Origin of the sequence: Mesorhizobium sp. 131-3-5 (genome assembly GCF_016756575.1) — a bacterium.
GTDB lineage: Bacteria > Pseudomonadota > Alphaproteobacteria > Rhizobiales > Rhizobiaceae > Mesorhizobium > Mesorhizobium jarvisii.
Genome location: NZ_AP023254.1, coordinates 344,443 through 572,133 on the forward strand (window position 1 = coordinate 344,443; position 227,691 = coordinate 572,133).

Below are 227,691 nucleotides of genomic sequence, written 5' to 3' on the forward strand. Positions count from 1 at the left end.
CGACACTGACGACGGTTCGGGCCTGCATCACATGGTCTACGAGGTGGTCGACAACGCCATCGACGAGGCCCTGGCAGGGCACGCCGACCTCGTCACCGTGACGCTCAACCCCGATGGTTCGGTGACGGTGATCGACAATGGCCGTGGCATTCCGACCGATATCCACACCGGCGAAGGCATTTCCGCGGCCGAAGTGATCATGACGCAGCTGCATGCCGGCGGCAAATTCGACCAGAATTCCTACAAGGTGTCGGGCGGCCTGCATGGCGTCGGCGTCTCGGTGGTCAACGCCCTTTCGGCATGGCTGAAGCTCAAGATCCGCCGCAACGGCCAGATCTTCGAAATGAGCTTCACGCACGGCAATGCCGATGCGCCGTTGAAGGCCACGGGTAGCTACGAGCAGGACAAGCAGCCAGGCACCTATGAGGGCCGCAGCGGCAGCTCGATCACCTTCTTCCCGTCGGCCGAAACCTTCACCATGGTCGAGTTCGACTTCGGCACGCTGGAGCACCGGCTGCGCGAGCTCGCCTTCCTCAATTCCGGCGTGCGCATCATACTGACCGACGCCCGCCACGCCGACGTCGTGCGGCATGAACTGCACTATGATGGCGGCCTCGAAGAGTTCGTCAAGTATCTCGACCGGGTCAAGAAGCCGCTGATCGAGAAGCCGATCGCCATCAAGGCCGAGCGCGACGGCATTACGGTCGAAGTGGCGATGTGGTGGAACGACAGTTATCACGAGAACGTGCTGGCCTTCACCAACAACATCCCGCAGCGCGATGGCGGTACCCATCTGGCCGGTTTCCGTGGCGCGCTGACGCGCCAGATCACCGGCTATGGCGAATCCTCGGGCCTGACCAAGAAGGAAAAGGTCTCGCTGATCGGCGACGATTGCCGCGAAGGGCTGACGGCGGTACTGTCGGTCAAGGTTCCCGATCCGAAATTCTCCTCGCAGACCAAGGACAAGCTGGTTTCCTCCGAGGTCCGCCCGGTGGTCGAGGGGCTGGTCAACGAGGCGCTCGGTACCTGGCTGGAAGAGCATCCGACCGAAGGCAAGGTGGTCATCGACAAGGTGATTCAGGCCGCGGCGGCGCGCGAAGCCGCGCGCAAGGCGCGCGACATCACCCGCAAGAGCTCGCTCGGCGTCACGTCCTTGCCCGGCAAACTGGCCGACTGCCAGGAGCGCGATCCGGCGAAATCCGAAATCTTCATTGTCGAGGGTGACTCGGCCGGCGGCTCGGCCAAGGGTGGCCGTTCGCGCCAGAACCAGGCTATCCTTCCCCTGCGCGGCAAAATCCTCAACGTCGAGCGGGCGCGTTTCGACCGCATGCTCGGCTCCGACATGATCGGCACGCTGATCACGGCGCTGGGCACCTCGATCGGCAAGGACGAGTTCAACGCCGACAAGCTGCGCTACCACAAGATCATCCTGATGACCGACGCCGACGTCGACGGCGCCCATATCAGGACCTTGTTGCTCACCTTCTTCTTCCGGCAGATGCCGGAGCTGATCGAGCGCGGCCATCTCTACATTGCCCAGCCGCCGCTCTACAAAGTGACGCGCGGCAAGAGCTCGCAATACATCAAGAATGAAAGCGCCTTCGAGGAGTTCCTGATCGAGTCCGGGCTGGAGGAAGCGTCGCTCACGCTGGGCTCGGGCGAAGTGCGTACCGGGCAGGATCTGCGCGGTGCGGTCGACGACGCGCTGGCTGTGCGCCAGCTCATCAACGGCCTGCACACGCGCTACAACAGAGGCGTGGTCGAACAAGCGTCGATCGCCGGCGGTCTCAACCCCGACGTCTTCAGCGATCTTGGCCGCGCCAACGCCATGGCGGAGCGGATCGCGCAACGGCTCGACATCATCGCCGAGGACACCGAGCGCGGCTGGACCGGCCGCATGTCGACCTCGAATGACGGCAGCGGCGGCTATGTCTTCGAGCGCACCGTGCGCAGCGTCAAGGAATACGCCCATCTCGACATGGGGCTGATCAATTCGGCCGACGCCCGCCAGCTCGACCGCTACGCACAGCGCCTCAGCGAGGTCTACGGGACGCCGCCCGTGCTGCGCCGCAAGGATGTCTCCGAAGTCGTCTCGGGGCCACTGGCGCTGCTCAACGCCGTCTTTGCGACCGGCCGCAAGGGGCTGACCATGCAGCGCTACAAGGGTCTCGGCGAAATGAATGCCGAGCAATTGTGGGAAACCACGCTCGACCCGAATGTGCGCTCGCTGCTGCAGGTCAAAGTCAACGACGCGACCGATGCCGACAGCCTGTTCTCACGGCTGATGGGCGACGAGGTCGAGCCACGGCGCGAATTCATACAGGACAACGCGCTGTCGGTCGCCAATCTGGATATTTGATGCATGTCGCCCAAAACCGTGCAGCGGTTTTGGGCAAACGATATGCACAAGAGTCTGGAGCGGTTCACCGTTTCACGGAAACGGCGAACCGCTCCATCTCTTTGTTTTAACGCAATTCCGGACGGAAAACCGCTCACACTTTTCCTGGAATTGCTCTGCGCGCGTCCGCTGAATCCGCTTCAATGCGACGGGCTTTGAGACTGTAACGATGCGCTGAAGAAGTCTGCCAGGGCGGCGTTCAGGCGCTGATGGAACGCGGCCCGGTCAAAGCCGGGTGCGTCGATGCAAATTTCGGGAGCAGCGGCGCGCCGTCCGGCACCGCATGGCGGCAGGAACGCATAGTGACCCGCCAGGGGTTCGACACGATACTCCGGCGGTCGCGGCAGCGCCGAACGGATCTGTTCCTCATACCAGGGGTCGGGTTGATGCCGGTCGTCGGCCGCGCGCCATAGAAGCACCGGGATCTGAACCGCGGCGAGGCCGGCGCGGTCAAAGGTGAAGCCGAACGCCGGCGCGGCAGCCGCGATGGCGCGAATTCGCCGATCAGGCTGCCACGCATCCGGTGGCGGCTGGACCGCTTTTGCAACGGAATGGACCCCCGCTTTCGCCAACGCCGTGCAAAGATCGTGCTGCGGGTTTGCCGCACAGTATGGGTCGATCCTGCCGAGATCGGGTATTCCGCCCGCTTCGATCAGTACGGTGAAGCCGCCATTCGAGAATCCGAAGGCGCCGATGCGCTGCGGATCGATGTCGGCGTGCTCCTGCCAGTCCTTCAGCATGAAATCGATCAGCCGGCTTAGCTGGGCTGGCCGGCGCCATAACATCAGCACCTTGCTCTGGTCGTCGAAAGTATCGCCGGCGTGGCTGACCGCGGCGACGATGAACCCCGCTCTCGCCAGCGCGATCGCCGTATCATAGTGGCCGGCATAGGATCCGCCGCCGCCATGCGAGATCACGATAAGCGGCAGCGCATGGCCTTTTACCGGACCGGAAGGCGCAACGCGCTGGTGGAAGCCTTCCAGCGGTACATCGCGCGGCTCGGCTGAAGTCGGGTACCAGATACCGGCAGCCAGCGGCGCCTCTCCGCCATTGGGTATTTGAACCGCTTCGAAGCCCACGGGAGAAAGATGCGCGGTGTCTTCGGCAGCCGAACTGGCCGATGGCGCGCCGATCGGCGCACCAGCTGCAGCGGCAAGGGCCGCGCCCCAGGTGAACAGACCAGAGAGCAAGACCAGGCCGACGAAAATTGCCGGGCGCAGCCCGCGGACAGGAGCAGAAATCCGCCGGGCTTTTGCTCTTTGCTTCTTCTGGAATCTCTTCAGAGCCATTTGGCTTCCTGTTCGGCAAGGCACTTCGAAGAAAATTCGTCCAGATTTCCGCTTTTGCCCGACACGGCCTATGGGTCAAATCACAACAACATGATCACTTGAGACATTGGTGCGGAGCGACGCTCCGAATTGTTCCATCGCCGGCAAACAAAATCATTTTATAGCCCGCCGGAACGGAAGCCCTCTCGGGACATTGTGCCAACATCGATCACAATTTCTCACAGGAGGCCTTCATGGGACGTGGTATTTTGCTCTGGTTGCTCGGTATTCCGATCCCGATCATCATCCTCATCATGCTGTTCGTACGGTAGGGGGCGTTGATGCAGCCCACCGTATCGGCTATCGACCTATCCGCTTCCGAAGAATCCTCCGCGACAGCAGTCAGTTGGGGACCGATCATTGCCGGCGCCTTCGCGGCTTCGACGCTGACTTTCATCCTGATGCTGCTCGGCTTCGGTCTTGGGCTCACCATGGTCTCACCATGGTCGGGCTCTGGTGCGTCGATCACCACCTTCGCGGCGTCGACCGCGATCTGGCTGGTTATCGTGCAATGGCTGTCTTCCGGAGTCGGCGGCTACCTAGCGGGGCGCCTGCGTACCAAATGGGTCGGCATCCACACGGATGAGGTCTATTTCCGCGACACGGCGCACGGCTTTCTTGCCTGGGCGTTGGCCACGTTGCTTGTCGTCGGTGTCCTCGGCTCTGCGCTTTCCGCAGTGCTTGGCTCGGGCGTGCAGGCCGTGTCCACGGTGGCGTCGGGTGCAGCCCTGGGAGCATCTGCCGGTGCCTCAGCCAATGCCGGCAATGCGTCGGCCAACAACGCGACCTCCTATTTGGTGGATTCGCTGTTTCGTCCCGCCGATCCGAGCAAGCTGGCTGCTGCCACTCCGGATGGGGATGCCGCCGCTGTAGGCCAGGCCTCGCGTATCCTCGTCGCCAGCGCCGCCGCGGGTGAGATTTCGGGCGACGACAAGACCTACCTGGCGCAACTGGTTGCCGCCCGCACCGGCCTTTCCGAGGCCGACGCCAAGGCGCGCGTCGATGCAATGGTTGCCAAGGTCGAGGACGCCAAGGTCAAGGCCAAGCAGGCGGCCGACAGCGCCAGGAAGGCCAGTGCGACCTTCGCCCTGCTCGGTGCCTTGTCGCTGGTCATCGGCGCCTTCATCGCCAGTGCGGCCGCGGCCCTCGGCGGCAGGCAGCGCGACGAAGAGGAAGCGGTTTTCCTGACCAGCCGCTGAGCCTAGGCTTGCGCCAGAAATGAAAGAGCCCGGCACCAGAGCCGGGCTCTTTGCTATTTCTGCCTATCGGCCGTATCAGTGATCCATGGCCTTGACGATTTCCTCGGTCATCTTCTTGGCGTCGCCGAGCAGCATCATGGTGCCGTCCTTATAGAACAGCGTGTTGTCGATACCGGCATAGCCGGAGCCGAGCGAGCGCTTGACGAACAGGCAGGTGCGCGCCTTGTCGACGTCGAGGATCGGCATGCCGTAGATCGGCGAGGACTTGTCGTCGCGGGCAGACGGGTTGGTGACGTCGTTGGCGCCGATGACATAGGCGACGTCGGCCTGGGCGAACTCCGAATTGATGTCCTCGAGCTCGAACACTTCGTCATAGGGCACGTTGGCTTCGGCCAAGAGCACGTTCATGTGTCCGGGCATGCGGCCGGCCACAGGATGAATGGCGTACTTCACGTCGACGCCGTTGGCCTTGAGCTTATCGGCCATTTCGCGCAGCGCGTGCTGCGCCTGGGCGACCGCCATGCCGTAGCCGGGCACGATGATGACCTTCTGCGCGTTCATCATCAGGTAGGCGGCGTCGTCGGCCGAGCCCTGCTTGACCGTGCGCTCGATGCCGTCGTCGGCCGCAGCCGCCGTCTCGCCGCCGAAGCCGCCGAGGATGACCGAGATGAAGCTTCGGTTCATGCCCTTGCACATGATGTAGGACAGGATCGCGCCGGACGAGCCGACCAGCGCGCCGGTGATGATCAGCGCCAGATTGCCGAGCGTGAAGCCGAGCGCGGCCGCCGCCCAGCCCGAATAGGAGTTGAGCATCGAGACGACGACCGGCATGTCGGCGCCGCCGATCGGGATGATCAAAAGTATGCCGAGCACCAGCGAAGCGGCGACGATCAGCCAGAAGACCAGCTTCGATTCCGTGCTGACCAAAAGCACGATCAGCACTATGAGCGCGGCGCCGAGAGCCGCGTTGATGAAGTGGCGACCGCCGATCATGATCGGCTTGCCCGACATGCGGCCATCGAGCTTCAGGAAGGCGATGACCGAGCCGGTGAAGGTGATGGCGCCGATGGCGACGCCGAGGCTCATTTCGATCAGCGCTTGTGCATGGATGTCGCCCGCCGTGCCGATGCCAAAACTTTCCGGCGCATAGATGGCCGCCGCCGCGACCATGACGGCGGCGAGGCCGACCAGCGAGTGGAAGGCGGCGACCAGCTGCGGCATCGAGGTCATGGCGATGCGGCGCGCGGTGACGGCGCCGACGCCGCCGCCGATGGCGAGGCCGAGCACGATGAGGCCGAAGCGGCCCGCGGACGGGGTCGCCAGCGCCAGCGTGGTGGCAATGGCTATGCCCATGCCGATCATGCCGTAGAGATTGCCCTGGCGGCTGGTGGTCGGGTGCGACAGGCCGCGCAACGCCATGATGAACAGGACGCCGGAGACGAGATAGAGGAAGGACGCGAAGTTGGCGTTCATGGCGCTCTACTTGTCCTTCTTCTTGTACATGGCCAGCATGCGCTGGGTGACGAGGAAGCCGCCGAAGATGTTGACCGAGACCAGCATCAGCGCGACGAAGCCGAAGCCGGCGGCAATGCCGGAGGCGGCGATGCCGACGGCGAGCAGCGCGCCGACGACGATGACGGACGAGATGGCGTTGGTGACGGCCATCAGCGGCGTGTGCAGCGCAGGGGTCACCGACCAGACGACATAGTAGCCGACGAAGATCGCCAGCACGAAGATGGCGAAGCGGAAGACAAAGGGATCGATGGCGCCGCCGGACAGGGCGTGCGCGGCATCACCCGCCGCCTCGGCGCCGCCTGGAGCATTGGCCAGGTTCTGCACCGCCAGCCGGACGGCGGCACTTGCCTGGTCCAGCTGGTCCAGGGCTTTCTGCAGGGTCTGATCCATCACGCTGTGCCTTTCGACTTGGGCGAGGACGACTTGGATGCGGCAGGTTTCTTGGCCGCGGTCTTTTTCGGCGTGGACGCGTCGGCGACCATGGTCTTGGCCGGGATCGCCGCGGGTTCGACACGCGGCTGCTGGTCGGCCTTGGCGAAGGCCGGATGAACCACCTTGCCGCCGTCGGTCAGCATCGTCGCCTTGACCAGATCGTCGTCGCGGTTGATGGCGAGCGTCTTGGTGGCCTTGTCGACCAGCGTCTCGAGGAAAGCGAACAGATTCTTGGCATAGAGAAGCGAGGCGGACGCGGCGACGCGGCCTGGCACGTTGAGGTGGCCGACGATTTTTACGCCATTGGCCGTGGTCACCACCTGACCCGGCCGAGCACCTTCGACATTGCCGCCACGCTCGACGGCGAGGTCGACGAGCACCGAGCCCGGCTTCATCGAGGCGACCATCGCCGCCGACACCAGCTTCGGCGCCGGCCGGCCTGGAATCAGCGCCGTGGTGATGACGATGTCCTGCTTGGCGATGTGCTCGGCGGTGAGTGCCGCCTGCTTGGCCTGGTATTCCTTGGACATTTCCTTGGCGTAGCCGCCGGCTGTTTCGGCGGCCTTGAACTCTTCGTCCTCGACGGCCAGGAACTTCGCGCCGAGCGAGGCGACCTGTTCCTTGGCGGCGGGGCGCACGTCGGTGGCGGTGACAACGGCACCAAGGCGGCGCGCCGTGGCGATCGCCTGCAGGCCGGCGACGCCGACGCCCATGATGAAGACTTTCGCCGCCGGCACCGTGCCGGCCGCCGTCATCATCATCGGCAAGGCACGATCATATTCCGAGGCGCCGTCGATGACCGCCTGATAGCCGGCGAGATTGGCCTGGCTGGATAGCACGTCCATCGATTGCGCCCGGGTGATGCGCGGCATGAATTCCATCGAGAAGGCAGTGACACCGGCCTTTGCCAGCGCCGCGACGACGGCATCGTTGCCGTAGGGATCCATGATGGCGATCACGGCCGCACCCGATTTGTAGCTCTTCAGCTCGGTTTCATCAGGCCGGCGGACCTTCAGCACGACATCGGCCTTGGCAACGTCCGCGGCCTTGCCGATGGCGGCACCCGCCTTGGCAAACTCTTCGTCGGGGATGCGCGACCTTGTGCCGGCGCCGGTTTCGACAATCACGGCGAAGCCCAGCCCCGCCAGCCGCTTGACCGTATCGGGCGAGGCCGCGACGCGCGGCTCGTTCGCATCAAGCTCACAAGGGATGAAAACCGTCTGTCCCACCGCATGATCCTTTCGGCTGGAACCTGTTTGCGCAAAGTCGGCCGGAATATCCGGCGAGGTCAATGGCAACTGGGTTTTGGAAGGTCTATCGCAGAATGAAGGCGCCGGCGGCCATGATCAAGGCGAACAGGATAAGTGCCGAGAAGAAACCGCCCGCGAAGAAACCGAAGGCCATCGCGATAAGCAGCGCGCCGCAGAAAAGCGATCCATATTTGGCCAGAGCGAGAAAGCCCGCATAGGTGCGGTCATGCTCGGCATAGTCCATCTTCGCGCCCAGTTCGACAGGACCGGTCGGCGAGTGATCAGCCATAGGAATACCCCTTCGAAGACATCTTTCAGGCACATAGCGAAAAGCCGGCCCGAGAGCAATGGCGCTATTGCCGCATTGGAGCCGACAACTGCCTCAAGGGAAAATTGAAACCGCCGACCGGTTCGGCGAAGGGTGGCTGTTGCGGCAGGCCAGCTCGGCGGCGCTCAGCCAGCGAGGTGCGGGAAAAGCCCGAGCAGCCCGACGACGATCAGATAGAGCGCGACGATGTAGTTCAGCAGCCGTGGCATGATCAGGATCAGCACACCGGCGATCAGCGAGATAAGCGGCGTGAGCGCAAGCTGGGAAATATGCATGTCGGGGGTCCTTTCCAGAGGCGATGGCATCGGCTGATGCTGCCACTGATAACGCCGTCAGGCCTGGAAAGCTCCATCGGGATGCATCGTTACCCAATGACGAGACATGAGGCCCTTGGGCCGCGTGCGCTTAGGCCGCTTCGAAATATTTGGCGGTGGGCAGGATGGTCAACGGCGCCAGTTCACCCCTGTTGGGGCATTGGAAAAGCATGCGTTGCTCGAACGTCGTCGAGTTGAAGAACGGGAAGCGATCCAGCGTCGCCTGCATGTTTTCGGAGCATTTCGACTGGTACAGATGCACGGGAACGGTAAGCCCGGGATAGTTTCGCGGGGGCACCGCCTGCTCCGACCTGAAGATGCGGTGATAGAAAGCGGAATGTTCTTCCTTGATCGCCGTCAGGCAATAAGTCGGCTTGAAGTGACTGCAGGCAACCACCGCCAGCCTGAGCGTAATGTATGGCAGCACCCGCAGGCTGCTCGACCATTCGAGATCGGCCGCGAACCGGCTTGGATCGACGAAAGTCTCACCGGCCGCCAGACGCCGCGCCAGCACGTCGCCGAAAACATCGGTACTGGGTGAAACAGGGTATCTCGCGCTGGCATAATGGAGCCTGATGGTGCTGACGAGCACACCGTCGAAGAACACGCCAAAGCGATAGGAATTGGGCAGATCGTCGAAACTGTCCTTCACCATGCGGGAAGCCATCGGCTTCACCATGCCGGCGTGAAGGTAGGAGTTGTAGCGGAGCCTGTAGATCGCCTCGAGGTCCTCGGCGCCATCGCAGAGCCGATATTCCACGTGCTCCAGAACATCCATGACGTGATCCGAGAACACTGACGGGCGATGCTTATCGCTGGTCGCAGCCGCCAGCGGCGTACCCAATACCTTGTTTTCCATTTTGTCCTCGCACCGCCACACAACGACAATAGCGAAGCGCCGGAGGAACAAGAAGCAAAATTGCCAGCTTTTGCGTTTACCCTAAATTAACGTTAACAAATGGTAAATTGCGGGCGCAGCGGCGCTTTGGGCAATCGATGGCTGATTTCAGGTGGCGACGCGCCTCGCAACCGGCTGCAATTCCGCCGCGAAAGGCCAGGTCACGTTGGACATGGTTTCGATGCCCGACGCGCTGAGCGCTGCGCCGAACAGGAAGCCCTGGACAAGATCCGGCTTCACCGAATGCAGCAGGACCTTGAGCTGCTCGAATGTTTCGACGCCTTCGATAGTGACTATGAGTCCCAGGATACGGGCCAGGTCGACGACGCCCTTCAGCAGCTCCAGCGAGCGCGGATTCTGGGTGACGTCCATCACGAAGGAGCGGTCGATCTTGATCTTGTCGAGGGGCAGCTTGTGGAGATAGCTCAGGCTCGAATAGCCGGTGCCGAAATCATCAAGGGCAATGCGCACGCCAAGCTGCTTCAGTTCCTCGATGTATTGGCGGGTCTGCGACTTGTCATCCAGCAGTGCGGTTTCGGTGACTTCGATCTCAAGGCGGTTGGCCGCCAGCCCGGAAACCTCCAGCGCTTCGCGAACCTTCCGGATGACGTCGCCATTGCGAAAGTCCCTGGCGGACAGATTGACCGAGACGCTGGTCTGGTCGGGCCATTTGGCGCATTCGAGGCAGGCGGCCTGAAGCACAAAGGCGCTGATCTCTGAAATGATGCCCATCTCCTCGGCCAGCGGGATGAAGACGCCGGGTGAAATCGGTCCGAGATCGGGATGGTCCCAGCGGCACAGCGCCTCGCAGCTGGCGATGCGCATGGTGTCCATCGCCACGATCGGCTGGTAGACGACCCGCAGGCTCCTGCTTTCCACCGCGCTGCGAAGATCCGCCTTCATCAGCTGCCGGTTGCGGAACGCGGCGTCCATTGCCGCCTCGAACAGCCGCCAGCCGTTCTTACCAAGCTCCTTGGCCTTGTAGAGCGCGAGGTCTGCCTTGACGATCATGGCGTCGACATCGGTTTCCGCGACCTTGGACAGAACCGCGCCGGCGCTGGCCTGGATCCGCAATCCATGCCCGGCGACGTCCACCTCGCCCTGCAATGCCGCGAAGATCTCGTCGATCTGCATGGTCAGATGGCTCTCATCCTCGATGCGGTCGAAGAAGACCATGAATTCGTCGCCGCCGAAACGGCTGACGGTGATGCCTTGCCCGGCAACGGCGGCGAGACGCTCGGCGACCGCGTAGATCAACCCGTCGCCGATCGGATGGCCGAGCGTGTCATTGACGCTCTTGAAATCGTCGAGGTCGAGCACGGCCAGGCCGCACAGCCGGTCGCGCTCTCCGGAAGCCATCAGCTCGCCGACCAGTTCATGGAAATAAGCGCGGTTCGGCAGACCGGTGAGGTTGTCGTAGCGCGCCATGAAACGGATCTTTTCCTCCGCCTCGACACGAGCCGTGACGTCTTCAAAGGTGATGACACCCAATTCCTGGTTGCCTTCGCGAGCGGAGAATTCGTAGTGCTGCCCGTTGGAGAAGGAGACAAGCACCTTGCGGTCACGTCCCTCGCGCAGCGCGCGCGTCAGTTGCGCCTCCACGTAGCGGCAATCCTTCGGTGCCAGCATGCCGCCGGCGACGCCGCGCAGCAACAGCGAATGGATCGACCGTCCGAGCAGTTGGTCCGGCGACCTTAGTGACATCAGACGGGCGGCTTCAGCGTTGCCGACGACCACCTTGCCGTCGGGGCCGAGCATCACCAGACCATGCGACATGGTGTTGAGGGCGCGGTTGAACCGCTGTGCGATCTGTCGCGCCTGCTTGTGTCCAACGACCGCCGAAAACAACACGTTGCGGACGTGGTCGGCACTGCCCTTGATGATAAACATGAAGGGAATGATCAGCAGGCCCAGCACGACATAGGGGATGTCGAGCCTGAGGATGAGCGCCGCGGCGATCGGCCCGACAAAGGTAACCGCGAAGATCATTACCATGCGCGGCGACCCGTAATTTCGGCCGACGACGGTCACCAACGAAGCCATCGTTACCGACAGCGCTCCGATCTCTGCATAGGAATCGGAGTAGACATAGATGGAGATGAAGCAAAAGAACCCCAGCAACAACCCTTGAAGGCTGCCCTTCAGGATGTATTCGCGCTCCCACTTCTTTGCATCGGCGGCGTCGTGCATTTCGCCGCCCGAGCGGTGGAACCGCCGCAGGCTGAAGTAACGCCAGACGCCGATGCCAAGCAGCGCGCCCGCCAGAGCCAGAAAAACCGGCTGGCCATTGCGCCAGTAAACCATGAGGCTGATGACAGCGTGACAAAGCGCGCCGATTATCAGCATGTGCGCGTTGTCGAACAACGAGCGCACAAACTGGATATAAACATCCACGGGGATGTTATCGGCTTTTGTTTTGCCCATTACTGGCGCCCAATGAGCCCCAGCCTTGGCATAGTCCCATTAAAAAACCTTTAGCTTGGCTTGAAATGCCTGATTTCAGAGGCTTTTTGGATCACTCGGCGGCCTGGAGTTCCACCCGCGTCGGCGAGCTAGACAGGCGCTCGACCAGTCTTCGACGCTCGCCCGCGGCCTTTTCCGCGCTGGCCTGCCGGACATGGCCATAACCACGGATGAGCGCGGGAACCGAAACCAGAGCGACCGCCGCCTCGGCCTTATCAGGCGCCAGCGACCTGGCGACGAGCTCAAGATCGCCCTCATATTGCGCCAGAAGCTGCCGTTCCATGCGCCTTTCGGCGGTATAGCCGAACAGGTCGAAAGCGGTGCCGCGCAGGCCCTTCAGCACCGCCAGCAGCCGGAAACCCTTCATCATCCAGGGGCCAAAGCTCGACTTCCTCGGTCTGCCGTCATTGCCGCGACGGCCCATGATCGGCGGGGCGAGATGGAATTCGAGTTTTTCATAGCTCTGGAACTGCTTGCCTAGCTCGGCGGCGAAGGAGCCGTCGGTGTAGAGCCGCGCCACCTCGTACTCGTCCTTGATCGCCATCAGCTTGAACAGGTTCCTGGCCGCTGCCTCGGTCACGGCGGTCGAGCCTGGCACGGCCCTGGCCTCGGCGGCGCGCAGCAGCGCCAGCCTGTCGGCATAGCGCTTGCCATAGGCGGTGTTCTGGTAGGCGGTCAGGAAGGCGACACGGCGGGCAATGATCTCGTCCAGCGTCTGCGCGACCGGGGCCGTCTCTCCTGCCTTGCCTGGCTGGGCGACGAGGCCACGCACGAAATCCGGCTGGTGCGCCGCGCGGCGGCCCCAGCGGAAGGCGGCGATGTTCATCGCCACCGCTTCGCCGTTGAGCTCGATCGCCCTCTCGACAGCCTCCGCCGACAGCGGCAGGCCGCCATGCTGGAAGGCAAAGCCGAGCATGAACATGTTGGCGCCGAGCGAATTGCCGAACAGCGCCGTGGCGGTGCGGGTGGCATCGAAGAAATGCGCCTTGTCGTCGCCGGCGGCGGTGCGGATCGCCTTCTTCAGGCGCTCGATCGGCAAGGAGAAATCCGCCGAGCGGGCAAACTCGCCGGGCATGATCTCGGCGGTGTTGGCAAGGAAGATCGTATGGCCCTCGCGCACTGCGGTCAGCACCTTCTTGGCACCCGACACGACGAGGTCGCAGCCAAGCACGAGGTCGGCCTTACCAGCCGAGACGCGGATGGCATGGATGTCGTCCGGCGTGCGGGCGATGCGGACATGGGTGAATACCGAGCCGCCCTTCTGGGCGAGGCCAGCCATGTCGATCATGCCGCAGCCCTTGTCCTCGAGATGGGCCGCCATGCCGAGCACGGCACCAACGGTGACGACGCCGGTGCCGCCGACGCCGTCGATGATCGCCGCCCAGCCCTCGGCGCCCAGCGGGAATTCGGCCGGTGTCGGGACGCCGTCAAGCGGATCGGTCTTGCCGGCAAGGCCCTCGGCCTTGCGGATCTTGGCGCCGTGCACGGTGACGAAGGACGGGCAGAAGCCGTTGACGCAGGAGAAGTCCTTGTTGCAGCTCGACTGGTCGATCTTGCGCTTGCGGCCGAATTCGGTCTCGACCGGCTGGATCGAGACGCAGTTCGACTGCACGCCGCAATCGCCACAGCCTTCGCAGACCAGTTCGTTGATGAAGACGCGCTTGTCGGGATCGGGAAAGGTGCCGCGCTTGCGCCGCCGGCGTTTTTCGGCGGCACAGGTCTGGTCGTAGAGCAGGATCGAGACGCCCTTGGCGTCGCGCAGCTCGCGCTGGACGAGATCGAGGTCGTCGCGGTGATGGATGGTGGCGCCGGCCGGAAATTCGGCCTTGCCGGCGTATTTGTCCGGCTCGTCGGTGACGATGGCGATGCGGTCGACGCCTTCGGCCCGCACCTGCCTGGCGATCATGTCGACCGTCAGGCCGCCCTCATGCGGCTGGCCGCCGGTCATGGCCACGGCGTCGTTGTAGAGGATCTTGTAGGTGATGTTGGCCTCGCTCGACAAAGCGAAGCGGATCGCCAGCGTGCCGGAATGATTGTAGGTGCCGTCGCCGAGATTCTGGAAGATGTGCCCGCGCTTCGAGAACGGCGCCTGGCCGACCCATTGCGCGCCCTCGCCGCCCATGGCCGTGAAGCCCAGCGTGTTGCGATCCATCCAAAGCGCCATAAAATGGCAGCCGATGCCGGCGGCGGCGATCGAACCGTCCGGCACCTTGGTCGAGGAATTGTGCGGACAGCCGGAACAGAAGAAGGGCGTGCGCGAACCGATGTCGGTGGCATCGGCCAGCATCGCCTGGAACTGGCGCAGCTTGCCGACCCGCGCCGAGATCTCCTCCGACGGGCCGATGGTCTTGACGATCCTCTCGCCAAGGGCAATGGCGATCTCGTTGGGATCAAGCGCGCCCTTGGCCGGAAACAGCCAATCGCCGCGCTCGTCCTTCTTGCCGACGATGACCGGCTGCGAGGCAGTGCCATAGAGGCTTTCGCGCAGCTGCACCTCGATCAGCGAACGCTTCTCCTCGACGACGACGATGGTGTCGAGGCCGCGGGCAAAGTCGGCGATGTGCTGCAGGTCGAGCGGCCAGGGGCAGCCGACCTTGAACAGCCTGATGCCGATGCGGTTGGCGGCCGCCTCGTCGATGCCGATGTCCTCCAGCGCCTGGCGGACATCGAGATAGCTCTTGCCCAGCGTGATGATGCCGAGCTTGGGGTTGCGGCCGCCCGAATAGACGATGCGGTTCAGCCCGTTGGCATGGATGAAGGCGGAGGCTGCGGCACGCTTGTATTCGTGCAGCCGCTCCTCCTGGCCCAGCATGTCGATCTCGTGGCGGATGTTGAGGCCGCCCGGCGGCATGTCGAATTCCGGCACGATGATGTTCAAGCGCTCGAGCGAGGCATCGACCGAGGCCGTCGATTCGATATTGTCCTTGACGCATTTGATCGCCGCCCAGGTGCCGGCGAAACGCGACATGGCAAAGCCATACAGACCGTAGTCGATGATCTCCTGGACGCCGGCCGGGTTGAGGATCGGCACCATGGTGTCGACGAAGAGGAATTCTGTTGCGTGCGCGTTGGTCGAGGATTCGGCCATATGGTCGTCGCCCATCAGCGCAAGCACGCCGCCATGCTTGGATGAGCCGGCGAGATTGGCGTGGCGGAACACGTCTCCCGAACGATCGACGCCCGGACCCTTGCCGTACCAGACGGAAAAGACACCATCATGGGTGCCCTCACCCAGGAGTTCCGTCTGCTGCGATCCCCAGCAGGCGGTGGCGGCAAGCTCCTCGTTGAGGCCGGGCTGGAAGACGATGTCGGCCCCGGCGAGCTGCTTCTTGGCCTTCCACAGCTGCATGTCGAGGCCGCCGAGCGGTGAGCCGCGATAGCCGGAGACGAAACCGGCGGTGTTCAGGCCAGCGCGGCGGTCGCGCTCGCGCTGCATCAGGAGCATGCGGATGACCGCCTGCGCGCCAGACAGGAAGATGCGCTCCTTCCCGAGGTCGAACTTGTCGTCGAGCGCGACATCATGCAGCGTCATCAGGCATTTCCTCTGCGAAGGCCGCGCGGGAGCAGGCAGCCAACGTCGGGGTCGGATGACGCATCCTTTCTCCCCTTGCAAGTGAGGTCAAACAAAATCGCAGGAGCCAGGCAACGCGCAACAAACAGTCCGGCGGGTGCTGGAGCGCGCACGAAACCGCACGTCGAGAGTGCCTAGGCGCACGAAAACTCCGGCCGGAATCGATACCGTCTGAAGGTGTCAGCCGGCTTTCGAGCAGTCCGGCTTCGGCTCGCCCGGCAGCTTGCCGTCGGGATGGCCGGCGAGATCGGGATTGGGCGTATAGAGCTGGTCCATGACCAGCGGCCGGTCGGGCAGGATCGACTGGTCTTCCGTCGACATCAGCGTGGTGTCGATCTTCTGCAGGACCGCGCCGTCGGCGCCCTTGATGCTGATGGCGATGGCGTAGGGCTTGTTCTTGACGATGCAGGTCAGCGCCGGGCTCTCCAGGCTGACCTTGTCGAGCTTCGGCCAGACCTTCTGCTCGACCACCAAGGGCGCACCGCCGGCGGGATTCTGGAAGCTGGCAACCGCCACCTGACCCTCGCCCATCGGCTGCAGGGGCCGTAGCGTCACGACATAGGTCGCCCTGGCGAGACGGTAGTTGAAGACAAATATCTTGCCGGAAACCTCGAACAGCTTGCCCTCGCCGCCGGTGTCGCGGCAGGCGCCGAGGGTCGCTGCGGCAATCAACATGGCGCCGGCAACGAGCGCGCGTGAAAATCCTCTAGGCATCCTTGACCTCATGGGCCGCCATGCGGCGGCGGCGATAGTGACGACTTGCCTTCTGCCGGTTGCCGCACACCGCCATGTCGCACCAAAGCCGGCTGGAATTGCGGCTTCTGTCGACGAACAGCCAGGTGCAGTTGGGGCAGATCCTGAGCCGCGCGACCGTGTCGTCGCGCAGCAGCGAAAGGGCCGAGACCGCCAGCGCCGCCTCGAAGGCGATAGGCGCCGCCGGATCGCCGAACGGCCTTCCCGGCGCGCCGATCTCGGTCCGGCTGCCGGCCAGGCCCTCGGCGCAGGCACGCAGGAAGTCTGGCAGGTCGGCGGTGGCGACTGACCCATTCGACACCGCGCCGCGAAACAGCCGGTCTGTCGTCTCGCGGATCGACAGCACGACAGGCGCGATTGCCCTCGGCGAGGACACGGTCAGCCGCCGGTCCCCAAGCTCGGCGGCGCGAAAGCCGCTGGCCGCGTCGGCGAAGCGGGCGATTTCGGCCGGATCGTCAAAACGATCGAACGTGCGCTCCGGATCGCCGCGCAGCACGACGGTGTTCGCCGTATCGAGCGCAAGCAGGCCGCCGGTGAAGCGGTGCGGGGTCCAAGCAACTGTCATGATGCAAAATCTAACCGATAAATCGCATTTGACAAGTTAGATTCGGCGATGCAAACCTCCGTTGCGCACGGTATCGTCGCCTTTGTCTCGAGCATTCCGTCGTCCCGACCGCTGTCGGCGAGATGCTTTTGGTGTTGTTGAGCATGCTCTATTTCTTCCAGCAGGTGCTGAACGGGCTGCACTCCGGCGCGCTCTATGCGCTGCTCGCCTTCGGCTACGTGCTGATCAACGGCATCCTGCACCGCACCAACCTCGCCTATGGCGCGCTGTTCGCCTTCAGCGGCCAGGCAATGATCCTGAGCGTCGCCTTCGGCTACCAGGTGCTGTGGCTGACGCTGTTGGCGTCGGTGCTGTTCGGCGTCGTCGCGGCATTCCTCTATGCCGCGCTGATCAGCCACGTCCTATCGCGCAGCGTCTTCGAACCGTTGGCCGACCGCTCGCCCAATGCGATTGTGGTGACGACGCTGGGCATCCTGATCGTCCTGTCGGAAGCAAGCCGCATCGCCGCCGACACGCATGATCTGTGGCTGCCGCCAATGCTGGCACAGCCCATCGTTTTCGCCGAAGGCGCCGGCTTCAAGGCGACGCTGACGCTGATCCAGGTGCTCGACTGCGCGGTGGTGCTGGCGGCGGTCGCACTCGCCACCTCAGCGTTTGCCCGCTCCAGCTTCGGCCGGCGCTGGCGCGCCGTCTCCGACGACCCGCGCGCTGCCGCCCTGTGCGGCGTTGATGTGCGCGGCGTGTTCCGCCATGCCGTGCTGCTCGGCGGCTTCTGCGCCGCGCTGGCCGGCGTCATGGCCAGCCTCTACTACGGCAATGTCAGCTTCGGTTCCGGCCTCGTCTACGGCCTGAAGATCCTGTTCGTGACGGCAGTCGGCGGCTATCTCTCGCCGCCACGGGCAGCGCTTGGCGCGGCCGCCTTCGGCATGGCCGAATCACTGTGGGCCGGTTATTTCCCAATCGAATGGCGCGATGCGTGGATGTATCTGTTCCTGGTGGCCATGCTGATCCTCATCGGCGCCGGCCGCGACACGAGCAAAGTCGTCTGAACCATCAGACTTTGGTTGCATGACGCGGGGCAGAGCGCCCTTGTCCGGCCCCGCTCTCCATCCGATACCGTTTTGCTGCCTCCATGCGTGTTGACCCGTCCGGCCACGCGCGGCATACCGTTGGGCCACGAGGCGTGACGGCAGGGGGAACCGGCACGCCTCCGCTACAAGGGAGGACTGCATGCAAGGGCCGCTCGCTCTGTCACGAGGCATCGACCGCCTCAACGAATTCATCGGCAAATCGGTATCCTGGCTGATCCTGCTGGCGATCCTGGTGAGCGCGGCCAACGCCGTCATCCGCAAGATCTTCGACATTTCGTCGAATGCGTGGCTGGAGCTGCAATGGTATTTGTTCGGCGCCGCCTTCATGCTGGCCGCCGCCTATACGCTGAAGCAGAACGAGCATATCCGCATCGACATTGTCTACGGCCTGTTTTCACGCCGCGTACAGCACTGGATAGACCTTCTCGGCCATCTCCTCTTCCTGATGCCGTTCGTGACGCTGATGGCCATCTATTTCGTTCCCTACGTCTCGCTGTCGTTTCGCAGCGGCGAGATGTCCAACAATTCCGGCGGTCTCATCATCTGGCCGGCCAAGGCCATCCTGCTGGTCGGCTTTTTCCTGCTTGCGCTGCAGGGCATCTCCGAAATCATCAAGAAGATCGCCATCATGCGCGGCGACATGGACGACCCCAATCCGTTCATATCGGCACATGAGCAAGCCGAACTCGAAGCCAAGGCACTGGCCGACGAGGTGCGCTCGTGATGGAATTCATCGCCCAGAACATGGCGCCGATCATGTTCGCCTCGCTGATCATCTTCCTGCTGATCGGCTACCCCGTGGCCTTCTCGCTGGCCGCCAACGGCTTGATGTTTTTCTTCATCGGCGTGCTCCTCTCGCCCTATTCTGGTGGATCGATCAATCTCGCCTGGCCGCTTCTGCACGCACTGCCGGATAATTTCTACGGCTCGAGGGTGATGTCTAACGACACGCTGCTGGCCATTCCGTTCTTCACCTTCATGGGCATCGTGCTCGAGCGATCCGGGATGGCCGAGGATCTGCTCGACACGATCGGCCAGTTGTTCGGTCCGATCCGCGGCGGCCTCGCCTATGCGGTGATCTTCGTCGGCGCGCTGCTGGCGGCGACCACCGGCGTGGTGGCGGCATCCGTCATCGCCATGGGTCTGATCTCGCTGCCGATCATGTTGCGCTACGGCTACGACCGCCGGCTGGCTGCCGGTGTGATCGCGGCATCCGGCACGCTGGCCCAGATCATCCCGCCATCGCTGGTGCTGATCGTGCTTGCCGACCAACTCGGCCGCTCGGTCGGCGACATGTACGCCGGCGCACTGATCCCGGGTCTGGTGCTGACCGGCCTCTACGCGCTTTACATCCTCATCGTATCGATCTTCCGGCCGAAAATGGCGCCGGCGCTGCCGCTCGAAGCACGCACGCTCGGCCACGGTGTTCTGTCGCTGCTGGTGGCGCTGGTGGCGGCGGTGGCCATCTCCTATGCCGCGTATCGCTATCTCGCGCCAGCCCATGGCGACAATGCCGACATTCTCGGCGCCACCGTAGGGGTGCTCTTCATCTACATCGTGGCAATTGCCGACAAACGTCTGAACTTCAACATGATGTCCAGGCTGGCACAGCAGGTGGTCATCGTGCTGATCCCGCCGCTGGCACTGATCTTCCTGGTGCTTGGCACCATCTTCCTCGGCATCGCCACCCCGACCGAGGGCGGCGCCATGGGCTCTGTCGGCGCATTGATCATGGCGGCGGCAAAAGGCCGGCTGTCGCTGGACGTGATCAAGCAGGCACTGACCTCGACGACGCGGCTGTCGTCCTTCGTGCTGTTCATCCTGATCGGCGCGCGCGTCTTCTCGCTCACCTTCTACGGCGTCAACGGCCACATCTGGGTCGAACACCTTTTGACCTCGCTGCCGGGCGGCGAAGTCGGCTTCCTGATCGGCGTCAACATCCTCGTCTTCTTCCTGGCCTTCTTCCTCGATTTCTTCGAACTGGCCTTCATCATCGTGCCGCTGCTGGCGCCGGCGGCCGACAAGCTCGGCATCGACCTGATCTGGTTCGGCGTGTTGCTGGGCGTCAACATGCAGACCAGCTTCATGCATCCGCCCTTCGGCTTCGCGCTGTTCTACCTGCGCTCGGTCGCCGCGCGCGTGCCCTATCTCGACCGCCTTACCGGCAAGCAGATCGCGCCGGTGACGACCGGCCAGATCTATTGGGGCGCGGTGCCCTTCGTGCTGATCCAGGTGGTGATGATCGGGCTGACCATCGCCTTCCCGCAAATGGTGATGCGCTACAAGGTCACGGTGACCGATCCGGGCACGATCGACTACAAGGTGCCGGAAGTGCCCGGCCTGTCGCCGCTCGGTACACCGCCGGCTGGTGGCACGGCCCCCGCCAATGGCGGCAGCGCACCGGCCGCGCCCGGTACGCCGGACCTGTCGCAACCGCCGAGTTTCGGCGATGCGCCGCCGGCCAAGCCGGCAACGCCCGCGCCTGACCTCTCGCAGCCGCCGAGCTTCAATTGATGGGGACGGCGCCATGAAAGCGGTGCGGCTGGAGGCGGTTGGCAGCATTGCGCTGCGCGAAGTCGGCAAACCTGTCGCCGGCCCGGACGAGCTTCTGGTGCGGATCGAGGCTTGCGGCGTCTGCGGCACCGACCGGCATCTTTTCCATGGCGAATTCCCCTGCCGGCCGCCGGTGACGCCCGGACATGAATTTTCGGGCATCATCGAGGCGATCGGCGACACCGTCTCCGGCTTTGCCGTCGGCGACCGCGTCACCGGCGACCCCAACATCGCCTGCGGACGATGCCCGCAATGCCATGCCGGCCGGGTCAATCTCTGCCGCAATCTCAACGCCATCGGCATCCATCGCGATGGCGGCTTTGCCGAGTATGTCGTGCTGCCGCAGAAACAGGCTTTCATCCTGCCCGCCGATCTGCCGCCGACGCATGGCGCCTTCTGCGAGCCGCTCGGCTGCTGCCTGCATGGCGTCGACCTTGCGCAGATCAGGCCGGGCAGCTCGGTGATCGTGCTGGGCGGCGGCGTGATCGGCCTGCTGACCGTGCAATTGGCAAAACTGGCCGGCGCCACGACCATCATCCTGTCGACCAGGCAGGCTTCTCGGCGCGCGCTTGCCGAGGCGCTCGGCGCGACGGCGACGGTCGATCCCACCGCCGGCGACGTCATCGATGCCATCGCAGGCCCCGCGGGCCTGATGCCGGGCGGCGCCGACGTGGTGTTCGAATGCGCTGGCGTGCGCGACACCGTCGAGCAATCGATGCGACTGGCAAGGGCCGGCGGCACGGTCGTCATTGTCGGCGTGACACCGCAAGGCATGAAGGCGGAATTCGAACCTTTTGACTTGCTGTTTCGGGAGTTGAAGGTGGTCGGCTCATTCCTCAATCCCTACACGCATCGCCGCGCCGCCGAGCTCATCGCGACGGGCGCGATCGAGGTCGACCGGCTGATCTCCAGGCAGGTGCCGCTCGACGAGGCGGCCGATGTGATCGGCAACCCGCCGGCGCCCGGCGAGGTCAAGGTTCTGGTGGTGCCGCGACGGGGTTGAGCCGAGGACCAGTCGCGCCGGACCCGCTTGCTGTCACGCCGCCGATCGACTATCCAGCCAGCGCCGAAAAAGACATGACCGGTTCGGTAGCCCGGTCTCTTCCGTTCCTGGACGGAGGCCTGTTCGCCGCATGAACGTGCGGGAGAACCCGCGGCCGGCAAGCGAGACGAAAGCCCGTGGGCCGGTTGGGTCATGTCCGGATTTCCTGATGTCACGGTCCCGCCGGTTCTCGGTCCGCAGCCAAGCCTGTCCGCGTTTCAACCGTGACAGGACAAAGACCATGAAACTGAACCATCTCAACCTCATCACATCGGAGGTCGCGGCTCTTGCCGGCTTCTTCACCAGCCATTTCGGCTTCGAACTTGTCGCCATGCGCGGCAAGGATGCCTTCGCGATCCTGCGTGGAGCCGATGGCTTTGCCCTCAACCTGATGGCGCCGAGCAAGGGAGAGCCTGCTACCTATCCTGACAATTTTCATGTCGGCTTCTTCGTTGGCAGCCCAGAGCTTCTACACGCCAAGCAGGCCGAATTGACCGAAGCAGGCTTCGCGCCGGGCGAGGTCGAGGACCTGGCACGCGGCGGCTTCAAATCGACGACGTTCTACTGCATGGCGCCGGGCGGAATACTGGTCGAGGTCGGCTCCTCACGGAGCTGAAAAAGAAAGACCCCGGGCATGTCGCCCGGGGTCTCTTCAACAAACGCGATGGGACCGTTTTTACAGCTTGCCGTTGCGCTGCTGGACCATCATGAAGGTGTCGTAATTGTACTCGGCCACCTGCGCCCAGAGATAGTGCTCCTTGCGGAAGCCCTTGATCGATTCCCAGATCTTCTTGAACGGCGCGTTCGAGGCTTCCATTTCGGCGTAGACCTCGTTGGCCTTTTCGAAGCAGGCGGCCATGATCTCCTGGCTGAACGGACGCAGTTTGGCGCCGCCGGCGACCAGCCGCTTCACCGCCGCGGGGTTCACATAATCGTATTTCTGCAGCATGTCGGCATCGGCGGCTTGCGCGGCGGTGCGCAGCAGCGACTTGTAGGCCGGCGAAAGCTCTTCGTATTTCGCCTTGTTGAACATCAAATGCACGGTCGGGCCGCCTTCCCACCAGCCGGGATAGTAGTAGTAGGGCGCGACCTTGTAGAAGCCGAGCTTCTCGTCGTCATAGGGGCCGACCCATTCGGCGGCGTCGATCGTGCCTTTTTCCAGCGCCGGATAGATGTCGCCGCCGGCGATCTGCTGCGGCACGACGCCGAGCTTCTGCACCACCTTGCCGGCGAATCCGCCAATGCGCATCTTGAGGCCGGAGAGGTCGGCGACCGTGTTGATTTCCTTGCGGAACCAGCCACCCATCTGCACGCCGGTGTTGCCGCCCGGCAGGCCGAAGAGACCTTGCGTGGCGAGGAACTCATTGAACAGGTCGATGCCGCCGCCATGGTAGTGCCAGGCATTCATGCCGCGCGCGTTGAGCGAAAAGGGGACCGCCGCGCCGAGCGCCCATGTCGGGTCCTTGCCCCAGTAATAATATGCCACCGTGTGGCAGGCTTCGACCGTGCCGGCCGTGGTGGCATCGGCGGCCTGCAGGCCGGGCACGAGTTCGCCGGCGGCAAAGACCTGGATCTGGAAATTGCCGTCGGTGGCTTCCGACAGCATCTTGGAGAACACCTCGGCGCCGCCATAGATGGTGTCGAGCGATTTCGGGAAGGACGATGCCAGCCGCCATGTCACCTTGGGATTGGACTGGGCGATTGCCGGGGCCGCAAGCGTTGCCGCCGCCGCCGCGGCGCCGACGCCGGTCACACCGGCCTTGCGAATGAATGAACGACGATCCATGCAGTTCCTCCCTTTTGGATCAACAGACCGACATCCGGGAAATCCTCGGGCTCCCGCATCGGTTGGCCGAAACAATACACAGGCGAGAAGGCTAGTCCAGCACGGCGACCGGATTTGGTGACCAAGCCGTGCGACCCTGCAACTATAGTCTAACAGACGACTTCGTGGTCCATGCGACACGCCAAAACTTGGCATGGAAAAATGCCCAGGGATCGCCTATTTTGCAGGCAGGATATCCCTTGCAAGATGGAAAACAGACCCAAAATGCACCAGCCGCTCGTCGCCATATCGACCGACGTCCGTCAGTTCGACAACTACACCTGGCATGCCGCCCCGCAGCAATATCTGGAAGCGGCGGTTGCCGGCGCCGGCGTGTTTCCGCTGCTGGTGCCGTCGTTCGGCGACAGGCTCGACTTCGATGAACTCCTATCCTCGGTCGACGGCGTCATGGTCACCGGTTCGAAATCCAACGTGCACCCCTCGCTCTATGGTGGCGATGCCAGCGAAGCCAACGGTCCCTATGATCCGGCGCGTGACGCCACCACGCTGCCGCTGATCCGCCGGGCGATCGAGCGCGGCGTGCCGCTGCTCGCCATTTGCCGCGGTATCCAGGAGTTGAACGTGGCGCTCGGCGGCACGCTGGGCACCGAGATCCAGGAGCGCGAGGGTTCGCTCGACCACCGCGCGCCGGTGAGCGACCACCAGGACGAGCGCTTCGCCATTCACCAGGCCATTTCGATCAAACCAGGCAGTTGCCTGGCCGGTGTGTTCGGCGCCGGTGAGATCAAGGTCAATTCACTGCACCGCCAGGCGATCGACCGGCTCGGGTCGAAGCTCGAGATCGAGGCTGTCGCCACCGACGGCACGGTCGAAGCGGTTTCGGTGAAGGGCGCCCGAGCCTTTGCCGTCGGCGTCCAGTGGCATCCGGAGTACTGGGTCAACTCGGACAGCAACTCGGCCAAGATTTTTCGCGCGTTCGGCGATGCGGTGCGCCTGCACGCCGCCGCGAAGGCCGGGGCACGGGCAGCGGCGGAGTAGTCAGTCGCCGGTCCTGCGGCCGCCCGCCAGCGACAGCAAGGGCGTGGCTGGCGCATAGGATTCGTAACCGTCGCCGTCGGCCACGGCGAAGGTGACGATCGGATCGACGCCGTTGGCGCTGAAGGCGACCGTGCCGTCATTCTGTTCGCGCCAGAACTTTGCCCGTTCTATGCCAGGGATCAGACGACGGCATGTCGGAGCAACAGTAAGCAGGGACAGGCCATCCGAAATTTCGGCCCCGCGGCTCACCGCGCAGGCTCCCTCATCGCCATTGGCGACCAGCCTGTAGGTGCTGGACCGCGTGACCTCTTCGGCGACGCTTTGCCCATTGCCGTTATGAAACAGCTGAACGCCGCCAAACAAGGCGGCGATTGCGATCAATGCGGAAAGCGATTTCATTCTGTCTCATCCATGCACACGGGCAGGATGCAAAATGATTTCAAAGGGTTAAGCTGGCGTTAATAAATGTGACGGAGCCACTGCCGGCATCAACGAACGCGGAAGACGAAACCGTCGAACTATTGAGGGACGGTCGTCGGATAGCGATCTGAAAGGAGTTTAAAGAGCCACTCGCGCTCGACATCGGTGGCTGCCGAACCGATCTCGACCCTCTGGGCCCCAGCGTCGACTGTCAGGCGATTGTGAGTATCGCCGTCGCGAAGCCTCAGCGATTTGAGCTGCATCCGGTCGAACCTGCGCTCAGTCCGCTTCGAAAACAGCTGCGTCCAGGCGGAGGCGCCGTAGGACGGCATTTTGAACGGCGGCAACCCAGGGTCATGGCTGACCCCGGCCGCATCGAGCCTTATCACTTCGGGCACGGAGCGCCGGAAAATGCGGCGAACCATGAGCATTGCGAAGATGCCACCGACTGTCCAAGCGCAGAGCCAGAAGGCAACAAACGCCGTAGGCCCGCCGAACGGCCTGGTCACGAGCTGATATGCGGCTGTAATCTCGCCAAAGGCCCAGCCTCCTAGCCAGCAAAGAACGAATATTCCGATCAGGTAGTTGGCGAAGGGCCGCTTTGGATACGGAATCGAAATGATCTGATCTCGGCCATTGGTGGCGACCAAAATCGTGGAATTGTCAGGCGGCTTCACCGTCATCGGTTTGCCTTTCGCTAGCCGCGAGCCTTGACATGCGCCGTCTCCGGCACCGGCGTCAGCGGCCGGCGCTCGGTGAACCAGGACACCAGATTGTCGACGCACAGATCGGCCATGGCGCGGCGTGTGTGTTCCGAGGCAGAGCCGACATGCGGCAAAAGCGAGGCGTTGGGGGCGTCGAGCAACGCCTTGGGCACATTCGGCTCGTCGGCGAAGACATCGAGCCCGGCGGCGGCGATGGTGCCGTCGGCGAGCGCCGCCGCGAGCGCCGCCTCGTCGACCGTGCTGCCGCGGCCGATATTGACGAAGACGCCGTTGGCGCCAAGCGCCGACAGGATCTCGGCATTGACCGCCTTCTGCGTCGAAGCGCCACCAGGCGCCACCGAAATCAGCGTATCGACCGCTTCCGCCAGACCTTTCAGCGTCGGATGATACTCGTAGGAAAGACCCTCGACCCTGCGCCGGTTGTGATAGGCGACCGGCAGGCCGAACGCCTCAAGGCGCCGGGCAATGGCCTGCCCGATGCGGCCCATGCCGAAAATCCCGACGCGGCGGGCGCGCAAGGTCAGCCGGCTCAGCGGATAGTTGCCCTTGCGTACCCAGCTGCCGTCACGCAGCCAGTTTTCCGCGCGCGGCAGGTCACGGATCGTGTTGATCAGCAGCCCGATCGCGGTGTCGGCGACCTCCTCGGTCAGCACGTCGGGCGTGTTGGTGACCATGATGTTGTTCGCCGCCGCATGGCCGACATCGACCGAATCATAGCCGACGCCGAAGGAGGCGATGAGTTCGAGATTGGGCAGCGCATCCATCATCGCCGCGCTGATCCCGGCAAACGACGCAATGCCACGCACCGTGCGGCGCATCTCGTCGGTGACCAGCGCCGGGTCGGTGCGTTCGACCCTGATCTGTTTGAAAGTACGGTCGATGCGCCGGACGGCGTGGTCGCTGAAGTCCGCCGGCACCAGAATGGCGACGGCTTGCAGCTGTTCGGCCTTGGTCATGCCCGCTCCACCGGCTTGCCGGTCGACTGGCGCACATGCAGCTCCGGCTTGATCAATTCCTGCGAGGGCCGCACCGTCTGCCCGTTGAGCTTGTCGAGCAGCGCGCTGGCGGCGCGGCGGCCGACCTCGCGCTGGCCGTTCCAGACGGTGGTGAGCGCCGGCGTGGCGATCGCCGCCTCCTCGAGATCGTCATAGCCGGTGACGGAAATGTCGATGCCCGGCACCAGGCCGGCGCGCGCAATGCCGTTCATCAGGCCGATGGCGACGAGGTCGTTCCAGCAGCAGGCGGCGGTCGGTCTGTCTTTCAGCGCCAGGAACTGCCCGGCGGCCTCGAAGCCGGCCTGCTTGGTGCGCGGACCGGCGATGCGCCAGGACGGCCTGACTTCGAGCCCTGCCGCCTCCATGGCGTTGACATAGCCCTGATAGCGGTCGCGGCCGGTCGAGGTCTGGTCGGTGCCGCCGATCATGGCTATGCGCTTGTGGCCGAGCGAGATCAGATGGTTGGTGGCAAGCCCGGTGCCGTAAGCGTCGTCGCCGCGAAACACCGGCACGTCGGCGCCCTCGACGGTGCGGGCGATCAGCACCGCCGGCAGGCCGTTTTCCTCGGCCATCAGTATGTCGGCAGCCGGGGTGCCGATGGCCGGCGACATGATCACGCCGTCGGCGCCGAGTTGCAGCAGCGTGTCGATGAAGGTGCGCTGCTTTTCGAGCTGGTCGTAGTGATTGGACAGGATGAAGGTCTGCCGGCTGCGGTCGAGTTCGCTTTCGATCGAGCGCAGGATCTCGGCGAAGAACGGGTTCATGATGTCGTGGACGACGACGCCGACAATGCCCGAGCGCGAGGTGCGCAGGCTGGCGGCGCGGCGGTTGTAGATATAGCCGATGGCGCGCGCATGTTCCTTGATACGGTCGCGCGTCGCGCCGGCCACCAGCGGGCTGTCGCGCAACGCCAGCGACACGGTGGCCGTGGACACGCCGAGTGCATCGGCGATCGTCGAAAGCTTGATTTTTTGTGCCAGCGCCTTGCGCTCCCCGAACGAGCTGAATTGCGACCTAAACAGTTTAAAGGCGGCGTTATGCCACCGATCGGGGGCAAATCAAAGTTTTTTTGCCAGCGCCTCGGCCTCGACATCGGAGGCCGCGCGGCTCCGCAGCCGCAGCCGGTGCTCGCGGTGGACGATGTAGAGGCCGCTGGCAACGATGATGGCGGCGCCGACCAGCGTCCAGCGATCCGGGAACTGCTTGAAGACGATCCAGCCGGAAATGATCATCCACACCATCTGCGAATAGGGATAGGGGGCGAGCGCCGTGGTCGTTGCCAGCCGATAGGCCTGGACCAGCAGCCAGTGCCCGACACCGCCGAACACGCCAAGCATGAGCAGGATGAACCAGTGCCAGCCATCATGCGGCAGCGAGAAGGAAAACGGCAGCATGGGCAAAAGCAGCACCGTCGGCGCCAGCGCCGAAAACAGGATCAGGCTTTCCGACGTCTCGGTCGACGACATGCGGCGCGTCATGATGACATAGAAGCAGTTCGACAGCATCGAGCCGAGTGCGAAGAGATGGCCGATGCCGAAGACGCCGACACCTGGCCTTGTGATGATGAGGACCCCGGCGAAGGCGGCCAGAATGGCCAGCCAGCGCCGCCAGCCGGCCCATTCTCCGAGCAGCGGGCCGGCAAGGGCGGTGATCACCATCGGCCCGAAGAAATAGATCGACGTCGTCTCGGCCAGCTGCAGGGAGCGCAAGGCCAGGATGTTGCACATGGTCGAGCCGAACAGGAACACGCCGCGCAGCACATGAGCCGGCAGGTTGACCGGGCGAAACCGCAGCGGATCGCGCCAGCCGCGCAGGAGGGTGCCGACCAGCACGACATGCACGGCAAAGCGCACCCAGGCGACGATCAGCGCCGAAACGCCGGCAAGGACGAGATATTTGCTCGAGGTGTCGAGGAAGGTGAAGAAGACATAGGTGGTCAGCATGCACAGGATCGCCACCGGCGGCGTCGCGCTTTCGACATGTCTTTGGGAAGCGTTCACTTGCAGGCCGGGGAAAAGCTGGGCTGGAGCGCACCTTTGCGGGAATTGTCGCTTGCCGGCAAGCCAATTGTCGGCCACTGCCGCGCACATGAGCTCGCTGGCACAACAATAGAAGCCGCCAGGCTTAGTCCAAGCCTCCCACGCTATGCCTGCATGCGGGCGCCCTTGGTGATCTTGTCGACCACCTTCTTCTCGGCGCGCAGCGCGATGCCGACCACCTTGGCATCTTCTGGCGCGAATTGCGCAAAGACGGCGCGGTTGGCGGCGTCGAAGCCGGTGGAAAACATCTCCTCGACATAGAGCGAGGTCGTCACGCCGCGCTCCAGCGCGCGCCGGTGGAGCGCGGCCAGCGTCGCCTGGTCTGCCGACAACACGATGACCGGCTGGATCGACAGCGGATTGTAGAGATTGCCTGAGCGGTCGCGATAGGGCTCGCCGATGATGTCGGGAAACTGCGCGACGATGCCGCTGGTCAGGAAGGCGGTGACGTTGAGTTTCTGCCAGACGGGCAAGTCTTCGCGCAGCACGATTGCAAATTTCGTATCGAACATGACAAAATGGACCATTCGAGGTTAGGCCCCGATTGCGAGGCTGAATGAGACGATGTCGTTCGAACTAGACCGCCAGGCCTCTAAGGGTCTTGGACGTTTGTGCGCGGACGCGGCGGAGAATTGCATCATCTCCGCACCCGACCCCGCCGGCATGGAGCGGATCGAGGCGCGCTTTCATGGCAGCGCCTTCGATCTGCATCGTCATGACACCTATGCGATCGGGGTGACGCTGCATGGCGTGCAGACCTTCCGCTATCGCGGCGCGACGCGGCTAAGCCTGCCCGGCCAGATCATCGTGCTGCATCCCGATGAGTTGCATGACGGCGGCGCCGGCACCGAGGACGGGTTGCGCTACAGGATGCTCTACCTCGAACCGTCGCTGATGCTGGACTGCCTTGGCGGCGCGTCGTTGCCCTTCGTCAGGGAAGCCGTGGTGCGGGACGAAGCCTTCTGCGCCACGCTGCTTTCGGCGCTGGGGCCGCTGCAACAGGAACTCGACGAGCTGTTCGTCGATGATTTTCTCGCCCAACTGATGCATGGCCTGGCACGGCATGCCGGCCAGCCGGCAAAGCCGATGGCCCGGACGGCATGGCGGGCGGCGACGCTGGCGCGGGACTATCTGACGGAGAACGCAATGCGCCCGGTGCGTTCCGGCGAATTGGAAGCCGTCACCGGACTGGACCGCTACGCCTTATCGAGGCATTTCCGCGCCGCCTTCTCGACCAGCCCGCATCGTTTCCTGGTGATGCGCCGGCTTCAGCGCGCGCGGCGGATGATTACCGCCGGCGAGCCCCTGGCGCAGATCGCGGTCGAGGCCGGCTTCACCGACCAGAGCCATTTCAACAGGCAATTCAAGAAGGCATTTGGCATGACGCCGGGGCGTTGGTCCTCGCTGATCCGGGACGCGGCTCCAGCAGCGGCCTGATCACTCGTCCGACTCGGCGTCGTCGTCGATCAGCACAAGCTCCTCGTTGGAGAGATTGGCCTCGATGCGGGCCAGCAGCTTGAACAACGCCTTCTGGTCCTTCTTGTCGAGGCCCTTCAGCGCCTGCTTTTCGGTCTTCTTCACCGATTTCTCGATGGCGTGGATGATATCGCGGCCAGTGTCGGTGAGGAAAATATGAGCCTGACGGGCGTCGGCCGACGAGGCGCGCTTTTCCAGAAAGCCCTGCGCCTGCAGCCGGTTGATGGTCTTGGTGATGGTGGGCGGGCGCACGCCGAGGCGGCCGGCGAGATTGCCAGGCGTCTGGCCGTCCTCGCGGTCGAGCGCCAGCATGATCTGGTCCTGGCCGGCATAGAAGCCGTGCGCCAGGAGCCGGGCCGCCAGCGCCGTTCTTGCCAGCCTTGCCGCCGAATGCAGCCGGCTCATTGTTGCAGTTTTGTCCGCCTTGGCCATGGTCATCCCCTCTTCGGCCATACCGGTAGCGACAGCATAGACGCAGCCGGCCGGTTGGCAATCGACGATAAAAAGAATCCGGCGCGTGAAACAGCTTTGCCGGCAAGCATTGCGGTGCCCGCCGTGGCTAATGCCAGATGTTTATTTCAGTTAGATGACAAACGACTTTTCGCCGCACGGGAATCGCCGCAAAGGTGAGGCCCGCGTGGCGTCAGACGCGCCTGGCTCGCGACAAAGGCGCACTTTCGCAGTCATCCGGCACGCCGATATCACAGTGGCCGGGCCAAGAGCTTTGGCCCATCGGTTTGCCCCGTGCAAAAGCCCCGCACACATCCTATATGGAGCCGACAATCCCTTTTTTCGCGGCCTGGATTTCAAGGCCCAGTCATCTCGAGGCAAGCCATGAGCGACGCACAGACGCAGATCCCCGTAACCGTTCTCACCGGCTATCTCGGCGCCGGCAAGACGACGCTGCTCAACCGCATCCTGTCGGAGAACCATGGCAGGCGCTACGCGGTCATCGTCAACGAATTCGGCGAAATCGGCATCGACAACGACCTGATCGTGGAATCCGACGAGGAAATCTACGAGATGAACAATGGCTGCGTCTGCTGCACGGTGCGCGGCGACCTGATCCGCGTCGTCGAGGGCCTGATGCGCCGACCGGGGCGCTTCGACGCCATTGTAGTCGAGACCACCGGCCTCGCCGATCCGGTGCCGGTGGCGCAGACCTTCTTCATGGACGACGACGTGCGCTCCAAGACCAAGCTCGATGCGGTGGTGGCGCTGGTCGATGCCAAGCATCTGCCGCTCAGGCTCAAGGATTCCAAGGAAGCCGAAGATCAGATCGCTTTCGCCGATGTCGTCGTCCTCAACAAGACCGATCTCGTCACCCCGGAAGAGCTCGCCAAGGTCGAGGCGACGATCCGCGCCATCAATCCGGCAGCCAGGATCCATCGCACGACGCGCGCCGGCGTCGCCCTGTCGGAGGTGCTCGACCGCGGCGCCTTCGACCTCTCCCGGGCGCTGGAGAACGATCCGCATTTCCTTGAGGCGCATGACGATCACCATCATGACCACGATCACGACCATGATGGCCACGATCACCACCACCATGATCATGACGGGCATGACCATCATCACCACGACCACGCGCATCCCTCAGACATCCATGATGTGACGGTGCAGTCGGTGTCGTTGCGCGGCGGCGAGATGGACCCGAAGAAATTCTTCCCATGGATCGAGAAGATCACCCAGATGGAAGGCCCCAACATCCTGCGGCTGAAAGGCATCATTGCCCTGAAAGGCGATGATGAACGCTACGTCATCCAGGGCGTGCACATGATCATCGAGGGCGACCATCAGCGCGCCTGGAAAGACGGCGAGAAACATGAGAGCCGGCTGGTGTTCATCGGCCGCGAACTGGACGCCGAGCGGCTGAAGAAGAGTTTCGAGGCCTGCCAGGCCTAGTCAGGCTTTGCCGTGCGGTTCCAGGCTGGATGTAATGATCGAAGGAATTGCGGCCGTGGAATTTCAGAAGCCGCCGTTGACGATCGTGGCGTTTCCACGAACGCCGCCACTGCGACGGTAGGTCGGCGGTCCCTTCGCTCAGCGCCGCTTGCTCGATTTGATTGGTATCAGACCAAGCGAGCGGCTGCCGCCGCCCGTCAGGGTTGAGGTCAAAGTCGCCTGCCTGCCTCCTTCCCAGATAATGGCGGCTGACCGCCAGGCGGCCACCATTCTAGCACAAAACCCGCCGCCGAAGCGGGAGCTTGTCTATGAGGAAAGGAAGACGGGCGGGCGTGTCTAGCCAGTGCATCCTTGAAATGGTCGAATGATCGGCTTTGACCAACAGGCGATAGCTAGCGCGACGTACATCTGTGATCGAGGAGGTGCTCAGCTGCCCTTCCCCAATTTACCAGAATATAGAATCCCGGCCTCGCGTCAGCCAGCGTTGCACCGGCGACGAGTACATTTAGATCATCCATGGTGTGTCGTGCCTGAGGCAAACCGGCAACAACCAGGCCGACCACGTTAGTGGTTCGCAGATCCGGCTCAGCCACTGCCATTATCCAATAGGGTCGCCCCTTCAATATCAATGGAAACGGTTGCCAGGTCGCGTCTTGCTTCGGCCCATCTAAGGCAAGCGTCCTTTCCACCGACTCCAGCAAGCAATCGACGTGGATGTGCAACTGATCCTGGGACCGCTCAAATCGGGAATTCACCGCCAGGCCAACGGCTGATCGTGGCAGGCCGTGTCCGAGTCTTGCTTCAACTTTCTGTCGGGCTTCCCATGCCCGGTTCCATAGTCGGGCGCTATCAGTGGAACGGGCGGATGGGCTTTCCAAGCCCGCAATCGCTGTGATTGGGGCCACCAGAAACTCGGTCCGGTGTAGAGGTGATTTGATGAGGACTGACCCATAATCCCCCTGCTCGGTCAGTATCACCTGGTCGCAGGGGAAGGCGACGCCAAGCCGTGTACTTGCAAGTGCGCAGGTCTGCACCATCTCCCACAATATTCTGCGTTTGAGGAAAGCGTAGCCGGCAGCGGCTGACAAAGCGACCAACAATGTCACGAACAGCCGAAGGCCCCTGCGCTCCAAGAAGCCCAGCACATTGTTCCTTTCTCAAACGACCGGAGCGAGCGGCGCGAGCATCGCCAAGAACATGGTTTGGGTCATCATACAATCGCAGGGTGCGGAAGTTCCGTTCCCGCCTGGAGATCACAATCGGTGGCGTTATCCCATTCCGTTGGGGAGGTCGCCATCGGGCAGGGCTTGAAGGCCAACTGCTCGCCGCCGCCGCGTTGCGCTGCCTGCGGCTTGCCGGCGAAGGCGGCGGCATCCTGCTCATCATCGATGCCAAGAGCGACCGGGTCCGCAAGGTGGTATGCCAGCTGTGGTGCAGAGCGCCTCCAGGGATCGGCTTTGACCCTGGTGATGCCATCGGCGACGTTTGCAACTGAACTGCGAGCCAAGGGGCTGCCTTGACTAGATTACAGCCTCTTACCGCCTCGCCGATCCTCCAAGGTTGCCGGAACCGTAAACGTCGAGTAAGCCCCTGCAACCGCTGCAATTCAACTGAACAAAGATATCCATGCCCACAGTTGCCCCCCTCGACCTCGAAGGCCATTGCGTTGCCGCCGTCTTCCTTGGCGACGTGCCGCATTTCGCGCTGGCCGATGGCGCCATCCATCGGCTCGACAATGGCCACAAGACCATCCAGGCCAATGACGGGCTGCTGGCGGCTTTCCACGATGCGGCCAACGACCGGCTGATCACTGGCGGCGAGGACGGCAAGGTGTTTGCCGTGAAGACAGGCGGCGAAGCCACCGAACTGGCCAGCGCCGGGAAAAAGTGGATCACCAGCGTCGCCGCCGGGCCGCAGGGCGCCGTCGCCTATGCCACGGGCAAGACCGCCTTCGTGCGCTTCGCCGACGGCAAGACCAGGGAATTTGCCCATCCGCGCTCGGTCGAGGGGCTGGCGTTTTCGCCCAAGGGCATGCGCTTCGGCGTTGCCCGCTACAATGGCGCGACGCTGCATTTCCCGGCCGCCGAGGGCAAGCCGGTGGAACTCGAATGGGCCGGCGCCCATACCGGCATCACCTTCTCGCCGGATGGCGCCTTCCTCGTCACCACGATGCAGGAAAACGCCCTGCATGGCTGGAAGCTGGTCGACGGCAAGCACATGCGCATGAGCGGCTATCCCGGCAAGGTCAAAAGCCTGTCATGGAGCGTCAAAGGCAAATGGCTGGCGAGTTCCGGCGCGCCGGCGGCGATCGTCTGGCCGTTTTCGGGCAAGGACGGACCGATGGGCAAGGCGCCGCTGGAACTCGGCACGCGCGGCAACACGATGGTGACTTGCGTGGCCTGCCATCCAAGCCAGGACGTCGTGGCGATCGGTTACGAGGACGGCATGGTGATCGCCGCGCGCTTCGCCGACGCCAAGGAAGTGCTGCTGCGCCGGCAAGGCAAGGGCGCCATCACCGCGATGATGTGGGACAGGGAAGAGCGCCGTATCGCCTTCGGCAGCGCGGCCGGCGACTGCGGCGTCATCGACATCACGGCCTGACCTCACCGCGCTCGCGTGGCCAGCCGAAGAGGCTTGCGCCGCAGCGACAGCCCGTCGCGAATGTTGAGCGACAACAGTGCGATGTTCGTTGCGCCGGCTACCAGCTCGATCGCCTGGACGACTGCGAAAAACTTGTCGAAGCGACCGGCCGTGGCAAAGCTGCTGAGCAGGAAGGCCGAGGGCACCAGCACCAGCAATCCGTTGGCGGCGATGATGCGCATGCGCCACTTCTTGCGTGCCACGACCGGGCTCTTCCAGCCCTTGCCAAGTGAGAAGCCAGACGCGCCGGCAATGATCATCGCCGGGATGAGCGCCACCATGCCGGCCAGCACGCAGTTCTTGACCGTTGTGATCGCGGCCGAGTCGCCGAGCAGTTCGGCCGTAGCCGTCGACAGCCAAAAAGCCGAAACCGTGATGAGCGCGACGGCGCCCGCTGCCGCATGAATTTTGGTTTTCATTTGTATCTCCATAGCAAGCTATATATCATTGCATAGCATGCTATTCAACTATTATCTGTCAGGCATGACATTTCAGAAAGAACGATCCGCCGGATTCCTGGCCAACCACATGGCGCGGTTGTTTGCCAACGGCCTGCAGCAGCGCATCCGGCCGCTTGGCCTGGCGCCCGCCCAGTTCATGACGCTGCTGGCGCTGTGGGATGAAGACGGCCTGACGCAACGCGAACTCGTGCAGCGTCTCAATGTCGAACAGGCGACGATGGCCAACACGCTGATCCGCATGGAACGTGACGGCCTGATCGAACGACGCCTGCACCCCGAAGACGGGCGCTCGCAGTCGATCCATCTCACCGCGAAGGCCGTTGGCCTGCGCGAGCCGGCGACACAGGCCGCGCGTTCACAGAACGAGGTGGCCCTGACCGGTTTCAGCGAGGACGAGCGGCTGGTGTTCCTCGACCTGATGCGGCGCGCCATCGCCTCGATGCAGGCGGGCTGACACAACCGATCGGCGAGCCTACTCAGCCCCGCACGACACCTTGCCCGTCAATTCCACCGGTTTGCCGTCCTTGTCCGTGTCGGCGGCGTTGTCATAGACGGCAAGCGTGTACTGCCCGTCATAGACGCCTTCGTCGCTGGCCTTGGTCAAGATCGTCAGCTCGACCGAATTGAAGGCGTTGGCCACCTCGTGCTCGTGGTAGATATTCAGCCGCAGTTCCTTGTCGTCCAGCCAGTACTGGGTCAGGTTGGAATCCTCGAACACCGTCTTGCGCAATCCATCGCCAGCCAGCCTCGCCTTGATTTCGAGATCGCCGCGAAAATTGAAGGTCGGGCCGCCCATGCCTCGGGTGACACCGGCGCCGACGTCGAATGTCACCGCCCTGTCGTCGACATTGCACCAGATGCCGCCCGAGGCGAAGGCAGTGCCGGCCGACGCCAGTAGCATTGCCACACAGAGGATCGTCCGCATTTTTGTTCCCCCACCTCATTCCCGTTCATATTGGCGCTGACTTCGCCAGCACGGTCAAGCGCCGCCGGAGCAGGCTGAGCCAATGCAGGGCAGGCGCGCGGCCAATTGCGGTGGCGGACATGGATTGGCTAAGAGGGACGGACGAGAGGGGTTTTCATGCACAGCAGTGACGGTTCAAAGACGTCCATCGGCGGCATCAGCCGTGACCGCATCGTAGAATTGCGCGAGACCGAAGGCGCGGCCTTCCGCAAGGCGCGGCCGAAATCGCAGGCCAAGGTCAGCAACGGCCTGCCCGGCTTCTTCGGCGGCGTGCCGATGCACTGGATGAACGACTGGCCGACGCCATTTCCGATCCTTGTCGACAGCGCCAAGGGCGCTGCGATCACCGACATTGACGGTAACAGGCTCGACGATTTCTGCCTTGGCGACACCGGCTCGATGTTCGGCCATTCGCCGCCACCGGTGGCGCGGGCCATCCGCCGCCAGGCCGGGCGCGGCCTGACCTATATGCTGCCCTCGGAAGACGCGCTTGCCATCGGGCCGCTGCTGCAGCAGCGTTTCGGCCTGCCATTCTGGCAGATCGCGACGACGGCGACCGACGCCAACCGCTTCTCGCTGCGCGTCGCCCGCGCCGTCACCGGGCGCGAAAAGATCCTGGTCTTCAACGGCTGCTACCACGGCTCGGTCGACGAGACGATGGTGCGGCTTATCGACGGCAAGCCGGTCAACCGGCCAGGACTGGCGGGCGAGTTCCGTGACCTGACCCGTACGGCGAAAGTCATCGAGTTCAACGATGTTGCAGCCCTTGAAGCAGCCCTCAAGGACAGGGATGTGGCCTGCGTCATCGCCGAGCCGGTGCTGACCAATTCCTGCATGGTGCTGGCCGACCCCGGCTTCCACGACGCGCTGCGCAGACTGACCCGCGAGACCGGCACGCTGCTCCTGATCGACGAGACACACACGATCTCGACCGGCCCCGGCGGCTACACCAGGAAGTACGGGCTCGACCCCGACTTCTTCGTGCTGGGCAAGCCGATCGCCGGCGGCGTGCCGGCAAGCGTGTGGGGCATGAGCGATGAGGTCGCCTCGCGCTATGCCGCCTACAACAGGACCAAGGAGCCCGGCTATTCCGGCATGGGCACGACGCTGTCGGCCAACCCGCTGCAGTTCGCCACCATGCGCGCCATGCTCGAAGAGGTGATGATAGCGGAGAATTATGACCGCATGGACCATCTGGCGCGGCGTTTGGATGCCGGGCTGACCGGGGTGATCGACCGCTATCGCCTGCCCTGGCATGTTGCCCGCGTCGGCGCCCGCGTCGAGTTCATCTGCGCACCCGGACCGTTGCGCAACGGCGCCGAAGCCGAGACCGCGCATGCGCCGGAACTGGAGGCCGCCATCCATGTCGCGCTGGTCAATCGGGGCGTGTTGATCGCGCCCTTCCACAACATGATGCTGATCTCGCCGGCGACGTCAGGCGCACAGGTCAACCGGCTGATCAGCGCCTTCGGCGCTGTTGCGGCAAAGCTTGCGGCATGAGACAAGCGGCCATGGACAATGCCTTTGTGACCTCCCCGTCGGGGTCTTCGCCCACCGAGGCGCAAGCCTTTCTCGACGCCCATCCCGAGATCGAAGCCTTCGATATCGTGCTGACGGACGCCAATGGCGTGGGCCGCGGCAAGATCGTGCGCCGGCATGAGTTGAAAAGCATTTTCGAGGGCGGGCGGCACATGCCGATCTCGATCCTCGGCCTCGACATCACCGGCGAGGACGTGCACGAGACCGGACTGATCTGGACGACCGGCGACGGCGACCTCAGGGCATGGCCGATCCCCGGCACGCTGGTGCCCCTCTACGGCACCAATCCGCCGCGCGGCCAGGTGCTGATGGCGATGTATCACCTCGACGGCCTGCCGATGTCGTCGGACCCGCGCCTGGCGCTGGCCCGGCAGGTCGAGATCCTCGCGGCCAAGGGCCTTTACCCGGCCGGCGCCTTCGAGCTGGAATTCTTCCTATTGGCCAATGAGCGAGACGCCGACGGCAAGGTGCAGCCGGCGCGCGCCGTGCTTGATGGCCGCGTCTCGGGCAAGACGGAGGTCTATTCCGTCGACCACCTGCACGGCATGGAACCGCTGTTCTCAGACATCTATGCCGCCGCCAAGGCGCAAGGCATTCCGGCCGAGACGGTCATATCGGAATATGCGCCGGGCCAGTACGAGCTGACGCTGAACTACCGCAAGGATGTGATGCGGGCGGCCGACGACCTCGTCATGCTGAAGCGGCTGGTGCGGGCGCAGGCGCGCCGCCATGGCGTGACCGCCTGTTTCATGGCCAAGCCGATCGAGAAATATGCCGGCTCGGGCATGCATTTCCACGTCTCTCTGCAGGATAAGGCTGGCCGCAACGTGTTTACCGAAGCCGGCGGCGAGAGCTGGTCGCTACCCCTGTTGCAAGGTCTCGGCGGGCTGATCCAGACGATGGCGGAATCGATGCTGGTGTTTGCGCCGCACGCCAATTCCTGGCGGCGTTTCGTCTCGCAATCCTATGCGCCGGTGGCGCCGACCTGGGGCGTCAACAACCGCTCGGTAGCACTGCGCGTGCCGGCTGGCGACGCCAAGAACCGGCGCATAGAGCACCGGCCGTCCGGCGTCGACGCCAATCCCTATCTGATCGCCGCGACGGTGCTGGCCGGCATCATCAAAGGCCTCGACGAAGGGCTCGATCCCGGCCCTGAAACGACCGGCAACGGCTATGAAGCAGCCGTTACCCGCACGACGATGCCGGCGGACTGGCGCGCCGCGATCGAAGCGGCCAAGGCCTCCAGCTTCCTGAAAGGCGCGCTCGGCGAGGATTTGCACCGCACCTTCGTGGCGATCAAACAGTCCGAATATCTGCGCGTGGCACGCACGGTCAGCGAACTGGATTACCATCTCTATTTGCACGAGGTGTGAGGACCTTGAGATGGCGGCGATCACTTTTTCGCCGCCTATGTCAAATGAGGTAGCGCGGCAGTTGCCCAGAACATATCATGAACGGATGAGCGCTCTCACCGTCCGTGAAAAGCTGGCGATCCTTTCCGACGCCGCCAAATATGATGCTTCCTGTGCCTCATCGGGCTCGGCGAAGAAGGATTCGCAGCAATCCGGCGGCATCGGTTCCACCGAAGGCATGGGCATCTGCCATTCCTATGCACCGGACGGCCGCTGCATCTCGCTCCTGAAAATCCTGCTCACCAATTTTTGCATCTACGATTGCAGCTATTGCATCAACCGCTCGTCCTCGAATGTACGGCGCGCCCGCTTCAGCATCGACGAGGTGGTGAAGCTGACCATGGATTTTTACCGGCGCAACTACATCGAGGGACTGTTCCTGTCCTCTGGCGTCATCCGCTCGCCGGATGAAACCATGGGCGAGATGGTCGAGGTGGCGCGACGGCTGCGGCTGGAAGAGAAGTTTTCCGGCTATATCCATCTCAAAACCATTCCGGAAAGCTCTGCCGAACTGGTCGAGAAGGCGGGGCTCTATGCCGACCGGCTGTCGATCAATGTCGAGCTGCCCACCGATGAGGGCGTCAAGAAACTGGCGCCGGAAAAGAAGCCGGAAACGATCCGTCTTTCCATGGCCAGGCTGCGCCAGAAGATGGAGGAAAAGGCCGAGCCGACGCTGAGGACCAAGAAGCGCGAACGCTTTGCGCCGGGTGGCCAGTCGACGCAGATGATCGTCGGCGCCGACAAGACCTCGGACGACGGCATATTGCACACCAGCGCGCGGCTCTATGGCAGCTATCATCTGCGGCGGGTTTATTACTCGGCCTTCAGTCCGATCCCGGACTCGTCATCGTCGCTGCCGCTGCAGAAGCCCCCGCTGATGCGCGAACACCGGCTCTACCAGGCCGACTGGCTGATGCGTTTTTACGGGTTCTCGCAGCCGGAAATCCTGGCCGGCAGCAGCGATGGCATGCTTGATCTCGCCATCGACCCGAAGCTCGCCTGGGCGCTGCGCAATCGAGGCCAGTTTCCAGTCGACATCAATCGCGCGGATCGCGAGGCGCTGCTGCGCGTGCCTGGCCTCGGCACCAAGGTGGTGGCAAAAATCCTGGAGACGCGGCGCCACCGGCGAATGCGGCTCGAAGATGTCGGGCGGATCTGTCAGTCGATCGCCAAGCTTCGGCCATTCATCATCGCCGAAGGCTGGTCGCCAGGCGCTGTCACCGACAAAACCGGCCTGCGCGACACCATCGTGCGTTCCTGCGAACAGCTGTCGTTGTTTTGACCATGCCGTCGGCCGAGCTCAACCTTGCCCGATACAGTGTCTTGCTCGAAAGCGAGACCGATTTTGCCGGTTGGCGCGACGCGGCCCGTCGCCTGGCGCTGAACGAGGTCAGGCCCGAGGATATCAGCTGGCATGTCGCGGCCGGTTCGGACCGGACGCGGAACGATTTGCCGGCCGCGCCGCAAGGCGCACAACTCGTGGTGCCGCGCGACTTCATCGGGCAGGCGGAAACCGCCTTCTGCCATTCCGATCCCACCCGGTTCGCCTTTCTCTACCGGATGCTGTGGCGGCTGCGCAGCGAGCCTAAGCTGCTGTCGATCGCCTCGGATCCCGACACCAGGCGGCTTGAGGCCATGGAGAAAGCGGTGCGGCGCGACAGCCACAAGATGCATGCCTTCGTGCGCTTCCGGAAGATAGGCGATGGCGCCGAGGAGCGTTATGTTGCCTGGTTCGAGCCTGATCATTTCATCGTTGAGCGCAATGCGGATTTCTTCGTCAGGCGCTTCACGGGCATGCGCTGGACGATCCTGACGCCGCACACCTCCGCCGATTGGGATGGTGAAAGGCTGGCGATCGGGCCGGGTGCGGCCAAAGGCGATGCTCCGACTGAGGATGATACCGAGGCGCTGTGGCGCACCTATTTCGAGAACATCTTCAATCCAGCGCGGCTGAAGGTGAAGGCCATGCAGAAGGAGATGCCGAAGAAATATTGGCGGAACCTTCCCGAGGCCTCGCTCATTCCAGAGCTGATCGCAGGAGCGGACAAGGCCGCCAAGGAGATGATTGCCAGAATGCCGACAACGCCCGCACCGCACCACGCCAAGGTGCAGGCAAAGCATTGGCCAAAGCGTGAGCCGACACAGACGCCGGGAGGTGATGCCGCCAGCAGCATTTCCGAGCTGCGCGAGGCCGCGAAAGGCTGCCGCCGCTGCCCGTTATGGCGCGATGCGACGCAGACCGTGTTCGGCGAAGGGCCTGACAATGCCAAGGTCATCTTCGTCGGCGAACAGCCCGGCGATCAGGAGGACCTCGCCGGCAAACCTTTCGTCGGTCCGGCCGGCAAGGTGTTCGACGCGATCCTCGACGAGGCGGAGGTGGATCGCCAAAAAGTCTACGTTACCAACGCGGTCAAGCACTTCAAATTCGAGCCGCGCGGCAAGCGCCGTATCCATTCCAAGCCGAATGCCGGTGAGGTGCAGGCCTGCCGCTGGTGGATCGACAGGGAATTCGCACTGATCAAACCGGATCTTGCCGTGGCGCTCGGCGCTACGGCTGCCTTGTCTTTGCTGGGCAAGGCCATACCGGTGACAAAGATGCGCGGCCAAGTGATCGAACGAGAGGATGGCCTGCGCGTGTTCATCACCATCCATCCCTCCTTCATCCTGCGCATCCATGAGCCGGCCGACAAGGAGGCCGAGCGCGAGCGTTTCCTGCGGGATATGAGAGAGGTGAAGCGGTTGATGGTTGCCTGAACCGGTCGCCTATCGGATCAGGATCGCCCTGAGATCATTGACATTCGTGCCGGTCGGCCCCGGCACGAAAAGATCGCCAACTGCATTGAACGCCGTCCAGGCATTGTTGCCGGCCAGCATTGCCTTGGCATCGACGCTTGCAGCGCGCATGCGCGAGACGGTCGAACCGTCGGCGAAGGCCCCGGCATTGTTTTCCGAACCGTCGATGCCGTCGGTGTCGGCGGCCAGGGCGTGAATGCCTTGCACGCCGTTGATGCCAAGGGCGAAGGCGAGCAGGAATTCCGAATTGCGGCCGCCCTTGCCTTTTGCCCGCAAGGTCACGGTTGTTTCGCCGCCCGAGAGAATGAGCACCGGTTTCGAAAATGGCCGGTCGCGCGTCGCCACTTCGCGGGCAATGGCGGCATGGACGCCGCCGACCTCACGCGCTTCGCCCTCGATGGCATCGGAGAGGATGACGGCCTCTATCCCTTGCCGCTTGGCTTCCGCCGCTGCCGCTTCCAGCGACACGCCGGCCGAGGCGATCAGATGCACTTCGTTGCGCGAAAAACGCTCATCTCCAGGGTTTGGCGCATCGGCCGCCGGCGAACTGATATGCGCCATCACCGAAGCCGGCAGCTTCATGCCATAGGCAGATATCGACGCCAACGCGTCTTCCCGGCTGCCGGTATCGGGGATCGTCGGACCGGAGGCGACAAGAGCCGGGTTGTCACCGGGAATGTCGGAGACAACCAGCGACACCACCTTGGCCGGCCAGGCAGCGGCGGCCAGCCGGCCGCCCTTGATGGTCGAGACATGCTTGCGGATGGTGTTCATGGCCGCGATCGGCGCGCCGGAGGCAAGCAGCGCCTCGTTGACGGCAATCTCGTCGGCCAGCGTCAGGTTGGCCGCCGGCGACGGCAGCAGCGCCGAACCGCCGCCGGAAATCAGCGCCACGACCAGATCGTCCGCCGTCAGGCCCTGGACCTTTTCCAGCAGTCGCCGTGAGGCTTCCAATCCGGCAGCGTCCGGCACTGGATGCGCCGCCTCGATGATCTCGATGCGTTCGCATTTCGCGCCATAGCCGTAGCGCGTGACGACCAGCCCTTCGATCGGCCCGTCCCAGACCTTCTCGAAGGCAGCCGCCATCTGCGCCGAGCCTTTGCCGGCGCCGATGACGATGGTGCGACCCTTCGGCCTGGCCGGCAGATGATCCCTGATCGTTCGCTCCGGATCGGCGGCGGCAACGGCGGCGTTGAACATGGAGGTGAGAAAGGCCTTGGGATCGAGCACGGTCATTCGGCGTCCGTAGCCAGTGCCAGCCCACGCTTGTCGACACCCAAGTGGTCGCACAGCGCATCGACGACCACGCCGTGATCCTCGCGCTCCGGCAGCCCGGAAACCGCGATCACGCCGATAACGCCGGCGCCCTTGACCGTCACCGGAAAACCGCCGCCGGCGAGCACATAGTCGGAGATGTCGAGGCCCTCGCCGATCTTGAAGGCGCGGTCGGAGCGTTGCTGCTCCAGCACCATGCGGTAAGTGCTCCTCAGGAACCGTTTCACCACATTGATCTTGCGGCGCGCCCAATCGGGATTGGAAGCATTCGACCCCGGCATGGCCGCATAGAACAGCGGCCGGTCCCACAGCCTGATGTCGACGATGATGGGCAGGTTTTCGGTGATTGCGCGGTGGCGGATGGCGGAGCCGATCTTGAAGGCGACGGCCTCATCGAAGGCTGGGAAGACAAGAACTTCTTCCTGTTTCCGGATCAGAGCGATGTCGTCAGCAACGGCCATGTCGTTCCCCTGTCAACTTCGCCGCACGCTTTGACCGATGGCTGCCGCCGGGTCAAGCAATGAACGCACCCCGGCGCTCTAATTCGCCATATCGCTCTTGGCCGCCCGCCCCGCGACATAGACCTCGCGCACGGCGCGGTCGTCGCCCAGGGTCTGCAGCAGGAACAATTCCTGCGCCAGCGTCTGCGCCGTTTCCATCCTCAGCCGCATCGCCGGCGTCGCCCTAGCGTCGAGCACGACGATATCGGCGTCGGTGCCTTGATCCAGCGTGCCGATCTTGCCGGCCACGGACAGCGCCTCGGCATTGCCGCGCGTGACCTGCCAGAAGGACTGGAACGGGTTGAGCTTCTCGCCATTCAGCGCGATCACCTTGTAGCCCTCGTCCATGGTGCGCAGCATGGAGTAATTGGTGCCGCCGCCGACATCGGTGGCGGCGGCTATGCGCAGCGACTTTTCCCGGCGGCGAAAGCGCTGGTAGTCGAACAGGCCGGAGCCGAGGAACAGGTTCGAGGTCGGGCAGAACACCGCCACCGAGCCGCTCTCTGAAAGCGCATCGGCCTCGCGCTCCGACAGATGGATGCAGTGGCCAAACAGGCTGTTTTTGCCCAGCAAGCCGTAATGTTCGTAGACATCGGTGTAGTCGCGCGACCACGGGTAAAGCTGCTGCGTGAAGGCGATTTCGGCGTGGTTTTCGGACAGATGCGTCTGCATGTGCAGGTCGGGATGCTCGCGGCACAGCGCGCCGGCCATCTCCATCTGCTCCGGCGAGGAGGTGATGGCGAAGCGCGGCGTAATGGCATAGTGCTGGCGCCCCTTGCCGTGCCACTCCCTGATCAGCGCCTTGGTGTCGTCATAGCCGGATTGCGGCGTGTCGAGCACGCCTTCGGGCGCATTGCGGTCCATCATCACCTTGCCGGCGATGTTGAGCATGTTGCGGTCATGCGACTCGGCGAAAAAGGCTTCGGCGGAAGCCTTGTGCACCGAGCAGTAGGCAGCCACCGTCGTGGTGCCGTGCCGCACCATCTCATCGAGGAACAGCCGCGCGATGCGGCGGCCATGCTGGGCGTTGGCGAATTTCGTTTCTTCCGGAAAAGTGTAGGTGTTGAGCCAGTCGAGCAGTTCGGCGCCGTAGGAGGCGATGACCTGCATCTGCGGGAAATGCACATGGGTGTCGATGAAGCCCGGCAGCAAGAGGTGCGGCCGGTGATCGATTTTCTTGGCCCCCTCACCGGCCTGCTTCTCGACGTCCGCATAGGCGCCTGATGCAACGATCTTGCCGTCGCTGATCAGCAGGCCGCCATCTTCCTCGTAGCGCCAGGCCGAATGGTCGTCGATGGTCTCGGGCCAGCGCACGAAGGACAGCATGCGGCCGCGCAGAAGTGTCGAATTCATGCTTATTTCCCCGCGCCTTCGAACCAGGCCACCAGCAGCGCCCGCTCCTTGTCGGTGATCTGGCTGACATTGGCGGGGGGCATGGCGTGGCTGCGGCCGGCCTGCAGATAGATCTCGCGGGCGTGGTTGGCGATATCAGCATCGGTGTCGAGCATCACCCCCTTGGGCGCGTGATAGATGCCTTCATAGACCGGCTCTTGCGCATGGCACATCGAGCAGCGGCCGAGCACGGTGTCGCGCACCGCCGGGAAATGCGCGGAAGCGATGTAGATATCCGCCGAGGCGGAGGCCTTGGGCTCACCGGTCAGCACCTTCGGCACGGTCGACAGCCAGATGATGATGATGAACAGGACAAGCGCGCCGAGCCAGGTCCAATGCGGGTTGCCGGCCCGCTTGTGCACGGTGTTGAAATAGTGCCGGATCAGCACGCCGATGATGAACACCAGCGAGGCGATGACCCAATTGAACTGCGTGCCGAACGCCAGGGGATAGTGGTTCGACAGCATCAGGAACAGAACGGGCAGCGTCAGATAGTTGTTGTGGAGCGAGCGCTGCTTGGCGATCTTGCCGTATTTCGGGTCAGGCTTGCGGCCGGCGATCAGGTCGGCGACGACGATCTTCTGGTTGGGGATGATGACCATGAAGACGTTGGCCGACATGATCGTGGCGGTGATGGCGCCCAGATGCAGGAAGGCGGCGCGGCCGGTGAACAGATGCGTCAGCCCCCAGGCGATGAACACCAGCACGCAGTAAAGCACCAACATCAGGCCGGTATCGCTTTTTCCCAGCGGCGAGCGGCACAGGAGATCATAGACCACCCAGCCGACGCCGATCGTGGCCATGGACAAAAGGATGCCGGCCGGCACCGACATTGGCAGCACATTGGGATCGATCAGGAACAGGTCGGCGCCGGCATAGTAGACCACGCACAGCATGGCGAAGCCGGACAGCCAGGTGGCGTAGGATTCCCATTTGAACCAGGTCAGGTGCTCCGGCATCTCGGCCGGCGCCACCAAATATTTCTGGATGTGGTAGAAGCCGCCGCCATGCACCTGCCATTCCTCGCCGAAGGCGCCGGCCGGCATGCCCGGACGCTGGCGCAGGCCGAGATCGAGCGCTACGAAATAGAAGGACGAGCCGATCCAGGCGATGCCGGTGATGACATGCAGCCACCGCACGGCGAAGCTCAGCCAGTCCCAGAAAATCGCGAAATCCATCATTGAAGTCGTCCCTGCCGATGACGCGACTTTACGGTGTCGCACGCAAACGGAAAGAGGCGAGGTGTACGATGACTTTCAAAAAAAAATGGAAAATACTAGGCTAATCGCTGCAAACCGGCGAAGGTGCTCCGAATGGCCTATCTCGACAACATCGCCGTCTTCGTCCGCGTCGTCGAACTCGGCAATCTGTCGGCGGCTGGCCGCGACATGCGCATTTCTCCGGCGGTCGCCTCCAACCGCATCAAGGAACTGGAGAAGCATCTGGGCGTGCGGCTGTTCAACCGTACGACGCGGCAATTGATGCCGACCGAGCATGGCACGGTTTTCTACTCGGGCGCCAAGCAGGTGCTGGAGGCGATCACCGAGGCGGAAGCCGCGGTGTCCGCCTTGTCCGGCCAGCCGCGCGGCACCATTCGCGTGACAGCGCCACTCGGCCTCGGGCGCCGGCTGGTGGCCTCGGGCATTCCCGATTTCCACGACAAATATCCTGACATCGAGGTGCGGCTGAGGCTCTCGGACCACAATGTCGACATCATGAAGGAAGGCATCGACGTCGCTTTCCGGCTCGGCATCATCGAGGATTCCAGCCTCAGAATGCGCGGCATCATGGAATGCGAGCGGGTGCTGGTGGCGGCGCCGAAATATCTGGAGGCGCGCGGCGAGCCGGCCGAGCCGCAGGAGCTGATCGGCAAGAAACACGACTGCCTGATGCTGCGCTATTCCGGTGCGCGCGAATATGTCTGGACGCTGCAGACCCCCACAGGGCCGCAGAAATTCGAGGTGCATGGGCCTTACGACACGGACGATGGCGACGTGCTGACCGGCTGGGCACTGTCGGGACGCGGCATCATCAACAAGCCGCGCTTCGAGGTCGAACCGTTCATCCGCGACCGGCGGCTTCAGGTGATCCTGGCCAACACGCCGCCGACGCCGGTGCAGTTCGCCGCCGTCTATCCGCACAAGAAACTGCAGGACCCCAAGGTACGGCTGCTGCTGGACTTCATGGCGGAGCGCTGCCAGCGGTTGATCAAGGATATCCTGGCCGGCAAGTAATCGGCTGGCCGACAAGTGAGGGTCCACTGGTCTATCCGCCGGACTTGCCTTGCGCACCGGCGAACCTAGGTTGACGCAATGCATCTCGCCATTTCGCTCAACATCGCTGCCGCCAAAGGACAGGCCGTTCTGGATTTCGGAGAGATCAAGACCTTCGTGCGAGCGGCAGAGGCGGCCGGCATCGACATGGTCGTGATTTCCGACTCCGCGGAAGGGTTATCAAGCGGCCCGTTCGAAGCGACAACGCTGCTGGCCTCCCTGGCGACCGTCACCGATAAGATTGGACTGGTTGCCTCGGCCTCGACGGTTGCCCATCAGCCCTACAATCTGGCGCGCCGTTTTGCCTCGCTCGACATCATCAGCCATGGCCGCGCAGGCTGGCATGCGACGATGGCGCAAGGCCCACGCGAAGCCGCCAATTTCAGCCGGCCGGAAGGATTTTCCGACACGGACTTTCGTCGCCGCAGCGAGGAATATATCGGCATCGTTCAAGGCCTGTGGCAGGGCTGGGATGCCGACGCGTTGCTGTTCGACAAGACCGGCGGCAGATTCCATGATCCCGAGAAAATGCACCTGCTCGATCACAAAGGCGAGTTCTTCTCCGTGCGCGGGCCGCTGAACGTCGCGCGTTCGCCGCAGGATGCGCCGGTGGTGGTGCTGTCGGGCCTAACGGAAGCCGATTTCGACATTGCCGCCCGCACTGCCGATGTCATTTTGTTGGAGAGCGGATCGGCCGAGAGCGCGAAAACACGCTTTGATGATCTGAGGCGTCGTGCCACGGCCGCTGGGCGCGATCCGGACGCCGTGAAGGTGCTGACGAGTATCTCGTTCGCCCCCGACGATGAGCCGGCCGCCAGCATGGACAGGCTGGAAACCCAATTGCGGGCGAAAAGCTGCGATGGCTTCAACATCCAGTTGCCCGCGCAGCACTCAGCGCTCGACGATTTCGCCGATCGTGTTCTGCCGGCGTTGCGGCGGCATGGCCTTGTTCGAGAGGGCTATCGCGGGGCGACGCTGCGCTCGCATCTTGGACTTGCCGGCGGAGGTGACCAATGACCGCGCAGATGAAGCTCGGCGCCTTCCTCTGGGCGACTGGTCACCACATCGCTGCCTGGCGGCACCCGAAAGCGCATGTCATGGCCGGCATCGACATCGACCACTACATCCAGCTGGCGCGCACGGCGGAAGCGGCGAAATTCGACATGATCTTCTGCGAGGACGCCGCGGGCCTGCGCGAAGCCAATGTCGGCATCGCCAGCCAGACGTCGCGCTCGATCGGCTTCGAGCCTATCAGCCTGCTGTCGGCACTGGCCGTGCGGACCAGCCACATCGGCCTCGTTTCGACGGCGTCGACAAGCTACAACGAGCCTTACGGGCTGTCGCGGACCTTTCTGTCGCTCGACCATCTGAGCGGCGGCCGGGCCGGCTGGAACCTGGTCACCTCGGCCAGCCCGATCGAAGCAGCCAATTTCGGCTCGACGGGCCTCAAGCCCCATGCCGACCGCTACGAGCGTGCGCGCGAGTTCGCCGAGGTGGTCACCGGGTTGTGGCACGGCAAGGCTCCCGGCCATCACGGCCAGAGCTTTTCGGTGCGCGACCCGCTCGACCTGCCCCGTTCGCCGCAGGGCGCGCCGGTCATGGTCCAGGCCGGCGCCTCGGATGTCGGCCGCGACCTTGCTGCCCGCACCGCCGACGTGGTGTTCACGGCAGCGCAGACTTTTGAGGAAGCCAAAGCCTTCTACGATGATCTCAAGGAGCGCATGGCCGCCTATGGGCGTGAGCCCGACGACATCAAGATCATGCCCGGCGTGTCGCCCGTGGTGGCGGAAACCGAGGCCGAGGCCCGCGAGAAGCACGAGGAATTGCAGGAACTGATCCCCGACGATGTCGGCGTGGCGCTGCTCTCCAGCTACCTCAGCATCTCCGATCTCTGGCGCTATCCGATCGACGGGCCGCTGCCCGAACTGCCGGAGAGCGAGGGCATGAAAAGCCGGCAGGCGCTGGTCGTCGAGCAATCGCGCCGCGACGGCCTTTCCATCCGCCAGCTGGCTCGCCACTTCGCCGGTGCGCGCGGCCATTGGCGCATTGTCGGTACGGCGGCGCAAGTGGCAGACGAGTTGCAGGCGCGGTTCGAAGGCGGGGCGGCCGACGGCTTCAATGTCATGCCGTCCTATTTCCCGGGCGAGCTTGATGCATTTGCCACGCTCGTCGTGCCGGAACTGCAGCGGCGCGGCCTGTTTCGCCGGGAGTATGAGGGTCGCACGTTGCGCGACCATCTGGGCTTGAGACGGCCGGCCTGAGCACCAGCAAAAAGCTTAGCCGGCCATCTCCCTGTCATGCGGACGGTCGGCATTTGGTGCGGTGTTGTGACTGACCAGCGCCGTCATGATTTCGGCGGCTGCAAGTGCAGCAATGACTTGGGGGCGCTTGTCCTTGACGGCGTCGCCGCCGATCGGCGTGACGAGGCGGGCAAATTCCGCATCGCTGCCATCCGCCGATTTCAGGAACCAGTTCCTGAACGTAGCTTTCTTGGTCTTCGAGCCGATCATGCCGACATAGGCCGCATCGTCGCGTTTCAGCGCTTCGGCGACGATCAGGAAATCAAGCGCGTGGTCATGGGTGAGGATGGCGAAAGCAGTGCCGGCGGGCGCGTTGCGCACCTCGGCCTCAGGCATCGGCGTCAGCCGCGTCTCGACGGTTTCCGGCATGCCTTGCAGCGCCTCGGCCCGCGTCTCGATGACGACTCCGTGTACGGGAAGGAGCGCAATCGTCGACGCCAGCGCCTGGCCGACATGGCCGCCACCGAAGATATAGACGTGCGGCAGGTGGGCTTCTTCGACTTCGGCCGCCGAAACCAACTCAGCAGCGAGCGCGCTGTCGACAAGCCGGATCAAGACTTCGACGCGCCCGCCACAGCATTGGCCAATCTCGGGCCCGAGAGGCACGTCGAGCGTGGCGCAGACTTCATCGACCTCGATGCGGGCCTCTTTGCCCTCTAGCTTGCGGTGAAATGAAGACGCCACCATCTGCCGCGCCTTGTCGATCGCCATATATTCGAGCTGGCCGCCGCCGATCGTGCCGAAAGTCGCCTCCCGCGAGACGAGCATGAAGGCGCCCTTCTCGCGCGGCGTCGAGCCCTTGGTGCCGGCCACTTCGACCAAGGCGATGCGACCTTGGCCAGCCAGGAAGTCTTTCAGGCTTTGCACTTTCGAATTCATCATTCGCATTCCCGTGCGGGAAACATAGGGTTTTTCGGCCTGAATTGCACGTTCTGCCGGATTCAGTCCTTCGCCTCACCTTTCAGCCGCTCGATCGTCATCAGCACACGCTCCGGCGTCGCTGGAGCATCAAGGCGCGGACAGATCCTGTGATCGGCGACGCTGGCCACCGCATCCGACAGCGCGTGCAGCACCGACATGCCGAGCGGGAAGGGCGGCTCGCCGACCGCCTTGGAGCGATGGATCGTCGGCTCTCCGGCTTCCGGCCAGTCGGCCAAAGTGACGTTGAAGATCTTCGGCCGATCGGAGGCGAGCGGGATCTTGTAGGTCGACGGTGCGTGGGTGCGCAGCCGGCCCTTGCCGTCCCACCACAGCTCCTCCGTCGTCAGCCAACCCATGCCCTGGATGAAGCCGCCCTCGATCTGGCCAAGGTCGATGGCGCGGTTCAGCGAACGGCCGGTCTCGTGCAGGATATCGGTGCGCTCGACCACATATTCGCCAGTCAGCGTGTCGACCGAGACTTCCGAGCAGGAGGCGCCGTAGGCGAAATAGTAGAAGGGGCGGCCCTCGCCCTTGTCGCGGTTCCAGTGGATTTTCGGCGTCTTGTAGAAACCCGCCGCCGAGAGCTGGATGCGCGCCATGTAGGCCTGCTTGACGAGATCGGCGAAGGCGATCTCCTGGTTGCCGATGCGCACCCGGTTGGGCAGGAACAGCACCTGATCGCGCGGCACCTGGTATTTCTCGGCGGCGAAATCGGTCAGCCGGTCCTTGATCTGGCGGGCGCCATTCTGTGCCGCCATGCCATTGAGATCGGAGCCGGACGATGCCGCGGTGGCCGAGGTGTTGGGCACCTTGCCGGTGGTGGTCGCGGTGATCTTCACCTGGTCGAGATCGATCTGGAATTCTTCCGCCACCACCTGCGCGACCTTGAGGTAGAGCCCCTGCCCCATCTCGGTGCCGCCATGGTTCAGATGCACCGAACCATCGGTGTAGACATGCACCAGCGCGCCGGCCTGGTTGTAGTGGGTGGCGGTGAAGGAAATGCCGAACTTGACCGGCGTGAGCGCCAGGCCGCGCTTGATGAAACGGCTGTTGGCGTTGAAGGCCGATATTTCGCGCCGCCGCCGCGCATAGCTGGCGCTCTCCTCGAGTTCGGCGACGATGCGCTGGATGATGTTGTCCTCGACCGTCTGGTGGTAGGGCGTGATGTTGCGGTCGCTGGTGCCATAGAAATTCGTCTTGCGGATCTCGAGCGGATCCTTGCCGACCGCGAACGCCACCTCGTCGATGACGCGTTCGGCGCCGACCATGCCTTGCGGGCCGCCGAAGCCCCGAAAGGCGGTGTTCGACACGGTGTTGGTGTAGAGCGGCGCCGATTGCGCGTGCACGGTCGGCCAGAAATAGGTGTTGTCGCAATGGAACAGCGCGCGATCCGTCACCGGGCCCGACAGATCCGACGAGAAGCCGCAACGCGCGGCGAACATGAAATCGACACCGAGAATGTTGCCCTCGTCGTCGAAGCCGACTTCGTAGTCGACGAGGAAATCATGACGCTTGCCGGTGGCGATCATGTCGTCGTCGCGGTCGGGCCGGATCTTGACGGCGCGATGGTGTTTCTTGGCAGCGATGGCCGCGAGCGCGGCAAACTGATTGCCTTGCGTTTCCTTGCCGCCGAAACCGCCGCCCATGCGTCGAATCTCCACCGTGATGGCATTGCTCGGTACGCCGAGCGCATGGCTCACCATGTGCTGGACTTCGCTCGGATGCTGGGTCGAGGAATAGATGGTGACGTCCTGATCCTCGCCGGGAACGGCCATGGCGATATGGCCTTCAAGATAGAAATGCTCCTGGCCGCCGACGCGCATCTTTCCCTTCAGCCGGCGCGGCGCCGCCTTGATCGCAGCGGCGGCATCGCCGCGCTTCAAGGTAAGCGGCGGCGTGACGAGCTTGTCCTTCCTCGGATCGAGTTCGCCAATGTCGGTGACGAAAGGCAATTCCTTGTATTCGACCTTGGCCAGCCTGGTGGCGCGGCGTGCCTGCTCGCGGGTTTCGGCGATAACGCAGAAGATCGGCTGGCCGAAGAACTCGACCTTGCCGTCGGCGAGCACCGGCTCATCGTGCCGACCGGTCGGCGAAATATCATTCTCGCCCGGCACATCCTTTGCCGTGAGCACATCGACGACTCCGGAGGCAGCGCGCACCGCCGAAAGGTCCATGCGGGTGATGGTGGCATGCGCGGCGGCCGAGAGGCCGAGGCAGCCATGCAGCGTGCCGGATGGTTCCGGCATGTCGTCGATATAGACGGCTGTGCCGCTGACATGCTTGTGAGCGGAATCATGCCGCTGATCGGTGGCGACGCCGCCGACGATCTTCTCGGCCTTGAGGTTCGATGTGGCGTGCTTGTTCATCATGCCGCCTCGTTGCGGGACACCTGGAAGGGTGCCCTGGTGCCGCTGGTCTCGGCGAAGAAACGCAACAACAAGTTGCGCGCCGCAAGCGCCCGGTATTCGGCTGAGGCCCGCATGTCGGTGAGCGGGGTGAAATCCCTACCGTATTGTGCCATCGCCGCCTCGACCGTCTCTTCGGTCCATGGCTTGCCGAGCAGCGCCTTTTCGACAAAGGACGCCCGCTTCGGCGTCGCTGCCATGCCGCCATAGGCGATGCGCACATCGGCGACCGTGCCGTCCTTGGCCAGCGTCAGGAAGAAGGCGCCAAGCGCAGCGGTGATATCCTCGTCGCGCCGCTTGGTGATCTTGTAGACGGCAAACTTCTCTCCCTTGGCCGGCACGGGCACGTGCACGGCCTCGACGAATTCGCCCGGCTGCCGGTCCTGCTTGCCATAGGCGATGAAGAAGGTTTCCAGCGGGATCGTGCGCCGCTTCTTGCCCTTGCGCAGGGTCAGGCGCGCGCCGAGCGCGATCAGGGGCGGCGGCGTGTCACCGATCGGCGAGCCGTTGGCAATGTTGCCGCCGATGGTGCCCATGTTGCGCACCTGTTCACCACCGATGCGGTCAAACAGCGGCCCCAGCGCCGGGATGCGTTTCGACAGCGTCGAAAAGGCTTCGGTGTAGGTGACGCCGGCGCCGATCGAAATGACTCCCTTGTCTTCGGCGATGGTGCACAGCCCGTCGAGATTGCCGATGAAGACCGCCGGAGAGATGTCGCGCATATGCTTGGTCACCCACAGGCCGACATCGGTCGAGCCGGCAACGATGGTGGCGCCGGGTTCCTGGTCGAGCACAGTGGCGAAATCGTCGACATTGGCCGGCACGATGAGCCGCGCCCTAGCCGAACCGATCTCGACCCGCGCGCCGTCCCGCAAGGCTTCCAGCCTCGCCGTGATCGCCTTGCGCTCGACAGCCAGCGGATCCTTCCCCGCTTTGCCGTAGCTGGAGATGGCGTGCGCGGCGCGCATGATCGCTTCATAGCCGGTGCAGCGGCAGAGATTGCCCTGCAGCGCCTTTTCGATCGCCGCGTTCGATGGATCCGGCGACTTCATCCACAGGCCATAGAGGGACATGACGAAGCCCGGCGTGCAAAAGCCGCATTGCGAGCCATGAAAATCGACCATCGCCTGCTGGACGGGATGCAACTGGCCGGGCTGACCACGCAAATGTTCCACCGTCACGACATGGGTGCCGTCGAGCGAACCGAGGAAGCGGATGCAGGCATTGACGCTTTCATAGACCAGCCGGCCGGCCGAAAGCCTGCCGACCAGAACGGTGCAGGCGCCACAATCGCCCTCGGCGCAACCTTCCTTGGTGCCGCGCAGCGAACGGTCGAGCCGCAGCCAGTCGAGCAGGGTCGCGTCCGGCGCCACCGAGGACAGCACGACATCCCTGCCATTGAGGATGAAGCGGATTTCGTTGCGGATATTGACCTTGGCCATGCCTCAGCTCCCCCTGTAGGTCGAATAGCCATAGGGCGAGATGAGCAATGGCACGTGATAGTGCACCGCCTCCGCCATGCCGAAACGGATCGGCACGCTGTCAAGGAAGGCCGGCTCGGGCAGCTTTGTGCCCTGGCCGCGCAGATAGTCGCCGGCCGCGAACACCAGTTCGTATTCGCCAGCGCGGAACTCGGCGCCGACCAACAGCGGCGCGTCACAGCGGCCGTCGGTATTGGTTGCGACCGTCTTCAGATGTGTCCTCGCCGAACCGTCGAGACGATAGAGTGCGATCGACAACCCGGCCGCCGGCTTGCCGGTCGCGGTGTCGAGGACATGCGTCGTCAGACGTCCGCCATCGGCTTTCGACGTTTCTGCCACTGGCGCCTCCCATTTCCAATATGAACGAACTGGCCCGGTACAGTCGAACAAAGCAATGAATTGTGCGCCAATTAAAGGCGATGCATAAGTCCCGGTCGAGCGGAGCGGCACAAAAACACTTTCAAAAATTTCAAGGGAATGCTGAGGCAACCCTTTCGACTATCCTGATCACAGCTTCCGGCAGTGTCCGGCAGGAGGGGCAATGCGTTACGAAAGAGACATGCACGGCTACGGAGCCAATCCACCGGATCCGAAATGGCCCGGCGGGGCGCATGTCGCCGTGCAGTTCGTCGTCAATTACGAAGAGGGCGGCGAGAATTGCGTGCTGCATGGCGACAAGGCGTCGGAAGCCTTCCTGTCGGAGATCGTCGGTGCCGCACCATGGGTGGGACAGCGCCATTGGAACATGGAATCGATCTACGAATATGGCGCGCGGGCCGGCTTCTGGCGGCTGCTGCGTCTGTTCAGCGAACGCCAAGTCCCTGTGACCTGCTACGGCGTCGCCACAGCGTTGGCACGCTCGCCCGACCAGGTCGCGGCCATGCAGGACGCCGGCTGGGAAATCGCCTCGCATGGGCTGCGGTGGATCGACTACCGCGATCATAGCGCCGAGGATGAGCGCCGCGACCTCGATGCGGCAATCAAGCTGCATTACGAAGTGACCGGCCAGCGCCCGACCGGCTGGTATACGGGCCGCACTTCGGTCAACACCGTGCGGCTGGTGGCCGAAGAAGGCGGCTTCGACTACGTCTCCGATACCTATGACGACGAACTGCCTTATTGGTTCGAGCATGCCTGCGGCACGCAGCTCATCATTCCCTATACGCTCGACGCCAACGACATGCGCTTCGCCACGCCGCAGGGCTTCAATTCGGGCGACCAGTTCTTCGCCTATCTCAAGGACAGTTTCGACACGCTCTATGCCGAGGGCAAGGCCGGGCGGCCGCGCATGATGAGTATCGGCCTGCATTGCCGCCTCGTCGGGCGGCCGGGCCGGGTCGCGGCGCTGAAGCGCTTCGTCGACTATGTCAAATCGCATGACAAGGTCTGGCTGGCGCGGCGCATCGACATCGCCAAGCACTGGCAGGAGAACCATCCCTACAAGCCAGCGGCGCTGCGCCCCTCCAAGATGGAATTCGAAACATTCGTCCACACGTTCGGCGGCGTGTTCGAGCATTCGCCCTGGATTGCCGAGCGAGCCTACGAGTTGGAGCTGGGCCCGGCGCACGACACGGCCGGCGGCCTGCACAATGCGCTCTGCCGCATCTTCCGCGCTGCCAGCGAGACCGAGCGGCTGGGTGTGCTCAACGCCCATCCCGATCTTGCCGGCAAGCTGGCCAAGGCCAGGCGGCTGACGGCGGAATCGACCAGGGAACAAGCCTCCGCCGGCCTCGACGCGCTGACCGACAAGGAACGCGAACTGTTCTCCAAGCTCAACGCCGCCTACGTCACCACTTTCGGTTTCCCCTTCATCATCGCGGTCAAGGGCAAGACCAAGGAGGAAATCCTCGCCGAGTTCGAGGCGCGCATCGGAAACAGCCGCGGCGTCGAATTCGAGACCGCCTGCAAACAGGTCGAGCGCATCGCGCTGCTCCGCCTCAGAGACATGCTACCGCAATAGGTTTGAACCCATGGATACGATCAGGATGCCAGAGCGCACCTACTACGCACCACATGGCGGCCATCCCGGCCAATCTGAATTGCTGACAGGCCGCGCCGTCTTCACCGAGGCCTATGCCGTCATCCCCAAGGGCGTGATGCAGGACATCGTCACCAGCGCCTTGCCGTTCTGGGACAAGACCCGCGTCTGGATCCTGTCGCGGCCACTGTCCGGTTTTGCCGAGACATTCTCGCAATACATCGTCGAGGTGGAGCCCGGCGGCGGCAGCGACCGGCCGGAACCCGATGCCGGCGCAGAAGGCGCCCTGTTCGTGGTCGAGGGCGAACTGACCGTTCTGCTTTCCGGCAAGAAGCATGTGTTGCGGCCAGGTGGCTTTGCCTTCCTGCCGCCGGCGAGCGGCTGGACGGTTCGCAACGAGGCCAAGGCGGCGGTCCGCTTCCACTGGATTCGCAAGGCCTACGAAGTGGTCGACGGTCTCGATATGCCGGAAGCCTTCTTCACCAACGAGCAGGATATCGCACCGACGCCGATGCCGGGCACCGAAGGCCGCTGGGCGACGACACGCTTCGTCGACCCGGCCGATTTGCGCCACGACATGCACATGACCATCGTCACGCTCGAGCCGGGCGCGGTCATTCCGTTCGCCGAAACGCATGTGATGGAACACGGCCTCTATGTGCTGGAAGGCAAGGCGGTCTACCGCCTCAACCAGGACTGGGTCGAGGTCGAGGCCGGCGACTATATGTGGCTGCGCGCCTTCTGCCCGCAGGCCTGCTATGCCGGCGGCCCGGGAAAGTTCCGCTATCTGCTCTACAAGGACGTCAACCGGCACGCCAAGCTCGGCGGGGCCGGTATCGGCGGTCGCGCGCGGTGACCCGCATCACAGCACAGAAGCTGACCCGTGAGGCCTTTGCCCCCTTCGGCGATGTCATCGACATGGGTGGCGACAACCACTACCCGATCAATGGCGGCAAGGCTGAGCGCTACCACGATCTGGCGACCGCCGAGGCCACAGGGCCGAACGCGCGCGTGCTGATCTCGATGGTGCGCGGCACGCCTTACGAACTGCCGCTGAAACTGACCATGGTCGAGCGCCACCCCTTCGGCAGCCAGGCCTTCATTCCGCTGTCGCCGCGTCCGTTCCTGGTTGTCGTCTGCCATGACGGCAAGGAGGGGCCGGGCGAGCCGCACGCCTTCATCACCGCGCCCGGACAGGGCATCAACTATTCCCGCAATCTCTGGCACGGCGTGTTGACGCCGCTCGGCGAGCCCCAGGACTTCCTTATCGTCGACCGTGGCGGCGACGGCTCCAACCTCGAAGAGTTCCATTTTTCGCACGCCTACGAGATCCATCTCCCCTGAAAGCTTTCCCCATGACCGATATATCGCTGATCGACCGCCTGCTCGACGTGATCGAGCACGACATCGTGCCGAAGACGGCGGAAGGCGTCGCCCACGGAAACAAGCTGTTCGGCGCGGCGATCCTGCGCAAGGACGACCGTTCGCTGGTGCTGGCCGAAACCAACAACGAGATGGAAAACCCGCTCTGGCACGGCGAGGTGCATTGCCTGAAGCGGTTCTACGAGATGCCGAGGGCCGAGCGCGTCGACACCAAGGATGCGCTGTTCGTCGCCACGCACGAACCCTGCTCGCTCTGCCTGTCGGCGATCACCTGGACGGGCTTCGACAATTTCTACTACCTGTTCAGCCACGAGGATTCGCGCGACAGTTTTGCGATCCCGCACGATCTGAAGATCCTGAAAGAGGTCTTCACCCTCGACCCCGGCGGCTACAATGCCGAGAATGCCTATTGGAAGAGTTTTTCGATCCGCAGGATGGTACGGGCGTTGCCCGAGGCGCAGCGTCAGCGGCTGGAAACGCGCATCGGCAAGATCTCGGCACGCTACGACGAACTGTCCGACGCCTACCAGGCGAGCAAGAGCGAAAACGACATTCCGCTGAACTGAGGTTGTGCCGCAGGTAACGGCACAGGTCGCATAATTCGCTGCTCCAGTCGCGAATGGCGATTGAAACTTGCCGCGCCGCGGGGCGTTATGCGCACCCATGAAAACCATCACCGAATTTCCCCGCAAGGTCGTCGAATTCCCCGATATGGGCATCGTCATGCCGGATGGCTGCCGGCTATCGGCGCGGGTGTGGATGCCGGAGGATGCCGGCGACGAACCAGTGCCTGTCATTCTCGAGCATTTGCCCTACCGCAAGCGCGATGGCACCATCTTTCGCGATCAGCTGACGCATCCCTATTTCGCCGGCCACGGCTACGCCTCGATCCGCGTCGACATGCGCGGCAATGGCGATTCCGAAGGGCTGATGGACGACGAATATTCCGAACAGGAGTTGCAGGATGCCTGCCACGTCATCGCCTGGGCGGCGGCCCAGCCCTGGTGCAACGGCAATGTCGGCATGATGGGCATCTCCTGGGGTGGCTTCAACTGCCTGCAGGTTGCGGCCAAGCAGCCGCCGGCGCTGAAGGCGGTGATCAGCCTGTGCTCGACCGTCGACCGCTACGCCGACGACATCCACTACAAGGGCGGCTGCCTGCTGATCGAGAATTTCGGCTGGGCCTCGACTATGCTCTCCTACTCGTCGCGGCCGCCGGACCCGCTGATCGCCGGCGACAACAGATGGCGCGATCTGTGGCTGACCCGGCTGGAGAACCAGCCCTTCCTTTTGCCGCTGTGGCTCAGCCACCAGCACCGCGACGCCTATTGGAAGCGCGGCTCGATCTGCGAGGATTTTTCGGCCGTCAAGGCCGCCGTGCTGTCGATCGGCGGCTGGCATGACGGCTACCGCAACACGATCTCGCACCTCGTCACCAACATCGAAGCGCCGGTCAAGGGCATTGTCGGCCCCTGGATCCACAAATACCCGCACTATGCCGGACCCCAGCCGGCCATCGGCTTCCTGCAGGAAGCGCTGCGCTGGTGGGACCACTGGCTGAAGGGCGCCGAGACCGGCGTCGAGGACGATCCCGCCTACCGCGCCTATGTGATGGACAGCGTGCGCCCGGCGCGCTGGCATCCCGAGCGGCCCGGCCGTTGGGTGGCCGAGCAACAATGGCCGTCACCCGCGATCAAGACCCAGGCCATCGAACTGCTGCCCAAGGGGAGCAAACCGGCCATCATTGCCTCGCTGCAGAATTGCGGGCTGGCCGGCGGCGAATATTTCCCGTTCACCTTCGGCCCGGAATTGCCGGGCGACCAGCGTCCCGACGATGCCTTGTCTGTCTGTTTCGACCAGCCGGAGCTCACCGAGGCCATCGATATTGTCGGCGCGCCGGAAGTCCAAGTCACTCTCTCCTCCGATCGCCCGCAGGCCAACATCGCGGTGCGGCTGTGCGACGTGCATCCCGACGGCGCTTCCGAACTGATCTCCTATGGCGTGCTCAATTTGACGCATCGCGACTCGCACGAATTCCCGCAGGCCCTGGTGCCTGGCGAGACCGTGTCGGCGCGCGTCGTGCTCGATCAATGCGCCTACCGCGTGCCGACCGGCCACCGCCTGCGCATCGCCGTGTCGAACGCCTATTGGCCCATGATCTGGCCGTCGCCGGAGCCGGTGCAGCTGAGCTTGTCGGCGGCGACACTTGCCTTGCCGCTACGCCCACTGGCAAAAGGCGACGAAGCGACGTTCGCCGAGCCGGAAGGTGCTACGCCCTGGGCGACCGAGACGATCCGTGCCGCCAACTCCGAGCGCCATGTCGATCGCGACGAAAAGACCGGAATCGTCACGCTTTCCATCGCGGATGATTTCGGCGCGGTGCGTGATCTCGACCACGGCCTGGTCAATGGCAGCATCGCCCGCGAGACCTGGGCTATCCATCCTGACAATCCATTGTCGGCCTCGGGGAAAACACACTGGACGCAGACACTGTCGCGAAATGGATGGTCGGTGCGTACCGAGACATGGGCCGAGATGCGATCGGACGCACAAAACTTCATCGTCAGCGCCAGAATCGAGGCCTATGAGGGTGAGAAAATCGTCTTCGAGCGCAATTTCGAGGAGAAAATCCCGCGCACGCTTGTTTGAGCGCCGACACCCTTGGTCCAAATGCGACGTACGATTTACGCCACGGCATGTCGCATTCGGTCTTGCTTACGGCATTGGCTTACCCTCATTATTCAGGGAGAATTAACAACAAAAATCGACCGTAGAGTCGAACCAACAGAGTGAGGAACTCAAAATGTCGAACGAACTGGAATTCCTTAGCCGGCGTGTCGCAGCGGGCAAGCTGAGCCGTCGTGATTTTCTCGGTCGCGCGGCAGCGCTCGGCATTGCCGCACCCTTCGCCAATTCGCTGCTTTCAAGTGCTGCGCGCGCGGCAGGCCCGGTCAAGGGCGGCACGCTGAAGGCCGGCCTGGTCGGCGGTGAATCCACCAACAGCCTCGATCCGGCGCTGATGATGACGCAGGTGCCGTTCGCCTTCGGCAAGTGCTGGGGCGAAATGATCGTCGAACTGTCGCCGGACGGCAAGCTCGAGAACCGCATTGCCGAAGAGATCGGCTCGTCCGACGACGCGAAGACCTGGACCCTGAAAATCCGCGACGGCGTCGAATTCCACAACGGCAAGACCGTGACCGCCGAGGACGTGGCCGCCACGCTGGAGCGCCACTCGGACGAGAAGTCGAAATCCGGCGCGCTCGGCTACATGAAGGGTATCGCGACCATCAAGGCCAGCGGCAAGGAAGTGGTGCTGACGCTGAAGGAGGCCAATGCCGACCTTCCCTACCTGCTCAGCGACTATCACCTGATCGTCCAGCCGAATGGCGGCAAGGACAAGCCCGATGCCGGCATTTCGGCCGGCCCGTATGTGGTCAAGACCAACGAGCCCGGCGTGCGCCATGGCGGCGAGCGTTTCGCCAATTACTGGCAGGGCGACAAGATGGGCCATGCCGACCAGATCGAAGTCATCGTCATCAACGATGCGACGGCGCGCACGGCGGCCCTGCAGGGCGGCCAGGTCAACATGATCAACCGCGTCGAGCCGAAGATCGTCGACCTGATCAAGCGCGTGCCCGGCGTGACCATCCGCAACCATGCGGGTCCGGGCCACTATGTCTTCATCATGCATTGCAACACGGCGCCCTTCGACAACAACGACCTGCGCATGGCGCTGAAGCTCGCCATTGACCGCGAAGAGATGCTGACCAAGGTGCTGCGCGGCTATGGCTCGCTCGGCAACGACTTCCCGATCAACGCGTCCTATCCGCTGTTCACCGAAATCGAGCAGCGCAAGTACGATCCCGACAAGGCCAAGTTCCACTATAAGAAGTCCGGCCATGATGGCACTGTTCTGCTGAGGACTTCGGACGTCGCCTTCCCCGGCGCGGTCGATGCCTCGCAGCTCTTCCAGCAGAGCGCGGCCAAGGCCGGCATCAAGATCGAGCTCAAGCGCGAGCCCGGCGACGGCTACTGGAATGAGGTCTGGAACAAGCAGCCCTTCTGCGCCTCCTACTGGGGCGGACGCTCGACGCAGGACCAGATGTACTCGACCGCCTATCTGTCGACCGCCGACTGGAACGACACGCGTTTCAAGCGCCCGGACTTCGACAAGATGGTGCTGGCGGCGCGCGCCGAGCTCGACGAGGCCAAGCGCAAGCAGATGTACCACGACATGGCCGTCATGGTGCGCGACGAAGGCGGCTTGATCCTGCCGATGTTCAACCAGTTCATCGACGCCACCGGCGCCAAGGTCGATGGCTGGGTGGACGATCCGCACCAGGAACTGATGAACGGCTACGCCCTGGCGAAGTGCTGGCTGCAGGCCTGAGTCCGGCTTTGCGGAGATGTCCTCACCCATCCTGAAGCTAATTGCCCAGCGCGTCGCGCTGGGCATCCTCCTTCTGCTGGCCATTTCGGTCCTGATCTTCGCCGGCACGCAAATCCTGCCCGGCGACGTCGCGCAAGCCATTCTGGGACAATCGGCGACGCCGGAGTCGCTCGCCAATCTGCGCGAACAGCTCGGCCTCAACGACCCGGCCTATGTCAGGTATTTCCACTGGCTCGGCGGCGTGCTGACCGGCGACCTCGGCACTGCCATGTCGAGCGGCCAGGATATCGCCACCTCGATCAAGGGCCGGCTGTGGAACACGCTGTTCCTGGCCTTCTGGGCGGCGGTCGTGGCCGTACCGCTGGCGATCATCCTCGGCCTGATCGCCGTGCGCTACCGCAATGGCTGGGTCGACAAGCTGATCTCCGGGCTGGCGCTCGCCTCGACCTCCTTCCCGGAATTCTTCATCGGCTATCTCCTGGTCTATTTCTTCGCGGTGAAATGGCAGATCTTTCCCGCCATCTCGACCGTCTATGACGGCATGCCCTTTGGCGAGCGCATGCAGGCCATCGCGCTGCCGGCGACGGCCCTGACGCTGGTGGTGCTGGCCCACATGATGCGCATGACCCGAGCCGCGATCCTCAACGTCATGCAGTCGGCCTATGTCGAGACGGCGGAGCTCAAGGGGCTCTCGGCCTTTGCCGTCATCCGCAAGCATGCCTTCCCGAACGCCATCGCGCCGATCATCAACGTCGTCATGCTCAACCTCGCCTATCTCATCGTCGGCGTCGTCGTGGTCGAGGTGATCTTCGTCTATCCCGGCATGGGGCAATATCTGGTGGACCACGTCACCAAGCGCGACGTGCCGGTCGTGCAGGCGGTCGGCCTGATCTTTGCCGCCGTCTACATCAGCCTCAACATCATCGCGGACATTGCGGCGATCGTCGCCAATCCGCGTCTGCGACATCCAAAGTGAGGGGGCGGGCATGCTCGATATAAGACGCATTCCCATCCCCGCCCTGATCGGCCTGGTGCTGACCGCCCTGTTCGTACTGGCGGCGATCTTGGCACCGTGGATCTCGCCGCACGACAATGCCGAGATCGTCGGCGACGTCTGGGAACCAATGTCGGCCGCGCATTGGCTCGGCACCGACAATCTCGGCCGCGATCTCTTGTCGCGCATGATCTACGGCGCCCGCATCACCCTGTTCATCGCCGTGCTGGCCACCGCGCTGTCCTTCTCGCTCGGCGCCATACTCGGTTTCTCGGCGGCGGTGTTCGGCGGCTGGTTCGACACGATCCTGTCGCGCCTCGTCGACCTGCTGATGTCGATCCCGACCCTGATCATGGGCCTGGTCGTGCTCTCCGTGCTGCCGACAAACCTGGTAACGCTGATCCTGGTCATGGGCATTCTCGACTCGACCCGCGTCTACCGCCTGTCGCGCGCGGTCGCCGTCGACATCAACGTCATGGATTATGTCGAGGCGGCAAAACTGCGCGGCGAAGGCAGCGCCTGGATCATCTTCCGCGAAATCCTGCCCAATGCGCTGTCGCCGCTGGTTTCGGAACTCGGCCTGCGCTTCATCTATGCTGTCCTGTTCCTGTCGACGCTGTCCTTCCTCGGCCTTGGCGTGCAACCGCCGGACGCCGACTGGGGCGGCATGGTCAAGGAAAACAAGGACGGCATCGTCTTCGGCATCGCCGCAGCACTCATTCCGGCGGGGGCGATCGCCGCGCTCGCCATCTCGGTCAACCTTGTCGCCGACTGGATTCTCAACCGCACGACAAGCCTGAAGGGAGGACGCGGGTGATGGCCGACAGCAAAGCGAAGCCCGGCGTGCTGCTCGATATCAGGAATCTGCGCATCGAGGCCACGGTCTACCCGCCCGGCGAGGCGCCAAAGAACATCGTGCTGGTGCACGATGTCTCGCTGACGCTGGAAAAGGGCAAGGTGCTGGGCCTGATCGGCGAATCTGGCGCCGGCAAGTCGACCATCGGCCTGTCGTCGATGGGCTATGGCCGCGGCGGCGTGCGCATCACCGGCGGCGAGGTGATCCTCAACGGCCGCGACATCCTGAAGGGCGGCAAGGAAGGTTTCCGCAAACTGCGCGGCCGCGAGGTCTGCTATGTCGCGCAGTCGGCGGCGGCCGCCTTCAACCCGGCGCACCGGCTGATGGACCAGGTGGTGGAAGCCACGCTGCTGCATGGCACGGCGACACGCGCCGAAGCCGAGAAGCGCGCCGTCGCGCTGTTCAAGAAGCTCAGCCTGCCGAACCCTGAAACCATCGGCGAACGCTTTCCGCACCAGGTCTCGGGCGGCCAGCTTCAGCGCGTCATGACGGCAATGGCGCTGTGCTCGGAACCCGACCTGATCGTCTTCGACGAGCCGACAACGGCGCTCGACGTGACGACGCAGATCGACGTGCTGTCGGCGATCAAGGATGCCATCCGCGACACCCATGTGGCGGCGCTCTACATCACCCACGACCTTGCCGTCGTCGCCCAGGTCTCCGACGAGATCATGGTGCTGCGCCATGGCAGGCTGGTCGAATGGGGCGGTACAAGGCAGATCATCAAGGAGCCGCGCCAGGAATACACCAACGCGCTGGTCTCGGTGCATGAGATCGAGCACCAGGAGCAGAACCCCGGCGCCACGCCGTTCCTGTCGGTGAAGAACGTCACCGCCGCCTATGGCGGCGGCCACGTCAAGGTGCTGAAGAACGTCTCGGTCGACATCTACCCCGGCCAGACGCTGGCCGTGGTCGGCGAATCCGGCTCCGGCAAGTCGACGCTGGCGCGCGCCATCACCGGACTTTTGCCGCCCGAACAAGGCACCGTCACCTTCGATGGGCGCCCGCTCGCCAACCGGCTTGCCGACCGGCCGAAGGAAGATCTGCGCCAGTTGCAGATGATCTACCAGATGGCCGACGTGGCGATGAACCCGCGCCAGACCGTCGGCACTATCATCGGCCGGCCGCTCGAATTCTATTTCGGCATGCGCGGCAGGGAACGCGACAAGCGCGTCGCCGAGCTGCTTGACGAGATCGAGATGGGCAAGGGCTTCGTCGACCGCTATCCGGCCGAGCTGTCCGGCGGCCAGAAGCAGCGCGTCTGCATCGCCCGTTCGCTCGCCGCCAAGCCGAAGCTGATCATCTGCGACGAGGTGACCTCGGCGCTCGATCCGCTGGTGGCCAACGGCATCCTCAAGCTGCTGCTCAACCTGCAGCAGCATGAAAAGGTCGCCTATCTCTTCATCACCCACGATCTGGCGACGGTGAAGTCGATCGCCGATTCGATCGCGGTGATGTATCGCGGCGAAGTGGTTCGCTACGGCTCGAAGAGCAAGGTTCTGACGCCGCCCTTCGATGCCTATACCGACCTTCTCCTGTCGTCGGTTCCGGAGATGGAGATCGGCTGGCTGGAAAAGGCGATCAAGGGGCGGCGCATGGCCAGCGCGGGGAACTAGCGACCTGCTGGTCGGGCGGCTGTCGTCATCCAGATGCAACACGAAAGCGCCACACGTCCTTGCGGACGGGCGCTGCCCGTGACGTTGTTTTCAACAGGGGGTAGGAACATGAAGACGGAACTCGACCATCTCGCCGATCTCGCCGGCCAGGGCCGGATATCGCGGCGCGACTTCCTTGGCCGCACGGCGGCACTGGGTGTGTCGGCGGCGCTGGCAACGACGCTGGCCGGGAAAGCCTTCGCACAGACGCCGGTCAAGGGCGGCATCCTCAAGGCCGGCCTGCAGGGCGGCGAGTCGACCAACAGCCTCGACCCCGCGCTGAACCTCAGCCAGGTCACCTTCAGCTTCGGCAAGCAGTGGGGCGAATATCTGGTCCGGCTGATGCCCGACAACAGCCTGACCAATATGATCGCGCAGGAGATCGGCGCATCCAAGGATGCCAAGACCTGGACGATCAAGGTGCGCGACGGCATCGAGTTCCACAACGGCAAGACCGTCACCGCCGAAGACATCGCCGCCACCATCGAGCGCCATGCCGACGAGAAGTCCAAATCCGGTGCGCTCGGCATCCTCAAGAACATCAAGGGCGTCAAGGCAAGCGGCAAGGAAGTCATCGTCACGCTCGGCGATGCCGACGCCGATTTCCCCTATCTGATGGCCGACTACCACCTCGTCATCCAGCCGAATGGCGGCAAGGACAATCCCAATGCCGGCATCAGCGCCGGTCCCTACAAGGTCACCGTCAACCAGCCCGGCGTGCGCCATGGCGGCGAGCGCTTCGCCAATTACTGGCAAGGCGACAAGATGGGCCATGCCGACCAGATCGAGATCGTCGTCATCAATGACGCCACCGCGCGGCTTGCGGCGCTGCAGGGCGGCCAGGTGCACATGATCAACCGCGTCGAGCCCAAGGTCGTCGACCTGGTCAAGCGCATCCCCGGCGTCAGCATCGAGAACGTGTCGGGCAAGGGCTACTACCCGTTCAACATGTTCTGCGACACCGCGCCCTTCGACAACAACGACCTGCGCATGGCGCTGAAACTCGCCATGGACCGCGAGGAAATGCTGACGAAGATCCTGCGCGGCTATGGCTCGGTCGGCAACGACTTCCCGATCAACGAAGCCTACCCGCTGTTTTCGACCGACATCGAACAGCGCAAGTTCGATCCGGAGAAGGCGGCCGCTCTCTACAAGAAGTCGGGCCACAGCGGCTCGATCCTGCTGCGCACTTCCGATGTCGCCTTCCCCGGCGCCGTCGACGCCGCCCAGCTCTATCAGCAGTCCTGCGCCAAGGCCGGCATCAAGATCGAGATCAAGCGCGAGCCCGGCGACGGCTACTGGTCGGAAGTCTGGAACAAGCAGCCCTTCTCGCTCTCCTACTGGGGCGGGCGCGCCACGCAGGACCAGATGTATTCCACCGGCTACGTCTCGACCGCCGACTGGAACGACACGCGCTTCAAGCGGCCGGAATTCGACAAGATGCTGCTTGCGGCGCGCGGCGAGCTCGACCACGCCAAGCGCAAGGCGATCTACCACGACATGGCGGTCCTGATGCGCGACGAGGGCGGCCTGATCGTGCCGTTCTTCAACCAGTTCATCGATGCCGCGACTACCAACAAGATCGGCGGTTTTGCCAAGAGCCCGATCGGCGAGATGATGGATGGCTACGCGCTTGGTGAGTGCTGGCTCAACGCTTAGCCGGACCCTGCCTGTCTGATTCACGTGCCCCGTCTGATTTACATACAAGAACGCCGTGTGCCAGAAACGGCACGCGGCGTTCCCGTTTCAACAGCCAGACATCATGGAGCAGCCCATGGCGCTCAAATCCAAGCTTCTGCTGATCATCCTCGACGGCGTTCCCTATCGCAACTGGCGCCGGCTGATGGGCAATCTCGAAGGCTGGGTGCAATCGGGTGAAGCGCGGGTCTGGAAGATGCGCTCGGTGCTGCCGTCGACCTCGGCCTGCTGCTATGCCTCGATCCACACCGGCGTGTCGCCGCAGGTGCATGGCATCCTTTCCAATGAGAATCGGTTCCGCGTCGGGCAGCCCGACATCTTCTCCGAAGTCAGCAAGGCCGGCGGCAGGACCGGGGCGGTCACCCACTCCTACTGGTCGGAATTCTTCCGCTCCCACCCGTTCGACCTGGTCGAGGACATGGAGTATGACGAGCCGGGTGGGCCGATCACGCATGGCCGCTTCCACACCATGACCGGCTACAACGCCCGCAACCAGATGACGCCGAGCGACGTCGATTTGTTCGCGACGCTGACCATGCTGACCAAACGCCACGGCATCGACTACGGCATCCTGCACACCTGCACGCTGGACTCCATGGGCCATCGCTTCGGCCATGACTGCCACGAGATGGACCATGCCGTCTACGCGATGGACGGCATGCTGGCCGCCTTCCTGCCGGGCTGGATCGCGGCCGGCTACGAGGTGATGGTCACCGCCGACCATGGCCAGACCGACCGCGGCCACCATGGCGGCCATGATGACGAGATGCAGGATTTCGCGCTGTATTATTTCGGACAAGGCCAAGGGCCTGAAGCCGATACGCTGCTCGACCAGCTGCAGCTGGCGCCGACGGTGCTGAGCCGGCTCGGCGTGCCGGTACCGGCGACGATGAAGGCGAAGCCTTTCTTGGGTTGAGCGGGTCGCCTTTCCTTCTCCCCTTGCGGGAGAAGGTGGCCTCGCGAAGCGAGGTCGGATGAGGGGTGTTCCGGGAAAAGCCAACGTCTCACTCCGCTGGAGCACCCCTCATCCGTCTCGGCGCTGCGCGCCGATCCACCTTCCCCCACAAGGGGGGGAAGGAAAGGCGTCCCTACTGGCAACCGCCCCGTTCTTCAGTTAGCCTCCGCAAATTCCTTGGCGGAGGATGAACCTTTTTGGACCGACCGGCGACAGAGCAGACAGGAGCCAGGCGGCTCGACCGGCCATGACGGCAGCGACGGAGACAGATCGCGCGCTCGTCGACCGGGTCGCGAAGGGCGACCGTGCCGCCGTGCGGCTCCTGTTCATGCGTCACCACGCGCGGGTCTACCGCTTCGTGGCGCGCCAGACGGGATCGGAAATGATGGCTGACGATATCGCGAACGAGGTGTTCCTTGAGCTGTGGCGCCAGGCGCCAGGCTTCGAGGGGCGTTCCGAAGTCTCGACATGGCTGCTCGGCATCGCCCGGTTCAAGGCGCTGTCGCTGCTGCGCAAGAAGAAGGAAGACTGGGTCGACGACGAGGCGGCCGCCGCGGTGCCGGACAGCGCCGACACGCCGGAGGTCGTCACCATGAAAGAGGACAAGGCCGCCGCCTTGCGCCGCTTTATCGACGCCTTGCCCGAAGAACACCGCACGGTGATCGACCTTGCCTATTATCACGGACAGTCGGTAACCGAGATCGGCGAGGTGCTCGCCATCCCGGTCGCGACGGTCAAGACCCGGATGTTCTACGCCCGCAAGAAACTCGGCGAGGCCCTCAAGGCCGCCGGTTACGACAGGGGGTGGCCATGAGCGCCGCTGAAAAAATGTCGCGCCGCGACGAAATGGAAACGCTGCTGCCGTTCTACCTGAACGGCTCGCTGGAAGGTTCCGACCTCGAAGCCGTCGAGGAGTGGCTGGCGACCGATCCGGCGGCGATGGCAGCCCTTGGCGAGGCCGAAGCCGAATTCTCCGGCACATCGGCGGCCAATGAAGCCATCCGCCCGCCCGCCGACGCGCTCAGCCGCTTCGCCAAGGCACTCGACGCCGAGGCCGGACCCGCGCGCAAGCCAGCAGGTTCGTCCTGGCTGGCGCATGCCTGGGCCCGCTTCATGGCGGTGCCCGTCGGCGTCGCCTGGGCGGCGGCCGCGGTCCTGCTTTTGCTGATCGCGGTGCAGTCCCTGGTGCAGCCCGGCGGCAAGGGCAAGGATTTCGAAATCGCCGGCGCGCAAGACGACCTGGCGAAAATGCCGTTCGCCCTGGTCAAGTTCAAACCGGATGCGAAGATGTCGGACATTTCGGCATTCCTCGGCAGCAACGGGCTGAAGGTCATCGGTGGACCGACCGCGGACAGCGTGTTCCGGATCGGCATTCCCGCCGCCAACGCAGCCGACTATGCCAAGCAGCTCAGCCTTATTGCCGCCCAGCCATTCGCCGACACTGTGATCGAGGGAAGGAAACCGGTTAATGGCGGCTGAGGCGGCCCTTCGATTTGCGGCGATCCTGGCGGCGGCGATGACAATCGCCGCCGTGCCTGCGTCGGCACAGACCAATGCCGCCAAGGGCGACCAGACGAAAACCGACTGCCGAAACGGCAGCAACGCGGCCGGCGCCGACTGCGCCAAGGACGGCAGCGCCAGCGACAATGCCGGCGGTGCGGGTCCTGACCAGGCGGCCGCCGTCTTTCTTCCCGCCCTGATCGTCGACCTGTTTCCCAATCCGGTCGCGCCTCCGGCACCGGTGCCGACGCCGCAGCCGGAGCCGGTCACGCCGCCCGGTAACAATCAGGCCGGCCCGCCGGCCGGCGGGCCGATCGTCTCGCCGACCGATCTCGTCGCCGTCCAGCCGCCGCGCGCCGTGGCCGGCGAGTTTGTGCCCGACGAGGTGCTGGTGACGGTTGACGGCGATGCCGGCGCCGTGCAGCAGATCGCCGCCTCCTTCGGCCTCGAAGTGCGCTCGCAGCGCCAGTCACGCCTGCTCGGCACCACTTTGGTACGCTTCGGCATTCCCGACGGTCGTCCCGTCGGCGTCGTGCTGGCCCAACTTGCCGCCGACGGCCGCACGCAGCGGCGCGAGCCCAACCACATCTATTCGCTGCAGCAGGCCGCCGGCATCGTCAACTATGCCTTTGACCGCATCGCGCTCGATGCCAAACAGGCGAGCGGCCAAAACGTCCGCGTTGCCGTCATCGATACCGGCATCGACGACAGCAATCCGGCGCTGGCCGGTGTCATCGCCGCGCAGTTCGACGCCATGCCCGACGTGCCGGTCGAAAAGCGTGATCATGGCACCTCGATCGACGGGCTGATCGCCGGCGTCGGCGCCCTGGAAGGCATGGCGCCGGGCGCCAGGATCTACCACGCCCGCGCCTTCGAAGGCGGCAAGTCGACCATGGATGTCATCCTGTCGGCGCTCGACTGGGCGGCGGAACAGAATGTCAGCATCATCAATATGAGCTTCGTCGGACCGAAGAACGACCTGCTCGGCGCCGCCTGCCGCAATGCCCGCGCGCTCGGCATGGTGCTGGTCGCCGCCGCCGGCAACAACGGACCGAAAGCACCCTATGGCTACCCGGCCGCCTTCGACGGCGTCATCGCGGTGACCGCGACCGACGCCAAGGACGCTCTGATGCCGCAGGCCAATCGCGGCGCCTATGTCTTCATCTCGGCGCCCGGCGTCGAGATGGTGGCGCCAAGCGGCGCCGGCTCGGATGTCGTTACCGGCACCTCTTTCGCCGCGGCGATCCTCAGCGGCGCCATCGCCAATCTCCTCCATGCTTCGCCTGGCCGCTCGGCCGACGACATCGAGAAAGCGCTGGCAGCCACCGCCAAGGATCTCGGCCCAAAGGGGCGCGACAATGATTTTGGCTACGGGCTGCTGGACATCAAGGCGGCCGAGGCGGCGAATGAGTGAATTTTCCTCTGAGCTTCCGGTCTATGCCGCCGGGAGCTGCCGGGTTCGGCCGATCTGCAGAAGCAACGCGGATGCGAGACAAAGCCCAACGACCGCCAGCCCTGAGATAACAAGCCATCGCATCAATGCCGCCTGCTCGTCATGGCCGATGACGCGGTAGAGACCGTTGATCTCGACCATTTCCGTGTCGGAGAGCCGCTTCTTGGGCAGTGTTTGGTCGGTGTAGAAATGTTTGGTCATCGCGTTGAATTCGAGTTCGCTGCCGATGAACATTTCGGTGGGGTTCAGGTCTGACGTGACATGACCCTCATAGAGGCGTTCCTGTGTGGTCCGGATGTCGACATTGTTGAAGTCCGGCTTGGTCGCACCCGCATGAAACCAGCCTGGCGAAAACACCGTGAATGACCCGGACCGAGGCAGATGTGTAATCGGTTGGTTGACGATTTCGACCACTTTCTGTTCGGTCCGCGCGGCTTCCGCATTTGCCTTCCCGATCCCTGGCAACGTCCAGAAGATCCCAGCGCCGACCGTCAGCAAAAGGCCCGTTAAGCCAAGCAGAAACACGATATGGCCGACAGGGCGCGTCGGTCTTGCGGTGCGCCCAATCGGGGCCGCCGGGACGCGACTCTCGCGCCCGCGCCGGCCGAAAACCGCGCTGGGCTGATCGGTGTTCATCCGCCCATGTTGGAGCAGGCGGGCTAATGCGGCGTTAATAGGATCCATGTGAGGTGATCCCGGTCCGGACTAAGGGATACGCAGGGCGCAAACAGGGCGCACCCGACCCCTGATCGAGGTCAGGTCCTAGACTAGGCCGGCGCTCCCGCAACCGATCCCCTGATCACCAGATCGACCGGCCAGACTTCGCCGCGGGCGCCTTCTTCCAGCCCTGAAATCCGCGCCGCCAGCCGCTCTGCGACGCGGGCGCCGGCAAGGCGGATGGACGAGCGCGTCGTCGACAGCGGCACGGAAAAATTTTCCGGCTTCAACCAGGGGAAGACGTCGTCATGGGCGATCAGCGAGACATCGCCGGGAATGGTGAGGCCTAGGTCGCGCACCGCGCGCACGACGCCCAGCGCCATGATCAGGCTGGAGCAGGCGATTGCCGTCGGCGCATCGCCCTCCTCGAGCAGACGCCTGGTGGCGCGATAGCCGTTCTCTTCGGTCATGACCACAGAACAAACATGGCGTTCGCCCAGGCTCAGCCCACTTGCCGCGAGCGCCCGGCGCACGCCGCGCTCGCGATGGATGGCGAAGGTCTCGCGGTCGTCGCCATTGATCAGCGCCAGCCGCCGGTGGCCGAGCTGGACCAGCAGCCGCGCCGCTTCGTGGAATGCGCCCTCATTGTCGATGTCGAGATAGGGATAGTCGAAATCGAAGCCTTCGCTGCGGCCATGGACGAGGAAGGGAATGCCGAGCGTGCTGACCAGCGCCACCCGACTGTCCTGCGGCCGCGGCGAGGAGATATAGACGGCATCGACCTGCCGGTTGGCGACGATGCGCCGATAGGTCGTCTCCTGGTCGTCGGCATCGGCCGGCGACAGCACGAGGTCAAGCTCGTGCGAGCGGGCATAGTCGCCGAGGCCCGACAGGAACTCGACAAAATGCGGATCGATGTCGACGGCCGCGCCGGTCGGCAGGACATAACCGATCATGCCGGATTTGCCAGTCGCCAGCCGCCGCGCGCTGGGATTAGGGCGATAGCCATGGCGCTTGGCGGCGTCCATGACGCGCCTGCGCGTTTCCTCGTTGACCTCCGGGTAGCCGTTCAATGCCCGGCTTACCGTGGTCTGCGAAAGCGCCAGCATATGCGCGAGCTGCTTGAGGTTCACAACGGTCTCCATTCCCTCAAAGCGCTTTTAAATTGAATCGACCCAATCACCACAAGGGCGCGACGATATCGAGATGACCATAGTCGGGGTTGGGGCCAGTTTGAAACGAAAATTGCTGTTGCGCTGCCAAAAAAGCATGCTGCGCTGCACTTTTCGGCGACAAAATTCGCTAGATTAAATCGATTAGCTACCGAGCCTCTTGACTTTCGGATGATTCAATGGCGTGATCGGAAAAGCCAAAGCGCTTTGGAAGACTCTTCGAAAGGTTGCGGTTCCCTTGCGACTGAGTCACAGTCCTGCGGCGTCGGCGGGCGGAATGGAGGTTCCGTCCGGTGTGTGTGACCCACTGGGAGGAATACCGATGAAGAAAATGCTTTTGCTGGGTGTTGCGTTTGCCACGTTCGCCCTGAATGCGCCTGCGCATGCCGAACTGAAGTTCAAGCCGGGCGAGGACAAGCGCTTCAACTGGGCAAACTTTGAAGACCTCAAGAAAGTCGACCTCAAGGGCGAGACCCTGACCATCTTCGGGCCGTGGCGCGGCGAGGATGAGACGCTTGTCCGTTCGGTGCTTGACTATTTCTCCGAGGCGACCGGGGCGGAGGTGAAATACTCCTCGTCCGAAAACTACGAGCAGCAGATCGTCATCGACACCCAGGCCGGCAGCCCGCCGAACATCGCCGTCCTGCCGCAGCCGGGCCTTATCCAGGATCTTGCTTCCAAAGGTGTGCTGACCCCGCTGGGCGACGACGTCGCCGCCTGGATCAAGGAGAACTACGCCGCCGGCGACTCCTGGGCCAAACTAGGCACCTATACCGGCAAGGACGGCAAGTCGGCTTTCTATGCCTTTCCCTACAAGATCGACGTGAAGGGGCTGGTCTGGTACTCGCCCGACAATTTCCAGGAAGCCGGCTACAAGGTGCCGAAGACCCAGGAGGAACTGGCCGAGCTCGAAAAGAAGATCATCGCCGATGGCGGTAAGCCCTGGTGCATCGGGCTTGGTTCTGGCGGCGCGACCGGATGGCCGGCGACCGACTGGGTCGAGGACATCATGCTCAGGACGCAGCCGCCGGAAGTCTATGACAAGTGGGTCAAGAACGAGATCCCGTTCACCGATCCGGCGGTGGTCAACGCCATCGACATCTTCGGCAAGATCGCCACCGACGACAAGATGGTCGATGGCGGCGCCAAGGCGGTGGCCGCGACCGACTTCCGCGACAGCCCGAAGGGCCTCTTTACCGTGCCGCCGAAGTGCTACATGCACCATCAGGCATCGTTCATCCCCTCCTTCTTCCCGGAGGGCGTGAAGCTCGGCCAGGACGCGGACTTCTTCCCCTACCCGCCCTACGCCTCCAAGCCGGAACTCGGCACACCCCTGGAGGTCGCCGGAACGCTGGTGATGATCACCAAGGATTCCAAGGCATCGCGCGAGTTCATCAAGTTCCTCGAAATGCCGCTCGCACATGAATTGTGGATGGCGCAGAAGAGCTTCGTCACCCCCTTCAAGGGCGCCAATAAGGATGCCTATGGCAGCGATGCGCTGAAGAAGCAGGGCGAGATCCTGGTCGGAGCGACGACTGTCCGCTTCGACGGCTCCGACCTGATGCCCGGCAAGGTCGGCGCGGGCTCGTTCTGGACGGGCATGATCGATCTGGTCGGCGGCAAATCTGCCCAGGACGTGGCCGCCGACATCCAGAAGAGCTGGGACGCAATCAAGTAGGTCGCTACAGGCTAGCTAAAACCTTACTGATCCTCCTGCAGGATCCGGGCCACGGCCCGGGTCCGACCGGCGGCATACGCCGGAAGCCTTCGCGTTTCGATTGTTCCGAATGACTCACAAAGTCGGTGCATCCGACCGCCAGCTTGCCTGGCTGGTCATGCGCAGGGAGAGGGACCCATGGCGGCTCAGATCTTCTCGGCCATTTTCGTCATCATCATCGGCGTCGGCGGCTGTGTCGCCTACTTCTGGGGCGCCAACAAACTGCTGGACCTGACCTTCCCCTCGCGTGGGGTGACCGGCGCGGCTGCCGTCAACAATCTACGCCGGCAGGGCCTTGTGCGGCCATGGCTGTTTGTCGGCCCGGCGCTGATCATTCTCACCATCTACCTGATCTACCCGGTGATCGCGACACTGTGGCTTTCCTTCCTCGACCGCGGCGGCACCAGTTTCGTGGGGCTGGCCAACTATGAGTGGGCGCTTCGCGATCCCGACCTCCGACACTCGATCCTGAACAACCTGCTGTGGCTGGCGGTGGTGCCGGCGGCCTGCACCTTCCTGGGCCTGATCATTGCCGTGCTCACCGACAAGATCTGGTGGGGCACGATCGCCAAGAGCCTGATCTTCCTGCCGCTGGCCATCTCCTTTGTCGGCGCCAGCGTGATCTGGAAGTTCATTTACGAGTATCGCGGCGAGGGCCAGGTGCAGATCGGCCTGCTCAACGCCATCATCCAGCATTTCGGCGGCCAGCCGCAGGTGTGGATATCGCTGCCGTTCTGGAACAATTTCTTCCTGATGATCATCCTGATCTGGATCCAGACCGGCTTCGCCATGGTCATCCTGTCCTCGGCGCTGCGCGGCATTCCGGAAGAAACTCTGGAAGCCGCCGTCATCGACGGCGCCAATCCGTTCCAGATCTTCTGGAAGATCATGGTGCCGCAGATCTGGGGCACCATCGCCGTCGTGTGGACCACCATCACCATCCTCGTGCTCAAAGTGTTCGACATCGTGCTGACCATGACCAACGGCCAGTGGAACAGCCAGGTGCTGGCCAATCTGATGTTCGACTGGATGTTCCGCGGCGGCGGCGATTTCGGCCGTGGCGCGACGATTGCCATCATCATCATGATCGCGGTCATCCCGATCATGGTCTGGAACATCCGCCAGGCGAACAAAGAGACGGGAGGACACTGAGATGGCCGTCGCGACTGGAAAATCCTTCGTCAGCCGTTTCGGCGTCCACATAGCGGTGCTGGTCTTCGTTGCCATCTGGACCATTCCCACACTCGGCATCCTGGTCTCGTCGCTGCGCGACAAGGACCAGATCGTCGCCTCGGGCTGGTGGAATTCGTTCGCCAGTTCCAGCCAGACCGAGGCCGGGCGGCTGCCGCCCGCCACGGCGCAGACCCAGAAGGACGGCAAGTTCGTCCTCGAGGGCAACATCTTCGGCGATGGCGCCAAGCGCAACATCAGTGCCTTCGGTGTCAAGGCCGCGGCACCGACGCAATATCCGGCCGGCTCATCGGCCGACCTGGGTGACGGCGTCACCCTGCAGGTCAATGCCGACGGCAGCTTCGTCATGACCTCGCCCAAGGCGTTCGAAGGCGACCGCGGCCAGCGCCTCTACTATGCCTCGTCGGCGCCGCCGAAATTCACCACCGACAACTATCAGACCGTGCTGTTCTCGGAAGGCATCGGCCGCTCGTTCATGAATTCGCTGACCGTCACCATACCGGCGACCGTCATCCCGATCCTGATCGCCGCCTTTGCCGCCTATGCGCTGGCCTGGATGCGGTTTCCCGGAAGGGCGCTGCTGATCGCGGTCATCATAGGCCTGCTGGTGGTGCCGCTGCAGATGTCGCTGATCCCGCTGCTCAAGCTCTATAACGGCGTCGGTACTTTCTTCGGCGTGCCGTCGAAGACCTATCTCGGCATATGGCTAGCGCATACCGGCTTCGGCCTGCCTTTCGCCATCTACCTGCTGAGGAGCTATATCGCCGGCCTGCCGCGCGAGATCATGGAATCGGCCCGCATCGACGGCGCCAGCGATTTCGAGATCTTCGTCAAGATCGTGCTGCCGCTGTCCTTCCCGGTGCTGGCCTCCTTCGCCATCTTCCAATTCCTGTGGGTATGGAACGATCTCCTAGTGGCGATGGTTTTCCTTGGTACGGCACCCGACCAGATCGTGTTGACGGCCAAGCTCAACGCGCTGCTCGGCTCTCGCGGCGGCAACTGGGAGATTCTGACGACATCGGCCTTCATCACCATCATCGTGCCGCTGATCGTCTTCTTCTCGCTGCAGCGCTATTTCGTCCGCGGGCTGCTCGCCGGCTCGGTGAAAGGAGGCTGAAACCATGCAATCCGCTTTGAAAGCCAGTTCGAACCCTGACCTCGCCGTCGATCGCGACTGGTGGCGAGGCGCGGTGATCTACCAGATCTATCCGCGCAGCTACCAGGATTCGAACGGCGACGGCATCGGCGACCTCAAGGGCATCATCGGACGGCTGCCCTACATCGCCGCGCTCGGCGCGGACGCCATCTGGATCTCGCCCTTCTTCAAATCGCCGATGAAGGATTTCGGCTACGACGTCTCGGACTATTGCGACGTCGACCCGATGTTCGGCACGCTGGCCGATTTCGACGCGCTGACGGCGGAGGCGCACCGGCTGGGTCTCAAGGTGATGATCGACGAAGTGCTGTCGCACACGGCCGACATCCATCCCTGGTTCAAGGAAAGCCGGTCGAGCCGCACCAATCCCAAGGCCGACTGGTATGTCTGGGCGGACGCCAGGCCAGACGGCACGCCGCCCAACAACTGGCTGTCGATCTTCGGCGGGTCGGCCTGGCAGTGGGACACCAGCCGCCAGCAATATTACCTGCACAATTTCCTGGCCGAGCAGCCCGACCTCAACTTCCACAACCGCGAAGTCCAGGATGCGCTGCTCGACGTCACCCGCTTCTGGCTGGAACGCGGCGTCGACGGCTTCCGCCTCGACACGATCAATTTCTACTTCCACAGCCAGGGCCTGGAGAACAATCCGCCGCTGCCGCCGGAAGAACGCAACGACCAGACCGCGCCGGCGGTCAATCCCTACAATTACCAGGACCATCTCTACGACAAGAGCCGTCCGGAAAATCTCGGCTTCCTCGAACGCTTCCGCGCTTTGCTCGACGAATATCCGGCAACCGCCGCCGTTGGCGAGGTCGGCGATTCGCAGCGCGGGCTGGAAGTTGTTGCCGCCTATACGGCCGGCGGCAAGCGCGTGCATATGTGCTATTCCTTCGACTTCCTGGCGCCGGAAAAGATCAGCGCCGCCAAGGTGCGTTCGGTGCTGGAGGCTTTCGGCAAGGTCGCCAGCGACGGCTGGTCGTGCTGGGCGTTTTCCAACCACGACGTGATGCGCCCGGCCTCGCGCTGGGCCGCCGGCGAAGCCGACCCAGTCGCCTATCTCAAGGTCATCTCGGCATTGCTGATGTCGCTGCGCGGCTCGGTCTGCATCTACCAGGGCGAAGAACTCGGGCTGGGCGAGGCCGAACTGCGCTTCGAGGATCTGCAGGACCCCTATGGCATCCGCTTCTGGCCGGAATTCAAGGGCCGCGACGGCTGCCGCACGCCCATGGTGTGGGATGGCGGCGCCAAGAATGGCGGCTTTTCCCAGGCCAAGCCCTGGCTGCCGGTGCCGGCCAAGCATCTGGCGCAGGCTGTCAATGTCCAGCAGGGCGACCAGGCTTCGCTGCTCGAGCACTACCGGCGCTTCCTGACCTTCCGCCGCGCCCATCCGGCGCTGGCCAAGGGCGACATCACCTTCATCGAAAGCGAGGGCGACACCGTCGCCTTCACGCGCCGCGCCGGCAATGAGCAGGTTGTCTGCGTCTTTAACCTCGGCGCCAAGCCGGCCAAGGTTGACCTTGGCAGCCGATCACTGCAACCTTTGCCGGGACATGGGTTTTCCGGGCAGGCGAGCACCGGTTCGATCGAGCTTGGCGGCTACGCCGCCTGGTTCGGACGCATAGACTGAAATCTTTGAGGAAATCACTGGGAGGACACCAATGGCCGATGTCAATCTGAGACAAGTGAAGAAGTCCTACGGCAATCTCAACATTCTCCACGGCATCGACCTCGATATCAAATCGGGCGAGTTCATCGTCTTCGTCGGTCCATCGGGCTGCGGCAAGTCGACCTTGCTGCGCTCGATCGCCGGGCTCGAGGAAATCACGTCGGGCGAACTCAAGATCGATGGCGACGTGGTCAACGACGTGCCGCCGTCCAAGCGCGGCATCGCCATGGTGTTCCAGTCCTACGCGCTCTATCCGCATATGACGGTCTACGACAACATGGCGTTCTCGATGAAGATCGGCAAGGAGAACAAGGCCGAGATCGACCGCCGCGTGCGGCAGGCGGCGGAAATCCTGCAATTGACCAAATATCTCGACCGGCTGCCCAAGGCGATGTCGGGCGGCCAGCGCCAGCGTGTCGCCATCGGCCGCGCCATCGTGCGCAATCCGAAAGTGTTCCTGTTCGACGAGCCGCTGTCGAACCTTGACGCGGCGCTACGCGTCGCCACGCGCATCGAGATCGCCAAGCTCAAGGAATCGATGCCCAACACGACGATGATCTATGTCACCCACGACCAGGTCGAGGCGATGACGCTGGCCGACCGCATCGTGGTGCTGAAGGACGGCCATGTCGAACAGGTCGGCACGCCGATGGACCTTTACAAGAAACCCGGCAACCTGTTCGTCGCCCAGTTCATCGGCTCGCCGGCCATGAACATCCTGCCGGCAACCATCGACAAGACCGGCAACCCGACCGTCGTCAACCATGTCGGCGGCCGCAAGGCGACGGTGCCGATCACGACGCCGGCCTCGGCAAAGGGCGCGGCGGTCAGTTTCGGCGTGCGGCCGGAAGACCTGATGATTGCCAGCGGCGCGGACTATCTGTTCGAGGGAACGGTCGACTATGTCGAGCAGCTCGGCGAGGTCCAGCTGGTCTATATCGATATCGGCCGCGCCGACCTGCCGCTGGTGACCAAACTGCCGGGCAATGTCGAGGTCAAGCGCGGTTCGACATTGCGGCTGAGCGCCAATGCCGAGGACCTGCATATCTTCGATGCGGACGGACATTCCTTCGCGCTGCAAAAGCCGGAAGCAAAAGCGGCTTGAGGCCGCCGGTCCTGCTGGGTCAAGGCAACAAAAAAGAGCGGCGGGCCAGGCCCGCCGCTCTTTTTTTGGAGATCAGCTTCGGCTGTTAACGGCCGAAGAGGTTCCGGTCGCTGCCCTGAGGAGCGGACTTCTGCACGTCGCCCGACGAATTGAGCAGCTTGTAGACGGGCGAGCCGCTCTCGCGGATCGAAGCCGTACGCGAGTTGTCGACCGAAGTTGCGGCGGGCTGGTTGGCGCCATTGGAGCCATAGTTGTCGCTGCCCGCGAAAGCGCTGCCGGAGATGGCCAGAACGGCGGCGGCAGCAAGGATGAGCTTGTTCATGTTAGTCTCCTGAATTTCTGGATTTCACGGGAATGGCCGGCATCGCCGCCATTTCCGTGAACCGGCATTACTTGCCGAAGAGGTTGCGGTCAGCGCCCTGCTGAGCAGGCACCTGGGTGGCCGGAGCCGACTTGTCGACCGAAGCCGTGTAGGAATGGTCGACCGCAGCGGCCGGCTGGTTGGCACCGTTGGAACCGTAGTTATCGCTGCCAGCGAAGGCACTGCCGGAAATGGCCAGGACGGCGGCGGCAGCAAGGATGAGCTTGTTCATGTTAGTCTCCTGAGTTTCTCAAGATCGGCCAGAGCGGCGGGCGGAAAGCCCGCCATTAGCCGGGACCCGTTGTTAGTTATTGCCGAAGAGGTTGTGATCTGCGCCCTGGGCAGGCGTCTGAGCAGCCGGTTCCGACTTCTTGGTCGAAGCGGTGTACGAGCTGTCGACAGTCGTGGCTGCGGCGGCATTCGAACCGTAGTGGTCGCTACCAGCGAAGGCGCTGCCGGAAATGGCCAGAAGGGCGGCGGCAGTGAGAACAATCTTTTTCATTTTTAGTACTCCAGTATTTTTTCCGTCCGTCTAGCGGCGTGTCTTGGGATTGAAATCGCGTCGTTCGGACAGCCCCGATGTGGGAAAGCCAGATCGCCGTTTCCAATCACGAAGTTGTTCCGTGTGGACCAAGAATCCACCACTTGAAATTGTGCCAGAGGTTTCCTCGCCATAAATTTTTCTTCTTGATATCAATCACTTAATAAAAGCCAGCCGCAAGATCACAGACTGTATCGGAGGTCCAGTGTTCACACCGTCCTGCACGCACCGTCAACAGAAACGAACCGTTCGGTTCGATTTTAGAATCCGCTAATAGTCACTTTTCGAAACCGTTAACCTTTTTTGCCCCTGTTCCGGGTCGATTTTGACAGCCAGGTACAGCTATCGGCGAAGACGATTTTCGTGACCGCTGTCCGCGCCCAGATCGTTGCGCATGCGTGTCGCGCCGCATGGATGCGATGTCGCTTTCATGCCGATGTCGCAAACGCCGTCGTGATTAGATCATGTCATCTCAGGTGCCGCTTCGTGACGACGGGGTGGAGAATTGGGAAGCCGGTCAAAATCCGGCGCTGCCCCCGCAACGGTGGTGGAGTTCAAGTCGCAACGGGAGACCACTGGGCGAAAGCCTGGGAAGGTGTCGCGACCGTCCGCAAGGACACTCCAGAGCCCGGAAACCAGCCCGAGATTTTTGAGCTCGACTGATCGCGGTGGGCGGTCAAGAGGCGGATGGCGCGCGCCCGGCTTTCGCCGGCCTGCGTCTCATCCTTCCTCAATCACCACCAGTTCAGTCCTTGACGTATGAGGACAGGACATGGAAGCGCGCAACGATATGCTGAGGCTCTTGAACAGCCGCAGAGAGGGCTTCTCGCTCGAGCAGCCCTTCTATACCGATCCCGATTTCTTCAAGCTCGACATGGAGCTGATCTGGTATCGCGACTGGCTGTTCGTCGGCCATGATTGCGAACTGCCCAAGCCCGGCAGCTTCATCACCGTGCAGATCGGCGACTATCCGGTCGTGCTGGTGCGCGATCAGCAGGGCAAGATCAACGCTTTCCACAATTCCTGCCGCCACCGCGGTAGCCGCGTCTGCAACACCGACAAGGGCATGGCCGCCAAGCTGGTCTGCCCCTATCACCAATGGACCTATGAGCTGGACGGAAGGCTGCTGTTTGCCCGCCAGATGGCCGACGGTTTCGACAAGAGCCAGTTCGGCCTGAAGCCGGTCGCCTGCGAAAGCGTGGCCGGCTATATCTTCATCTGCCTGGCCAAGGAACCCGCCGACTTCTCGCCGATGCGGGCGATGATCGAACCCTATCTCAAGCCGCACCGGCTCAGCGAAGCCAAGATCGCCTTCGAGAGCACGATCGTCGAGAAGGGCAACTGGAAGCTCGTCTGGGAAAACAACCGCGAGTGCTACCACTGCGCCGGCAATCACCCGGAGCTGTGCAAAACCTTCCCGGAAGCCCCGACGGTGACCGGCGTGCAAGGCGCCGACAGCGATCCGGAGATGCTGGCACACTGGGCCAAATGCGAAGCGGCCGGCCTGCCGAGCAAGTTCCGCATCGATCCGGCCGGGCAATACCGCGCCACCCGCGCGCCGCTGCTGCGCGATGCGGTCAGCTACACGATGACCGGCAAGCGGGCGGTGAAGAAGAACCTGTCCGACAGCGTCTCCGACGACCGCATCGGTTCCTTGCTGCTCTATCACTATCCGACGACGTGGAACCACATTCTGGGCGACCACGCCGTCACCTTCCGCGTGCTGCCGATCAGCGCCACGGAAACCGCGGTGACGACCAAATGGCTGATTCACAAGGATGCGGTCGAGGGTGTCGACTACGATCTTGCCGAACTCACCCATGTCTGGACCGAGACCAACGACCAGGATCGCCGCATCGTCGAGGAAAACGCCTTCGGCATCCAGTCGCCGGCCTATGAACCCGGCCCCTATTCGGAGCTGCATGAGGGCGGCGTGATCCAGTTTGTCGACTGGTACGCCCGCTTCATCGGTCCGCGCCTTGCCGACGATGGCCGGCCGGCCCTGCGCAGTGTCGCCTGAGGGGTTTGGGGATGAACGCGATGACGGATCTTGGCCTCTATCGCCATCTCGACCAGATGGCGCCCTGGAACGACAGGCTGCAGGTGCTGGAAGTGATCGGCGTCAGCGACGAGGCGCCTGACGTCAAGACCTTCACCTTCCGCTCCGACAACCAGACCTGGTTCCGCTACAAGCCGGGCCAGTTCGTGACGCTGGAACTGCCGACGCCGGACGGCCCGCTGATGCGCACCTATACGCTGTCGTCGTCGCCGTCGCGGCCGTTCTCGATCGCGGTGACGGTGAAGGCGCAGGCCGGCAGCACCGGCACACGCTGGATGTTCGATCACCTGGTGCCCGGTTCGCACGTCAAGGCCTATGGGCCGAGCGGCGATTTTTCGCTGCACAGCCATCCGGCGGCCAAATATCTGTTCATCTCGGCCGGCTCCGGCGTGACGCCGATGATGTCGATGCTGCGCTGGCTGAACGATTGCGCGCCATGGACCGATGTCGGCTTCGTCAACTGCGCGCGTCGCCCGGAAGAGATCATCTTCCGCAAGGAGCTCGAACTGCTCGGCGGCCATATGCCGGGCCTGTCGCTCGGCTTCATGATCGAGGAGCGGTCGAGCCGCGAGGGCTGGTACGGCCATATGGGCCGCATCGACGCGATCCGGCTGCCGCTGCTGGCGCCCGATTTCCGCGAACGCGAGATCTTCTGCTGCGGTCCGGATCCTTTCATGCGCGCCGTGCGCGGCATGCTTGAAGCCGCCGGCTTCGACATGACGCAATACCACCAGGAGAGCTTTGCCGCCCCCGCGGTGGAGGAAGTCCCGGCGCCGTTCGCGTCGCCCGGGGAAGACGGCATTGCCGTTCCCGTCGAGGCCACACCGATCCGCTTCGCACTTTCGGATGTCGATGCCGAGTGCGTCGCCGGCCAGACCGTGCTGCAGACGGCGCGCTCCTCGGGCGTGCGGATCCCCGCGGCCTGCGAATTCGGCCTGTGCGGAACCTGCAAGGTGAAGAAAGTCTCCGGCGCCGTCGAGATGAGCCACAATGGCGGCATCCTCGATCACGAGATCGATGACGGCTTCATCCTCGCCTGCTGCTCGAAGCCGCTTTCGGCTCTCGAAATCGAGGCGTGACAGCGTCGGGCGGCCCCGGCACCGCAGCCTTGCCAGGCAGTTGCGGCTGTTGTTTCCAGGACCCTTGCGACCTTGATAGGGACGTGCCTCGGGAGCGGCTTATAAGGCGTTCTCGTGCGGCTTCGTTACCCGCCGCAGCGTCAGATTGATCCTGCCGCCGTTCTTGAGCAGCGCCGAGGTCGAGGGATAGATGCGGTCGACGCCGTGGAAGGCGAGACGGCCCTCGCCGCCAAGCACGACGACGTCGCCGCTCTTCAGCCTGAACGATTTGGTGGCGCCGTCGCGCGTCGTCTGGCCGACCCGGAACAGGCAATCGTCGCCCAGCGAGACGGAGACGACTGGCGCCGAGAAATCGGCCTCGTCGCGGTCCTGGTGCGGGCCCATCTTCGCGTCGGCCGTGTAGAAATTGATAAGACAGGCCTCTGGCGGATTCGGATAGCCCGACACCTGCCGCCACAGCTCGAGCAGGCCCTCCGGGATCGGCGGCCATGGCTCTCCTGTCAGCGGATGCGTCGGCTGGTAGCGATAGCCGCGCTCCTTGTCGGTGACCCAGCCGAGCGGGCCGCAATTGGTCATGCGCACGCTCATCTCCTTGCCGGTGCGCGGCATGGCAGGGACGAACAGCGGCGCCTGCTGGATGATGCCTCTCACCTCTTCGACCAGCGCCTCCTGAACAGCGCGGGAGAGATAGGCCGGCATGTGGCGGACGCCGTTGGGCAGAACGAGCATGGAATAGCGCACCTTGAGATGGTTCGAGCCCGCAAGATGCCACCATCAACGGAAAACAGCGACCCGAAAGCCGTCGCCGATTGCACTGCTGCGGCTATTGCTATCTGGGTCAGGGCCGCAACATCACGGCCTCGCTGAAGCGCAACGGGCAAAAATCGAAAACGCCGCGCGTCCTTTCGGATGCGCGGCGCTTGATTAAGCCGTTTCGAGACTGCCTGGCAGCCGAATCAGGGGATGCGCAGCACCTGGCCCGGATAGATTTTGTCCGGGTGGGTCAGCATCGGCCTGTTGGCCTCGAAGATGGCGGTGTTCTTGGCGCCCTGGCCCTTGCCGTAGCTTTTCTCGGCGATCTTCCAGAGGTTATCGCCCTTCTGGACGGTGTAGAAGGTCGGTTCCTTGGCCGGGGCAGCTGCCTTGCCGGCGTCCGGCGCGACCTGCAATTCGTCGGCCTGCACCTTGGAGACGCCCAGCGTGTTGCCGACGGCGATGACCGCCTTTTCAAAGATCGACTGGTCCTTGACCACGCCCTTCAGCACCGCCGTGTCGCCCTGCACGACGACCTGCACGCCATCGGTGCCGAGCTTGTGTGAATCGAGCTCCTTCTTGAGCGTGTCGGCCGTGGGTGCGGCTTCCTCGTCGCCGCCGATGCCCAGTTTCTTGCCGACGCTCTTGACGAAATCGAACATGCCCATCTCTGGTCTCCCTTGCTGTGGCAATGGCGAAACCTCGCATCTGCGGTGCGAAATGGAAAGCCGTTTTATGCACGCGGCTGGTGTGGTGCTTAGTCGTTTTCCACCCGGCCGCGCAGCTTCTTGATCGTGCCGCGTCCAGCCTTGCTCTTCAGCCGCCGCTCCACCGCGCCTTTCGAGGGGCGCGTCTTCTTGCGGGGTGGCGGCGGCGGTTCGGCGGCCTTGGCGACAAGCGCCGTGAGCCTCGCTCTGGCATCCGCCCGGTTCTGCTCCTGGGTGCGGAAGCGCCCGGCCTCGATGACGATGACGCCGTCCTTGGTGGCGCGCTGGCCGGCAAGCTTGATCGTGCGGGCACGCACGCGTTCCGACAGGCCGGCCGCGCTGGCCGCGTCGAAGCGCAGTTGCACGGCGGTTGCCACCTTGTTGACGTTCTGACCACCCGGCCCCGACGAGCGGATGAAATCCTCGTGCAGGTCACCGGGATGGATCACGGCTTCGTCTGATATGATGATGTTGTCATCGATCGGCATGCCGCAGTCATGGCGCGGCGGCGGACAAAAGAAAAGGCCCGATCGAAACCGGGCCTTCGATGGTACTGCGCGGCTACGATGCCAAGCGATCCGGGCTCTTACTCCGCCGCTTCCTCCATGCGAGGCGCCGCCCCCATCACGGTTGCATCGACATGCGGCTCGAATTTCTCGAAGTTGACGGCGAACATGCCGACCAGTCTTGCCGCCTGGCGGTCATAGGCAGGCTTGTCGACCCAGGTCGAGCGCGGATCGAGAATGGCGCCGTCGACGCCAGGCACCGCTACCGGCACCTCGAAGCCGAAATTGGCGTCAGTGCGGAATTCGGCTGTCTTCAGCGAGCCGTCGAGCGCGGCGGTCAGCAGAGCGCGCGTCGCCTTGATCGGCATGCGCTTGCCGGTGCCGTAGGCGCCACCGGTCCAGCCGGTGTTGACCAGCCAGCAATCGGCGCCGTGGCTGGCAATGAGCTCGCGCAGCAGATTGCCGTATTCCGAGGGGTGGCGCGGCATGAACGGGGCGCCGAAGCAGGTCGAAAACGTCGCTTCGGGTTCGGTGACGCCCTTTTCGGTTCCGGCCACCTTGGCCGTATAGCCGGAGAGGAAATGGTACATCGCCTGCGCCGGGGTCAGCCGCGCGATCGGCGGCATCACGCCGAAAGCGTCGGCGGTCAGCATGATGATGTTCTTGGGATGACTGGCGCGCCCGGTCTTCGAGGCATTGGGGATGAAGTCGAGCGGGTAGGCGCAGCGGGTGTTTTCGGTAAGGCGACCATCGTTGAAGTCCGGCACGCCGTCGGCGTCGAGCACGACATTTTCCAGCACCGTGCCGAAGCGCTGCGTGGTGGCGAAGATCTCCGGCTCGGCTTCGGCCGACAGCTTGATCGTCTTGGCGTAGCAGCCACCTTCGAAATTGAAGATACCGTGCGGACCCCAGCCATGCTCGTCGTCGCCGATCAGCGTGCGCGACGGATCGGCCGACAGTGTCGTCTTGCCGGTGCCGGAAAGCCCGAAGAAGACGGCCGCGTCACCCGCCGGCCCCTCATTGGCCGAGCAGTGCATCGGCATCACGCCCTTCTGCGGCAGCAGATAGTTGAGCATGGTGAACACCGACTTCTTCATCTCGCCGGCATAGGAGGTGCCACCGATCAGCACGATCTTGCGGGTGAGGTCGACGGCGATCATCGTTTCCGTGCGGCTGCCGTGGCGGGCGGGGTCGGCGCGGAAGGACGGCAGGTCGATGATCGTCATCTCGGGCACGAATTGTTCGAGCTCGGCCTTGTCCGGACGGATGAGAAGATTGCGGATGAACAGCGAGTGCCAGGCAAACTCGGTGACTACGCGCGTCGGCAGTTTCAGCTCGGCATCGGCGCCGCCGACGAGGTCCTGAACATAGAGATCCTTGTCCGCGGCGTGGGCAAGGAAATCGGCGAACAGCGTTTCGAACTGGGCTGGCGAGATCGCCTTGTTGTTGTCCCACCAGACATGCGCCTCGGTGGCGGCGTCGCGGACGACGAACTTGTCCTTGGGCGAACGGCCCGTGTGCTGGCCGGTCTCGGCGACCAGCGCGCCATGCGCGGTCAGCCGGGCCTCGACGCGCCGGATCGCCTCCTCATAAAGGGCGGCCGCGCCAAAATTATAGCGCACCATACCGGTGGTTTTCAGGCCGATACGATCGATCGGGCAAGCAGGATTGCGTTTGCCGACTTCCGACATTGGTGTCCCTTCTACGATTTGCCGCATCTTTGCCGGCACATTTCCGGCACGCCCGTTGTGCAGGCTGAGATGGTCAAAACCAGAAAAGCCAAATGATATCAAATCATTAATCGATTTAAAAATTTTGAAAGTTGTTTAAATCGTTTATATATGCGAAAAGTTTCACGGTTGCCCAAAGGATTGGCGATGTACGTTCGTCCAATCCATGTCGAGGTAGGATTGTGGCCTGCGGCACCCCGCGCGTGACAGCGGACAAGGCCTATGCCACATTTTGTACCTAATTTGTCCTGCAAAAGCCCCTTCTCTACGAAAGAAGGGACAGCTCATGAGGGAGCCGCTTGAAATGGCAACAATCGCGCTTGTCGATGACGACCGCAACATTCTGACGTCGGTGTCGATCGCCCTCGAATCCGAGGGATATCGCGTCGAGACCTACACGGATGGTGCGTCCGCGCTGGAAGGCCTGGCGGCGCGTCCGCCGAATCTTGCCATCCTCGACATCAAGATGCCGCGCATGGACGGCATGGAGCTCTTGCGCCGGATGCGCCAGAAGTCCGACCTGCCGGTGATCTTCCTGACTTCCAAGGACGACGAGATCGATGAATTGTTCGGCCTCAAGATGGGCGCCGACGATTTCATCCGCAAACCGTTCTCGCAGCGCCTGCTGGTCGAGCGGGTGCGCGCAGTGCTGCGCCGTGCCAGCGCCCGCGAAGCTGCGGCAAAGGCGCCCAGCCAGCAGGCCCGCTCGCTCGAGCGCGGCCAGCTCGTCATGGACCAGGAGCGCCACACCTGCACCTGGAAGGGCGAACCGGTGACGCTCACCGTCACCGAATTCCTGATCCTGCATTCGCTGGCGCAGCGTCCCGGTGTGGTAAAAAGCCGTGATGCGCTGATGGATTCGGCCTATGATGAGCAGGTCTATGTCGATGACCGCACGATCGACAGCCACATCAAGCGGCTGCGCAAGAAGTTCAAGGCTGTCGACGACGACTTCGAGATGATCGAAACCCTTTACGGCGTGGGATATCGGTTCCGAGAAGCGTGAATAGGGAATAGGCAGTAGGGGTTAGGCAGTAGGGAATCTCAGCCATTTCTCTATTCCCTACTGCCTACTGCCTACTCACTAAACAGGGCCTGCTATTCGATGGCAGTGGAAGCACAGCGAACAAGACCGACGGGCGCCGCCAGGCGGCCGTCGCGCATCATGCCGTCCTTCGTCTCGAAGATCACGGTGCCGATGCGCCGCTTCCTCGGCCACCACATCTTTTCCAGCCTGACGCGGCGCATCCTGTTCCTCAACCTTGCCGGCCTGGCTGTCCTGGTCACCGGCATCCTCTACCTCAACACCTTCCGCGACGGGCTGATCGATGCCCGCGTCGAAAGCCTGATGACGCAGGGCGAGATCATCGCCGGCGCGATCGCGGCATCGGCGACGGTCGAGACCGATTCGATCAGCATCGACCCGGAGAAGCTGCTTGAGCTGCAGGCCGGCGAAAGCCTGGGGCCGGGCTCCGACCAGCTCGACAATCTCGATTTCCCAATCAATCCCGAGCGTGTCGCGCCGGTGCTGCGGCGGCTGATTTCGCCGACCCGCACACGGGCCCGCATCTATGACCGCGACGCCAATCTACTGCTCGATTCGCGCCATCTCTATTCGCGCGGCCAGATCCTGCGCTACGATCTGCCGCCGGTCGAGGAGGAACAGCCCGACCTTGTCGAGCGCGTCCAGAAGTTCATCTTCGACTTCTTCCGCAACACCGACCTGCCGGTCTATCGCGAGCAGCCCGGCGGCAATGGCGCCGCCTTCCCGGAAGTGGTCAAGGCGCTGACCGGCAGCCCCTCGACCATCGTGCGCGTCTCCGAGCAGGGCGAGCAGATCGTGTCGGTGGCGGTGCCGATCCAGCGTTTCCGTGCCGTTCTCGGCGTGCTGATGCTGTCGACCGAAGGCGGCGACATCGACAAGATCGTCGCCGCCGAGCGCAAGGCGATCCTGCGCGTCTTCGGCATCGCGGCACTGGTCACCGCCATCCTGTCGATGCTTCTGGCCTCGACCATCGCCAATCCGCTGCGCCGGCTGTCGGCGGCGGCGGTCAGGGTCCGGCGCGGCGTCAAGAGCCGCGAGGAAATCCCCGACTTTTCCGACCGGCAGGACGAGATCGGCAACCTGTCGGTCGCGGTGCGCGACATGACCAACGCGCTCTATGCGCGCATCGAGGCGATCGAAAGCTTCGCCGCGGACGTGTCGCACGAATTGAAGAACCCGCTGACCTCGCTGCGCAGCGCCGTGGAAACCCTGCCGCTGGCCAAGAACGACAATTCGCGCAGCCGGCTAATGGACATCATCCAGCATGACGTGCGCCGGCTGGACCGGCTGATCACCGATATTTCCGACGCTTCCCGTCTCGACGCCGAGCTGGCGCGTGAGGATGCCGGGACGGTGGACCTGAAGAAATTCATCACCGACCTCGTCGCCGTGTCGCGCGAGACCACGCGCAACAAGAAGGCGGTCGAGATCGAGCTCAAGGTCGCCAAGCTGCCACAGGGCGTCAAAGGCTATTTCGTCGCCGGCCACGATCTGCGCATCGGCCAGGTCGTCACCAACCTGATCGAGAATGCACGCTCCTTCGTTCCCGAGGACCATGGCCACATCAGCCTGTCACTGGCGCGCGCCGGCAAGTTCAACATCCTGACCGTCGACGACAACGGTCCCGGCATCCGCGCCGACAATATCGACCGCATCTTCGAACGCTTCTACACCGACCGGCCGGCCGGCGAAGCGTTCGGCCAGAATTCGGGCCTTGGCCTGTCGATTTCGAGGCAGATCGTCGAAGCCCATGGCGGCACGCTGACCGCCGAGAACATCCCCGGCACCAAGCCCGGCGAGATCAAGGGCGCGCGCTTCGTCGTGACGTTGCCGGCCGAAGCATGATCCCGAAAAGTGGGAACCGGTTTTCTCGGACGAACGGTTCCGTTCGTCCAGAGATCATGCTTCACGCAAAAGGCATGATCGGGCAGCATCGTGCCTGATCCAGTTGCGCAGCCAGAAAACATTCACGGAACCGCGATCCTGATCGGCGAGCGCGGCGTCCTTATCACCGGGGCGTCCGGCGCCGGCAAGACGACGCTGGCGCTGACACTCCTGGACCATTGCCGCGCGCGCGGGCTGTTCTCGCGGCTGATCGGCGACGACAGGCTGCTCGCCGCGGCCCGCGCCGGGCGGCTGGTCTGTCGCGTGCCGGCGCCTATCGCCGGTCTCGCCGAAGTGCCTGGATTCATGCCGCGCCGGCTGCCGTTCGAGCCGGGCGGGGTGATCGACCTGCATGTGAGGCTGGTGCCAAAGGCAGAGATGGCCCGTTTCCAGGAGGAAATCAGCGGGCCGGTCGCAGGCTGCCCGGTGCCGCGTATCGACCTTGCCGAGCGTAATGCCGCCACGGCCCTGCCGGCCGTGATGGCGCGGCTGTCGATCGCGCCTTTTCTATGATCCGCTCCCGATTTTTTGCTGCAATGCGTCAAAATGGCATGGGCCGGCGCAATTTTGGGCTTGTCAACGGGCCGCGCGTCGACAAGATAGCGCTCCCGCCGCCTGGAATGGCTGGCGAGCATAAAATGCGCCTGTGAAGCGGCGATGACGGGAGCCACCAAAGAATGATCGGACTCGTGCTTGTAACGCACGGTCAACTGGCCACCGAGTTCCGACATGCCGTCGAACATGTCGTCGGGCCACAAGACAATTTCGAAACCGTGGCGATCGGTGCCGACGACGATATGGAACAGCGTCGTCGCGACATCGTCGACGCCGTCGCCCGTGTCGATACCGGGGCGGGCGTCATCGTGCTGACCGACATGTTCGGCGGCACGCCGTCGAATCTCGCCATTTCGGTGATGGAGTCCGGCCGCACCGAGGTGATCGCCGGCATGAATCTGCCGATGCTGATCAAGCTATCCTCGATCCGCAAGGGCGACAATATGGCCGCCGCGCTCGACGAGGCGCAGGCCGCCGGGCGCAAATACATCAATGTCGCCAGCCAGCTTCTGAGCAGCAAATGAACGCGCTATCCCCGGAGAAAGACCACATCGTCCGGGAGTTCCCGATCGTCAACCAGCGCGGCCTGCATGCACGCGCCTCGGCGAAATTCGTCCAACTCGCCAGCGGCTTCGACGCCGCGGTCCATGTCGAGAAGGACGGCGTCAAGGTCGGCGGCACGTCGATCATGGGCCTGATGATGCTGGCCGCCAGCCCGGGCTACTCGATCCGTGTCACCGCCAGCGGGCCAGAGGCGCTCGAGGTCATGGACGCGCTCGAGCAGCTTGTCGCCTCCCGCTTCGGCGAGGAATGCTGATCCCGTTCTAGGCATGCTCGCGAGACATGCAGGGATAAAGATTTCTTTATATCCCATTGTCGTCTTGAGCCTGATCTGCTAGTCAGGCCGGCAATTCGCGCCCTTCGACGCGCCAACCGGCGCGGGCGCATCCGCAACCAATTCGCAGCATAACAATTCGCATCGGAGTACTGCCATGACGGGTAGCAAGGATTATGTGGTCGCCGACATCTCGCTTGCCGGCTGGGGCCGCAAGGAACTCGATATCGCCGAAACCGAAATGCCGGGCCTGATGGCCTGCCGCGAGGAATTCGGCGCCAGGAAGCCGCTGAAGGGCGCGCGCATCACCGGCTCGCTGCACATGACCATCCAGACCGCGGTGCTGATCGAGACGCTGAAGGTGCTCGGCGCCGACATCCGCTGGGCCTCCTGCAACATCTTCTCGACCCAGGACCATGCCGCCGCGGCCATCGCCGAGGCCGGCATCCCGGTCTTCGCCGTCAAGGGCGAGAGCCTCGAACAGTATTGGGACTACACCGACCGGATCTTCCAGTGGACCGACGGCGGCCTCTCCAACATGATCCTCGACGATGGCGGCGACGCCACCATGTACATCCTGATCGGCGCCCGCGCCGAAGCCGGCGAGGACGTGCTGTCCAACCCGCAGAGCGAGGAAGAGGAATATTTCTACGCCCAGGTCAAGAAGCGCCTGAAGGCTTCGCCCGGCTTCTTCACCAAGCAGAAGGCTGCGATCCGCGGCGTCACTGAAGAGACGACCACCGGCGTCAACCGGCTCTACCAGCTGCAGAAGAAGGGCCTGCTGCCCTTCCCCGCCATCAACGTCAACGATTCCGTCACCAAGTCGAAGTTCGACAACAAGTATGGCTGCAAGGAATCGCTGGTCGACGGCATCCGCCGCGGCACCGACACGATGATGGCCGGCAAGGTCGCGGTCGTCTGCGGCTATGGCGACGTCGGCAAGGGCTCGTCGGCTTCGCTCAAGGGCGCCGGCGCCCGCGTCAAGGTCACCGAGGTCGATCCGATCTGCGCCCTGCAGGCGGCGATGGACGGCTTTGAAGTGGTGACGCTGGAAGACGCGGCGCCGACCGCCGACATCGTCATCACCACCACCGGCAACAAGGATGTCGTCACCCTCGACCATATGCGGTCGATGAAGGACATGGTGATCGTCGGCAATATCGGTCACTTCGACAACGAGATCCAGGTCGCCTCGCTGCGCAATCTGAAATGGACCAACGTCAAGCCGCAGGTCGACATGATCACCTTCCCGGACGGCAAGCGGATGATCCTCTTGTCGGAAGGCCGCCTGCTCAATCTCGGCAACGCCACCGGCCATCCGAGCTTCGTCATGTCGGCGTCCTTCACCAACCAGGTGCTGGCCCAGATCGAGCTGTTCACCAAGGGCGAGCAGTACCAGAACCAGGTCTATGTCCTGCCCAAGCATCTCGACGAGAAGGTCGCACGCCTGCACCTCGACAAGCTCGGCGCGCGCCTGACCGAACTGTCGGGTGAACAGGCCGCTTATATCGGCGTCACGCCGCAGGGTCCGTTCAAGCCGGAACACTACCGCTATTAACCAAAGCTAAATTTACTACCATATATTGAGGCCGGGCGATTGACTTTTCGCCCGGCCTTATTTTTGCGCGCGATCAGCCTTCACGGCGATTCGGCGAGGGTTTATTGTCAGGTGATTCGCGACGCTTCCGGCCCGAGAGGGGATCAGAGAGGCGCGTATCAGGGCGGTCTTGCATTCAGGCGGCGGAGAGGACCAAGACATGCCGGGGCAAAACCCGCACGGAGCGGGATCGGCCGTTTCCGGCGGCCACGACGATTCGGGGACCATAGGCTCGACCATTCAGGGCGGGCGCCTTTCATGGCGTGCCCGCATCGGTCTGTTCCTGACCAGTTCCGCGCTGGCCGGACCCTTGGCCAGTGCCGTGGCGCATGCCGAGAACGCCGCCGCGGCCACCGCCGGCCTGTCGATCAACACGGTCGAAGTCATGCAGCTTGCCGTGTTCGTCGGCGTGACGGGCGCGGCATTCCTGTCGGCCATCGTTCTCATCCGGGAACGGGCCCGCACTTCGGCGGAGAATGTCGAACTGAGAAGCCGCGTCGCCGACATCAATGCGGCACTGCGCCGTTCGGAAGCGCTGCTCAATCTGCGCGACCAGCGCGTGGTGGTCTGGGCCTCGGAGAACAAGAAGCCCGAACTCATCGGCACGTTGCCTGTCGAAAGCGGCGCGCCAGAGGAGCGGGCGGCTTTCCTCGCTTTTGGCCGCTGGCTGATGCCGCGCTCGGCGGCGGCGCTCGAGCACGCCATCGCGGGCTTGCGCGAAAAGGCCAGGCCCTTCGACCTCGTCATCGAATCGCAAGCCGGCGCCCCGCTTGAAGTGCATGGCCGCAAGAGCGCCGCGCATATCCTCGTGCGGTTTGTCTCGCTTTCCGAGACACAGCGCAGCCAAGCCCGGCTGAAGATCGACAACCAGCGGCTGGCCGCCGACCATGACACGATGATCGGCCTGCTCGAAGCGCTGAAGATGCCGGCGTGGTTGCGCGACGAGCACGGACGCCTGAAATGGGTCAACCGGGCCTATGCCGACGCGGTCGAAGCCGAAAGCGCGGAAGCCGCCGTCCGTGACGCCAAGGAATTCCTCGGCGGCCAGGCACGCGAGGCAATCGACGCCCAGCACAAGACGCATCCGGTCTTCGAGCAGTCGCTCTCCACCGTGATCGAAGGCGACCGCCGCGTCTTCGCGGTGACCGACTTCGCCGGCGCCGACGGTTCGGCCGGCCTTGCCGCCGACACCAGCGCCATCGAGACCATTCGCGGCGAATATGAGCGGACGGTGCGCAGCCACGCCGACACGCTCGACCAGCTCAACACCGCCGTCGCCATCTTCGACACAGACGAGAAGCTACGCTTCTTCAACCAGGCCTTCCAGAAACTTTGGGGCCTGGACAGCGGCTTCCTGCACAGCGCGCCCGACAATGCGCTTTTGCTCGACCGGTTACGCAGCGAAGGCAAGATCGCCGAGCAGCCCGAATGGCGCCGCTGGAAGGAAGGCCTGCTCGGCGCCTATCGCGCAGTGGAATCGCAGGAACATTGGTGGCATCTGCCCGACGGCAAGACCATCCGCGTCGTCGCCAATCCGCAGCCCAAGGGCGGCGTCACCTGGGTATTCGAGAACCTGACCGAGAAGATGGACCTGGAAAGCCGCTACCGCACCGCGGTGCGCGTCCAGGGCGAAACGCTCGACAATCTCGCCGAAGGCGTGGCGGTGTTCGGACCCGATGGCCGGCTGCGCCTGTCGAACCCGGCCTTTGCGACGCTCTGGGGATTGAGCGGCGAAGCCGCCAAGCCCAATGTTCACGTCTCCACGATACGCGACCTTTGCGACCGCCAGGCGGTCGACAGCCCCTGGCCCGGTTTCGTCGCCGCCATCACCGGTTTCGACGACGAACGCCGCGACCGGCACGGCCAGAGCGAGCTCAACAACGGCACCGTGCTGCGTTACGCCGTGATCCCGCTACCCAATGGGCAAGTGATGATGACCTTCGTCGACGTCACCGACAGCGTGCATGTCGAACGTGCGCTGAAGGACAAGAACGAGGCATTGGAGAAGTCCGATCAGCTCAAGAACGACTTCGTCCAGCACGTGTCCTACGAACTGCGTTCGCCGCTGACCAACATCATCGGCTTCACCGAACTGCTTTCACTGCCCACCACCGGACCGCTGAATCAAAAGCAGCGCGAATATGTCGAGCACGTCAGTTCGTCCTCCTCGGTGCTGCTGACCATCGTCAACGACATACTCGACCTTGCGACCGTCGATGCCGGCATCATGCAGCTCGACATTTCCGAGGTGCATGTCGACCGCACCATCGCGGCGGCCGCGGAACTGGTTGCCGACCGGCTGCAGGAGCATTCGATCCGGCTCGAAGTCGATGCCGCTGCCGCGCCGAAGACGTTCCACGGCGACGAGACCCGCATCCGCCAGATCCTCTACAATCTGCTGAGCAACGCCGCCAATTACGCGCCGGAAGCCAGCACCATCCGGCTCGCCTGTCGACATCTGGCGGATGGGGTGGAATTTTCCGTTCACGACGATGGGCCCGGCATGCCGCCTGACGTTTTGGACTCGGTGTTCCGCCGCTTCGAACCGCGCACCAATGGCGGCCGCCGGCGAGGCGCCGGCCTCGGCCTGTCGATCGTCAAGAGCTTTGTCGAACTGCATGGCGGCAATGTTCGCATCGAAACCGGCAAGGACAAGGGCACCACCGTCATCTGCACCTTCCCCGACATGCCGGGCATCCGCGCCGCGGCCGAGTAGCGCGCTCGATGACGGGACCTGTGCTGGAGCGTTTGCTCGCCGATGAGACACAGACAGCGCGGCTGGGCGAAGATCTGGCGCTGTCCCTGCGCGCCGGCGACGTGCTGGCGCTCAAAGGCGATCTCGGCGCCGGCAAATCGACACTGGCGCGGGCGCTGATCCGGGCGCTGGCCGATGATGCCAGCCTGGATGTGCCGAGCCCGACCTTCACCTTGGTGCAGAGCTACGACACGCGCATTCCGGTGCACCATTTCGACCTCTATCGCCTGGCCTCGGCAGCCGAGCTCGACGAACTCGGCTTCGACGAAGCGCTGACGCAAGGGGCTGCCCTGGTCGAATGGCCCGAGCGGGCGGAAGGCTATCTGCCGAAGACGACGCTCTCGATCGAACTCGTCCAGCATGGCGAGGGCCGGCTGGCGCGGCTGTCGGGGCAAGGCGCCGCCTTCGACCGCGCGGCGCGATCGCTGGCCATGCGCGATTTTCTGGAGAGGGCCGGCTGGGGCGACGCGCGGCGGCGCCATTTCATCGGCGACGCCTCGGCCCGTTCCTACGAGATCGTGACGCTCGCCGGCCAGGAGCCGCGCGTGCTGATGAACTCGCCGCGGCTGGTGCTCGGCCCCGCCGTGCGCGACGGCAAACCCTATGCGGTGATCGCCCACACCGCCCAGTCGGTCTCCGCTTTCGTCGCCATCGACCGCGCCTTGAAGGCCGGCGGCGTCAGCGTTCCGCAAATCCATGCCGAGGACCAGGACCAGGGTTTCTTGCTGCTCGAACATCTCGGTTCCGAAGGGTTTCTGGGCAAGGACGGCGAGCCCATAGCGGAACGCTATGCGGCGGCGGCCGAACTGCTGGCCATGATGCATGGCAGGACCTGGCCGCGGCGCCTGCAGGCCGGACCGGGCAGCTTTCATGAGGTGCCGCCTTTCGACCGCGACGCGATGATGATCGAAGCCGATCTCCTGGTCGACTGGTATGTGCCGGCGATATCGGGCGGCCCGCCAAGCGACGATCTGCGCTCGGGCTACGCCAGCGAATGGAACGCGCTTTTCGACCGGCTGCAGGGCAGCGAATACACGCTGATGCTGCGCGACTTTCATTCGCCCAACATCATCTGGCGCGACGACCGCGCCGGCCATGACCGGCTGGGCATCGTCGACTTCCAGGATGCGCTGATCGGGCCTTCAGCCTATGACGTCGCCTCGCTGGCCATGGATGCCCGTGTCACCCTATCGCCCGAAATCGAGAAGAAGACGCTCGATGCCTATGTCGCAGCGCGCCATGCGGCAGGCGCCTTCGACGAAGCAAGTTTTCTGGAAGCCTATGCAATCATGGCCGCGCAGCGCAATTCCAAGATCCTCGGCATTTTCGTGCGTCTCGAAAAGCGCGACGGCAAACCTTATTATCTGAAGCACCTGCCGCGCATCCGCGACTATCTGCGCCGGGCGCTGTCCCATCCGGCGCTTGCCAGCCTGCGGGAATTCTACAATACGCACGGGCTGCTCGAGGAACGAACACTGTGACAAGACCGGACACTGCCATCGTCCTTGCCGCCGGGCTCGGCAAGCGCATGCGGCCGATCACCGATACGATCCCCAAGCCGCTGGTCAGGATCGCCGGCAAGACCTTGCTCGACTGGGGGCTCGACAGCCTCGCCGCCGCCGGCGTCGCCAAGGCGGTGGTCAACGTCCACTATCTTCCCGAGCAGATCGTCGCCCATGTCGCGGCGCGCAGCGCTCCGCGGATCATCATTTCCGATGAGAGCGACCGGCTGCTCGATTCGGCCGGGGGCATCGTCAAGGCGCTGCCGGAACTCGGCCAACAACCCTTCTATATCCTCAATGCCGACACGTTCTGGATCGACCACGGTCCGCTCAATCTCGGGCGGCTTGCCCTTGCGTGGGACGCCGCGAAAATGGATATTCTGCTGATGCTGGCGGATCTCCATCAGGCGACAGGACATTGTGGCAGCACCGATTTCCTGGTGGCGCCGGACGGTGCCCTGCGGCGTTCAAAAGGCGATCCGGCGGGCTTGATCTATGCCGGCGCGGCGATCGTCCATCCGCGCCTGTTCAAGGATGCATCGGCCGAACCGCATTCGCTCAACGCCTATTTCGATACCGCCATCTCCGCCGGCCGGCTGTTCGGCATGCCGATGCACGGCCACTGGATCACCGTCGGCACGCCCGATGCCATTCCGCTGGCGGAAGAAGCCGTCGCCGGCGCGCTAACCGAGTCGCAATGAGCGGCTCGAGCCGCGTTTTCTCGATCCCCCCCGGAGCGCCGTTCCTGCCGACGCTGGCCGAGGCGCTGCTTGCCGGCCGCCTGGTTCCGGGATTTCGTTTCGACGGCGATCCGCTCGCGCTCGCCGATGTCACCATCTATGTGCCGACGCGTCGTGCCGCGCGCGCCTTGCGCGGTGTGTTCGTCGACAGTTTGAGGGCACGCGGCGGCGGCGGTTCGGCGATCCTGCCGGTCATCCGCCCGCTCGGCGAATTCGACGAGGACGAAGCCCTGTTCGAGGCCGAGCCTTCGGCGGCGATCGATCTCGCGCCGCCGATCTCGGCGACCGAACGCCTGTTGCTGCTGACGCCGCTGGTGCGGGCCTGGAAGCGCCGGCTGCCGGAACATGTGGCGAAGCTTTTCGCCGAGGAAATCGTCATCCCCGCGTCCACCGCCGACGCGATCTGGCTGGCGCGCGATCTTGCGGGGCTGATGGACGAGATCGAGACGGAAGGCACCGACTGGACCAAGCTCGCCGATCTGGTGACCGGCAACCTTGCCGGCTGGTGGCAGGTGACGCTCGAATTCCTCGGCATCGTCACTGACGCCTGGCCGAAATTCCTGAGCGAGAGCGACCGCTCCAATCCGGCCGCGCATCGCAGCGCGCTGATCCGCTCCGAGGCGGCCCGGCTGCGGCGCAATCCGCCGGCCGGACCGGTCATCGCCGCCGGCTCGACCGGCTCGATACCCGCCACGGCCGAACTGCTTGCCGCGATCTCCCGCCTGCCCGGCGGCGCCATCGTGCTGCCCGGTCTCGACCGGACGCTGGACGAAGCGTCCTTCCAGGCGCTTGTCGCCCCCGGCGCGCGCCCAGCCGTACTTGGCCACCCGCAATATGGCCTGGCCAGGCTGATCGGCAAGATCGGCGTGCTGCGCTCCGACGTCGAAGAACTCGGCACGGCCGAACCGCACCTTGCGCTTCGCGCCGCGCTTGTCGGCGAAGCGCTGCGGCCGGCCGAGACCACCGAATTGTGGGCCGAAACACGCAGCGGGTTTTCGGCATCCGATATTGCCGGCGCCTTTGCCGAGGTGACGCTGCTGGAAGCCGCCAGCGAGCGTGACGAAGCCGTCGCCATCGCCGTTGCGCTGAAGCAGGCCGTGGAAGCCCCCGGCCAAAGGGCCGCGCTCGTCACCGGTGACCGCGCGCTGGCGCGACGCGTCTCGGTCGAACTCAAGCGCTTCGGTGTCGTCGCCGACGATTCCGGCGGCACGCCGCTCGCCAACAGCCCGGCGGCCAGCCTGCTCCGCCTGGCGCTGGAAGCGGTGTTCCGGCCGGGCGATCCCGTCGGCCTCTTGTCCCTGCTAAAGCACCCACTGCTTGGCCTCGGCCTCGAGCGTGCTGCCGTGCGCCATGCGGCAGAACTGCTCGAACTGGTGGCGCTGCGCGGCGGTACCGGCCGCCCCGACATCGTTTCGCTGCCGAAATTGTTCGAAAACCGTCTTACCGGCCTCGGCGATGACAGCCGGCCGCCTTTCTGGTTTTCCCGTCTCACCGTGCGCTCCATCGAGGATGCGCGGAGTTTGCTCGCGCGACTGACGGAAGCGCTGGCGCCGCTTTCGGCCTTTCGCGGCCAGGCGAATGCCGATCTTGCCGCGCTGGTCCAGGCCAGCGTCGTGGCTTTGGAAAGTCTCGGCCGTTCCGCTGATGGCGGCCTGGGCGACCTCTATGCCGGCGATGCCGGTGAAAAGCTTGCCGAATTGCTGCGCGGGCTGGTCGCTGCTTCGGCCTCGCTGTCATTCGCGGCGAGCGAATGGCCCGATGTGATGGACGCGCTGATCGCGCCCGAGACGGTCAAGCCGGCGCAAGGCACCGACAGGAACATCGCCATCTGGGGTGCGCTGGAAGCGCGGCTGCAGGACGTCGACACGCTGGTCATCGGCGGGCTCAACGAAGGTGTCTGGCCGCGCAAGCCGGAGAGCGACCGCTTCATGTCGCGGCTGATGAAGACCGGCATCGATCTCGAACCGCCGGAGCGGCGCATCGGCCTTGCCGCGCATGATTTCCAGATGGCGATGGGCGCGAGACGCGTCGTTCTGGCCCGCTCGGCGCGTTCCGGCGACGCCCCCGCCGTGCCGTCGCGTTGGCTGCAGCGGCTGCTTACCTTCATCGGCAACGACCAGGCGGCAACCCTGCGCCGGCGTGGCGACGAGCTGCTCGCCTGGGCACGCGCGCTCGACACCGGCCCAAAACAGGATTTCGCGCCGCGGCCGCAACCGAAGCCGCCATTGGCGGTGCGCCCAACGCATTTCTCGGTCACCGAGATCGAGACCTTGCGCCGGGATCCCTACGCCGTCTATGCCAGACGCATCCTCGGCCTGATGCCGCTCGATGCGCTCATCCGTGATCCCGGTGCCGCCGAACGCGGCACGCTGTTCCACGCCATCCTGCATCTGTTCTCGTCTGAGGTTGCCGATCCGCGCGCACCCGACGCGCTGGCCGGTCTCATTGCCGCCGGCCGCGCCTGCTTTGCCGAAGCCGCCCTTCCGGCCGATGTCGAGGCGATGTGGTGGCCGCGCTTCGAAAAGCTCGCCGCCAACATCGTCAAATGGGAGCGCACGCGCGCCGATGCCGTGACCCGGCGCCATGCCGAGGAGCGGGCCGGCAAGACCCCGGTCGGCCAATCCGGCGTGACGCTGTCCGGCTATGCCGACCGCGTCGATCTGCTGGCCGGCGGCATGGCCGATATTCTGGACTACAAGACGGGTTCTTCGCCCTCCAAGGCGCAGGCGCACACGCTGCTGGCGCCGCAACTGGCGCTGGAGGGCGCTCTGCTGCGGCGTGGCGCGTTCAAGGATCTGGGCGCGCGCGAGCCGTCGCAACTGGCCTTCATCAGGTTGAAGCCGAATGGCGAGGTGTTCGAGGAGTCCATCCTCGAGCACAACCGCCAGCCACGGACCGCCGCCGACCTTGCGGAAGAGGCCTGGGCGCGGCTGGAAAAGCTGCTGATCCATTATGCCGACCCGCAGACCGGCTATCTGTCGCGCGCGCTGCCGTTTCGCGAGGGCGAGACCGATGGCGACTACGACCATCTCGCCCGCGTGCTCGAATGGTCGGCCGGCGGCGATGCCGGCGACGAGGGAGGAGAGGCATGAAGAAGGCCTATCCCATCCCGAGCGATACCGCCAACAGCCAGGCCCGCGCCGCAGATCCGCAGAATTCGGCCTGGGTGTCGGCCAATGCCGGCTCCGGCAAGACCCATGTGCTGGCCCAGCGCGTCATCCGGCTGCTGCTCAACGGCACCGACCCGTCGAAGATCCTGTGCCTGACCTATACGCGCGCCGCCGCCGCCAATATGTCGAACCGGGTCTTTTCCACGCTGTCGGACTGGACGGTGCTCGGTGACACCGAGCTGGCCGCGAAGATCGAGGCGCTGGAAGGGCGCCGCCCAGACCGCGACACGATGCGCCGGGCGCGGCGCCTGTTCGCCGAGGCACTGGAGACGCCAGGCGGACTGAAGATCCAGACCATCCACGCCTTCTGTGAATCGGTGCTCCACCAGTTCCCGCTTGAAGCCAACATTCCGGCCCATTTCGAGATGCTCGACGGCCAGATGGAGGCATCGCTGTTCGCTGCCGCGCGCCGCGAGATGATCACCGGCACGGCTGCCGGCAACCCGGATCTGGCCGACGCCTTCGCCACCGTGCTGGAACGCGGCGGCGAGGCCGGTCTCGATGCCTTGCTCGGCGAGATCGTGCGCAAGCGCGACGGGTTGCGCCAGTTCCTCGATGCGGTCGGGCGTGACGGCTTCCAGCCTTTGTTCGATGAATTCCATTTCCGCCCTGGCCAGACCGCCGAAGGGATTGCGGCATCGGTCTGGCCGCTGCCCGGCTTCCTGCCCGACTATTTCACCGGCTTCGCCCAGGCCGCCGAATCCACCGACGCCAGGTCGGTGCTGAACAACATCCTGCCCTATGCGCGCCAGGCTTTTGCCGAGAGCGATCCCGTTCGCCGCCTGCAATCGCTCGCCAGAGCCTTTCTCAAGACCGATGGCGATCCGTACGATCCGGCGAAGGCCTTCAAGAAAGCCCTGACCGACCGGCTGCCGGACCTTGCGGAGCGCTATGTCTCGGCGGCAAGCGCCATTATAGAAACCGTCGACCGGCTGGCGCTGTTCCGCATGCTGGAAGGCACACGAGCGGCAATGACCATCGCCGACTGGCTGATCGCCCGCTACGAAGTGCTGAAGCGCAGCCGCGGCTTTCTCGACTTCAACGATCTGATCACCCGCACGGTCAACCTTCTGGCGCGGCCCGATGCCGGCCCCTGGGTGCAATACAAGCTCGACCAGGGCATCGACCACATTCTGCTCGACGAGGCGCAGGACACCAGCCCGGATCAATGGGAGGTGGTGAAGCGGCTGGCGGAAGAATTTTTCGCCGGGCTCGGCGCGCGCGACCGGGTCCACCGCACGGTCTTCGCCGTCGGTGACGAGAAGCAGTCGATCTATTCCTTCCAGGGAGCCGCGCCCGACTCGTTCGCCGACAGCCGGCTGTTGTTCGCCGGCCGGGTGCGCGATGCCGAGGCATCCTTCGCCGACCTCAAGCTGACCTGGTCGTTCCGTTCGACCGACGACGTTCTGGCCGCCGTCGACCGCGTCTTTGCCGATCCCGTCGTGCGGCGCGGCATCAGCCATGATCCCGATCCGTTGAGCCACAAGGCCATCCGCACCGATGCGCCGGGCTATGTCGAGGTCTGGCCGTCGATCGGCGCCGATGTCGTCGACGAGCCCGACGACTGGACGCAAGCCATCGACCACGCCCATGCGCCGGCGGTGCGCGTTGCCGAGAATGTCGCGGCGACCATTGCCGGCTGGATCGGCAAAAGCGAGATCATCGAAGGCCGCGGCAAGCGGCTGCGGCCGGGCGACGTGCTGGTGCTGGTGCGCAAACGCGACAGTTTTGTCCATGCGCTGACCCGCGCCTTGAAGCGCCGCGACATCCCGGTTGCCGGCGCCGACCGGCTGAGCCTACCCGGCCACATCGCGGTCAAGGACCTGATCGCGCTCGGTCATCTGCTGATCCAACCGCAGGACGACCTGTCGCTCGCGGCCGTGCTGCGCAGCCCGATCTTCGACCTGCCGGAGGAGGCACTGTTCACGCTCGCCGCGCAAAGGCCGCCCGGCCTGTCGCTGGCCGCGTCGCTGCGCCAGCATGCCGAAGAAAACGAGCGCCTGGCGAAGATTGTCGCGCAACTCGACGCCTGGGCTGACGAGGCCGCCTTCAAACCGGTGTTCGAACTCTATGCCGGCCTGCTGGCGCGTGATGGCGTGCGTAAAAGGATGATTGCGAGGCTTGGGCCGGAAGCCGGGGATATTCTCGACGAATTCCTGAGCTTCTGTCTTGCCGAGGAACGGACCGGCCTGCCCGGGCTGGAAGCCTTCCTGTCGACGCTGGAAAATGCCGGGCCCGAGATCAAGCGCGAGATGGACCAGACGCGCGACGAGGTTCGCGTCATGACCGTGCACGCCGCCAAGGGCCTGGAGGCGCCAGTGGTGTTCCTGGTCGATGGCGGTTCCGCTCCGTTCAGCGACCAGCATCTGCCGCGGCTGATGCCCTTCGACGGCTCAGGCACTTTCTGGTACGGCAAGGGCTATCTCTGGCGCTCGGCCAGCGACGTCGCCAACGGCTTCTCGAAGGCGGCAGCCGCCAGGGCAAGGGAACTCGCCGACGACGAGTACCGCCGGCTGCTCTATGTCGGCATGACCCGCGCCGAGGACCGGCTGATCGTCTGCGGCTATCACGGCAAGCGGGCGCCGAACACCGGCACCTGGCATTCGATCGTCAGCCGCGCGCTAACCGGCGCGCCGGAAAGCGAACAGCGCGCGCATCCCGCCGGCGGCGAGCCGGTGCATCGTTTCCACGTCACCAAGCTGCCGCCCGTCGCGGCGAGCGCCGATGAACAGGCGCGGCAGGCCGATGCTTTCGGTCCGCTGCCGGGGACCCTGTTCCGGCCCTTGCCGCCCTTCGAGGACCTGCCGCGGCCGCTGTCGCCATCCGGCGCCTCAGCGCTGATCGACGAAGGCAAGGAAGCGGTCGTCGACAAGGCTTCACCGGTGCTGGACGCCGATGCCGAGCCCGGCTTTGCGGTGCTGCGCGGTCTCGCCTTGCACAAGCTGCTGCAGATGCTGCCCGGCATTGCCGAGGGTGAACGCCAGGGCGCGGCCGAGCGTTATCTCGCGCGAACGGGTGCCGTGTGGCCGCCGTCGGAGAGGGAAAAGGCCATGGCATCGGTCATCGCCATCCTCGACGATCCACGCCTCGGCCAACTTTTCGCGCCCTCCTCGCGCGCCGAGGTGGCGGTCATGGGCAGCCTGCAAGTGAGGGGCAAAACACGCTCGATTTCCGGCAAGATCGACCGGCTGGCGGTGACCGCGAACACGGTGTCGATCGTCGACTACAAGACCAACCGGCCGGCGCCCGCTTCGCTGGCCGAAGTCCCGCCGGCCTATCTTTTGCAGTTGGCGCTTTATCGCGCCCTGCTGCAGCCGCTTTATCCTGGGCGCGAGGTCAAGGCGGCCCTTCTGTTCACCGAAGCGCCAAGGCTGATCGAGCTGCCGGCCCGGACCATGGATGACGCCCTTGCCCGACTCACAGGAGCGTGACACAAGACCTGCTTGAAGAAGGGCCAGATAACCACCACATTTGGTGCGACAAAGAACTCTCGAAAGGAATTTTCCGCATGGGTGCCACCGTCAAGGTCGACAAGAACAATTTCCAGGCTGACGTGCTCAACGCCAACGTACCGGTTGTGGTCGATTTCTGGGCGGAATGGTGCGGCCCCTGCAAGCAGATCGCGCCGTCGCTCGAAGACATCGCCACTGAACTCGGAGCCAAGATCAAGATCGCCAAGCTCAACATCGACGAGAATCCCGAGCTTGCCGCCCAATTTGGCGTGCGCTCGATCCCGACGCTGATGATCTTCAAGGGCGGTGAAGTGGCCGACATGAAGGTTGGTGCAGCGCCCAAGACCGCGCTGTCGCACTGGATCAATGGCAGCCTCTGATCCTCTCTGTTTAGACGCAATTCCGGACAGAAAACCGCTTCACACTTTTCTTGGAATTGCTTTGAAATTCCCGATATCAAGAGCCCGGCCATCGCGCCGGGCTTTTTGTTGGCGTCACCTACAGCGCCGCGCATCCTTGGATGCGCAGAGGACGCTGTAGCAGTTGGATGGCTCATTATCCTCTGGGTCATGCGCTGGGCGGCTCTGGCCCTCACATCAGGGCACGCCATGTCTTCTGCTGGGAACCAGAAACAGGGAGAGCGACATGACCGGATCCGCCAAGGCCACCGTCTTCATCGACAATGAGCGCGTCATCGTCACCGAGTACCGCTTCCAGCCCGGCGACAATACCGGCTGGCATCGCCATGGCCACGACTATGTCGTGGTGCCGCTGATGGACGGCAAGCTGAAGTTGGTGACCAAAGACGGCGAGACCTTCGCCGAGATGAAGAAAGGCGCGCCCTATTTCCGCAAGGAGGGTGTGGAACACGACGTCATCAGCGCCAATGACGGCGAATATGCTTTTATCGAGATCGAGTTGAAGTAAGCAGGCTCATCGCGCATGAGATGGCACGCCATCAAGTGCCATCTTGATGGCAGAGACGCGTAGGCTTATATTCCCTTTTCCAAAGGGAGTCTTAAATGGCCGAACCACAGCTCTCGGTCCGCAGCGCGAAAGCACGTGACCTGGCTCATAGGCTTGCTCGTCGCGAGAACCGCTCGATAGCCGACGTGGTCGAACGCGCGCTTGAATCCTACGAGATTCGAGAGGCTGGCCGCGAACCTGCTTCCATTTTCTATGCCAGCCTGACCGCAAGCAGTGGCGTCGACATCGATCTGGAGAACGTTATTCGCCAAGGTCGTGAGGTTCATTCAGGAATTGAGCTTTGATTTTCGTCGATACCAACGTGATTTCGGAGTCTCTGAAGAAGACGCCGGATCCAGCCGTGCTGGCGTGGCTTGTGCGCAATGACGCCGAACTGGCGCTTCCCACGGTGACGATTGCTGAAGTCGCCTTCGGTATTCAAAAGATACGACCTGACGAGCGTGCGGATCGGCTGGAACAGGGACTTTCCCGATGGCGGCATCGATTTGCCGACCGGATTTTTGGACTGACGGAAGAGGCTGCCTTGGCTTACGGCGAGATCATGGGGGCCGCGACACGCCAAGGTCGCGGCATGTCGGCTCCCGATGGCATGATCGCGGCGATAGCGCGCGTGAATGGAGGCCGGCTGGCAACCCGAAATCTCAACGACTTCTGCACCACCAGCCTGGACCTGATCTCACCATGGAATTTCTGAAGCATGTCTAGTCACCAGTCGGCGATACGGTCGCCGCCGACGAACTGCGCGCTTTTGGCGGTGTATTCGAACAGCTCGATCTTCACGCCGTTGGGATCGCGTATCCAGGCCTGAAAGGTGTCGTCGCAGGCATGCTTCTTGGCCGTGACGTCGACGCCCTTCGACTTGATGTGGGCGATCGCCGCGTCGATGTTTTCGACCTCAAGGCAGAAATGGTTGATCTGGTTGAGTTCGCTATAGGTGGTGGCTTCCTTCTGGAACACCTCGACGTGGCTGCCGCCGCCGCAATCGAGATAGAAGCCGAAAATCTTGCCGTCGCGCAGGAAATTGAACCTTGTGTCCATGCCGAGCACGTCGCGGTAGAAACTGCGCGTCGCTTCCAGATCATGCGCGAAAATGCAGACATGGGCGAGCTGCTTCACCTTGATCATCACGGGCTCCTTGTGCAAGCCAGGCTCTCAGGTTGGCGGCGTGCCATTCTCGGCGAGCACCGAGCCGGCCAGATAGAGTGATCCGCCGATCAGGATGCGCGGCGCCGGGCCGTCCCAGGTGTCGCGCAGCAGCATCAGCGCGTTGGCGACGGAACTCACCGGCTCGGCCGTCAGCCCGGCTTCCGTGGCCCGGATCGCCAGCTCATCGTTCGGCACGCCGGCATCGCTCAGGCTCACCGGCACGGTGTAGACATGCCGGACGAGGCCCTTGAAGGCGCGGAAATAGCCGCTCTGGTCCTTGGTGTTGATCATGCCCGAAATGAGGAACAGCGGCCGCGGGTTCTTCTCTTCCTGTTCGGCCAGCGCCTCGGCGACGACCACGCCGGCGCCCGGATTGTGGCCGCCGTCGAGCCAGATGTCGGTGCCCTTCGGCGCCAGCTCCGTCAGCCGGCCTTGCATCAGCTTCTGCATCCGGCCGGGCCAGACGACATGGGTCATCGCCTTCTCGGCGGCGCGGTGGCTGATCTCGAAGCCCGCCGCCTTGACCGCGGCGATCGCGGCGGCCGCATTGGCGAACTGGTGGCGCCCGGGCAGGCGCGGCGGCGGAAGGTCCATCAGGCCGTCCTCGTCCTGGTAGACCATGCGGCCGTTTTCCTCGAAGGCGAGGAAATCCTGGCCATAGACGAAGGTCGGGCACTCCAGCCGCTCGGCGGTCTCGATCAGCACCTGCAGCGCCGTCTCGCTTTCCTGCGCGCCGATCACCACCGGGCAGCCGCGCTTCATGATGCCGGCCTTTTCGGCAGCGATCAGTTCGACCCGGTCGCCGAGATAGGCTTCATGGTCCATCGACACCGGCATGATCACCGTCACGGCGGGCCGGGCGACAACATTGGTGGCGTCGAAGCGGCCACCGAGGCCGACCTCGATGATGGCGGCTTCGGCCGGATGTTCGGAAAACAGGATGAAGGTGACGGCGGTGAGGATCTCGAAGACGGTGATCTTCTGGCCGTCATTGGCCTTGGCGACGCGGGCAATGGCCTCGGCGAAGGTCTCATCGTCGACGAGTTTGCCGCCGCCTTCGGCGGCCAGCCGGTAGCGCTCGGCCCAGTTCACCAGATGCGGCGAAGTGTGGACATGGACAAGGTGGCCGGCGGCTTCAAGCAGCGCGCGAGAAAAGGCGGCGCAGGAACCCTTGCCGTTGGTGCCGGCGATGTGGATGACCGGCGGCAGCAGATCCTGCGGACTGCCAAGCCGCTCCAAGAGCCGCGTGATGCGGTCGAGCGAAAGGTCGAAGCCTTTCGGGTGAAGCGCCATCAGGGCTTCGATTTCGCGGTCGGCGGCAAGCGTTGTCATGACAAAATCCCGGCGCATGGCCCAAGCACCAGAATCAATCCCGGAATGGCCATGGCAATCAAAAGGCTACAGCGCGCCATGGACATGGCGCAATCGCTGTTCGCGGCGGCCAAAGCCGCGTTATGCATGTCGTTTCCCAAAACCGAGGTCACTTTTGGGCGACATGCACAGTGTCGTGTCAGGCCTGCGGCCTGGCTTCGGCGGCAACCACCGCGGGCGGCAGGATTTCCGGCTCCAGCGGCTTCTGCTCGCCTGGCATCTTGAGCAGCATCTTCAACAGCCGCGCTATCGTTTGGCGCATCTCCAGCCGCGACACCACCATGTCGACCATGCCGTGCTCCATCAGATATTCGGAGCGCTGGAAGCCGTCCGGCAGTTTCTCCCGGATGGTCTGTTCAATGACGCGCGGCCCGGCAAAGCCAATCAGCGCGCCCGGTTCGGCGATATGCACGTCGCCCAGCATGGCATAGGAGGCGGTGACGCCGCCGGTGGTCGGGTTGGTCAGCACGACGATATAGGGAAGGCCGGCTTCCTTCAGCCTGTCGACGCCGACCGTGGTGCGCGGCAATTGCATAAGGGACAAAATACCTTCCTGCATGCGGGCGCCGCCAGAAGCGGCGAACAGGATCAGCGGCCGCTTGCGCTGCAGCGCAACTTCGAAAGCGTGCACGATGGCGTCGCCCGCCGCCATGCCGAGCGAGCCGCCCATGAAGGCGAAATCCTGCACCGTCACCACCACCGGCAGGCCCTCGATGGTGCCCAGCGCGTTGACGATGGCGTCTTCCAGCCCGGTCTTGGCCTTGGCGTCCTTCAGCCGGTCGGTGTAGCGCTTCTCGTCGCGGAACTTCAGCGGATCCAGCACAACCTTGGGGTTTTCGAGCTGCTCGTACCTGCCGTCATCGAGGAAGTATTTCAGCCGCTCCTTGGCCGAGATCTTCATGTGGTGGCCGGAAGACGGGATGACGAACTGATTGGATTCCAGATCCTTGTGGAACACCATTTCGCCGGTCTCGGGATCCTTGATCCAGAGATTCTCGGGCATGTCGGTGCGCCGGCCGAGCATCGAATTGATCTTCGGGCGAACGTAATTGGTGATCCAGTTCATCGCTTCGGCTCCTGTCCTGACGAAGAGTTGGCTAACGACGTAGGAAAACTATTCGGCAGCAGCAAGGCGGGCCGAACGCACGCCTTGCGCCAGGCCGCTGACCAGCGTGGCGACAGCCTCGGCGGGGTCGGCGGTCTTTTCGCCCTTCGGCCCCAGCACATTGGCGACCGCATTGACGATCGCCGTGCCAACGACGACGCCATCGGCATTGGCGCCGATGACACGCGCCTGTTCGGCGGTCTTGACGCCGAAGCCGACGCAGACCGGCAGGTCTGTGTGGCCCTTGATGCGCGTGACGGCGGCGGCCACCTTGCCGGTGTCGGCCAGCGCCGAACCGGTGATGCCGGTCATCGAGACGTAGTAGACGAAGCCGGAGGTGTTCTGCAGCACTTTCGGCAGGCGCTTGTCGTCGGTGGTCGGCGTCGCCAGGCGGATGAAGTTGATGCCGGCCTTCAGCGCCGGAATGCAGAGTTCCTCGTCCATTTCCGGCGGCAGGTCGACGACGATCAGCCCGTCGATGCCGCTGGCCAGCGCGTCTTTCAGGAAGCGATCGACGCCATAGATGTAGATCGGGTTGTAGTAGCCCATCAGCACGATCGGCGTTTCATTGTCGCCGGCGCGGAACTCGGACGCCATCTTCAGCGTCTTGACCAGCGTCTGGCCGCCTTTCAGCGCCCGCAGGCCCGCCGCCTGGATCGCCGGACCGTCGGCCATCGGATCGGAAAACGGCATGCCGAGCTCGATGATGTCGGAGCCGGCGCCGGGCAGCGCCTTCATGATCGACAGCGAGGTGTCGTAGTCGGGGTCGCCGCCCATGAAATAGGTGACGAGTGCCGGGCGGCCTTCGGTCTTGAGCTTCGCCATGCGGCGGTCGATGCGGGTCGTCATGTGTGGCCCTTTGGACGAATTTTGCTCATAATCAACTCCCAAGTCGAAACTGTTCAAAGGGCCTAGATCTCCATGCCCAGCATGGAGGCCACCGTGTGCACGTCCTTGTCGCCACGGCCAGACAGGTTGACGATGACGATCTGGTCCTTGTCCATGGCAGGCACGATCTTCACCGCGTGCGCGATGGCGTGCGCCGATTCCAGCGCCGGGATGATGCCTTCGACGCGCGTCGTCAGCTTGAAGGCTTCCAGCGCCTCGTCGTCGAGGATCGGCACATATTCGACGCGGCCGGTATCGCGCAGCCAGGAATGTTCCGGGCCGACGCCGGGATAGTCGAGACCGGCCGAGATCGAATGGCCGTCCATGATCTGGCCGTCGGCGTTCTGCAGGAGATAGGTGCGGTTGCCATGCAGCACGCCGGGCGAACCGGCATTCATCGAGGCGCAATGCTCGATGCCGTCGAGACCACGTCCGCCTGCTTCGATGCCGATGATGCGCACATCCTTGTCGTCGAGGAAGGGATGGAACAGGCCGATGGCATTCGAGCCGCCGCCGACAGCGGCGATGATGGTGTCGGGCAGCCGGCCTTCCTGTTCGAGGATCTGCGCGCGCGCCTCAGTGCCGATTACCGACTGGAAGTCGCGCACCAGTTCCGGATAGGGATGCGGGCCGGCGGCGGTGCCGATCAGGTAATAGGTGTCGTCGACATTGGTGACCCAATCACGAAGGGCTTCGTTCATGGCATCCTTCAGCGTGCCGTGGCCGGCGGTGACCGGCCGCACTTCGGCGCCGAGCAGCTTCATGCGGAACACGTTCGGGCTCTGCCGGGCGACGTCGGTGGCGCCCATATAGACGACGCAGGGATAGCCGAAGCGGGCGGCGACGGTGGCGGACGCCACGCCATGCTGGCCGGCACCGGTCTCGGCGATGATGCGCTTCTTGCCCATGCGCTTGGCCAGCAGGATCTGGCCGAGGCAGTTGTTGATCTTGTGCGACCCGGTGTGGTTCAGGTCCTCGCGCTTGAAATAGACTTTTGCGCCGCCGAGATGCTTCGTAAGACCCTCGGCGAAATAGAGCTTCGACGGGCGCCCGGCATAGTGGGTCGAAAGATCGGTGAGCTCAGCCCTGAAATCCGGATCGTTCTTGACCTCGTTCCAGTGCCTCTCCAGGTCGAGGATCAGCGGCATCAGCGTTTCGGCGACGAAGCGGCCGCCGAAAATGCCGAACATGCCCTGCTCGTCGGGTCCGGTGCGGAAGGAATTGGGTGTCGCCGGCTGGTCCATCGCCGATCTCCTGGTCTCGATGTGGGAGCATGTCCTTGTCGGAAAACCGGTTACCACTTTTCCGGGGCATGCTCAGGTTTGAGCCGGTCAGGCGGCGCGGTTGTCGCGCGCTGCCCTGACGGCCCGGAAAAACTGTTCGATCAACGCCGGGTCCTTGACGCCCGGCGCGCTTTCGACGCCTGAGGAAATGTCTATTCCGGGCGGGTTCGCAAGCCGAAGGGCATCGCCGATGTTGGCGGCGTTGAGCCCACCGGAAAGCATGTAATCGACGCCGGCGTCAAGGCCGGCGAGGATGCGCCAGTCGAAGGCCACGCCATTGCCGCCCGGCAACTCGGAGCCCTTTGGCGGCTTGGCGTCGAACAGGAAGCGGTCGGCGACGCCGATGAATGGCTTGATCCGGTCGAGATCGGCCGCCTCGCTGAGTGGCAACGCCTTCATCACCGGCAAGCCATAGCGAGCTTTCAGTTCAGCCACCCGTTCGGGGTGTTCGGAGCCGTGCAACTGCAACATGTCGGGCTGCATGGCCGTGACGATTGCGTCCAGGAAGGCGTCGCTGGCGTCGACCGCGACAGCAACCGCCAAGGCCTTGCCGCGCGCGGCTTCGCGCAGGCGGCCGGCTTCAGCCGGCTCGACATAGCGAGGGCTTTTCGCGAAGAAAATAAAGCCGACATGGCTGGCACCGCCGGCGAGGGCCGCGGCCATTGCCTGGTCGGTCTTCAAGCCGCAGATTTTGATGTCGAGCGCCATGGCGCGGGAATTGGCATGAAATCGAGCCAGAGTCGAGAAAAAGCATACTGTTTGCCGGCAAGGCCAAAGGCGCTACCTATTGATGGACGGGATTATCAGCATGCCGGGCGGGAGAACGATCATGGCCGACAGAACGGTTGCCGAACTGAAGCAGAAGATCGCGCAGGCGCGCGAAGTCATCGCCCATCTGATGGACAAGGCCGCCTTCAACGGCGCCGAGGCGCATCGCGCGCTCGACTATTTCGGCAGCGATGAATTCGACCGGAATTTCCTACCGTGGCCGCATCATGGCGATGAGGGGCTGCGGCCGGAGGAACTCAACGCCGCGAATGACGACTGACTACTCGAACACGATCGCCTGCAGCGCACCGCCGTTGCGCTTCAGCCAGTCCTTGCAGCGGTCGGTGTCGGGGCAGAGTTTTTCGCACAATTTCCAGAATTTCGGGCCATGGTTCATCTCCTTGAGATGCGCGACCTCGTGCGCCACGAGGTAGTTTATCACAGGCTGCGGCGCCATCATGATGCGCCAGGAGAAGGAGAGATTGCCTTCCGAGGTGCAGGAGCCCCAGCGGCTGGAGGTGTCCTTGTAGCGGATCGCCTTGGCGCGCTTGCCGAGCGCCTCGGTGTGTTTGACCACCAGCTTCTCGATCTCCTTCTTGGCCTCGCGCTTCAGGAAGTCGGCGATGCGGCGCGGCAGGTGCACACGGTCGCCATGCACGATCAGCAGCGGGCCGCGCTCGTCACGCGATACCGTCACGGTGCCGCGCTTCGACGGTTCATGGACGATGCGGTGCGCCACGCCCCGGATCGGGATCTTGATGCCCGGCCGCACTTGCGGGCGCGTCGGCACCTTGGCCAGGCGCTGCTCCAGCCAATCCTGATGGCGGTCGAGGAACCTGTCCACCTCGCCACGCCGCAGGCCGGGCGGCACGGTGATGCGCAGGCCCTGGCCGCCGGAATCGATGCGCAGCGTCAGGCGCCGTGCCCGGGCGCTCTCGACGATCTTGAGCGGCAGCGTGCGACCGGCGACGCAATATTCCCGCTCCACGACTGGCGTGGCCTTGGGCTTCGTCAGATTGCGGAAGAATCCGATGGTCATGGCGGGACGATACGCGATTCGAGAAAAACGACTAGAACAAAAAAGAAACGGCGCCGCTCGCGCGACGCCGTCATCGTACCTTGGCTCGTCGCAAAGCCTCAGTCGTCAAGCAGGTTCGAGCCCTTGCCGCGCTTGGTCGGGGTCGTGCCGGTGCTCGGATCGGTCTTCGCCGGCGCGGTCGACTTGTTGCGCTTCGCCATGAAGCGATCGAACTCGTCCTGATCCTTGGCGCGACGCAGTTCGCGGGCATAGTCGTCGAACTCGGTCAGCATGTCGTCGAGCTTGCGGCGCTCCTCGGCGAGGCGCTCAAGCTCCTTTTCGCGCCAGTCGTCGAAAGCGACGTTGCCGGTGCGGGCGGAGCCATTGCCCCAGCGCGCGGCCTTGTCGGAACCGCGGCGGCAGCCGGCGAAGATGCCGTCCGTCGCACGGTTGACGTCACGCTTGAAGCCGTCGAGCCGGTCGCCCCAGATGATGTAGGCAAGCATGGCGAAGCCGAGCGGCCAGAACACCATGAAGCCGATCACCATCAACGCGATGGTTGCCGGCGTCCAGGCCGGGCGGATCAATGCAGATGTGTTCATTTTCTCCCATTCCTTCGGTTGGAGACAGCCAAGACCGGCTGCGTGGAATCGAAATGGGAAGGCAAAAACGGCGATTCAAGACAATGTCCGCCAAAACCGGACAAGGGTCTGAAATGATTATCGCTTTTTGAGCCTGTCGAGGAAAAGCACGACCAGCCCGGCGATCAGCCCCCAGAATGCCGCGCCAACACCGAACAGGGTCAGCCCCGAAGCGGTGACGACAAAGGTGACGGTGGCGGCCATGCGATCGCCTTCGTCCTTCAGCGCGATCGCCAGCGCGTTGGCCAGCGAGGCCATCAGCGCCAGGCCCGCCACCAGCACGATCAGGCTCTGCGGCAGGACGGCGAAGATCGCTACCAGCGAGGCGCCGAAAATCGCGAAGATGAGATAGGCGACCGCATAAAACGGGCCGGTCTTCCAGCGCTCGGCGGGGTCGGGATGTACGTCCGGCCCGGTGCAGATCGCCGCCGAAATCGCCGCCAGATTCGTCGTCGAGCCACCGAATGGCGCCGACAACAGGGAAAACAGGCCGGTGACGCCGATCAACGGGCCGGGCTCCGGGTGGTAGCCGGCGGCGCGCAGCACGGCCAGCCCCGACAGGTTCTGCGAGGCCATGGTGACGAGATAGAGCGGCAGCGCCAGGCCGATCATCGCCTTGGCGGTGAAATCAGGTGAAATCAGCGTCAGCGTCGACAGTTCGGGTGTCGGCAGGCCGCCGACACGGCCGGTGAGAAATGCGGCGAGACCGCCGCCGACCAGCACCGACAGCACCGACAGCGCCGGGTGGAACACGCGGATCAAGAAGAAGGCCGCGATCAGCGGCAGGATCAGCCAGGGGTCGACGGGAACGGTCTTGACCGCATTGAGGGCGAAGGTGACGACGATGCCGGCGAGCATGCCTGAAGCGACGGAGGGCGGTATCCTGGAGATCAATTGCGTCAACGGCCGGAACAGGCCGGTGGCGATCAACAGGATGGCGGTGGCGATGAAGGCGGCGACGGCCTCGCCGATCGAAAAGCCCGTCGACGCCGCCATCAGCGCCAGGCCTGGCGTCGACCATGCGGTAATGACAGGCATTTTCGTGCGCCAGGACAGCCACAGGCTCTCGATCGCCATGGCCAGGCAAATGGCCGTCACCCAACTCGCCGTCTGAATTTGCGTGGCGCCGACCGCGTGGGCGGCGGCAATGACGATGGCCAGCGTACCGCCAAAGCCGACGATTGCCGCGACGAAGGCCGAGATCGGAATGGAAAGGCGCATCGTCACTTGCCCCGCCCGGCCATGTCGCCGACCGCGCGCACCAGCATGTCGAGGTCCTGCGGCCGCGACAGGCGGTGATCGCCGTCGGGAATCAGCGACAGCGTGACATCATCGGCCGGCAGCAGGCTGACCAGCTTCAGAGCGTGGCTCGACGGTACGTCCGGATCGGCCAGCCCCTGCAGGATGTGCACCGGGCAATGCGTGTCGATCGGCCCAGTCATCACCCGGTTGGCGCGCCCGTCCTCGATCAAAGCGCGGGTATAGATGTAAGGCTCCGTGGAATAGTCCGACGGCTCGGCGAAGAATCCCTTCTCAGCGAGGGCGCGCTTCTGCGCTTTGGTCAGCACGGGCTCGACCAGCTCGGAGGTAAAATCCGGCGCCGGTGCCAGCAGCACCAGGCCGACGACGCTTGCGTCGCCCGCCTTACGCAATTCCTGCACCATGCGCAGCGCGATCCAGGCGCCCATCGACGAGCCGACCAGGATCTGATTGCCCCTGGCAAACTTCCGGAACACGGCAAGGCTCTGCGAAAGCCATGTCGAAATCGTGCCGTCGGCAAAGGCGCCGCCGGATTCGCCGTGGCCGGAATAGTCATGGCGCAGGAAGGCGCGACCCTCTTTCGCCGCCCAGTCCGACAGGGTCTGCGCCTTCGTGCCCAGCATGTCCGACTTGTAGCCGCCGAGCCAGACGATACCGGGCGTCGAACCCGCATTATGGCGCACCGCGATGCGCGATCCATCGACATCGAGAAAGCTCGGGGGCGTGACGGTCATGGCTTTTTCCTCAGGCCCCTCTTCTGGCTCGGGGTTCTTGTGGCACAGCCACGGGCGTGGCGAAAAGTGCTCGCGCCGTTTCTTTGTTTGGTGCAGGCGGTGATCAGGGTGATTTTCTATCAATGCTGTGCTATTGACTCCGCCCGCGCGCTCACCACATTGGCGCGTCCACGCATCAAGACTGACAAATCCTGAACGAAACGGCCAAGGAGACCACGACCATTCGCAGACCTTTCAAAGCAGCGGCGCCGACCAAGGATGGGCCGCGCTCCAACCGTGACATCCGGGTTCCCCGGGTCCAGCTTATCGACGCCGAAGGCCAGAACCGCGGCGATGTTTCCATCAACGACGCATTGCTGCTCGCCGAAGAGGCGGGGCTCGATCTCGTTGAGATATCGCCCAATGCGGTGCCGCCCGTCGTAAAGATCCTCGATCTCGGCAAGTTGAAATACGCCAACCAGAAGAAGGCGGCCGAGGCGCGCAAGAATCAGAAGGTCATCGAGATCAAGGAGATCAAGATGCGCCCGAACATCGACAGCCATGACTACGAGACCAAGATGAAGGCGGTTCGCCGCTTCTTCGAGGAGGGCGACAAGGTCAAGCTGACGCTGCGCTTCCGCGGCCGCGAGATGGCGCATATGGAGCTCGGCATGCAGCTTCTGAACAAGGTGCGCGAGGAAGTGGCGACCATCGCCAAGGTCGAGGCGGAGCCGAAGCTCGAAGGCCGCCAGATGATGATGGTTCTGGCGCCACGCTAAGGTGTGCTGAATATCAACACCTGAGATCACGATAAAGTCAGGCGTGACCAGCGCTCCAAATCCGCCTGAATTGTCTTGCAGAGCGTCCCGGCGATCGGCGGGACGCCTGTTTCTCGGCTAAAGCTGCGATCGCCGGCTTTGTATTTATGCATGTCGTCCTCCCAAAACCGGGGCCACTTTTGGGCGACATGCAATAGCTCCTCGACGATCGGATATCCCCTTGGACAACGAACTCAAATACGGGCTGGGCAATTACCAGCAGATGCGTCGGCTGGTGCTTGCCGTGCTCGTGGTGGTGCTGTTTCTGGCGCTGCTGTTCGGTCAATCGACCTTCCCGCCCGACACGCCGGTGCATGAAACAATCGAGATGTTCGGCGTGCTCCTGATTTTCCTCGGCATCGTCGGCCGCCTTTGGGCGACGCTCTATATAGGCGGGCGCAAATCCTCCGAGGTGGTGACGGGCGGGCCCTACTCGATCACCCGCAACCCGCTCTACGTGTTCTCGACGGTGGCCGCGGCCGGGGTCGGCGCACAAATCGGCTCGTTCTCGGGCATCATCCTGTTCGCACTGCTGTGCGCCGGCGCCTTCCACATCGTCATCCTGCGCGAGGAGAAATTCCTTAGGGAAGCGCTCGGTGCGCCCTATCAGGCCTATCTGGACAAGGTGCCGCGTTTCTTCCCGAAGCTTTCCCTCTACCAGGAGGGCGACACCGGCAGCTTCAAGCCACGCCTGCTGTTGACCACGCTGCTCGACGGCCTGGTGTTCCTGATCGCCCTGCCGGCCTTCGAACTGATCGACGGCGCGCAGCAGTCGGGCATGCTGCCTGTGTGGTTCACGCTGCCCTGAGCGGGGACACAGCGTCGCACGGCTTCAGGTGTTGCGCACAGGCCGTCTTTGACGTATAGGACCGCCGTTCAAGAAAACCGCCCGGCAGGGCATGCCGTGGCGGTTTCATTTGCTTTTCGGGCTTTGGTCGGCCCGGAGCGAACAAGAAGCGCGATAGTGCGCCAACAATACGGAGTAGCAAAATGCCCAAGATGAAGACCAAGTCGGCCGCCAAGAAGCGGTTCAAGATCACAGGTACGGGTAAAGTCCTGTCGGCTGCGGCCGGCAAGCGTCACGGCATGATCAAGCGTTCCAACAAGTTCATTCGAAATGCCCGCGGCACGATGGTTCTGGCTGAACCGGATGGCAAGAAGGTCATCAAGAATTTTCTGCCGAACGGCCTCTAAGGCATTCGGTCCGGACACGCAGTAGTTTTACGCAATTCCGAACGGAAAGCCGCAGGCACCTGGAATTGCTTTTAAGGAGATCATGACATGGCACGCGTAAAGAGAGGCGTCACCTCGCACGCCAAGCACAAGAAGGTCCTGAAAGCCGCCAAGGGCTTCTACGGCCGTCGCAAGAACACCATCCGCATCGCCAAGCAGGCGGTGGAAAAGTCGCTGCAGTACGCCTACCGCGACCGCAAGAACCGCAAGCGCTCGTTCCGCGCGCTGTGGATCCAGCGCATCAATGCCGCGACCCACGAGCATGGCCTGACCTATGGCCGCTTCATCGATGGCTTGAACAAGGCCGGAATCGAGATCGATCGCAAGATCCTGTCCGACATGGCCATCCATGAGCCGCAGGCTTTCGCCGCGCTCGTGGCCAAGGCCAAGGTCGCGCTCGAATATCTGAAGAACACCACGCCGAACGCTTTTGAAAGCGCTGTCGCCTAAGACCAGCGCTTCCCAAGCATTCGCAATTCTGATTTGGGGAACCCGCGCTGGCACGGCTGGCGCGGGTTCTTTTTTGACCCTGATGCAACCAAAATGGTGACGACGAACCAAAGTGGTGTCGGTCGCCCTATCGAGAGAGCTTCACTGTGAACGCCACCGCTGGAAATCTTGAAGCCCTGGAAGATTCACTGCTGGCCGATATCGCATCGGCCGCTGACGAGCCGGCCATCGAGGCCGTGCGCATCGCCGCCTTCGGCAAGAAGGGCACCGTGTCCGAGATGCTGAAAACGCTTGGCGCCATGACCGCCGAGGAGCGCCAGCTCAAGGGGCCCGTCATCAACGGCCTCAAGAACCGCGTCACCGAGGCGCTGACGGCCCGCAAGGCCGAATTGAAAGACGTGGCGATCGCAGCGCGTCTGGCCGCCGAGAAGGTCGACGTGACGCTGCCGGTGCGGCAGTCGCCGGCCGAGCGCGGCCGCATCCATCCGATCAGCCAGGTCATCGACGAGATCGCGGCGATCTTCGGCGATCTCGGCTTCGCCATCGCAGAAGGTCCAGACATCGAGACCGACTATTACAATTTCACCGCGCTGAACTTCCCTGAGGGACATCCGGCGCGCGAGATGCACGACACCTTCTTCTTCCAGCCGGACGAAAAGGGCGAGCGCAAGCTGTTGCGCACGCACACCTCGCCCGTGCAGATCCGCACCATGGAGAAGCAGAAGCCGCCGATCCGCATCGTCATTCCGGGCAAGACGTACCGGCAGGATTCCGACGCCACGCACTCGCCGATGTTCCATCAGGTCGAGGGACTGGTGATCGACAAGACGGCCAACGTCGCCAACATGAAGTGGGTGCTGGAAGAGTTCTGCAAGGCGTTCTTCGAGGTGCCCTCGGTCAAGATGCGCTTCCGGCCGTCCTTCTTCCCGTTCACCGAGCCAAGCCTCGAGGTCGACATCCAGTGCGACCGCTCGCGGCCCGGCGAAGTGCGTTTCGGCGAAGGCTCCGACTGGATGGAGATTCTCGGCTGCGGCATGGTGCATCCCAATGTGCTGCGCGCCGGCGGGCTCGATCCGGACGAATATCAGGGTTTTGCCTGGGGCATGGGCATCGATCGTATCGCCATGCTCAAATACGGCATGCCGGATCTGCGCGCCTTCTTCGACGCGGATGTCCGCTGGCTGTCGCATTACGGTTTCCGGCCGCTCGATATGCCGACGCTGTTCGGCGGCTTGAGCGCATGACAGCGCTCCACATCGGCGGCTGCCGCTGCGGCGCCGTGCGGTTCGAGGCTTCGGCCGAGCCGCATCACGTCAGCTATTGCCATTGCGGCGATTGCCGGCGGGCCAGCGGCGCGCCGGTCTCGGCCTTTGTCGGCTTTTTGGCCGGCAAGGTGGCGTTCACCGGCAAGGCGCTGAAGATGTACGAGAACGGCCCGGTGACGCGCTCGTTTTGCGGCGTCTGCGGCTCGCCCATCGCCTATGTCGACGAGCGGCTGGAAGACGACATCTACTTCATGCTCGGCGCCATGGACGCGCCGGCCGACCTCAAGCCGACGCTGCATGCCTATGTCAGCGAGCAGCTTCCTTTCCTGCATATGTCCGACGATCTGCCGAGACATCTGAAATCAAGCGTCAAAAGACCAGACGGAACAGCCCCATGAAATTCACCCTCTCCTGGCTCAAGGATCACCTCGAGACCGATGCCTCGCTCGACGAGATCGTCGAGCGGCTGACGTCGATCGGCCTCGAAGTTGAGCATGTCGACGACAAGTCGAGCCTGAAACCCTTCGTCATCGCCAAGGTGCTGACGGCGGTGCAGCACCCCGATGCCGACCGGCTGCGCGTGCTGACCGTAGACACCGGCGACGGCAAGCCCCCCGTCCAGGTTGTCTGCGGCGCGCCGAATGCTCGCGCCGGCCTGATCGGCGCTTTCGCAGCGCCCGGCACCTATGTGCCCGGCATCGACGTGACGCTGACAGTCGGAAAGATCCGGGGCGTCGAAAGCCACGGCATGATGTGTTCGGAGCGCGAGCTGGAACTGTCCGACGAGCACAATGGCATCATCGACCTGCCGGCCGACGCGCCGGTCGGCACCAGCTTTGCGTCCTACGCCCATCTCGACGATCCGGTCATCGAGATTAATCTGACGCCGAACCGGCCGGATGCCACCAGTGTCTACGGCATTGCCAGGGATCTGGCGGCAAGCGGGCTCGGCACACTGAAAAGTGGTGCAGTCGAAAAGATTGCCGGGAAGGGCGAGACGCCGGTCAAGGTGGTGATCGAAGCGCCGGAGCTTTGCCCGGGCTTCGCCTTACGGTTGGTGAAGGGCGTCAAGAACGGCCCGTCACCGAAATGGCTGCAGCAGAGGCTGATCGCCATTGGCCTCAGGCCAATCAGTGCACTGGTCGACATCACCAACTATGTCACCTTCGATCGCGGCCGGCCGCTGCATGTGTTCGACGCCATGAAGGTCGCCGGCAACCTTGTCGTGCGCCGCGCCAGGGACGGCGAGAAGGTGATGGCGCTCGACGGTCGCGAATACACGCTGACATCAGACATGTGCGCCATCGCGGACAACAACGGCGTCGAATCGATCGCCGGCGTGATGGGCGGCGAGCATTCCGGCTGCGACGAGTACACGACCGACGTGCTCATCGAATCCGCGCTTTGGGATCCGATCACCACCGCCCGCACCGGCCGCACGCTCGGCATCATCACCGATGCGCGCTACCGTTTCGAGCGCGGCGTCGACCCTGAATTCATGGTCCCCGGCGTCGAGCTGGCGACGAGGCTGGTGCTCGATCTCTGCGGCGGTGAGCCGGCCGAGACCGAGGTCGTCGGCTATGCCGGCCACAAGCCCAAGATCGTCTCCCTTCCGCTGTCGGAAGTGACGCGGCTGACCGGCATCGAGGTGCCCAAGGCGGAAAGCCTCGACATCCTGTCACGACTCGGCTTCAAGCCGCAGGGTTCGGGCGATGTCGTCGATGTGGCGGTGCCGTCCTGGCGTCCCGATGTCGATGGCAAGGCCGATCTGGTCGAGGAAGTGATGCGCATCCACGGCGTCGACAACATCGCCCCGCAGCCGCTCGGCGCTCATGACGCAGTCAATTCGAAGATCCTGACCACGCTGCAGATCCGCACCCGCACAGCCAAGCGCGCGCTTGCCGTGCGCGGCATGATGGAAGCCGTCACATGGTCGTTCATTCCGGCCAAGCATGCCGAGTTGTTCGGCGGCGGCCAGACGGCGCTGAAGCTTGCGAACCCGATCGCCGCCGACATGTCCGACATGCGGCCGTCGCTGCTGCCGGGGCTGATCGCCGCCGCGCAGCGCAATGCCGACAAGGGCATTGGCGACGTCGCGCTGTTCGAGGTCTCGGGCACCTATGAGGGCGACGGCGCCGACCAGCAGCGGCGCGTGGCCGCCGGCGTGCGCCGCGGCACGGCCAAACTCGACGGCTCCGGCCGCAGCTGGGCCGGCAATTCCGGTCCGGTCGGCGTGTTCGATGCCAAGGCCGATGCGATTGCGGCGCTCGAGGCCTGCGGCGCGCCCGTCGAACGGCTGCAGATCGAGGCGGGCGGTCCGGCCTGGTACCATCCCGGCCGGTCCGGCACGATCAAGCTCGGGCCGAAGACCGTGCTCGGCACGTTCGGCGAATTCCATCCCAAGACGATGGAAGGGCTCGATGTTTCCGGCCCACTCTGCGGCTTCGAAGTGTTCGTCGACGCCGTGCCGGAGCCGAAGGCCAAGCCGACGAAGACCAAGCCGAAGCTGGAGCTCTCGGCCTTCCAGGCGGTGAAGCGCGACTTCGCCTTCGTCGTCGACAAAGCGATCGAGGCCGGTACGCTGATGCGCGCCGCACTTGCCGCCGACAAGAAGCTGATCACAGCCGTCTCGGTCTTCGACATTTTCGAAGGCGCGTCGCTCGGCGCTGACAAGAAATCGATCGCCATCGAAGTGTCGATCCAGCCGGTCGAGAAGACGCTGACCGACGAGGATTTCGAGGCGCTGGCCAAGCGCATCGTCGAGAATGTCGGCAAACAGACGGGCGGCGTGCTGCGCGGCTGAAGCAATTTCGGGAAAAGTGCCTAGCGGTTTTCCTACAGGAATTGCGCCGGAACTACGCCTTGCAGGCAGATGGCGAATCGTCCTCCAAAGGGCGATGGACCATCTGCGCTATTCCGGGCTGCCGTTCGAAGCACAGCGAGGGGCGTTTCTCGAGATCGTGTCGGGGGACTCGCTCGTCCGTGAAGCACTGGTACGTGCCCGCACGCTTGAGCTGCCGGACTGGCTGGTCGTCTCCGGCGCACTTTACAACAGCGTCTGGAACCATTTGACGGGCAAGCCATCAGGTTACGGCATCAAGGATGTCGACCTGTTCTATTTCGACGACAGCGACCTGTCCTATGAGGCCGAGGACGATGTCATCCGCCAGGCAGCGCGGCATTTCGAAGAGCTGGCGCTGCCGGTCGAGGTGCGCAACCAGGCGCGGGTGCATCTTTGGTATCCGCAGAAATTCGGGCAGCCCTGCCCGCGCTATACGAGTTCCCGCGAACCCATCAGCCATTTCGCCTCGAAGACGCATGCGGTCGGGGTGCGGTTCGATGCCCACGGGCAGCTCGATCTGGTGGCGCCATTCGGGCTCGACGATGTCTTTTCGTTCCGCATCACGCCAAACCGAGTGATGGATAACCGGCGCACGCATGAGGCGAAGGGCAAGCGGGCGCGGGAGTGCTGGCCGGAGATTGAGGTGGTGCCGTGGTAGGACGCGGAGGCAGGACAGAGGGGGGCGCTGTCCCGCCGACGGCTCCCATTCTCAACGCTGCAAAAAGAGGCGCCGAAGCGCCCCTTCTTCCGCTGACCGCTGCTCACCCATTCACAAGCGCCAGCAACTCCTCCGTGTAGCGCTTGCCGACCACCTTGTCCGGCGACAGCGCATCGCCGATCGCCGCGACCTCGGCTGCACTCAGTTCGATCTCCGCCGCCGCAGTGTTCTGCTCCAGATGGCGGATTTTCCGTGCACCCGGGATCGGCACGATGAAATCGCCCTGGTGCAGCACCCAGGCGAGCGCCAGCTGCGCCGAGGTTACGCCCTTTTCCGCCGCCATTTTTTCCAGCGTGGCGATAACCTTGGCATTGGCTTCCATGGCCTCGGCCTGGAAGCGCGGCAAGGTCCGGCGCCAGTCGCCATCGTCTAGCGTTTCCGGCCTGGCGATGGTGCCGGTCAAAAGGCCACGGCCGAGCGGGCTGTAGGGAACGAAGCCGATGCCGAGTTCGCGGCAGACGGCGAACACCTCTTCTTCCGGGTCACGGGTCCACAGCGAATATTCGCTCTGTACGGCCGCGATGGGATGCACGGCATGCGCACGGCGGATGGTCGCCGCACTTGCCTCCGACAGGCCGAGCGCGCGCACCTTGCCCTCGCGCACCAGCTCGGCCATGGCACCGACCGTATCCTCGATCGGCACGTTGGGGTCGACACGGTGCTGGTAATAGAGGTCGATGACATCGGTACCCAACCGCTTCAGCGAGGCCTCGGCCACCGCCTTGACGTGCTCGGGGCGGCCGTCGACGCCGGCCATGCGGTCGAGGCCGGTGCCTTCCTCCAGAATCTTGAAGCCGAACTTGGTGGCGATAGTCACCTTGTCGCGAACCGACTTCAGTGCCTTGCCGAGCAGGATCTCGTTCTCGTAGGGGCCATAGACTTCCGCCGTGTCGAAGAAGTTGACGCCGATCTCGACGGCGCGGTGCAGCGTGGCGATCGCCTCGCCCTCCGGCTGACCGCCATAGGCAAAGCTCATGCCCATGCAGCCGAGGCCGACGAGATAAACGTTCAATTCAGTTCCCAGCTTGCGGGTTTGCATCACGCGTCTCCTTGTTGTGATGCTTAAAGCGCGTCGACAACGCGCTTTAAGTTTTGTTTTGTGCATGTCGTTGTCCCAAAACCGCTGCGCACTTTTGGGCGACATGCGTGAGGAGATAGCGCCTTGCTTTGTGTTCGATAATCGTCTCTCATTTGCACGGGCTGTTCCAAGAAATAGATCAATGAACCGAGCGCATCTCTCCCAACTGGCCGTGCTTGCGACCGTCGCCCAATGTGGCAGCTTTCGCGGCGCGGCCAGGGAATTGGCCATCGCACCGTCAGCGGTCAGCCATGCCGTGTCCAGTCTGGAGGCACGGCTCGGCGTGCGGCTCCTGGCGCGCAGCACCCGCAGCGTCGCGCCGACGGAAGAGGGTGCGCAATTGCTGGAGCGGTTACGTCCTGCCCTTTCCGAAATCGACCTGGCGCTGGAGACGGCACTCGAGGCGCGCGACCGGCCGGCCGGGAATCTGCGGCTCAGCGTGCCGCGCACGGCGGCGCATCTGGTGCTGACGCCACGGCTCGGCGCCTTTGCCGCGGCCTATCCCGATATCGTGCTGGAGATCCTCATCGAGGATCGTTTCACCGATGTGGTGGAAGGTGGTTTCGACGCCGGCGTGCGGCTCGGCGAGAGCCTGCAGCGCGACATGATCGCGGTGCGCATCGGGCCGGACATGCGCGGCGCGGTGGTCGGCGCGCCATCCTATTTCGCGGCCATGCCGAGGCCGCATCATCCGCGCGACCTTGCCGTTCATCGCTGCATCCGCTTCCGCTTCTCCAGCGGCATTCTCTACCGCTGGGAATTCGAAAAGGACGGCGAGGAGATGGAGATCGCCGCGCAGGGGCCGCTGATCCTCGACGAGGACCATCTGATCGCGCAAGCCGCGATCGACGGCGCCGGGCTCGCCTTCGTCTTTGAGCCTTATGTGCATGCCCCGCTCGCCGACGGAAGGCTGATCCGCGTGCTGGAGGACTGGTGCCCACCCTTCGACGGGTTCTTTGTCTATTACCCCAGCCGCCGGCAGATGCGCCCGGCGCTCAGGGCATTTGTGGATTTCTTCAAGGTGAGCGGTTAGCTTACCCTTCCACCTTGTAGGGAGGGTGAGGGGCGTTGGAAGAAAGTTCTGTCCAGCGTCGTTCACACACAATGCAGTCGATCACCAACACCGCGACCCGCTACGGCTGGGCGACGATCCTTCTTCACTGGCTGATCGGCATCATCTTCATCGGCCAGTTCGCCCTCGGCTTCATCATGGTGCGGCTGACCAGCCAGCGCACCGCTTTCGAGCTGATCCAGTTGCACAAATCGCTGGGCTTTCTGCTGCTTGGCCTCATTATCCTGCGCATCGCCTGGCGGCTTGGCAATGCGATGCCGCCTCTGCCGGCTTCGGTCGGCGCGCTCGAACGGCGTACGGCGCCGCTCGCGCATCTGGCGCTCTATGCCTTCCAGATCGCCTTGCCCTTGTCCGGCTGGGCGCTGGTTTCGGTTTCGACGCTGGAAATTCCGACCATGCCGTTCAACCTGTTCGTGATGCCCAACCTGCCGCTCGCCGAATCCGATGCCGCCGAAAGCTTCTGGGCGGCCGCGCACTGGTATCTCGCCTATGTCGGCATCGCGCTCGTCGCGCTGCATGTCGCAGCCGCCCTGCGCCATCACTTCCTGCTGCGCGACAGCGTGCTCACGCGTATGATCACACCTTCGTCAGGTGGGGAATAGAGCGGGCGGCACGCGCGTTTGTGAGGTGAGGACGCGAACAAGCGTTGCCTCCAGGAAAGGAACAATCCCATGCATGCGCGCATCCTTGGATTCGCGGCTTTTGCCGCATGCCTTGCCGTGCCCGCAGCCGCGGCGGTGGCATTGAGCGACGCCGCCGGCAGCTACACGATCAGCCCGGCAGGCTCCAGCATCCGTTTCACCATAGGCAAGGCCGGCGGCGGCGGCTTCGACGGCGCCTTCGCCCACTTCAAGGGCACGATCCGCATCGACAATGGCGATGTCGGGCGCTCGAAGGTCGACCTTACCATCTATCCGGAAAGCGTCGGCACCGGCCAGAGCCGCATCGATGCCTTCCTGCGCTCCGACGCGGTGTTCGATGCGGCCAACAGCCCGGAAATCCAGTTCCGCTCGACCAGCGTGACCCGCACCGGCGACACGTCCGCCCTTGTCACCGGCAGGCTGACGGCGCGCGGCAAGACGTTTGCGGAAAAATTCACCGCCGAGCTCAATGGGTTGAAGGGCGGCACGATCAAATTCCATGTCACCGGCAAGGTGCTGCGGTCGCGCTACGGCATGGATGTCGGCACGCCGCTCTATTCCAACGTCGTCGACTTCGACATGACGCTGACGGGGAAGCGGGGCTGAGCCAGGGGTCAGCCTCGGTCATTGGCTTTTCCGTCGATTTCGGGCAAACCTCGCCTGATGTAACCGACATGGAGAAGCGTGATGTTCCGATGGGGTGTGTTGTCGACGGCCAAGATCGGCCGCGAGCAGTTGTTGCCGGCAATCGTCGAGGCGGAGAATGGCGTGCTGTCGGCGATTGCCAGCCGCGACCTGTCGAAAGCCACGGCCCTGGCCGAGCGCTTCGGCGCGCGCCATGCGTTCGGATCGTACGAGGAACTGCTGGCCTCCAAGGATATTGACGGCGTCTATATCCCGCTGCCGACCTCGCAGCATGTCGAATGGACGGCCAAGGCCATCGAGGCGGGAAAACATGTGCTGGTCGAGAAGCCTCTGGCGCTGGACGCCAAGGACATCCCGCCGCTGATCAAGCTGCGCGATGCCAAGAAGGTGCTGGTCTGCGAAGCCTTCATGGTCATCTACCACCCGCAATGGATCAAGGTGCGCGACCTCATCGCCGGCGGCGCCATCGGCCGGCTGCGCCATGTGCAGGGCGCGTTCTCCTATTACAATGTCGACCCCAACAACATGCGCAACCAGCTCGACCTCGGCGGCGGCGCATTGCCCGACATCGGCGTCTACCCGACCGTGTCGACGCGGTTTTCGACCGGCAAGGAGCCTAGCCGGGTGCAGGCGACGATCGAGCGCGACAAGAAATTCGGCACCGACATCTACTCGTCGATCCGCGCCGATTTCGGCGATTTCGAACTGTCCTTCTATCTGTCGACGCAGATGGCGGCGCGCCAGGTGATGGTGTTCCACGGCGAGAAGGGCTTCATCGAGGTCTTTTCGCCCTTCAATGCCGGGCTCTACGACCACCATCGTGTCGAGTTGCACAACCAGAACCACACCGAAGCGCAAGTGTTCCGCTTTCCCGGCACGCAGCAGTACCGGCTGGAGGTCGAGACTTTCGCGCGTGCCGCACAGGGCGGCAAGGAGCGTGTCTTCACGCTGGAGGAATCCGTGCTCAACCAGAAGGTCATCGACGCTATCTTCCGCGCCGGCGGCAAGGACGGCTGGGAGGCCGTCTGACATTTACTTTGACGCAATTCTGGATGGAAAACCGCCTCACACTTTTCCTGGAATTGCGCTAGCCGGCTAATTCTGGGAGGAAAGATGGCTGACGATGCGGACGTGATCATTGTCGGCGCCGGCCTTGCCGGGCTGGTTGCCGCCGCCGAGCTTGCCGAGGCCGGCAAGAAGATCATCATCGTCGACCAGGAGCCGGAGCAGTCGCTGGGCGGCCAGGCGTTCTGGTCGTTCGGCGGGCTCTTCCTCGTCGATTCGCCCGAGCAGCGGCGCATGCGCATCCGCGATTCGCATGATCTGGCGCTCGAGGACTGGATGGGCACCGCCGCTTTCGACCGGCCGGAGGATTTCTGGCCGCGCAAATGGGCGGAAGCCTATGTCTGTTTCGCCGCCGGCGAGAAACGCTCCTGGCTGCTGCAGCGCGGCCTGAAATTCTTTCCCGTCGTCGGCTGGGCCGAGCGCGGCGGCGGCAATGCCATCGGCCACGGCAATTCAGTACCGCGCTTCCACATCACCTGGGGCACCGGCCCCGGTGTTCTCGAGCCCTTTGTCCAGCGCGTGCGCGAGGCGCAGAAGCGCGGATTGGTCAGCTTCAAGTTCCGCCACCGGGTCAACGAACTGACGCGCACTGGCGCTGTCGTGACCGGTGTGCGCGGCGACATCCTGGAACCCAGCACCGTCGAGCGCGGCCACAAGAGCTCGCGCGACATATCGGGCGATTTCGAGCTTCACGCGCAAGCGGTGGTCGTCGCCTCCGGCGGCATCGGCGCCAACCACCAGCTGGTGCGGGAAAACTGGCCGAAGCGGCTGGGAACGGCGCCCAAGCGCATGATCACCGGCGTGCCTGACCATGTCGACGGCCGCATGCTGGCGATCACCGAAGCGGCCGGCGGCATGATCATCAACCGCGACCGCATGTGGCACTATGTCGAGGGCATAAGAAACTGGGCGCCGATCTGGACCGACCATGCGATCCGCATCCTGCCCGGCCCGTCCTCGCTCTGGCTCGACGCGCGCGGCAAGCGCCTGCCGGTGCCGCTCTATCCCGGTTTCGACACGCTGGGCACGCTCAGCCACATCATGAGCACCGGCTTCGACTATTCCTGGTTTATCCTGACCAAAAAGATCATCCAGAAGGAGTTCGCGCTGTCGGGCTCCGAGCAAAATCCCGACCTCACCGGCAAGAGCTGGCGCCAGGTGCTCGGCCGCGCGACGTCGGGCATTCCGGGTCCGGTGAAAGCGTTCATGGAGAAGGGCGAGGATTTCATCGTCGAGGCCGACCTTTCGAAGCTGGTGACGCGCATGAACGCGCTGGCCGGCGGCGAGCCGCTGCTCGACGTCGCCCAGGTGGAACGCGAGATCCGAGCCCGCGATCGCCAACTCGACAATCCGTTCTCCAAGGACATGCAGATCACCGCGCTGCGCGGCGCCCGCGCCTATCTCGGCGACAAGCTCATCCGTACGGCCAAGCCGCACAAGATGCTCGATCCGGCAAACGGCCCGCTGATCGCGGTGCGTCTCAACATCCTGACCCGCAAGACGCTGGGCGGCCTGCAGACCGATCTCGACAGCCGCATGCTGGGCGCCGATGGCCAACCAGTACCCGGGCTCTATGCGGTGGGCGAAGCGGCCGGCTTCGGCGGCGGCGGCGTGCACGGCTATGCCGCACTGGAAGGCACGTTCCTTGGCGGCTGCATCTTCTCCGGCCGCAGCGCCGGCCGAGCGGCGGGACGCTCGGTGGCGTGAAACGACGTTACCATGGCCCGTGGTGAGACGGGAAACCGCTTACCAGAGCCAGGCGCCTCGTCCAAGGGCGGCGACCGCGTCGACGATCCGCGTGAAACTTTCGCGGGCGCGCCCGACCGTGTGCCGGGCCCTGAGATAGCCGTGCACCAGACCCGGTTCCTCGAACCAGGTGGCCCGCCCGCCTGCCGCGACGATGCGGTCACGATAGGCCTCGCCGTCCGAAGACAGCGGGTCGCACTCAGCGGTGACCAGCACTGTCGGCGGCAGCTTGGCGAAGTCGGTGTCGGCAAGCGGCGCCAGCGCGGCATCGCCGCTGCGATCCTGCCCGCCGGTGCGGATATGCTTGTAGAATTCGAGATCGCGCATGGTCAGCATCGGCGCTTCGGCATGTGTCACATACGAACCCTTCGAGCGGTCGCCGCCGAGGCCGGGATAGATCAGCAGCTGGCCCGCCGGCCGTTTCGCAGGGCCGCGCGTTGCGTGCGCAGTGGCGGCGCAGAGATTGCCGCCGGCGCTGTCGCCGCAAAGCAGGATGGGTCGGTCGTGGGTGGAGGCAGCCCATGCGAAAGCGCTCATGGCGTCCTCAAAGGCGGCCGGATGCAGATGCTCCGGCGCCAGCCGGTAATCGACGGAGACAATTTCGTAGCCAGTGCGGGCGCAGAGCTCGGCGCAGACGTCGTCATGGCTGTCCAGCCCGCCAAGGATGAAGCCGCCGCCATGGATGTAGAGCACTGTCGCCGCCGGTTGCGGGGCGCTTCGGTAGGTGCGGATCGGGATATTGTGCGTTGGTGTTGCAATGGCCGAGGTTTCGACCGTCACGCCCTGGGGATAGCCAGCAAAGAATTCCCGGCACATACGGTCATAGATCTCGCGCTGCTGCGCGATCGTGTAGTCGATCGTATCGGGCGGATAATAGGAATTGGTCCGCTCGATGAAGGCCCAGGTCTCTGCGTCGATGAGTTTTGTGTAATCGGTCATGCTGGACACGCCGACTGCAAAGGTCGAGCCCAGTCACCCCCCTCTGTCCTGCCGGACATCTCCCCCGCAAGGGGGGAGACTAGCAACTTTGATCGCGGCGCTTTTCTTGCGGCGCTTGTGATTGGCGAAAGCAGAGATAACATCCGATCTCCCCCCTTGCGGGGGAGATGCCCGGCAGGGCAGAGGGGGGTGCTTCGCGCTGTCATCTCCGCGGAGTCACTTCCCCTTCCACACCGGATCGCGCTTTTCGGCGAAGGCGCGGAAACCTTCCATATTGTCTTCCGACCCATACAGCGCATCGACGGTCGCCAACTGGCGGCGCGTCACCTTGTTCATGGCGTCCTGAAAGGTCAGCGCTTCGGCCACGCGCGCGGTCTCCTTGATCGCGGCGAAGACCAGCGGCGGGCCGCTGGCGAGCAGGCGGGCGATCTCCCAGACGCGGTCCTCGAGCTTTTCCTTGGGCAGCACTTCGTTGACCAGGCCCCAGCGATGCGCCTCAGTGACATCCATCCAGCGGCCGGTGAGCAGAAGGTCCATGGCGACATGATAGGGAATGCGCTTCGGCAGCTTGATTGTCGCCGCGTCGGCCAGCGTGCCGGCACGGATTTCGGGCAGCGCGAAAGAGGAGTGGTCAGAGGCGTAGATGAGGTCGCAGGACAGCGCCAGTTCAAAGCCGCCACCCACCGCCATGCCGTTGACGCAAGCGATGACCGGCTTGTTCAAGTCGCGCAATTCCTGCAGGCCGGCAAAGCCGCCGACGCCATAGTCGCCGTCGACCGCGTCGCCGCCGGCGGCGGCCTTCAGGTCCCAGCCGGCGCAGAAGAACTTGTCGCCGGCTGTCTTGACGATGGCGACGCGCAGTTCCGGATCGTCGCGGAACGCCTTAAAGGTTTGCCCCATCAGCCGCGAAGTCTTCAGGTCGATGGCGTTAGCCTTGGGCCGGTCGAGGGTGACCTCTAGGATCGAGCCTTCGCGGCGGGTGGAAATGACGTCAGACATTCTTGTTTTCTCCGAGCACCAGCAGCGCGTCGGCGATCCAGGCGCCCTTGCCCTCGACGCAGACGATCAGCGGGTTGATGTCGAGTTCCTCGATCTCGCCGGCATTCTTCTGCACGAAGCCGGCAATGCCCGCGATGGCGTCGATGGCGGCCGCGACATCGGCCTTCGGCCGGCCGCGATAGCCTTCGAGCAGCGGGAACAGCTTCAGGCCGCGCAAAGCCGCCTCGATGTCGTCGCGGGTCGCCGGCAGCATCAGCGTGACGCTGTCGCGCAGCAATTCGACCAGCACGCCGCCAGTGCCCAGTGTCATGACAGCGCCGAACATCGGATCCCTGGTGAAGCCGACGATCAGTTCGGCGACGCCGTCGCGCACCATGCGCTCGACATAAAGGCCGGTGCCGAGCGGCAGCAGGTCATGAGCCGCCGTGCTGACGGATTCGGCATCCTTGAGGTTGAGCCGGACAGCGCCGACCTCGGATTTGTGGGTGACCCCCAGCGCCTTCAGCGCCACGGGAAAGCCGAGGGCCATCGAGGAAATCACCGCCTCGACCGCATTGCCGGCGCGCTCGCCCTTGGGCACCGGAAGCCCGGCCTTGATCAGCCGCGCCTTGGCTTCGGCTTCGTCTGGCGTGACATGCTCACCGCCGGCAGCACCTGCAGCGGATGTGTCGACCGGCTGCGCCTGCGGTTCAGCCCATGCCCAGCCGATGAAGGCCGCTGCACCTGCGGCATCCATGGCCTCGGAAATGCCGAACAAGGGCACCATGCCGCGCGCCATCAGTTCGGCGGTGTATTCCTCGGGCAGGTTCTCCGGCAGCGAGGAGACGATCGCGCCATGCGCCCTGTTGGTCTTCAGCGCCGATTCGAAGGCGCGCAGCGTCGCCCACCAGTCGGTGACCGAACAGCGGTCGGGGCGCGGAAAGTCGAGCACCAGCATGTTGAGGTCGAAACCGCCCGACACCATGGCGGTGAAGGTGGCGGTCATCGCCGGCTCGTTGTTCCAGATGAAGGTGTGATAGTCCAACGGATTGGCGACCGCGACCAGCGGCCCGAGCGTCGACTTGACATGGGCGCGATGGCTCTCGGTCAGAACCGGGAAATTGACCCAGCGGCCTTCGGCGCTGTCGGCCATGACGGAGGCCTCGCCGCCCGAACAGCTCATCGACGACAGCCTGTAGCCGGGCAGCGGCCCGGTGATGTGCAGCAGCTTCAGCGCCTCGATGAAGGCGGGGATGGAATCGACGCGCGCAATGCCGAGCCGCCTCAGGAAGGCACCCGAGGCCGCGTCCGAGCCGGCCAGTGAGGCGGTGTGCGAAACGGTCGCCTGCCGCGCCTGTTCGGAGCGGCCGACCTTCATGGCGATGATAGGCTTTTTCAGTTCGCGTGCGCGCGCCGCCAGCCGCTCGAAGCCGGCTACCGAATCGAAGGCCTCGATGTGCAGGCCGAGCGATGTCACCCGCTCATCCTCGATCAGGCCGAGCGCCATTTCGGAGAGGCCGGTCTGCGCCTGGTTGCCGGCGGTCATCAGGAAGGCGATCGGCAGGCCGCGCTTCTGCATCGTCATGTTGATGGCGATGTTGGAGGACTGGGTGATGATGGCGACACCCTTGCCGCCCTCCTCCAGCCGGATGCCGCCATGCTGGTCAGGCCACAAAAGCGCGCCGTCGGCATAGTTGATCAGGCCGTAGCAATTCGGCCCGATGATCGGCATCTCGCCAGCGGCCGAGACCAATTCGGCCTGCAGCCGCTCGCCGTCATCGTCATAGGCTTCGGTCTCGAGGAAGCCGGCGGCAAAGCAGACGGCGCCGCCGGCGCCGCGTTCGGCCAGCGCCTTGACGACCTCGATGGTCAGATGCCGGTTGACGCCGACAAAGGCGGCATCCGGCGCGCCGGGCAGATCGGCGACGGACCGGTAGGCCTTACGTCCGGCAACCTCGTCCTTGGTCGGGTGCACCGGCCAGATCTCGCCAGCAAAACCCATCTTGATCGATTGCGCGACGACGGCGGCGGCCTGCACGCCACCGAAGACGGCGATCGATTTCGGGCGCAGGAGACGTTCGAGTTTATGCATGGTCATCTTTTCGTTTGAGCATCTCAGAACAAACGATCTCGTTTGCCCGACAAAACCGAATCTCGGCTTTGGGCGATCATGCTCTAAGCGCCGAACGGACGCAGCAGCGCCCGCGAAATAATATGTCGCTGAATCTCCGACGTGCCCTCCCAGATGCGTTCGACGCGAGCGTCGCGCCAGATGCGTTCCAGCGGCAGGTCGTCCATCAGCCCCATGCCGCCATGGATCTGGATCGCCTCGTCGGCGACGTATGCGAGCATTTCGGTGGCCTTCAGCTTCGCCATGGCCATGTCCTGGTCGGTGACGGTGCCCTGATCGTACTTCCAGCCGGCTTCGAAGACCATGAGGTCGGCGGCCTTCAATTCGGTCGCCATGTCGGCGAGCTTGAACGACACGCCCTGGAACTTGCCGATCTGCTGGCCGAATTGCTGGCGCTGCGCGGCATATTCCACCGCATGACCGAGCGCCCGCTCGGCGCGGCCGAGACAGGTGGCGCCGACCTGCAGGCGCGTGGCGCCCAGCCAGGAATTGGCAACATCGAAGCCCTTGTGCACTTCGCCGAGAACCTGGCTTGCCGGCAGCCGGCAATCGTCGAATTCGAGGATGGCGTTGGTGTAGCCGCGGTGGGAGACGTTGCGGTAGCCATCGCGCACCGTGAAACCCTTGGTGCCCTTGTCGACAAAGAAGGCGGTGATCTTCTTGCGCTTGCCACGCGGCGAATCCTCTTCGCCGGACGCCATGAAGACGATGGCGAAATCAGCGAGATCGGCGTGAGAGATAAAATGCTTGGTGCCGTTGAGCACCCAGTCATCGCCGTCCTGCACGGCTGACGCCTTCATGCCGCGCAAATCGGAGCCGGCGCCAGGCTCGGTCATCGCCAGGCAGTCCCATTTCTCGCCGCGGATGCAAGGAAACAGATATTTTTCACGCTGCTCGGGCGTGCCGGCCAAGAGGATGTTGGAAGGCCGCGCGACGCAGGTCCAGTGCAGCGCGTAATTGGCGCGGCCGAGTTCCTTTTCGTAGAGCAGCCAGGTCACCGTATCGAGCCCCGCGCCGCCGACGTCCGCCGGCATGTTGGCGGCATAGAGCCCGGCCTCGATCGCCTTGGCCTTGATCTCCTCGATCAGCTCGCGGCGCAGCACGCCGGTGCGCTCGACCTCGCGCTCATGCGGATAAAGCTCGTTCTCGACGAAGGCGCGCGTCGTCTCGACGATGAGTTTTTGTTCCTCCGAAAGACCGAAATCCATGGCCTCAGCCCTTCTTCTTTTTCTTCGGCTTCTCCGCCTTCTTCACCGGCTTGGAGGCCTTGGCCTTCTCGGCGGCCGTGGAAGCCGTCGGCTTCTTCGCCGCCAGCTTGGCCAGCTGCTTCGTATAATCCTTATGCAGCGCGCCGGCGCCCCAGCCCTTGCCCTTGTTCTGCTTCGACAGCGCATCCATGATCGCGACAAGATTGTCGTCGCGGATCTTTTCCAGCTCGCGGATCGACAGGCCATGCGCCTGGTCGTCCGACTGGGTGGCGATCAGGTCGACCAGCTCGTCGTTGAATTCCGGCACGTCCATCAGCTTGGTCCACGGCCATTTCAGGCACGGCCCGAACTGCGCCATGAAGTGGCGCATGCCGGCCTCGCCGCCGGCGACGCGGTAGACCTGGAACATGCCCATCTGCGCCCAGCGCAGGCCGAAACCGTAGCGCATGATGTCGTCGAGTTCCTCGACCGTGCAGATGCCGTCCTTGATCAGCCACAGCGCCTCGCGCCAGGCTGCTTCCAGCAGGCGGTCGCCGACGAAGGCCTCGATCTCCTTGCGGATGACGACAGGCTTCATGCCGATCGAGGCATAGATCTCCTTGGCGACCTCGATGGCCTCGGGAAAGGTCTGCTCGCCGCCGACGATTTCGACCAACGGCAGGAGATAGACCGGGTTGAACGGATGGCCGACGACCAGCCGCTCCGGGTGCTTCTTCATCGCCACCTGCATGTCGGTCGGCTTGATGCCGGAGGTCGAGGAGCCGACAATCGCGTTGGCCGGCGCATGGGCGTCGATCTCGGCCAGCACCTTGTGCTTGAGATCGAGACGCTCCGGCACGCTTTCCTGGATGAAATCGGCATCGGCGACCGCCTCGGCAATGGTCTTGGCGAAGGTGAGCTTGCCCTCTTTCGGCAAGCCGCCGGGCACCATCTGCTTGTAGGCGCGGCGCGCGCCCTTCATCACTTCCGAGACCTTGCGCGAGGCTTCGGGATCGGGATCGAAGATCGACACGTCGATACCGTTGAGCAGCAACCGCGCCACCCAGCCGGCGCCGATGACACCGCCGCCAATGGCGGCCGCCTTGTTGATGATGCTCATGCGGAAGCTCCGGTTCTTGTCCTGGCTGTTTCGGGATCGACGAGAGGCACGCGCTCGCCGGCGCGGATCACGGCCGGGTCGTAAGCCTTGCGGGCAAAGACCTCGAGCACGAAGGGTCGGAAGAAGTCGATCGGCAGCGTCTCGTAATCGGGATCGAAGCTCGACTGGTCCCAGCGCTCGCAAAACTGGTCGCAATCGTCGAAATAGGCGTGGCCGGCAAAGCGATCGCGCGCACGGCGGTTGCCGCCGAGATGATGGGCGTAGTAGAGCCGCTGGAAGTCACCGTGCTTTTCCACCACCCAGGTGCATTGCTCGCGCACGAAGGGCTTCAGGATCGAAGCGGCGTATTCGTCGTGATTGTAGGGCGCGTAGATGTCGCCGATATCATGCAGCAGCGCGCAGGCGATCCAGTCGGTGTCGGCGCCGTCGCGCCAGGCGCGCGTCGCCGCCTGCAGCGAATGGCCGAGCCGGGTGATCTTGTAGCCGGACAGCCCCTCGTCGAGCTGGACCAGCGCGTCGAGCAGCCGCTCGCCGGTTTTGGCGGCATAGTCGATTTCATGGGCGGTCAGGAACTCGTAATCGTCCCTGTCGCCATCCTTCATCGCGGTGAACTTGACGGTAGCCATGATCAGACCCCGTTTTACGCCGCGGCTGCGATCGGCGCCCGCTTGGTCAGGTTGAGCTTCTTGCGCACTTCCTCCGGCCCCAAGATCCGGGCGCCGAGATTGGTGACGATGCTGGCGGCGCGCTCGACCAGCTGCGCGTTGGTGGCCAGCACGCCCTTGTCGAGCCAGAGATTGTCTTCCAGACCGACGCGGACGTTGCCGCCGGCGAGCACGGCCGCGGCGGCATAGGCCATCTGGTTACGGCCGATGGCGAAGGCCGACCAATTCCAGGTCGACGGCACATTGTTGACCATTGCCATGAAGGTGTTGAGATCGTCGGGCGCGCCCCACGGCACGCCCATGCAGAGCTGCACCAACGCGTCGGGGTTAAGCACCTTTTCCTCGACCAGTTGCTTGGCGAACCAGAGGTGGCCGGTGTCGAAAGCCTCGATCTCCGGCTTGACGCCGAGCGCCGTCATCATGCCGCCCATGGCGCGCAGCATGCCGGGCGTATTGGTCATGACATAGTCGGCTTCGGCGAAGTTCATGGTACCGCAGTCGAGCGTGCAGATTTCCGGCAGGCACTGGCGCACATGTTCCATGCGGTTGGTGGCGCCGCCCATGTCGGTGCCCTTTTCGTTGAGCGGAAGCGGCGCTTCCGGCGAGCCGAACACCATGTCGCCGCCCATGCCGGCGGTGAGGTTGAGCACCACGTCGACATTCGCGTCGCGGATGCGCTCGGTCACTTCGCGGTAGAGATGCACATCGCGCCTGGGTTTGCCGGTTTCGGGGTCGCGGACATGGCAGTGGACGATTGCCGCACCGGCCTTGGCCGCGTCGATGGCCGAATCGGCGATCTGCTTGGGCGAACGCGGCACATGCGGAGAGCGATCCTGCGAACCGCCGGATCCGGTCACGGCACAGGTAATGAAGACCTCACGGTTCATCGCAAGCGGCATGGAATTCTCCTCCCAATCGAAACAGAGCACAGCATTGCGCGACTTGCAGGCGACTGTTTTGCGCTTTACGAAGGCTGCATGCCAAAAAACGAAAAAGCGACAATCTTTCGCGCCGAGCAGTCGCCGCTCAAGGTGACGTTGCTGGTGTTTTCCGGGGCATCCATCATGTGCGTGGCGTGCGCCGTCGATCCGCTGCGCGCCGCCAACCGCATCGCCGGCGAAACCCTGTTCGACTTCAAGCTGGTTTCGGTAACCGGGGAGGCGCCGGTCACGACATGCGGCCTGCCCGTTGCGGTAAGCGGCCGATTCGATGCGACGGAACCAACCGATGTCCTGGTCGTGGTCGCGGGCTTCGGCACGCAGAACTATGCCACGTCTGCCTTGCTCGCCGGGCTGCGCCGCGCGGCGCGGTCGGCCCGCGCCTGCGGCGGCGTCGAGGCGGGCACCTGGCTGGTGGCGCGCGCCGGCTTGCTGGAAGGGCGCAGCGCCACCACCCATTGGGAAGACATGGAAGATTTTTCGTCGGCCTTTCCCGGCGTAGACGTGCGCCCCGATCGATACATCATCGATGGGCCGGTGTTCACCACGGGCGGCGCGTCACCGACCCTGGACCTGATGCTGCACCTGATTCGCACCCGGCTCGGCATGGCCGTTGCGCTCGATGTGGCAAGCGCGTTCATCTACGATCAGGCGCGCGTGGCGACGGATGCGCAGCCGCTGGTCTCGCTTGGTCGGCTCGATGGCTACGATCCACGCCTGGCGCAGGCCATCCGGCTGATGGAAGCGCATGTCGATCAGCCGCTGACCATCGAAGCAATAGCCAAGCGCGCCGGCGTGACGGCGCGCACCCTGGAAAGCATCTTCCGCAAGTCGATTGGCGAGACGCCGGGCGCCTATTATCTCAGGCTGCGGCTAGGGGCCGCGCGCCGGCTGGTGGTCGACACGCGCGTGGCCATGGCGGATATTGCCGGGCGGACGGGATTCTCGTCCGCCGCGGCATTTTCCAGAGCGTTTTCAAGAGCTTTTGGCGAAGCCCCGGTCAGGTTGCGCCGGGGCTAAGTCAGTTCAGGGAATCAAGCAGCGTTCTGGCGATCGCTGCCGGCGTCGATCTGCGAGCGCATCTGTCTCACCAGCCGGACTTCAAAACGGTTGCTGACGGCGCGATCCCATTGGTTTTTCACGTCGTCGGTCGGCCGCGGCAGCGCCATCAGCCGGTCGATGATCGATCCGGTCTCCCCAGATGAGAGCAGGGCGTCGATTTCGCGTTCGTGCTGCATATCGGTTCGCCTCCTTCCTTTTCACCCGCCACAGGCCCCTCTTATACGAGATACGTGACGGCAGTTTGAAGGCAAGAGCGAGGTCATTGAGGGGCGGCCAAGGGCAAAACCTTGTCGCCGGATGAGCGCTTCGGCGCAAAGCCGTTCCGCGCGCCAAAACCCGAATCAGGAAGATCAGCCGGGCCGTTTCACGAACAGCACGGTGGCGAAGCCGCTGTCCCATTCATCATCGGGATAGCGGTCTTTTTCGGATGTAGCCGACCGCCTTGTAGACATTGCGGGTGCGCTCGTTGAACGTTTCGGTCTCGACATAGCGCCGCGCCGATGCCTGGGTGACGTGCGGCAGCCAGGTGCCTTCAAAGGTTTCCCGCAGCGCCTGTTTCAAGGCTGCGACGTCGCCCGCCTGCGCCTTGCGCACCGTGATCCGCCCGTTTGCCATCATCATCTCCCTTAGGAAGAGCGGATTAGCAAAAGGCGATCACGGCGGCTTTCGGCCACATCGGGCAGCTGTCTGTCCAGCGTCCGCCGTCAGACGTAGCGGTTGACGATGTTTTCCAGCAATTCCTGACGGCCGGAGCGCGGCTGCGGTTCGATCTTCTTCTTGACCACGCGCTCGGCGATGTCCTCGAGCGTGCGCTTGCCCGACAGCATTGCCTTGCCCTCTGCCGTGTTCCAGCCGGCATAGCGCTCGGCCAGCGGCGCCGACAGCGCCTTGTCCTCGACCATGCGGGCCGCGGCCTTGAGGCCGCGCGCACAAGAATCCATGCCGCCGATATGGCCGATCAGCAGGTCCTGCGGGTCGAGCGACTGACGACGCAACTTGGCGTCGAAATTGGTGCCGCCGGTCTTGAAACCACCGGCCTGCAGGACCTGATAGTAGGCCAGCGCCATTTCCGGCACGTTGTTGGGGAACTGGTCGGTGTCCCAGCCCGACTGGTAGTCGTTGCGGTTCATGTCGATCGAACCGAAGACGCCAAGCGCATTGGCGAGCGCCAGCTCGTGCTCGAAGGAATGGCCGGCGAGGATGGCGTGGCCCTGCTCGATGTTGAGTTTTACTTCCTTCTCCAGGCCGAAGCGCTTGAGGAAGCCATAGACCGTGGCGACGTCATAGTCGTACTGATGCTTTGTCGGCTCCTGCGGCTTTGGCTCGATCAGGATGGTGCCCTTGAAGCCGATCTTGTGCTTGTAGTCGACGACGAGGCTGAGGAAGCGGCCGGCCTGTTCCTGCTCGCGGGCAAGGTCGGTGTTGAGCAGCGTCTCATAGCCTTCGCGCCCGCCCCACAGCACATAGTTCTCACCCTTCAGCCGCTTGGTGACGTCGATGCAGCTCTTCACCGTCGCCGCCGCATAGGCAAAGACATCCGGATCGGGGTTGGTGGCGGCGCCCGACATGAAGCGGCGATGCGAAAAAAGGTTTGCCGTGCCCCAGAGCAGCTTGACCCCGGTCTGCTTCATCTTGCCGGCGAAATAGTCCGCGATCTCGTCGAGGCGGGCGGCACTTTCTGAAAAGTCCTTGCCCTCGGGCCGGACATCGGCGTCGTGGAAGCAGAAATAGGGCGCGCCGAGCAGCGAGAACATCTCGAAGGCGACATCGGCCTTGAGCTTCGCCAGTTCCATCGTGTCGATGCCGCCGGCCTTGGGGAACCAGGGGCGGTCGAAGGTCTGGCCGCCGAACGGGTCGCCACCCGGCCAGGCAAAGGAGTGCCAATAGGCGACGGCGAAGCGCAGATGGTCTTCCAGCCGTTTGCCGGCGACGACCTCGTCAGGATTGTAAAAGCGGTAGGCCAGCGGATTGGTCGAATCCGGCCCCTCATATTTGATCTTCTGAATGTCGCCGAAAAATCCGCTGCTCATGATTTCTGTCCTCTCTCGAATAGTTCGCCCTGATTACCTCAGGTAATTCGCCTTGATTACCTCAGGCGTAATTGGTTTCGGACTGCCGTGGGGTGAAAAGGGTTGCGTCAAAGCCACTCAACGAAGGAGACAGACCATGACCGACCTCAACAAAATCGCCGAGGGCTACATCACCGCCTGGAACGAAAGCGATGCCAGCCGTCGCGCCGAATTGCTGAAGGCCACGTTCACCGAAGACGTCAGCTATCGCGATCCCCTGATGCAGGGCGACGGCCATGACGGTGTCGCGGCGCTGATCGACGGCGTGCAGCAACGCTTTGCCGGCTTCCGCTTCTCGCTGAAGGGCACGCCGGACGGCTTCGCCGACAAGATCCGCTTCTCCTGGAACCTCGGGCCTGAAGGCGTTCCTTCGGTCATCGAGGGCACCGATATCGGCGTCATCGAAAACGGCCGCCTGAAGAGCATCACCGGCTTCCTCGACAAGGTCCCGGCGCAGTGAGGCCGGAAGTCTCGGCGTGGGCGAGAAATCGTTCACGCCGTGGCACCCCTGATTGCCGGATAGAGCGCCCGGTAGCGATGATAGGCATCGGCGTAGGCGCCGCCGAGCTTGGCATCCGGTTCGATCGTGGCATCCGTCCTTGGGGCGGAGCAGACGGCCAGGGGATCGGCACCCGTCGCCGCGATCAGGCCGAGCCTGGCGGCACCGAAGGCGGCGCCGAAATCGCCGTCGGCGGGAATATCCACCGGCACCTGCAGCGCGGTGGCGATCGATTTCAGCCAGTAGCGCGAGCGTGAGCCGCCGCCGATCGCCGTCACCCGCGTCAATGTGGTGCCGGCTGTCTTCAGGACTTCGAGACTGTCGCGGAAGGCGAAGGCGACGCCTTCGAGCACCGCCTGCGTCAGGACTGCCCGGCTCGATTCATGCGCCAGCCCGGTGAAGGAACCGCGAATGGCGGAATCATTGTGCGGCGTGCGCTCGCCCGAGAGGTAGGGCAGGAAGGATACACCGGTCGGCGCCTTCAGCGCGTCGCCGAGTTCAGCGGTCAGTTCACCCGCGCCCTTTCCAGTGATCTCCGACAGCCAGTTGAGCGAATCGGTCGCCGACAGGATGACGCCCATCTGGTGCCAGGTGTCGGGCAGCGCATGGCAGAAGGTGTGGACGGCACTCGCCGGGTTGGGCAGATAGGACGCGTTGGCGGCAAACAGCACGCCCGACGTGCCGAGAGAGACAAAGGCATGGCCAGCGCCGACCGTGCCCATGCCGCAGGCCGAGGCTGCATTGTCGCCGGCGCCACCGGCAATCGGGATGCCGGCCTCGACGCCCCATTTCGATGCCAATTCGCTGCGCAAACCGCCGGCCTTCTCGGTGCCTTCGACCAGGGACGGCATCTGCTTCTCGTCGAGCGACGTTGCCGCCAGCAATTCGGCCGACCAGCGGCGCTTGCCGACATCGAGCCAGGACGTGCCCGCTGAGTCCGACATTTCGGAAATGTGCTCGCCAGTCAGCCAAAGCCGCAGGAAATCCTTCGGCAGCAGCACCTTGGCCACTTTGGCGAAGACGGCGGGTTCGTTGTTCTTCACCCAGGCGAGCTTGGGCGCGGTGAAGCCGGGGAAAACGATGTTGCCGGTGAGCTTGCGGAAGCGCGGATCGGCGTCGAGCGCTGCTGCCTCGACATGGCTGCGCGTGTCGTTCCACAGGATGCAGGGGCGCAGCACATGATCAGCCGCATCGAGCAAGGTCGCGCCGTGCATCTGGCCGGACAGGCCGATGCCTTTCACCGCCGCGAACTGCCTGGGGAGCGAAGCCTTGAGTTCGGCGATCGCGTCTTCGCAGGCGCGTATCCAGTGGGACGGGTCCTGTTCGGACCAGCCGGGATGCGGCCGCGAAACGTCAAGCGAACCATGGCCGGAGCCGACGACGGTCTGTCCGGCATCGATCAGCAGCGCCTTGACGCCCGACGTGCCCAGGTCGAGGCCCAGATACATATCATCCTCCCATGCCAATTATTTTTTTCGGATCTCGAAAAAATCTGGCTGAGCAGTTTTTAAGGCAAGATCGGCTTGCGGTCAATTCTCTGACAAATCGGCCGCGCGTCGCGCAAGCAGCACAGACAGCGGGCTATCCGGCCGCGCCATCGAACGCTCCGCCGTGAGCGCCCCGGCGAGCGCGCGGTCACCGGCCCGCAAGGCCGCTTCGATCAGCGTCAGGTCGATGACGTCGCGCTGTGCGTGGCTGCCGCCGAAGCGGTTGGCGATCGCCCGGATCGGCCGGATCAGGTGCACGGCCTCGCTGTAGTTGCCCTCGCCGAACGCCTTGATTGCCAGCGTCAGTGGATGGCCGACATCCCGCGTGAAAGCGACGTTGTCGCCGCCGCCATGCATCGCCTCGCGTTGCGCCTCGAGCAAGGCAAGGGCGGGTCCGTCGAGCCCGGCGCCAACGAAGGCCATCATCGCATGCGCATCGTTGAAGGCATAATCGCCGGCGCCGGCCTTGGGCCAATTGGCGGCGAGCGCCGTCCAGCGGTCACCGACATCGATGCCGCCGAGATGCAGCCGCCACAGGATTGCCGACGCATCGACCATGTTCAACGCCATCGCCGATGGCGTGCCATAGATCGGTCCGTCATAGAGCGCCAGCACCTGGTCGATCTCGCCGAGATCGTAGTGGAACAGCGCCAGGTGCCACCAATTGTGCACCTGCAGGAAGCTCTCCTTTGTCCAGCCTTCGGGATTGGCGCGCATCCAGGCGATACCGTCCTTTTGCCGGCTTTGCATTTCCATGACATGGGCGACCGCATGTTGCGCCCAGCCGTCGCGCGGCTCGATCTCGACCGCCGCGCGACCAAGCTTTTCGGCCCTGGCATAGTCCCCCATTTCCTCCAGCCCGAAGGCCTGCATGCCGAGGATGGCGTGGTAGCCCGGCATGCCGCTCTGCCATGACGGCAAGGCGCGGGCGATGCGATCACGCAGCATGCGGGCATTGCCGGTGAAGAAATCGATCTGGTGCCCGACCTGCAGTGCCAGCGCGTCGAGCGGGGTCTGGATGGCGATATCCTCGAGGATCCTGGCGGCGTCATGCCAGCGCCCGTTGGCGAGGTGGCCGAGGGCCAGAACATGCGCCTCTTCGCGCGCCGTCGCGGCAAGCGGCAGCGCCGCCTCGTGGCAAGCCCTGGCCACCGCCGTCGCGTCGCGCTCGGTGGCAAGGCCGAAGAGATAGCCCTTGAAGACATGCGCCATGACGAAACCGGGATCCGCCGATATGGCACTGTCGACGGAAGCGACGGGATCGCCAATGAAGCAGAGCAGTTCACGCACGGCCTGGCTGTAGGGCGTGAACCCCGCTTCGGTGGCGCCCGAAAATGTCAGGCCGAATGCGTCCCTGATTGCCATGCAACATCCCTCTGATCGACCTGGAACAAGCCCCGGACCCTTCGGGCCAAGGCGATCTTAAATCATGGGCCACGGACGTGCCAATCGTGCACTGCATAAGGTCTATGCCAGCAGCCTTTGCAGTTCATCAACCATGGAATGCAGATTAGGCTTTGTAAAATCGAACGAATTGTGGCTTCATTGCGGCGCGGCGAAGGGCTTGTAATCGCGATCTGAGAGGGGACGCGATGCGGCATTTTGAAATACAGCGTCCGAACAGCCGTTCGGAAAACGTTGATGAGTCGATTTCTTTGTTGTGGCGAAAACCACGGCAAATCCATCCATGGTTTATTAGCTTACTTGCAACTACCGCGCTTGTGTTGCTGCCGAATTCCGCGGCCCTGGCGGCCTGCGTGCTGGTTCCGTCGGCTGGAAATACCACCTTCACCTGCGATAGCGGCGATTCGGGCGGCGGCCTTACCGATACAAGCGGCGACAACACGCTGACCTTTCCCGCCGGCGGCACCGGGCAGGTGAGCGGCAACGTCACCTTCGGCGCCGGTACGGATCGCATCGACATGCAGTCCGGCACCATTACCGGTACGGTCAACCAGGGCGACGGCACGGATTTCTTCACGATCGGCGGCGGCACCGTCTCCGGCAATGTCCAGCAGGGCGCCGGCATCGACGATTTCAACATGAGCGGCGGCCAGATCGCATCGCTCAACCAGGGCGACGGACTGGACACATTCACCATGACGGGCGGGCGCATCGTCGATTTCTTCGACGATGGCGACAACGCGGTGATGACCGGCGGCCGCATCGGCCGGGTCAACATGAAGCTCGACAAGAACTATTTCAACATGTCCGGCGGCACCATCGACCGCAACCTCGTCACCGGCTTCGACCAAGACACCATCATCCTCTCGGGCGGCACGATCGGCGGCAACATCAGCGTCAGCGGCGGCAATGACAGCGTGACGATATCAGGCGGCACGGTCGGCGGCGATGTGCTGATGAGCTTTGGCTCCGACAGTTTCGTCTGGAATGGCGGCGGCATCATCTATGGCGCCGTCGATCTCGGCGCCGACAACGATACCGCCAAGCTCAGCAACCTCACCAACGCCAATCTCGGCGACACGGATGCCCTGAATGGCGGCCTCGGTACCGATGCGCTGACCTTCGACAACGTCAAGCTGGAGGGGATCGCCAGAGTCCAGAACTGGGAAAGCATCAGCGCCACCAACGACACACAGCTGATGCTCGACGGCAATCTCAAGCTCGGCGACAGCGGCACCGGCACGGGCTCGCTCAGCGTCGATGCTTCGAGCACGCTCTATGGCGGCGGCTTCAACGCGACGATCCAGGCCTTCACGGCAGGCCAGTTGGCTGAAGTAACCAATGCCGGGCGCATCGACCTGACCAACGGCACCACCGGCGCGATCGATCGGCTGACGATTTCGGGCAATTATGTCGGCGCTGGCGGCGTGCTGCTTGTCCAGACCGAACTCGGCGACGATTCTTCCGCGTCCGACAGGCTGGTGCTTTCGGGCGGCACGGCTTCCGGCTCGACCGGCATTTCCGTGGTCAACGCCGGCGGCGCGGGTGCCGCGACCGCTCAGGACGGCATCATGCTCGTCCAGGCAGTCAACGGCGCCACTTCGGGCGCCTCGACCTTCGCGCTCGACGGGCCGGTCGCCGCCGGCGCCTTTGAATACTATTTGTTCAAGGGCGGCGTCAGCGCTGGCAGCGAGGAGAACTGGTATCTGCGCTCGACGCTGATAACACCGACGACGCCGGCCGCGGCGCCGCCGACGGTCGAGCCCTCCCCGCCGGTGGAACCGGTGCCGCCGGCGGCCGAGCCGCCACCCCCGCCGCCATCCGAACTGCCGCCGACGCCACCGCCGAGCGAGGGCGACATCAACAATCCGCCGGTCGACCCGACACCGCCCGTGCAGGCCAGCGACCCACAACCCGAACCGCCGCCGCCGCCGCCACCGGCGCCTCCGGCGGATCCGCCACCGCCGCCACCGGTGGTGCCGACCGAAGCGCCGGCGCTTCCGGTGCCGACACTGCCCGGCCCGCCGCCTGTCCAGCCGGCGCCGCCGACACCCGGAGCGACCGCGGTGCAGGCAGCCGTGATCCCGCTCTACCGCATCGAGGTCCCGGTCTATTCGGCCTTGCCGCCGGTGGCCGAACACCTGGCGATGACGACGCTCGGCACCTTCCATGAACGGCGGGGTGAGCAAAGCCTGCTGTCGAACCCCGAGCTATCGCCGGTCTGGGGCCGCATCTATGGCCAGGACGCCAAGATGGGCTGGTCGGGAACGGTGTCGCCCTCCTTCGACGGCACGCTGTTCGGCCTCCAGGCGGGTTTCGACGTGTTCGGCCGCGACACCACCTCGGGCGGAATCGATCGCGCCGGCCTGTTCGTCGCCTATGCCAGCATGAAGGGCGATTTGCGCGGCCAGGCGCTGGGATGGAACGATCTGTCCGTCGGCAGCCTCAACGTCACCGGCACCAGCGTCGGCGGTTACTGGACCCGGATCGGCCAAAGCGGCTGGTACCTTGACGGCGTCCTCATGGCCACGTTCTTCGGCGGCCACGCGACATCGTCGCGCGACATCGGCATCGATGTCGGCGGAACAGGCGTCACCGCTTCGCTGGAAGGCGGCTATCCCATCGCGCTGGCGCAGGGCTGGACGCTCGAACCGCAGGCGCAACTGGTCTGGCGGCATCTGTCGCTCGACGACACCAACGACCGCTTCTCGTCGGTTTCCTTCGACACCAACGACAGCGTCAGCGGCCGGCTGGGTGCGCGGCTGCAGGGCGAGACCACCATCAACGGCATGGCGCTGCAACCCTACCTCAAAGCCAACATCTGGCACGATTTCAGCGGCACCAGCCATGTCAATTTCGACACCACCGACATCTCGACCGAGGGCCGGTCGACCTCCTTCGAGTTCGGCGGCGGCGTGGTCGCCAAAGTGACCGACAAGGTCAGCCTCTTCGCCACCGGCGACTACACGACCAATCTGGGCGGCGACAAGCGCCGCATCCTCGAGGGCAATGTGGGCATCAGCGTGAAGTGGTGAACCACCATCCGAAACCGGTTCCGGTTCGGATGGTGGAATAAAGGGTCGCCTAGTTCCCCGAACGCATCGCCACCGTGGCGATGCCGGCGCCGACCAGCAGCGTGCCGCCGGTGCGGTTGAAGATGCGGATCGCCTTGGGATTGCGGACGACGTTTCGGGCGCGGGCCGCGACCAGCGCATAGCCGAAGGCATTGGCGAAGGCGAGCGCCAGGAAAGTCGTCTCGAAAATCAGCATCTGCGTCCAGAAATCGGCGTGCCGGTCAAGGAACTGTGGCAGGAAGGCGACGAAGAAGGTGATGCTTTTCGGGTTGAGCGCGGTGACCAGCCAGGCATGCGCCATCATCTTGGCCGAAGACACCACGTCGGTGCGCGGCTCGGCCTTCAGCGCGCCGCCGGCGCGGAACAGCTTTACGCCGAGATAGATCAGATAGCCGGCGCCGATCAGCTTCAAGATGGTGAAGACCGTCGCCGAAGCGGCGAGCAGCGCGCCAATGCCGAGCATCGACAAGGTCATGGCGGTGAAATCGCCGAGTGCCACGCCAACCGCCATCGGCAAAGCGGTGCGCCAGCCCTGGCCCAGCGCATAGGACACGACCAGCAGAATCGTTGGCCCCGGAATGATGAGCAGGATGGTAGACGCGGCGGCGAAGGCGGCCCAGTTCTCGAAGGACATGTCTGTCTCCCTTGGGTTAAGGAGAAGGATAAATCCTCAGCCCAGGGGCAATGTAAAGAGGCCTGATTTTTGTTTGTACGAAAATCCGGGCGGAAGACCGCCACGCACTTTCCTTGGAATTGCCGCGCCATCAATTGCGCCAAAGGCAGGTCGGCGTCAGTTCGCGCCGCTCAGCGTGCTCACGATATCGGCCAGGCTGACATCGGCACCGAGAACCAATGCGGCCGCGACAATGGCAGCGGCAAAAAGCGTGATGTCGGTTTTTAACGTCTTGCACATGGAGGCCCCTCGCTGATCGCCCGATGGGTAGGAAAGACCGGTGCCGGGATTATGACCCGGCCTGGGTCTTTTTGTGCAGGAACGCCCGGTTGCCAGTTCATTCGGCACGGTCAGGTGCCGCCAGGCCAGGCGCAAATCCAGGCAGCGCAAGGCATTCACGCTTTATCAACCATGAATGATGAAAATGCCCGCTATCCGGCCGGACCGTGCTTCCCGCCGACAGCGTAGGGTTTGGGTATATGCGTGAGTTGCCGCAAGGTCTGACGCCGCCACGATACGGCGACGCAATCGATACCGATCATCATCTTTCCCGCCGCGCTATCCTGTCCGGGGCAGGCGCGCTGGCGCTGCTCAGCGCGGCCGGCTGCTCGACGTCCGGCGGCGGCATGCCGGCGCTCGAACTCGACAATACGGTCACCGGTTCCGTGCCGCCGATGCGGCCGGCGATCAGCGTCGACAGGAATATCACCAGCCCCGACCTGATGTACGCCGCCTTGACGGACAATGGTTTCAACGTGCCTGAAGTGCCGTATCTGAAGGTCAAGCCGGAATTCCGCCGCCAGATCGTCGTCGACACGACCGGCGAGGCGCCCGGCACCATCGTCGTCCATCTCAAGGAGCGCATGCTCTATCTCGTCCAGCCGGGCGGCGACGCCATCCGCTATGGCGTCGGTATCGGCAAGGACGGCTTCCGCTGGTCCGGCCGCGCCAACATCCAGTATGGCAGGGAATGGCCTACCTGGACGCCGCCGCCGGAGATGATCCAGCGCAAGCCCGAACTGGTGAAGTGGCAGGGCGGCCAGCCAGGCGGCCTCACCAACCCGCTCGGCGCGCGCGCGCTCTACATCTACCAGGACGGCAAGGATACCGGCTACCGCATCCATGGCTCGCCCGAATGGTGGAGCATCGGCCAGGCGATGTCGTCTGGCTGCGTGCGCCTGATCAACCAGGACATCATCGACCTCTACAGCCGCGTTTCGAAGAAAAACCCGGTCGTCGTCATGTGATCGTTTTGGGCGGCTCAGGCGGCCGCTTCCATCTTCCTGTTCGCGCATGAACTTTTCCCGAAAACCCGTTTCCACTTTTCGGGATCATGCTCAAGACTCTCCCGTTGCGTGACGCGGCAAGACAGGCCAAGGTGCCTTGAAAACCATCGCTCGGGAGACGTCAGGAATGGCCGGAACTTTTGTCATCGCACAAGGCGGCGGCCCGACCGCCGTCATCAACCAGACGGTGGTCGGAGCCACGCTGGAGATCCGCAAGCGGCATCCCGGCGCCAAGGTGCTGGGTTCCATCCATGGCGTGCGCGGCATCCGTGACGGCAATTATGTCGACCTTTCGGCCATTCCCGAGGATCGGCTGCGGCTGATCGCCGGAACGCCAAGCGCGGCCCTCGGCTCGACACGCGACAAGCCGGATGCCGCCTATTGCGATGTCATCCTCAACGGCCTGAAGAAGGCCGGCGCCGACGCCTTCATCTATATCGGCGGCAACGACACGTCGGGCACGCAGCAGATCCTGACCGATGCCGCCGGCGGCTCGATCGCTTTCGTCCATGCGCCCAAAACCATCGACAATGATCTGGAGGAGAACGACCATACGCCGGGATTCATCTCGGCGGCCGAGTTCGTCGCCGGCGCCTTCCTCTCGGTCGATCTCGATTTCCGCGCTTTGCCCGGCATCTATGTCGGCATCGTGATGGGCCGGCATGCCGGCTTTCTCACGGCAGCGGCGGCTGCCTGGCAGCTCGATCCCGACAGCGGCCCGCATTTGGTCTACGTGCCGGAACGGCCATTCTCGGCCGCGGGCTTCATCGACGATGTGCGTGCCACGCTCGACCGCCACAAGCGCTGCATCGTTGCCGTGTCGGAAGGGGTGAGCACCGCCGACGGCAAGGCGCTGGTCGAAAGCCTGGTAGCGCCGGAGAAGCTCGAGCGCGACGCGCATGGCAACGTCAAATTGTCGGGCAGCGACCTGCCGGCAGCTCTCGAGCGCGCATTGGCCGAGGGCCTGCCGGGCAAGCGGGCCCGCGTCGACGCGCTCGGCTACATGCCGCGCGGCTATGTCGGCGCCATCAGCGCCGTCGACGCACAAGAGGCGTTCGATGCCGGCGCCTTCGCCGTGTCCGTCGCCGAACAGGGCGGCGGCTCCGTGGCGCTGCAATATGACGGCGCAAAGACCGTTCTGAAGAAGGTGCCGCTGAAGAACGTCGCCGGCAAGACCCGCCACATGCCTGACAATTTCATGAAGCCCGACGTCAACCAGCTGTCGGAGGCCGGCATGGCCTATCTCAAGCGGCTGGTGCCGGAAAAGTACAAGGTCGGGAAGCCTTTCGTTTGATGTCAGGCTTCCGCCTGATACCGGGCTCACAAGTGATGCCGGAGTGGTTCAGCAAGAGCATCGTCGACGACAGGACGACGATGCTGACCGAGCCGTTCGTGCATGACTATGTGCGCGCCAACATCTGGCATCTGCGCGGCCGCGACGCCGACCTTTTGGTCGACACCGGGATGGGCATCTGCCCGCTGGCGCCGCAGATAGAGACGCCGCAAGGCAAACCGCTGCTGGTCGTCGCCACCCACATCCATCTCGACCATGTCGGCTCGCTGCACGAATTTGCGTGGCGGGCCGGGCCGAAGATGAGTGCGGCGCAATTCGAAAGCATGGATGAGGCGGCGACCTACGCCTACATGTTCCACGATCTCGAAGGCGCCGTGTCGATATTGCCGGCGCCGGGCTGGAAGGCCGCCGACTACAAGATCCCCTCGGCGCCGCTGACGCGGACGCTTGACGAGGGCGACGTGGTCGATCTCGGCGACCGGCAATTGCGCGTGCTGCACCTGCCCGGGCATTCGCCGGATTCGATCGCGCTTTTCGACGAGGCCGACGGGCTTTTTTTCAGCGGCGATGCCATCTACGACGACACGCTGATCGACACGCTGCCGGATTCCGATCGGGCTGCCTATGCCAGCACCATGCAGCGCCTGCTCGACCTGCCGATCCGCATCGGCCATGGCGGCCACGGGCCGAGCTTCGACGGCAAGCGTATGCGCGAGATTGCGGCCGACTATCTGCGCCGGCATGACGATCCGTAAGCGCTCCCTGAATTAAATCTTCGTAAGGTCGGCCGAAAACCCTAATTCGGGCCGATCGGCACCCTAGATACCTCGGTGTCGATCCGGCCGGCCGCCATGTACGGCGAGACAGGCAATCCGGTCGTCGACACGCCGGCGGGCGCTTCTCCCAAGGTGCCCGCGGCGCCCGATCAACTCTCGCCCGGACAGAACGACCATGTCACCTCTTGGTATTCTTCGTAGGCATCGCGTCGCCGCCCTGCTGGGCGCTGCGCTGATCATCTCCCCCGTCGTCGTCTCGTTCGCCCAGAGCGCGAACAACAGCACCGGCGTCAGTAAAATTGTCGCGACGACCCAGACCCCGGTCGCCGGAATAACGGCCCCGAACGGCTCCTTTGCGCCGATCGTGGCGGCCGACAAGCCGGCAGTGGTCACGGTCACCACCATCATGAAGGCCCAGCCGGCAGGCGCCGATGACGGCATGCCTCTCGGCAATTCGCCGTTCGACCAGTATTTCCGCCAGTTCTTCGGTGACCAGATGCCCGCTCCGCAGACGCCGCCTCAGCAGGCACAACGGGCCGAAGCGCTCGGTTCCGGCTTCATCGTCAGTGCCGACGGCACCATCGTCACCAACAACCACGTCGTCGACGGCGCCTCTTCGATCAAGGTGACGCTCGATGACGGTACCGAACTTCCCGCCAAGCTCGTCGGCCGCGATGCCAAGAACGACCTTGCCGTGCTCAAGATCAAATCCGACAAGCCCTTGCCGACGGTCAAATGGGGCGATTCCGACAGGCTGATGACCGGCGACCAGGTGCTGGCGATCGGCAATCCGTTCGGCATCGGCACCACGGTCACCGCCGGCATCGTTTCGGCACGCGGCCGCGACCTGCATAGCGGGCCGTTCGACGATTTCATCCAGATCGACGCGCCGATCAACCATGGCAATTCCGGTGGCCCGCTTGTGGATGTGAACGGCAATGTCGTCGGCATCAACACGGCGATCTATTCGCCCAATGGCGGCAGTGTCGGCGTCGGCTTCGCCATCCCGTCGGACCAGGCGCAAAAGGTCGTCGCCAAGCTGATGAAGGACGGTTCCATCCAGTACGGCTATCTCGGCGTCGAGATCCAGTCGGTGACGCCGGACGTGGCAAGCGCCATCGGGCTCGATCACCCCGGCGGCGCGCTGGTTTCCAAGGTCAATGACAGCTCGCCCGCCGCCAGCGCCGGAGTCGAGGCCGGCGACGTCATCACCGGCTTCGCCGGACAGGACGTGAAGGATCCCAAGGATCTGTCGCGGGCCGTGGCCGATGTCGCGCCCGGCGCCAAGGAAACGCTTGATGTCTGGCGCAAGGGCAAGGCGATGCAGATTTCCGTCAACGTCGGGCAAAACAGCGACGATGTTAAGACGGCATCGACGGACGATTCCGGCGCACCGAGCGCCGAGCAGGGCTCGCGCGCACCGGCGATCGGCCTCGGCCTGATGGACATCACGCCCGACATTCGCCAGGAAATGAACCTCGCCGACAATGAGCATGGCGCGGTGGTTGCGCGCGTCAATCCCGACAAGGCGGCCGCTGCTGCCGGCATTCAGCCCGGCGATGTCATCGTCGCCGTCAACCAGGCCCCGGTGAAGAGCGCCAGGCAGGTCACGCAGGCGATCGCGCAGGCGAGCAAGTCGGGCCGCAAGTCGGTGCTGCTTTTGATCGAACGCGATGGCAGCCAGATCTATGTCGCCGTGCCGTTCGCCAATGGCTGAGCCGCGATGCCGATGACATGAACGTCGAAGTGGCGGGCCTGCCGGAGACGGGGCCGCCACCTCGGTATCTGGCTGGAGCAATTCCAGAAAAAGTGTGCGGTTTTCCCGGGAAAAGCGCGTAGCGCTTTCCCTTGGGAATTGCGCCAAAACAAAGAGTTAGAGCATTTCGCCGTTTCCATGAAACGGTGAAACACTCGGGTCTAAAGTTTGCGCAGCGCCACTTCCTCGACCAGATGGTCGGCGCCCTTGCGCAGGATGAGGTCGGCGCGGGCGCGTGTCGGCAGGATGTTCTCGCGCAAATTCTTCAGATTGATGTTGGACCACAGGCCTTCGGCGATGGCGCGCGCCGCTTCCTCCGAAAGCTGCGAGTAGCGGTGGAAGAACGAGTCCGGATTGCGGAAGGCGGTCTCGCGCAGCCGCATGAAGCGCGCGATGTACCATTCGTGGATCAGCTTCTCGTCGGCATCGATATAGATGGCGAAGTCGAAAAAGTCGGACAGGAAGGGCACGATCTTGCCGTCCTGCGGCAACTTGCCCGGCTGCAGGACATTGATGCCTTCGAAGATCAGGATGTCGGGCCGGTCGATGGTGACGAACTCGCCGGGAATGACGTCGTAGGTGAGGTGCGAATAGACCGGCGCGCGGATATCGGGCAGCCCCGACTTGATGCCCGAGAGGAAACGTAGCAGCGCGCCGACATCGTAACTGTCGGGAAAGCCCTTGCGTTCCATCAGGTTCTCGCGGCGCAACACCTCATTGGGCAGCAGGAAACCGTCGGTGGTGATGAGATCGACCTTGGGGCTCGACGGCCAGCGCGCCAGAAGCTCCTTCAGCACGCGTGCGGTGGTCGATTTGCCGACGGCGACGGAGCCGGCGATGCCGATGATGAACGGCGTCTTGACGATATCGACGGCGTTGAAGAAAGCCTGGCGCTGCCGGAACAAGAGCTGGCTCGCCTCGACATGGGCGGACAAAAGCCGCGACAGCGACAGATAGATGCGCTTGACCTCCTCGAGGTCGACCGGATCGTTGAGCGAACGCAGGCGGCGGAACTCGTCCTCGCTCAGCGTCAGTGGTGTGTCGGCGCGGAATTGCGACCATTGCTCGGCCGAGAAGAAACGAAAGGGGGAATATTTCTCGGTTGGCGCGAGCTGATCCATCGAGATACCTGCCCTCCCTCGCGGTCAGCCCTGGGGCCGTGACGCCTTCTCGGCGATGCCCGAACGCCCGGTGCGGCTTTCGAGCTCCTTGAGCACGTCGCTCAGCGGAACACCCGAGAGGCCGAGAACGACGAGCCAATGATATATAAGATCGGCACTTTCGGAAACGAGGCCCTGTCTGTCGCCCTTGACGGCGGCAATCACCGTCTCGACCGCCTCCTCGCCGAGTTTCTGGGCCGCCTTGTCGATGCCGCGCGCGAACAGTTTCGCCGTCCAGGAGTCCGGGTCGCCGGAATGGGCGCGGTCCCTGATGATTGTCTCCAGATCGGAGAACGAAAATTCAGCCATGGCGCCTGGGGCCCTTTTCTTAGCCGGAACAGCCTCTAGGGCCGATCACCCGAGGAGTCCAGCCGCATCGGCAGGCCCGCGGCGGCCATATGCGCCTTGGCCTGGGCGATTGTATAGGTGCCGAAATGGAAGATGGACGCCGCAAGCACCGCGCCGGCATGGCCGTCGCGAATGCCTTCGACCAGGTGATCCAGCGTGCCGACGCCGCCCGAAGCGATGACCGGCGCGCGCACCGCATCAGCGATCGCACGCGTCAGCGCGATGTCGTAGCCGGCCTTGGTGCCGTCGCGGTCCATCGAGGTCAGCAGGATCTCGCCGGCGCCGCGATCGACCATTTGACGCGCGAATTCGACCGCGTCGATGCCGGTCTTCTCGCGCCCGCCATGGGTGAAGATCTCCCAGCGGTCGGCCTCGCCGGCGCCGGAGACCTTCTTGGCGTCGATGGCGACGACGATGCACTGGTTACCGAACTTGTCGGCGGCTTCGGCGACGAAATCCGGGTTCTTCACCGCCGCCGTGTTGATCGACACCTTGTCGGCGCCGGCCAGAAGCAGCTTCCTGATATCGGCGACCTGGCGCACGCCGCCGCCGACGGTCAGCGGCATGAAGCACTGTTCGGCGGTGCGGGCGATGACATCGAAAATGGTTTCACGGTTGTCGGACGAGGCGGTAATGTCGAGAAAGCAGAGCTCGTCGGCACCAGCGGCGTCATAAGCCTTGGCCGCCTCGACCGGGTCGCCGGCGTCGATGAGGTCGACGAAGTTGACGCCCTTGACGACACGGCCGTCCTTGACGTCGAGGCACGGGATGACACGGGCTTTCAGCATCAGCGGCCCTCTATCGTGGCGATGAGATCGTTTAGCAGCTCGCCGACCAGCGGCGGGACGTCGCCCTGCGCGTCGAAGGCCGGATCGTAGGCGGAAACGGTGATGCCGACGACCGGCACCGCCAGCGCGATGGCGCAGGCCGCGTCGCGCAACTGTTCCGGGCTGGGCCCGCCTGACGTGACGTATCGATTGGCCTGCAGTTCCTTGGGGTCGTGCACGTCGAGATCGAGATGCATGTGCACGCTTTTGGCGCCTGCGGCCTTTAGCTTCGCAGTTGCTGGTCCAATGCCTGGACATTCGGTGCGGATGACCGGCAAGGTCTTGAGCAGTTCTTCCTCGGCCGGATCGAGATCGCGGGCGTTGACAAGCACACAGCGTGACGGATCGATCGGCTTGAAACCTGGAATGGCCGCTGCCATCGGACGCCAGCACAGGCCAAGCACGGTCGCCAGCGCCATGCCGTCGAGAAAGCCGTATACCGAGGTCTCGGGCGTGTTGAGATCGCCATGCTGGTCGGCCCAGATGATCGCATCGGCACCCTCGCCGGCGACCGCGCCGGCCGATGTCAGGCAGTTTCCGGCCAGCACGATGGGGAACCGCCCCCTGTCGATGGCAATGCGGACCTCTCCCGAGACGGCATTGCAGACGGCGAAACCGGTGGCGATCTCGCGTTCCTGGTCGTCACCGACCCTGCCGATATCCGCGACCGCGACCTCGTGGCCGGCAATGGTCAGGGCGTCGACCAGACCGCCTGCAATCAGCGCATCCGGGCCCTGTCCCATGCCGCCGTGATAGTGGCCGCTGTCATAGGAGGCGAGGATGATGGTGATCTTCACGATTTCGCCTCCGCCGCCGGCCGGCCCTGCAGGATCGCCAGCGCCTCGGCGGGATCGATGCGGCCGTCATAGAGCGCGCGACCGGAGATGGCACCTTCAAGCTTCTTTGCATCGGGCATCGTCATGCGCACGATGTCGGCGATCGAGGCGAGGCCGCCAGAAGCGATGACCGGGATCGATACGGCCTCGGCGAGGTCGATGGTGGCGTCCCAGTTGATGCCGGTCAGCACGCCGTCGCGATCGATGTCGGTGTAGATGATGGCGGCGACGCCGGCACCCTCGAATTTCCTCGCCAGTTCAATGACGCCGAGGCTCGACGCCTCGGCCCAACCCTCGACCGCGACCTTGCCGCCCTTGGCGTCGATGCCGACGGCCACCTTGCCCGGGAAAGCCTTGCAGGCCTGCCTGACAAGGTCGGGATCGCGCACCGCCACCGTGCCGAGGATGACGCGGGCCAGCCCGCGGTCGAGCCAGTCCTCGATCTGCGCAAGCGTGCGGATGCCGCCGCCGAGCTGCACCGGGTTCCTCGTCGCCTTGAGGATGGCGCCGACCGCCGCGCTGTTGACACTCTGGCCCTTGAAGGCGCCGTTGAGGTCGACGACGTGCAGCCATTCGAAGCCCTGGTCCTCAAAGGCTTTTGCCTGCGCGGCCGGATCATCATTGTAGATGGTCGCGGTCGCCATGTCGCCGTGCTTCAGGCGCACGCACTGGCCGTCCTTGAGGTCAATGGCGGGAAACAGGATCACGATTCAGGCGCCCTTCTTGCTCATGCACTAGGGCCTCCAGCGCAGGAAATTGGTGATCAGCGCCAGCCCCAGCGCCTGGCTCTTTTCGGGATGGAACTGCGTGCCGACGAGATTGTCGCGGGCGACGGCCGCCGTCACCGGACCACCATAGTCGGCGACGGCCAGAACCTCGGCCGGCTTTTTCGCGTCGAGATGGTAGGAATGGACGAAATAGGCGTGCAGCCCCTCCGGTCCGGTCGGAATGCCGACAAACAGCGGGTGTTGGCGTCTGAGCTCGATCGTGTTCCAGCCGATCTGCGGGATTTTCAGAGCCGGATCGGCGGGCGTGATCTCCTTGACGTCGCCCGAGATCCAGCCAAAGCCATGGGTGACGGTCTTTTCCAGGCCGCGCTCAGACATCAGCTGCATGCCGACGCAGATGCCGAGGAAGGGCCGGCCCTTGGCGATGGCGACGTCTTCGACCGCGTCCCACATGCCGTCGACCGCGCGCAGACCGGCCGCGCAGTCGGCATAGGCGCCGACGCCGGGCAGGACGATGCGGTCGGCGCTGCGCACCCGGTCGGCATCGGCCGTCAGGTCGATTTCGGCCGATATGCCGGCTTCGCGCGCGGCGCGCTCGAAAGCCTTGGTGGCCGAGCGCAGATTGCCCGAGCCGTAGTCGATGATTGCTACCCGCATGTCAGGGCCGTCCCGGTATGTGGGTCAGGCCCAGCGCCATGCCCGGCTGCGCCGGACGCGCCTGGGCGGCATCCGGAACGATGCGCGGCGGCGGCGCGGCTTCCTCCGCATGCCCCTCGATCTCCAGCGCATAGCGTATGTCGGCATCGTCGAGCCGGCCGGCCTGAACCGCGCCCCATTCATGCCAGCCGCGCCGGCGCAGGGCCGCTATGCGCAACCCCTGGCCTTCCAGGCCGATATAGAACGAAACCAGCGTCGACAGCAGCGAACTTGCCAATCCAAGGCCAAGGTTTTGCCCAGCCATCGAAAGCGCGCCCATGACGACGAAGGCAAGTCCGGCTTCGATCCACAGCCGGTGCCAGGCGAGCCAAAGCGGCGGCACCAGCAGGCCGAGCCAGGTGAAGCCGTCGCGGATAAAGGCCGTTGCGTCGACCTTCTCGCTGCGGCCGGGCGGTTCCATCACGACATAGGTGGCCATGGCCTATCCCTTCAACGATCCCTTGGTGGAGGGAACCGCGTCCGGCTGGCGCGGGTCGGGCTCGAGTGCGGCACGCAGCGCGCGCGCCACCGCCTTGAAACAGGTCTCGGCGATGTGGTGGTTGTTGGCGCCATAATGGTTGGTGACATGCAGCGTGATGCCGGCATTTTGCGCCAGCGCCTGGAAGAATTCACGCACCAGCTCGGTGTCGAAGGTGCCGATCTTGGGCGACGAGAAAGACACGTTCCAGACCAGGAACGGCCGGCCCGACACGTCGATCGCCGCGCGCGTCAGCGTCTCGTCCATGGCAAGGTCGATCGAGGCATAGCGCATGATGCCGCGCCGTTCGCCCAGCGCGTTGGTCAGCGCCTGGCCGAGCGCGATGCCGGTGTCCTCGACCGTGTGGTGGTCGTCTATGTGCAGGTCTCCCTTGGCCCTCACCGTCATGTCGATCAGCGAATGGCGCGACAGCTGGTCGAGCATATGGTCGAAGAAGCCGACGCCCGTGGCGATATCGGATTTGCCTGAGCCGTCGACATGGACCGACACCGAGATGTCGGTTTCCTTGGTCTTGCGGCTGGCTTCGGCGGAACGGGGCGCCATGACCTTGTCCTTGTCTCAGGGTTTCAAAGCTCCGCAGACGAGCTTCGAACATTCACCGGCTTGAAAACGAAAGCCTTCTATCAGCATGATCCGGCGATTGCCAGTTGCCTCGGACAGAGGTATCGGCCTTGCCGGAGTGGCGATTTGCAATCATGGGTCCCGTGCATACATATGGCCGATAAAATCACTCGTACCGCGCCAATCGCCTTTTGGGATCGCGCGAATCGGAGCCAATAAATGTCTGATAATCTGACCATGCACGCCACGACCATCGTGACGGTGCGCAAGGGCAACAAGGTGGTGATCGCCGGCGACGGCCAGGTCAGCCTTGGCCAGACCATCATGAAGGGCAATGCCCGCAAGGTCCGCCGCATCGGCAAGGGCGGCAATGTGATCGCCGGTTTCGCCGGCGCCACCGCGGACGCCTTCACACTGCTGGAACGGCTGGAAGCCAAGCTCGAACAATATCCCGACCAGCTGACGCGCGCCTGCGTCGAGCTCGCCAAGGACTGGCGCACCGATCGCTATCTGCGCCGGCTGGAGGCGATGATGCTGGTGGCCGACAAGTCGGTCTCGCTGGCGCTGACCGGCACCGGCGACGTGCTCGAACCCGAACATGGCGTCATGGCCATCGGTTCAGGCGGCAACTATGCGCTGGCCGCGGCGCGGGCGCTGATGGACACCGACAAGGATGCCGAGGAGATCGCCCGCAAGGCGATGCAGATCGCCTCCGACATCTGCGTCTACACCAACAACAATTTCGTCGTCGAAACGCTCGATGCCGCCTGAGAAGGGTGTGCTCTACGATTTTCGGCCGGTTACCGAAAAGGACCTGCCGATGATCGCCGGCTGGCTCGCCGAGCCGCATGTTGCCCAGTGGTGGAACGATCCGGAGACGGAGATCGCCGAGATTCGCGATCATATCGACTCGATTTCGGTCGAGCCGCTGATCGTGGAACTCGACGGCAAGCCGATCGCCTATCTGCAGAGCTACGACCCGCATCTGGAAGACGACCATCCCTATGCCGACCAGCCGTTCGGCACGCTCGGCATCGATTTGTCGATCGGGCCGCCGGAGCTGGTCGGCATCGGCCATGGCTCGGCGATCGTACGCCAGTTCGTCGAAGATCTGTTCGAGGAAGGTGTGCCCCGCGTCATCATTGATCCCAACCCCGCCAACATCCGGGCCATCCGCGCCTATGAAAAAGCCGGATTCCGGGCCATAGACCGCAGGCAATCGGTCTATGGCGACGTCGTGCTGATGGCGATCGATGCCGACGATGAACAAATGGGGGAATAACCAGATGAGCAAGCCGGCCGCGGATGATGGCTATTCGGCCTATGAAGACAGCTGGCGCATGGGTCTTCTGCTCGTCCTTGGCCTGCTCATCTTCCAGGCCGGGGCTCTCTATGGCATGGGCCGGACGCCGATCTGCACCTGCGGCTACGTGAAACTCTGGCATGGCGTGGTGAACAGTTCGGAGAATTCCCAGCACATTTCCGACTGGTACACCTTCTCGCACATCATCCACGGCTTCCTGTTCTATGCCTTGGCGAGGTTCCTGTTTCCGCGTTCGCCGATCGGCTTGCGGTTGGCCTTCGCCGTCCTCATCGAGGGCGGCTGGGAATTGCTGGAGAACAGCCCGTTCATCATCGACCGCTACCGCGCCGGCACCATCTCGCTCGATTATTACGGCGACAGCATCATCAATTCGGTGTCCGACACACTGGCCATGGTGCTGGGATTTGTGATGGCGCGAAGGCTACCTATATGGGTGATCGTCAGCCTCGCCATCCTCTTCGAACTCGGTACCGGCTATCTCATCCGGGACAATCTGACACTCAACGTGATCATGCTGCTGCATCCGTTCGAGGCCATCAAGCAGTGGCAAAGTGGAATTTAGCTATGACGACATTTTCTCCCCGCGAAATCGTTTCGGAACTCGACCGCTTCATCATCGGCCAGAAGGACGCCAAACGCGCCGTAGCCATCGCCTTGCGCAACCGCTGGCGCCGCCAGCAGCTGGAAGGCCAGATGCGCGAAGAGGTGATGCCGAAGAACATCCTGATGATCGGCCCGACCGGCGTCGGCAAGACCGAAATCTCGCGCCGCCTGGCGCGGCTGGCCGGCGCGCCTTTCGTCAAGGTCGAGGCCACCAAATTCACCGAGGTCGGCTATGTCGGCCGTGACGTCGAGCAGATCATCCGCGATCTCGTCGAGATCGCCATCGGGCTCGTCCGCGAAAAGATGCGCGAGGACGTCAAGGCGCGCGCCCACATCAATGCCGAGGAACGTGTCCTGGAAGCGCTGGTCGGCAAGACCGCCAGCCCGGCGACGCGCGACTCTTTCCGCAAGAAGCTGCGCGACGGCGAGCTCGACGACAAGGAAATCGAGATCGAAGTGGCCGACACCGGCAATGGCGGCATGCCGGGCTTCGAGATCCCCGGAATGCCGGGCGCCAATATCGGCGTGCTCAACATCAACGACATGCTGTCGAAGGCGATGGGCGGTAAGAAGACCAAGCTGCGCAAGACGACGGTGAAGGAGTCCTACGATCTGCTGGTCAGCGACGAGTCCGACAAGCTGCTCGACCAGGACGAGGTCGTGCGCCGGGCGCTCGATGCCGCGGAAAATGACGGCATCGTCTTCCTCGACGAGATCGACAAGATCGCCGCCAGATCCGACATTTCCGGCGGCCCTTCGCGCGAAGGCGTGCAGCGCGACCTGCTGCCGCTGGTCGAAGGCACCACGGTGGCGACCAAATACGGGCCGTTGAAGACGGATCACATCCTGTTCATCGCCTCGGGCGCGTTCCACGTGTCGAAGCCGTCCGACCTGTTGCCCGAATTGCAGGGCCGCCTGCCGATTCGCGTCGAACTGCGGGCCTTGGAGAAGCAAGATTTCGTCCGCATCCTGACCGAGACGGAAGCGAGCCTGATCAAGCAATATATCGCGCTGATGAAGACCGAGGGTGTCGACCTGACCTTCACCGACGACGCCATCGATTCGCTGGCCGGCATTGCCGTCGACCTCAATGACAGCGTCGAGAATATCGGCGCCAGGCGGCTGCAGACGGTGATGGAGCGGGTGCTGGACGAAATCTCCTACGACGCGCCCGACCGCAACGGCACATCGGTCACCATCGACGCCGCCTATGTGGAAAAGCATGTGGGCGACCTGTCGCGAAACACAGATTTGTCGCGATTCATCCTTTAAAGCACGGCGCCGGCTGGTCCGGCGCCGGTTCAGGCAACCCGGCAGAACAATCATGTGTGGCCAGATGGTACCATCTGGCCACCTTTCGTCTTGCCGGGTGAAGGGGCGCTCTCGACTCGAACGGGAGCACTACCCTAGTTTGCCCGCAAGATTGCAGGCGGCGGACGCATGAAAAAACTCATCCCAATCATTCTCAGGCCAGTCATTCTCGGCTTGACGCTGGCGGCGACGCTGTTCGCGGCTGAGGCGGCGACATTGGTGCCGGCGGGAAACCGCAATGCCGAGCAGCCCGATATCCCCGGCGCGTCGAGCCGGCGCACGCAGGCGACCAACACCACCTTCCAGGCGAAATACCGCAAGGTCTATGCCTTGCTGCAGAACGACCCCGACCTGCGCGGCAAGATCAAGAAGGCCGCTGCCGCCTATGGCATCGATCCGATGCATATCGTCGGCGCCATCGTCGGCGAGCACACCTACAATGTCGACGCCTATGACCGGCTGCAGACCTATTACGTCAAGGCGATCTCCTACCTCTCCAGCAAGCTCTCCTTCGCCTATGATGGCGAGGACATCACCGATTTCGTGCAGCGGCCGGAATTCAAGAAATGCGCCGGGATGTCGGACAGCTACGACCTCTGGGAATGTCGTGAACAGGTCTGGAACCATACGTTTCGCGGCAAGAACGTCGGCGGCGAGGACTTTCCCGATGACCGCTTCGGCGCCACCTTCTTCCAGCCCTATTATGCCGGCCAGACTTTTGGGCTCGGTCAGCTCAACCCGCTGACCGCGCTGCAGATGAGCGATCTCGTGCACAAGGTGTCGGGCCTGCCGAAGCTCGATGTCGGTGACCCCAATTCGGTCTACAAGACCATCATGGATCCCGATCTGACACTGCCTTATGTCGCCGCGACGATCAGGAAATCGATCGATGCCTACAAGAGCATTGCCGGCTTCGACATTTCGGGCAATCCTGGGCTGACCGCGACTCTCTACAATGTCGGCAATCCGGAGCAGCGCGCCGATGCGCTGAAGGCGGAGAACGACAGGCGTCGCGCCGCAGGCGAGCCGGAAAAACTGCCGGAGGAGAATTATTACGGCTGGCTGGTCAACGACAAGCTGCCGGAGCTGAAGGCGCTTTTTTAGACCGGTTCACGCCGCCAGCAACGACTTCAGCTTGACGGCCTGCGATCCCAGCGCCTCCGGTGCCGGCTTGGCCCGCTTGCCGATCAGCATTTCGGCCAGCCGGATGTCGCGGGCGACCGCATTGCCGGGGCCGATGCCGCTGGCCGCCACCAGCCTGCCGTCTTCGGCGAGATGGAAAAGTATGAAAGCGCCGTCACCGAGATCGCGGCGCACCGTGTTTCGGCCTTCGTCCGAAAGTCCGGCTATCTGCAGTGACAGGCCATACTGATCCGACCAGAACCACGGCACCGCCGCATGCGCCTCGCCGGCACCGAGCATGTTCTTTGCCGCCAGTGCGCCTTGTTCCTGGGCGTTGCGCCAGGCCTCCAGCCGCACGCGGCGGCCGCCATAGACGGCAAGCGGGAACGAACAGCAGTCGCCGGCGGCAAAGATGTCGGGATCGCTGCTGCGCAGCTCGGCATCGACAGCGATGCCATTGTCTATCGTCAGGCCGGCCTCGGCCGCGAGCCCGGTCACCGGCACGGCGCCGATGCCGATAATGGCGAGGTCGGCTGATATCTCGCGCCCGCCGGCGAGTGTCAGGTACACTTGCCTGCCGTCGTCGGCGATGGAGGCAATACCTTGACCACACACGATGTCGACGCCTTCGGCGACATGGGCCTGATGGATGATTTCGGCGATCTCGGCCGGCACGCCGCGCATCAGGATGCGCGGCTGCGCCTCGATGACCGTGACCGCAGCACAGAGCTTGCGGGCCGCGGCGGCGAGTTCGAGGCCGATGAAGCCACCGCCGATGACGGCAATGCGGTTGCCGGCGCCGAGATGGCCGCGAATGGCCAGCGCATCGGCGAAGGTCCTGAGATACACGCAGCGCGCGCCAAGGCCCGGCATCGGCAGCTTGCGTGGGGTCGAGCCGGTGGCCAGCAGGAGCTTGTCGTAAGGCAGGACCGAACCATCCGACAGGCGCACCCTATGTGCGGCGCGATCGATCGCCACGGCCTGGACGGAATGGATATGGCGGATCGACCTCTCGACCAGCACCGCGTCGCTGGCGATCGCCTTGATTTCCGGCGCGTCGCTAGCCATCGCCTCCTTGGAGAGCGGCGGCCGTTCGTAGGGAAGATGCGGCTCGTCGCCGACCAGCGTCACCGGCCCATCATAGCCGAGATCGCGCAGCGCAAGTGCTGCCCGCCCGCCGCATTCGCCGGCGCCGATGATGACCATGCCCCGCGCCATCTCCGTCACCCGATCTGAACGAGGACTTTGCCGGCGTCGACCTTGACCGGATAGGTTTTCAGATTGACGCAGACCGGGGCGCCACGGGCCGCGCCCGTCTTGTAGTTGAAGCGGCCATTGTGCTTGGGGCATTCAATGATGTCGTCCATCACCAGACCGTCGGCGAGATGCACCTTTTCATGCGTACAAAGCCCATCGGTGGCGAAATAGTCATCGTCGGGACTGCGATAGATGGCGAAGGTGCGGCCGCCATGATCGAAGCGCATCACGTCCTCTTCATCGATGTCACCGGCGGCACACGCCTCGACCCAGTCGCTCATTCAGTCCTCCCCTGGAAGATCGGATAGCCAGCGCGCGATCATTCCGCAGCGGCGGCGACGACATCGTTGTGGAATTCCTCGCGGTATGGCCTGGCGGTCGGCGGCAGTTCGCGCTTGAGGAAATAATCCTCGTTGCGCAGCTGACGCAGGAAGACCGGGACCATCTCGCGATAGCCGGCCAGGATCGACGGCGTCGGCGCCGGCAGATCATGCTTGATCAGTTCATGCAGCCTAGGCAGCGCATGGTAGGGCACCATCGGGAACATGTGATGCTCCACATGGTAGTTCATGTTCCAGTAGATGAAGCGGCTGATCGGGTTCATGTAGACGGTGCGGCTGTTCAGCCGATGGTCGATGACATTGTCGGCGAGGCCGCCATGCTGCAGCAGGCCGACCATGACGTGATGCCAGGCGCCATAGAGCCTGGGCAGGCCGACCAGCATCAAGGACAGGAACGAGCCGGAATAGATCGCCAGCGCGATGGTTGCGGCATAGATCGCCGTCCAGATGCGGGCAATGCGGATCGCCTTGCCCTGCTCCTGCTCGGGAACGAAGGTCTTTTCGGCGGCGCTGATGTTGCCGGCGGCGTTGCGCAGCATGTCCGACATCGCATGCCAGGCGTCCAGCACGCCGACAAAGCCGAGCAGCGCGCGCACCAGGTCCGGCGGCCGCATGACCGAGATTTCCGGGTCACGGCCGACGATGATGGTGTCGGTGTGATGGCGCGTGTGGCTCCAGCGCCAGGTCACCGGATTGCGCATGATCATGAAGCAGGCGATCTGATAGACCGCATCGTTCATCCACTGCGTCCGGAACGCCGTACCGTGCCCGCATTCATGCCAGCGTGAATCCGTCGATGAGCCATAGAGGACGCCGTAGACGAAGAAGAACGGCACGCACCACCAGCTGCCCCAGAACAAGGCGCCACCGGCGCCGCTGGCGATGAGCGCGGCCAGCCAGATCGCGGTGTCGCGGATCGCCGGCCCGTCGGAGCGCTGCATCAGCTCCTTCATCTGCTTGCGGGACACGTCGGTGTGATACCACTCGGCCGCCGACAGGCCGGTTTCCACGGCAAGTTTGGCGTCGCGGCCGATCAGGCTGTAGTCCCGCCGGGACGGCGCAGTGATCATGATTGCCTCCTCGGCAGGCACTCGCCCAGGCGAATGCCGGTTGCCCATATGGCTTCTAGCGTGAAAGTACCGCTTGCCCATGATAGACTCAATATCACAAAGATAGTTTCTATCATTTCCTATCAGAATGATGTATCGTGCCCGGCAACGGAACCGAGGGGCGACCATGGCGAAACGGCCGACCATATCCGATCTGGCACGCATCTCCGGCGTAAGCGTTGCCACGGTGGACCGCGTGCTCAACAATCGCCTGCCGGTGCGCGAGGAGACCGCGCGGCGCGTCTATGAGACCGCGACCGAGATCGGCTATCACGCGGCCGGCCTGATCAAGCAACGGATGCGCCATGAACTGCCGGAGTACCGGCTCGGCTTCCTGCTTTTGCGAGGCAACGATGTCTTCTACGGCGATTTCGCGGCGGAGCTCGAACTGGCGGTGTCGCAATCGCAGCGGTTCCGTGGCGCCGCAACCATCGACTTCGCCAGTTCCCTGGTCCCCGACGAGATCGCCGCCCAGATGCGCAAGCTGGCGGCAAAATCGAGGGCCATCGCCGTTGTCGGCCCGGACCATCCGACCCTGACGGCGGCGGTCGAGGCGTTGAAGGCGAGAGGGCAACCGGTCTTCTCGCTGCTGTCCGACTTTGCCGCCGGTATCCGCGAGGGCTATGTCGGCCTCGACAACCGCAAGGTCGGTCGTACCGCGGCCTGGATGATCGCCAGGGCGGCGCGGCAGCCCGGCAAGGTCGCCCTCTTCGTCGGCAGCCATCGTTTCCATGGCCACGAGCTGCGCGAGATCGGCTTCCGCTCTTTCTTTCGCGAGCATGCACCCGACTTCGGCGTGCTGGAAACGCTGGTCAATCTGGAGGCAAACCAGGTGACCCATGATGCGATGATCGATCTTCTGGCGCGCTATCCGGATCTTGCCGGCTGCTACGTCGCGGGCGGCGGCATGGAAGGCGCGGTCTCGGCGCTGCGGGCAGCAAGGCCGGTGCATATGCCGGTGGTCGTCTGCAACGAGATCAACGCCGAGTCGCGCGCGGCACTCGCCGACAACATCCTCACCATGGTGATCTCGACGCCGCTCGCCGCGCTCTGCCGCGAACTGGTCGATCGCATGGTGCATGCCATCGAAACCGGCGCGGCCAACGCGCCTGGCCAGACCTTCCTGCCCTTCGACATCTATCTGCCGGAAAATATCTGACCTTTGCCGGGCGGGAGCAGCCGCCGGAAATGATAGAATCCATCAGGACGATCCGAAAATCCGGCGGCAGGCCGCGGAATCGCCCTTGACGTTCCGCTGGAATGGAATAAATATTTCACCCACTGTACATTTTGGTTCTTTCGTTCCGGAACGTCTGTTTCAAACAGAGGGTTTGGCATTCCAGCTCAAGCAGGGGCCAGCCCAAGTAGGGGATGCCACACGGAGCGAAGCGATATCAGGGAGAGATTCCCCGGGGAGATCGGGGATTCCGGATAGATCGGTGCAACCGGACACCAAAAGTGGAGGAGAGATACAATGAAGAAACTGCTTTTGGGCGTCGCCTTCGCGGCGCTGATGAGTTCATCGGCTTTTGCCGCCAAGATCGGCGTATCGATGGCCAAGTTCGATGACAACTTCCTCACCGTGCTGCGCAACGGCATGATCGCCCAGGCCAAGGGCATGAGTGGCGTCGAACTGCAGGTCGAAGACGCACAGAACGACGTTGCCAAGCAGCTCGACCAGATCAAGAACTTCGCCGCTTCGGGCGTCGACGCCATCATCGTCAACCCGGTCGACACCTCGGCCACGCAGGCGATGTCCGACGCTGCCGCCGCCGCCAAGATCCCGCTGGTCTATGTCAACCGCGAGCCGGTCAACGTGAACTCGCTGCCCGACAATCAGGCCTTCGTCGCCTCGAACGAGGCCGATTCCGGCACGCTCGAGACCAAGGAAGTCTGCCGCCTGTTCAAGGAAGCCGGCAAGAAGGAAGCCAATGTCTATGTGATCATGGGCGAGCTTTCCAACCAGGCCGCCGTGCAGCGCACCAAGGACATTGAAGAGGTGATCGCCACGCCGGACTGCAGCTTCATCAAGATCATCGACAAGCAGACCTCGAACTGGAACCGCGACGAGGCGCAGAACCTGATGACCAACTGGCTGTCGACCGGCAAGAAGTTCGACGGCGTCATCGCCAACAATGACGAAAGCGCCATCGGCGCCATCCAGGCGATGAAGGCCGCCAACATCGACATGAAGTCGGTTGTCGTCGGCGGCGTCGACGCCACGCAGGACGCGCTTGCCGCCATGCAGGCCGGCGACCTCGATGCAACCGTGTTCCAGGACGCCGCCGGCCAGGGCGCAGGCGCGCTGGATGCGGCGCTGAAACTGTCCAAGGGCGAGAAGGTCGAGCACAAGGTCTACGTGCCGTTCCAGCTTGTCACCCCGGCAAACATCGACAAGTTCCTGAAGAAGAACTGAGCCGCGGACATAGGAGCGGCGCGCGCGCAGAAGGCAGCGCCGCTCCCCTTTCCCTCGGCGCCTGACGGCGCTCGAGGCGCGACCGCGGCTGACGGAGGATAGAAGATTGGCACAGACATCTCATGGCGTCGGAGGGCTTACCTACGATGCGAAGAAGCGCGCCTGGCCGGCCGAATTCAACGTTTTCCTGGCGCTCGTCATTCTCGTCGTCATCTTCGAACTGATCGGCCGCATCTTTCTCGGCGACAGTTTCCTGTTCAACACCCGCAGCGACGTCTCGGGGATCTTCAATGAGGCCCGCCTGCAGATCATCATCCTGCAGGTGTCGATCGTCGGCATCATCGCCATCGGCGTGACGCAGGTGATCATTTGCGGCGGCATCGACCTGTCTTCGGGTTCGATCGTCGGGGCCACCGCCATGATCGCCATGAGTTTCGCCCAGGTGGCGACCGTCAACGGCAATCCCAACCCGAAGGCGATGTTCCTGGCGCAAGGCTGGACCGACCTGCCCGTCATCGTGCCGCTGCTGGTGGCGATCGGCTGCGGGCTGCTCGCCGGCCTCGTCAATGGCTCCTTGATCGCCTACACGCGCATTCCTCCCTTCATCGCCACGCTCGGCATGATGGTGACCGCGCGCGGCATCGCCAAATGGTGGTCGAAGGGCCAGCCCATCTCGTTTCCCACCGACAGTTTCGCGGCGATCGGCAAGGGCCTGATGCCCGTCATCATCTTCCTGTCGCTGGCCGTGCTGTTCCAGCTCATCATGAGCTACACACGCTACGGCAAGCACTGTTACGCGATCGGCTCCAATGAGGACGCCGCGCGCATGTCCGGCATCAAGATCGCCAACCACAAGATCCTGGTCTACGTCATCGCCGGCATCCTCGCCTCGCTCGCCGCGGTGGTGCTCTCGTCCAAGAACCTCACCGCCCAGGCCGGCATGGGGGTGATGTACGAACTCGACGCCATCGCCATGGCGGTCATCGGCGGCGTCTCGCTGTCGGGCGGCCGCGGCTCGATCATCGGCACGGTTATCGGCTCGCTGATCTTCGGCGTCATCATCTCCGGCTTCACCTTCCTGCGCCTCGACGCCTACTACCAGGAGATGGTGAAGGGCGTGATCATCGTCGGCGCGGTCGTTCTCGACCAGTGGCGCCAACGCCTGCGGGCATTGAGGGCTTGACCATGTCAGACATCGTCCTGAAGACCGAAAACCTGACCAAGCGCTATGGCGGCGTGCATGCGCTGGAAGGCGCAAACTTCGAACTGCGCAAGGGCGAGCATGTCGCCATCATGGGCGACAATGGCGCCGGCAAATCGACCTTCGTGCGCCAGATCACCGCTGTCGAGCAGCGCACCAGCGGCCAGATCTGGTTCGACGGCAAGGAGGTGAATTTTGCCGGGCCGATCGAGGCCCGCACCGCGGGCATCGAGACAGTGTTCCAGAACCTGGCGCTGGCCGACGATCTCGACGTGCCGTCGAACCTGTTCCTCGGCCGCGAAAAGGTGCTGTTCAATCTGGGGCCCTTCTCAATCCTCGACCGCAAATACATGCGCAAGGCAACCGAGGCGGCGCTGGTGCGCACGGCGGTGAAGATCCCCAATCTCTCCAACACCATCCGCCACATGTCGGGCGGCCAGCGGCAGTGCGTGGCGATCGCACGGACCGCGACCTTCGCCTCCAAGCTGATCATCATGGACGAGCCGACAGCCGCACTCGGCGTGCAGGAGACGGCGCAGGTCGAAAACATCATCCGCACGCTGAAGGACAATGGCGAGCCGCTGATCCTGATCAGCCACAATATGCGCCAGGTATTCGACCTGTGTGACCGCATCGTGGTGTTCCGGCGCGGCCGCATCGTCGCCAATCTGCGCAAGGAGAATACCGACGGCCAGGACATCGTCTCCTACATCACCGGCGCCAAGACCGGGGAGGCGGAACTCGCGGCTTGAGGCTAGGCGATCGCCCGCTTCCGGGACGATCTGCCGCGCCAACAAAATACCCCAGGCACCTTTCCCTAACAGGAAGGTGCGGACACAACGCTCTCGAACCCATCCCTCAGAGGAAACATCCATGACTGTTCGTTTCGCCCTCCTCGGTGCCGGCCGCATCGGCAAGGTCCACGCCCGCGCTGTCGGCTCCAACCCGCAGGCCAAACTGGTGGCGGTGGCCGACGCCTTCGAGAAGGCGGCGACCGAACTGGCAACGGCCTATGGCGCCGAAGTGCGCACCATCGACGCCATCGAAAAGTCCAAGGACATTGACGCCGTCGTCATCTGCACGCCGACCGACACCCATGCCGATCTGATCGAGCGTTTCGCCAAGGCCGGCAAGGCGATCTTCTGCGAGAAGCCGATCGACCTGAACGTCAAGCGCGTCGAAAAATGCCTGGCCGTGGTCGAGAAGGCCAAGGCGACGCTGATGGTCGGCTTCAACCGCCGCTTCGACCCGCATTTCGCGGCCGTGCGCAAGGCAATCGACGACGGCGCCATCGGCACGGTCGAGATGGTCACCATCACCTCGCGCGATCCCGGCGCGCCGCCGATCGACTACATCAAGCGCTCGGGTGGCATTTTCCGCGACATGACCATCCATGATTTCGACATGGCGCGCTTCCTGCTCGGCGAAGAGCCCGTTGCCGTGAGCGCCCACGCCTCGGTGCTGGTCGACAAGAAGATCGGCGAGGCCGGCGATTTCGACAGCGTCAGCGTCATCCTTGAGACGGCTTCCGGCAAGCAGGCCGTCATCTCCAATTCGCGCCGCGCCACCTATGGCTACGACCAGCGCATCGAGGTGCATGGTTCGAAAGGCATGATCGCGGCCGAGAACCAGCGGCCGGTGTCGATCGAACTGGCCAACGAGAAGGGCTATACGCGCCCACCGCTGCACGATTTCTTCATGACCCGCTATCTCGACGCCTACGCCATCGAGATCGCCTCGTTCATCGCCGCCGCGACATCAGGCAAGAAGGCGGCGCCGAGCGGCGCCGACGGCCTCGTGGCGCTGAAGCTGGCCGATGCGGCGCTGAAGTCGGCGACGACGGGCAAGACCGTCCGTCTCGACACGGTGCGTTGATATTCGGGTGAGGCCGGCCTGACCCGAATCTAAACACACCTTGAGTTGTTTGGAACCTAACAAAGGAGTAGGGCGATGAGCGCATCCGCCGATCGTAATTCACAGACACGCGCCATCGTCACCGGCGGCGCGCAAGGCATCGGCTTTGCCGTCGCCGAGGCGCTGGCCGACGAGGGCTGCCGGGCATTGGCGCTCATCGGCCGCTCGCAGGAGAAGGGCGACAAGGCCGTTGCCCATTTCAAAAAGGCCGGCGTCGACGCGATCTTTGTCAGCGCCGACGTCTCGAAGGTGGCGGACTGCAAGCGCGCGGTTTCGACCGCGCTCGCTCATTTCGGCACGCTGAACGCGCTGGTCAACGCCGCCGCCACCTCGGCGCGCGGCTCGCTGGTCGAAACCTCGGAAGAGCTTTTCGACCAGATCTTCGCCACCAATGTGCGCGGACCCTTCTTCTTGATGCAGGGGCTGGTCGCCCATCTCCTGGAGCGCAAGGCGCCGGGCTCGATCGTCAACGTGCTGTCGATGTCGGCGCATTGCGGCCAGTCGTTCCTGACGCCCTATTCGACCAGCAAGGGCGCGCTGATGACGCTGACCAAGAACGTCGCCAACGCCTATCGCTTCAACCGCATCCGCTGCAACGCGGTGCTGCCTGGATGGATGGATACCGAGGGCGAGGACATCGTGCAGAAGAAATGGCACGACGCCCCGGACGACTGGCTGGCGAAAGCCGAAGCCGCGCAGCCGATGGGCCAATTGGTCAAGCCGGACCAGCTGGCCCGGCTGATCAGCTACATGGTCAGCCCGCAATCGGGGGTCATGACGGGGTCGCTGGTTGACTACGACCAGAGCGTTGCCGGGTCGTCGCCGGAGTAGCAGCGAGCCCTGCGCAAACGCTCCTCACTTCGTCATCCACGGGCGGAGCAAGGAGCGAAGCGACGCGGCGCAGCCTGAGGATGACGAAATCGCGAGGGTACGGCTCAACCCTGATTGACTGTCGTCAAGGGGACGTGACAAACGCCTCGGCTTCGACTATATGAGCCGCATGATCCACCTGTCCGCCACCTATTGGTACTTTAGCAGCTCGCTGGCGGCGGGAGGATTGCGCTCAATCTGAAGATTGCAGCAATACAATCCGAACAGCCGCCAGACCTGGCGGCTTTTTTGTTTCAGCCGGCAGGTCTCCTAACAGGAGCAGAAAGCCGTGTTGACCACCACAGACGACCTACGGGTCAAGGAAATCCGAGAACTGAGCACGCCGGACCAGGTGATGCGGGAAATCCCGCGCACGCTGACGGCGACGCGCACCGTCAGCGCCTCGCGCAACGCCATCCATGCTATTCTGAACGGCACTGACGACCGATTGCTTGTCGTCGTCGGACCCTGTTCGATCCATGATCCGGTCGCGGCCGTTGACTATGCCAGCCGTCTGGCGGCGCTGCGCGAGACCCTGTCCGACCGGCTCGAGATCGTGATGCGGGTGTATTTCGAGAAGCCACGCACGACGGTCGGCTGGAAAGGGCTGATCAACGATCCCGACCTCGACGGCAGCTTCAACATCGACAAGGGGCTCAGAATGGCGCGCAATGTGCTGTCGGCGGTCAACAATCTCGGCCTGCCGGCGGCGACCGAATTCCTCGACATGACCACGCCACAATACATTGCCGACCTCGTCGCCTGGGGCGCCATCGGCGCGCGCACCACCGAGAGCCAGATCCACCGCGAGCTGGCCTCGGGCCTGTCCTGCCCGGTCGGCTTCAAGAACGGCACCGACGGCAATCTCAGGATCGCCGGCGAGGCGGTAAAATCGGCCGCCCAGCCGCATCATTTCATGGCGGTGACCAAGGGGGGACGCAGCGGCATTGCCACCACCACGGGCAATGAAGACTGCCACGTCATCCTGCGCGGCGGCGTCCAGCCGAACTATGACGCGGCAAGCGTCGAGGCGGCCTCGCTCGAACTCGCCCGCATCGGTGTCGCGCCGCGGCTGATGATCGATGCCAGCCACGCCAACTCGACCAAGAAGCCGGAGAACCAGCCCAAGGTGGCGGCCGATGTGGCCGGCCAGGTGGCGGCGGGCGACGAGCGCATCATCGGCCTGATGATCGAGAGCAATCTCGTCGCCGGCCGGCAGGACGTGGTGCCCGGCAAGCCGCTCGTATATGGCCAGAGCATCACGGATGGCTGTATCGACTGGGCGACCACCGAGACCGTGCTGCACGGCCTTGCCGGCGCCGTCGAATGGCGCCGGTCGGCACGCCGCGCCATGCTGGAAAGCCGGCAAGGCGCTGCCTGACAGGACGGCAATGTGGGAAGGGCGGCGCTGGATTACGCCGTCCTCAGCCCTTCCCAGGCGGTGAACACCGAGACCGCAAAGAGCAACAGCCCGGCCGCGCGGCCGGCAAGGATGGTCGCCCGCGGATTGGCGATCAGAAGCTTGCGGCTGCGGCCGGCGGTGATTGCAAGCCCGCCATAGATCCCGGCCTGGGTGATCACCGTCATCAGACCCATGACAGTCGCCTGCACCCAGATCGGGCCGTAGTCCGGCTTCAGGAACTGCGGATAGACGGCAAGCACGAACAGATAGGCCTTCGGATTGATCAGGCAGGTCACCAGCCCCTGGCGAAACGCCTTCCATGCGGAGCGGCTGCCGACAGGCTCGTCCTGACCGACGGTGATGGAGCTGCGCATCAGCGTGATGCCGATGAAGGCCATGTAGGCGGCGCCGGCGATCAGCAACGGCTTGGACAGGATCGGCACGAAATGCATCAGCAGGCCGACGCCGATCGCCCCGTTCAGCGTGTGCACCATGCCGCCGACCATGATGCCGCCGGTCGCGGCCAGACCCCTGTCGCGGCCGCCGGTCAGCGCATTGGCCAGCACGAACAGCATGTCCATGCCCGGAACGGCGATGATGCCGAACAGCAGGATAAAGAAAAGCCAGAGATTTCCCGCGTAGCCCATGTCAGTTGCCTGTCGCCTCGTTCCACCAAGCCGCAGCGGAACCTGTTGATTTTCAATTCGATAGGCAGTCCTATAGGTCGACCCAACTGACAAGGGTGTGTCAGTTGCGGTCGGAGCCGGGTGAGGAAAATGCGCAAGGCGTCACGCCTGTTCGAGATCATCCAGATCCTGCGGCTGGCGCGGCAGCCGGTGACGGCCGCCATGATCGCCGAACGGCTGGAAGTGACGATCCGTTCGATCTATCGGGACATCGCCGCACTTCAGGCGATGCGCGTGCCGATCGAGGGTGGGCGCGGCATCGGTTATATCTTGCGCCCCGGTTTCGACCTGCCGCCGCTGATGTTTTCGATCGAGGAGATGGAGGCGATCGTGCTGTCGCTGGCGCTGCTGGAGCGCACGGGCGACGACGAGCTCAAGCAGGCGGCCAAGCGCGTCAGCAGCAAGATCGCCGGCGCGGTGCCGCCGCCGCTGCGCCAGACATTCGACGCCAATGCCCTGCATGCCTGGGGCTTTGCCGCCCCCTCGGCCGGCACGATCGACCTGGCGCTGGTGCGCCGCGCCGTCCGCGACGAGGAGAAGCTCGACCTCTCCTATCGCGACGAAGCAGGCCGGACCACGCAACGCATCATCCGGCCGATCGCGCTGATCTACTACGCCGAGTCCGCCAACATCGTCGCCTGGTGCGAACTGCGGCACGCGATCCGCAATTTCCGCAGCGACCGCATCGAGGACTGCCAGCCGACCGGGCTGCACTTCAAGGGCGAAGGCGACCGCCTGCGCCAAATCTGGGTCGACGGCTGGGAAACCCCGGCCCCCGGCGGCTAGACGAGCGGGTATTACCGTACATCCACCCAGCGCTTTTCCTCGAAGGAGCGTGCCATGGCGTGCACGGTGCGCTCGATCTCCAGACCCTCGGCGAATTCGATGAGGCGCGCCGGTCGGCCGGCGAGCCGCGTCAGCAATTCGTGGCACTCGATGATCTTGAGGTCGTTGAAGCCCAGGCCATGGCCGGGCGCCGGCAGGAAGGCGTCGTAGGGCTTGTGGTGCGGCGCCACCAGGATGGTGCGGTAGCCCTGTTCGGTCGGGCGATCCGCGGTGAGATAGAGCTGCAATTCGTTCATTCGCTCCTGGTCGAACAGGATCGAGCCCTTGGAGCCGAAGATCTGGATGGCGATGCGGCCCTTGCGGCCCCAGGCCGAGCGGTTGACCTGGAGCGTGCCGGCACTGCCGTTTTCCAGATGCATCAAGATGCTGGCGATGTCGTAGGTCTCGACCGCGCGGCGGCCGCCGGCCGCCAGCTTGCGGTCGGCATAAGGCTTGGCCATATCGCAGATGACGCTGGCGACGCGGCCGAACAGGACAGAGACCAGCGACAGCGGATGCACGGCGAAATCGTCGAGGGCACCATAGCCGGAAGCGGCCTCGTGCTTCCAGAAGAACAACGCCTCGGGATCGGCCATGAAATCCTCGTCCATCTCGATGCGCAGATGGTTGACCTCGCCGATGATCTTCTCGTCGAGCAGCGCGCCGATGTGACGGATGGCCGGGCTCTGGATGTAATTGTAGCCAAGGGCAGCGACCTTGCCGGATTTCCTGGCCGCTTCCGCCATCGCCTCGGCTTCGGCAAAGCTCGGCGCCATCGGCTTTTCGCACCACAGATGCTTGCCGGCCTGGAGGATGGCGATGGCCATTTCCGGATGGAACTGGTTGGGCGTGGTCAGCGAGACGATATCGACTTCCGGATCGTTGACGACGGCGCGCCAGTCGCCTGAGGCCTTGGCGAAGCCGAACTCCCCGGCCTTGCGCCGGGCAAGCTCCTCATTGACCTCGCCGAGATGGACGAGCCTGGGCTTGGCCACGTCGGGAAAGACGGCGCCGACGGCACTCCACGCAATGGCGTGGCACTTGCCCATGAAACCCGTGCCGATAAGACCGACGCCGACCATTTTCCGTTTCCTCCGCTGCCTGAAGCACTGCGTGGATGAATTAGTCCATTTTCTCTCCAAATGGAATGTCTGCCTCATTTTTTATGGCGTTCTTGCGCAGGCTCGCTATGATGGGGCAGAGAGGACGTTTCACGGATGAGCTTGGACGGGCCGACGATGGACGAACGGGTACCTCGCGACTTCGAGACGCTGCGCGCCACCATCCTGGACCGGCGCGAAAGCCTGCCCAAGCGCATCGCCCAGATCGCCGCCTACGCGCTCGACAATCCCGACGACATCGCCTTCGGTACCGCCGCCAGCATCGCCGCCTCGGCCGGCGTGCAGCCCTCCACCCTGATCCGCTTTGCCCAGCAGCTCGGCTTCGACGGCTTCACCAGCCTGCAGCAGGTGTTCCGCGAGCGGCTGCGCGAGCGCAACTCATCCTATGACGAGCGGCTGCAGGCGCTGCGCGCCAAGGCCGAGGGCGGCGCCGGTCACCGCGCGATCTTCGACGGCTTCGTCGCCGCCGCCAGCACCTCGCTCAACGACATTTCGCGCACGCTGGACGATGCGCATCTGGAAGAGGCGATTTCGCTGCTGGCAAAGGCGCAGACCATCTATGTCCTGGCCAAGCGGCGCTCCTATCCGGTGGCGACCTATATCGCCTATGCGCTGGGCAAGCTGAAGATCCGCAACCAGCTGATCGAATCGGCCGCCGGCCTGAACGCCGAGATGATCGCCTTCGCCACGCCGGCGGACGCCGTCATCGCCATCTCCTTCTCGCCCTATGCGCCGGCCACCATCGAGGAAGCACGCACCATTTCGGAACAGGGCGTGCCGATCGTCGCCATCACCGACAGCTCGTTTTCGCCGCTCGCCCAGTTCGCCAGGGTCTGGTTCGAGGTTGCCGAGGCGGATTTCGCCGGCTTCCGTTCGCTGTCGGCGACGATGGCGCTGGCCATGGCGTTGACCGTTGGCGTCGGCGAGAAGCGGCGCGATACCACCCGCAGGCGCAAAGCCTGATCGGGCACCTAAAAGCCAATTTTAGATCTCCGGGAATGCTCATTCCATATTGACTATGGATTGGAATTATTATTTCATATTCCCGGCACCACGCCGCCGCTCGCGCGTGTTACCCAAACAATGTTGTTCCTGACAACAAGTCTGACGGGAGGTTCCAATGAGCGAAGCCGTGGACGCCAAACAGGCGCCGCTCGACGTCATCACCATCGGTCGCGCTTCCGTCGACCTCTATGGCCAGCAGATCGGCTCGCGGCTGGAGGACATCACCTCTTTCGCCAAGTCGGTCGGTGGCTGCCCGGCCAACATTTCGGTCGGCACGGCGAGGCTCGGCCTGCGTTCGGCGCTGCTGACGCGCGTCGGCGACGAGCAGATGGGCCGCTTCATCCGCGAACAGCTGAAGCGCGAAGGCGTCAACACCGATGGGCTGAAGACCGACAAGGAGCGGTTGACCGCCCTGGTGCTGCTTTCGGTCGAGAGCGAAGGCGTTTCGCCGATGATCTTCTACCGCTCGGACTGCGCCGACATGGCACTGGCGCCGGAAGACATTGACGAGGCGTTCATCGCCTCGGCGCGTTCGATCGTCGTCACCGGCACGCATTTTTCCCGCCCCAACAGCGACGCCGCCCAACGCAAGGCGATCCGCATCATGAAAGCCAAGGGCGGCAAGGTTATCTTCGACATCGACTATCGGCCCAATCTGTGGGGTCTTGCCGGCCATGCCGAAGGCTTCGAGCGCTATGTCAAATCGGACCGGGTCTCGGCCCAGCTGAAGACCGTGCTGCCCGATTGCGATCTCATCGTCGGCACCGAGGAAGAGATTATGATCGCCTCGGGCGCCGACGACTGCCTGAGCGCGCTGAAGACGATCCGCGCACTGTCGTCGGCAACCATCGTGCTGAAACGCGGCGCCATGGGCTGCATCGTCTATGACGGACCGATCAGCGACGATCTCGAGGACGGTGTCGTCGGCAAGGGTTTTCCGATCGAGATCTACAATGTGCTGGGGGCCGGCGACGCCTTCATGTCCGGCTTCCTGCGCGGCTGGCTGGGCGGGCAAGACCATGCGACGGCGGCGACCTGGGCCAATGCCTGCGGCGCCTTCGCCGTGTCGCGGCTGCTCTGCGCGCCGGAATATCCGACCTTCGAGGAGCTGCAGTTCTTCCTCAAGAACGGCAGCAAATACAGGGCGCTGCGCAAGGACGAGGCGATCAACCATATCCATTGGGCAACGACCCGGCGGCGCGATATCCCGTCGCTGATGGCACTCGCCTGCGATCACCGTGTGCAGCTAGAAGACGTGGCGGCGAAAGCCGGCGCCGATCCGGCGCGCATCCGCGATTTCAAGGTGCTGGCGGTCAAGGCGGCGGCGAAGGTCGCGGCCGGCCGTGACGGCTACGGCATGCTGATCGACGAGAAACATGGCCGCGAGGCGATGTTCGAATTCGCCAGGCATTCCTTCGCCTGGCTCGGACGCCCTGTGGAACTGCCGGGCTCGCGGCCGCTGCGTTTTGAGTTCTCGCAGGACATCGGCTCGCAACTGGTGGAATGGCCGGTCGACCATTGCATCAAGTGCCTGTGCTTCTACCACCCCGACGATCCGGCGGCCTTGAAGGAGGAACAGCAGCAGAAATTGCGCGCGCTGTTCGAGGCGGCGCGGAAAGTCGGCCGGGAACTGCTCGTCGAGATCATCGCGGGCAAGCACGGCAAGCTCGACGACACGACCATTCCGCGCGCGCTGGAAGAGCTTTATGCGCTCGGCATCAAGCCGGATTGGTGGAAACTCGAACCGCAGGCTTCAGCCGGTGCCTGGACCAGGATCGAAGCGGTCATCCTGAAGCATGATCCGTGGTGCCGCGGCATCGTGCTGCTTGGGCTGGAAGCGCCGCAGGACGAGCTGGAAGCCGCCTTTGCGGCCACCGCCAAGGCGCCGATCGTCAAGGGTTTCGCCGTCGGCCGCACCATCTTCGTCCATGCGGCCGAAGAGTGGCTGGCCGGCAGGATGTCGGATGACGAGGCTGTCGCCGACATGGCGTCGCGCTTCGAACAGTTGACCGAGGCGTGGCTTGCCGCGCGCGGCCGCAAGGCGGCATAAGAAGGCGCGGCACAAGGACTGCGGAGGAAAACACCATGAGCAAGACAATCCGCCTGACGATGGCGCAGGCGCTGACCCGCTTCCTGTCCCGCCAGATGACCGAGATCGGCGGCAAAAAAGTGCCCATCTTCGGCGGCGTCTGGGCGATCTTCGGCCACGGCAATGTCGCTGGCATGGGCGAGGCGCTCTACCAGGTGCGCGACGAACTGCCGACCTTCCGCGCCCACAATGAACAGGCGATGGCGCATGCGGCTATCGCCTATGCCAAGGCCAATTTCCGCAGCCGCTTCATGGCCGCGACCTCTTCGATCGGCCCCGGCGCGCTCAACATGGTGACGGCGGCGGCGCTTGCCCATGTAAACAGGTTGCCTGTCCTGTTTTTGCCCGGCGACGTCTTCGCCAACCGCATCCCCGACCCGGTGCTGCAGCAGGCCGAGGATTTTTCCGACGGCACGGCGACGGTCAATGACTGCTTCCGTCCGGTGTCGCGCTATTTCGACCGCATCACGCGGCCGGAGCAGATCATCCCGGCGCTGAGCCGCGCCATGCAGGTGCTGACCGATCCGGCCGATTGCGGCCCGGTGACGCTGTCGCTCTGCCAGGATGTGCAGGCCGAGGCCTATGACTATCCCGAAAGCTTTTTCGCCGAACGGGTCTGGCACCAGCGCCGGCCGCGCCCGGACCGCCACGAACTCGCCGCCGCTGTGGCGGCACTCAAGGGCTCGAAGAAGCCGCTGATCATCGCCGGCGGCGGCGTTCTCTATTCGCAGGCCTCCGATGCGCTGGCCGAATTCGCCCAGGGCGCCGGTATTCCGGTCTGCGAGACACAAGGCGGCAAATCCTCGCTGCCGGACGATCATCCGCTCAACATGGCGGCGGTCGGCGTCACCGGCACCTCGGCCGCCAACCGGCTGGCGGAAGATGCCGATGTGGTGCTCGCCATCGGCACGCGCCTGCAGGATTTCACCACCGGCTCATGGGCGCTTTTCAAGACTTCCGGCAAGACCATCATCGGGCTGAACGTCCAACCTTTCGATGCCGGCAAGCACCGGGCACTCCCGCTGGTCGCCGACGCGGCCGAGGGACTGGCCGAACTCGGTGCCGTGCTGAAGGGCTGGAAGGCGCCTGCCGCCTGGACCGACGATGCGGCCAAGGGCAAGAAGGCCTGGCAGGCCGACGCGGCCAAGGTGACGGCCTCGACCAACGCCGCTTTCCCGTCCGACGCGCAGGTGATCGGCGCCGTGCAGCGGGCCATGGGCTCCGGCGTGACCTTGTTGCATGCAGCCGGCGGTCTGCCCGGCGAATTGCACAAGCTTTGGCAGGCCGGCGCGCCGGGTTCCTACCACGCCGAATACGGCTTCTCGACCATGGGCTACGAGATTGCCGGCGGGCTCGGCACCAAGATGGCCAAGCCCGGCGAAGAGGTGGTCGTCATGATCGGCGACGGCTCCTATCTGATGCTGAATTCGGAGATCGCCACCTCGGTGATGCTGGGTTTGAAGCTCACCATCGTGCTGCTCGACAACCGTGGGTATGGCTGCATCAACCGGCTGCAGATGGCGACCGGCGGCGCCAACTTCAACAATCTCCTGAAGGATTCGCGCCACGAAATCCTGCCCGACATCGACTTCGCCGCGCACGCGGCGAGCATGGGCGCAATTGCCGAGAAAGTGCCGTCGATCGCCGGCCTGGAAAACGCCCTGCAGAAGGCGAAGACGAACGACCGCACCACCGTGCTGGTCATCGACACCGACCCGCTGGTCTCCACCGACGCCGGCGGCCATTGGTGGGATGTGGCGGTGCCGGAAGTCTCCGCGCGGCCGCAGGTCAACGCGGCGCGCAAGGCCTATGACGAAAAGCGCCAGATGCAGAGCGTTGGCGATTGATGCTAAGTCGGCGCTGCTCCCTACCTCCCCCTTGTGGGGAGGTCGGACCGAGGGTCCGGGTGGGGGTCGGCGTCGCACCCCCACCCCGCTGCTTCGCAGCGACTTGCCGGGGCGAGCCACGGGTCTCGCCCGTCCTTCGGACCCCCACAAGGGGGAGGACAGATACGAACTGAAACTGGAGTGACGACTTGAAAGCCAAACTGGGCATGTCCCCCATCGCGTGGTGGAACGACGATCTTGCGGAACTGAGCGATGACGTGTCGCTGGAGGAGTGCCTGCGCCAGTCGCGCTCGGCCGGCTTCACCGGCATGGAGATGGGGCGGCGCTTCCCCAACGATCCCGCTGTCATGCTGCCGATCCTGAAAGCCGCCGACGTGACGCTGTGCGGCGGCTGGTTTTCCGGCACGCTGGTCGATGAGGAGATGAGCAAGAACAAGGATCGCATCCAGCCGATGATCGAGCTGTTCAAGGCGGTCAACGCGCCTTGCATCGTCTATGGCGAGGTCGGCCGCTCGATCCAGGGCGACCGCTCGAAGCCGCTGGCCACCAAGCCGAAACTCACCGGCGACGAGATGAAGGCCTATGCAAGGCGCCTGACCGAATTCGGCGAATGGTGCGCCGAACAAGGCATGCCGCTGTCCTATCATCACCACATGGCGGCGGTGGTCGAGACCGAGCCGGAGCTCGATGCATTCATGCGCCATTCCGGCGAAGGCATTCCGCTGCTGCTCGATGCCGGACACCTGGCCTTTGCCGGCGGCGATGTGCTGCGCGCCATCGACAACCACCACAAGCGCATCAGCCATGTGCATGTGAAGGATGTGCGCATGGATGTGATCGACAGGCTCGACCGCACGAAACAGTCGTTCCTCGACGCCGTGGCGCTCGGCGCCTTCACCGTGCCGGGCGACGGCTCGCTCGACTTCGGCGCCATCGTGCAGCGCTTCGCCGACCATGGCTATGAAGGCTGGTTCGTGGTCGAGGCCGAGCAGGACCCGAAGAAGAACCCGCCGCTCAAGATGGCGCAGGTCGGCCACAAGGAGCTGATGCGGGTGATGACATCAGCCGGCTACACGGTCGAAACCCAGGGTTTTCCGAATGCCTGACGCGACGGGTTCACGGCGAGGCAGGTTGCTGTAGATTGGCCCGATGAAAGATTCCGAGCACCCCTTCTTCCGCCCGTTGTGGCGGCGTGTCGCCGTCGTCGCGGTCTGTATCATCTGGTCGATCATCGAGTTCACCACCGGCACGCCATTCTGGGGCACCATCGCGCTCGGCTTCGCCGGCTATGCCGTCTGGCAGTTTTTTTATCTGTACAAGCCGGTTGATGAGAACAAGGCGCCGGCCGAGTCCGAACCGAAGGAGTAACCCGATGTCGAAGCTGCTGGTGAAGGCCGACAAGGGCCATGGCCGCGTTGCCCATGTGACGCCGAAAAGCGCCGGCTGGACCTATGTCGGTTTCGACCTGCATCGGCTGCAGCCCGGCGAAAGCGCCTCGGGAAAGACGCAAGACCGCGAAGTCTGCCTGGTGTTCGTCACCGGCAAGGGCAGCGCGACAGCCGGCGGCAAGGATCTCGGCCTGCTCGGCGCGCGTATGTCGCCTTTCGAGGGCAAGCCGTGGTCGGTCTATGTGCCCGAGGGATCGGACTGGTCGGTGACAGCGGACACCGAATTGGAACTCGCAGTCTGCTCGGCCCCCGGCCTCGGCGGCGGCTTGCCGGTTCGGGTGATCGGGCCGGACGATCTCGGCCAGGAGGTGCGCGGCAAGGGCACCAACACGCGCTACGTCACCAACATCCTGCCGGAAGGCAAGCCGGCCGATTCTTTGCTGGTGGTCGAGGTCATCACGCCGGGCGGCCACACGTCGAGCTATCCGCCGCACAAGCATGACCAGGACAATCTGCCGGCAGAATCCTATCTCGAGGAGACCTATTACCACCGCCTCAACCCGCCGCAGGGCTTTGCCTTCCAGCGCGTCTACACCGATGCCGACACGAATGGCCATCGCGCGCTGGACGAAGCCATGGCGATCGAGGATGGCGATGTCGTGCTGGTGCCCAAAGGCTATCACCCCTGCGCCGCCTGCCATGGCTACGATCTCTACTATCTCAACGTCATGGCCGGGCCGAAGCGGACGTGGAAATTCCACAATGCGCCCGAGCACGAATGGTTGATGAAGGCCTGACCGTTTTGCGTTTCCGGCTGAACTTATTGGTCCAGCTCGGAAAAATCGTCGGCTAAGGACCTATTGGGTCGATTTGCCTTCGAAAACCCTTCAAAGCTTCGTCAATCCGTCATGGAAATCACCTATGGCAGCGGTCTGACGAGGATTTTCGATGCGTTATGCCATCTACTTCACCCCCCGGCAGGACGAACCGCTGGCGCGGATCGCCGCCAACTGGCTGGGCCGTGACCCATTCGGCGCGGCGACAAGGCCGGTTGAGGCCGTGGCCGATCTGGCGGCGGAGGAAGTTGCCTTCCACACCGCCTCGGCACGCCGCTATGGATTCCACGCGACGCTGAAAGCACCCTTTCGCCTGGCTGCCAGCGAGACCGAGACGTCGCTGCGCGCCGCAATCGACCATTTTGCCGAAGCGACGCCGGTTGTGACGATCCCGCGTCTCTTCGTCAGCCAGATCGACAGCTTCTTCGCGCTGGTGCCGGAAGGACCGCTGCCGCCGCTCAACCGTTTCGCCGACGAGGTGGTGCGCGATTTCGACCGCTTCCGCGCGCCACTGACCGAGGCCGAGATCGAACGGCGCAGCCCGGATTCGCTGAAGCCGGCCGAGTTCCGCAATCTCTGCCAGTGGGGTTACCCCTATGTCTTCGAGACCTTCCGCTTCCACATGACTCTGTCGGGCCGCGCCGGGCCACAGGAAAGCCCTCGTTTGCGCGCAGCAATCGACAGCCTGTTCGCGGATGTGTTGCGGCAGCCGGTGCTGGTCGACGCGTTGACGCTGTTTATCGAGCCCGAACCGGGCGCGCCGTTCATGGTGCTTTCGCAGCACGCGCTGGGACGCCGCCCGGCAAGGAAAACTGCCTGAACTAACCTGCTCGAAGAACCAAAGGACTGCCCGAAATGACCGCCGAAACCGCTCTTTCCAACGCCCGCATCGTGCTTGCCAACGAGATCGTCGAGGGGTCGCTGGTGCTGCGTGACGGCTTTATCGCCGGCATCGATGCCGGCGGCAGCCGGTCGGGCGAGGACATGGGCGGCGACTATGTCATTCCCGGGCTGGTCGAGCTGCACACCGACCACCTGGAAGGCCATTACGCACCCCGGCCTAAGGTGCGCTGGAATCCGATCGCCGCGGTGCTTGCCCATGACGCGCAGGTGGCGACGGCCGGCATCACCACCGTGCTCGACGCCTTGCGCGTCGGCATGGACGAGGACGCCGACCTCACCTTAGCCGATATCCGCAAGCTGGCCGATGCCATCGAGGACAGCGTCGCGCAGGATCGTCTGCGCGCCGATCACTTCCTGCATCTGCGCTGCGAGGTTTCGGCGCCGGACTGCCTGCAGGCCTTCGCCGATTTCGACCGGGACGACCGGGTCAAGCTGGCCTCGCTGATGGATCATGCGCCCGGCCAGCGTCAGTTCGTCAATCTCGAAACCTATGCCTATTACTACCAGCGCAAGCTGAAGCTGACCGACCGCGACTTCAAACTGTTCTGCGAAAAGCGGATGGCGGAATCGGCGCGCTATTCGGCGCCGAACCGCGCGGTGATCGCGGCTGCCTGCCGTGAGCGCGGCATTGTGCTTGCCAGCCATGACGACGCCACATCGGGCCATGTCGACGAGGCGATCGAGCAGGGCGTGCGCGTTGCCGAGTTCCCGACCACCGAGGAAGCGGCGCGCGCTTCGAAGGCCGCGGGCCTGGGTGTTCTGATGGGTGCGCCGAATGTCATGCGCGGCGCCTCGCATTCGGGCAATGTCTCGGCGCGCGCGCTGGCCGGCGACGGGCTGCTCGACATCTTGTCATCAGACTATATTCCCTTCAGCCTGATCCAGTCGGCCTTCTTCCTCGGCGACATGGTCGAAGGCATTTCGCTGCCGCAGGCGGTCGCCATGGTGTCGAAGAACCCGGCCGAGGCCGTTGGCCTGACCGACCGCGGCGTCATCGAGCAGGGCCGCCGCGCCGACCTGGTGCGCGTGCGCGTCGACGACCATGTTCCGGTGGTGCGCACCGTCTGGCGGCAAGGGCGCCGGGTCGCATGATGGTGTCGGCCTTGATCGAGCGCGAGTTGTCCGCTGAAACGTTCCCTGTGCGTCATGGCGTCTTTGTCGCCGTCGTGGGGCCGAGCGGCGCCGGCAAGGACACGGTGATCGGTTACGCCCGTGCCCTCTTCGCCGATGAGACCCGGCTGGAATTCGTCCGCCGCGTCATCACCCGGCCAAGCGATGCGGCGAGCGAGGATCACGACACACTGGCCGACGCCGCCTTCGTCGAGGCCGAGGCCGACGGCGCCTTCGCCATCTCCTGGGAAGCGCATGGCTTGCGCTACGGCCTGCCTGCCGATGTCGACTGGTCGGTCGCCAATGGCCATGTGGCGGTGGCGAACGTGTCGCGTGCGATCATTCCCACCTTGCGCGAGCGCTATGCCAATCTGGCCATTGTCGAGATCACCGCTTCGCCTGACGTGTTGGCCGAGCGGCTGGCGATGCGCGGCCGCGAGTCGCGCGGCGAAGTGCTGGCGCGCCTGGCGCGCAGCGCCAATGTGACCCTGACCGGCCCCGGCGTGACCACGATCGACAATAGCGGCCCGCGCGAAGTGGCGGGCGAGCGCTTCGCCGAGCTCCTGCGCAAGGCAATGGCCTTCTCCGACATGTCGGGCATGATCTGATTTAGGCGTGCATCCTGCAGCGGCAGCGTGCGCGGCTCAATTGGCCCCAAGCGCCGCCCATTGGCGCTCACTTGCTTTCCCGCGGCTTCCGGAGCGCTATGTGGTGCTGACCACAGAAGTGATTCCAGGCCACGCGTCCTGGAACACCCGATCAGAGAATCCGGGGCGAACGAGGACAGGGAGCTTTCATGCAGACGCTGACGCCCATCCTCCCGACGGTCACGGCGGCATTTCTCGCCTCCTTCGTCGAGGTCGTCGAAGCCTTCACCATCGTGCTTGCGGTCGGCGTGACGCGCAGCTGGCGCCCGGCGCTGATTGGCGCCGCCTTGGCGCTGGCGTTGCTGGCGGCGCTGGTGCTGGCGTTCGGGCCGCTGCTGGCGCTGGTGCCGATCACCACGCTGCAGTTCATCGTCGGGGTGCTGCTGGTCCTGTTCGGCATGCGCTGGCTGCGAAAGGCCATCCTGCGCAGCGTCGGCGTCATTGCACTGCATGACGAGGAGGCGGCCTTCTCCAAGGAGACCGCCGCCCTCAGCCAGCAGGCCAATGACCGCCGCGCCGACTACCTCGCCGGCCTGGCCTCGTTCAAGGCGGTGCTGCTCGAGGGTGTCGAGGTTGTGTTCATCGTCATTGCCGTCGGCGCCGCCCATGGGCAGACGCTCTACGCCAGCCTGGGCGCGCTGGCAGCCTTCGTCCTGGTGATGCTTATCGGCCTGGCGGTGCACCGGCCGCTGGCACGCGTGCCGGAGAATGCGCTGAAATTCGTGGTCGGGCTGATGCTGACCAGCTTCGGCATCTTCTGGACCGGCGAAGGCATAGGCGCCGACTGGCCGGGCGCCGATCTCGCTCTGCTCGCCATCTTCTCCATCGTCACGCTGGCGTCCTTTGGCATGGTGCGCTGGCTGCGCGGCACCTATCCCGTATCAGCCGGAGGATTCGCCCGATGAGCGTCATCCGTCTTGTTGCCAGGGAATTCCTCGGCATGTTCGTCGATGACGGCAATCTGGCGCTGTTGGCGCTGGTGCTGGTGGCCGCCGTCGCGGCGGCGGTGAAGCTGCTGGCCCTGCCGCCGCTGCTCGGCGGCGTGCTGCTGCTGGTCGGCTGCCTCGCCATCCTGCTGCAAAGCGTTCGCCGCGCGGCACGTGCGGTCAAACGATAAAGGCGGCCCGCATGGCCGCTACCTCGGGCATCGTTTCGATAGCAAAACGATGCCCCAGCGATGCTGGCTAGCCCTTGAACGCCGGCAGGGTCAGGCCCTTGACGCCGACATCGAGCGCGAACAGTCCACCCGGATTCTTCTGGCGGACGAAGTGGCTGGCCGGGCGCTTGAGGACGGCTGACGTGACATAGAGGATGTCGAGGTCCTTGCCACCGAATTCGCAGCAGGTCGGCAGGTCGGTCGGCAGAACCACGGTCTGCATCAATTCGCCATCAGGATCATATCGGCAGACCTTGCTGGTCACCGGGATGGTCACCCAATAGCATCCCTCGGCATCTACGGTGGCGCCGTCGGCGACGCCGCCGGTCGCCGTCATGTCGATGAAGGTGCGGCGGTTTTCGATATCGCCGGTGGCGGCCTCGAAATCATAGGCCCACACCGCGCCGGCATGGCTGTCGGAGAAATACATGGTCTTGGAATCCGGGCTCCAGGCCAGCCCATTGGAGCAACCGATGCCATCGATCATCTTGTGCACGGAAAGGTCGGGATCGAGCCTATAAAGCGCGCCGATGAATTCGATCGGCTGACCCGGCACCTCGAACATCGAGCCCGACCAGAAGCGGCCCTGGCGATCCGGCTTGCCGTCATTGAAACGGGTGTTGGGCATATGAGATTCCGGGTCGACGATCGCCTGGAACGTGCCGGTCGCCGGGTCGAAGAAGTGAAAGCCGTTGGCCATGGTCAGCACAAGGCCGCCCTTCTCGCGCAGGCCGAGGCAGCCGAGATATTCCGGTGTCTCGAAGGTCTCGTCCTTGCCGGTCGCTGGATCATAGCGGTGGATCAGCTTCTTCCAGATGTCGATCCACCACAGCACGCCGGCCTTGGGGTCCCAGAGCGTGCCTTCGCCGAGTTCGGCCCTGGCATCGACGACGCAAGTGATTTCGACCATGGTCAGCCCTCTTTTCTCCGCAGCCTGCCGCCGAGGCCGGCGAAGGTCTCGCTGCCGATCGACACGGTGAGCAGGATGACAGCGCCGTAAACGATGAGCAGCGCTCCGCTCGACAGGTTCAGCGCCGGCAAAAGGCCGGTGAGGATGGTGAGCACCATGGCGCCGGCGACGGTGCCGAGATAATGGCCGCTGCCGCCGAGGATGGAGGCGCCGCCGATGGCCACCGCCGCGATCGAGGTGAACAGATAGGCGTCGCCCATGCCGAGATAGGCTTGGCCGGAATAGCCGGTCAAAAGCATGCCGGCGAAAGCGGCGGTGAGGCCTGAGATGACATAGGTGAGGATGGTGGTGCGTGCGGTCGGCACGCCGGAGAATTCGGCGACCGTGGCGCTGGTGCCTAGCGCGTAGAGATGGCGGCCGAACGCCGCCTTGGAGAGCAGCAGCGTCGCCACCAGGGTCAGCGCCAGCCAGATCAGCGCGATGACCGGAAAACCACCGAGCCGCCCGACCGACAGGAACTGGATCAGGGCCGGGGCCGAAGGCGTCGGCGAGCCGCCCGTCAGCACCAGGATCAGCCCTTGCAGGATCACGTTTGTGGCCAGCGTCATGATGATCGGCGGCACGCCGAACTGGGCAACGCCGATGCCGTTGATGAGGCCGATGAAAGCGCCGCCGGCAAGCAGCAGCGGCATGACCCAGACCAGCGGCAGATCCTGCCCGCCGCACAGCAGCGCCATGATGATGGCGGCCGAATTCAGCACCCAGGGCACCGACAGGTCGATGCCGCCGCCGATGATGACGAAGGTCTGGCCGAGCGCGACGATGCCGACGAAGGCGGCCAGCACGACGGTGGAGCGCATGTTGGAGACCGACAGGAAACCCGGCGAGAACAGCGCCGTGACCAGAAGCAGCACCACCATGCCGGCATAGGCGAGCACGATAAGGCGGTTGCGGGCAAGGAAAGCGCTCATTGGACCCGGTTCCTTGCGGCTTTCTCGGCGACGGAACTGGCCAGCACCGAGAGCAACAGGATGACGCCGGAGGCGACCGGCTGCCAATAGCTCGACACATGCAGGACGAAGACCAGATTGCCGATCAGGGTGAGCACGAAGGCGCCGATCAGCGTGCCGGCGAGATGGCCGCGGCCGCCGAACAGGCTGACGCCGCCGATGACCGCCGCCGCCACAGAGGGCAGGATATAATCCTTGCCGATGGTGGGCGAGCCGGCGCCGGTCTGCGTCACCAGGAACAGCGCCGCACCAGCCGCGAACAGGCCGGACAGGCCATAGGTGACGAGGTTGACCCTTGCGATCGGGACGCCGGACAGGAAGGCCGACTTTTCGTTGGAGCCGGTCGCCTGGATGGCGATGCCGACCCGCGTCGCGCGAAACCACCACCAGAACAACAGCAGCACCAGCAGCATCCAGACCGGGCTGGTCAGGCCGAGGGGCTGTGCGGAAGCGAAGCCGACCCACCATGAGGGAATGCTGCCGCCATCGGTCGGCAGGATGATCATGGCGACGCCGTTGAGGATCGACCAGGTGGCGAGCGTGACCAAGAAGGGCTGCAGCTTGAGCAGCGAGATCAGCAGGCCGTTGAGTGCGCCGATCAGGAAACCGAGCGCCAGGATGATCAGCGCCCAAAGTGCCGTGGTCGACGCATCGTCGGTAAAGCGCGTCGCCGCGATCACCGTGCCGAGGCTGATCATGCCGCCGATCGACAGGTCGATGCCGCCGCGCAGCAGCACGATGGTCTGCCCGGTCGCCGCCAGCATCAGCGTCATCGCCGCCGCCGTGTCGAGATTGAGCTCGTCCAGCGAGAAGACGCCGGATTGCAGGCTGCCATAGATGCCGATGATCAAGGCCAGCATCAGGCAGGCGACCAGGAACGGCGCGCGGTCGAGCAGGCGGCCGCGCCAGTCGATGGCCGGCTTGGTGGGCTTCGTCTCGGCCGGCCTCTGCGCCATCTCCACAGTCTGCTGCACGGACATCACCATGATTCAGGCCGCCCTGGTTTCAAGCATGGCGGCGCGCAGGATTTCCTCCTCCGAAATGTGATCCCCCTCCAGCGTCGCGGCAATGCGGCCGTTGCGCATCACCAGCACGCGGTCGGCGACATGGACGAGTTCCGGCATGTCGCTGGAATGGAACAGGATCGCATAGCCCTTGGCGGCGAGGTCGCGCATCAGCTGGAAAATCTCGCCCTTGGTGCCGACATCGACGCCGCGCGTCGGATCGTAGAGCAACAGCACGCGCGCCTGCGTCAAAAGCATCTTGCCGAAGATCACCTTCTGCTGGTTGCCGCCTGACAAGGTGCCGGCAAGCTGTTCCGACGTGCCGGCCTTGATACGCAGGAAATCGACCATCTCCTTGACGAGCGCCGCTTCCTTTTGCCGGCTGAGCAAGCCGTTTTCAGTGAAGCGCTTGATGACCGACAGCGTCAAATTCTCGCGCACGCTCTTGGTCAAAAGCAGGCCCTGGCCGCGCCGGTCCTCCGGTACCAGCGCGATGCCATCCTTGCCGGTCAGCGCCTGGCGCGGATTGCCGATCGAGACCGGCTTGCCCCACAGTTCGATCGAGCCGCTTGCCTTGGTGGCGCCGAACAGCGCCTGAAACAGTTCGCGCTGGCCATGGCCTTGCAAACCGCCGACGCCGAGCACCTCGCCTTCGCGCAGCGCGAAGTCGACGCCGGAAAGCCGGCTGCCGCTCGAAACCCCCTTGACGCTCAGTGCGATGCGATCGGTCGCGGTGGCCACGCGCTCGGGATAGAGCCGGTCGAGATGCCGGCCGATCATCTGGGTAACGATCTCATTGTCGGACACCGCATTGGCCTCATGCGCGGCAACGGTGCTGCCATTGCGGAAGATGGTCAGCCGGTCGGCGATGGCGCGCACCTCGGCCATGCGGTGCGAGATGAAGATGACCAGCCGGCCTTCGGCGGCGAGCTGCCGGGTGAGCTTGAGCAGCCATTCAGCTTCCCGCGCCGGCAGCGCCGAGGTCGCCTCGTCGAGGATCAGGATGCGCGGGTCCTTGGCGAGGCCCTTGGCAATCTCGACGATCTGCCGTTCGGCCAGCGTCAGCCGCCGCAGCTCCTGGTCGGGGCGCAGCGCCGGAAAGTTGTATTTTTCCAGCAGCGCCAGCGTCTTGCGGCGCATCTCAGTGCGGTTGACGGTGCCAAGCCACGTGCGCGGCTCATGGCGAAACCAGATGTTCTGTTCGACGCTGAGATCGGGGATCAGCGACAGTTCCTGGAAGACGGCGGCGATGCCGCGTGCCTGCGCCGCATCCGGATTGGCCGGGCGATAATCCTGGCCATCAACCAGGATCGAGCCGCCCTCATGCTGCACGGCGCCCGACAGGATCTGGATGAAGGTGCTCTTGCCCGCGCCATTCTCGCCAAGCAGGGCATGCACCTCGCCGGCACGGGCGCTGAATGTCGCCTCGCTCAGCGCGACAATGCCGCCATAGCGTTTGGACAGGCCGTTGACGGTGACAAGGTCCATGCATGCGCCTTCGAAAAGCTCTCCCGACATCTTGCGATGCCGGGAGACAGGGTCGTGGTCCCGGATGTTACTTCGCCCCGGCGGCTTCCGCAGCGGTGATCTCTACCCAGTCGGGCGTGATCGGCAGCGTCAGGCCGGGCGCCTGGTCCGGGAAGGCATTTTCGCCAATGGCGATCTTGATCATCTTGGTGCCCGGATAGAGCTTGGACTCGAAGGGATCGGTGGTGACGAAATCGCCCTTGACCGAGACGGAACGCTCGGCCGGCTTCTTGCCGGTGTCGAGAATGTCGACCGCCAGCTTGATCGCTTCCGAGGAGAGGTAGGCCGGGTTGGAGCCCAGGATGCACTTGGCGCCTTGCGTCTGCGCGCAGGTGACGGCGGCGACATTGTAGGAGAAGCCGACGACCGGGACGATCGGCCGGCCGGCATCCTTCAGCGCCTGGATGGCGCCCGAGCCATAGCCTTGCGTCATGATGCCGTCGATCTTCGGATTGGCGGCGAGCAGCGCCGCGACACCCGACTGTTCCGGTCCGAGCGCATAGTTGCCGTTGTAGTAGCCGACGACCTTGATGTCGGGATATTTGGCCAGCACCTTCTCATAGCCCCCCTGCAGCTGCGCCGAGATCGGCGCGCCGGCGAGGCCGCGGTCGAGGATGATGTTGCCCTTGCCGCCGAGCTGCGTGGCCATCCACTCGGCCATGACGGAGGGGATGCGGTCCCAGTCGGAAGCGACGGCATAGGCGCAGGGTTCGGTCACCACCTGGTCGAAGGAGATGACGACGATGCCGGCGTCGCAGGCCTTCTTGATGGTCGGATTCAAGGCCGAGTCCGAACCGGCATCGACGAGGATGGCGTCCGGCTTCTGGCGGATGATGTTGTTCAGCGAGTTGATCTGCGCCTGGACGGTGTTCTCGACATTCTCGATCTTGAGGTCGACGCGGCCCTTCAGCGGCCCTTTGTTGACCGAGACGGTGGCGACGCGCTCCATCTGTTGGCGCCAGTCATTGCCGACGAAATTGTTCGAAAGATAGATGGTGTAGGGCTTCTTGTCCTCGGCGTGGCCAGTCTGCATGCCGGCAGCCATCATGGTGGCGGCAAAAGCTGCGAAGCCGATGTTACGGCTCAATGATTTCATGATTTTCTCCTCCCGTTTTTCGTTTCGCGCCCGATGCGGCGCATTGCAATTCACCAAATCAGGTTCCCGAGGCCTCCTTGGGGGTGATCTCCACCCAGCTCGGCGACACCGGCAAGGAAAGTCCCGGCGCGAGATCGGGAAATACGGTCTTGCCGAGCTCGATCTTCACCGCCGAGGAATTCGGCGCATATTTGGCATCGACCATATCCGTGGTCAGGCCGGGCGAATTGAACAGCACGGTGGTGTCGGCCGGCTTCTTGCCAGTGTCCAGTATGTCGACCGCGAGCTTGATCGCTTCGGCCGACAGCGACGGCGGATTGGCGCCGAGCCAGCATTTGGCGCCCTTGGTCTGCGCGCAAGTCACGCCGGTGCCGTTGAAGGCGGCGGCGACGATCGGCACCATCGGCCGGTCGGCATTCTGCAGCGCCTTGATGGCGCCTGTACCGTAGCCCTGCGAGAAGATGCCGTCGACTTCCGGATGCGCGGCGAGCAGGCTGGCGACGCCTTCCTGTTCGGGGCCGGCGGCATAGTTGCCGTTGAAATAGCCGACGATCTCGATGCCGGGATATTTCTTCAGCACGGCACCAAAGTTCTTCTCGAACTGTTCCGAGATCGGCGCACCGGCGAGGCCGCGATCCATGAAGACCTTGCCCTTGCCGCCGAGGATGGAAGCCATCCACTCGGCCTGGTTGTTGGCCATGATGTCGAAATCGGAATGCATCTTGTAGGCGCATTCGGCAGACACGGTCTGGTCGAAGCTGACGACGATGATACCGGCGTCGCAGGCCTTCTTGATGGTGGGATTGAGCGCCTCGGCCGACGACGCATCGATGAGGATGGCGGCCGGTTTCTGGCGGATGATGTTGTTCAGCGAATTGATCTGCGCCTGAACGGTGTTCTCGGCATTTTCGATCTTGAGGTCGACGCGACCCTTCAGCGGCCCCTTGTTGACGGCGACATTGGCGACGCGTTCCATCTGCTGGCGCCAGTCATTGCCGACGAAATTGTTCGAGAGATAGATGGTGTACGGTTTCTGGGTCGCGGTATGGCCCGGCATCGCAGCCATCGACGCTGCGAACCCGGCAAGCGCCACGAAGCAGGCGCTCAAGCTCGTTAGTTTCATGGTCTTCCTCCCTGTATTTCCTGCCCAGCCGGTGATGGACTGCGCCATCTTAGTCGGATGAAGACGACAAATTGATACCGGTACCAATCGCTGTTGTCAATTTGCCCAGACTTCCCAAAGGCTGCGTCCGCGAGCCGAATTCGCAGGAGTTCTTCTCTTGCGACGTCTCCCGTGGCCGGCACTTCAGCCTAGCTATCATGCTATTATAATTTTATGGACCTGTCTATGCGACGTCAGCAGAAAATCCCGCCTCCGGCGCGCTTCAGGACAGGTCGTTCGGTGCGTCGTAAGTGATGCTGAAGATATCGGCGGGGTGCCGGGCGACGGAGAATTCGATGCTGCGCTGGTCCGCCGACTGGTAGAGCATCTCTACCGTCAGCACCGGACTGCCGAGCGTTATGCCAAGGTCGGCGGCAACCGCCTCGTCGGCGATCTCGGCGCGCACCGTGACATGCGCCACGTCGAGCCGCAGGCCGAGATGTTGCTGCACCGAACGGAAGATCAGCACGTCCGAAAAATCCTCCCGCTTCAGGCGCGCGCCGATGTCGGGCGGGAAATAGGTGGTGATCTGCGCCTTGCGCTGTTCGCCGATCGACAGCACGCTGCGCAGGCAATAGCCGGCCTCGTCCTTGCCCATGCCGAAATGCCGCTGGAGCACGGGCGAAACCTCCTTGCGGTAGGATTTCACCGTCAGCTCGGCATCCTTGGTGAAGGCCGCCATGTCGGCGAAATTCTTGAACTTCCAGCTCAGATTGACCGAGGGGCTGCGCGCCGCGACCACGGCAGGCTTGGCCGAGCGCTTGCGGATCAGCCCGTCGGCTTCGAGATCGCGCAGCGCCTGGCGAACCGTGATCAGGCTGACGCCGAAATGCTCGGCAATGGTCGCTTCCTTCGGCAGTTCGCCGCCGACGGGGAAGGTGCCGTTGCCGATCGGTTCGCGCAGAATGTCGGCGAGCTGGCGGTAAAGCGGCCCGTTGGCGCGGCCGAGCGTGCGCCTGGGAAGACTGTCTATGGTGGGGTGGTCCATGTGCCTCGTCGCGTCTGTGTCGAAGCTTTTATAATAGCTTCCTGGGCCCGAGGCTAGGCAAGGCTGTTGACGATCAACCGTCTCAGACAAAGAGCCGAAGTGGCTGTTCGATCACCGATTTCAGGGTCGCGAGCCATGCGGCAGCGGTAGCCTCGTCAACACTTGCCGCATCTATCGTCAGCAGGCATTCAGCATGGCCGCCCGGCGTGTCGGGCGAAACGGTCAGGCGCATAGCACGGCCCGGCAGAAGCGGCGTCATCACCGGCCTGATGTCGCTCGCCGGCAGCAGCCGCAGAGATAGGGTCGCTGGCGTTTCCGTCCCATCCCGGCTGTCGGCCAATGCCGCAAGCCGCATGGCGCGCAGCGATGTCAGCGGCATCTCGGGAATCACTGCGAATACGGTTTGCCGACCCGCCAGTTCCAGCGCCACGCAAGCGCCACCTAACCTAGCTGCCTCCGGCATCTCGACAAATGCGCGACCGGCGGCACGCAGCAGCACGTCGTCGATGGCGAACACATGCCCCGAGCTCTCAAGCGCCGCCAGCAGGTCTTGCAGCGAGCCAAGGGCAACGGAGGTGGCAAAGGCGGCGATCCGGGGCGCGGTCGGGGACAGGGGCGCTGCCGCGGGGGCGACTTTTGGCGAGACGACCGGCGCGGCAACCGGAACGAAGGCCTGCACGTCGGCGGCCAGGATGCGGCCGCCCGGGCCGCTGCCGCGAAGTGTTTCGAGCGGCAGGGAACGCTCGCGCGCCAGGCGGCGGGCATAGGGCGAAACTGCCAGCCGGGTCTGCGCCGTCGCGATGTTCATTTCAGATACTCTGAATTCACGCAGTTGGTCAGCCGCCCCTCGGCGAGATAGGCGTGCACCACCTCGATCGATTTCAGCCGGAGGTCGCGCATCGACGCCGGGCTGTAGAAGGCGGCGTGCGGGGTGACGATCAGCCGATTGGCGATCCAAGGTTCTCGGGCGCGCCATGCGGTGAGCAGCGGATGGTCGAGATCGCCGGGCTCGTTCGGCAAGACGTCGAGGCCGGCGCCGGCGACGATGCCCTCGCGCATCGCCGCTTCCAGCGCGTCGAGATCGACGATCGGACCGCGCGCGGTGTTGATGAGGACAAGGCCGGGCTTGGCGGCGGCGAAGGCGGACGCGCCAAGCAGCTTGCGGGTCTCCTCGCTGAGCGGCGTGTGGACGCTTACCACATCCGCCCGCTCCATCAATTCACTGAGCGAATGGACGCGTTCGTAGCCGGTCGACAGGTCGACACCGGAGAGAAGATGCGGGTCATAGAACACCACCTTCATGTCGAAGGCGGCGGCGCGGCGCGCCGTGGCCAGCCCGATACGGCCGAGGCCGACAATGCCGAAGGTGGCGCCCTTGTGCCGGCGCACCAGCGGCGCCTTGGAAAAATGCCAGCCTCCGGCGCCATGGCCGGAAAGCTCCGCGCCATAGGCCGATGTGCCGCGCGTCAGCGCCAGCATCAGGCCGATCGCGTGATCTGCGACCTCGGTGGTGCCATAGTCCGGCACGTTGCAGGCCGGAATCTTGCGCGCACCCCAGCCTGATGTGTCGATGTTGTCGAAGCCGACGCCGGAACGCACGGCGATGCGCGCCTTGGGAAAGGCCGATGGCGCGGCCGCGACATTGTGGGTGGGCGAATAGTTGATGACGGCGTCGACCACCTCGCAGACGGCAGGATCGAGTGCGGCTGCCTTGTCGTTGGTCGAGCGGGCGAGGATGAACTCCACATCGGGATAATGCTGCCGCTCGAGTTCGGCCTCGTCGGCGGCTTGCCAGTTGGCGCAAAGGATCTTCATGCTTGCCCTTCGGATTTCCTCGGTACGATGATTATTTCTTGATGCCGCCGATGCGGCCGCCCATCGGCACCACGGCGCCGACCGGCTGATCGATGGTGTTGAGCGTCCCGCTGACCGGTGCCTCGATCTCGACCACGGCCTTGTCGGTCTCGATCTCGGCGATCAGTTCGCCTTCCTTGACCGGATCACCGACCGCCTTCAGCCATTTGACGACAGTGCCTTCGCTGACGGTGAGATCACCGAACGGCATTGTGATCGGCTCGTCGTTGCTGGGAGCGGCAGCCGCTGAAGCGGCGGGCAAAGGTTTGGCTGGAGCAGGCGTTGGTTTAGCCGGCGCAGCGCTTTTCAGGCCGACCGTGTACCAATGGTCCGGCACCGGCGGTTGGCCTGATATGACATCGCGCACGCCCTGGGCGATGCGCGCAGTGTCGACCAGCATGGCGCGCTCCAGTACCGGCGCGAAGGGATGCGAGGTCGGCGCGGTGTGCAGCCTTCCGGGCGGGGCGTCGAGTTCGTCGAAGGCGAGTTCGTTGATGGCCTGGGCGATCTCGCCGCCAAGGCCGCACATCGCCCAGGCTTCGTCGACGATGAGCAGGCGATGGGTCTTTCGCACGCTGGCGACGATGGTGTCGATGTCGAGCGGCATGATGGTGCGGGGATCGATCACCTCCGCCTCGATGCCTTCACCAGCCAGCGCCTCGGCAGCCTCCAGCGCGCGCTGCACCATCTGGCCGGCGGCAACGATGGTGATGTCGGTGCCGGCCCGCGCGATGCGCGCGACGCCGAAAGGCACGAAATGCTCGCCGACCGGCACCTCGCCCTTGGAGGCGAACAGCGCCTTGGGTTCCAGCATGATGACGGGATCGCCGGCCCTGAGCGCTGTCTTCATCAGGCCCTTGGCGTCGGCAGGGGTCGACGGCACGCAGACGATAAGGCCCGGCATATGGGCAAAGACCGGATGATAGATGCCGCTGTGATGCGGGCCGGAGCTGCGCAGCGCGCCGGCGCCGACGCGCACCACCATCGGCGCGCTCATCAGGCCGCTGGTCATGTAGCGCAGCTTGGCTGCCTGCAGGAAGATCTGGCCGGCGGTCTCAAAGGCGAAGTCGGCGAACATCAGGTCCGATACGGTGCGCGCACCGGTGGCCGAAGCGCCGACGGCGGCGGCGGTGAAACCCTGTTCGGAGATCGGCGTGTCGACCATGCGCTCGGCGCCGAATTCCTGCCAGAGGTTTTTGGTGTGTGCGAAACTGCCGCCACGCTCGCCGGTGCCCTCGCCGAAATAGAGGATCGCCGGATTGGCGCGCATTTCCTCGGCGATGCCGTCGCGCACCGCTTCGAGCCAACCTTGCGTGCGCGTCTCGCCGACGGCGCGCGGCTGTAATGCAGCCGGCGGATTGATCGGATCGGCGAAGACATGCAGGCGCACCGTCGCCGGATCGGGCTCGGGCGACTTGCGGGCGAAGGTCAGCGCCTCCTCGACCACCTTTTCGATCCGCGCCTCTATTGCCGCGAGCGCCTCGGCATCGGCGACGCCATAGTCCTCGATCAACCGCTTGCGGAACATGTCGATGGGATCGCGCTTGACCCAGGCGTCGAGTTCCTCCTGCGTGCGATAGGTGCCGATGACCGGATCGCCCTCATGGTGACCGACGGTGCGGTAGGTCTTGGCCTCGATGAGCGTCGGGCCCTTGCCGGAACGGGCGCGCTCGGTGGCCTCCTTCATCGCCTGCCAGACGGCGAAGACGTCGTTGCCGTCGACCGCGACCCCAGGCATGCCGTAGGAGGCGGCCTTGGTGGCGATCTCTGGGTTCAGCGTGACCGACTTCAACGGCGTCGCGGTGGCGTAGAGGTTGTTCTCGCAGATGAAGACCGCCGGCGCCCGCTGCACGGCAGCGAAGTTGAGCGCCTCGTGGAAGCCGCCATGGTTGGCGGCGCCGTCGCCGAAGAAGGCGACGCCGATGTCGTCGCGGCCCTGCTGGCGGGCGCTCATGCCGATGCCGACGGCATGGCCGATGCCGGCGGCGACGATGCCGTTGGTGCCGAACAGGCCGACCGAACGGTCGTAGAGATGCATGGTGCCGCCACGGCCGCCGCAAATCCCGTCAACCTTGCCGAACAGCTCGGCCATCACCCGGCCGGGATTGGCGCCCTTGGCAAGTGCGTGGCCGTGGCCGCGATGGGTCGATGTGACCCAGTCGGTTGGCCTGAGATGCGCGCAGACGCCGACGCCTGTCGCCTCCTCGCCGATATAGAGATGCAGGAAGCCTGGCGTTTCGCCCTTGCGGCAGGCGATCTGGGCGATGCTTTCGAAAAGGCGCAACAGCACCATGCGTTCGAACAGGTCGAGCAGGATTTTTGGATCGGGCAGGTTTGGAGCGCCCTTGAAATCGTCGCGTGCGCGCGCCGCAGACATTGCCACCAAAGCCTCCCTGAAATGCGTCCGACGCCGGGCGGCAGAGCGCCGGCGGCGAGCTTGTTGGCCGCTCGCTTTGGCGCATCATAGATTATAATAGCATAATGTCTACTGGCTTCGGACAAAGCCGTGCGACGGCTAGAGTCTGGTGATCCGAACGGTCGCATCGGGCCGCTGAAACAGCTCCGGCCGCAGGCTGAGACCCAGCCCCGGCCCTTCGAGCGGCGCGACGTGACCGTCCTTGACCGGCGGAATGTCGGCGACGATCTCGGTGTACCAGCCGGTGAAATAGGCGCGCACCGCCTCTTGGTAGTTGACGTTCGGCAAGGTCGCCGACAGCGCGCAGCTGGCGGCATAGACGATCGGCCCGGTGCAATCGTGCAAGGTCACCGGCAGTTCGCTGGCCTCGGCCATGTTGGCGATCTTGCGCGCCTCGGAGAGGCCGCCGCACCAGGCGAGATCGATCATGATCACGCTGGCCGCGCGCTTGTCGATCAGCTGCTTGAACATCTGCCGCGAGGCCAGCCGCTCGCTGGCGGCGATCGGGATCCAGGTATGGCGGGCAAGCTCGGCCATGGCGTCGAGCTCATTGTAGCGGATCGGCTCTTCCAGCCAGGCGACGTCATGGGCTTTCAGCGCCTCGGCAATGCGCAGCACCGGCGGCAAGGTCCACAGGCCGTGCAGCTCGACCATGATTTCCATTTCGCGGCCGACGGCGTCGCGGATTTTCTGGAAAGGCTCCAATGCCTTGTCCAGATCGGCCAGCGAAATGCGGGTGCCGTTCGACGCTTCGGCGGCGATGTCGAACGGCCATATCTTCATCGCGCCGATGCCTTCGGATTTCAGGCTCCTGGCGAGATCGCCGGCATTGTAGCGCCAGGCGAGCAGGTCCTCGTAGGGGCCTTCGTGGGAATCGCCAGGCTTGAGCGACCAGTCCTCGCCCCGCTCGAACAGGGCGTTCTTCTTCGTGGCGCGGACATGCTTGTAGCCGGCGCAGGTGTTGTAGATCGGCACGCTCTTGTGGGTGCGCCCGCCAAGCAGCCGCCAGACCGGCTCGCCAAGCGCCTGGCCATAGATATCCCACAGCGCGATGTTGACGGCGGAGTTGCCGCGCACCTCGGCGCCGGAGTCGCGCGCGCCGACATAGACGCTGCCCAGCGTGCGATCATGCAGCTCGATGTCGCGCGGATCCTTGGCCAGCAGATAGGACGCGACATTGTCGTGGATGTAGGCGGCGACCGGCCCCGGCGCCCAGAACGACTCGCCGGTGCCGATCAGGCCGGCATCGGTGTGGACGCGCAGCCAGAACAGGAAGGGAAACTCCGCCAGCTGCAGCGTTTCGAGCGCGACGACTTTCATCTTTCTTCTCCCCATTGCAGCGGACCATGCGGTCGATGGGACAATAGCACATCGCCGTTGACAGCCATTTATGGTACCGGTATCAATTCCGTCAAGATGGCCACCGGGAGGGTGTTTTCTTGCCAGCCGAAAATCACAATACGCCGCCACGAAGAACACTCGTCACCGGTGCCGCCGGCGGCCTCGGTCGCGAGGTGGCGATCCAGCTGGCGCGGCGCGGCTGTGTCGTCGCGGTCACCGACATCAATGGCGAGGGCCTGGCCGAGACCGCCAGGCAGATCGGCGAAGCCGGCGCGGAAAGCGAGAGCATCGTCAGCGACTTCACCGGGGAAGGCGCGCCGGAGGCGGCGGTGGAGAAAGTGGTGGCGCGCTGGGGCGGCATCGACATCCTCGTCAACAATGCCGGCTATGGCGTGATCGAGCCCTTCCTCGACGCCACCTTCAAGGCCTGGACGCGCACGCTGGCGCTCAATGTCACCGCATTGGCCATGGCCTGCAAGGCCGCCGGGCGGGTGATGCGCGAGCAGCGTTCGGGGCGCATCATCAACATCACCTCGCCGGGTTCGCGCATGGCGCTGCCCGACTATACCGCCTACACGGCGAGCAAGGCCGGGGTCGATTCCATCACCCGCGCCGCGGCGGTAGCGCTGGCGCCCTATGGTGTGCTGGTCAACAGCTTGGCACCGGGCATGATGGACACCGACATGCAGCGCTCGACCGAGGTCGACCTCGCCCGCGCCAATGGCCGCAGCGACCTGCAGGCCTTCCTCGACGAGCGCACCCGCCGCATCCCGCTCGGCCGCCGCGCCGAGATTGCGGAAGTCGCGGAAGCCGTCGTCTGGCTGTGCCTCGATGCGCCCAAATACATGACCGCCGAACGGCTCAACATGTCGGGCGGGCTCGACAAGGACTGATCAGATGCTGCGAAACTCCCCACCCGGCAGCGCCGATATCGGCGCGCTCGAACGCAAGGCGATACAATTGCGCCATCACATGCTGACCATGGCGCGCGGCCAGGGCCAGGGCTACATCGGCCAGGGCCTCGGCATCGCCGATGTGCTGGCCGCGCTCTACTTCCACGAACTGCGCTACGACCCGCACAATCTGGCGTGGGCCGACCGCGACCGCTTCCTGTTGTCGACCGGGCATTATTCGATCGCGCTGTGGGCAGCGCTGGCCGAGGCCGGCATCATCCCGGTCGAGGAACTTGCCACCTATGGCGCCGACAACAGCCGGCTGGAGATGTCGACGCTCGACACGACGCCCGGTGTCGAGGTCATCGGCGGCTCGCTCGGCCATGGGCTGGGACAAGGCGTCGGCCAGGCGCTGGGCCTGCGCATCGACAAATCCGAGGCGCGCGTCTTCGTCGAACTGTCCGATGGCGAAATGCAGGAAGGCTCAACCTGGGAAGCGGCGATGTCGGCCAGCCATTTCAAGCTCGACGGGCTGGTGGCGCTGGTCGACTGCAACGGCATCCAGGCCGACGGGCCTGTCGTGCTCGATATGGAGCCGGTCGCCGACAAATGGCGCGCCTTCGGCTGGCAGACATCGGAGATCGACGGCAACGACATGAAGGCGGTGGTCGGCGCACTGGCCGATGCGCGCGAGCGAAACGGCAAGCCGAAGGCGATCGTGCTGCGCACGCTGCCTGGCAAGGGCGTGCCGCGCATCGAAACCTCCGAGAAATCGCATTTCTTCCGCATCGACGTGGCGCAATGGGACGGCATCATCGCCGAGTTCGAAAAGACCGTGGGAGCAGCCCAATGAGCGGCGCGGCGACGGAGGCCGGCCGCACGCGGGCCATGGGTCAGGACGAAGCTGTTGGCGGTGGCCGGCAAAGCGTGGAGGCGCCGTTTGGCAAGGCGCTGGCGCGGCTCGGCCAGAACCGTCCCGATATTGTCGGGCTGACAGCCGACCTCGGCAAATACACCGACATCCTGCCGTTCCGCGACGCGTTCCCCGACCGCTTCTTCAATGTCGGCATGGCCGAGCAGAACCTGATCGCTGTCGCCGCCGGGCTGGCGCGTACCGGCAAGGTGCCGTTCGCCACCACCTATGGCGTGTTCGCGACAAGGCGTGCCTATGATTTCGTCGCCATCGCGCTCGCCCACTCCAACCTTAACGTCAAGATCGTCGCCGGCCTGCCGGGACTGACGACCGGCTATGGCGGCACGCATCAGGCGATCGAGGATCTGGCGCTGATGCGCATGATCCCCGGCCTGACCATCATCGACCCCTGCGACGCGACCGAGATCGAAGCGGCGACCGAGGCGATCGCCGAGCGTCACGGGCCGGTTTATATGCGGCTGCTGCGCGGCAACGTGCCTGTGGTATTTGAAGCCGGCTATCGTTTCGAAATCGGCAAGGCGCGGCAGCTTCGTAAGGGCTCCGATGTCGGCATCATCTCGACCGGCTTCATGACCGAGCGGGCGCTGGATGCGGCGGACGCGTTGCGAAAACAGGGCATCTCCGCCGGCCTGCTGCACGTGCCGACCATCAAACCGTTCGATGCCGAGGCGGTGGCCGCGTTCGCAGCCGGCGTCAGCCACATCGTCACAGCGGAAAACCATGTTGTCGTCGGCGGCCTGGCCAGCCTCGTTGTCGAGACCTTGTTCGACGCCGGCATAGCGAAGAAAGTCACCCGCATCGGCTTGCCCGACCGCTACATCGAATGCGGCGCGGTGCCGACCCTGCAAGCGAAATACGGCCTGACATCAGAGGCTGTCGTCGCCGCGATCATAGCCCTGGGTTAGGACACCACCGCGCATGAAAATCACCGAAATCGAGACCTTTGCCGTCGGCGCCGGCTGGAAGAACTGGCTGTTCGTCAAGGTCCATACCGACAAGGGCATCCATGGGATCGGCGAAGGCACGCTGAACGGCTTCATCAAGACCACCGAAGCGGGCGTGCACGAGCTCAAGCATCTCGCCATCGGCCAGGATCCGCGCCGCATCAATGCGCTGGCCAGGCGCATGCTGGATAGTGTCTCGCTCGACGGCGGCCACATCCATCGCACGGTGATCGCGGCGATCGAGGTTGCCTGCTGGGACATTCTGGGCAAAAGCCTCGGCGTGCCGATCCACCAGTTGCTCGGCGGGCAGGTGCGCGACAGCGTGCTCGGCTACGCCAATGGCTGGTACCGCACCGAACGCACGCCGGAGGCCTTCCTCGAGGCCGCCAAGGCGGTTCTGACCAAGGGGTTCAAGGCGTTCAAGCTCGACCCGTTCGGCACAGCGCAAGGTTTTATCTCGCGCGAGGAATTGGAGCTTTCCTACGCGATCTGCCGAAAATTGCGAGATGAACTGCCTCGGGATACGCTGATCCTGATCGACGTGCATGCGCGTTTCACCGAGATCGCCGCCCTGCAGGCAGCGCAGAAATTCGCCGATCTCGACATCTTCTGGTGGGAGGAGCCGACCTCGCGCGACCGGCAAGAGACGGTGCACGAAGTGGCGCATCGCTCACCGATCCCCGTGGCGACCGGCGAAATGTATGACACGGTCGGGCAGTTCTACACGCTGGCCGCAGGCGGGGGCGTCAACATCTTCCAGCCCGAACCGATGTCGCTCGGCGGTATCGCGCCGTCCATGCAGGTGGCCAACCTCGCGCTTGCCCATGGCAGCCACATCGCCCCGCACCAGAGCGGCGGCCCGGTGGCGACGGCGGTGTGCCTGCAGCTGGCGGCCGCGGTGCCGAACTTCCTCATCCAGGAGCACTTCGACGCTTTCAACGACCCGTGGACGCGCGATCTCGTGACCTGGCACCCGACCGTCGATCCGGACAATGGCCATCTGTCACTGCCCGACGCGCCAGGCCTTGGCATCGATCTCAACATCGAGGCTATCAAGAGCCACCCTTACGATCCCAACGCCTATCTCAACGTCCATGCGGAAGGATGGGAAAAACGGCTCGGGCGGCGGGAAGACGCGGGGCAGCGTGCTTTCTAATCCGTCACGCGCTTTCGCGATCGACGATCTCGAAGCCGAGGCTGGTGATGGTCGGCACCTTGGTGTCGCCGCCGAGCCGTGCCAGCAATTGCCGCACCGCACGGCGGCCCATCTCGTAGCGGTTGACCTTCACCGTGGTCAGCGGCGGATAGAGCTGCGCGGCGAGATCCATGTCGCCATAGCCGGCGATGGCGATCCTGCCCGGCACCGCCCAGCGCCGGCGGTGGCATTCCTGCACGGCGCCGACCGCGAGCGTGTCGCTGGAAAAGAAGATGGCATCGATATCCCGGTGGCGGGAGGTCAGCGTCACCAGCGCCTCGGCACCGCCCTGCGCGGTGATCGGCACTTCGACCTCCATATCGGCATGGTTCTTGATGCCGAGTTCCGTCAGGGCGGCGTGGTAACCGGTGCGGCGCTGCCGCAGGCGGTCATTGCCGTGGATCGGCGTCGAAACGAAGCCGATGCGCTTGTAGCCCTTGGCCGCCAGATGCATGGTCATGGCATAGGCGGTCTCGAAGTTGGAGACGCCGACCACCATGTCGATCGGCTTGCGGCCCTTGATTTCGGAAATTTCGACCACCGGGGCGCCGCTGCTCTTCAGCAAGGCGCGCGCGGTCTCGCTTTGCACGAAGCTCTGCAGGATCATGCCGACCGGGCGCCAGCCGAGCAGGTTGCGGATCGACTTCTCCTCGGCCTCCTGCGTGAACTCGCCTTGCACCAGGAGCATCGAGTAGCCGCTCTCATGGCATTCGTCGGACATGCCTTGCACCTGTTCGGCAATGCCCGAATTGATCAGCGGCGGCACGACAGTGCCGATCATGCGGCCATTGCCGCGCATGCTGGACGCAAGCCGGTTGGGTACGAAGCCGGCCTGCTCGATGGCTTCCAGCACTTTGGCCCGCGTTTCCGGCGAGACCATGTCGGGATTGGACAGCGCGCGCGACACCGTCATCGGCGCCACACCGACACGCTTGGCGATCTCGCGAACGCCGAGGCGTTGCGGCTTCTTTTCGCCCGCCGGCGGCTTGTCGACCATCACCATGCTCCAAGAAAGCGCTATCCACCAAGGCAATGTCCTGCGGATCACGCCGAAACGTCCATTCATAGCGGTTGCCGAGAGTGCTTTCCAGCGATGGACCCAGCTATGCACCGCCAGAAAATTTCAGCGTTGACAAGTTATAATATTATAATCTTAATGGCCGAGAGGAGCGCGCCAGGATCGGCGCGGGCGCATGGGGCCGGCCGCAAGAGCGGCAACGGTCGCTGCCAGGGAGGTCGGGATGAACAGCGCGGCTGAGGTGAGCGCGCCGCCAAGGGACGCGCGATCGTTCCGGCGGCGACTGATCGGCTTGATTGCCGTCGGTGAGGTCGGCGTGCTGGCGGCCATGGCTTTGCTGATCGCCTTCTTCTGGCTGCTCGAGCCGGCCTTCCTGTCGGAGCGCAACATCCGCGCCATTCTCAACGTCGTCTCCTTTGTCGGCATCATCGCCATCGGCCAGACCATTCTGCTGGTCGCCGGCGAGTTCGACCTGTCGGTCGGTTCGGTGGCCGGACTGTCGGCCGTAGTCGCCGCCAAGCTGATGACCGCGGCCGCCCTGCCGGTGAGCGTCGGCATTCTCGGCGGCATCGGCGTCGGCGCGCTGATCGGCCTCCTCAACGGCTTGATCGTCGTCAGGCTGGGCATCCCCGCCTTCATCCAGACGCTCGGCATGCTGTTCATCGGCCAGGGCCTGATCCAGGTGGTGACGGGCGGCTATCCGGTCTATCCGCTGCCCGAGGCGATCAACACCATTGGCGGCACCGATCTCGCCTTCGGTCTCGGCTGGAGCTTTGCCTTCTTCATCGTCGCCGCCCTCTTTGCCGACTTCGTGCTGCGGCGCACCGTGCTCGGGCGCAACATGTATGCCACCGGCGGCAACAAGGAAGTGGCGCATCTCGTCGGCATCAACACCAGCGCCTACAAGATCGGCGCCTTCATCACCGTCGGCGCGCTGTCGGCGATCGCCGGCATGTTCGTCATGGCCGATCTCGGCAGCGGCGGCACTTCGATCGGCAGCGGCTGGGAACTGACCGTCATCGCTGGCGTCGTGGTCGGCGGCGTCAGCCTGTTCGGCGGCGCCGGCACGGTGGCCGGCGGCGTCGTCGGCATCCTGATGCTGAAAGTGGTGCAGAGCGGCCTCGTCGTCATCGGCGTCAACTCCAACTGGCAGCAGATCGCGGTTGGCGTGATCATGGTCATGGCTGTCGGCCTCGACATAGTGCGCCGCCGCTACTTCATCGCCGGCGCCTGAGAGGCCGCGGATATTGCGCCGGCAAAAATGCCGGCGAACCAAGGGAGGTAAGGCATGAAAACCCATTTGAAAAAGCGGCTGATCCGAACCGCATTGGTGGCAGCGGCACTCGCCACCTCGCTCGGCTCGGTGAGCCTGGCCCGGGCGGCGGACATCCACCTGCTCTGGGTGCAGGCGATGAAGGATCACCCGGTGCACCGGCTGATGCAGGCGGGCTTCCTCAACAAGTGCAAGGAACTTGGCTACACCTGCGAGGTGGTCGGCGACCCGAGCGCCACCAACTGGGATATTCCGGCGACCTTGCCGCTTGCCGAGGCCGCCCTTGCCCGCACCAAATACGACGCGATCGGCGTCTACGGTCCCGATCCGGCCATCTATTCCTACATCTCGAAGCTGGCCAAGGAAGGTTTCCCGATCGTCACCTGGCACGTCCTGCCGCCCGAAGGGACCGTCAACGGCCTGAAAGCGGCAACGGGAGAGAACATCGCCGAAGCGGGAACCAATGCCGCGATCGCGATCGGCGACAAGCTCGGCGGCAAGGGCACCGTAGCGTTGACGCAGGGCGCTTCCAACGACACCGAAAACGCCATGTCGGATGCCTTCCGCAAGACCATCGCGGCGAAATATCCAGGCATCAAGGTGCTCGACACGCAGATGGAAGGCTTTGAGCCGTCGGCGGCCGAGGCAAAGGCGGTGGCGATCCTGCAGGGCAATCCCGATGTGACCGCCGCCTTCGGCACCACCGGCAACAGCATCCAGACTTGGTCGGGCGCCGCCCGCAAGGCCGGACGCGACGTCGTCATCGTCGGCATGGACTATATCAGGCAGAATCTCGATCTGGTGAAATCCGGCGCCGCCTACGGCATCGTCGCGCAGCCGCTCTATGAAGAGAGCGCCAAGGTCGCCGAATTGCTCGGTAATCTCGCCCAGGGCAAGACCGTGCCTTACAGCAATCCGCTGCCGGCAAAGGTGATCACCGCAGCTGATCTCGATCCCTATTACAAGATGCTGGACAGCGCCGGCCAGTAACACCTGCCGCCGGGCCCGCGCCTTTCAGGCCCGGCGCTTTCCGAAGGGATGCGTCTTGTCAATCACCACCCAAGCGCCGCTGTTTTCGGCCACCGCCATCGCCAAGAATTTCGGCGGCGTGCAGGCGCTGCGCGGCGTCGATTTCGATGTCGTGGCCGGCGAGATCCACGCCTTGCTTGGCCAGAACGGCGCCGGCAAGTCGACGTTGGTCAAGATCCTCAACGGCGTGCATCCGGCCGGTTCCTACACCGGCACGATCCAGCTCGACGGCCGGCCCATCAGCTTCGCTTCGCCGGCCGATGCGCGATCGAACGGCGTCGGTTACGTGCCGCAGGAAATCGAGGTGCTCGAACAGCTGTCGGTCGCCGAGAATGTCTTTGCCGGCCGCACCGGGCTGGGCACCGGCATGCTGGTTTATCAGCGCAAGCTCGAGCAGCGGGCCGGCGAAATCTTTGCCGACCTCGGCATCGACATCAACCCCAGGGCCTATGTCGCGTCGCTGACCTCGGCGCAGCGTCATCTGGTGATGATTGCGCGTGCCATCGTCACGAAGCCACGCGTGCTGATGCTGGACGAGCCGACGGCCTCGCTCTCCGGCACCGAGGTCGATGCGCTGTTCGCCGTGCTGCGCCGCCTGAAGGCGCAAGGCGTGGCGATGATCTACATCACCCACCGCCTGCCCGAGGTGCTCGCCATCTGCGACCGCGCCACGGTGCTGCGCGACGGGCAGGTGGCGGTACGGATCGCGCGCGAGGACTTCGATGCCGAGACCTTCATCTTCTCGATGTCGGGTCAAAGGCTGCAGCGGCTGTTTCCTGAACATGCAGCACCCGTCGGCGCGCCGACGGCGCTGGAGGTGCGCCATCTCACAGTCGCCGGCCACAGCGGCGCGGTCCATGGCGCCAGGGATATCAACCTGTCCGTGGCGGCGGGCGAAATCGTCGGGCTGGCCGGGCTGCTGGGCTCGGGCCGCAGCGAGATCCTGCACGGCATCTATGGCCGCGTCGCGGCCGAGGGCGAAGTCCGTGTCGCCGGCCAGACCGTGTCTATCAAATCGCCCAGGGATGCCCGCGCGGCCGGCATTGCGCTCTTGACCGAAGATCGCAAACGCGACGGCCTGCTGTTCAACCTGCCGGTCGGCGCCAACATCACCATCGGCAATCTCGCGCCTCTGTCGCGTCACGGCATGGTGCGCGGCGGACTGGAGCGGAGCTCCATCCTCACCGCCATGCGCGCGCTCAACGTCAAGGCGTCGTCGCCGCAGGCCGTGGTCACCCATCTGTCGGGCGGCAATCAGCAGAAGCTGTTGTTCGCCCGTGTGCTGATGCGGGCACCGAAAGTGCTGCTGCTCGACGAGCCGACCAAGGGCGTCGACGCGGCGACCCGGCACGAAATCTACCGGCTGGTGGTTGAACTCGCCGAGAAGGGCGTGGCTTTGCTGATCGTCGCTTCCGAACTGGAAGAGCTGATTGGCCTTTGCGATCGCTGCCTCGTGGTCGCCGACGGGCGCATCGTCGACGAATTTGGCCGTGGCGAAGGCGGCGAGGACCGCGTGCTGCGCTCGGTGACCGCGGCGCAAGCGGAACGCCACGCTGTGGCTGCACAGGTTTCAGCATGATGTTCGCCGGCAAACGTGTTTTCGTCACGGGTGCTGCGACCGGCATTGGCCGGGCGACCGCGGAGTACCTCGCCGACGAGGGTGCCAGGGTTTTCGGCGCCGGACTGGACGGCGCGGAGGGCAAGGCCCTTGCCGGCCGCTATGGCGAAAGCCAGTTGATCTTCCGCGAGTGCGATCTCACCCGCGAAGCGGAGGTTCAGTCGGCAGCGACGGCAATCACCAAACGGCTTGGCGGGCTCGACGCCGTCGTCAACTGCGCCGGCATCTACCCCACCGGCAAGCGGCTTGAAGACGTTTCCGACGCGGAGTGGGAAAAAACCATCGCCGTCAACCTCACAGCCATTTTCCGGGTCTGCCGCGCGACCTTGCCGCTGCTGCGCGCGGCCGGCGGCGGCTCGATCGTCAACATCGCGTCCGTCCACGCCGATGCCACGGTTCCCGGCGTGCCCGCCTATGCCGCGACGAAGGCGGCGGTCGTCGGCCTGTCGCGGCAGATGGCGCTCGACTATGCCGTCGACCGCATCCGCGTCAACGCCGTGCTGGTCGGCTCGGTCGCCACCCGCATGACGCTGGACGGGCTGGAAGCGGCCGGCGGCGCCGAAGCGCTGGGCCTGTCCTTCGAGCCCAACAGGATTGCCCGCATCGCCAACCCTTCCGAGGTCGCCACGGCAATAGGCTTCCTGATGTCGGACGCCGCGTCCTTCGTCACCGGCAGCGCCATGCAGGTGGATGGCGGCCTGCTGGCGCGGCTTCTCTAAGCCTAAACGCAATCGGCTGGTTGACTGAAGATCCGATTATCCTGCCCCTTCAGTTTGCCGCGCACAGGCGCTACCCTGCCAGGGCACGGAATTCCGCAGCCATGGCTGTAGCGGGGGGCAAGCCACCATGAACATGGACTCGACCATTGCTGGTCCGACACCACATTTGACCGCCCCGGCCATCGGTAGCGAGCTTGTTTGCATCGTCGATCGCAGTTCGTGTTTCCATGGCGCGATTCACGTTTCAGGATTCACGTTTTCCGCAAAATCCCCTGTCGTTGGGGTCGCCTTGCTTCTGCCGGATGGCCGCACAGTCGCCCTGTCGCAAACTGGCCTTCCCAGTGCGGATTTGAGTCGTCTCTATGGGCGACTTGCGGCCTCGTGCCGATTTGATGAGCGGGTCTTTACGGGGCTGGACAACGCTCAGATGCTGGATGTGAAACTCGAAATAAGATTGGCGGACGGGTCGAAGGAAGTGCGCCCGCTTGCGGCGGCAGATCCGAACGATCCGATACTGCCCCTGGTAAACAGATTCTTTGCCGAGTTGCGGTCACGTTCCGGCGGTCATTTGCTGGAGATCGGTTCGCGCAACCGGACCGGTGCAATGTGGCGCAACAGCCTACCGCCGGGCTGGGTCTACACCGGTTTCGATATTCTGGACGGCGAGAACGTCGACATCGTTGGAGACGCCCATGAGGCCAGCCGCTTTCTGCCTCGCAAAACCTATGACGCCGTCATGTCATTTGCGGTGTTCGAGCACCTCCTGATGCCCTGGAAGGCCGCGATCGAAATGAACCGGGTTCTCAAGACAGGCGCTCTGGGGATTATCCTGGCGCCGCAGACATGGGCTCTGCACGAAGAGCCGTGCGACTATTTTCGGTTTTCGAGTCACTCCTGGAAGGCCTTGCTCAACAGATCGACCGGGTTTGAAATCATCGAAGCCATCGATGGTGTGCGGGCATACATCGTGGCCCGAGTGCACAACATATCGACGCATTTTGGCGAGATGCACACCGGAGCGTTGATGTCGGCCGTCCTGTTTCGCAAGACAGGTGAAACAAAATTGGATTGGCCGGTCTCGCTTTCCGACGTTGCCGAAGATCTATACCCTTTTTAGATCCTTTTTAGCGGTTGGCAGGGGCCGTGGTTCTTTACGCGTAGCCTTGGGGCTGCGCGTCGCCAGGATCGACAGCGACGGACCATGCTCGTTGTCCGGTGTCTCGTGTGCGACCGCCAGATCGTCGAACCCCAGTTTGGCCAGACCCCACAGCAGATCGTCGCGATGTATCCAGCGCGGTACCGGGTCCATGCCTCCGCAAAATGTCGATGCGCCAAGCGGTCCGTAGGGGCGCGGATAAAGCGTCACCGTTCGGCCGTGCCAGTCGCGTTGCTCTGGCGCTCCAAGCGCCGCGCGCCGCCGGTCGCCGGCCGGCATCGCATTGTCGTCGACGACGTGAGTCCACAAAAACAGGCGATCGGTTCGGTCCGCCAACAAGTCCAGCACGTGCAGCGGGTCCGTCATATGATAGAGAACACCGCTGGCTACGATCAGCGGCCAATGCTTTGTTTCACTCTCCAGGAAGGGCACAAAATTGCCGAGCCGAAAGCTCGCGTCGCGCAAGCCAAGGATTTCCTTCGCGACCAGACAGCGAAGAAAGGCATCGCGATTGGCCTCGATGGCCAGAACCGACCCTGCACCTTGGGACAACAAAGTTGCGGTATGCGCCGCCTCCAAGGGACCTAGTTCGAGGACTTGCTTCCCGTTGAGCCAGCCACCCAGTTTCTCCGCGAGCCAAAGTATGCGTGGGTCCTCGTGCAGATGGGATGTGCCCGCCTGCAAGCCTTGCGCTGCCGGGAACGCGGTGACCCATTGGCCCTTGAATGCATCAATCGCATTTTGGGCTGACGGCGCTGATCCGATGTGCACGGGAGGATCGACAACGGCCGCAGCGATGTGTTCAGGCCCGGCTTCGTTGATCGCGTCGAGCGCCAGGGCCAGTCTGTCGGGACTATGCGTCGCCGGATTGGCGGACATCACCGCAAAGAACTCGCATCCTACAGTCGGGTAAAATTGCTCTTCACGAAGTCCCAGGACTCCTGCTGCGTGCAAATCCGCCATGGCCAGGCGGAAACTGGACGGCGTGAAGACCCAGGCGTGACAGTCGACATAGTCGTCTCCTTGCCTGGTTGCCATCGCGTAGCCTGCTTGAGGCGTTCCGGCGAAAGCATACTCTCCCTTGAACCCTTCCAGCCAGACCTGCACACCTCCGCGCGTTCCATGCGATGCATGGTGATCGAACATGGCCGCCGTGCCATGCCTTTTTTGCCCTGCCATATAGGCGGCCAACAGATGGCCCGCGGTACAACTGGGCCGCAGATAATCGAAGGTGTATCGACGATCCGGAATCAGGAGATACACCCGCCCACCCGGCTTGAGTGCCCGTTCGCAGCGTTGGAGGAAATGAACAGGGTCCGTGAGATGCTCAAAGACGTGACTGGCCACTATGAAGTCGAAGCCCTTGCCAGTCAGGTCGAGTTGTCTGAATTCGCCTCCATCGTCGATGGCATCTACCGTTTCAAGCCGTGAAACGTCGACGCCGATCGCAGCGTATTTCGAGCGCAATCCGTCGGCATCGGTGTGATCGACAACGAGCGTTTTGTAACCTTCGGCCTTGGGCAATATGGGCGAGTATGAAGCGCCAATCTCGATGCCGCGTCCATTCTTGCCGATTGCAGTTCGGATAGTCTTTCGGAAGTCCAAGTTCGCATCCCCCGCACCGAGCGTTGCACGTCATGAGTAGACCATTTCACAGCGTCGACTGAAGTGTTATCTGTCGGGGCCGGGGGGCGCGCGGCCATGAAAAAGATCGGGCAAATTGCGAACTGGGCGGCCGCAGGAGCGTATGTTCTGGCCGCCAAGATAATTCAGTTCCCAGGCATTCTGGCCGAACGCGAGCCGCGATTTGTTTCCGATGAGACCGTGACGCCGGCCATCGGCAATTGTTATGCGATCGTCGTCAAATATCACCTCATTGGGATTACGAGCGACTTTCTCGACCTCCTGGCGACGCTTCGTCGCCAACATGTCAACGCCATTGTTGTCTGCAATGGCGATCTTCGTCCGGATGAACTCGTGACCTTAAGGGCATTTGCGCACCGCATCCTTGTGCGTAACAACATTGGCCGTGACTTCGGAGCCTACCGTGCCGCGACCTTGCATCTGGCGTCGGAGGAACTCCGACCCGAACGTATGATTTATCTGAACGATAGTGTCATTTACATTGCCGGACCTGGCTTGGACTCAATGATCAAAGCTCTGCTTCAGAGCGACTATGACGCCGTTGGCACTTACGAGAACCATGAGTTTGCCCATCATATGGGCAGCTACGCATTTAGTGTAGCCGGCAAAGTATTCGCCGATGCACAGATTCGGCGATTTTGGCGAGGGTACAGGCCCTACGACATTCGCCCCCACGCGATACGGAAGGGAGAACTCGGCTTTTCGCAATGCCTGGAGCGTTGTGGCTACCGGGTTGATGTTATCTATTCCGCCGACAAGCTCGCGCTTCAGCTCGACAAGATGTCGATCTCCGAGCTGGTAGCAACACTTCGTTACGTCCCTTATGGCGCGCTTCGCGGTTACGATCTTGGCCCGCTTCTGAAAGGCGCTCAAAGAACCGGACAAATGCTGGCGGGCAATCCCAAATCAAAAAGGCGTGGAGAAAAACGCGGAAAGGACTCCGCCATTCTCGAACAGGAATCGCGAACGCCTACAATATCGGAGTTTGGCAGGTTTTCGGCCGAAACAAAGGCCCGGCTCGCGGAAGCCGAGAAAAATGCATCCGTGGCCATTCAGATTAAACAAGAGACGCTGGTCAATCATATGATTGGGACCATCATCAATGGCAGCCAAATACACTTCGGCTTCGGGCTCTTTCATCGGGTGATGGATAGTCCTTTGGTGAAGCGCGACCTACTTATTCGGGGGATTTTGCTTGAACATGACTGTGCTCGTATCCTCGAACATCTGACGCCGCCACGGCGGGAGCCGATCATGCGCGAGTTGTTGAACCGTGGGCGGGCCGTCAATGTGCGTGGCATGCGCCGCTTCAAGCTCAGGAATGGGCTTATTTAGACGACCATCGTCGTCAGGCGCACCCGTCTCATGCCCCAGCCTCAAGCGAAAAGGGCGTGAAACAGACGGTGCCGGCAGCACTTTCGCCCTGGGCGAGGACGATCACGCCCTCGTCCGCATCATCCCATCGGCCGCGGTTGAAGGCGCCGGAGGCGTTGGTCTGCGGCTCGACGCAGAAATATGGTTTGGCCGGATCGGCGTAAAACATCAGATGCTTGAAGATCGGGTCGGCCCTCATGCGCAGTCCCGCGCCGCGAGCCGGAAAGCGCAGCGTCGCTTCACCGCCCCAGCCGCCATAGTCGTTGTTGCGCCAACCACCCGGGAGGGGTCTGCCTTCGGCAAAGTCGAGTTCGGGCGGCAAGGTGACGGGATCGCCTGAAATGCCGTCGGGCTCTTCGAGATAGAAACGCCTGGCGTTGAACTGCACCGTCACGTCCGGATCGCGATCGAACCAGGGATGCAGTCCAAAACCGAACGGCATGGCGACCGGACCGGTGCTGGTCAGGGTCATGGTCACGCTCAGCCCCTCATCCGAAACCGCGAAAGCCTGGGTCGCGCGATAGGAATAGGGCTCGGCTCCGGCGGCGATGTCCAGCGACAGGGTGGCGTTGGCGGCACCTGCCCCGGTGACATCCCAGGCGTGTTGCCAACCGCTGCCATGGACGTTGAATTTCTCGGGCGGATTGTTGGGCAGGACCTGCCAGCGTCTTGCGCCGAAGTCGAAGGCGTTTCCGGCGATGCGGTTGGCATAGGGCGTCATCGGAAACATGGCGACGCCAAGCACGTTGCCGGATCTGCGATCATCTTCCGAGAGCCGGCGCATGAGATCGATGCCGCGCCAGCGCAGCGAACTCACGGAGCCGCCGATTTGCGGTACCAGCGCGACTTCGAGCGCTCCCGATCCGATGCTCAGCAATTCAGAAATTGCGGCCATAGCCTGCCGTCCATCCACCGTCGACGCCCAGCATCTGGCCCGTCGTGTAAGTGTTGAGCGGATCGCAGAAGAACAGCACGGCCGCGACCGCTTCCTCGATGCAGCCGGCGCGGCCGACCGGCGTGTGGCTGAGCATCGCCTTGTCGCCCGAGACCATGGTTTCGTCCTCGACCGCGCCGAAGCCGACGGCATTCACCAACACCTTCGGCCCGAACTCCATGGCCAAGGCACGCATGCCGGCTAGAATCGCCGCGTTCTCCATGGAAAAGCGCGGATGACGGCGCATCGGCATGCCGGCGGTGGCCGAGATCAGGAAGACGATGCGCCCGCCGCCGCGCTCGGCCATGGCCACGGCCGCCCTGCGCGCATCGGCATGCTGGCAGCGTGGATCCTGCATCGTCGTTCCCGGGCGCAGCGGGTTGGACATCAGCAGGATGTCGGCGGCATCCCCTGCTTCGAGAACCGTGCCGCCATTGGCACGCAGTGCGGCAAGCACGGCGTCGACGATCGGGTTGGTCTCGCCATCGAGGGCCACCGCGGCGCCGTTGAGATCGATTTCCATCGCGCCACTCACATCATGTATCCCGCCGTCCAGCCGCCATCGACGGCCAGCACCTGGCCGTTGACGTAGCTGGCGGCCGGCGAGGCCAGGAACAGCACCGCCTCGGCGATCTCCCGCGGCTCGGCCGGGCGGCCGAGCGGCACATGGGCCAGGAATTCCTGCGTGCGGCCGGCGAACTTGCCGTCATCGCCGTAGAACAGCTTGGCGGTCAGCGCCGTCATCACCGAACCCGGGGCGACCGCGTTGGTCAGGATGCCTTTGGCGCCGAGTTCGATCGCCATAGACCGCGTCAGATGGATGATGCCGGCCTTGGCGGCGACGAACGGGCTCTGCAGGCGCATGGCGGCAAGGCCGACGACCGAGGCGATGTTGACGATGCGCCCGCCCCTGCCGGCGGCGAGCATGGGACCGAGTGCCGCCCGGCTCATAATGTAGAGGCCGTCGAGATCGATGCCGGTGATGCGGTCCCATTCCTCGGCCGGGAATTCGTCAATTGTGACACGATGCGCCAGCGTATTGACGCCGGCATTGTTGATGAGGATGTCGAGGCGGCCGTAACGCTGCATGATCGCGGCTATCGCGCTGCCGACCGATGCGGCATCACGGATGTCGGTGGCGCAGGCCATGGCGTCGGTCAAGTCGGCCGCGACCTGGCTTGCGCCCTCGCCGTTGATGTCGGCGACGACGACCGCGGCACCATTGTCGGACAGGCGCCTGGCGATGGAACTGCCGATGGCGCCAGCCGCTCCCGTGACCAGCGCCACCTTGCCTCGCAAATCGCAGCGCATGTCCCGCACACCCCCCGAGCAATACCGGGTATGCTATTATAATATCTACAGGAGTCGGGCAAGCGGCAGCGTCGCCCCGCGATTATTCCGCCGGCGCGCCGGCAACGTTCTTGCGGGCGGCATCGACCATCAGCCGCCGTGCGCGGAACACACCCCATTGCTGGTCGACGAGCACGCCGATGAGGATGACGCCGCCCATCACCGCGAAATTGAGCGAGGACGGGATGCCGAGCAGATTGACGAGATTCTGCAGCTCCTGCAGCAGCACGGTGCCGAGGATGACGCCGATCAGCGAGCCCTCGCCGCCACGCAGCGAGAAGCCGCCGAGCACGGCGGCGGCGATGGCGTAGAGTTCATAGAACTGGCCATGGCTGGCCGGCGAGATCGAGCGCGTGTACATGGCGAAATAGATCGCCGACAGCGCCGTCAGCACGCCGCAGATGACGTAAGCCGCCATGACGATGCGGCCGGTGCGGATGCCGGAATATTTCGCCGCCTCCTCATTCTTGCCGATGGCATAGAGATAGCGGCCGAACACCGAACGGTGCAGCACCACCCACATGACGATGGCGATGACGATCAGCGCGATGAAGCTGTTGGGCACGCCATAGGAACGTCCGGCTGTCAGGAATTCGAGCTCGGGAAAATTCTGGCCGAAGGCGAAGCCGGCGGTGCCGTCGGCGGTGTAGAAGCGGGCGACGCCGCGATAGATCAAGAGGCCGCATAAGGTGACGACGAAGGGCTGCAGCTTCAGCCTGGTGATAAGCCAGCCATGCACCAGGCCGATGATGGCGCCAAGCGCGATGATCAGCACGAAGGCCAGCGGCCAGTCCAGCTCGCGCACGGCGATGAAATCGATGAACAGCGTTCCCAGCAGCGCCACCACCGATCCGACCGACAGTTCGATGCCGCCGGTGATGATGACGAAGGCCTGGCCGATCGACAGGATGCCGAACAGGCCGATCAGGTTCGAGGTGTTGGCAAGGTTGATCGGCAAGAGGAAGCGCGGATTGATGATGGCCACGATCGCTCCGACCACCAGGATCAGGATCAGCAGGCCGAGATCTTTCTTGCTCATCGTCGTCTCCCCAATGCCTGCCTGAGCAGGTTGCGCGGTCTCGCAGCGCAAAAACTATTTAGGCTGCTTGCCCACAGCCAGCAGCAGCACGTTTTCCTGGCTGAACTGGTCCTTGTCGAGAATGCCCGAAATCTGGCCCTCATGCATGACAGCGATGCGGTCGGACACGCCGATCACCTCTTCCATGTCGCTGGAGATCATCAGCACGGCGACGCCTGCATCGGCCAGCGCGCGCATCAGCCCGTAGATTTCCGCCTTGGCGCCGATGTCGATGCCGCGCGTCGGCTCGTCGAGGATCATCACCTTCGGGTTCATGGCCAGCCACTTGCCAAGCACGACCTTCTGCTGGTTGCCGCCCGACAGCGTGCCGGTGCGCGTCTGCACCGAAGGCGCCTTGATGCCGAGATTTCTCTTCTGCTTCTCGGCGGTTGCCGTTTCAGCGCTTGCCGACACAAGCGAGCGCCTGGCATGCGCCGGCAGATTGGGCAGCGAAATGTTCTGCGCGATCGACAGATCGAGCAGGATACCGGTCAGCTTGCGGTCTTCCGGCACCAGGAAAATGCCGTGCGCGACGGCGTCGGCCGCCGAACCCAGCACAAGCGTCTTGCCGTCGAGCTCGAGCGTGCCGCCAAGGCTGCCGTCGATGCCGAAGAAGACGCGGGCGAGCTCAGTGCGGCCGGAGCCGACCAGGCCGGCAAGGCCGAGGATTTCGCCGCGCCTGACATCGAGGTCGACGGGCCGGCTGGGATAGGTGGGGGTGCGGACGGCCTTGGCCGCAAGTGCCACGGCGCCGGGCGCGCGCGCGGCTTCCGAGGCCTTTTCGCGCTCCTTCAGCATGCGGCCTATCATCAGCTTGACCATCTGGTCGTGATTGATGTCGCGCTTGCCCAGCGTGCCGGCCAGCATGCCGTCGCGCAGCACGACGACGCGGTCGGCGACCCGCTCGACCTCGTGCAGGCGGTGCGAAATGAAGATGACGCTGATGCCGTCGGCCTTCAGCGCCTTGATGACGTCTAGCAATTTGTCGGTCTCGGCGAGCGGCAGGCTCGATGTCGGCTCGTCGAGGATGACCAGCCTTGCCTTGATCGACAGCGCCTTGGCGATCTCGACCATCTGCTGCTGGGCGAGCGACAGGTCGGCGACCTGCGCATCGGCGGAGAAATTGGCGCCGACGCGCTTCAAGAGCGGCGCCACCATCTCGCGCAGCTTTGAGCGGTCGACGAGTTTCAGCGGCCCGGCGCGCAGCGGCTCGCGGCCGAAGAAAATGTTGGCGGCGACGTCGAGGTTTTCGAACAGATTGAGTTCCTGGTGGACGAAGGCGATGCCCGAGCCCAGGCTGCCTTCGACGCTCAGCCCCTTATGGGCGGTGCCGTCGACCGTGATCGTCCCGGTGTCCGGCGTGGTGACGCCGCCGAGGATCTTCATCAGGGTCGACTTGCCGGCGCCGTTCTCACCGACGAGGCCGATGACCTCGCCCGGCCTGACCTCCATGGAGAAGCCATCCAACGCGACGACGCCCGGATAGGTCTTGCGCACGCTCTCGAGGCTGAGGAACGGCGTGGTCGCTGCGATGGATGTATCGGAATAGTTCATCATGCCTGACAGCAGTTAGCGGGCCGGCCTTCCGGCAGACTGACGATCCTCGAAGGTTTCGTCAATGCGCGCAGCCGGCTCAAGCGAAGTTGAGCCGGCTGAACTGCCTGTGGTCTTACTTTCCGGCCATCGCCTTCAGATTGGCGGCGTAGGCGTCGACATCATCCTTGCCGATGATCTTGGTCGGGATGATGATGAGATTGCCAGCCGGGATGCCCGACTTGTCGCCCTTGAGATAGGCAGCCATCAGCTTCATGCCCTGATAGGCCCATTCGAAGGGCTGCTGCACGACGGTGGCGGCAACGGTGCCTTCCTTGACGCCGCCCAGCGTGATCGGATCGTCATCGAAACCGACGACCGTGATCTGGCCGAGCTTGCCGGCATCGCGCAGCGCCTCATAGATGCGCGGCGTGTTGTAGGAATAGAAGCCGACCATGCAGGTGACGTCGGGGCTGGCGACCAGCGCGTCCTCGACATTCTTCTTGGCACGCGCCTGGTCGATATCGTCGCCACGCACGTCGACGAGTTCGATCTTGGTGCCGGCCAGACCATCCTTCATGCCCTGGATGCGCTCCTTGGCATTGTCGGCGCCGAGAAGGCCGACGAAGCCGAGGCACTTGCCGCCATTGGGCATCGCCTTCTTGGCGATTTCGGCCGCCTGCTTGCCTGCATCGACATTGGACGAGCCGATATAGGCGACGCGCTTGGTCTGCGGCGCGTCACTGTCGGTGGTGAACAGAGCGGTTTGCGAGGCGATCTTGTTCAGGCCATCGGTCGAGGTCTTGGGATCAACGGCCGAGACCATGATGCCCTTGACGCCGGCCGTCACCAGATCGTCCATCAGCCGCTGCTGGATGGCGACCGAGGATTGTTCGGGATATTTGAGTTCGAGATTGTAGTCGGGCAGTTCGCCCTGCGCCTTCTTGACGCCGGCTTCGGCCGCTTTCCAGAAATCGGAAGCGCCGTTGACGACGAAAGCCAGTGTCGGCTTGTCGTCGGCGCGCGCGATGGCCGTCGCCGTCAGGCCGACAACCAGGGCCGCGGCGGCCACGGATGCATTGCGTATCAAGGACTTCATGTTCAACCTCCCTTTTTGGTTCAGCCGTCGGGCTGGACCGTCTTGCTCACTAGAATTGCGTGCTCACCTGAATTTGCCGTTTGCGGCTTGGATACCCCCTCCTCCTCAGGGTTTCCCGGCACTCACAAGAATGGCCTCGTTCCAGCCACGGTTGCAGACTTTAGAGACTCATCCTTCGTTCGTAAATAGTCCGATTTGTCTGACATATCACATATCCGAGACAAGGCTCGCGGAGGCAATCTCCGCAAGCCATCGGACCATTGACGTTCGCTTTCCCGCCGCTCCGGACCCAACAAGGCCGGGCGCGACGGATTGACGTTACAGCGCATTTTTGTATTAGTAAACACTATTAGTTTTCAGCCGATATTCGGGCACAGCATGGCGCCACCGCGAACGGTGTACCGACGAACCCATGCCCTGGCCGCACGACGCAAGAAGCCGTGCAGCCATTACTGTCCCTGCGCATAAGGAGCCTGATGATCGATGGACCACACGGCCGCTAATAGATATAAACGAAGCGGCGGTCTCTATAAACCGGCACCGCCGAGCCATCTTGTCGGACCGGCAGGCGGCCGCTAGACAGGCCGTGATTGGGGACACGAACGCCATGAGCGAGACCAGGGATTCGACCATCGAGACGGTCAAGCGCCGCAAGGCGCTGGCCAAGCCCAAGGGGCGGGTCACCATGACCGACATCGCCCGGGCCGCCGGCTGCTCGCAGGCGACGGTTTCCTTCGTGCTCAACAATTCGCCAGGGATCAAGCTGTCGCAGCAGACCCGCGAGCGGGTGATCGACGCCGCACGGGCGCTGGGTTACAGCGCACCCGCATTCTCGGCGCTGCGCAAGCCTGTTGCCGCCTTCGACGGGCTGGACGGGGTGATCGGCTTTGCCGTCGACCAGCTGGCGACCAGCCCGGAGGCGGTGGTGGCGATCGAAGGCGCGCGCCAGGCTTCGTGGAATGCCGGCAACGTGCTTCTGGTGGCGCAGACCATGGGCGACGCCGTGATGGAGCCGCGCGCCATCCAGGCGCTGACAAGGCGGGGCATTTCGGCGCTGATCTACATGACCATCTTCACCCGCGAGATCACCGCGCCCGACTTCCTCTACAGCCTCGACATTCCGGTGATCCTGCTCAATTGCTATACGGCCGACTATGCCTTCCCCGCCGTGGTGCCCTCCGAGATCGCCGGCGGCCAGAACTCGACAAGGCACCTGATCAGCCACGGCCACCGCCGCATCGCCACCATCACCGGCGAGCCCTGGATGCAGGCGGCGCAGGACCGGCTGAAAGGCTACCGCCGCGCGCTCGCCACCGCCGACATTCCCTTCGACCCGGAGCTGGTGGTCGAGGGCGACTGGTCGGCAAGTGCGGGCTACGCCGCGACCGTCAAGCTGCTCGCGCTCAAAGACCGCCCGACCGCCATCTTCTGCCAGAACGACCGCACCGCGATCGGCTGCTACGAGGCGCTGAAAGAAGCCGGCCTGCATATTCCGCAGGACATCTCCGTGGTCGGTTACGACGACGAGGAAATCGCCCGGCATCTGTTCCCGCCGCTGACCACTTCGATCCTGCCGCATATGGCGATGGGCCAATGGGCGATCGAACAGCTGGAAGCGCCGACGGCGCCCGGACAGGGGCGGTATCCGATTACGAAGCTGGAGTGCCCGCTGGTGGAGCGGGAGAGCGTGCGGGCGGTGGCTGGAGGCTGAGGCAAGGCGGCCGAGCCATGCGTTGCGCGGAGCGGCGGCATTCTTTCGACAGCCGACCAAGGTCATCGCATTCCGGTCTGTCTTCGGCCAGTTTGCGGCCAGGCAATTGTCGTTCATACTCCGGCCATGACGCGTCCGGGCTTGCGCTGTGTGCAGGTATTCGCGGCTCTGCTGGCCGCGAGCTGCCCGCGCGCCATGGCCGACGGGATCTTCGAGGCGGGCTCCTTCTCCGACGAACGCGGCGGCTTCCGGATCCTTTCGGCCACGGGCGCCGGGACCCGCGCCGACCCGATCGTGGTCACCGAGGAACTGGACACCGCCGACCCGGTGACGCTGACCATACGCGCCGCGCGGCCGATCCAGCCCTTCGGATCGACGGGCAACTACTCGACCGGCTTCTTGCCGCTGAAAATCGTCACCCGCAACAACAGCGGCGAGGCCTGGATCGAATTCGGATTCGAGCTGCAGGCGATCCTGAACGCGCCGAGCGATTATGGCGACGGGCTGTCCTTCGACCAGGCGCAGCGCGTGGACAACATGATCAAGTCCGACAGCTTCGCCGAATTCAAACGCGACTTCGAACCCTATGACCGGTTGCTGTTCAGCAAGGGCAAGGTCGACCCGCAGGAGAGTGCGTCGTTCTCGTTCCTGGTGACGGACTTTTCGCCGAAGGATCGGTTTTACCTGGTGGAGGAGCCGAGGGTGCCTTCGTCGTAAGGGAGTCTGCGGACTGTAGCGCTGGTGCAAGGTCTGGCGCACCCGACAGGATTCGAACCTGTGACCTCTGCCTTCGGAGGGCAGCGCTCTATCCAGCTGAGCTACGGGTGCTTTCAGGATCGACAATCCGGAAAACGAACCAGCCGGTGAACCGGCAAGTCACGGCTTCTTAGCGGAAGCCGGCGCGGGCTTCAACGGGCAATTGGCGATTGAGCGGCGTCCTGTGAAGGGGGTGGGGTAGGTTAGTGCTCTAACGGGTGCGCTTGTTGGATATGGCGCTCCCCCTCTCCGTCTCGGCTTCGCCGAGCCACCCTGCCGGGGCGAGCCACGGGTCTCGCCCGTCCTTCGGACCCCCCACATTCGTGGGGGCGAGGAACCCAAGCGTCACTCCCCCGCCTCACTCTTCACCACCCGCCGCCCGCGCACGGCCCGCTTCACCTTCTTGGTACCCGCAAGCTCGTTCATCGCGTCGAGCTGCATCTGCTGCATCTCGGCCAGGCGCGTCCATTGGCGGGAGATGAGGTAGTCGAGCTTTTCGTGCAGATGGCGAACTTCGAGCTCGGCCTTGAGGTTGACGCGGTATTCGTTGAAGGAGCGCAGGCGGTCTTTCACCTCCTGGCGCTTCTGGCTCATCATGATGATGGGTGCCTGGATGGCGGCGATGCAGGAAAGCAAGAGGTTGAGCAGGATGAAGGGATAGGGGTCGAAGGCGCCGTTCAATCCCTCGAACAAATTGACGCCGATCCAGACCAAGAGCACGGCGGCAAACGAGATCAGGAACCACCAGCTGCCGCCAAAGGCGGCCATATTGTCCGAGACGCGGTCGGGGAAGGTGCGGTGCTCCTCGAATTCTTCTTCCGAGTTCTCGGAAATCGTGTCCTGTCTGGCGATCGATTCCACCACCTGGCGGTCGAGCTCGGAGAATTCGCCGTGCTCCTGCTGCAGCAGCTCTTCCATATAGCGCATGCGGTAGCGGCCGAGCTCCTCGCGGCTGATGCGGGCGCCCCGGGGCAGGTCCGGATGGTCGGAGCGGATGCGGTCGGCCAGGCTCGGGCGTAGCGTGTCGATGCGCACCAGGTCGCGCTTGTGGAATTTGCGGCCCGAGATCGCCGACGGCTTCTTCTTCGGCTTTATGCGCGACGTCCCTAGGCCGGTGGGTTCTGAGTCCGGCACTTCGGGCGTGTCGAAATGCTCGTCCGAAACCTCGTGCAGGTCTTCCGGCGTGATCGGCGCCTCGAAATATTCGCCGCCGCTGTCGTTCTCAGTGTCCGCCGCCTGCTGCTCGGATGCCTTGGGGACAGTGCTCATGGTGCGGGCTCCTGCTGTGGCGCTGCTGGTTTGAGGATACGCCGAGGTGACGGGGCATATCCACTGTCGGTTTGCGCTGCCTATGCCATGGCTTCCCGACGATTGCATGACAACAGAATAACAATAGCCGGCTGCGGGTTTCTTATGCGGCGACAGCCTCCCCCTTAGCTGGGCCGAGACGCTTCCCGAGTTCGTCATCCACGGGCGTCGCGGAGACCCGAGGATCCATGCCGGGACGTTGATCGTAGGGTGCAGCGGAGCAGGATTATGCTCCGTAGCGGCGCGTTGAGGGCGCGGCATGGATCCCCGGGTCTGCGCCGCGTCGCTGCGCTCCTTGCTCCGCCCGTGGATGACGAAGTGAGGGTGGGTGCGCTCCTTGCTCCGCCCCAAGATGACGAAGTGGGGAGGCTCCGCTCTTTACTGCTGTTCGGCGAACATCAGCCTGGTCTTGCTGTCGGCCGTGGTCGGCGACAGGCTGCGCTGGATCAGCGCCTCGACATGGTCGTTGCGCTGGCGGGCCGAGTCGGCGCCCATCACAACCACGATCAGCTGGCGGCCGTCGGCATTGTAGGAGGTGACTATGTTGAAGCCGGAGGCCCTGATGTAGCCGGTCTTGATGCCGTCGACGCCGCGCACGCGGCCGAGCATGTCGTTGTGGCCGCGCACCAGCCTGCCGCGGAACATAAAGTCGCTTTCGGAGAAATAGTGGAAATGCTGGGGGAAGCGCTGGCGCAGCGCCATGCCGAGCACCGCCATGTCGCGCGCGGTGGTCATCTGGCCGTCGTCGGGCAGGCCCGAGGCGTTGCGGAAAGTGGTGCTGGTCATGCCGAGCGAGCGCGCCTTGGATGTCATCATGGCGGCGAACTGGTCCTCCGAGCCGCCGAGATATTCGCCGACCGCCACCGCCACGTCATTGGCGGATTTGACGACGATGGCGCGGATAGCGGAATCGACATCAATCGTTTCGCCGCGCCGGAAACGCATCTTGGTCGGCGGCTGCGAGGCGGCATGGTCGGAGACAGAGATCTGCGTTTCCTTGGTCACGCGGCCGGACTCCATCGCCTCGAACAGCAGATAGAGCGTCATCATCTTGGTCAGCGAGGCCGGATAGCGCTGCGCCGTCGAGTTGACCTCGAACATCTGCTTGCCGGTCCTGACGTCGACGACGATGGCCGCATATTTCTGCGGCGGCGCGGGCACGGACAGCACCTGGTCCGGCGGGGTCGTGGTCGAGCAGCCGGCCACCATCAGCAACAGGCCAAGGGCGACGAGAACTCTCTGGAGAAGCGGGAAAGGACGCAATTTGGACAAGGGCGGACTGTTCTGGCGATGCTGTTGCTGAGATAAGGCGAAGCTAACGTAACGCGCTGGATGCGTCCATTTGGTTAATGGCGGTTAGCCCCAGGATTGTCGAGCTCGACCTGGTTCCTCTTCCCCGCTTTGCGCTACGCTATGCACACATCTTCTGTGCCTGGCGTGACTGATCGACGCAAGGCTTGATTGCCACGTGGCTCCCCCAATCCGTCGCTGCTTCCCAGCGCCACCTTTCCCCCCTCCGGAGGGAAAGGTGGGGAGCATTGCTGCACGAGCTTTGCCGGCGAAAAAGCCTGGCGCCTTTCCTGTACCCCGTCGATCGGGGGAGAGGTGGCTCGGCGAAGCCGAGACGGAGTGGGGGTCGACCAGCGCTGCCATGCAGGCTATCGCCAAAGACCAGCCTCTTGGAAATGTGTGCATGCCGTTGCACGGTAGTGAGGGCGAGGAACTTGAGGATTTATCCGCCCCGAAAACGCCTGTTTCTGTGTCTTTCCTTGCAAGAGCCGCGTTTCCTGTGGGAAGGGGCGTGGCATTGGCTGGCTTGGGGGGTGGCATGACGAATATCGGGGCCGGGGGCGCAGCGCCCTCGCTTATCAAGGCATCGCTCAGCCGCACCGGCAAATGGGCCGGCAGCGTGGCTTTCATCAGCGGCGCCGTTGGCGACGTGCTCAATCCGCTGGCGCCGTTCGCCGCCTATATCGCGCTGGTCGCGTCGATTGCCGCGGCCATCATCGCCATTGCCATTGTGCTCAGGCTCGTACTGGCGGCCAAGGCGCTGCCGGCGCTGTTGTTCGCCACCAGCGCGGCGGCGGTCGCCGGCGGCGTCTTTGCCGTGCAAAAGGAAACCAATTCGCAGAACGGCGTCATCGCCGGCCTGGTGCCGGCGATCGCGCAGCTGCAGCAGTCGATGGGCATCGTCTCCGAAAAGGTGGCCAAGATCGAGCAGACGGTGACGCAGACGCAAAAGACCGTCGAAGAGGTCAAGAAATCGACCGACACGGTGGCGCAGAAGACCGACCAGATCGCGTCCGCGCAGCAGCAGCAGACGCAGCAGGGCGCGCAGACGCAAAAGACCGTCGAGGCGGTCAAGCAGACCACCGACACGCTCGCCGCCGGCCAGCAACAGCAGCAGGCCCAGGCCGAAAAGCTGCAGGCGACGACCGAGCAGATCGCCGCCTCGATCGACACCATCGCCAAGGGGTTTGCGCAGCTTTCGGCGCAAGGCGGGGCGATCGCCGAGCCGAAGCGGCCGGACGAGTTCTACCACAATGCCCGCGTCTACGAATTGTCGGGCGACATGCTCAACGCAAGGCGCTCCTACCTCGCCTTTGCCGGCTTCGATGTCGACGCCATCGACCCTTATACGCGTTTTGCCACGCTGCTTCGGGTGCAGGACGGCAAGGCGGGCGCGCGCGAAGTGTTCGGGCAGCTGGCCGACAAGGGCAAGGCGCTGTCGATCAAGCTGGTGCATATATTGCAGTTCGAGGACGCGCAGCGGCTGGACAAGCTCGACGCCTTCATCACGGCCAATCCCGACTACGCGCCGGCCTATTTCCTCAAGGCGCAGGAGTTTTCGGAAGACCGCCTCGGCAGCCAGACGCTGGCCGACAAGCGCAGCGAAGCCCAGGCGCTGACCAAGTTCGTGTCCAACGAGAAGGATGGCGGGCTGCTCAAATATTTCGTCGACCAGACGCAGTTGGCCGACTGGCTGGACCGCAGCCGCAGCCGGCTGGCAGCCCTTGGCGACGTGCTCGACCCGGCGCGCTTTGCGCCTTCGTTGACGCCGATGCGCTCCAACCAGGGCTGGTCGATGACCATTTCGCTGCCCGAGCCGGCGACCGCGATCTCCTGGCGTCTCGGCGACAGCGGCCCGTTCACCGACACCGGCTTCCTGGCGATGAAGGACCAGACCACCGGCAAGCCGATGGCCAATCCGAGCTTCGAGTTGCCCGACAGCACGGCGGCGACCACGATCGCGATAAAATATCTCGACATAAGGGGCCGCGAGACCGGCCCGTTCGACATAAGCTTCGATCCGGACGCCGCGCTGCAGCAAGGCGACAAACAGATCCTCGA

The 227,691-nt window shown here is 64.0% G+C and carries 213 protein-coding genes, 1 tRNA gene, 1 pseudogene and 1 riboswitch (2 of these 216 cut by a window edge); of the genes and pseudogenes, 115 read left to right on the forward strand and 100 right to left on the reverse strand.

Annotated elements, in window-relative coordinates:
* Positions 1-2,359, forward strand: the 3' portion of a protein-coding gene (gyrB, locus tag JG747_RS01570; protein ID WP_019862771.1) for a DNA topoisomerase (ATP-hydrolyzing) subunit B. 113 nt of this gene lie to the left of the window's left edge; 2,359 of the gene's 2,472 nt are visible here — the last part of the coding sequence; its start codon lies beyond the left edge, outside the window; it ends in the stop codon at positions 2,357-2,359.
* Positions 2,360-2,538: 179 nt separating this feature from the next.
* Here gyrB and JG747_RS01575 read toward each other — a convergent pair whose 3' ends face one another.
* Entirely contained in the window at positions 2,539-3,687 is a 1,149-nt protein-coding gene (locus JG747_RS01575; RefSeq protein WP_064984402.1) for an alpha/beta hydrolase family protein, read from the reverse strand.
* A gap of 320 nt (positions 3,688-4,007) precedes the next feature.
* On the opposite strand from JG747_RS01575, the gene JG747_RS01580 reads away from it, so the two are divergent.
* The gene (locus JG747_RS01580; RefSeq protein WP_202361028.1) at positions 4,008-4,925 is read left to right on the forward strand and encodes a hypothetical protein; all 918 of its coding nucleotides are present in this window, start codon (positions 4,008-4,010) and stop codon (positions 4,923-4,925) included.
* Positions 4,926-5,000: 75 nt separating this feature from the next.
* Here the strand turns inward: JG747_RS01580 and JG747_RS01585 are convergent, their stop codons facing one another.
* The 10 genes from JG747_RS01585 to JG747_RS01630 all read right to left on the reverse strand — a co-directional run bounded on the left by JG747_RS01585 (position 5,001) and on the right by JG747_RS01630 (position 17,014).
* Positions 5,001-6,398 (reverse strand): NAD(P)(+) transhydrogenase (Re/Si-specific) subunit beta, encoded by a 1,398-nt coding sequence (locus JG747_RS01585; protein ID WP_069090813.1) that lies wholly within the window; start codon positions 6,396-6,398, stop codon positions 5,001-5,003.
* Between the two features lie 6 nt (positions 6,399-6,404).
* Positions 6,405-6,830 carry a proton-translocating transhydrogenase family protein gene (locus tag JG747_RS01590; protein ID WP_032921464.1) on the reverse strand — a complete coding sequence of 142 codons (426 nt, stop codon included), beginning with the start codon at positions 6,828-6,830 and terminating at the stop codon, positions 6,405-6,407.
* Positions 6,830-8,101 carry a Re/Si-specific NAD(P)(+) transhydrogenase subunit alpha gene (locus JG747_RS01595; protein WP_202361029.1) on the reverse strand — a complete coding sequence of 424 codons (1,272 nt, stop codon included), beginning with the start codon at positions 8,099-8,101 and terminating at the stop codon, positions 6,830-6,832. The genes JG747_RS01590 and JG747_RS01595 overlap by 1 nt, the downstream gene beginning before the upstream one ends.
* Positions 8,102-8,186: 85 nt before the next feature.
* Complete coding sequence (locus tag JG747_RS01600) at positions 8,187-8,411, reverse strand: aa3-type cytochrome c oxidase subunit IV (RefSeq protein ID WP_019862765.1); 225 nt, start codon at positions 8,409-8,411, stop codon at positions 8,187-8,189.
* Between the two features lie 164 nt (positions 8,412-8,575).
* Positions 8,576-8,725 (reverse strand): DUF3096 domain-containing protein, encoded by a 150-nt coding sequence (locus JG747_RS01605; protein WP_019862764.1) that lies wholly within the window; start codon positions 8,723-8,725, stop codon positions 8,576-8,578.
* 130 nt (positions 8,726-8,855) lie between these two features.
* On the reverse strand, positions 8,856-9,623 hold the full coding sequence (locus JG747_RS01610; RefSeq protein ID WP_202361030.1) for an N-acyl amino acid synthase FeeM domain-containing protein: 768 nt from the start codon (positions 9,621-9,623) through the stop codon (positions 8,856-8,858).
* A gap of 147 nt (positions 9,624-9,770) precedes the next feature.
* Positions 9,771-12,086, reverse strand: coding sequence for a putative bifunctional diguanylate cyclase/phosphodiesterase (locus tag JG747_RS01615; RefSeq protein ID WP_202361031.1), 2,316 nt, complete (start codon positions 12,084-12,086; stop codon positions 9,771-9,773).
* Positions 12,087-12,177: 91 nt separating this feature from the next.
* On the reverse strand, positions 12,178-15,657 hold the full coding sequence (locus JG747_RS01620) for an indolepyruvate ferredoxin oxidoreductase family protein (RefSeq protein WP_202361032.1): 3,480 nt from the start codon (positions 15,655-15,657) through the stop codon (positions 12,178-12,180).
* Positions 15,658-15,876: 219 nt separating this feature from the next.
* A complete protein-coding gene (locus JG747_RS01625; RefSeq protein WP_080643856.1) occupies positions 15,877-16,410 on the reverse strand; it encodes a hypothetical protein in 534 nt (177 codons plus the stop codon).
* Positions 16,403-17,014: a CGNR zinc finger domain-containing protein gene (locus JG747_RS01630; protein WP_019862759.1), complete on the reverse strand. Its 612-nt coding sequence runs from the start codon at positions 17,012-17,014 to the stop codon at positions 16,403-16,405. Before JG747_RS01630 ends, JG747_RS01625 begins: the two co-directional genes overlap by 8 nt.
* 143 nt (positions 17,015-17,157) lie before the next feature.
* Between JG747_RS01630 and JG747_RS01635 the strand changes: the two genes are divergently transcribed.
* From JG747_RS01635 to JG747_RS01655, 5 genes are all read left to right on the forward strand, one after another.
* Positions 17,158-18,063 (forward strand): branched-chain amino acid ABC transporter permease, encoded by a 906-nt coding sequence (locus JG747_RS01635; RefSeq protein ID WP_019862758.1) that lies wholly within the window; start codon positions 17,158-17,160, stop codon positions 18,061-18,063.
* A 181-nt stretch (positions 18,064-18,244) separates the two neighbouring features.
* The gene (locus JG747_RS01640) at positions 18,245-18,829 is read left to right on the forward strand and encodes a TRAP transporter small permease subunit (protein ID WP_202361033.1); all 585 of its coding nucleotides are present in this window, start codon (positions 18,245-18,247) and stop codon (positions 18,827-18,829) included.
* Complete coding sequence (locus tag JG747_RS01645) at positions 18,829-20,619, forward strand: TRAP transporter large permease (protein ID WP_202361034.1); 1,791 nt, start codon at positions 18,829-18,831, stop codon at positions 20,617-20,619. Before JG747_RS01640 ends, JG747_RS01645 begins: the two co-directional genes overlap by 1 nt.
* Before the next feature lie 13 nt (positions 20,620-20,632).
* On the forward strand, positions 20,633-21,661 hold the full coding sequence (locus JG747_RS01650; protein WP_202361035.1) for a zinc-dependent alcohol dehydrogenase family protein: 1,029 nt from the start codon (positions 20,633-20,635) through the stop codon (positions 21,659-21,661).
* Positions 21,662-21,941: 280 nt separating this feature from the next.
* A complete protein-coding gene (locus JG747_RS01655) occupies positions 21,942-22,316 on the forward strand; it encodes a VOC family protein (RefSeq protein WP_019862754.1) in 375 nt (124 codons plus the stop codon).
* 60 nt (positions 22,317-22,376) lie between these two features.
* On the opposite strand, the gene JG747_RS01660 is transcribed toward JG747_RS01655, so the two are convergent.
* On the reverse strand, positions 22,377-23,486 hold the full coding sequence (locus JG747_RS01660) for a TRAP transporter substrate-binding protein (protein ID WP_038651600.1): 1,110 nt from the start codon (positions 23,484-23,486) through the stop codon (positions 22,377-22,379).
* A gap of 264 nt (positions 23,487-23,750) precedes the next feature.
* Between JG747_RS01660 and JG747_RS01665 the strand changes: the two genes are divergently transcribed.
* A complete protein-coding gene (locus JG747_RS01665) occupies positions 23,751-24,524 on the forward strand; it encodes a gamma-glutamyl-gamma-aminobutyrate hydrolase family protein (protein WP_027047665.1) in 774 nt (257 codons plus the stop codon).
* Here the strand turns inward: JG747_RS01665 and JG747_RS01670 are convergent, their stop codons facing one another.
* From JG747_RS01670 to JG747_RS01695, 6 genes are all read right to left on the reverse strand, one after another.
* The gene (locus tag JG747_RS01670) at positions 24,525-24,923 is read right to left on the reverse strand and encodes a hypothetical protein (RefSeq protein ID WP_019862751.1); all 399 of its coding nucleotides are present in this window, start codon (positions 24,921-24,923) and stop codon (positions 24,525-24,527) included.
* 119 nt (positions 24,924-25,042) lie between these two features.
* Complete coding sequence (locus JG747_RS01675; RefSeq protein WP_019862750.1) at positions 25,043-25,627, reverse strand: hypothetical protein; 585 nt, start codon at positions 25,625-25,627, stop codon at positions 25,043-25,045.
* A gap of 14 nt (positions 25,628-25,641) precedes the next feature.
* Positions 25,642-26,625, reverse strand: a complete 984-nt coding sequence (locus JG747_RS01680) for a 2-hydroxyacid dehydrogenase (protein WP_038651597.1) — start codon at positions 26,623-26,625, stop codon at positions 25,642-25,644.
* Positions 26,622-27,644 (reverse strand): LacI family DNA-binding transcriptional regulator, encoded by a 1,023-nt coding sequence (locus tag JG747_RS01685; protein ID WP_081296113.1) that lies wholly within the window; start codon positions 27,642-27,644, stop codon positions 26,622-26,624. The genes JG747_RS01680 and JG747_RS01685 overlap by 4 nt, the downstream gene beginning before the upstream one ends.
* A 78-nt stretch (positions 27,645-27,722) precedes the next feature.
* A complete protein-coding gene (locus tag JG747_RS01690; protein WP_084791811.1) occupies positions 27,723-28,664 on the reverse strand; it encodes a DMT family transporter in 942 nt (313 codons plus the stop codon).
* A 143-nt stretch (positions 28,665-28,807) separates the two neighbouring features.
* A complete protein-coding gene (locus JG747_RS01695) occupies positions 28,808-29,215 on the reverse strand; it encodes a DUF2000 family protein (protein WP_038653716.1) in 408 nt (135 codons plus the stop codon).
* Between the two features lie 52 nt (positions 29,216-29,267).
* Between JG747_RS01695 and JG747_RS01700 the strand changes: the two genes are divergently transcribed.
* Positions 29,268-30,140, forward strand: a complete 873-nt coding sequence (locus tag JG747_RS01700) for an AraC family transcriptional regulator (protein ID WP_019862744.1) — start codon at positions 29,268-29,270, stop codon at positions 30,138-30,140.
* Here JG747_RS01700 and JG747_RS01705 read toward each other — a convergent pair whose 3' ends face one another.
* A complete protein-coding gene (locus tag JG747_RS01705) occupies positions 30,141-30,611 on the reverse strand; it encodes a MarR family winged helix-turn-helix transcriptional regulator (protein WP_032921461.1) in 471 nt (156 codons plus the stop codon).
* Between the two features lie 402 nt (positions 30,612-31,013).
* On the opposite strand from JG747_RS01705, the gene JG747_RS01710 reads away from it, so the two are divergent.
* Positions 31,014-32,081 carry a CobW family GTP-binding protein gene (locus tag JG747_RS01710; protein ID WP_038651594.1) on the forward strand — a complete coding sequence of 356 codons (1,068 nt, stop codon included), beginning with the start codon at positions 31,014-31,016 and terminating at the stop codon, positions 32,079-32,081.
* Positions 32,082-32,473: 392 nt separating this feature from the next.
* Here JG747_RS01710 and JG747_RS37755 read toward each other — a convergent pair whose 3' ends face one another.
* Positions 32,474-33,118: a CDP-diacylglycerol diphosphatase gene (locus JG747_RS37755; RefSeq protein WP_446720615.1), complete on the reverse strand. Its 645-nt coding sequence runs from the start codon at positions 33,116-33,118 to the stop codon at positions 32,474-32,476.
* 266 nt (positions 33,119-33,384) lie between these two features.
* Here JG747_RS37755 and JG747_RS37655 point away from each other — a divergent pair.
* A pseudogene (locus JG747_RS37655) lies at positions 33,385-33,601 on the forward strand (GNAT family N-acetyltransferase); the annotation flags it as partial.
* Positions 33,602-33,707: 106 nt separating this feature from the next.
* Positions 33,708-34,682 (forward strand): WD40 repeat domain-containing protein, encoded by a 975-nt coding sequence (locus JG747_RS01720; protein WP_202361037.1) that lies wholly within the window; start codon positions 33,708-33,710, stop codon positions 34,680-34,682.
* Positions 34,683-34,684: 2 nt separating this feature from the next.
* On the opposite strand, the gene JG747_RS01725 is transcribed toward JG747_RS01720, so the two are convergent.
* Positions 34,685-35,140: a hypothetical protein gene (locus JG747_RS01725; protein ID WP_202361038.1), complete on the reverse strand. Its 456-nt coding sequence runs from the start codon at positions 35,138-35,140 to the stop codon at positions 34,685-34,687.
* Positions 35,141-35,204: 64 nt separating this feature from the next.
* On the opposite strand from JG747_RS01725, the gene JG747_RS01730 reads away from it, so the two are divergent.
* Positions 35,205-35,636, forward strand: a complete 432-nt coding sequence (locus JG747_RS01730; RefSeq protein WP_032921457.1) for a MarR family winged helix-turn-helix transcriptional regulator — start codon at positions 35,205-35,207, stop codon at positions 35,634-35,636.
* A gap of 18 nt (positions 35,637-35,654) precedes the next feature.
* Here the strand turns inward: JG747_RS01730 and JG747_RS01735 are convergent, their stop codons facing one another.
* Positions 35,655-36,107, reverse strand: coding sequence for a hypothetical protein (locus JG747_RS01735; protein ID WP_019862737.1), 453 nt, complete (start codon positions 36,105-36,107; stop codon positions 35,655-35,657).
* A 156-nt stretch (positions 36,108-36,263) separates the two neighbouring features.
* Here JG747_RS01735 and JG747_RS01740 point away from each other — a divergent pair, with 156 nt between their 5' ends.
* The 4 genes from JG747_RS01740 to JG747_RS01755 all read left to right on the forward strand — a co-directional run bounded on the left by JG747_RS01740 (position 36,264) and on the right by JG747_RS01755 (position 41,851).
* The gene (locus JG747_RS01740) at positions 36,264-37,646 is read left to right on the forward strand and encodes an aspartate aminotransferase family protein (RefSeq protein ID WP_202361039.1); all 1,383 of its coding nucleotides are present in this window, start codon (positions 36,264-36,266) and stop codon (positions 37,644-37,646) included.
* An 11-nt stretch (positions 37,647-37,657) separates the two neighbouring features.
* Positions 37,658-39,058: a glutamine synthetase family protein gene (locus tag JG747_RS01745; RefSeq protein ID WP_020629118.1), complete on the forward strand. Its 1,401-nt coding sequence runs from the start codon at positions 37,658-37,660 to the stop codon at positions 39,056-39,058.
* Positions 39,059-39,143: 85 nt separating this feature from the next.
* Positions 39,144-40,379 (forward strand): putative DNA modification/repair radical SAM protein, encoded by a 1,236-nt coding sequence (locus tag JG747_RS01750; protein WP_019862734.1) that lies wholly within the window; start codon positions 39,144-39,146, stop codon positions 40,377-40,379.
* Between the two features lie 2 nt (positions 40,380-40,381).
* Positions 40,382-41,851: a UdgX family uracil-DNA binding protein gene (locus JG747_RS01755; protein ID WP_202361040.1), complete on the forward strand. Its 1,470-nt coding sequence runs from the start codon at positions 40,382-40,384 to the stop codon at positions 41,849-41,851.
* A gap of 9 nt (positions 41,852-41,860) precedes the next feature.
* On the opposite strand, the gene JG747_RS01760 is transcribed toward JG747_RS01755, so the two are convergent.
* The 4 genes from JG747_RS01760 to JG747_RS01775 form a co-directional block, all read right to left on the reverse strand.
* The gene (locus JG747_RS01760) at positions 41,861-43,126 is read right to left on the reverse strand and encodes a glycerate kinase type-2 family protein (protein ID WP_202361041.1); all 1,266 of its coding nucleotides are present in this window, start codon (positions 43,124-43,126) and stop codon (positions 41,861-41,863) included.
* Positions 43,123-43,626, reverse strand: coding sequence for a heme-degrading domain-containing protein (locus JG747_RS01765; RefSeq protein WP_202361042.1), 504 nt, complete (start codon positions 43,624-43,626; stop codon positions 43,123-43,125). Before JG747_RS01765 ends, JG747_RS01760 begins: the two co-directional genes overlap by 4 nt.
* 78 nt (positions 43,627-43,704) lie before the next feature.
* Positions 43,705-45,018 (reverse strand): guanine deaminase, encoded by a 1,314-nt coding sequence (guaD, locus tag JG747_RS01770; protein WP_202361043.1) that lies wholly within the window; start codon positions 45,016-45,018, stop codon positions 43,705-43,707.
* 2 nt (positions 45,019-45,020) lie between these two features.
* Complete coding sequence (locus JG747_RS01775; protein WP_069090801.1) at positions 45,021-46,238, reverse strand: urate hydroxylase PuuD; 1,218 nt, start codon at positions 46,236-46,238, stop codon at positions 45,021-45,023.
* 132 nt (positions 46,239-46,370) lie between these two features.
* Between JG747_RS01775 and JG747_RS01780 the strand changes: the two genes are divergently transcribed.
* From JG747_RS01780 to JG747_RS01790, 3 genes are all read left to right on the forward strand, one after another.
* The gene (locus JG747_RS01780; protein ID WP_010912979.1) at positions 46,371-47,291 is read left to right on the forward strand and encodes a LysR family transcriptional regulator; all 921 of its coding nucleotides are present in this window, start codon (positions 46,371-46,373) and stop codon (positions 47,289-47,291) included.
* Positions 47,292-47,369: 78 nt separating this feature from the next.
* On the forward strand, positions 47,370-48,347 hold the full coding sequence (locus JG747_RS01785; RefSeq protein WP_202361044.1) for an LLM class flavin-dependent oxidoreductase: 978 nt from the start codon (positions 47,370-47,372) through the stop codon (positions 48,345-48,347).
* Positions 48,344-49,591 carry an LLM class flavin-dependent oxidoreductase gene (locus tag JG747_RS01790; RefSeq protein ID WP_064984375.1) on the forward strand — a complete coding sequence of 416 codons (1,248 nt, stop codon included), beginning with the start codon at positions 48,344-48,346 and terminating at the stop codon, positions 49,589-49,591. Before JG747_RS01785 ends, JG747_RS01790 begins: the two co-directional genes overlap by 4 nt.
* 15 nt (positions 49,592-49,606) lie before the next feature.
* Here the strand turns inward: JG747_RS01790 and xdhC are convergent, their stop codons facing one another.
* From xdhC to uraH, 4 genes are all read right to left on the reverse strand, one after another.
* Positions 49,607-50,509: a xanthine dehydrogenase accessory protein XdhC gene (gene xdhC / locus JG747_RS01795; RefSeq protein ID WP_202362215.1), complete on the reverse strand. Its 903-nt coding sequence runs from the start codon at positions 50,507-50,509 to the stop codon at positions 49,607-49,609.
* A 62-nt stretch (positions 50,510-50,571) separates the two neighbouring features.
* Positions 50,572-52,917: a xanthine dehydrogenase molybdopterin binding subunit gene (xdhB, locus tag JG747_RS01800; protein WP_069090799.1), complete on the reverse strand. Its 2,346-nt coding sequence runs from the start codon at positions 52,915-52,917 to the stop codon at positions 50,572-50,574.
* Entirely contained in the window at positions 52,917-54,398 is a 1,482-nt protein-coding gene (gene xdhA, locus JG747_RS01805; protein ID WP_069090798.1) for a xanthine dehydrogenase small subunit, read from the reverse strand. Before xdhA ends, xdhB begins: the two co-directional genes overlap by 1 nt.
* Positions 54,399-54,401: 3 nt before the next feature.
* The gene (gene uraH, locus JG747_RS01810) at positions 54,402-54,776 is read right to left on the reverse strand and encodes a hydroxyisourate hydrolase (protein WP_019862722.1); all 375 of its coding nucleotides are present in this window, start codon (positions 54,774-54,776) and stop codon (positions 54,402-54,404) included.
* Between the two features lie 202 nt (positions 54,777-54,978).
* Between uraH and puuE the strand changes: the two genes are divergently transcribed.
* The 14 genes from puuE to JG747_RS01880 all read left to right on the forward strand — a co-directional run bounded on the left by puuE (position 54,979) and on the right by JG747_RS01880 (position 71,260).
* A complete protein-coding gene (gene puuE, locus JG747_RS01815) occupies positions 54,979-56,397 on the forward strand; it encodes an allantoinase PuuE (protein WP_038651567.1) in 1,419 nt (472 codons plus the stop codon).
* A 10-nt stretch (positions 56,398-56,407) separates the two neighbouring features.
* Positions 56,408-57,271, forward strand: coding sequence for a bifunctional allantoicase/(S)-ureidoglycine aminohydrolase (locus tag JG747_RS01820; RefSeq protein ID WP_038651564.1), 864 nt, complete (start codon positions 56,408-56,410; stop codon positions 57,269-57,271).
* Positions 57,268-57,759, forward strand: coding sequence for an ureidoglycolate lyase (locus tag JG747_RS01825; RefSeq protein WP_038651561.1), 492 nt, complete (start codon positions 57,268-57,270; stop codon positions 57,757-57,759). Before JG747_RS01820 ends, JG747_RS01825 begins: the two co-directional genes overlap by 4 nt.
* A gap of 11 nt (positions 57,760-57,770) precedes the next feature.
* Positions 57,771-58,364: a nucleoside deaminase gene (locus JG747_RS01830; protein ID WP_038651558.1), complete on the forward strand. Its 594-nt coding sequence runs from the start codon at positions 57,771-57,773 to the stop codon at positions 58,362-58,364.
* Between the two features lie 97 nt (positions 58,365-58,461).
* Positions 58,462-60,447, forward strand: coding sequence for a CocE/NonD family hydrolase (locus JG747_RS01835; RefSeq protein WP_202361045.1), 1,986 nt, complete (start codon positions 58,462-58,464; stop codon positions 60,445-60,447).
* A gap of 154 nt (positions 60,448-60,601) precedes the next feature.
* A complete protein-coding gene (locus JG747_RS01840; RefSeq protein ID WP_019862713.1) occupies positions 60,602-62,188 on the forward strand; it encodes an ABC transporter substrate-binding protein in 1,587 nt (528 codons plus the stop codon).
* A 16-nt stretch (positions 62,189-62,204) separates the two neighbouring features.
* Positions 62,205-63,164, forward strand: coding sequence for an ABC transporter permease (locus JG747_RS01845; RefSeq protein WP_019862712.1), 960 nt, complete (start codon positions 62,205-62,207; stop codon positions 63,162-63,164).
* 10 nt (positions 63,165-63,174) lie between these two features.
* Complete coding sequence (locus JG747_RS01850; RefSeq protein ID WP_019862711.1) at positions 63,175-63,999, forward strand: ABC transporter permease; 825 nt, start codon at positions 63,175-63,177, stop codon at positions 63,997-63,999.
* Entirely contained in the window at positions 63,999-65,654 is a 1,656-nt protein-coding gene (locus tag JG747_RS01855; RefSeq protein ID WP_020629117.1) for an ABC transporter ATP-binding protein, read from the forward strand. Before JG747_RS01850 ends, JG747_RS01855 begins: the two co-directional genes overlap by 1 nt.
* 108 nt (positions 65,655-65,762) lie before the next feature.
* Positions 65,763-67,352, forward strand: coding sequence for an ABC transporter substrate-binding protein (locus tag JG747_RS01860; protein WP_069090796.1), 1,590 nt, complete (start codon positions 65,763-65,765; stop codon positions 67,350-67,352).
* A gap of 115 nt (positions 67,353-67,467) precedes the next feature.
* Positions 67,468-68,307, forward strand: a complete 840-nt coding sequence (locus tag JG747_RS01865; RefSeq protein WP_038653702.1) for an alkaline phosphatase family protein — start codon at positions 67,468-67,470, stop codon at positions 68,305-68,307.
* 286 nt (positions 68,308-68,593) lie between these two features.
* Positions 68,594-69,160 carry a sigma-70 family RNA polymerase sigma factor gene (locus JG747_RS01870; protein WP_202361046.1) on the forward strand — a complete coding sequence of 189 codons (567 nt, stop codon included), beginning with the start codon at positions 68,594-68,596 and terminating at the stop codon, positions 69,158-69,160.
* A complete protein-coding gene (locus JG747_RS01875) occupies positions 69,157-69,825 on the forward strand; it encodes an anti-sigma factor (protein ID WP_083246914.1) in 669 nt (222 codons plus the stop codon). The genes JG747_RS01870 and JG747_RS01875 overlap by 4 nt, the downstream gene beginning before the upstream one ends.
* Positions 69,815-71,260 (forward strand): S8 family serine peptidase, encoded by a 1,446-nt coding sequence (locus JG747_RS01880; protein ID WP_069090794.1) that lies wholly within the window; start codon positions 69,815-69,817, stop codon positions 71,258-71,260. The genes JG747_RS01875 and JG747_RS01880 overlap by 11 nt, the downstream gene beginning before the upstream one ends.
* Positions 71,261-71,281: 21 nt before the next feature.
* Here the strand turns inward: JG747_RS01880 and JG747_RS01885 are convergent, their stop codons facing one another.
* The gene (locus JG747_RS01885; protein ID WP_171903237.1) at positions 71,282-71,983 is read right to left on the reverse strand and encodes a hypothetical protein; all 702 of its coding nucleotides are present in this window, start codon (positions 71,981-71,983) and stop codon (positions 71,282-71,284) included.
* A gap of 83 nt (positions 71,984-72,066) precedes the next feature.
* Positions 72,067-73,089: a substrate-binding domain-containing protein gene (locus tag JG747_RS01890; protein WP_027047654.1), complete on the reverse strand. Its 1,023-nt coding sequence runs from the start codon at positions 73,087-73,089 to the stop codon at positions 72,067-72,069.
* Between the two features lie 361 nt (positions 73,090-73,450).
* Between JG747_RS01890 and JG747_RS01895 the strand changes: the two genes are divergently transcribed.
* The 5 genes from JG747_RS01895 (at position 73,451) to JG747_RS01915 (ending at position 79,966) form a co-directional block, all read left to right on the forward strand.
* Complete coding sequence (locus JG747_RS01895) at positions 73,451-74,806, forward strand: ABC transporter substrate-binding protein (RefSeq protein WP_019862703.1); 1,356 nt, start codon at positions 73,451-73,453, stop codon at positions 74,804-74,806.
* Between the two features lie 177 nt (positions 74,807-74,983).
* Complete coding sequence (locus JG747_RS01900; protein WP_069090792.1) at positions 74,984-75,997, forward strand: carbohydrate ABC transporter permease; 1,014 nt, start codon at positions 74,984-74,986, stop codon at positions 75,995-75,997.
* 1 nt (position 75,998) lies between these two features.
* Entirely contained in the window at positions 75,999-77,153 is a 1,155-nt protein-coding gene (locus JG747_RS01905) for a carbohydrate ABC transporter permease (RefSeq protein ID WP_019862700.1), read from the forward strand.
* 4 nt (positions 77,154-77,157) lie between these two features.
* Positions 77,158-78,822: a beta-galactosidase BglA gene (bglA, locus tag JG747_RS01910; protein WP_202361047.1), complete on the forward strand. Its 1,665-nt coding sequence runs from the start codon at positions 77,158-77,160 to the stop codon at positions 78,820-78,822.
* Positions 78,823-78,853: 31 nt separating this feature from the next.
* The gene (locus tag JG747_RS01915; protein WP_069090789.1) at positions 78,854-79,966 is read left to right on the forward strand and encodes an ABC transporter ATP-binding protein; all 1,113 of its coding nucleotides are present in this window, start codon (positions 78,854-78,856) and stop codon (positions 79,964-79,966) included.
* Between the two features lie 85 nt (positions 79,967-80,051).
* On the opposite strand, the gene JG747_RS01920 is transcribed toward JG747_RS01915, so the two are convergent.
* The 3 genes from JG747_RS01920 to JG747_RS01930 all read right to left on the reverse strand — a co-directional run bounded on the left by JG747_RS01920 (position 80,052) and on the right by JG747_RS01930 (position 80,829).
* Complete coding sequence (locus JG747_RS01920; protein ID WP_019862696.1) at positions 80,052-80,288, reverse strand: DUF680 domain-containing protein; 237 nt, start codon at positions 80,286-80,288, stop codon at positions 80,052-80,054.
* 67 nt (positions 80,289-80,355) lie between these two features.
* Complete coding sequence (locus JG747_RS01925) at positions 80,356-80,559, reverse strand: DUF680 domain-containing protein (protein WP_019862695.1); 204 nt, start codon at positions 80,557-80,559, stop codon at positions 80,356-80,358.
* 72 nt (positions 80,560-80,631) lie between these two features.
* Positions 80,632-80,829 carry a DUF680 domain-containing protein gene (locus JG747_RS01930; RefSeq protein WP_019862694.1) on the reverse strand — a complete coding sequence of 66 codons (198 nt, stop codon included), beginning with the start codon at positions 80,827-80,829 and terminating at the stop codon, positions 80,632-80,634.
* A 496-nt stretch (positions 80,830-81,325) separates the two neighbouring features.
* A riboswitch (cobalamin riboswitch) is annotated at positions 81,326-81,526 on the forward strand.
* Positions 81,527-81,640: 114 nt separating this feature from the next.
* On the opposite strand from JG747_RS01930, the gene JG747_RS01935 reads away from it, so the two are divergent.
* Positions 81,641-82,888, forward strand: coding sequence for an aromatic ring-hydroxylating oxygenase subunit alpha (locus JG747_RS01935; RefSeq protein WP_202361048.1), 1,248 nt, complete (start codon positions 81,641-81,643; stop codon positions 82,886-82,888).
* Positions 82,889-82,908: 20 nt separating this feature from the next.
* Positions 82,909-84,006, forward strand: a complete 1,098-nt coding sequence (locus JG747_RS01940; protein ID WP_202362216.1) for a hybrid-cluster NAD(P)-dependent oxidoreductase — start codon at positions 82,909-82,911, stop codon at positions 84,004-84,006.
* Positions 84,007-84,105: 99 nt separating this feature from the next.
* On the opposite strand, the gene JG747_RS01945 is transcribed toward JG747_RS01940, so the two are convergent.
* The 4 genes from JG747_RS01945 to JG747_RS01960 form a co-directional block, all read right to left on the reverse strand.
* Complete coding sequence (locus tag JG747_RS01945; protein ID WP_202361049.1) at positions 84,106-84,735, reverse strand: alpha-ketoglutarate-dependent dioxygenase AlkB family protein; 630 nt, start codon at positions 84,733-84,735, stop codon at positions 84,106-84,108.
* A 227-nt stretch (positions 84,736-84,962) separates the two neighbouring features.
* Positions 84,963-85,427, reverse strand: a complete 465-nt coding sequence (lysM, locus tag JG747_RS01950) for a peptidoglycan-binding protein LysM (protein WP_019862690.1) — start codon at positions 85,425-85,427, stop codon at positions 84,963-84,965.
* A gap of 89 nt (positions 85,428-85,516) precedes the next feature.
* On the reverse strand, positions 85,517-85,954 hold the full coding sequence (gene arfB / locus JG747_RS01955) for an alternative ribosome rescue aminoacyl-tRNA hydrolase ArfB (protein WP_038651522.1): 438 nt from the start codon (positions 85,952-85,954) through the stop codon (positions 85,517-85,519).
* Between the two features lie 98 nt (positions 85,955-86,052).
* Entirely contained in the window at positions 86,053-87,663 is a 1,611-nt protein-coding gene (locus JG747_RS01960; RefSeq protein WP_202361050.1) for a phosphoenolpyruvate carboxykinase, read from the reverse strand.
* Positions 87,664-88,006: 343 nt separating this feature from the next.
* On the opposite strand from JG747_RS01960, the gene JG747_RS01965 reads away from it, so the two are divergent.
* The 15 genes from JG747_RS01965 to JG747_RS02035 all read left to right on the forward strand — a co-directional run bounded on the left by JG747_RS01965 (position 88,007) and on the right by JG747_RS02035 (position 106,918).
* Positions 88,007-88,708, forward strand: coding sequence for a response regulator transcription factor (locus JG747_RS01965; protein ID WP_010912942.1), 702 nt, complete (start codon positions 88,007-88,009; stop codon positions 88,706-88,708).
* Positions 88,709-88,807: 99 nt separating this feature from the next.
* The gene (locus JG747_RS01970) at positions 88,808-90,592 is read left to right on the forward strand and encodes a sensor histidine kinase (protein WP_019862686.1); all 1,785 of its coding nucleotides are present in this window, start codon (positions 88,808-88,810) and stop codon (positions 90,590-90,592) included.
* Positions 90,593-90,682: 90 nt separating this feature from the next.
* Entirely contained in the window at positions 90,683-91,144 is a 462-nt protein-coding gene (locus tag JG747_RS01975; RefSeq protein WP_202361051.1) for an HPr kinase/phosphorylase, read from the forward strand.
* 164 nt (positions 91,145-91,308) lie between these two features.
* Complete coding sequence (locus JG747_RS01980) at positions 91,309-91,710, forward strand: PTS sugar transporter subunit IIA (protein ID WP_010912939.1); 402 nt, start codon at positions 91,309-91,311, stop codon at positions 91,708-91,710.
* On the forward strand, positions 91,707-92,003 hold the full coding sequence (locus JG747_RS01985; protein WP_010912938.1) for an HPr family phosphocarrier protein: 297 nt from the start codon (positions 91,707-91,709) through the stop codon (positions 92,001-92,003). The genes JG747_RS01980 and JG747_RS01985 overlap by 4 nt, the downstream gene beginning before the upstream one ends.
* Before the next feature lie 175 nt (positions 92,004-92,178).
* Complete coding sequence (gene ahcY / locus JG747_RS01990; protein WP_202361052.1) at positions 92,179-93,579, forward strand: adenosylhomocysteinase; 1,401 nt, start codon at positions 92,179-92,181, stop codon at positions 93,577-93,579.
* Between the two features lie 199 nt (positions 93,580-93,778).
* A complete protein-coding gene (locus tag JG747_RS01995) occupies positions 93,779-96,334 on the forward strand; it encodes a sensor histidine kinase (protein WP_019862681.1) in 2,556 nt (851 codons plus the stop codon).
* Between the two features lie 8 nt (positions 96,335-96,342).
* Entirely contained in the window at positions 96,343-97,854 is a 1,512-nt protein-coding gene (tsaE, locus tag JG747_RS02000) for a tRNA (adenosine(37)-N6)-threonylcarbamoyltransferase complex ATPase subunit type 1 TsaE (RefSeq protein WP_202361053.1), read from the forward strand.
* Between the two features lie 47 nt (positions 97,855-97,901).
* Complete coding sequence (locus tag JG747_RS02005) at positions 97,902-98,576, forward strand: nucleotidyltransferase family protein (RefSeq protein WP_244748415.1); 675 nt, start codon at positions 97,902-97,904, stop codon at positions 98,574-98,576.
* Positions 98,573-101,707, forward strand: coding sequence for a double-strand break repair protein AddB (gene addB / locus JG747_RS02010; protein ID WP_202361054.1), 3,135 nt, complete (start codon positions 98,573-98,575; stop codon positions 101,705-101,707). The genes JG747_RS02005 and addB overlap by 4 nt, the downstream gene beginning before the upstream one ends.
* A complete protein-coding gene (gene addA, locus JG747_RS02015) occupies positions 101,704-105,216 on the forward strand; it encodes a double-strand break repair helicase AddA (RefSeq protein ID WP_202361055.1) in 3,513 nt (1,170 codons plus the stop codon). The genes addB and addA overlap by 4 nt, the downstream gene beginning before the upstream one ends.
* 77 nt (positions 105,217-105,293) lie before the next feature.
* Positions 105,294-105,617, forward strand: coding sequence for a thioredoxin (gene trxA / locus JG747_RS02020; RefSeq protein WP_010912931.1), 324 nt, complete (start codon positions 105,294-105,296; stop codon positions 105,615-105,617).
* 265 nt (positions 105,618-105,882) lie between these two features.
* On the forward strand, positions 105,883-106,164 hold the full coding sequence (locus JG747_RS02025) for a cupin domain-containing protein (RefSeq protein ID WP_019862676.1): 282 nt from the start codon (positions 105,883-105,885) through the stop codon (positions 106,162-106,164).
* 95 nt (positions 106,165-106,259) lie between these two features.
* Positions 106,260-106,508, forward strand: a complete 249-nt coding sequence (locus tag JG747_RS02030) for a type II toxin-antitoxin system VapB family antitoxin (RefSeq protein WP_019862675.1) — start codon at positions 106,260-106,262, stop codon at positions 106,506-106,508.
* Positions 106,505-106,918 carry a type II toxin-antitoxin system VapC family toxin gene (locus JG747_RS02035; RefSeq protein WP_202361056.1) on the forward strand — a complete coding sequence of 138 codons (414 nt, stop codon included), beginning with the start codon at positions 106,505-106,507 and terminating at the stop codon, positions 106,916-106,918. The genes JG747_RS02030 and JG747_RS02035 overlap by 4 nt, the downstream gene beginning before the upstream one ends.
* 11 nt (positions 106,919-106,929) lie before the next feature.
* Here the strand turns inward: JG747_RS02035 and JG747_RS02040 are convergent, their stop codons facing one another.
* The 6 genes from JG747_RS02040 to JG747_RS02065 form a co-directional block, all read right to left on the reverse strand.
* Positions 106,930-107,349 (reverse strand): VOC family protein, encoded by a 420-nt coding sequence (locus JG747_RS02040; protein ID WP_038651495.1) that lies wholly within the window; start codon positions 107,347-107,349, stop codon positions 106,930-106,932.
* 27 nt (positions 107,350-107,376) lie between these two features.
* Complete coding sequence (locus JG747_RS02045) at positions 107,377-108,702, reverse strand: bifunctional folylpolyglutamate synthase/dihydrofolate synthase (RefSeq protein WP_027047649.1); 1,326 nt, start codon at positions 108,700-108,702, stop codon at positions 107,377-107,379.
* Between the two features lie 178 nt (positions 108,703-108,880).
* Positions 108,881-109,807: an acetyl-CoA carboxylase, carboxyltransferase subunit beta gene (accD, locus tag JG747_RS02050; RefSeq protein WP_010912925.1), complete on the reverse strand. Its 927-nt coding sequence runs from the start codon at positions 109,805-109,807 to the stop codon at positions 108,881-108,883.
* A gap of 48 nt (positions 109,808-109,855) precedes the next feature.
* Positions 109,856-110,695, reverse strand: a complete 840-nt coding sequence (trpA, locus tag JG747_RS02055; protein WP_019862669.1) for a tryptophan synthase subunit alpha — start codon at positions 110,693-110,695, stop codon at positions 109,856-109,858.
* 62 nt (positions 110,696-110,757) lie between these two features.
* The gene (trpB, locus tag JG747_RS02060; protein ID WP_202361057.1) at positions 110,758-111,978 is read right to left on the reverse strand and encodes a tryptophan synthase subunit beta; all 1,221 of its coding nucleotides are present in this window, start codon (positions 111,976-111,978) and stop codon (positions 110,758-110,760) included.
* An 87-nt stretch (positions 111,979-112,065) separates the two neighbouring features.
* Positions 112,066-112,725: a phosphoribosylanthranilate isomerase gene (locus JG747_RS02065; RefSeq protein ID WP_019862667.1), complete on the reverse strand. Its 660-nt coding sequence runs from the start codon at positions 112,723-112,725 to the stop codon at positions 112,066-112,068.
* Between the two features lie 121 nt (positions 112,726-112,846).
* Here JG747_RS02065 and JG747_RS02070 point away from each other — a divergent pair, with 121 nt between their 5' ends.
* Positions 112,847-113,065 carry a hypothetical protein gene (locus JG747_RS02070; RefSeq protein ID WP_027047648.1) on the forward strand — a complete coding sequence of 73 codons (219 nt, stop codon included), beginning with the start codon at positions 112,847-112,849 and terminating at the stop codon, positions 113,063-113,065.
* On the opposite strand, the gene JG747_RS02075 is transcribed toward JG747_RS02070, so the two are convergent.
* The 4 genes from JG747_RS02075 to JG747_RS02090 form a co-directional block, all read right to left on the reverse strand.
* Positions 113,066-113,824, reverse strand: coding sequence for a M48 family metallopeptidase (locus tag JG747_RS02075; protein WP_019862665.1), 759 nt, complete (start codon positions 113,822-113,824; stop codon positions 113,066-113,068).
* 98 nt (positions 113,825-113,922) lie between these two features.
* Positions 113,923-114,405, reverse strand: a complete 483-nt coding sequence (locus tag JG747_RS02080) for a DUF2852 domain-containing protein (protein ID WP_027047647.1) — start codon at positions 114,403-114,405, stop codon at positions 113,923-113,925.
* A 117-nt stretch (positions 114,406-114,522) separates the two neighbouring features.
* The gene (locus JG747_RS02085) at positions 114,523-115,665 is read right to left on the reverse strand and encodes a benzoate/H(+) symporter BenE family transporter (RefSeq protein WP_081296163.1); all 1,143 of its coding nucleotides are present in this window, start codon (positions 115,663-115,665) and stop codon (positions 114,523-114,525) included.
* Between the two features lie 2 nt (positions 115,666-115,667).
* A complete protein-coding gene (locus JG747_RS02090; RefSeq protein WP_069090776.1) occupies positions 115,668-116,438 on the reverse strand; it encodes an alpha/beta hydrolase in 771 nt (256 codons plus the stop codon).
* Between the two features lie 221 nt (positions 116,439-116,659).
* Between JG747_RS02090 and infC the strand changes: the two genes are divergently transcribed.
* Entirely contained in the window at positions 116,660-117,196 is a 537-nt protein-coding gene (infC, locus tag JG747_RS02095) for a translation initiation factor IF-3 (protein ID WP_010912915.1), read from the forward strand.
* Between the two features lie 26 nt (positions 117,197-117,222).
* Here infC and JG747_RS37495 read toward each other — a convergent pair whose 3' ends face one another.
* Positions 117,223-117,348 carry a hypothetical protein gene (locus JG747_RS37495; RefSeq protein ID WP_274609686.1) on the reverse strand — a complete coding sequence of 42 codons (126 nt, stop codon included), beginning with the start codon at positions 117,346-117,348 and terminating at the stop codon, positions 117,223-117,225.
* Between the two features lie 68 nt (positions 117,349-117,416).
* Here JG747_RS37495 and JG747_RS02100 point away from each other — a divergent pair, with 68 nt between their 5' ends.
* The 7 genes from JG747_RS02100 (at position 117,417) to JG747_RS02130 (ending at position 123,683) form a co-directional block, all read left to right on the forward strand.
* Complete coding sequence (locus JG747_RS02100; RefSeq protein ID WP_019862659.1) at positions 117,417-118,043, forward strand: methyltransferase family protein; 627 nt, start codon at positions 117,417-117,419, stop codon at positions 118,041-118,043.
* Positions 118,044-118,225: 182 nt separating this feature from the next.
* Positions 118,226-118,429: a 50S ribosomal protein L35 gene (rpmI, locus tag JG747_RS02105; RefSeq protein WP_006201248.1), complete on the forward strand. Its 204-nt coding sequence runs from the start codon at positions 118,226-118,228 to the stop codon at positions 118,427-118,429.
* Positions 118,430-118,516: 87 nt separating this feature from the next.
* The gene (gene rplT / locus JG747_RS02110) at positions 118,517-118,918 is read left to right on the forward strand and encodes a 50S ribosomal protein L20 (protein WP_006201247.1); all 402 of its coding nucleotides are present in this window, start codon (positions 118,517-118,519) and stop codon (positions 118,916-118,918) included.
* Between the two features lie 146 nt (positions 118,919-119,064).
* The gene (gene pheS / locus JG747_RS02115) at positions 119,065-120,162 is read left to right on the forward strand and encodes a phenylalanine--tRNA ligase subunit alpha (protein WP_019862658.1); all 1,098 of its coding nucleotides are present in this window, start codon (positions 119,065-119,067) and stop codon (positions 120,160-120,162) included.
* Positions 120,159-120,581 (forward strand): GFA family protein, encoded by a 423-nt coding sequence (locus tag JG747_RS02120; protein ID WP_069090775.1) that lies wholly within the window; start codon positions 120,159-120,161, stop codon positions 120,579-120,581. Before pheS ends, JG747_RS02120 begins: the two co-directional genes overlap by 4 nt.
* Positions 120,578-122,986: a phenylalanine--tRNA ligase subunit beta gene (gene pheT, locus JG747_RS02125; protein ID WP_069090774.1), complete on the forward strand. Its 2,409-nt coding sequence runs from the start codon at positions 120,578-120,580 to the stop codon at positions 122,984-122,986. The genes JG747_RS02120 and pheT overlap by 4 nt, the downstream gene beginning before the upstream one ends.
* Positions 122,987-123,080: 94 nt before the next feature.
* The gene (locus JG747_RS02130; protein ID WP_038651482.1) at positions 123,081-123,683 is read left to right on the forward strand and encodes a nucleotidyltransferase family protein; all 603 of its coding nucleotides are present in this window, start codon (positions 123,081-123,083) and stop codon (positions 123,681-123,683) included.
* Between the two features lie 103 nt (positions 123,684-123,786).
* Here the strand turns inward: JG747_RS02130 and JG747_RS02135 are convergent, their stop codons facing one another.
* Positions 123,787-124,782, reverse strand: a complete 996-nt coding sequence (locus tag JG747_RS02135; RefSeq protein WP_202361058.1) for an aldo/keto reductase — start codon at positions 124,780-124,782, stop codon at positions 123,787-123,789.
* Positions 124,783-124,963: 181 nt separating this feature from the next.
* Here JG747_RS02135 and JG747_RS02140 point away from each other — a divergent pair, with 181 nt between their 5' ends.
* The 5 genes from JG747_RS02140 (at position 124,964) to JG747_RS02160 (ending at position 129,951) form a co-directional block, all read left to right on the forward strand.
* Positions 124,964-125,854: a LysR family transcriptional regulator gene (locus JG747_RS02140; protein ID WP_019862653.1), complete on the forward strand. Its 891-nt coding sequence runs from the start codon at positions 124,964-124,966 to the stop codon at positions 125,852-125,854.
* A gap of 71 nt (positions 125,855-125,925) precedes the next feature.
* A complete protein-coding gene (locus JG747_RS02145) occupies positions 125,926-126,495 on the forward strand; it encodes a cytochrome b (protein WP_202361059.1) in 570 nt (189 codons plus the stop codon).
* A gap of 69 nt (positions 126,496-126,564) precedes the next feature.
* Entirely contained in the window at positions 126,565-127,140 is a 576-nt protein-coding gene (locus tag JG747_RS02150; protein WP_019862651.1) for a YceI family protein, read from the forward strand.
* Between the two features lie 81 nt (positions 127,141-127,221).
* The gene (locus JG747_RS02155) at positions 127,222-128,208 is read left to right on the forward strand and encodes a Gfo/Idh/MocA family protein (protein ID WP_038651473.1); all 987 of its coding nucleotides are present in this window, start codon (positions 127,222-127,224) and stop codon (positions 128,206-128,208) included.
* A gap of 84 nt (positions 128,209-128,292) precedes the next feature.
* On the forward strand, positions 128,293-129,951 hold the full coding sequence (locus JG747_RS02160; protein ID WP_202361060.1) for an FAD-binding dehydrogenase: 1,659 nt from the start codon (positions 128,293-128,295) through the stop codon (positions 129,949-129,951).
* A 39-nt stretch (positions 129,952-129,990) separates the two neighbouring features.
* Here the strand turns inward: JG747_RS02160 and JG747_RS02165 are convergent, their stop codons facing one another.
* From JG747_RS02165 to JG747_RS02195, 7 genes are all read right to left on the reverse strand, one after another.
* Entirely contained in the window at positions 129,991-130,929 is a 939-nt protein-coding gene (locus tag JG747_RS02165) for an alpha/beta hydrolase (protein ID WP_202361061.1), read from the reverse strand.
* 216 nt (positions 130,930-131,145) lie between these two features.
* The gene (locus JG747_RS02170; RefSeq protein WP_064985154.1) at positions 131,146-131,928 is read right to left on the reverse strand and encodes a carnitinyl-CoA dehydratase; all 783 of its coding nucleotides are present in this window, start codon (positions 131,926-131,928) and stop codon (positions 131,146-131,148) included.
* Positions 131,921-133,999: an acetate--CoA ligase family protein gene (locus JG747_RS02175; protein ID WP_027047642.1), complete on the reverse strand. Its 2,079-nt coding sequence runs from the start codon at positions 133,997-133,999 to the stop codon at positions 131,921-131,923. Before JG747_RS02175 ends, JG747_RS02170 begins: the two co-directional genes overlap by 8 nt.
* Before the next feature lie 83 nt (positions 134,000-134,082).
* The gene (locus tag JG747_RS02180; protein WP_019862645.1) at positions 134,083-135,246 is read right to left on the reverse strand and encodes an acyl-CoA dehydrogenase family protein; all 1,164 of its coding nucleotides are present in this window, start codon (positions 135,244-135,246) and stop codon (positions 134,083-134,085) included.
* 4 nt (positions 135,247-135,250) lie between these two features.
* On the reverse strand, positions 135,251-136,345 hold the full coding sequence (locus JG747_RS02185; RefSeq protein WP_019862643.1) for a carnitine 3-dehydrogenase: 1,095 nt from the start codon (positions 136,343-136,345) through the stop codon (positions 135,251-135,253).
* Positions 136,342-136,971, reverse strand: coding sequence for an HD domain-containing protein (locus JG747_RS02190; RefSeq protein ID WP_202361062.1), 630 nt, complete (start codon positions 136,969-136,971; stop codon positions 136,342-136,344). Before JG747_RS02190 ends, JG747_RS02185 begins: the two co-directional genes overlap by 4 nt.
* Before the next feature lie 14 nt (positions 136,972-136,985).
* A complete protein-coding gene (locus JG747_RS02195; protein ID WP_032933947.1) occupies positions 136,986-137,909 on the reverse strand; it encodes a 3-keto-5-aminohexanoate cleavage protein in 924 nt (307 codons plus the stop codon).
* Positions 137,910-137,987: 78 nt separating this feature from the next.
* Here JG747_RS02195 and JG747_RS02200 point away from each other — a divergent pair, with 78 nt between their 5' ends.
* Positions 137,988-138,968: a GlxA family transcriptional regulator gene (locus JG747_RS02200; protein ID WP_027047641.1), complete on the forward strand. Its 981-nt coding sequence runs from the start codon at positions 137,988-137,990 to the stop codon at positions 138,966-138,968.
* 14 nt (positions 138,969-138,982) lie between these two features.
* On the opposite strand, the gene JG747_RS02205 is transcribed toward JG747_RS02200, so the two are convergent.
* The 3 genes from JG747_RS02205 to xylA all read right to left on the reverse strand — a co-directional run bounded on the left by JG747_RS02205 (position 138,983) and on the right by xylA (position 141,040).
* Complete coding sequence (locus JG747_RS02205; RefSeq protein WP_019862638.1) at positions 138,983-139,186, reverse strand: hypothetical protein; 204 nt, start codon at positions 139,184-139,186, stop codon at positions 138,983-138,985.
* A 226-nt stretch (positions 139,187-139,412) separates the two neighbouring features.
* On the reverse strand, positions 139,413-139,625 hold the full coding sequence (locus tag JG747_RS02210) for a hypothetical protein (protein ID WP_244748319.1): 213 nt from the start codon (positions 139,623-139,625) through the stop codon (positions 139,413-139,415).
* An 89-nt stretch (positions 139,626-139,714) separates the two neighbouring features.
* On the reverse strand, positions 139,715-141,040 hold the full coding sequence (gene xylA / locus JG747_RS02215) for a xylose isomerase (RefSeq protein WP_038651459.1): 1,326 nt from the start codon (positions 141,038-141,040) through the stop codon (positions 139,715-139,717).
* A 136-nt stretch (positions 141,041-141,176) separates the two neighbouring features.
* On the opposite strand from xylA, the gene JG747_RS02220 reads away from it, so the two are divergent.
* Entirely contained in the window at positions 141,177-141,539 is a 363-nt protein-coding gene (locus JG747_RS02220; protein ID WP_019862634.1) for a nuclear transport factor 2 family protein, read from the forward strand.
* A 32-nt stretch (positions 141,540-141,571) separates the two neighbouring features.
* Here the strand turns inward: JG747_RS02220 and xylB are convergent, their stop codons facing one another.
* Together xylB and JG747_RS02230 are read right to left on the reverse strand one after the other, a co-directional pair.
* Entirely contained in the window at positions 141,572-143,026 is a 1,455-nt protein-coding gene (gene xylB / locus JG747_RS02225; RefSeq protein WP_202361063.1) for a xylulokinase, read from the reverse strand.
* A gap of 81 nt (positions 143,027-143,107) precedes the next feature.
* Positions 143,108-144,430, reverse strand: a complete 1,323-nt coding sequence (locus JG747_RS02230) for a tetratricopeptide repeat protein (RefSeq protein WP_202361064.1) — start codon at positions 144,428-144,430, stop codon at positions 143,108-143,110.
* A gap of 227 nt (positions 144,431-144,657) precedes the next feature.
* Here JG747_RS02230 and JG747_RS02235 point away from each other — a divergent pair, with 227 nt between their 5' ends.
* The gene (locus JG747_RS02235; protein ID WP_202361065.1) at positions 144,658-147,504 is read left to right on the forward strand and encodes an autotransporter family protein; all 2,847 of its coding nucleotides are present in this window, start codon (positions 144,658-144,660) and stop codon (positions 147,502-147,504) included.
* A gap of 49 nt (positions 147,505-147,553) precedes the next feature.
* Here JG747_RS02235 and JG747_RS02240 read toward each other — a convergent pair whose 3' ends face one another.
* Together JG747_RS02240 and JG747_RS02245 are read right to left on the reverse strand one after the other, a co-directional pair.
* On the reverse strand, positions 147,554-148,177 hold the full coding sequence (locus JG747_RS02240) for a LysE family translocator (RefSeq protein ID WP_019862631.1): 624 nt from the start codon (positions 148,175-148,177) through the stop codon (positions 147,554-147,556).
* Between the two features lie 156 nt (positions 148,178-148,333).
* Positions 148,334-148,615, reverse strand: coding sequence for a hypothetical protein (locus tag JG747_RS02245; protein ID WP_167470444.1), 282 nt, complete (start codon positions 148,613-148,615; stop codon positions 148,334-148,336).
* An 80-nt stretch (positions 148,616-148,695) separates the two neighbouring features.
* Between JG747_RS02245 and JG747_RS02250 the strand changes: the two genes are divergently transcribed.
* From JG747_RS02250 to JG747_RS02270, 5 genes are all read left to right on the forward strand, one after another.
* Positions 148,696-149,463, forward strand: a complete 768-nt coding sequence (locus JG747_RS02250; RefSeq protein WP_019862629.1) for a L,D-transpeptidase — start codon at positions 148,696-148,698, stop codon at positions 149,461-149,463.
* 166 nt (positions 149,464-149,629) lie between these two features.
* Positions 149,630-150,796: a diphosphate--fructose-6-phosphate 1-phosphotransferase gene (locus JG747_RS02255; RefSeq protein WP_019862628.1), complete on the forward strand. Its 1,167-nt coding sequence runs from the start codon at positions 149,630-149,632 to the stop codon at positions 150,794-150,796.
* A gap of 35 nt (positions 150,797-150,831) precedes the next feature.
* Entirely contained in the window at positions 150,832-151,551 is a 720-nt protein-coding gene (locus JG747_RS02260; RefSeq protein ID WP_064985159.1) for an MBL fold metallo-hydrolase, read from the forward strand.
* A 75-nt stretch (positions 151,552-151,626) separates the two neighbouring features.
* Positions 151,627-151,773, forward strand: a complete 147-nt coding sequence (locus tag JG747_RS02265; protein ID WP_202361066.1) for a hypothetical protein — start codon at positions 151,627-151,629, stop codon at positions 151,771-151,773.
* Positions 151,748-153,289, forward strand: a complete 1,542-nt coding sequence (locus JG747_RS02270; RefSeq protein ID WP_202361067.1) for a DegQ family serine endoprotease — start codon at positions 151,748-151,750, stop codon at positions 153,287-153,289. Before JG747_RS02265 ends, JG747_RS02270 begins: the two co-directional genes overlap by 26 nt.
* A 200-nt stretch (positions 153,290-153,489) precedes the next feature.
* Here the strand turns inward: JG747_RS02270 and coaA are convergent, their stop codons facing one another.
* Genes coaA through hisB form a run of 8 tightly spaced genes read right to left on the reverse strand, consistent with a single transcriptional unit; the run spans position 153,490 to position 158,965 of the window.
* Entirely contained in the window at positions 153,490-154,449 is a 960-nt protein-coding gene (gene coaA, locus JG747_RS02275; RefSeq protein WP_019862624.1) for a type I pantothenate kinase, read from the reverse strand.
* Between the two features lie 24 nt (positions 154,450-154,473).
* Positions 154,474-154,797: a phosphoribosyl-ATP diphosphatase gene (locus tag JG747_RS02280; RefSeq protein ID WP_019862623.1), complete on the reverse strand. Its 324-nt coding sequence runs from the start codon at positions 154,795-154,797 to the stop codon at positions 154,474-154,476.
* Positions 154,798-154,832: 35 nt separating this feature from the next.
* Entirely contained in the window at positions 154,833-155,627 is a 795-nt protein-coding gene (gene hisF / locus JG747_RS02285; RefSeq protein WP_064985396.1) for an imidazole glycerol phosphate synthase subunit HisF, read from the reverse strand.
* Entirely contained in the window at positions 155,624-156,460 is an 837-nt protein-coding gene (locus JG747_RS02290) for an arginase family protein (protein WP_038651441.1), read from the reverse strand. Before JG747_RS02290 ends, hisF begins: the two co-directional genes overlap by 4 nt.
* Positions 156,457-157,206, reverse strand: coding sequence for a 1-(5-phosphoribosyl)-5-[(5-phosphoribosylamino)methylideneamino]imidazole-4-carboxamide isomerase (gene hisA / locus JG747_RS02295; protein WP_019862618.1), 750 nt, complete (start codon positions 157,204-157,206; stop codon positions 156,457-156,459). Before hisA ends, JG747_RS02290 begins: the two co-directional genes overlap by 4 nt.
* Positions 157,207-157,233: 27 nt before the next feature.
* Positions 157,234-157,884, reverse strand: a complete 651-nt coding sequence (hisH, locus tag JG747_RS02300; RefSeq protein WP_038651438.1) for an imidazole glycerol phosphate synthase subunit HisH — start codon at positions 157,882-157,884, stop codon at positions 157,234-157,236.
* 1 nt (position 157,885) lies between these two features.
* Complete coding sequence (locus JG747_RS02305) at positions 157,886-158,362, reverse strand: DUF2628 domain-containing protein (protein WP_064985166.1); 477 nt, start codon at positions 158,360-158,362, stop codon at positions 157,886-157,888.
* Between the two features lie 3 nt (positions 158,363-158,365).
* A complete protein-coding gene (hisB, locus tag JG747_RS02310) occupies positions 158,366-158,965 on the reverse strand; it encodes an imidazoleglycerol-phosphate dehydratase HisB (protein WP_202361068.1) in 600 nt (199 codons plus the stop codon).
* Positions 158,966-159,202: 237 nt separating this feature from the next.
* On the opposite strand from hisB, the gene hslV reads away from it, so the two are divergent.
* The 5 genes from hslV to JG747_RS02335 all read left to right on the forward strand — a co-directional run bounded on the left by hslV (position 159,203) and on the right by JG747_RS02335 (position 163,325).
* The gene (gene hslV / locus JG747_RS02315) at positions 159,203-159,754 is read left to right on the forward strand and encodes an ATP-dependent protease subunit HslV (protein ID WP_019862614.1); all 552 of its coding nucleotides are present in this window, start codon (positions 159,203-159,205) and stop codon (positions 159,752-159,754) included.
* Entirely contained in the window at positions 159,744-160,265 is a 522-nt protein-coding gene (locus tag JG747_RS02320; RefSeq protein WP_019862613.1) for a GNAT family N-acetyltransferase, read from the forward strand. Before hslV ends, JG747_RS02320 begins: the two co-directional genes overlap by 11 nt.
* Positions 160,266-160,269: 4 nt before the next feature.
* A complete protein-coding gene (locus JG747_RS02325) occupies positions 160,270-160,869 on the forward strand; it encodes a DUF2585 domain-containing protein (protein ID WP_069090759.1) in 600 nt (199 codons plus the stop codon).
* Positions 160,870-160,871: 2 nt separating this feature from the next.
* A complete protein-coding gene (gene hslU / locus JG747_RS02330) occupies positions 160,872-162,182 on the forward strand; it encodes an ATP-dependent protease ATPase subunit HslU (RefSeq protein ID WP_027047638.1) in 1,311 nt (436 codons plus the stop codon).
* A 168-nt stretch (positions 162,183-162,350) separates the two neighbouring features.
* A complete protein-coding gene (locus JG747_RS02335; protein ID WP_019862610.1) occupies positions 162,351-163,325 on the forward strand; it encodes a DUF1402 family protein in 975 nt (324 codons plus the stop codon).
* 6 nt (positions 163,326-163,331) lie between these two features.
* Here the strand turns inward: JG747_RS02335 and JG747_RS02340 are convergent, their stop codons facing one another.
* The 3 genes from JG747_RS02340 to JG747_RS02350 are packed head-to-tail and all read right to left on the reverse strand — an operon-like array spanning position 163,332 to position 166,011.
* The gene (locus JG747_RS02340) at positions 163,332-164,561 is read right to left on the reverse strand and encodes an NAD(P)/FAD-dependent oxidoreductase (RefSeq protein ID WP_202361069.1); all 1,230 of its coding nucleotides are present in this window, start codon (positions 164,559-164,561) and stop codon (positions 163,332-163,334) included.
* A gap of 5 nt (positions 164,562-164,566) precedes the next feature.
* A complete protein-coding gene (locus tag JG747_RS02345) occupies positions 164,567-164,881 on the reverse strand; it encodes a MocE family 2Fe-2S type ferredoxin (RefSeq protein WP_019862608.1) in 315 nt (104 codons plus the stop codon).
* 38 nt (positions 164,882-164,919) lie between these two features.
* Positions 164,920-166,011 (reverse strand): fatty acid desaturase family protein, encoded by a 1,092-nt coding sequence (locus JG747_RS02350; protein ID WP_202361070.1) that lies wholly within the window; start codon positions 166,009-166,011, stop codon positions 164,920-164,922.
* Positions 166,012-166,177: 166 nt separating this feature from the next.
* On the opposite strand from JG747_RS02350, the gene JG747_RS02355 reads away from it, so the two are divergent.
* The 7 genes from JG747_RS02355 (at position 166,178) to JG747_RS02385 (ending at position 173,832) form a co-directional block, all read left to right on the forward strand.
* Positions 166,178-167,209: a LacI family DNA-binding transcriptional regulator gene (locus tag JG747_RS02355; RefSeq protein ID WP_202361071.1), complete on the forward strand. Its 1,032-nt coding sequence runs from the start codon at positions 166,178-166,180 to the stop codon at positions 167,207-167,209.
* A gap of 315 nt (positions 167,210-167,524) precedes the next feature.
* The gene (locus JG747_RS02360) at positions 167,525-168,466 is read left to right on the forward strand and encodes a sugar ABC transporter substrate-binding protein (protein ID WP_019860851.1); all 942 of its coding nucleotides are present in this window, start codon (positions 167,525-167,527) and stop codon (positions 168,464-168,466) included.
* A 106-nt stretch (positions 168,467-168,572) separates the two neighbouring features.
* Positions 168,573-169,649: an ABC transporter permease gene (locus JG747_RS02365; protein WP_019862603.1), complete on the forward strand. Its 1,077-nt coding sequence runs from the start codon at positions 168,573-168,575 to the stop codon at positions 169,647-169,649.
* A 2-nt stretch (positions 169,650-169,651) separates the two neighbouring features.
* Entirely contained in the window at positions 169,652-170,419 is a 768-nt protein-coding gene (locus JG747_RS02370; protein ID WP_010912863.1) for an ATP-binding cassette domain-containing protein, read from the forward strand.
* 121 nt (positions 170,420-170,540) lie between these two features.
* On the forward strand, positions 170,541-171,542 hold the full coding sequence (iolG, locus tag JG747_RS02375; RefSeq protein WP_038651424.1) for an inositol 2-dehydrogenase: 1,002 nt from the start codon (positions 170,541-170,543) through the stop codon (positions 171,540-171,542).
* Positions 171,543-171,617: 75 nt separating this feature from the next.
* Complete coding sequence (locus JG747_RS02380; RefSeq protein WP_038651421.1) at positions 171,618-172,412, forward strand: SDR family oxidoreductase; 795 nt, start codon at positions 171,618-171,620, stop codon at positions 172,410-172,412.
* A gap of 328 nt (positions 172,413-172,740) precedes the next feature.
* Positions 172,741-173,832, forward strand: coding sequence for a 3-deoxy-7-phosphoheptulonate synthase (locus tag JG747_RS02385; protein WP_019862600.1), 1,092 nt, complete (start codon positions 172,741-172,743; stop codon positions 173,830-173,832).
* Positions 173,833-173,864: 32 nt separating this feature from the next.
* On the opposite strand, the gene JG747_RS02390 is transcribed toward JG747_RS02385, so the two are convergent.
* Positions 173,865-174,500 carry a LysE family translocator gene (locus tag JG747_RS02390; RefSeq protein WP_202361072.1) on the reverse strand — a complete coding sequence of 212 codons (636 nt, stop codon included), beginning with the start codon at positions 174,498-174,500 and terminating at the stop codon, positions 173,865-173,867.
* Positions 174,501-174,629: 129 nt separating this feature from the next.
* On the opposite strand from JG747_RS02390, the gene JG747_RS02395 reads away from it, so the two are divergent.
* On the forward strand, positions 174,630-175,325 hold the full coding sequence (locus JG747_RS02395) for a helix-turn-helix transcriptional regulator (protein ID WP_027047635.1): 696 nt from the start codon (positions 174,630-174,632) through the stop codon (positions 175,323-175,325).
* 11 nt (positions 175,326-175,336) lie between these two features.
* Here JG747_RS02395 and JG747_RS02400 read toward each other — a convergent pair whose 3' ends face one another.
* Complete coding sequence (locus tag JG747_RS02400) at positions 175,337-176,446, reverse strand: Gfo/Idh/MocA family protein (protein WP_202361073.1); 1,110 nt, start codon at positions 176,444-176,446, stop codon at positions 175,337-175,339.
* 156 nt (positions 176,447-176,602) lie between these two features.
* Here JG747_RS02400 and JG747_RS02405 point away from each other — a divergent pair, with 156 nt between their 5' ends.
* The 11 genes from JG747_RS02405 to JG747_RS02455 all read left to right on the forward strand — a co-directional run bounded on the left by JG747_RS02405 (position 176,603) and on the right by JG747_RS02455 (position 187,427).
* The gene (locus JG747_RS02405) at positions 176,603-177,448 is read left to right on the forward strand and encodes a MurR/RpiR family transcriptional regulator (RefSeq protein ID WP_032932584.1); all 846 of its coding nucleotides are present in this window, start codon (positions 176,603-176,605) and stop codon (positions 177,446-177,448) included.
* Positions 177,449-177,605: 157 nt separating this feature from the next.
* Complete coding sequence (locus JG747_RS02410) at positions 177,606-179,540, forward strand: bifunctional 5-dehydro-2-deoxygluconokinase/5-dehydro-2-deoxyphosphogluconate aldolase (RefSeq protein WP_019862594.1); 1,935 nt, start codon at positions 177,606-177,608, stop codon at positions 179,538-179,540.
* 35 nt (positions 179,541-179,575) lie between these two features.
* On the forward strand, positions 179,576-181,426 hold the full coding sequence (iolD, locus tag JG747_RS02415) for a 3D-(3,5/4)-trihydroxycyclohexane-1,2-dione acylhydrolase (decyclizing) (protein ID WP_202361074.1): 1,851 nt from the start codon (positions 179,576-179,578) through the stop codon (positions 181,424-181,426).
* A gap of 188 nt (positions 181,427-181,614) precedes the next feature.
* Complete coding sequence (gene iolE / locus JG747_RS02420) at positions 181,615-182,532, forward strand: myo-inosose-2 dehydratase (RefSeq protein WP_038651404.1); 918 nt, start codon at positions 181,615-181,617, stop codon at positions 182,530-182,532.
* A gap of 43 nt (positions 182,533-182,575) precedes the next feature.
* On the forward strand, positions 182,576-182,794 hold the full coding sequence (locus tag JG747_RS02425; RefSeq protein WP_019862591.1) for a hypothetical protein: 219 nt from the start codon (positions 182,576-182,578) through the stop codon (positions 182,792-182,794).
* Between the two features lie 4 nt (positions 182,795-182,798).
* A complete protein-coding gene (iolB, locus tag JG747_RS02430) occupies positions 182,799-183,611 on the forward strand; it encodes a 5-deoxy-glucuronate isomerase (RefSeq protein WP_038651401.1) in 813 nt (270 codons plus the stop codon).
* A gap of 151 nt (positions 183,612-183,762) precedes the next feature.
* On the forward strand, positions 183,763-184,470 hold the full coding sequence (locus JG747_RS02435; RefSeq protein ID WP_038651398.1) for a DUF1045 domain-containing protein: 708 nt from the start codon (positions 183,763-183,765) through the stop codon (positions 184,468-184,470).
* A gap of 35 nt (positions 184,471-184,505) precedes the next feature.
* Complete coding sequence (locus tag JG747_RS02440) at positions 184,506-185,645, forward strand: alpha-D-ribose 1-methylphosphonate 5-triphosphate diphosphatase (RefSeq protein WP_202361075.1); 1,140 nt, start codon at positions 184,506-184,508, stop codon at positions 185,643-185,645.
* A complete protein-coding gene (gene phnN / locus JG747_RS02445; protein ID WP_064985184.1) occupies positions 185,642-186,271 on the forward strand; it encodes a phosphonate metabolism protein/1,5-bisphosphokinase (PRPP-forming) PhnN in 630 nt (209 codons plus the stop codon). Before JG747_RS02440 ends, phnN begins: the two co-directional genes overlap by 4 nt.
* Positions 186,272-186,459: 188 nt before the next feature.
* A complete protein-coding gene (locus JG747_RS02450) occupies positions 186,460-187,215 on the forward strand; it encodes a COG4280 domain-containing protein (RefSeq protein WP_202361076.1) in 756 nt (251 codons plus the stop codon).
* Positions 187,212-187,427 (forward strand): hypothetical protein, encoded by a 216-nt coding sequence (locus tag JG747_RS02455; RefSeq protein ID WP_019862585.1) that lies wholly within the window; start codon positions 187,212-187,214, stop codon positions 187,425-187,427. Before JG747_RS02450 ends, JG747_RS02455 begins: the two co-directional genes overlap by 4 nt.
* A 67-nt stretch (positions 187,428-187,494) precedes the next feature.
* Here JG747_RS02455 and JG747_RS02460 read toward each other — a convergent pair whose 3' ends face one another.
* From JG747_RS02460 to JG747_RS02510, 11 genes are all read right to left on the reverse strand, one after another.
* Positions 187,495-188,376, reverse strand: coding sequence for an SMP-30/gluconolactonase/LRE family protein (locus JG747_RS02460; protein WP_019862583.1), 882 nt, complete (start codon positions 188,374-188,376; stop codon positions 187,495-187,497).
* Positions 188,377-188,378: 2 nt separating this feature from the next.
* Positions 188,379-189,347, reverse strand: a complete 969-nt coding sequence (locus tag JG747_RS02465; RefSeq protein ID WP_038651383.1) for an ABC transporter permease — start codon at positions 189,345-189,347, stop codon at positions 188,379-188,381.
* On the reverse strand, positions 189,344-190,366 hold the full coding sequence (locus JG747_RS02470) for an ABC transporter permease (protein ID WP_244748416.1): 1,023 nt from the start codon (positions 190,364-190,366) through the stop codon (positions 189,344-189,346). Before JG747_RS02470 ends, JG747_RS02465 begins: the two co-directional genes overlap by 4 nt.
* Positions 190,367-190,375: 9 nt before the next feature.
* Positions 190,376-191,878, reverse strand: a complete 1,503-nt coding sequence (locus JG747_RS02475; protein ID WP_244748320.1) for a sugar ABC transporter ATP-binding protein — start codon at positions 191,876-191,878, stop codon at positions 190,376-190,378.
* Between the two features lie 67 nt (positions 191,879-191,945).
* The gene (locus JG747_RS02480) at positions 191,946-193,013 is read right to left on the reverse strand and encodes a substrate-binding domain-containing protein (RefSeq protein ID WP_019862578.1); all 1,068 of its coding nucleotides are present in this window, start codon (positions 193,011-193,013) and stop codon (positions 191,946-191,948) included.
* 58 nt (positions 193,014-193,071) lie between these two features.
* The gene (locus JG747_RS02485; protein ID WP_202361079.1) at positions 193,072-194,136 is read right to left on the reverse strand and encodes a substrate-binding domain-containing protein; all 1,065 of its coding nucleotides are present in this window, start codon (positions 194,134-194,136) and stop codon (positions 193,072-193,074) included.
* A 262-nt stretch (positions 194,137-194,398) separates the two neighbouring features.
* A complete protein-coding gene (locus tag JG747_RS02490; RefSeq protein WP_019862576.1) occupies positions 194,399-195,163 on the reverse strand; it encodes a GntR family transcriptional regulator in 765 nt (254 codons plus the stop codon).
* An 82-nt stretch (positions 195,164-195,245) separates the two neighbouring features.
* The gene (locus JG747_RS02495) at positions 195,246-195,971 is read right to left on the reverse strand and encodes an E3 binding domain-containing protein (protein WP_202361080.1); all 726 of its coding nucleotides are present in this window, start codon (positions 195,969-195,971) and stop codon (positions 195,246-195,248) included.
* On the reverse strand, positions 195,968-196,978 hold the full coding sequence (locus JG747_RS02500) for a C-terminal binding protein (protein WP_202361081.1): 1,011 nt from the start codon (positions 196,976-196,978) through the stop codon (positions 195,968-195,970). The genes JG747_RS02495 and JG747_RS02500 overlap by 4 nt, the downstream gene beginning before the upstream one ends.
* Positions 196,979-197,009: 31 nt before the next feature.
* Entirely contained in the window at positions 197,010-199,394 is a 2,385-nt protein-coding gene (locus tag JG747_RS02505) for a thiamine pyrophosphate-dependent enzyme (protein WP_244748417.1), read from the reverse strand.
* A gap of 138 nt (positions 199,395-199,532) precedes the next feature.
* On the reverse strand, positions 199,533-200,753 hold the full coding sequence (locus JG747_RS02510; RefSeq protein ID WP_202361083.1) for a mandelate racemase/muconate lactonizing enzyme family protein: 1,221 nt from the start codon (positions 200,751-200,753) through the stop codon (positions 199,533-199,535).
* Between the two features lie 119 nt (positions 200,754-200,872).
* Between JG747_RS02510 and JG747_RS02515 the strand changes: the two genes are divergently transcribed.
* The 4 genes from JG747_RS02515 to JG747_RS02530 are packed head-to-tail and all read left to right on the forward strand — an operon-like array spanning position 200,873 to position 204,701.
* Positions 200,873-201,667 carry an SDR family NAD(P)-dependent oxidoreductase gene (locus JG747_RS02515; protein ID WP_019862572.1) on the forward strand — a complete coding sequence of 265 codons (795 nt, stop codon included), beginning with the start codon at positions 200,873-200,875 and terminating at the stop codon, positions 201,665-201,667.
* 4 nt (positions 201,668-201,671) lie between these two features.
* Positions 201,672-202,520 (forward strand): transketolase, encoded by an 849-nt coding sequence (locus JG747_RS02520; protein WP_019862571.1) that lies wholly within the window; start codon positions 201,672-201,674, stop codon positions 202,518-202,520.
* Entirely contained in the window at positions 202,517-203,506 is a 990-nt protein-coding gene (locus tag JG747_RS02525; RefSeq protein ID WP_202361084.1) for a transketolase family protein, read from the forward strand. Before JG747_RS02520 ends, JG747_RS02525 begins: the two co-directional genes overlap by 4 nt.
* A 13-nt stretch (positions 203,507-203,519) precedes the next feature.
* On the forward strand, positions 203,520-204,701 hold the full coding sequence (locus tag JG747_RS02530; protein ID WP_038651363.1) for a mandelate racemase/muconate lactonizing enzyme family protein: 1,182 nt from the start codon (positions 203,520-203,522) through the stop codon (positions 204,699-204,701).
* A gap of 4 nt (positions 204,702-204,705) precedes the next feature.
* Here JG747_RS02530 and JG747_RS02535 read toward each other — a convergent pair whose 3' ends face one another.
* Positions 204,706-205,737: a LacI family DNA-binding transcriptional regulator gene (locus tag JG747_RS02535; RefSeq protein ID WP_027047628.1), complete on the reverse strand. Its 1,032-nt coding sequence runs from the start codon at positions 205,735-205,737 to the stop codon at positions 204,706-204,708.
* Positions 205,738-205,981: 244 nt separating this feature from the next.
* On the opposite strand from JG747_RS02535, the gene JG747_RS02540 reads away from it, so the two are divergent.
* From JG747_RS02540 to JG747_RS02560, 5 genes are all read left to right on the forward strand, one after another.
* Entirely contained in the window at positions 205,982-206,992 is a 1,011-nt protein-coding gene (locus JG747_RS02540) for an ABC transporter permease (RefSeq protein WP_202361085.1), read from the forward strand.
* Positions 206,993-207,046: 54 nt separating this feature from the next.
* A complete protein-coding gene (locus tag JG747_RS02545) occupies positions 207,047-208,021 on the forward strand; it encodes a sugar ABC transporter substrate-binding protein (RefSeq protein ID WP_202361086.1) in 975 nt (324 codons plus the stop codon).
* 55 nt (positions 208,022-208,076) lie between these two features.
* Positions 208,077-209,639, forward strand: a complete 1,563-nt coding sequence (locus JG747_RS02550) for a sugar ABC transporter ATP-binding protein (RefSeq protein ID WP_202361087.1) — start codon at positions 208,077-208,079, stop codon at positions 209,637-209,639.
* Positions 209,639-210,397, forward strand: a complete 759-nt coding sequence (locus tag JG747_RS02555; protein ID WP_244748321.1) for an SDR family NAD(P)-dependent oxidoreductase — start codon at positions 209,639-209,641, stop codon at positions 210,395-210,397. Before JG747_RS02550 ends, JG747_RS02555 begins: the two co-directional genes overlap by 1 nt.
* Before the next feature lie 127 nt (positions 210,398-210,524).
* Entirely contained in the window at positions 210,525-211,514 is a 990-nt protein-coding gene (locus JG747_RS02560; protein ID WP_244748322.1) for a class I SAM-dependent methyltransferase, read from the forward strand.
* On the opposite strand, the gene JG747_RS02565 is transcribed toward JG747_RS02560, so the two are convergent.
* Positions 211,500-213,158, reverse strand: a complete 1,659-nt coding sequence (locus JG747_RS02565) for a methyltransferase domain-containing protein (RefSeq protein WP_244748323.1) — start codon at positions 213,156-213,158, stop codon at positions 211,500-211,502. The genes JG747_RS02560 and JG747_RS02565 overlap by 15 nt on opposite strands.
* A gap of 96 nt (positions 213,159-213,254) precedes the next feature.
* Here JG747_RS02565 and JG747_RS02570 point away from each other — a divergent pair, with 96 nt between their 5' ends.
* Positions 213,255-214,532 carry a rhamnan synthesis F family protein gene (locus tag JG747_RS02570; protein ID WP_027047627.1) on the forward strand — a complete coding sequence of 426 codons (1,278 nt, stop codon included), beginning with the start codon at positions 213,255-213,257 and terminating at the stop codon, positions 214,530-214,532.
* Positions 214,533-214,560: 28 nt separating this feature from the next.
* Here the strand turns inward: JG747_RS02570 and JG747_RS02575 are convergent, their stop codons facing one another.
* The 6 genes from JG747_RS02575 to JG747_RS02600 form a co-directional block, all read right to left on the reverse strand.
* Complete coding sequence (locus JG747_RS02575; RefSeq protein WP_202361089.1) at positions 214,561-215,466, reverse strand: aldose 1-epimerase; 906 nt, start codon at positions 215,464-215,466, stop codon at positions 214,561-214,563.
* Positions 215,450-216,040 (reverse strand): SDR family oxidoreductase, encoded by a 591-nt coding sequence (locus JG747_RS02580; protein ID WP_236952189.1) that lies wholly within the window; start codon positions 216,038-216,040, stop codon positions 215,450-215,452. The genes JG747_RS02575 and JG747_RS02580 overlap by 17 nt, the downstream gene beginning before the upstream one ends.
* On the reverse strand, positions 216,037-216,816 hold the full coding sequence (locus JG747_RS02585) for an SDR family NAD(P)-dependent oxidoreductase (protein ID WP_019862556.1): 780 nt from the start codon (positions 216,814-216,816) through the stop codon (positions 216,037-216,039). The genes JG747_RS02580 and JG747_RS02585 overlap by 4 nt, the downstream gene beginning before the upstream one ends.
* An 82-nt stretch (positions 216,817-216,898) precedes the next feature.
* Complete coding sequence (locus JG747_RS02590) at positions 216,899-217,894, reverse strand: ABC transporter permease (protein WP_020629113.1); 996 nt, start codon at positions 217,892-217,894, stop codon at positions 216,899-216,901.
* A 54-nt stretch (positions 217,895-217,948) separates the two neighbouring features.
* Entirely contained in the window at positions 217,949-219,487 is a 1,539-nt protein-coding gene (locus JG747_RS02595; protein ID WP_202362219.1) for a sugar ABC transporter ATP-binding protein, read from the reverse strand.
* Between the two features lie 115 nt (positions 219,488-219,602).
* Positions 219,603-220,565, reverse strand: coding sequence for a sugar-binding protein (locus JG747_RS02600; RefSeq protein WP_202361090.1), 963 nt, complete (start codon positions 220,563-220,565; stop codon positions 219,603-219,605).
* Positions 220,566-221,172: 607 nt separating this feature from the next.
* Between JG747_RS02600 and JG747_RS02605 the strand changes: the two genes are divergently transcribed.
* Together JG747_RS02605 and JG747_RS02610 are read left to right on the forward strand one after the other, a co-directional pair.
* Positions 221,173-222,276: a LacI family DNA-binding transcriptional regulator gene (locus JG747_RS02605; protein ID WP_019862552.1), complete on the forward strand. Its 1,104-nt coding sequence runs from the start codon at positions 221,173-221,175 to the stop codon at positions 222,274-222,276.
* A 126-nt stretch (positions 222,277-222,402) separates the two neighbouring features.
* On the forward strand, positions 222,403-222,993 hold the full coding sequence (locus JG747_RS02610; protein ID WP_202361091.1) for a hypothetical protein: 591 nt from the start codon (positions 222,403-222,405) through the stop codon (positions 222,991-222,993).
* Positions 222,994-223,027: 34 nt separating this feature from the next.
* Here JG747_RS02610 and JG747_RS02615 read toward each other — a convergent pair.
* The 3 genes from JG747_RS02615 to JG747_RS02625 form a co-directional block, all read right to left on the reverse strand.
* Positions 223,028-223,104 (reverse strand) — tRNA-Arg (locus JG747_RS02615).
* Between the two features lie 273 nt (positions 223,105-223,377).
* Positions 223,378-224,301, reverse strand: a complete 924-nt coding sequence (locus tag JG747_RS02620) for a DUF1003 domain-containing protein (protein WP_019862550.1) — start codon at positions 224,299-224,301, stop codon at positions 223,378-223,380.
* A 417-nt stretch (positions 224,302-224,718) separates the two neighbouring features.
* Positions 224,719-225,612, reverse strand: a complete 894-nt coding sequence (locus JG747_RS02625) for a D-alanyl-D-alanine carboxypeptidase family protein (protein WP_019862549.1) — start codon at positions 225,610-225,612, stop codon at positions 224,719-224,721.
* Between the two features lie 556 nt (positions 225,613-226,168).
* Here JG747_RS02625 and JG747_RS02630 point away from each other — a divergent pair.
* Positions 226,169-227,691, forward strand: partial view of a chemotaxis protein gene (locus tag JG747_RS02630; protein ID WP_069090726.1) — the 5' portion only. It continues 292 nt past the right edge of the window; the window shows 1,523 of its 1,815 coding nt (coding positions 1-1,523); its start codon is at positions 226,169-226,171; its stop codon lies off the right edge, out of view.

Coding starts and splice junctions, on each gene's coding strand:
- JG747_RS01575 (WP_064984402.1), bottom strand. CDS start 3,687: ATGGCTCTGAAGAGATTCCAGAAGAAGCAAAGAGCAAAAGCCCGGCGG.
- JG747_RS01580 (WP_202361028.1), top strand. CDS start 4,008: ATGCAGCCCACCGTATCGGCTATCGACCTATCCGCTTCCGAAGAATCC.
- JG747_RS01585 (WP_069090813.1), bottom strand. CDS start 6,398: ATGAACGCCAACTTCGCGTCCTTCCTCTATCTCGTCTCCGGCGTCCTG.
- JG747_RS01590 (WP_032921464.1), bottom strand. CDS start 6,830: ATGGATCAGACCCTGCAGAAAGCCCTGGACCAGCTGGACCAGGCAAGT.
- JG747_RS01600 (WP_019862765.1), bottom strand. CDS start 8,411: ATGGCTGATCACTCGCCGACCGGTCCTGTCGAACTGGGCGCGAAGATG.
- JG747_RS01605 (WP_019862764.1), bottom strand. CDS start 8,725: ATGCATATTTCCCAGCTTGCGCTCACGCCGCTTATCTCGCTGATCGCC.
- JG747_RS01610 (WP_202361030.1), bottom strand. CDS start 9,623: ATGGAAAACAAGGTATTGGGTACGCCGCTGGCGGCTGCGACCAGCGAT.
- JG747_RS01615 (WP_202361031.1), bottom strand. CDS start 12,086: ATGGGCAAAACAAAAGCCGATAACATCCCCGTGGATGTTTATATCCAG.
- JG747_RS01620 (WP_202361032.1), bottom strand. CDS start 15,657: ATGACGCTGCATGATGTCGCGCTCGACGACAAGTTCGACCTCGGGAAG.
- JG747_RS01625 (WP_080643856.1), bottom strand. CDS start 16,410: ATGCCTAGAGGATTTTCACGCGCGCTCGTTGCCGGCGCCATGTTGATT.
- JG747_RS01630 (WP_019862759.1), bottom strand. CDS start 17,014: ATGACAGTTGCTTGGACCCCGCACCGCTTCACCGGCGGCCTGCTTGCG.
- JG747_RS01635 (WP_019862758.1), top strand. CDS start 17,158: ATGCTCTATTTCTTCCAGCAGGTGCTGAACGGGCTGCACTCCGGCGCG.
- JG747_RS01640 (WP_202361033.1), top strand. CDS start 18,245: ATGCAAGGGCCGCTCGCTCTGTCACGAGGCATCGACCGCCTCAACGAA.
- JG747_RS01645 (WP_202361034.1), top strand. CDS start 18,829: ATGGAATTCATCGCCCAGAACATGGCGCCGATCATGTTCGCCTCGCTG.
- JG747_RS01650 (WP_202361035.1), top strand. CDS start 20,633: ATGAAAGCGGTGCGGCTGGAGGCGGTTGGCAGCATTGCGCTGCGCGAA.
- JG747_RS01655 (WP_019862754.1), top strand. CDS start 21,942: ATGAAACTGAACCATCTCAACCTCATCACATCGGAGGTCGCGGCTCTT.
- JG747_RS01660 (WP_038651600.1), bottom strand. CDS start 23,486: ATGGATCGTCGTTCATTCATTCGCAAGGCCGGTGTGACCGGCGTCGGC.
- JG747_RS01665 (WP_027047665.1), top strand. CDS start 23,751: ATGCACCAGCCGCTCGTCGCCATATCGACCGACGTCCGTCAGTTCGAC.
- JG747_RS01670 (WP_019862751.1), bottom strand. CDS start 24,923: ATGAAATCGCTTTCCGCATTGATCGCAATCGCCGCCTTGTTTGGCGGC.
- JG747_RS01675 (WP_019862750.1), bottom strand. CDS start 25,627: ATGACGGTGAAGCCGCCTGACAATTCCACGATTTTGGTCGCCACCAAT.
- JG747_RS01680 (WP_038651597.1), bottom strand. CDS start 26,625: ATGACCAAGGCCGAACAGCTGCAAGCCGTCGCCATTCTGGTGCCGGCG.
- JG747_RS01695 (WP_038653716.1), bottom strand. CDS start 29,215: ATGTTCGATACGAAATTTGCAATCGTGCTGCGCGAAGACTTGCCCGTC.
- JG747_RS01700 (WP_019862744.1), top strand. CDS start 29,268: ATGTCGTTCGAACTAGACCGCCAGGCCTCTAAGGGTCTTGGACGTTTG.
- JG747_RS01705 (WP_032921461.1), bottom strand. CDS start 30,611: ATGGCCAAGGCGGACAAAACTGCAACAATGAGCCGGCTGCATTCGGCG.
- JG747_RS01710 (WP_038651594.1), top strand. CDS start 31,014: ATGAGCGACGCACAGACGCAGATCCCCGTAACCGTTCTCACCGGCTAT.
- JG747_RS37755 (WP_446720615.1), bottom strand. CDS start 33,118: ATGGTGCAGACCTGCGCACTTGCAAGTACACGGCTTGGCGTCGCCTTC.
- JG747_RS01720 (WP_202361037.1), top strand. CDS start 33,708: ATGCCCACAGTTGCCCCCCTCGACCTCGAAGGCCATTGCGTTGCCGCC.
- JG747_RS01725 (WP_202361038.1), bottom strand. CDS start 35,140: ATGAAAACCAAAATTCATGCGGCAGCGGGCGCCGTCGCGCTCATCACG.
- JG747_RS01730 (WP_032921457.1), top strand. CDS start 35,205: ATGACATTTCAGAAAGAACGATCCGCCGGATTCCTGGCCAACCACATG.
- JG747_RS01735 (WP_019862737.1), bottom strand. CDS start 36,107: ATGCGGACGATCCTCTGTGTGGCAATGCTACTGGCGTCGGCCGGCACT.
- JG747_RS01740 (WP_202361039.1), top strand. CDS start 36,264: ATGCACAGCAGTGACGGTTCAAAGACGTCCATCGGCGGCATCAGCCGT.
- JG747_RS01745 (WP_020629118.1), top strand. CDS start 37,658: ATGGACAATGCCTTTGTGACCTCCCCGTCGGGGTCTTCGCCCACCGAG.
- JG747_RS01750 (WP_019862734.1), top strand. CDS start 39,144: ATGAGCGCTCTCACCGTCCGTGAAAAGCTGGCGATCCTTTCCGACGCC.
- JG747_RS01755 (WP_202361040.1), top strand. CDS start 40,382: ATGCCGTCGGCCGAGCTCAACCTTGCCCGATACAGTGTCTTGCTCGAA.
- JG747_RS01760 (WP_202361041.1), bottom strand. CDS start 43,126: ATGACCGTGCTCGATCCCAAGGCCTTTCTCACCTCCATGTTCAACGCC.
- JG747_RS01765 (WP_202361042.1), bottom strand. CDS start 43,626: ATGGCCGTTGCTGACGACATCGCTCTGATCCGGAAACAGGAAGAAGTT.
- guaD (WP_202361043.1), bottom strand. CDS start 45,018: ATGAATTCGACACTTCTGCGCGGCCGCATGCTGTCCTTCGTGCGCTGG.
- JG747_RS01775 (WP_069090801.1), bottom strand. CDS start 46,238: ATGATGGATTTCGCGATTTTCTGGGACTGGCTGAGCTTCGCCGTGCGG.
- JG747_RS01780 (WP_010912979.1), top strand. CDS start 46,371: ATGGCCTATCTCGACAACATCGCCGTCTTCGTCCGCGTCGTCGAACTC.
- JG747_RS01785 (WP_202361044.1), top strand. CDS start 47,370: ATGCATCTCGCCATTTCGCTCAACATCGCTGCCGCCAAAGGACAGGCC.
- JG747_RS01790 (WP_064984375.1), top strand. CDS start 48,344: ATGACCGCGCAGATGAAGCTCGGCGCCTTCCTCTGGGCGACTGGTCAC.
- xdhC (WP_202362215.1), bottom strand. CDS start 50,509: ATGAATTCGAAAGTGCAAAGCCTGAAAGACTTCCTGGCTGGCCAAGGT.
- xdhB (WP_069090799.1), bottom strand. CDS start 52,917: ATGAACAAGCACGCCACATCGAACCTCAAGGCCGAGAAGATCGTCGGC.
- xdhA (WP_069090798.1), bottom strand. CDS start 54,398: ATGGCCAAGGTCAATATCCGCAACGAAATCCGCTTCATCCTCAATGGC.
- puuE (WP_038651567.1), top strand. CDS start 54,979: ATGCGTTACGAAAGAGACATGCACGGCTACGGAGCCAATCCACCGGAT.
- JG747_RS01820 (WP_038651564.1), top strand. CDS start 56,408: ATGGATACGATCAGGATGCCAGAGCGCACCTACTACGCACCACATGGC.
- JG747_RS01830 (WP_038651558.1), top strand. CDS start 57,771: ATGACCGATATATCGCTGATCGACCGCCTGCTCGACGTGATCGAGCAC.
- JG747_RS01835 (WP_202361045.1), top strand. CDS start 58,462: ATGAAAACCATCACCGAATTTCCCCGCAAGGTCGTCGAATTCCCCGAT.
- JG747_RS01840 (WP_019862713.1), top strand. CDS start 60,602: ATGTCGAACGAACTGGAATTCCTTAGCCGGCGTGTCGCAGCGGGCAAG.
- JG747_RS01845 (WP_019862712.1), top strand. CDS start 62,205: ATGTCCTCACCCATCCTGAAGCTAATTGCCCAGCGCGTCGCGCTGGGC.
- JG747_RS01850 (WP_019862711.1), top strand. CDS start 63,175: ATGCTCGATATAAGACGCATTCCCATCCCCGCCCTGATCGGCCTGGTG.
- JG747_RS01855 (WP_020629117.1), top strand. CDS start 63,999: ATGGCCGACAGCAAAGCGAAGCCCGGCGTGCTGCTCGATATCAGGAAT.
- JG747_RS01860 (WP_069090796.1), top strand. CDS start 65,763: ATGAAGACGGAACTCGACCATCTCGCCGATCTCGCCGGCCAGGGCCGG.
- JG747_RS01865 (WP_038653702.1), top strand. CDS start 67,468: ATGGCGCTCAAATCCAAGCTTCTGCTGATCATCCTCGACGGCGTTCCC.
- JG747_RS01870 (WP_202361046.1), top strand. CDS start 68,594: ATGACGGCAGCGACGGAGACAGATCGCGCGCTCGTCGACCGGGTCGCG.
- JG747_RS01875 (WP_083246914.1), top strand. CDS start 69,157: ATGAGCGCCGCTGAAAAAATGTCGCGCCGCGACGAAATGGAAACGCTG.
- JG747_RS01880 (WP_069090794.1), top strand. CDS start 69,815: ATGGCGGCTGAGGCGGCCCTTCGATTTGCGGCGATCCTGGCGGCGGCG.
- JG747_RS01885 (WP_171903237.1), bottom strand. CDS start 71,983: ATGGATCCTATTAACGCCGCATTAGCCCGCCTGCTCCAACATGGGCGG.
- JG747_RS01895 (WP_019862703.1), top strand. CDS start 73,451: ATGAAGAAAATGCTTTTGCTGGGTGTTGCGTTTGCCACGTTCGCCCTG.
- JG747_RS01900 (WP_069090792.1), top strand. CDS start 74,984: ATGGCGGCTCAGATCTTCTCGGCCATTTTCGTCATCATCATCGGCGTC.
- JG747_RS01905 (WP_019862700.1), top strand. CDS start 75,999: ATGGCCGTCGCGACTGGAAAATCCTTCGTCAGCCGTTTCGGCGTCCAC.
- bglA (WP_202361047.1), top strand. CDS start 77,158: ATGCAATCCGCTTTGAAAGCCAGTTCGAACCCTGACCTCGCCGTCGAT.
- JG747_RS01915 (WP_069090789.1), top strand. CDS start 78,854: ATGGCCGATGTCAATCTGAGACAAGTGAAGAAGTCCTACGGCAATCTC.
- JG747_RS01920 (WP_019862696.1), bottom strand. CDS start 80,288: ATGAACAAGCTCATCCTTGCTGCCGCCGCCGTTCTGGCCATCTCCGGC.
- JG747_RS01925 (WP_019862695.1), bottom strand. CDS start 80,559: ATGAACAAGCTCATCCTTGCTGCCGCCGCCGTCCTGGCCATTTCCGGC.
- JG747_RS01930 (WP_019862694.1), bottom strand. CDS start 80,829: ATGAAAAAGATTGTTCTCACTGCCGCCGCCCTTCTGGCCATTTCCGGC.
- JG747_RS01935 (WP_202361048.1), top strand. CDS start 81,641: ATGGAAGCGCGCAACGATATGCTGAGGCTCTTGAACAGCCGCAGAGAG.
- JG747_RS01940 (WP_202362216.1), top strand. CDS start 82,909: ATGACGGATCTTGGCCTCTATCGCCATCTCGACCAGATGGCGCCCTGG.
- JG747_RS01945 (WP_202361049.1), bottom strand. CDS start 84,735: ATGCTCGTTCTGCCCAACGGCGTCCGCCACATGCCGGCCTATCTCTCC.
- lysM (WP_019862690.1), bottom strand. CDS start 85,427: ATGGGCATGTTCGATTTCGTCAAGAGCGTCGGCAAGAAACTGGGCATC.
- arfB (WP_038651522.1), bottom strand. CDS start 85,954: ATGCCGATCGATGACAACATCATCATATCAGACGAAGCCGTGATCCAT.
- JG747_RS01960 (WP_202361050.1), bottom strand. CDS start 87,663: ATGTCGGAAGTCGGCAAACGCAATCCTGCTTGCCCGATCGATCGTATC.
- JG747_RS01965 (WP_010912942.1), top strand. CDS start 88,007: ATGGCAACAATCGCGCTTGTCGATGACGACCGCAACATTCTGACGTCG.
- JG747_RS01970 (WP_019862686.1), top strand. CDS start 88,808: ATGGCAGTGGAAGCACAGCGAACAAGACCGACGGGCGCCGCCAGGCGG.
- JG747_RS01980 (WP_010912939.1), top strand. CDS start 91,309: ATGATCGGACTCGTGCTTGTAACGCACGGTCAACTGGCCACCGAGTTC.
- JG747_RS01985 (WP_010912938.1), top strand. CDS start 91,707: ATGAACGCGCTATCCCCGGAGAAAGACCACATCGTCCGGGAGTTCCCG.
- ahcY (WP_202361052.1), top strand. CDS start 92,179: ATGACGGGTAGCAAGGATTATGTGGTCGCCGACATCTCGCTTGCCGGC.
- JG747_RS01995 (WP_019862681.1), top strand. CDS start 93,779: ATGCCGGGGCAAAACCCGCACGGAGCGGGATCGGCCGTTTCCGGCGGC.
- tsaE (WP_202361053.1), top strand. CDS start 96,343: ATGACGGGACCTGTGCTGGAGCGTTTGCTCGCCGATGAGACACAGACA.
- JG747_RS02005 (WP_244748415.1), top strand. CDS start 97,902: ATGCGGCCGATCACCGATACGATCCCCAAGCCGCTGGTCAGGATCGCC.
- addB (WP_202361054.1), top strand. CDS start 98,573: ATGAGCGGCTCGAGCCGCGTTTTCTCGATCCCCCCCGGAGCGCCGTTC.
- addA (WP_202361055.1), top strand. CDS start 101,704: ATGAAGAAGGCCTATCCCATCCCGAGCGATACCGCCAACAGCCAGGCC.
- trxA (WP_010912931.1), top strand. CDS start 105,294: ATGGGTGCCACCGTCAAGGTCGACAAGAACAATTTCCAGGCTGACGTG.
- JG747_RS02025 (WP_019862676.1), top strand. CDS start 105,883: ATGACCGGATCCGCCAAGGCCACCGTCTTCATCGACAATGAGCGCGTC.
- JG747_RS02030 (WP_019862675.1), top strand. CDS start 106,260: ATGGCCGAACCACAGCTCTCGGTCCGCAGCGCGAAAGCACGTGACCTG.
- JG747_RS02040 (WP_038651495.1), bottom strand. CDS start 107,349: ATGATCAAGGTGAAGCAGCTCGCCCATGTCTGCATTTTCGCGCATGAT.
- JG747_RS02045 (WP_027047649.1), bottom strand. CDS start 108,702: ATGACAACGCTTGCCGCCGACCGCGAAATCGAAGCCCTGATGGCGCTT.
- accD (WP_010912925.1), bottom strand. CDS start 109,807: ATGAACTGGATCACCAATTACGTTCGCCCGAAGATCAATTCGATGCTC.
- trpA (WP_019862669.1), bottom strand. CDS start 110,695: ATGACGACCCGCATCGACCGCCGCATGGCGAAGCTCAAGACCGAAGGC.
- trpB (WP_202361057.1), bottom strand. CDS start 111,978: ATGGACCAGCCGGCGACACCCAATTCCTTCCGCACCGGACCCGACGAG.
- JG747_RS02065 (WP_019862667.1), bottom strand. CDS start 112,725: ATGGCGCTCGACATCAAAATCTGCGGCTTGAAGACCGACCAGGCAATG.
- JG747_RS02070 (WP_027047648.1), top strand. CDS start 112,847: ATGGCCGACAGAACGGTTGCCGAACTGAAGCAGAAGATCGCGCAGGCG.
- JG747_RS02075 (WP_019862665.1), bottom strand. CDS start 113,824: ATGACCATCGGATTCTTCCGCAATCTGACGAAGCCCAAGGCCACGCCA.
- JG747_RS02080 (WP_027047647.1), bottom strand. CDS start 114,405: ATGAACACATCTGCATTGATCCGCCCGGCCTGGACGCCGGCAACCATC.
- JG747_RS02085 (WP_081296163.1), bottom strand. CDS start 115,665: ATGCGCCTTTCCATTCCGATCTCGGCCTTCGTCGCGGCAATCGTCGGC.
- JG747_RS02090 (WP_069090776.1), bottom strand. CDS start 116,438: ATGACCGTCACGCCCCCGAGCTTTCTCGATGTCGATGGATCGCGCATC.
- JG747_RS37495 (WP_274609686.1), bottom strand. CDS start 117,348: ATGCATAAATACAAAGCCGGCGATCGCAGCTTTAGCCGAGAAACAGGC.
- rpmI (WP_006201248.1), top strand. CDS start 118,226: ATGCCCAAGATGAAGACCAAGTCGGCCGCCAAGAAGCGGTTCAAGATC.
- rplT (WP_006201247.1), top strand. CDS start 118,517: ATGGCACGCGTAAAGAGAGGCGTCACCTCGCACGCCAAGCACAAGAAG.
- JG747_RS02120 (WP_069090775.1), top strand. CDS start 120,159: ATGACAGCGCTCCACATCGGCGGCTGCCGCTGCGGCGCCGTGCGGTTC.
- pheT (WP_069090774.1), top strand. CDS start 120,578: ATGAAATTCACCCTCTCCTGGCTCAAGGATCACCTCGAGACCGATGCC.
- JG747_RS02130 (WP_038651482.1), top strand. CDS start 123,081: ATGGACCATCTGCGCTATTCCGGGCTGCCGTTCGAAGCACAGCGAGGG.
- JG747_RS02135 (WP_202361058.1), bottom strand. CDS start 124,782: ATGCAAACCCGCAAGCTGGGAACTGAATTGAACGTTTATCTCGTCGGC.
- JG747_RS02140 (WP_019862653.1), top strand. CDS start 124,964: ATGAACCGAGCGCATCTCTCCCAACTGGCCGTGCTTGCGACCGTCGCC.
- JG747_RS02145 (WP_202361059.1), top strand. CDS start 125,926: ATGCAGTCGATCACCAACACCGCGACCCGCTACGGCTGGGCGACGATC.
- JG747_RS02150 (WP_019862651.1), top strand. CDS start 126,565: ATGCATGCGCGCATCCTTGGATTCGCGGCTTTTGCCGCATGCCTTGCC.
- JG747_RS02155 (WP_038651473.1), top strand. CDS start 127,222: ATGTTCCGATGGGGTGTGTTGTCGACGGCCAAGATCGGCCGCGAGCAG.
- JG747_RS02160 (WP_202361060.1), top strand. CDS start 128,293: ATGGCTGACGATGCGGACGTGATCATTGTCGGCGCCGGCCTTGCCGGG.
- JG747_RS02165 (WP_202361061.1), bottom strand. CDS start 130,929: ATGACCGATTACACAAAACTCATCGACGCAGAGACCTGGGCCTTCATC.
- JG747_RS02170 (WP_064985154.1), bottom strand. CDS start 131,928: ATGTCTGACGTCATTTCCACCCGCCGCGAAGGCTCGATCCTAGAGGTC.
- JG747_RS02175 (WP_027047642.1), bottom strand. CDS start 133,999: ATGCATAAACTCGAACGTCTCCTGCGCCCGAAATCGATCGCCGTCTTC.
- JG747_RS02180 (WP_019862645.1), bottom strand. CDS start 135,246: ATGGATTTCGGTCTTTCGGAGGAACAAAAACTCATCGTCGAGACGACG.
- JG747_RS02185 (WP_019862643.1), bottom strand. CDS start 136,345: ATGAGCATCATCAACAAGGCGGCCGCCATTGGCGGCGGTGTCATCGGC.
- JG747_RS02190 (WP_202361062.1), bottom strand. CDS start 136,971: ATGGCTACCGTCAAGTTCACCGCGATGAAGGATGGCGACAGGGACGAT.
- JG747_RS02195 (WP_032933947.1), bottom strand. CDS start 137,909: ATGCCGCTTGCGATGAACCGTGAGGTCTTCATTACCTGTGCCGTGACC.
- JG747_RS02200 (WP_027047641.1), top strand. CDS start 137,988: ATGCCAAAAAACGAAAAAGCGACAATCTTTCGCGCCGAGCAGTCGCCG.
- JG747_RS02205 (WP_019862638.1), bottom strand. CDS start 139,186: ATGCAGCACGAACGCGAAATCGACGCCCTGCTCTCATCTGGGGAGACC.
- JG747_RS02210 (WP_244748319.1), bottom strand. CDS start 139,625: ATGGCAAACGGGCGGATCACGGTGCGCAAGGCGCAGGCGGGCGACGTC.
- xylA (WP_038651459.1), bottom strand. CDS start 141,040: ATGAGCAGCGGATTTTTCGGCGACATTCAGAAGATCAAATATGAGGGG.
- JG747_RS02220 (WP_019862634.1), top strand. CDS start 141,177: ATGACCGACCTCAACAAAATCGCCGAGGGCTACATCACCGCCTGGAAC.
- xylB (WP_202361063.1), bottom strand. CDS start 143,026: ATGTATCTGGGCCTCGACCTGGGCACGTCGGGCGTCAAGGCGCTGCTG.
- JG747_RS02230 (WP_202361064.1), bottom strand. CDS start 144,430: ATGGCAATCAGGGACGCATTCGGCCTGACATTTTCGGGCGCCACCGAA.
- JG747_RS02235 (WP_202361065.1), top strand. CDS start 144,658: ATGCGGCATTTTGAAATACAGCGTCCGAACAGCCGTTCGGAAAACGTT.
- JG747_RS02240 (WP_019862631.1), bottom strand. CDS start 148,177: ATGTCCTTCGAGAACTGGGCCGCCTTCGCCGCCGCGTCTACCATCCTG.
- JG747_RS02250 (WP_019862629.1), top strand. CDS start 148,696: ATGCGTGAGTTGCCGCAAGGTCTGACGCCGCCACGATACGGCGACGCA.
- JG747_RS02255 (WP_019862628.1), top strand. CDS start 149,630: ATGGCCGGAACTTTTGTCATCGCACAAGGCGGCGGCCCGACCGCCGTC.
- JG747_RS02260 (WP_064985159.1), top strand. CDS start 150,832: ATGCCGGAGTGGTTCAGCAAGAGCATCGTCGACGACAGGACGACGATG.
- JG747_RS02270 (WP_202361067.1), top strand. CDS start 151,748: ATGTCACCTCTTGGTATTCTTCGTAGGCATCGCGTCGCCGCCCTGCTG.
- coaA (WP_019862624.1), bottom strand. CDS start 154,449: ATGGATCAGCTCGCGCCAACCGAGAAATATTCCCCCTTTCGTTTCTTC.
- JG747_RS02280 (WP_019862623.1), bottom strand. CDS start 154,797: ATGGCTGAATTTTCGTTCTCCGATCTGGAGACAATCATCAGGGACCGC.
- hisH (WP_038651438.1), bottom strand. CDS start 157,884: ATGCGGGTAGCAATCATCGACTACGGCTCGGGCAATCTGCGCTCGGCC.
- JG747_RS02305 (WP_064985166.1), bottom strand. CDS start 158,362: ATGGCCACCTATGTCGTGATGGAACCGCCCGGCCGCAGCGAGAAGGTC.
- hisB (WP_202361068.1), bottom strand. CDS start 158,965: ATGGCGCCCCGTTCCGCCGAAGCCAGCCGCAAGACCAAGGAAACCGAC.
- hslV (WP_019862614.1), top strand. CDS start 159,203: ATGTCTGATAATCTGACCATGCACGCCACGACCATCGTGACGGTGCGC.
- JG747_RS02320 (WP_019862613.1), top strand. CDS start 159,744: ATGCCGCCTGAGAAGGGTGTGCTCTACGATTTTCGGCCGGTTACCGAA.
- JG747_RS02325 (WP_069090759.1), top strand. CDS start 160,270: ATGAGCAAGCCGGCCGCGGATGATGGCTATTCGGCCTATGAAGACAGC.
- hslU (WP_027047638.1), top strand. CDS start 160,872: ATGACGACATTTTCTCCCCGCGAAATCGTTTCGGAACTCGACCGCTTC.
- JG747_RS02335 (WP_019862610.1), top strand. CDS start 162,351: ATGAAAAAACTCATCCCAATCATTCTCAGGCCAGTCATTCTCGGCTTG.
- JG747_RS02340 (WP_202361069.1), bottom strand. CDS start 164,561: ATGGCGCGGGGCATGGTCATCATCGGCGCCGGCGAATGCGGCGGGCGG.
- JG747_RS02345 (WP_019862608.1), bottom strand. CDS start 164,881: ATGAGCGACTGGGTCGAGGCGTGTGCCGCCGGTGACATCGATGAAGAG.
- JG747_RS02350 (WP_202361070.1), bottom strand. CDS start 166,011: ATGATCACTGCGCCGTCCCGGCGGGACTACAGCCTGATCGGCCGCGAC.
- JG747_RS02355 (WP_202361071.1), top strand. CDS start 166,178: ATGGCGAAACGGCCGACCATATCCGATCTGGCACGCATCTCCGGCGTA.
- JG747_RS02360 (WP_019860851.1), top strand. CDS start 167,525: ATGAAGAAACTGCTTTTGGGCGTCGCCTTCGCGGCGCTGATGAGTTCA.
- JG747_RS02370 (WP_010912863.1), top strand. CDS start 169,652: ATGTCAGACATCGTCCTGAAGACCGAAAACCTGACCAAGCGCTATGGC.
- iolG (WP_038651424.1), top strand. CDS start 170,541: ATGACTGTTCGTTTCGCCCTCCTCGGTGCCGGCCGCATCGGCAAGGTC.
- JG747_RS02380 (WP_038651421.1), top strand. CDS start 171,618: ATGAGCGCATCCGCCGATCGTAATTCACAGACACGCGCCATCGTCACC.
- JG747_RS02390 (WP_202361072.1), bottom strand. CDS start 174,500: ATGGGCTACGCGGGAAATCTCTGGCTTTTCTTTATCCTGCTGTTCGGC.
- JG747_RS02395 (WP_027047635.1), top strand. CDS start 174,630: ATGCGCAAGGCGTCACGCCTGTTCGAGATCATCCAGATCCTGCGGCTG.
- JG747_RS02400 (WP_202361073.1), bottom strand. CDS start 176,446: ATGGTCGGCGTCGGTCTTATCGGCACGGGTTTCATGGGCAAGTGCCAC.
- JG747_RS02405 (WP_032932584.1), top strand. CDS start 176,603: ATGGACGAACGGGTACCTCGCGACTTCGAGACGCTGCGCGCCACCATC.
- JG747_RS02410 (WP_019862594.1), top strand. CDS start 177,606: ATGAGCGAAGCCGTGGACGCCAAACAGGCGCCGCTCGACGTCATCACC.
- iolD (WP_202361074.1), top strand. CDS start 179,576: ATGAGCAAGACAATCCGCCTGACGATGGCGCAGGCGCTGACCCGCTTC.
- JG747_RS02425 (WP_019862591.1), top strand. CDS start 182,576: ATGAAAGATTCCGAGCACCCCTTCTTCCGCCCGTTGTGGCGGCGTGTC.
- iolB (WP_038651401.1), top strand. CDS start 182,799: ATGTCGAAGCTGCTGGTGAAGGCCGACAAGGGCCATGGCCGCGTTGCC.
- JG747_RS02435 (WP_038651398.1), top strand. CDS start 183,763: ATGCGTTATGCCATCTACTTCACCCCCCGGCAGGACGAACCGCTGGCG.
- JG747_RS02440 (WP_202361075.1), top strand. CDS start 184,506: ATGACCGCCGAAACCGCTCTTTCCAACGCCCGCATCGTGCTTGCCAAC.
- phnN (WP_064985184.1), top strand. CDS start 185,642: ATGATGGTGTCGGCCTTGATCGAGCGCGAGTTGTCCGCTGAAACGTTC.
- JG747_RS02450 (WP_202361076.1), top strand. CDS start 186,460: ATGCAGACGCTGACGCCCATCCTCCCGACGGTCACGGCGGCATTTCTC.
- JG747_RS02455 (WP_019862585.1), top strand. CDS start 187,212: ATGAGCGTCATCCGTCTTGTTGCCAGGGAATTCCTCGGCATGTTCGTC.
- JG747_RS02460 (WP_019862583.1), bottom strand. CDS start 188,376: ATGGTCGAAATCACTTGCGTCGTCGATGCCAGGGCCGAACTCGGCGAA.
- JG747_RS02465 (WP_038651383.1), bottom strand. CDS start 189,347: ATGAGCGCTTTCCTTGCCCGCAACCGCCTTATCGTGCTCGCCTATGCC.
- JG747_RS02470 (WP_244748416.1), bottom strand. CDS start 190,366: ATGTCCGTGCAGCAGACTGTGGAGATGGCGCAGAGGCCGGCCGAGACG.
- JG747_RS02475 (WP_244748320.1), bottom strand. CDS start 191,878: ATGGACCTTGTCACCGTCAACGGCCTGTCCAAACGCTATGGCGGCATT.
- JG747_RS02480 (WP_019862578.1), bottom strand. CDS start 193,013: ATGAAATCATTGAGCCGTAACATCGGCTTCGCAGCTTTTGCCGCCACC.
- JG747_RS02485 (WP_202361079.1), bottom strand. CDS start 194,136: ATGAAACTAACGAGCTTGAGCGCCTGCTTCGTGGCGCTTGCCGGGTTC.
- JG747_RS02490 (WP_019862576.1), bottom strand. CDS start 195,163: ATGGACCACCCCACCATAGACAGTCTTCCCAGGCGCACGCTCGGCCGC.
- JG747_RS02495 (WP_202361080.1), bottom strand. CDS start 195,971: ATGAACATCGCGACGGCGCAGACCCGGCTGGCAGTTTCGCCCTATGCC.
- JG747_RS02500 (WP_202361081.1), bottom strand. CDS start 196,978: ATGAAGATCCTTTGCGCCAACTGGCAAGCCGCCGACGAGGCCGAACTC.
- JG747_RS02505 (WP_244748417.1), bottom strand. CDS start 199,394: ATGTCTGCGGCGCGCGCACGCGACGATTTCAAGGGCGCTCCAAACCTG.
- JG747_RS02510 (WP_202361083.1), bottom strand. CDS start 200,753: ATGAAAGTCGTCGCGCTCGAAACGCTGCAGCTGGCGGAGTTTCCCTTC.
- JG747_RS02520 (WP_019862571.1), top strand. CDS start 201,672: ATGCTGCGAAACTCCCCACCCGGCAGCGCCGATATCGGCGCGCTCGAA.
- JG747_RS02525 (WP_202361084.1), top strand. CDS start 202,517: ATGAGCGGCGCGGCGACGGAGGCCGGCCGCACGCGGGCCATGGGTCAG.
- JG747_RS02530 (WP_038651363.1), top strand. CDS start 203,520: ATGAAAATCACCGAAATCGAGACCTTTGCCGTCGGCGCCGGCTGGAAG.
- JG747_RS02535 (WP_027047628.1), bottom strand. CDS start 205,737: ATGGTCGACAAGCCGCCGGCGGGCGAAAAGAAGCCGCAACGCCTCGGC.
- JG747_RS02540 (WP_202361085.1), top strand. CDS start 205,982: ATGAACAGCGCGGCTGAGGTGAGCGCGCCGCCAAGGGACGCGCGATCG.
- JG747_RS02545 (WP_202361086.1), top strand. CDS start 207,047: ATGAAAACCCATTTGAAAAAGCGGCTGATCCGAACCGCATTGGTGGCA.
- JG747_RS02555 (WP_244748321.1), top strand. CDS start 209,639: ATGTTCGCCGGCAAACGTGTTTTCGTCACGGGTGCTGCGACCGGCATT.
- JG747_RS02560 (WP_244748322.1), top strand. CDS start 210,525: ATGAACATGGACTCGACCATTGCTGGTCCGACACCACATTTGACCGCC.
- JG747_RS02570 (WP_027047627.1), top strand. CDS start 213,255: ATGAAAAAGATCGGGCAAATTGCGAACTGGGCGGCCGCAGGAGCGTAT.
- JG747_RS02575 (WP_202361089.1), bottom strand. CDS start 215,466: ATGGCCGCAATTTCTGAATTGCTGAGCATCGGATCGGGAGCGCTCGAA.
- JG747_RS02585 (WP_019862556.1), bottom strand. CDS start 216,816: ATGCGCTGCGATTTGCGAGGCAAGGTGGCGCTGGTCACGGGAGCGGCT.
- JG747_RS02590 (WP_020629113.1), bottom strand. CDS start 217,894: ATGAGCAAGAAAGATCTCGGCCTGCTGATCCTGATCCTGGTGGTCGGA.
- JG747_RS02595 (WP_202362219.1), bottom strand. CDS start 219,487: ATGAACTATTCCGATACATCCATCGCAGCGACCACGCCGTTCCTCAGC.
- JG747_RS02600 (WP_202361090.1), bottom strand. CDS start 220,565: ATGAAGTCCTTGATACGCAATGCATCCGTGGCCGCCGCGGCCCTGGTT.
- JG747_RS02605 (WP_019862552.1), top strand. CDS start 221,173: ATGAGCGAGACCAGGGATTCGACCATCGAGACGGTCAAGCGCCGCAAG.
- JG747_RS02610 (WP_202361091.1), top strand. CDS start 222,403: ATGACGCGTCCGGGCTTGCGCTGTGTGCAGGTATTCGCGGCTCTGCTG.
- JG747_RS02620 (WP_019862550.1), bottom strand. CDS start 224,301: ATGAGCACTGTCCCCAAGGCATCCGAGCAGCAGGCGGCGGACACTGAG.